187 protein-coding genes, 3 tRNA genes and 1 pseudogene (1 of these 191 cut by a window edge) are annotated in these 203,844 nt (G+C 61.7%); 132 read left to right on the forward strand and 59 right to left on the reverse strand.

From position 1 onward, the window contains the following. Positions 1-17: the beginning of a M15 family metallopeptidase gene (locus tag HNO82_RS06810; protein ID WP_175343174.1), read on the reverse strand. 835 nt of this gene lie to the left of the window's left edge; 17 of the gene's 852 nt are visible here — the first part of the coding sequence; it begins with the start codon at positions 15-17; its stop codon lies beyond the left edge, outside the window. A gap of 219 nt (positions 18-236) precedes the next feature. Here HNO82_RS06810 and HNO82_RS06815 point away from each other — a divergent pair, with 219 nt between their 5' ends. Next, positions 237-524 (forward strand): hypothetical protein, encoded by a 288-nt coding sequence (locus HNO82_RS06815; protein WP_175343175.1) that lies wholly within the window; start codon positions 237-239, stop codon positions 522-524. Positions 525-1,070: 546 nt separating this feature from the next. On the opposite strand, the gene HNO82_RS06820 is transcribed toward HNO82_RS06815, so the two are convergent. Further along, positions 1,071-1,883: a phosphodiester glycosidase family protein gene (locus HNO82_RS06820; protein ID WP_050978069.1), complete on the reverse strand. Its 813-nt coding sequence runs from the start codon at positions 1,881-1,883 to the stop codon at positions 1,071-1,073. A gap of 412 nt (positions 1,884-2,295) precedes the next feature. Here HNO82_RS06820 and HNO82_RS06825 point away from each other — a divergent pair, with 412 nt between their 5' ends. From HNO82_RS06825 to HNO82_RS06855, 7 genes are all read left to right on the forward strand, one after another. Further along, positions 2,296-3,426, forward strand: a complete 1,131-nt coding sequence (locus HNO82_RS06825; protein WP_008327475.1) for a branched-chain amino acid ABC transporter substrate-binding protein — start codon at positions 2,296-2,298, stop codon at positions 3,424-3,426. 98 nt (positions 3,427-3,524) lie between these two features. Next, the gene (livH, locus tag HNO82_RS06830; RefSeq protein ID WP_034350126.1) at positions 3,525-4,451 is read left to right on the forward strand and encodes a high-affinity branched-chain amino acid ABC transporter permease LivH; all 927 of its coding nucleotides are present in this window, start codon (positions 3,525-3,527) and stop codon (positions 4,449-4,451) included. 43 nt (positions 4,452-4,494) lie between these two features. Continuing rightward, entirely contained in the window at positions 4,495-5,721 is a 1,227-nt protein-coding gene (locus tag HNO82_RS06835) for a high-affinity branched-chain amino acid ABC transporter permease LivM (protein WP_175343176.1), read from the forward strand. Beyond that, entirely contained in the window at positions 5,718-6,494 is a 777-nt protein-coding gene (livG, locus tag HNO82_RS06840) for a high-affinity branched-chain amino acid ABC transporter ATP-binding protein LivG (RefSeq protein ID WP_175343177.1), read from the forward strand. The genes HNO82_RS06835 and livG overlap by 4 nt, the downstream gene beginning before the upstream one ends. Further along, positions 6,494-7,198, forward strand: coding sequence for an ABC transporter ATP-binding protein (locus HNO82_RS06845; protein WP_175343178.1), 705 nt, complete (start codon positions 6,494-6,496; stop codon positions 7,196-7,198). The genes livG and HNO82_RS06845 overlap by 1 nt, the downstream gene beginning before the upstream one ends. Positions 7,199-7,461: 263 nt before the next feature. Next, a complete protein-coding gene (locus tag HNO82_RS06850) occupies positions 7,462-8,301 on the forward strand; it encodes an ABC transporter substrate-binding protein (protein WP_175343179.1) in 840 nt (279 codons plus the stop codon). Positions 8,302-8,345: 44 nt separating this feature from the next. Beyond that, complete coding sequence (locus tag HNO82_RS06855; protein ID WP_175343180.1) at positions 8,346-9,716, forward strand: MFS transporter; 1,371 nt, start codon at positions 8,346-8,348, stop codon at positions 9,714-9,716. A gap of 33 nt (positions 9,717-9,749) precedes the next feature. On the opposite strand, the gene HNO82_RS06860 is transcribed toward HNO82_RS06855, so the two are convergent. Continuing rightward, complete coding sequence (locus HNO82_RS06860) at positions 9,750-10,103, reverse strand: FlxA-like family protein (protein WP_008327493.1); 354 nt, start codon at positions 10,101-10,103, stop codon at positions 9,750-9,752. A 181-nt stretch (positions 10,104-10,284) separates the two neighbouring features. Beyond that, complete coding sequence (gene hppD, locus HNO82_RS06865; protein ID WP_175343181.1) at positions 10,285-11,409, reverse strand: 4-hydroxyphenylpyruvate dioxygenase; 1,125 nt, start codon at positions 11,407-11,409, stop codon at positions 10,285-10,287. 147 nt (positions 11,410-11,556) lie between these two features. Between hppD and HNO82_RS06870 the strand changes: the two genes are divergently transcribed. The 4 genes from HNO82_RS06870 to alkB all read left to right on the forward strand — a co-directional run bounded on the left by HNO82_RS06870 (position 11,557) and on the right by alkB (position 14,962). Further along, positions 11,557-12,075 carry an Lrp/AsnC family transcriptional regulator gene (locus HNO82_RS06870; protein ID WP_008327495.1) on the forward strand — a complete coding sequence of 173 codons (519 nt, stop codon included), beginning with the start codon at positions 11,557-11,559 and terminating at the stop codon, positions 12,073-12,075. Between the two features lie 159 nt (positions 12,076-12,234). Beyond that, positions 12,235-13,347 (forward strand): bifunctional DNA-binding transcriptional regulator/O6-methylguanine-DNA methyltransferase Ada, encoded by a 1,113-nt coding sequence (gene ada, locus HNO82_RS06875; RefSeq protein ID WP_008327501.1) that lies wholly within the window; start codon positions 12,235-12,237, stop codon positions 13,345-13,347. A 53-nt stretch (positions 13,348-13,400) separates the two neighbouring features. Continuing rightward, the gene (locus tag HNO82_RS06880) at positions 13,401-14,312 is read left to right on the forward strand and encodes an alpha/beta hydrolase (RefSeq protein ID WP_008327503.1); all 912 of its coding nucleotides are present in this window, start codon (positions 13,401-13,403) and stop codon (positions 14,310-14,312) included. Continuing rightward, the gene (gene alkB / locus HNO82_RS06885; RefSeq protein WP_175343182.1) at positions 14,309-14,962 is read left to right on the forward strand and encodes a DNA oxidative demethylase AlkB; all 654 of its coding nucleotides are present in this window, start codon (positions 14,309-14,311) and stop codon (positions 14,960-14,962) included. Before HNO82_RS06880 ends, alkB begins: the two co-directional genes overlap by 4 nt. A gap of 44 nt (positions 14,963-15,006) precedes the next feature. On the opposite strand, the gene HNO82_RS06890 is transcribed toward alkB, so the two are convergent. Beyond that, entirely contained in the window at positions 15,007-16,197 is a 1,191-nt protein-coding gene (locus tag HNO82_RS06890; protein WP_175343183.1) for a ShlB/FhaC/HecB family hemolysin secretion/activation protein, read from the reverse strand. A gap of 338 nt (positions 16,198-16,535) precedes the next feature. Between HNO82_RS06890 and HNO82_RS06895 the strand changes: the two genes are divergently transcribed. From HNO82_RS06895 to HNO82_RS06965, 15 genes are all read left to right on the forward strand, one after another. After that, positions 16,536-19,124 carry an FG-GAP-like repeat-containing protein gene (locus HNO82_RS06895; protein WP_283810164.1) on the forward strand — a complete coding sequence of 863 codons (2,589 nt, stop codon included), beginning with the start codon at positions 16,536-16,538 and terminating at the stop codon, positions 19,122-19,124. 117 nt (positions 19,125-19,241) lie between these two features. Next, complete coding sequence (locus HNO82_RS06900; RefSeq protein WP_217509834.1) at positions 19,242-22,763, forward strand: RHS repeat-associated core domain-containing protein; 3,522 nt, start codon at positions 19,242-19,244, stop codon at positions 22,761-22,763. Between the two features lie 2 nt (positions 22,764-22,765). Beyond that, complete coding sequence (locus HNO82_RS06905; RefSeq protein WP_175343186.1) at positions 22,766-23,197, forward strand: hypothetical protein; 432 nt, start codon at positions 22,766-22,768, stop codon at positions 23,195-23,197. After that, positions 23,175-23,606 (forward strand): type II secretion system major pseudopilin GspG, encoded by a 432-nt coding sequence (gene gspG, locus HNO82_RS06910; RefSeq protein ID WP_175343284.1) that lies wholly within the window; start codon positions 23,175-23,177, stop codon positions 23,604-23,606. Before HNO82_RS06905 ends, gspG begins: the two co-directional genes overlap by 23 nt. Positions 23,607-23,630: 24 nt before the next feature. Further along, positions 23,631-24,821 (forward strand): type II secretion system F family protein, encoded by a 1,191-nt coding sequence (locus HNO82_RS06915; RefSeq protein WP_175343187.1) that lies wholly within the window; start codon positions 23,631-23,633, stop codon positions 24,819-24,821. Between the two features lie 122 nt (positions 24,822-24,943). Further along, positions 24,944-26,668: a GspE/PulE family protein gene (locus tag HNO82_RS06920; protein WP_175343188.1), complete on the forward strand. Its 1,725-nt coding sequence runs from the start codon at positions 24,944-24,946 to the stop codon at positions 26,666-26,668. Then, the gene (locus tag HNO82_RS06925) at positions 26,649-27,452 is read left to right on the forward strand and encodes a hypothetical protein (protein WP_175343189.1); all 804 of its coding nucleotides are present in this window, start codon (positions 26,649-26,651) and stop codon (positions 27,450-27,452) included. The genes HNO82_RS06920 and HNO82_RS06925 overlap by 20 nt, the downstream gene beginning before the upstream one ends. Continuing rightward, entirely contained in the window at positions 27,449-28,030 is a 582-nt protein-coding gene (locus HNO82_RS06930) for a hypothetical protein (RefSeq protein ID WP_175343190.1), read from the forward strand. The genes HNO82_RS06925 and HNO82_RS06930 overlap by 4 nt, the downstream gene beginning before the upstream one ends. Beyond that, positions 28,030-28,575 (forward strand): hypothetical protein, encoded by a 546-nt coding sequence (locus HNO82_RS06935; RefSeq protein WP_249776960.1) that lies wholly within the window; start codon positions 28,030-28,032, stop codon positions 28,573-28,575. The genes HNO82_RS06930 and HNO82_RS06935 overlap by 1 nt, the downstream gene beginning before the upstream one ends. Continuing rightward, positions 28,572-29,090: a hypothetical protein gene (locus HNO82_RS06940; RefSeq protein WP_175343191.1), complete on the forward strand. Its 519-nt coding sequence runs from the start codon at positions 28,572-28,574 to the stop codon at positions 29,088-29,090. The genes HNO82_RS06935 and HNO82_RS06940 overlap by 4 nt, the downstream gene beginning before the upstream one ends. Then, on the forward strand, positions 29,087-31,378 hold the full coding sequence (locus HNO82_RS06945; protein WP_175343192.1) for a secretin GspD/PilQ domain-containing protein: 2,292 nt from the start codon (positions 29,087-29,089) through the stop codon (positions 31,376-31,378). Before HNO82_RS06940 ends, HNO82_RS06945 begins: the two co-directional genes overlap by 4 nt. A 17-nt stretch (positions 31,379-31,395) precedes the next feature. Next, the gene (locus HNO82_RS06950) at positions 31,396-31,872 is read left to right on the forward strand and encodes a type II secretion system protein (protein WP_175343193.1); all 477 of its coding nucleotides are present in this window, start codon (positions 31,396-31,398) and stop codon (positions 31,870-31,872) included. After that, positions 31,873-32,256 (forward strand): type II secretion system protein, encoded by a 384-nt coding sequence (locus tag HNO82_RS06955; protein ID WP_175343194.1) that lies wholly within the window; start codon positions 31,873-31,875, stop codon positions 32,254-32,256. It begins immediately after the preceding gene. Between the two features lie 52 nt (positions 32,257-32,308). After that, entirely contained in the window at positions 32,309-32,743 is a 435-nt protein-coding gene (locus tag HNO82_RS06960) for a type II secretion system protein (protein ID WP_175343195.1), read from the forward strand. Between the two features lie 463 nt (positions 32,744-33,206). Beyond that, a complete protein-coding gene (locus HNO82_RS06965; protein WP_175343196.1) occupies positions 33,207-34,124 on the forward strand; it encodes an SMP-30/gluconolactonase/LRE family protein in 918 nt (305 codons plus the stop codon). 24 nt (positions 34,125-34,148) lie between these two features. On the opposite strand, the gene HNO82_RS06970 is transcribed toward HNO82_RS06965, so the two are convergent. After that, positions 34,149-35,039 (reverse strand): DMT family transporter, encoded by an 891-nt coding sequence (locus HNO82_RS06970; protein ID WP_008327514.1) that lies wholly within the window; start codon positions 35,037-35,039, stop codon positions 34,149-34,151. A 170-nt stretch (positions 35,040-35,209) separates the two neighbouring features. Here HNO82_RS06970 and HNO82_RS06975 point away from each other — a divergent pair, with 170 nt between their 5' ends. Further along, the gene (locus tag HNO82_RS06975; protein ID WP_217509835.1) at positions 35,210-36,022 is read left to right on the forward strand and encodes an AraC family transcriptional regulator; all 813 of its coding nucleotides are present in this window, start codon (positions 35,210-35,212) and stop codon (positions 36,020-36,022) included. Between the two features lie 158 nt (positions 36,023-36,180). After that, the gene (locus HNO82_RS06980; protein WP_175343198.1) at positions 36,181-37,821 is read left to right on the forward strand and encodes a methyl-accepting chemotaxis protein; all 1,641 of its coding nucleotides are present in this window, start codon (positions 36,181-36,183) and stop codon (positions 37,819-37,821) included. A gap of 93 nt (positions 37,822-37,914) precedes the next feature. Here the strand turns inward: HNO82_RS06980 and HNO82_RS06985 are convergent, their stop codons facing one another. Continuing rightward, positions 37,915-39,216 carry a D-amino acid dehydrogenase gene (locus HNO82_RS06985; protein WP_175343199.1) on the reverse strand — a complete coding sequence of 434 codons (1,302 nt, stop codon included), beginning with the start codon at positions 39,214-39,216 and terminating at the stop codon, positions 37,915-37,917. 151 nt (positions 39,217-39,367) lie between these two features. On the opposite strand from HNO82_RS06985, the gene HNO82_RS06990 reads away from it, so the two are divergent. The 3 genes from HNO82_RS06990 to HNO82_RS07000 all read left to right on the forward strand — a co-directional run bounded on the left by HNO82_RS06990 (position 39,368) and on the right by HNO82_RS07000 (position 42,716). Beyond that, complete coding sequence (locus HNO82_RS06990; protein WP_034350541.1) at positions 39,368-39,856, forward strand: Lrp/AsnC ligand binding domain-containing protein; 489 nt, start codon at positions 39,368-39,370, stop codon at positions 39,854-39,856. A 236-nt stretch (positions 39,857-40,092) separates the two neighbouring features. Then, complete coding sequence (locus HNO82_RS06995) at positions 40,093-42,420, forward strand: FdhF/YdeP family oxidoreductase (protein ID WP_175343200.1); 2,328 nt, start codon at positions 40,093-40,095, stop codon at positions 42,418-42,420. Between the two features lie 11 nt (positions 42,421-42,431). After that, positions 42,432-42,716 carry a helix-turn-helix domain-containing protein gene (locus HNO82_RS07000; RefSeq protein WP_008327525.1) on the forward strand — a complete coding sequence of 95 codons (285 nt, stop codon included), beginning with the start codon at positions 42,432-42,434 and terminating at the stop codon, positions 42,714-42,716. 38 nt (positions 42,717-42,754) lie between these two features. Here the strand turns inward: HNO82_RS07000 and HNO82_RS07005 are convergent, their stop codons facing one another. Continuing rightward, positions 42,755-44,197, reverse strand: a complete 1,443-nt coding sequence (locus HNO82_RS07005; RefSeq protein ID WP_008327526.1) for an aminotransferase-like domain-containing protein — start codon at positions 44,195-44,197, stop codon at positions 42,755-42,757. A 58-nt stretch (positions 44,198-44,255) separates the two neighbouring features. On the opposite strand from HNO82_RS07005, the gene HNO82_RS07010 reads away from it, so the two are divergent. The 8 genes from HNO82_RS07010 to HNO82_RS07045 all read left to right on the forward strand — a co-directional run bounded on the left by HNO82_RS07010 (position 44,256) and on the right by HNO82_RS07045 (position 51,906). After that, positions 44,256-44,927 (forward strand): glutathione S-transferase family protein, encoded by a 672-nt coding sequence (locus HNO82_RS07010; protein WP_175343201.1) that lies wholly within the window; start codon positions 44,256-44,258, stop codon positions 44,925-44,927. Positions 44,928-45,136: 209 nt separating this feature from the next. Continuing rightward, positions 45,137-45,805, forward strand: a complete 669-nt coding sequence (locus HNO82_RS07015) for a PepSY-associated TM helix domain-containing protein (RefSeq protein WP_175343202.1) — start codon at positions 45,137-45,139, stop codon at positions 45,803-45,805. Positions 45,806-45,879: 74 nt separating this feature from the next. Beyond that, positions 45,880-46,425, forward strand: coding sequence for a DUF2271 domain-containing protein (locus tag HNO82_RS07020; RefSeq protein ID WP_175343203.1), 546 nt, complete (start codon positions 45,880-45,882; stop codon positions 46,423-46,425). Positions 46,426-46,525: 100 nt separating this feature from the next. Continuing rightward, a complete protein-coding gene (locus HNO82_RS07025; RefSeq protein ID WP_175343204.1) occupies positions 46,526-47,356 on the forward strand; it encodes a DUF4198 domain-containing protein in 831 nt (276 codons plus the stop codon). Between the two features lie 74 nt (positions 47,357-47,430). Then, on the forward strand, positions 47,431-48,438 hold the full coding sequence (locus tag HNO82_RS07030; RefSeq protein ID WP_175343205.1) for an FAD:protein FMN transferase: 1,008 nt from the start codon (positions 47,431-47,433) through the stop codon (positions 48,436-48,438). Between the two features lie 5 nt (positions 48,439-48,443). Then, positions 48,444-49,952: a sulfite reductase subunit alpha gene (locus tag HNO82_RS07035; RefSeq protein WP_175343206.1), complete on the forward strand. Its 1,509-nt coding sequence runs from the start codon at positions 48,444-48,446 to the stop codon at positions 49,950-49,952. A gap of 133 nt (positions 49,953-50,085) precedes the next feature. Then, entirely contained in the window at positions 50,086-51,444 is a 1,359-nt protein-coding gene (paeA, locus tag HNO82_RS07040; RefSeq protein ID WP_175343207.1) for a polyamine export protein PaeA, read from the forward strand. 267 nt (positions 51,445-51,711) lie between these two features. Beyond that, the gene (locus tag HNO82_RS07045; protein ID WP_008327546.1) at positions 51,712-51,906 is read left to right on the forward strand and encodes a DUF1289 domain-containing protein; all 195 of its coding nucleotides are present in this window, start codon (positions 51,712-51,714) and stop codon (positions 51,904-51,906) included. An 18-nt stretch (positions 51,907-51,924) separates the two neighbouring features. Here the strand turns inward: HNO82_RS07045 and HNO82_RS07050 are convergent, their stop codons facing one another. Beyond that, positions 51,925-52,323 (reverse strand): NINE protein, encoded by a 399-nt coding sequence (locus tag HNO82_RS07050; protein ID WP_008327547.1) that lies wholly within the window; start codon positions 52,321-52,323, stop codon positions 51,925-51,927. Positions 52,324-52,449: 126 nt separating this feature from the next. Beyond that, positions 52,450-52,674, reverse strand: a complete 225-nt coding sequence (locus tag HNO82_RS22095; protein ID WP_217509836.1) for a hypothetical protein — start codon at positions 52,672-52,674, stop codon at positions 52,450-52,452. On the opposite strand from HNO82_RS22095, the gene HNO82_RS07055 reads away from it, so the two are divergent. The 6 genes from HNO82_RS07055 (at position 52,673) to HNO82_RS07080 (ending at position 58,846) form a co-directional block, all read left to right on the forward strand. Further along, complete coding sequence (locus HNO82_RS07055; protein WP_034350542.1) at positions 52,673-53,998, forward strand: MFS transporter; 1,326 nt, start codon at positions 52,673-52,675, stop codon at positions 53,996-53,998. The genes HNO82_RS22095 and HNO82_RS07055 overlap by 2 nt on opposite strands. A 56-nt stretch (positions 53,999-54,054) precedes the next feature. Then, the gene (locus HNO82_RS07060) at positions 54,055-54,762 is read left to right on the forward strand and encodes a DUF4197 domain-containing protein (RefSeq protein WP_175343208.1); all 708 of its coding nucleotides are present in this window, start codon (positions 54,055-54,057) and stop codon (positions 54,760-54,762) included. 592 nt (positions 54,763-55,354) lie between these two features. Next, entirely contained in the window at positions 55,355-56,068 is a 714-nt protein-coding gene (locus HNO82_RS07065) for an ABC transporter permease (protein ID WP_175343209.1), read from the forward strand. A 72-nt stretch (positions 56,069-56,140) separates the two neighbouring features. Further along, positions 56,141-57,055: a glycine betaine ABC transporter substrate-binding protein gene (locus tag HNO82_RS07070; protein WP_175343210.1), complete on the forward strand. Its 915-nt coding sequence runs from the start codon at positions 56,141-56,143 to the stop codon at positions 57,053-57,055. 10 nt (positions 57,056-57,065) lie between these two features. Further along, positions 57,066-57,716, forward strand: a complete 651-nt coding sequence (locus HNO82_RS07075) for an ABC transporter permease (RefSeq protein WP_008327559.1) — start codon at positions 57,066-57,068, stop codon at positions 57,714-57,716. Next, a complete protein-coding gene (locus HNO82_RS07080) occupies positions 57,713-58,846 on the forward strand; it encodes an ABC transporter ATP-binding protein (protein ID WP_175343211.1) in 1,134 nt (377 codons plus the stop codon). Before HNO82_RS07075 ends, HNO82_RS07080 begins: the two co-directional genes overlap by 4 nt. A 78-nt stretch (positions 58,847-58,924) precedes the next feature. Here the strand turns inward: HNO82_RS07080 and HNO82_RS07085 are convergent, their stop codons facing one another. Beyond that, entirely contained in the window at positions 58,925-59,824 is a 900-nt protein-coding gene (locus HNO82_RS07085) for a LysR family transcriptional regulator (protein WP_175343212.1), read from the reverse strand. Positions 59,825-59,960: 136 nt separating this feature from the next. On the opposite strand from HNO82_RS07085, the gene speB reads away from it, so the two are divergent. Continuing rightward, a complete protein-coding gene (gene speB / locus HNO82_RS07090; RefSeq protein ID WP_175343213.1) occupies positions 59,961-60,914 on the forward strand; it encodes an agmatinase in 954 nt (317 codons plus the stop codon). A gap of 76 nt (positions 60,915-60,990) precedes the next feature. Here the strand turns inward: speB and HNO82_RS07095 are convergent, their stop codons facing one another. Then, positions 60,991-62,061 (reverse strand): LacI family DNA-binding transcriptional regulator, encoded by a 1,071-nt coding sequence (locus tag HNO82_RS07095; protein ID WP_175343214.1) that lies wholly within the window; start codon positions 62,059-62,061, stop codon positions 60,991-60,993. Between the two features lie 416 nt (positions 62,062-62,477). On the opposite strand from HNO82_RS07095, the gene HNO82_RS07100 reads away from it, so the two are divergent. Both HNO82_RS07100 and HNO82_RS07105 read left to right on the forward strand, forming a co-directional pair. Further along, a complete protein-coding gene (locus tag HNO82_RS07100) occupies positions 62,478-63,824 on the forward strand; it encodes an MFS transporter (protein WP_175343286.1) in 1,347 nt (448 codons plus the stop codon). Positions 63,825-63,885: 61 nt separating this feature from the next. Next, positions 63,886-65,040, forward strand: a complete 1,155-nt coding sequence (locus HNO82_RS07105) for an L-talarate/galactarate dehydratase (protein WP_175343287.1) — start codon at positions 63,886-63,888, stop codon at positions 65,038-65,040. A gap of 169 nt (positions 65,041-65,209) precedes the next feature. On the opposite strand, the gene HNO82_RS07110 is transcribed toward HNO82_RS07105, so the two are convergent. From HNO82_RS07110 to HNO82_RS07130, 5 genes are all read right to left on the reverse strand, one after another. Continuing rightward, complete coding sequence (locus tag HNO82_RS07110; protein WP_175343215.1) at positions 65,210-65,695, reverse strand: GNAT family N-acetyltransferase; 486 nt, start codon at positions 65,693-65,695, stop codon at positions 65,210-65,212. A 39-nt stretch (positions 65,696-65,734) separates the two neighbouring features. Further along, on the reverse strand, positions 65,735-67,276 hold the full coding sequence (locus HNO82_RS07115; protein WP_175343216.1) for a DEAD/DEAH box helicase: 1,542 nt from the start codon (positions 67,274-67,276) through the stop codon (positions 65,735-65,737). 173 nt (positions 67,277-67,449) lie between these two features. Continuing rightward, positions 67,450-68,205, reverse strand: a complete 756-nt coding sequence (locus tag HNO82_RS07120; RefSeq protein ID WP_175343217.1) for an alpha/beta fold hydrolase — start codon at positions 68,203-68,205, stop codon at positions 67,450-67,452. Between the two features lie 32 nt (positions 68,206-68,237). Then, positions 68,238-68,762 carry a VOC family protein gene (locus HNO82_RS07125; RefSeq protein ID WP_008327569.1) on the reverse strand — a complete coding sequence of 175 codons (525 nt, stop codon included), beginning with the start codon at positions 68,760-68,762 and terminating at the stop codon, positions 68,238-68,240. Positions 68,763-68,848: 86 nt separating this feature from the next. Further along, positions 68,849-69,646, reverse strand: a complete 798-nt coding sequence (locus HNO82_RS07130) for an inositol monophosphatase family protein (RefSeq protein WP_006712869.1) — start codon at positions 69,644-69,646, stop codon at positions 68,849-68,851. 318 nt (positions 69,647-69,964) lie between these two features. On the opposite strand from HNO82_RS07130, the gene HNO82_RS07135 reads away from it, so the two are divergent. Then, complete coding sequence (locus HNO82_RS07135; RefSeq protein WP_175343218.1) at positions 69,965-70,792, forward strand: RNA methyltransferase; 828 nt, start codon at positions 69,965-69,967, stop codon at positions 70,790-70,792. A 1-nt stretch (position 70,793) separates the two neighbouring features. Then, the gene (locus HNO82_RS07140) at positions 70,794-71,516 is read left to right on the forward strand and encodes a pseudouridine synthase (protein WP_175343219.1); all 723 of its coding nucleotides are present in this window, start codon (positions 70,794-70,796) and stop codon (positions 71,514-71,516) included. Between the two features lie 85 nt (positions 71,517-71,601). On the opposite strand, the gene hslO is transcribed toward HNO82_RS07140, so the two are convergent. Together hslO and HNO82_RS07150 are read right to left on the reverse strand one after the other, a co-directional pair. Then, positions 71,602-72,531 carry an Hsp33 family molecular chaperone HslO gene (gene hslO, locus HNO82_RS07145; protein ID WP_175343220.1) on the reverse strand — a complete coding sequence of 310 codons (930 nt, stop codon included), beginning with the start codon at positions 72,529-72,531 and terminating at the stop codon, positions 71,602-71,604. A 20-nt stretch (positions 72,532-72,551) separates the two neighbouring features. Further along, the gene (locus HNO82_RS07150) at positions 72,552-73,076 is read right to left on the reverse strand and encodes a gamma carbonic anhydrase family protein (RefSeq protein ID WP_175343221.1); all 525 of its coding nucleotides are present in this window, start codon (positions 73,074-73,076) and stop codon (positions 72,552-72,554) included. 159 nt (positions 73,077-73,235) lie between these two features. On the opposite strand from HNO82_RS07150, the gene HNO82_RS07155 reads away from it, so the two are divergent. Continuing rightward, the gene (locus HNO82_RS07155; protein ID WP_175343222.1) at positions 73,236-74,081 is read left to right on the forward strand and encodes a ferritin-like domain-containing protein; all 846 of its coding nucleotides are present in this window, start codon (positions 73,236-73,238) and stop codon (positions 74,079-74,081) included. A 123-nt stretch (positions 74,082-74,204) separates the two neighbouring features. Next, positions 74,205-74,552: a hypothetical protein gene (locus HNO82_RS07160; RefSeq protein WP_034350146.1), complete on the forward strand. Its 348-nt coding sequence runs from the start codon at positions 74,205-74,207 to the stop codon at positions 74,550-74,552. A gap of 101 nt (positions 74,553-74,653) precedes the next feature. Here HNO82_RS07160 and HNO82_RS07165 read toward each other — a convergent pair whose 3' ends face one another. The 5 genes from HNO82_RS07165 to HNO82_RS07185 form a co-directional block, all read right to left on the reverse strand. Further along, positions 74,654-75,583 (reverse strand): esterase/lipase family protein, encoded by a 930-nt coding sequence (locus HNO82_RS07165; protein ID WP_008327587.1) that lies wholly within the window; start codon positions 75,581-75,583, stop codon positions 74,654-74,656. Positions 75,584-75,679: 96 nt separating this feature from the next. Beyond that, positions 75,680-76,204: an RDD family protein gene (locus HNO82_RS07170; protein ID WP_175343223.1), complete on the reverse strand. Its 525-nt coding sequence runs from the start codon at positions 76,202-76,204 to the stop codon at positions 75,680-75,682. 253 nt (positions 76,205-76,457) lie between these two features. Beyond that, complete coding sequence (locus HNO82_RS07175) at positions 76,458-77,318, reverse strand: DUF3106 domain-containing protein (RefSeq protein WP_175343224.1); 861 nt, start codon at positions 77,316-77,318, stop codon at positions 76,458-76,460. Positions 77,319-77,322: 4 nt separating this feature from the next. After that, positions 77,323-77,730, reverse strand: coding sequence for a DUF3619 family protein (locus tag HNO82_RS07180; RefSeq protein ID WP_008327590.1), 408 nt, complete (start codon positions 77,728-77,730; stop codon positions 77,323-77,325). Next, positions 77,727-78,305: an RNA polymerase sigma factor gene (locus HNO82_RS07185; RefSeq protein WP_008327591.1), complete on the reverse strand. Its 579-nt coding sequence runs from the start codon at positions 78,303-78,305 to the stop codon at positions 77,727-77,729. The genes HNO82_RS07180 and HNO82_RS07185 overlap by 4 nt, the downstream gene beginning before the upstream one ends. A 545-nt stretch (positions 78,306-78,850) precedes the next feature. On the opposite strand from HNO82_RS07185, the gene HNO82_RS07190 reads away from it, so the two are divergent. The 8 genes from HNO82_RS07190 to HNO82_RS07225 all read left to right on the forward strand — a co-directional run bounded on the left by HNO82_RS07190 (position 78,851) and on the right by HNO82_RS07225 (position 86,356). Continuing rightward, positions 78,851-80,569, forward strand: coding sequence for an acetolactate synthase 3 catalytic subunit (locus HNO82_RS07190; protein WP_088754159.1), 1,719 nt, complete (start codon positions 78,851-78,853; stop codon positions 80,567-80,569). A 1-nt stretch (position 80,570) separates the two neighbouring features. Then, entirely contained in the window at positions 80,571-81,062 is a 492-nt protein-coding gene (gene ilvN / locus HNO82_RS07195) for an acetolactate synthase small subunit (protein WP_008327594.1), read from the forward strand. 78 nt (positions 81,063-81,140) lie between these two features. Beyond that, positions 81,141-82,157 (forward strand): ketol-acid reductoisomerase, encoded by a 1,017-nt coding sequence (gene ilvC, locus HNO82_RS07200; protein WP_006712890.1) that lies wholly within the window; start codon positions 81,141-81,143, stop codon positions 82,155-82,157. A gap of 215 nt (positions 82,158-82,372) precedes the next feature. After that, the gene (locus tag HNO82_RS07205; protein ID WP_175343225.1) at positions 82,373-83,164 is read left to right on the forward strand and encodes an SIMPL domain-containing protein; all 792 of its coding nucleotides are present in this window, start codon (positions 82,373-82,375) and stop codon (positions 83,162-83,164) included. A gap of 121 nt (positions 83,165-83,285) precedes the next feature. Further along, positions 83,286-83,816, forward strand: a complete 531-nt coding sequence (locus tag HNO82_RS07210) for a hypothetical protein (RefSeq protein WP_008327598.1) — start codon at positions 83,286-83,288, stop codon at positions 83,814-83,816. 192 nt (positions 83,817-84,008) lie between these two features. Next, positions 84,009-84,653, forward strand: coding sequence for a phosphatidylserine decarboxylase (locus HNO82_RS07215; protein WP_175343226.1), 645 nt, complete (start codon positions 84,009-84,011; stop codon positions 84,651-84,653). A gap of 117 nt (positions 84,654-84,770) precedes the next feature. Continuing rightward, positions 84,771-85,631, forward strand: a complete 861-nt coding sequence (gene pssA / locus HNO82_RS07220; protein WP_008327606.1) for a CDP-diacylglycerol--serine O-phosphatidyltransferase — start codon at positions 84,771-84,773, stop codon at positions 85,629-85,631. 239 nt (positions 85,632-85,870) lie between these two features. Then, complete coding sequence (locus tag HNO82_RS07225; RefSeq protein WP_237713524.1) at positions 85,871-86,356, forward strand: hypothetical protein; 486 nt, start codon at positions 85,871-85,873, stop codon at positions 86,354-86,356. 27 nt (positions 86,357-86,383) lie between these two features. Here the strand turns inward: HNO82_RS07225 and HNO82_RS07230 are convergent, their stop codons facing one another. The 3 genes from HNO82_RS07230 to HNO82_RS07240 form a co-directional block, all read right to left on the reverse strand. Continuing rightward, positions 86,384-87,094, reverse strand: a complete 711-nt coding sequence (locus HNO82_RS07230; RefSeq protein ID WP_008327610.1) for an alpha/beta fold hydrolase — start codon at positions 87,092-87,094, stop codon at positions 86,384-86,386. A gap of 4 nt (positions 87,095-87,098) precedes the next feature. Continuing rightward, positions 87,099-88,586 carry a sensor domain-containing diguanylate cyclase gene (locus tag HNO82_RS07235; RefSeq protein WP_008327612.1) on the reverse strand — a complete coding sequence of 496 codons (1,488 nt, stop codon included), beginning with the start codon at positions 88,584-88,586 and terminating at the stop codon, positions 87,099-87,101. 146 nt (positions 88,587-88,732) lie between these two features. Further along, positions 88,733-89,101 (reverse strand): hypothetical protein, encoded by a 369-nt coding sequence (locus HNO82_RS07240; protein WP_175343227.1) that lies wholly within the window; start codon positions 89,099-89,101, stop codon positions 88,733-88,735. Positions 89,102-89,277: 176 nt separating this feature from the next. Here HNO82_RS07240 and HNO82_RS07245 point away from each other — a divergent pair, with 176 nt between their 5' ends. Together HNO82_RS07245 and HNO82_RS07250 are read left to right on the forward strand one after the other, a co-directional pair. After that, positions 89,278-90,819: an aminotransferase-like domain-containing protein gene (locus HNO82_RS07245; RefSeq protein ID WP_175343228.1), complete on the forward strand. Its 1,542-nt coding sequence runs from the start codon at positions 89,278-89,280 to the stop codon at positions 90,817-90,819. A gap of 129 nt (positions 90,820-90,948) precedes the next feature. After that, complete coding sequence (locus tag HNO82_RS07250; RefSeq protein ID WP_175343229.1) at positions 90,949-92,280, forward strand: tetratricopeptide repeat protein; 1,332 nt, start codon at positions 90,949-90,951, stop codon at positions 92,278-92,280. A gap of 27 nt (positions 92,281-92,307) precedes the next feature. Here the strand turns inward: HNO82_RS07250 and HNO82_RS07255 are convergent, their stop codons facing one another. Then, positions 92,308-93,231, reverse strand: coding sequence for a sugar kinase (locus HNO82_RS07255; protein ID WP_175343230.1), 924 nt, complete (start codon positions 93,229-93,231; stop codon positions 92,308-92,310). Between the two features lie 21 nt (positions 93,232-93,252). Then, complete coding sequence (locus HNO82_RS07260; protein ID WP_175343231.1) at positions 93,253-94,545, reverse strand: amino acid deaminase; 1,293 nt, start codon at positions 94,543-94,545, stop codon at positions 93,253-93,255. 157 nt (positions 94,546-94,702) lie between these two features. On the opposite strand from HNO82_RS07260, the gene HNO82_RS07265 reads away from it, so the two are divergent. From HNO82_RS07265 to HNO82_RS07280, 4 genes are all read left to right on the forward strand, one after another. Continuing rightward, positions 94,703-95,587 carry a MurR/RpiR family transcriptional regulator gene (locus HNO82_RS07265; RefSeq protein ID WP_175343232.1) on the forward strand — a complete coding sequence of 295 codons (885 nt, stop codon included), beginning with the start codon at positions 94,703-94,705 and terminating at the stop codon, positions 95,585-95,587. A gap of 1 nt (position 95,588) precedes the next feature. Beyond that, on the forward strand, positions 95,589-97,079 hold the full coding sequence (locus HNO82_RS07270; protein ID WP_175343233.1) for an N-acyl-D-amino-acid deacylase family protein: 1,491 nt from the start codon (positions 95,589-95,591) through the stop codon (positions 97,077-97,079). An 82-nt stretch (positions 97,080-97,161) separates the two neighbouring features. Then, entirely contained in the window at positions 97,162-97,545 is a 384-nt protein-coding gene (locus HNO82_RS07275) for a RidA family protein (protein ID WP_006712914.1), read from the forward strand. Positions 97,546-97,727: 182 nt separating this feature from the next. After that, on the forward strand, positions 97,728-99,080 hold the full coding sequence (locus HNO82_RS07280) for a GntP family permease (protein WP_175343234.1): 1,353 nt from the start codon (positions 97,728-97,730) through the stop codon (positions 99,078-99,080). A gap of 86 nt (positions 99,081-99,166) precedes the next feature. On the opposite strand, the gene HNO82_RS07285 is transcribed toward HNO82_RS07280, so the two are convergent. After that, positions 99,167-99,691 (reverse strand): hypothetical protein, encoded by a 525-nt coding sequence (locus HNO82_RS07285; protein ID WP_175343235.1) that lies wholly within the window; start codon positions 99,689-99,691, stop codon positions 99,167-99,169. 209 nt (positions 99,692-99,900) lie between these two features. On the opposite strand from HNO82_RS07285, the gene rpsO reads away from it, so the two are divergent. The 3 genes from rpsO to HNO82_RS07300 all read left to right on the forward strand — a co-directional run bounded on the left by rpsO (position 99,901) and on the right by HNO82_RS07300 (position 104,236). Continuing rightward, positions 99,901-100,170 (forward strand): 30S ribosomal protein S15, encoded by a 270-nt coding sequence (gene rpsO / locus HNO82_RS07290; protein ID WP_006712917.1) that lies wholly within the window; start codon positions 99,901-99,903, stop codon positions 100,168-100,170. A gap of 336 nt (positions 100,171-100,506) precedes the next feature. After that, the gene (gene pnp, locus HNO82_RS07295; RefSeq protein ID WP_008327631.1) at positions 100,507-102,642 is read left to right on the forward strand and encodes a polyribonucleotide nucleotidyltransferase; all 2,136 of its coding nucleotides are present in this window, start codon (positions 100,507-100,509) and stop codon (positions 102,640-102,642) included. A 301-nt stretch (positions 102,643-102,943) separates the two neighbouring features. Further along, complete coding sequence (locus HNO82_RS07300; protein WP_175343236.1) at positions 102,944-104,236, forward strand: NAD(P)/FAD-dependent oxidoreductase; 1,293 nt, start codon at positions 102,944-102,946, stop codon at positions 104,234-104,236. Positions 104,237-104,313: 77 nt separating this feature from the next. On the opposite strand, the gene HNO82_RS07305 is transcribed toward HNO82_RS07300, so the two are convergent. From HNO82_RS07305 to pxpB, 6 genes are all read right to left on the reverse strand, one after another. After that, on the reverse strand, positions 104,314-105,318 hold the full coding sequence (locus HNO82_RS07305) for a DUF2891 domain-containing protein (RefSeq protein ID WP_175343237.1): 1,005 nt from the start codon (positions 105,316-105,318) through the stop codon (positions 104,314-104,316). A 73-nt stretch (positions 105,319-105,391) separates the two neighbouring features. Beyond that, entirely contained in the window at positions 105,392-106,378 is a 987-nt protein-coding gene (locus tag HNO82_RS07310) for a DUF979 domain-containing protein (protein ID WP_008327638.1), read from the reverse strand. Next, positions 106,375-107,100 carry a DUF969 domain-containing protein gene (locus HNO82_RS07315; RefSeq protein ID WP_008327640.1) on the reverse strand — a complete coding sequence of 242 codons (726 nt, stop codon included), beginning with the start codon at positions 107,098-107,100 and terminating at the stop codon, positions 106,375-106,377. Before HNO82_RS07315 ends, HNO82_RS07310 begins: the two co-directional genes overlap by 4 nt. A 261-nt stretch (positions 107,101-107,361) precedes the next feature. Further along, complete coding sequence (pxpA, locus tag HNO82_RS07320; RefSeq protein ID WP_175343238.1) at positions 107,362-108,102, reverse strand: 5-oxoprolinase subunit PxpA; 741 nt, start codon at positions 108,100-108,102, stop codon at positions 107,362-107,364. Positions 108,103-108,111: 9 nt separating this feature from the next. After that, positions 108,112-109,146, reverse strand: coding sequence for a 5-oxoprolinase subunit C family protein (locus tag HNO82_RS07325; RefSeq protein ID WP_175343239.1), 1,035 nt, complete (start codon positions 109,144-109,146; stop codon positions 108,112-108,114). After that, a complete protein-coding gene (gene pxpB, locus HNO82_RS07330; RefSeq protein WP_175343240.1) occupies positions 109,143-109,796 on the reverse strand; it encodes a 5-oxoprolinase subunit PxpB in 654 nt (217 codons plus the stop codon). Before pxpB ends, HNO82_RS07325 begins: the two co-directional genes overlap by 4 nt. A 195-nt stretch (positions 109,797-109,991) precedes the next feature. On the opposite strand from pxpB, the gene HNO82_RS07335 reads away from it, so the two are divergent. From HNO82_RS07335 to HNO82_RS07435, 21 genes are all read left to right on the forward strand, one after another. Continuing rightward, positions 109,992-110,564, forward strand: coding sequence for a winged helix DNA-binding protein (locus HNO82_RS07335; protein ID WP_081486035.1), 573 nt, complete (start codon positions 109,992-109,994; stop codon positions 110,562-110,564). A 27-nt stretch (positions 110,565-110,591) separates the two neighbouring features. Beyond that, positions 110,592-111,569 carry an NAD(P)H-quinone oxidoreductase gene (locus HNO82_RS07340; RefSeq protein ID WP_175343241.1) on the forward strand — a complete coding sequence of 326 codons (978 nt, stop codon included), beginning with the start codon at positions 110,592-110,594 and terminating at the stop codon, positions 111,567-111,569. 110 nt (positions 111,570-111,679) lie between these two features. Then, positions 111,680-112,426 carry a triose-phosphate isomerase gene (gene tpiA / locus HNO82_RS07345; protein WP_175343242.1) on the forward strand — a complete coding sequence of 249 codons (747 nt, stop codon included), beginning with the start codon at positions 111,680-111,682 and terminating at the stop codon, positions 112,424-112,426. Between the two features lie 88 nt (positions 112,427-112,514). Then, entirely contained in the window at positions 112,515-112,889 is a 375-nt protein-coding gene (gene secG, locus HNO82_RS07350) for a preprotein translocase subunit SecG (RefSeq protein WP_081486037.1), read from the forward strand. A 109-nt stretch (positions 112,890-112,998) separates the two neighbouring features. Beyond that, positions 112,999-113,083: transfer RNA gene (locus tag HNO82_RS07355), tRNA-Leu, on the forward strand. 119 nt (positions 113,084-113,202) lie between these two features. Continuing rightward, complete coding sequence (locus HNO82_RS07360; RefSeq protein WP_006712939.1) at positions 113,203-113,562, forward strand: NADH-quinone oxidoreductase subunit A; 360 nt, start codon at positions 113,203-113,205, stop codon at positions 113,560-113,562. Positions 113,563-113,565: 3 nt separating this feature from the next. Continuing rightward, complete coding sequence (locus HNO82_RS07365) at positions 113,566-114,042, forward strand: NuoB/complex I 20 kDa subunit family protein (protein ID WP_006712940.1); 477 nt, start codon at positions 113,566-113,568, stop codon at positions 114,040-114,042. Positions 114,043-114,051: 9 nt separating this feature from the next. Beyond that, positions 114,052-114,648: an NADH-quinone oxidoreductase subunit C gene (locus HNO82_RS07370; RefSeq protein WP_034330585.1), complete on the forward strand. Its 597-nt coding sequence runs from the start codon at positions 114,052-114,054 to the stop codon at positions 114,646-114,648. Further along, entirely contained in the window at positions 114,648-115,901 is a 1,254-nt protein-coding gene (locus tag HNO82_RS07375; RefSeq protein WP_175343243.1) for an NADH-quinone oxidoreductase subunit D, read from the forward strand. Before HNO82_RS07370 ends, HNO82_RS07375 begins: the two co-directional genes overlap by 1 nt. Positions 115,902-115,989: 88 nt before the next feature. Then, complete coding sequence (nuoE, locus tag HNO82_RS07380) at positions 115,990-116,481, forward strand: NADH-quinone oxidoreductase subunit NuoE (protein WP_006712943.1); 492 nt, start codon at positions 115,990-115,992, stop codon at positions 116,479-116,481. Beyond that, positions 116,478-117,773: an NADH-quinone oxidoreductase subunit NuoF gene (gene nuoF, locus HNO82_RS07385; RefSeq protein WP_008327658.1), complete on the forward strand. Its 1,296-nt coding sequence runs from the start codon at positions 116,478-116,480 to the stop codon at positions 117,771-117,773. Before nuoE ends, nuoF begins: the two co-directional genes overlap by 4 nt. An 83-nt stretch (positions 117,774-117,856) precedes the next feature. Next, a complete protein-coding gene (nuoG, locus tag HNO82_RS07390) occupies positions 117,857-120,184 on the forward strand; it encodes an NADH-quinone oxidoreductase subunit NuoG (RefSeq protein WP_175343244.1) in 2,328 nt (775 codons plus the stop codon). Positions 120,185-120,186: 2 nt separating this feature from the next. Continuing rightward, complete coding sequence (gene nuoH / locus HNO82_RS07395; protein ID WP_008327660.1) at positions 120,187-121,257, forward strand: NADH-quinone oxidoreductase subunit NuoH; 1,071 nt, start codon at positions 120,187-120,189, stop codon at positions 121,255-121,257. A 21-nt stretch (positions 121,258-121,278) separates the two neighbouring features. Continuing rightward, positions 121,279-121,767, forward strand: coding sequence for an NADH-quinone oxidoreductase subunit NuoI (gene nuoI, locus HNO82_RS07400; RefSeq protein WP_008327661.1), 489 nt, complete (start codon positions 121,279-121,281; stop codon positions 121,765-121,767). A gap of 140 nt (positions 121,768-121,907) precedes the next feature. Beyond that, the gene (locus tag HNO82_RS07405; RefSeq protein ID WP_034350155.1) at positions 121,908-122,570 is read left to right on the forward strand and encodes an NADH-quinone oxidoreductase subunit J; all 663 of its coding nucleotides are present in this window, start codon (positions 121,908-121,910) and stop codon (positions 122,568-122,570) included. A gap of 18 nt (positions 122,571-122,588) precedes the next feature. Next, positions 122,589-122,897, forward strand: a complete 309-nt coding sequence (gene nuoK, locus HNO82_RS07410) for an NADH-quinone oxidoreductase subunit NuoK (protein ID WP_006712949.1) — start codon at positions 122,589-122,591, stop codon at positions 122,895-122,897. A gap of 114 nt (positions 122,898-123,011) precedes the next feature. After that, entirely contained in the window at positions 123,012-125,102 is a 2,091-nt protein-coding gene (gene nuoL / locus HNO82_RS07415; protein ID WP_008327675.1) for an NADH-quinone oxidoreductase subunit L, read from the forward strand. Between the two features lie 22 nt (positions 125,103-125,124). Then, on the forward strand, positions 125,125-126,615 hold the full coding sequence (locus tag HNO82_RS07420; RefSeq protein WP_008327677.1) for an NADH-quinone oxidoreductase subunit M: 1,491 nt from the start codon (positions 125,125-125,127) through the stop codon (positions 126,613-126,615). A gap of 159 nt (positions 126,616-126,774) precedes the next feature. Next, positions 126,775-128,283, forward strand: a complete 1,509-nt coding sequence (gene nuoN / locus HNO82_RS07425; RefSeq protein ID WP_034350156.1) for an NADH-quinone oxidoreductase subunit NuoN — start codon at positions 126,775-126,777, stop codon at positions 128,281-128,283. Between the two features lie 12 nt (positions 128,284-128,295). Beyond that, on the forward strand, positions 128,296-128,610 hold the full coding sequence (locus HNO82_RS07430) for a DUF2818 family protein (RefSeq protein WP_175343245.1): 315 nt from the start codon (positions 128,296-128,298) through the stop codon (positions 128,608-128,610). A 109-nt stretch (positions 128,611-128,719) separates the two neighbouring features. Then, entirely contained in the window at positions 128,720-129,295 is a 576-nt protein-coding gene (locus tag HNO82_RS07435) for an NUDIX domain-containing protein (protein ID WP_008327682.1), read from the forward strand. Between the two features lie 77 nt (positions 129,296-129,372). Here HNO82_RS07435 and HNO82_RS07440 read toward each other — a convergent pair whose 3' ends face one another. After that, positions 129,373-131,049: an electron transfer flavoprotein-ubiquinone oxidoreductase gene (locus tag HNO82_RS07440; protein WP_175343246.1), complete on the reverse strand. Its 1,677-nt coding sequence runs from the start codon at positions 131,047-131,049 to the stop codon at positions 129,373-129,375. 442 nt (positions 131,050-131,491) lie between these two features. Here HNO82_RS07440 and HNO82_RS07445 point away from each other — a divergent pair, with 442 nt between their 5' ends. The 6 genes from HNO82_RS07445 to HNO82_RS07470 all read left to right on the forward strand — a co-directional run bounded on the left by HNO82_RS07445 (position 131,492) and on the right by HNO82_RS07470 (position 138,033). Beyond that, the gene (locus tag HNO82_RS07445) at positions 131,492-131,917 is read left to right on the forward strand and encodes an acyl-CoA thioesterase (RefSeq protein WP_008327685.1); all 426 of its coding nucleotides are present in this window, start codon (positions 131,492-131,494) and stop codon (positions 131,915-131,917) included. Between the two features lie 158 nt (positions 131,918-132,075). Further along, complete coding sequence (locus HNO82_RS07450) at positions 132,076-133,227, forward strand: ABC transporter substrate-binding protein (RefSeq protein ID WP_175343247.1); 1,152 nt, start codon at positions 132,076-132,078, stop codon at positions 133,225-133,227. Between the two features lie 171 nt (positions 133,228-133,398). After that, positions 133,399-134,289, forward strand: coding sequence for a branched-chain amino acid ABC transporter permease (locus HNO82_RS07455; RefSeq protein WP_175343248.1), 891 nt, complete (start codon positions 133,399-133,401; stop codon positions 134,287-134,289). A 4-nt stretch (positions 134,290-134,293) separates the two neighbouring features. After that, on the forward strand, positions 134,294-136,261 hold the full coding sequence (locus HNO82_RS07460) for a branched-chain amino acid ABC transporter ATP-binding protein/permease (protein ID WP_175343249.1): 1,968 nt from the start codon (positions 134,294-134,296) through the stop codon (positions 136,259-136,261). 2 nt (positions 136,262-136,263) lie between these two features. After that, positions 136,264-136,992, forward strand: a complete 729-nt coding sequence (locus tag HNO82_RS07465) for an ABC transporter ATP-binding protein (protein ID WP_008327689.1) — start codon at positions 136,264-136,266, stop codon at positions 136,990-136,992. 234 nt (positions 136,993-137,226) lie between these two features. After that, the gene (locus HNO82_RS07470) at positions 137,227-138,033 is read left to right on the forward strand and encodes an alpha/beta fold hydrolase (protein WP_175343250.1); all 807 of its coding nucleotides are present in this window, start codon (positions 137,227-137,229) and stop codon (positions 138,031-138,033) included. A 57-nt stretch (positions 138,034-138,090) separates the two neighbouring features. On the opposite strand, the gene HNO82_RS07475 is transcribed toward HNO82_RS07470, so the two are convergent. Next, the gene (locus HNO82_RS07475; RefSeq protein ID WP_034350158.1) at positions 138,091-138,285 is read right to left on the reverse strand and encodes a hypothetical protein; all 195 of its coding nucleotides are present in this window, start codon (positions 138,283-138,285) and stop codon (positions 138,091-138,093) included. Between the two features lie 80 nt (positions 138,286-138,365). Between HNO82_RS07475 and HNO82_RS07480 the strand changes: the two genes are divergently transcribed. Further along, on the forward strand, positions 138,366-138,845 hold the full coding sequence (locus HNO82_RS07480) for a helix-turn-helix domain-containing protein (RefSeq protein WP_237713525.1): 480 nt from the start codon (positions 138,366-138,368) through the stop codon (positions 138,843-138,845). A gap of 127 nt (positions 138,846-138,972) precedes the next feature. Here the strand turns inward: HNO82_RS07480 and HNO82_RS07485 are convergent. The 3 genes from HNO82_RS07485 to HNO82_RS07495 form a co-directional block, all read right to left on the reverse strand. Next, a tRNA-Lys gene (locus HNO82_RS07485) sits at positions 138,973-139,048 on the reverse strand. Positions 139,049-139,119: 71 nt separating this feature from the next. Further along, positions 139,120-139,195: transfer RNA gene (locus HNO82_RS07490), tRNA-Lys, on the reverse strand. A gap of 145 nt (positions 139,196-139,340) precedes the next feature. Next, positions 139,341-140,165 carry a class I SAM-dependent methyltransferase gene (locus HNO82_RS07495; protein WP_008327694.1) on the reverse strand — a complete coding sequence of 275 codons (825 nt, stop codon included), beginning with the start codon at positions 140,163-140,165 and terminating at the stop codon, positions 139,341-139,343. Positions 140,166-140,363: 198 nt separating this feature from the next. On the opposite strand from HNO82_RS07495, the gene HNO82_RS07500 reads away from it, so the two are divergent. Beyond that, complete coding sequence (locus tag HNO82_RS07500) at positions 140,364-140,504, forward strand: hypothetical protein (protein WP_167386284.1); 141 nt, start codon at positions 140,364-140,366, stop codon at positions 140,502-140,504. Between the two features lie 64 nt (positions 140,505-140,568). Continuing rightward, positions 140,569-140,670, forward strand: a pseudogene (locus HNO82_RS07505) (type II toxin-antitoxin system Phd/YefM family antitoxin); the annotation flags it as partial. 21 nt (positions 140,671-140,691) lie between these two features. Here HNO82_RS07505 and HNO82_RS07510 read toward each other — a convergent pair. Then, complete coding sequence (locus tag HNO82_RS07510) at positions 140,692-141,174, reverse strand: DNA-deoxyinosine glycosylase (RefSeq protein ID WP_175343288.1); 483 nt, start codon at positions 141,172-141,174, stop codon at positions 140,692-140,694. Between the two features lie 244 nt (positions 141,175-141,418). On the opposite strand from HNO82_RS07510, the gene HNO82_RS07515 reads away from it, so the two are divergent. From HNO82_RS07515 to HNO82_RS07525, 3 genes are all read left to right on the forward strand, one after another. Then, positions 141,419-142,168, forward strand: coding sequence for an SDR family oxidoreductase (locus HNO82_RS07515; RefSeq protein ID WP_008327697.1), 750 nt, complete (start codon positions 141,419-141,421; stop codon positions 142,166-142,168). 32 nt (positions 142,169-142,200) lie between these two features. Beyond that, positions 142,201-142,653 carry an Mpo1 family 2-hydroxy fatty acid dioxygenase gene (locus tag HNO82_RS07520; protein WP_175343251.1) on the forward strand — a complete coding sequence of 151 codons (453 nt, stop codon included), beginning with the start codon at positions 142,201-142,203 and terminating at the stop codon, positions 142,651-142,653. Positions 142,654-142,819: 166 nt separating this feature from the next. Next, a complete protein-coding gene (locus HNO82_RS07525) occupies positions 142,820-143,272 on the forward strand; it encodes an outer membrane lipoprotein (RefSeq protein ID WP_008327699.1) in 453 nt (150 codons plus the stop codon). A 287-nt stretch (positions 143,273-143,559) separates the two neighbouring features. Here the strand turns inward: HNO82_RS07525 and htpG are convergent, their stop codons facing one another. Further along, positions 143,560-145,470: a molecular chaperone HtpG gene (gene htpG / locus HNO82_RS07530; protein WP_175343252.1), complete on the reverse strand. Its 1,911-nt coding sequence runs from the start codon at positions 145,468-145,470 to the stop codon at positions 143,560-143,562. 444 nt (positions 145,471-145,914) lie between these two features. Between htpG and HNO82_RS07535 the strand changes: the two genes are divergently transcribed. The 6 genes from HNO82_RS07535 (at position 145,915) to HNO82_RS07560 (ending at position 161,299) form a co-directional block, all read left to right on the forward strand. Continuing rightward, positions 145,915-147,537: a TolC family protein gene (locus tag HNO82_RS07535; RefSeq protein WP_217509837.1), complete on the forward strand. Its 1,623-nt coding sequence runs from the start codon at positions 145,915-145,917 to the stop codon at positions 147,535-147,537. 12 nt (positions 147,538-147,549) lie between these two features. Then, positions 147,550-148,323 carry an OmpA family protein gene (locus HNO82_RS07540; RefSeq protein WP_175343253.1) on the forward strand — a complete coding sequence of 258 codons (774 nt, stop codon included), beginning with the start codon at positions 147,550-147,552 and terminating at the stop codon, positions 148,321-148,323. Further along, positions 148,320-149,693: an HlyD family type I secretion periplasmic adaptor subunit gene (locus HNO82_RS07545; protein ID WP_008327703.1), complete on the forward strand. Its 1,374-nt coding sequence runs from the start codon at positions 148,320-148,322 to the stop codon at positions 149,691-149,693. The genes HNO82_RS07540 and HNO82_RS07545 overlap by 4 nt, the downstream gene beginning before the upstream one ends. A 127-nt stretch (positions 149,694-149,820) precedes the next feature. Continuing rightward, the gene (locus tag HNO82_RS07550) at positions 149,821-151,491 is read left to right on the forward strand and encodes a biopolymer transporter ExbB (RefSeq protein WP_175343254.1); all 1,671 of its coding nucleotides are present in this window, start codon (positions 149,821-149,823) and stop codon (positions 151,489-151,491) included. Between the two features lie 29 nt (positions 151,492-151,520). Next, a complete protein-coding gene (locus tag HNO82_RS07555) occupies positions 151,521-153,224 on the forward strand; it encodes a peptidase domain-containing ABC transporter (RefSeq protein ID WP_175343255.1) in 1,704 nt (567 codons plus the stop codon). A gap of 131 nt (positions 153,225-153,355) precedes the next feature. Then, positions 153,356-161,299: a calcium-binding protein gene (locus HNO82_RS07560; RefSeq protein WP_175343290.1), complete on the forward strand. Its 7,944-nt coding sequence runs from the start codon at positions 153,356-153,358 to the stop codon at positions 161,297-161,299. 48 nt (positions 161,300-161,347) lie between these two features. Here the strand turns inward: HNO82_RS07560 and HNO82_RS07565 are convergent, their stop codons facing one another. Then, a complete protein-coding gene (locus HNO82_RS07565; RefSeq protein ID WP_175343256.1) occupies positions 161,348-162,844 on the reverse strand; it encodes an aminotransferase-like domain-containing protein in 1,497 nt (498 codons plus the stop codon). Positions 162,845-163,010: 166 nt separating this feature from the next. Between HNO82_RS07565 and HNO82_RS07570 the strand changes: the two genes are divergently transcribed. The 5 genes from HNO82_RS07570 (at position 163,011) to HNO82_RS07590 (ending at position 167,585) form a co-directional block, all read left to right on the forward strand. Beyond that, entirely contained in the window at positions 163,011-164,096 is a 1,086-nt protein-coding gene (locus tag HNO82_RS07570) for a threonine dehydratase (protein WP_175343257.1), read from the forward strand. Beyond that, entirely contained in the window at positions 164,093-164,692 is a 600-nt protein-coding gene (locus HNO82_RS07575; RefSeq protein WP_175343258.1) for a LysE family translocator, read from the forward strand. The genes HNO82_RS07570 and HNO82_RS07575 overlap by 4 nt, the downstream gene beginning before the upstream one ends. 58 nt (positions 164,693-164,750) lie before the next feature. Beyond that, positions 164,751-165,671, forward strand: a complete 921-nt coding sequence (locus HNO82_RS07580; RefSeq protein ID WP_008327711.1) for a DMT family transporter — start codon at positions 164,751-164,753, stop codon at positions 165,669-165,671. Positions 165,672-165,839: 168 nt separating this feature from the next. Continuing rightward, positions 165,840-166,298 carry a RidA family protein gene (locus tag HNO82_RS07585; protein WP_008327712.1) on the forward strand — a complete coding sequence of 153 codons (459 nt, stop codon included), beginning with the start codon at positions 165,840-165,842 and terminating at the stop codon, positions 166,296-166,298. A gap of 90 nt (positions 166,299-166,388) precedes the next feature. Further along, positions 166,389-167,585 (forward strand): aminotransferase-like domain-containing protein, encoded by a 1,197-nt coding sequence (locus tag HNO82_RS07590; RefSeq protein ID WP_008327713.1) that lies wholly within the window; start codon positions 166,389-166,391, stop codon positions 167,583-167,585. A 95-nt stretch (positions 167,586-167,680) separates the two neighbouring features. Here the strand turns inward: HNO82_RS07590 and HNO82_RS07595 are convergent, their stop codons facing one another. The 3 genes from HNO82_RS07595 to HNO82_RS07605 all read right to left on the reverse strand — a co-directional run bounded on the left by HNO82_RS07595 (position 167,681) and on the right by HNO82_RS07605 (position 169,165). Then, the gene (locus HNO82_RS07595) at positions 167,681-168,178 is read right to left on the reverse strand and encodes a GNAT family N-acetyltransferase (protein ID WP_175343259.1); all 498 of its coding nucleotides are present in this window, start codon (positions 168,176-168,178) and stop codon (positions 167,681-167,683) included. Further along, a complete protein-coding gene (locus HNO82_RS07600) occupies positions 168,129-168,449 on the reverse strand; it encodes a type II toxin-antitoxin system TacA family antitoxin (protein WP_175343260.1) in 321 nt (106 codons plus the stop codon). Before HNO82_RS07600 ends, HNO82_RS07595 begins: the two co-directional genes overlap by 50 nt. A gap of 332 nt (positions 168,450-168,781) precedes the next feature. After that, a complete protein-coding gene (locus HNO82_RS07605) occupies positions 168,782-169,165 on the reverse strand; it encodes a tautomerase family protein (RefSeq protein WP_175343261.1) in 384 nt (127 codons plus the stop codon). A 153-nt stretch (positions 169,166-169,318) separates the two neighbouring features. On the opposite strand from HNO82_RS07605, the gene HNO82_RS07610 reads away from it, so the two are divergent. The 8 genes from HNO82_RS07610 to HNO82_RS07645 all read left to right on the forward strand — a co-directional run bounded on the left by HNO82_RS07610 (position 169,319) and on the right by HNO82_RS07645 (position 178,456). Then, positions 169,319-170,164: a LysR family transcriptional regulator gene (locus tag HNO82_RS07610; RefSeq protein ID WP_175343262.1), complete on the forward strand. Its 846-nt coding sequence runs from the start codon at positions 169,319-169,321 to the stop codon at positions 170,162-170,164. Between the two features lie 313 nt (positions 170,165-170,477). Further along, positions 170,478-170,933, forward strand: a complete 456-nt coding sequence (locus HNO82_RS07615) for an Hsp20 family protein (RefSeq protein ID WP_175343263.1) — start codon at positions 170,478-170,480, stop codon at positions 170,931-170,933. Between the two features lie 255 nt (positions 170,934-171,188). Continuing rightward, positions 171,189-171,557 (forward strand): Hpt domain-containing protein, encoded by a 369-nt coding sequence (locus HNO82_RS07620; protein ID WP_175343264.1) that lies wholly within the window; start codon positions 171,189-171,191, stop codon positions 171,555-171,557. A 245-nt stretch (positions 171,558-171,802) separates the two neighbouring features. Next, positions 171,803-173,245, forward strand: coding sequence for an efflux transporter outer membrane subunit (locus HNO82_RS07625; protein WP_175343265.1), 1,443 nt, complete (start codon positions 171,803-171,805; stop codon positions 173,243-173,245). Further along, positions 173,242-174,318 (forward strand): HlyD family secretion protein, encoded by a 1,077-nt coding sequence (locus tag HNO82_RS07630; protein ID WP_175343266.1) that lies wholly within the window; start codon positions 173,242-173,244, stop codon positions 174,316-174,318. Before HNO82_RS07625 ends, HNO82_RS07630 begins: the two co-directional genes overlap by 4 nt. Then, the gene (gene rbbA / locus HNO82_RS07635) at positions 174,315-177,074 is read left to right on the forward strand and encodes a ribosome-associated ATPase/putative transporter RbbA (protein WP_175343267.1); all 2,760 of its coding nucleotides are present in this window, start codon (positions 174,315-174,317) and stop codon (positions 177,072-177,074) included. The genes HNO82_RS07630 and rbbA overlap by 4 nt, the downstream gene beginning before the upstream one ends. Position 177,075: 1 nt before the next feature. Then, positions 177,076-178,212, forward strand: a complete 1,137-nt coding sequence (locus HNO82_RS07640; protein ID WP_175343268.1) for an ABC transporter permease — start codon at positions 177,076-177,078, stop codon at positions 178,210-178,212. A gap of 79 nt (positions 178,213-178,291) precedes the next feature. Then, on the forward strand, positions 178,292-178,456 hold the full coding sequence (locus HNO82_RS07645) for a hypothetical protein (RefSeq protein WP_008327733.1): 165 nt from the start codon (positions 178,292-178,294) through the stop codon (positions 178,454-178,456). A gap of 214 nt (positions 178,457-178,670) precedes the next feature. On the opposite strand, the gene HNO82_RS07650 is transcribed toward HNO82_RS07645, so the two are convergent. The 10 genes from HNO82_RS07650 to HNO82_RS07695 all read right to left on the reverse strand — a co-directional run bounded on the left by HNO82_RS07650 (position 178,671) and on the right by HNO82_RS07695 (position 190,776). Beyond that, complete coding sequence (locus tag HNO82_RS07650) at positions 178,671-179,252, reverse strand: hypothetical protein (protein WP_175343269.1); 582 nt, start codon at positions 179,250-179,252, stop codon at positions 178,671-178,673. Then, entirely contained in the window at positions 179,249-179,869 is a 621-nt protein-coding gene (locus HNO82_RS07655; protein ID WP_175343270.1) for a T6SS effector amidase Tae4 family protein, read from the reverse strand. Before HNO82_RS07655 ends, HNO82_RS07650 begins: the two co-directional genes overlap by 4 nt. Continuing rightward, entirely contained in the window at positions 179,866-180,330 is a 465-nt protein-coding gene (locus HNO82_RS07660; protein WP_175343271.1) for a PAAR domain-containing protein, read from the reverse strand. Before HNO82_RS07660 ends, HNO82_RS07655 begins: the two co-directional genes overlap by 4 nt. Positions 180,331-180,537: 207 nt before the next feature. Further along, positions 180,538-182,853, reverse strand: coding sequence for a DNA topoisomerase IV subunit A (gene parC / locus HNO82_RS07665; RefSeq protein WP_175343272.1), 2,316 nt, complete (start codon positions 182,851-182,853; stop codon positions 180,538-180,540). 33 nt (positions 182,854-182,886) lie between these two features. Further along, entirely contained in the window at positions 182,887-183,786 is a 900-nt protein-coding gene (locus HNO82_RS07670; RefSeq protein ID WP_175343273.1) for a transglycosylase SLT domain-containing protein, read from the reverse strand. A gap of 1 nt (position 183,787) precedes the next feature. Next, complete coding sequence (locus HNO82_RS07675; RefSeq protein WP_008327740.1) at positions 183,788-185,776, reverse strand: DNA topoisomerase IV subunit B; 1,989 nt, start codon at positions 185,774-185,776, stop codon at positions 183,788-183,790. Between the two features lie 257 nt (positions 185,777-186,033). After that, complete coding sequence (locus HNO82_RS07680) at positions 186,034-187,386, reverse strand: amidase (protein WP_175343274.1); 1,353 nt, start codon at positions 187,384-187,386, stop codon at positions 186,034-186,036. Between the two features lie 84 nt (positions 187,387-187,470). Continuing rightward, entirely contained in the window at positions 187,471-188,148 is a 678-nt protein-coding gene (locus HNO82_RS07685) for a DUF2848 domain-containing protein (protein ID WP_175343275.1), read from the reverse strand. A gap of 65 nt (positions 188,149-188,213) precedes the next feature. Continuing rightward, complete coding sequence (locus tag HNO82_RS07690; protein WP_008327747.1) at positions 188,214-189,527, reverse strand: MFS transporter; 1,314 nt, start codon at positions 189,525-189,527, stop codon at positions 188,214-188,216. A gap of 313 nt (positions 189,528-189,840) precedes the next feature. Beyond that, positions 189,841-190,776 carry a LysR family transcriptional regulator gene (locus HNO82_RS07695; protein WP_175343276.1) on the reverse strand — a complete coding sequence of 312 codons (936 nt, stop codon included), beginning with the start codon at positions 190,774-190,776 and terminating at the stop codon, positions 189,841-189,843. Positions 190,777-191,183: 407 nt separating this feature from the next. Between HNO82_RS07695 and HNO82_RS07700 the strand changes: the two genes are divergently transcribed. The 10 genes from HNO82_RS07700 (at position 191,184) to HNO82_RS07745 (ending at position 201,615) form a co-directional block, all read left to right on the forward strand. Continuing rightward, positions 191,184-192,161: a MurR/RpiR family transcriptional regulator gene (locus HNO82_RS07700; RefSeq protein ID WP_034350173.1), complete on the forward strand. Its 978-nt coding sequence runs from the start codon at positions 191,184-191,186 to the stop codon at positions 192,159-192,161. Beyond that, complete coding sequence (locus HNO82_RS07705) at positions 192,158-193,144, forward strand: isoaspartyl peptidase/L-asparaginase family protein (protein WP_175343277.1); 987 nt, start codon at positions 192,158-192,160, stop codon at positions 193,142-193,144. The genes HNO82_RS07700 and HNO82_RS07705 overlap by 4 nt, the downstream gene beginning before the upstream one ends. 24 nt (positions 193,145-193,168) lie before the next feature. After that, complete coding sequence (locus HNO82_RS07710) at positions 193,169-195,022, forward strand: dipeptide ABC transporter ATP-binding protein (RefSeq protein ID WP_008327759.1); 1,854 nt, start codon at positions 193,169-193,171, stop codon at positions 195,020-195,022. Positions 195,023-195,118: 96 nt separating this feature from the next. Further along, positions 195,119-196,690 (forward strand): glutathione ABC transporter substrate-binding protein GsiB, encoded by a 1,572-nt coding sequence (gsiB, locus tag HNO82_RS07715; protein WP_008327761.1) that lies wholly within the window; start codon positions 195,119-195,121, stop codon positions 196,688-196,690. Between the two features lie 129 nt (positions 196,691-196,819). Further along, positions 196,820-197,740 (forward strand): glutathione ABC transporter permease GsiC, encoded by a 921-nt coding sequence (gsiC, locus tag HNO82_RS07720; RefSeq protein WP_008327762.1) that lies wholly within the window; start codon positions 196,820-196,822, stop codon positions 197,738-197,740. Positions 197,741-197,748: 8 nt separating this feature from the next. Continuing rightward, entirely contained in the window at positions 197,749-198,693 is a 945-nt protein-coding gene (gene gsiD / locus HNO82_RS07725) for a glutathione ABC transporter permease GsiD (RefSeq protein ID WP_008327763.1), read from the forward strand. Beyond that, the gene (locus tag HNO82_RS07730; protein WP_008327764.1) at positions 198,693-199,751 is read left to right on the forward strand and encodes a DmpA family aminopeptidase; all 1,059 of its coding nucleotides are present in this window, start codon (positions 198,693-198,695) and stop codon (positions 199,749-199,751) included. The genes gsiD and HNO82_RS07730 overlap by 1 nt, the downstream gene beginning before the upstream one ends. Continuing rightward, complete coding sequence (locus tag HNO82_RS07735) at positions 199,748-200,590, forward strand: M55 family metallopeptidase (RefSeq protein WP_175343278.1); 843 nt, start codon at positions 199,748-199,750, stop codon at positions 200,588-200,590. The genes HNO82_RS07730 and HNO82_RS07735 overlap by 4 nt, the downstream gene beginning before the upstream one ends. A gap of 90 nt (positions 200,591-200,680) precedes the next feature. Further along, positions 200,681-201,148: an Xre family toxin-antitoxin system antitoxin gene (locus HNO82_RS07740; protein WP_008327767.1), complete on the forward strand. Its 468-nt coding sequence runs from the start codon at positions 200,681-200,683 to the stop codon at positions 201,146-201,148. Continuing rightward, positions 201,145-201,615: an RES family NAD+ phosphorylase gene (locus HNO82_RS07745; RefSeq protein WP_175343279.1), complete on the forward strand. Its 471-nt coding sequence runs from the start codon at positions 201,145-201,147 to the stop codon at positions 201,613-201,615. Before HNO82_RS07740 ends, HNO82_RS07745 begins: the two co-directional genes overlap by 4 nt. Before the next feature lie 21 nt (positions 201,616-201,636). On the opposite strand, the gene HNO82_RS07750 is transcribed toward HNO82_RS07745, so the two are convergent. Beyond that, complete coding sequence (locus tag HNO82_RS07750; RefSeq protein ID WP_175343280.1) at positions 201,637-202,530, reverse strand: ketopantoate reductase family protein; 894 nt, start codon at positions 202,528-202,530, stop codon at positions 201,637-201,639. Between the two features lie 186 nt (positions 202,531-202,716). Continuing rightward, on the reverse strand, positions 202,717-203,451 hold the full coding sequence (locus tag HNO82_RS07755) for a hypothetical protein (RefSeq protein WP_175343281.1): 735 nt from the start codon (positions 203,449-203,451) through the stop codon (positions 202,717-202,719). Positions 203,452-203,844: the final 393 nt, after the last annotated feature.

Genomic DNA, 203,844 nt, shown 5'->3' on the forward strand with positions numbered 1-203,844 from the left:
GCGGTCGGAGTCGTCATGGAAGGCGATGATACGGGTTTTTCGCTGGGAAAGTGTTGACATGGATGCCACACTGCCTGTGATGGCTGACATCAAGATGCGCTGTTTTCTGACAGCCTCGGCGGGCCGGAGCGGGAATAATCGGGGTCCAGAAGCTGTCGAATTTCGGCAAGCGGGCGCTCTGTGCCTGGCGGGCCGCCATTTCGGCAAATCCCTTCAACAACCTTAGGAGGCATCACATGCAGATTCGTCACACCCTCTTGGCTGCCGCCGTATTCACCGCTGTTCTGGCGGGTTGCAACAAGCGCGACGAAGCGCCGGCCGCTCCTGCTGCCGCCCCGCCGGCCGCATCGGAACCGGCACCGGCAAGCACCGCCCCGACCACGCCGGCGCCGGCGGATTCCGGTACCGCTGCGGGCTCGACCGCCATGCCGGCCGCTCCGACCCCGACCACGCCTTCGGATTCCGCGGCCACCAGCCCGAGCACGCCGCCGGCCACCACTGGCGACAGCGGTACGCAAAAGTAAGCGCCACATCATAAGAGCCAACAAGAACGGCAATAGCCGCACCCTCTCCCGCAGTGGGAACAGCACTGCATACGCCGCGACGGGCGACTGTCGCGGCGTTTTCTTGTTTGGCGGGGGGCAGGGTGGATTGCGGCTTTTTCAGGGAAATGTGAAGCTTCTTGCTGATGACCTGACTTGCAGGCCGGATCTGTATCAGTGCGCGAAAAATCTTTCCGAACTTTTTTTTGCGGCCTGTAGTCGTACAGGTGGTTGAACTGTTCCTTCAACCTCCCTCTTGATAGGGAACTTGCCCGCAGTGTATTGGCTGCGGGCTTTTTTTTGTCTTGTGGGAGCCTTACGTGGTCATCCAAGTCCTCAAATTAACCTATGTTGCTACGCAAGTCAGTGATCTCGTAAAGATCTCGATGTAGGTTGAAAAGATGCCGAGTACCGAGATAGCTCGCTGCGCTCAAGATCCTGGTGCTTACCCCTGCAAGGTAATTCTTCCAGAAGCTGGCTGGTCAAGATCTAAGTTCAGTACTGCCATTCAAGTAGCGGTTTTCGCCGCTACTTCCCCCCATCCCCTTTCACCACCGCAATCATGGCCCCGAACGCCGGCCCCATATTGGCTTCCAGCGTCGGATACATGCGCGAGATGCTGCCATCCAGGTACAAGGCGTCACTGCATTTGAGTTCATCCCGAAGGAAACTGGCGAAATCGTAAAAGCTGATCGGATTGCGCGCAATGGCCAGCGTGACCATGCCGCCCGCGTCCAGGCAGACCGCATTGCGCACCACCTTGTTGGCCGAATCGGGATCGAAGCGCGGATTGATCTGGCCGTCCACAATCATCAAGGGCCCTGATTGCGTGGCATAGCGCGTCACGGCATTCCACAGGCCCAGCTCGGCTTGATAGTCGGAGGTCTCGACGATGTAAGCCTGACGCTCGCTCAACACGAACACCCCATTGGGTTGCAGATAGAAATTGCCATACGCGTTCTTGCGCGTATTGAGGCGGCGCAGCTGGTTGCCGCCTTCCACATACAAGCCCAGCGGCTGCAACTGCTTGTCATAGATGCCGGCATTGGTGGCACACACCATCTGCTGACCCTGATCGCGTAAATGCGCGTCGAGCCGGCTGAAATTGCCCAGCGGCGTGCCGTTGGCATCCTTCCAGTACATGCGGATGCTGTCGCTGCGCGGATCGGCGCGGCAGGTGCTGATGAAGACCCGGTGATACTGGTACTGGCGCACCTCGGCCGCCTGCGCCCGCGGGCTGTTGCCTCCCAGGAGCAGTCCCGGTACCAGGCTTGCTGTGGCCAGCAGTCGCAGGAGGGCAGGGTGCAGGTGGCGGGAGGGAAAAAGAGGGAAGCGAAGCATCGAAACCAGGTCTTGTTCTGCGGGAATGCGGAGGGCGAGGCGGTATTGTAAATGGCGCAAGCCGGGCTTGCCACGGGAAATCCGGATCAGGCCGCAAAGCCAGTCCCATCAAGCCTTTCAGGACAATGCACCGAATTGGATCTTGTTGCAGTGCGGTTCTGCACCGAATGTGGGAAAATGAAGAAAAACAGCATGAAATGTGCGCAAAATCGAAGTGGGCAGCGCATAAATGATGGGGTTTGACGAAATTTCAAAAAAAATTTGCCCCAAATGACGGCAGTGTTACACTCTGCCCCCATGTTGCGGCCAGCCTCCCGTAAAACGGGGTCAGGTATCCACAACCCTACGCGCGCCGGCCTGCTGGCCAGGTTACGGCGCCTCTTGAATCCATTCCATCCCGGAGGAAACGACAATGAAGTTTGCAAGCCGTCTGACCAAGATCGCCCTGGCCGCCGCCACCTTCGCCGGCTGTGCCGCCTCGGCCGGCCTGGCCCACGCCGAAACCGTCAAGATCGCCATCGCCGGTCCCCTGACCGGTGCCGTGGCCCAGTACGGCGACATGGTCAAGGCCGGTGCCCTCACCGCCATCGAACAGATCAACGCCGCCGGCGGCGCCAACGGCAACAAGTTCGAAGCCGTCATGATGGATGACGCCTGCGAACCCAAGCAGGCCGTGGCCGTGGCCAACAAGATCGTCAGCCAGAATATCAAGTACGTGATTGGTCACGTCTGCTCCGGCTCTACCATTCCGGCTTCCGATATCTACGAGAACGAAGGCGTGGTCATGATCACCCCCTCGGCCACTGCACCGCAGCTGACCGAAGCCAAGCCGCACAAGTTCATCTTCCGCACCATCGGCCGCGACGACCAGCAAGGTCCTGCCGCCGCCCGCTACGTGATCGAGAAGCTCAAGCCCAAGAAGGTCGCCGTGCTGCACGACAAGCAGTCCTACGGCCAGGGCGTGGCCTCCTCGGTGAAGGCGGCGCTGGATGCGGCCAAGGTGCCGGTGGTGGTGTTCGAAGGCATCAACGCCGGTGACAGCGACTACTCGGCCATCGTCACCAAGTTGAAGTCGCAGGGGGTGGACTTCGTCTATTTCGGCGGCTACCACCCGGAGATGGGCCTGATCATGCGCCAGGCGCGTGAGCAGGGCGTCAAGGCCGTCTTCATGGGCCCCGAAGGCGTGGGCAACAAGGACATCACCGCCATCGCCGGCCCGGCCTCCGAAGGCATGCTGGTGACCTTGCCGGCCGACTTCGCCGCCGACCCGGCCAATGCCGCCCTGGTCAAGGCCTTCGCTGCCGCCAAGCGTGACGCCAACGGTCCGTTCCAGATGCCGGCCTACTCGGCCGTGAAGATCATCGCCGACGCCATCACCGGCAGCAAGTCCACCGATCCCGAAAAGGTCGCGGCCTACATCCATGCCAACAGCTTCAAGACCCCCATCGGCAACGTCGAATACGACAAGAAGGGTGACCTGAAGGCCTTCAAGTTCGTGGTCTTCACCTGGCACAAGGATGCCACCAAGACCGAAGCCAAGTGATTCTCTTCGAATCGCTGGCCTGACTGTCTGACCTGACGTCAAACCGCGAAATGCCCCATTGCTTCGGAATGGGGCATTTCCACTTTCCGGGTTCCCTCATGAATGAATTGCTCCCTCAACTGACCCAGCAGCTCGTCAACGGGCTCTCGCTGGGTGCGATCTATGCCCTGATCGCCATCGGCTACACCATGGTCTACGGCATCATCGGCATGATCAACTTCGCCCACGGCGAAATCTACATGATCGCCTCCTACGTCGGCCTGGTGACGCTCACAGCCATCGGCGTGCAGTCCGGTTATCCCTTGCCGCTGCTCTTGGGCGGTGCGCTCATCGTCTCGGTGCTGGTGACGGGCCTCTATGGCTGGACCGTCGAACGCGTGGCCTATCGTCCCTTGCGCGGCGGGCCGCGCCTGGTGCCGCTGATCTCGGCCATCGGCATGTCCATCTTCCTGCAGAACTATGTGCAGATCGGCCAGGGCGCACGCGACATGTCGGTGCCGGTGCTGATCTCGGGCGCGCTGGAGTTCCAGATGGGCAGCGACTTCACCGTCACCGTGCCGTATTCGCGCATGGTCATCGTGGGCGTGACGCTGGTGCTGATGGTGGCCCTGACGCTGTTCATCGCACGCTCGCGCATGGGCCGTGCCTGCCGCGCCTGCGCTGAAGACATGGGCATGGCCAACCTCCTGGGCATCGATACCAACAAGGTGATTTCCTTCACCTTCGTCCTGGGCGCGATGCTGGCGGCGGTGGGCGGCGTGTTGATTGCGCTGACCATCGGCAAGCTCAATCCCTACATCGGCTTCATCGCCGGCATCAAGGCCTTCACGGCGGCGGTGCTGGGCGGCATCGGCAGCATTCCCGGCGCCATGCTGGGCGGCGTACTGCTGGGTCTGGCCGAGACCTTCGCGGCCGGCTATCTGCCTTCCGAATACAAGGACGTGGTGTCCTTCGGTCTGCTGGTGCTGATCCTGCTGTTCCGTCCCACGGGCCTGTTGGGCAAGCCCGACATCGAAAAGGTCTGAGCCTGCTGCGCTCGACGGACAACGACAAATTCAAGGAGGCGTGATGCCTGAGACTTTCAAGAATGCCGTGGCGGCGGCGCTGGTGACCGCCGTACTGACCATCCCGCTGCTGGGCATGCAGCTGCAGCTGGAGGGCTACCGCGTGGTCCTCAATACCCACTGGACCCCGGTGCTGGTGGCGGTGCTGGCCGTGTTCCTGTTCCAGCTGGCCAAGCCGGCGCTCTTGCGCACCCGCGCCGGCATCAAGCTGCCGACGCTGCCGCGCATGCAGCCGGGCCAGCAGCGCGCGGCCATGATGATCCTGCTGATGGCCGCGCTGGTGTGGCCCTTCTTCGGTTCGCGCGGCTATGTGGACGTGATGACTCTGGCGCTGATCTACGTGGTGCTGGGCCTGGGCCTGAACATCGTGGTCGGTTTCGCCGGCCTGCTCGACCTGGGTTACGTCGGCTTCTATGCCGTGGGTGCCTACACCTATGCGCTGTGCAACCAGTACTTCGGCCTCTCGTTCTGGGAGTGCGTGCCGCTGTCGGCGGCTGCCGCCGCACTGTTCGGCTTCCTGCTGGGCTTCCCGGTGCTGCGCCTGCGCGGTGACTACCTGGCCATCGTCACCTTGGGCTTCGGTGAAATCATCCGTCTCTTGCTCAACAACATGACCAGCCTGACCGGCGGACCGGATGGCATCTCCGGCATCCCCAAGCCGACCGTGTTCGGCGTGGTGATGGCGCGCAATCCGCTGACCGAAGGCGGCACCACCTTCCACCAGATGTTCGGCCTGAGCTATCAGGGCGCGCATATGGTGATCTTCCTGTACTTCCTGGCCTTGCTGATGGTGCTCTTTACTTGGTTCGTCACCAGCCGCCTGCTGCGCATGCCCATGGGCCGCGCCTGGGAAGCGCTGCGTGAAGACGAGATCGCCTGCCGCTCGCTGGGCATCAATCCAACCCGCGTGAAGCTTTCCGCCTTCACGCTCGGTGCCGCCTTCGCTGGCCTGGCCGGTTCCTTCTTCGCCGCCCGCCAGGGTCTGGTGACGCCGGAATCCTTTACCTTCATCGAGTCCGCCCTGATCCTGGCCATCGTTGTGCTGGGGGGGATGGGCTCGCAGCTGGGCGTGATTCTGGCCGCCATCCTGCTGACCGTATTGCCGGAACTGGCGCGCAGCTTTGCCGAATACCGCATGCTGATCTTCGGCCTGGTGATGGTGCTGATGATGATGTGGCGTCCGCAAGGATTGCTCCCTGCAACCCGTCCGCACGTGGAGTTGCCGCAATGAATTCGTCCATGAAAACCATGCTGGAAGTGTCCAACCTGTCGATGCGCTTCGGTGGCCTCCTGGCCGTGGATGGCGTCTCGCTGGCCGTGCAGGAGCGCGAAGTCTTCGCCATCATCGGTCCCAACGGGGCCGGCAAGACTACCGTCTTCAACTGCATCAGCGGCTTCTATCAGCCGACCTCGGGCGAGATCGCTCTCGATGGCGTCTCGATTGCCCGCCAGCCCAGCCACCAGGTGGCGCAGCAGGGGCTGGTGCGGACCTTCCAGAATATCCGCCTCTTCAAGTCCATGACCGTGGTGGAAAACCTGCTGGTGGCACAACACCAGCAGGTCAACACCAACCTGCTGTCGGGCCTGCTCAAGACCGCGGCCTATCGCCGCTCCGAGCAGGAGGCGCTGCAACGCGCGGCTTACTGGCTGGATCAGCTCGGCCTGACCGCACTGGCCAATCGTGAGGCGGGCACGCTCTCGTATGGTCTGCAACGCCGCGTCGAGATTGCCCGCTGCATGATCACCAGGCCGCGCCTGCTGCTGCTGGATGAACCGGCCGCCGGCCTGAACCCGCAGGAGAAGCAGGAGCTGTCGCAACTGATCGACCGCCTGCGCCGCGAGCACGGCGTGGCCGTGCTGCTGATCGAACACGACATGAGCCTCATCATGGGCATCTCCGACCGCATCCTGGTCATGGAGCACGGCAAGCCCATCGTCACCGGCACCCCCGAACAGGTGCGTAGCGACGAGCGCGTGATCAAGGCTTATCTGGGAGAAGAATGATGCTGCAGTTTGACAAGGTGCATACCCACTATGGCGCCATCGAGGCCCTGCACGGCGTATCGCTGAAGGTGGAAAAGGGTGAGATCGTCACCCTCATCGGTGCCAACGGTGCCGGCAAGACCACCCTCTTGATGACGCTGTGCGGACGTCCGCGTGCCTCCGGCGGTCGTGTGATCTTCGAGGGCCAGGACATCACCCAGCTGCCGACCCACGAGATCATGCGCCGCGGATTTGCCATCTCGCCGGAAGGTCGACGCGTCTTCCCCAGTCTGACCGTGCTGGAGAACCTCCAGATGGGCGCCTTCTTCGCCAGCAATGACGAGATCGAGCAGGGCATCGCGTACGTTTTCGGCCTTTTCCCGCGCCTCAAGGAGCGAGCGGCCCAGCGGGCCGGGACCATGTCCGGCGGCGAGCAGCAGATGCTGGCCATTGGCCGCGCCCTCATGAGCAAGCCGCGCCTGCTGTTGCTGGACGAACCCACGCTGGGCCTGGCCCCGCTGGTGATTGCGCAGATCTTCGAGATCATCCGCACCATCCGCGACAGCGGCGTGACGGTGTTCCTGGTCGAGCAGAACGCCAACAAGGCCCTGGGCGTGGCCGACCGTGGCTATGTGCTGGAAAACGGCCATGTGGTCATGTCCGATACCGGTGCCAACCTGCTGGCCAACAGCGACGTGCGCAAGGCTTATCTGGGCCACGGCTGAATTGTCCGTTGACTGTCCGTTGACTGTCTGATCGCTGTCCGATGACGGCCCGGTCCTCACCCGACCGGGCCGTTGTCTTGTGGACCGGCCAGATGAAGCGGCGGGGCAGGGTGAACAGGTCATGTCAGGTGATGTGTACCGAAAACTGTCAGGGTACTGTATTGGTGCGTAGAGAGATTTGTTTGTAAAGTGTATGGGAGTGTCTGCTGCGAGTGACATCCGGGATTGTTTCGGGCTATCCTCGACGCTCGATGAGGAAAAGCATGAAAAAGATTTCGCAGCAACTCAAGCAACTGGGCATGGGCAGCCTGCTGTTGGCCGGGGCCTGGCTGGTTCCCGCTGCGGCGCACGCAGACCGCCTGGGGCAGATAGAGGCGCGTGGCGTGCTGATCTGCGCCACGCTGTCCAAGAATGAGCCGCTGGGATTTTCCGATCCGCTGACCGGCCAGATCGTCGGGTTTGATGTTGACATGTGCAGCGCGGTCGCTCGCAAGCTGGGCGTACAGATGCAGCACCGCAGTGTGACGGTGGAGGGGCGTTTGCCGGCGCTCATGAAGGGGGAGGTGGACCTGGTCTCGGCGGCCTTGGGCTATACCCGCGAACGCGCGCGCCTGATCGATTTCACGGCCTCGCATTACCAGAACCCGATCAAGCTGATCGTACAGAGTGATTCCGGCCTGAATCTGGTCTCCGACCTGGACGGCAAGCGCATCAGCGCCAATCGCGATTCCACCCCGGAGCAGGCGGTGCGGCGCGTGCTGCGCAAGGCCAGCTTGCTGACCTTCACCGACACGCCACAATCCTTCCTGGCGCTGGCGCAGGGTCAGGTCGATGCGCTGGCCATTTCGATGCCCTCGGGCATTCGTTTCGTCAATGAGTCGGGCGGACGGTTCCGCTTCGTCGAAGGCGCACTGGCCTGGGAGCCCACTGCACTGGGCGTCAAGAAGGGAGAGCACCGGCTGCTCGATGCCGTCAACCAGGCCCTGGCCGCACTGGAAAAGGAGGGCGAGATCGATGCCCTGTGGACCAAGTGGTATGGTCTCAAGACCAAGTTCAATATTCCCCGCGACAAGAAGTTGACGCCCATTTCGGCGTTCCGCTAAACGCCCTTTTCTTCCCTGTCTTCCCGGCTCCCCCGCGCAGAGTCATGTCTGTTACTCCCGTTCTTCCTTGCGTTTCTCCCGATCATGACGGCCTGCCGCCGCGCCAGCGCCTGCTGGCCATCGCCACGGTGGTGTTGGGCCTGACCGTCGCCGTGCTCGACGGCTCCATCGCCAACCTGGCCTTGCCGGCCATGGCGGCCGATCTCAAGGCCAGCGATGCCGATGCGATCTGGGTCATCAACAGCTATCAGATCGCCATGGCGGTGTGCCTGCTGCCGCTGGCGTCGCTGGGAGAAGTGATCGGCTACCGGCGCGTCTACCTGGGCGGGCTGTTTCTCTTCACGCTGGCCTCGCTGGCCTGCGCGGCCAGCGGCGACATGCTGCAATTGAGCCTGGCGCGGGTACTGCAGGGACTGGGCGCAGCCGGGATCCTCTCGGTCAATACCGCACTGATCCGCTTCATCTATCCGGCCCGCCTGCTGGGCCGTGCCATCGGCTACAACGCCCTGGTAGCCGGCACCGGCAATGCCCTGGGGCCGACCGTGGCCGGCCTGATCCTGCATCTGGCCTCGTGGCACTGGCTGTTCCTCATCAACATCCCGCTCGGCCTGGTAGCGCTGGTCGTGGGCAGCCGCGCCTTGCCGGCCAATCCGCTCTCGGAACGCCGTTTTGATCGCCAGAGCGCCTTGCTTTGCATGGGCTTCATCGGCTTGCTGCTCTATACCATCGATGCCGTCGGTCATCTGCAAGGCGGCTGGGTGGTGGCACTGTGCGCGCTGCTGACTGCCATCAGCCTGGTGCTGCTGTTGAAGCTGCAATCGCCCAGTGCGCCCATGTTGCCGCTGGACCTGTTGCGCATTCCCCTGTTTGCGCTCTCCATCGGTACTTCGTTCTGCTCCTTCGCGGCGCAGATGTCGGTCTTCGTGATGCTGCCCTTCCTGCTGCAGAATCAACTCGGCATGAGCGCAGCGCGCGCCGGTCTGTTGCTGACGGCCTGGCCGATTGCGGTGGCGCTCACCGGCGTGGTGGCGGGCAAGCTCTCGGATCGCATCTCGGCAGGCTTGCTGGGCGGGGTGGGGCTGGCGGTGATGTGCCTGGGCTTGCTGGCCCTGCTGACGGTGGACCGCAGCACGCCCGATGGCGTGATGCTGGCCATGTTTGCGGTGTGCGGGGTTGGCTTCGGGCTGTTCCAGTCACCCAACAATCGCACCATGATCAGCGCCGCGCCACGTGAGCGTACGGGCGGTGCCAGCGGCATGCTGGGAACGGCACGCCTGACCGGGCAGACTGTGGGTGCCTCGGTGGTGGCCATGCTCATGGGCATATCGGCCACGCCCTATGCGCCGGTGCTGTGCTTTGCCGCCGCCCTGGCGGGTGCGGCTTGTCTGGTGAGCCTGTCGCGGCTGCGTTATTGAGCCGGCAGAATCTTCAAGGAAGCGGAACCGGCCTCAAAGCACCGCTGCCGCCAGCTCGCCACGGGCATGCTGGTGTGCGGCATGGGCGGCCACCGACAGGGCCATGCTGAGATAGTTTTCGCCGCGCCTGCGCTGTCGCGCCTGCTGCTGTTCCAGCACGAACAACTGCTGGTAGAGCGTGCGGATCTGCTGCTGCAGCAACTGACGCTGCTGCTTGCCGTCGCGGTTGGCCGGGAAGCGGGCCAGGGATTGGGTCTGCTGTTGCAGCAGCAGGATACGATGACTCAATTGCGCCACCAGTTCGGCGGGGTCATGGTCCAGCGTGTCTGCCATGGCCGGTTCAGCTGGGGCGTGGGCAGGTTTTTCTTGTTCATACGCGACGTTCATGCGGACTCCGGCCCGTTGGGCGCAAGGGATTGCAAGGGGACAGCGGTGTTGCCTTTGCATGGATTTACGGCGCTCCCGGCGCGATCTTGAGTCTCGGAAAGTAAAAAAACGAAAAGACGCAGGCCCGGCCAGGGCGCTGCGTCTTTTTCATGGCGGCTGCAGGAGCGCGTTCGCCCGGCGGTCAGATCACGCCACGGCGCATCTGGTCCAGCTCGATGGATTCGAACAGGGCCTTGAAATTGCCCTCGCCAAAACCGTCATTGCCCTTGCGCTGGATGATTTCATAGAACACCGGGCCGATCAGGTTCTGGGTGAAGATCTGCAGCAGCAGACCCTGGCCCGCCGTGGGCGCGCCGTCGATGAGGATCTTCAGCTCGCGCAGGGCATCGAGGTCTTCGCCATGACCGGGGATGCGCCGCTCCACCAGGTCATAGTAGGTGGCGATGGTGTCCTGCAGCGGCACCCCCCGTGCATACAGGGCGCGCACGGTCTGGTAGATGTCGTCGGTGCCCAGGGCAATGTGCTGGATGCCTTCGCCGTTGTACTGCTTGATGAATTCCTCGATCTGCGACTTGTCGTCGGCGCTCTCGTTGATGGGAATGCGGATCTTGCCGCAGGGGCTGGTCATGGCGCGCGAACGCAGGCCCGTGACCTTGCCCTCGATGTCGAAATACTTGATCTCGCGGAAGTTGAACAGGCGCGTGTAGAACGAAGACCAGGTATCCATCGCGCCGCGCATGACGTTGTGGGTCAGGTGGTCGATGTAGGTCAGGCCGACGCCCTTGGGGTTGCGCTCCACGTCGGGGAAGAACTGAAAATCGACGTCATAGATGGAGCCGTTGTCGCCATAGCGATCCACCAGATACAGCAGCGAACCGCCGATGCCACGAATGGCAGGAATGTTCAGTTCCATCGGACCGAGCTTGGCTTCCACGCCTTCAGCGCCCAGTTCCAGTGCACGTTTGTACACATGGGCTGCATCCCGCACCCGGAAGGCCATGGCGTTGACCGAGGCGCCGTGCACCTGGGCAAAGGCGGCGGCATTGCTGTGGGGTTCGCCGTTGAGGATGAAGTTGATCTGGCCCTGGCGATACAGGGTGACATTCTTGGAACGGTGGCGCGCCACAGCCGTAAAGCCCATCAGCTCCAGCACGGCGGCAATGCCGGCCGGATCGGCGGCAGTGTACTCGACGAACTCGAAGCCGTCGGTGCCCATGGGGTTGTCGAACAGGTCGCCACTGACGGTGGTGGCGGTATTGGCGGTATTGACGGCTGCGGTGGCGAACTGGGTGTCTGCGTGGCCCATCTGGTGTCTCCTCGAATAGGGAGGGCCGACAAGCGCGGCCCATGCGAGGAGTTTATTGCGTCAAGACTGCAATTTGTGATTGTTTTTTGCGCGATATATTAGATAATATGCACAAATAATTCTTAAATATGAACTTTGGAGAGACAAATGAGCATCATCAACGTGGATCGCTACGACCTGGCCTTGCTGACCGAATTGCAGCGAGACGGCCATATTACCAATAGCGCGCTGGGTCTGAAAGTGCATCTGTCCACTTCGCAGATCAGCCGTCGCGTACAACGGCTGGAAGAAGCCCACGTCATCGAGCGCTATACCGCCGTGCTGGACCCGGCCGTGGTCGGCCTGGGCGTGACCGCCTTCACCACCGTGACCCTGGACCGCCAGGGCGAAACCCGTGGCGAACTCTTCGAGAAAGCCGTGGAATCCATGCCGGAAGTGACCGAGTGCTTTTCCGTCACCGGCGAGGGCGACTACATCCTGCGCATCGTCGCCCCCGACCTGGCGGCGTTTTCCGAATTCATGATGACCCGGCTGCTGCGCCTGCCGGGCGTGACCAACGTCAAGTCCAACATCACCTTGAAGAAGGTCAAGCAATCGCACGAGCTGCCGCTGGAACACGTGATGCAGCCGGTGAAGTCGCGCCAGCGCATCCGTTTCTCGCAATGAGCTGAACCACATGATGTGAAAATTCAATGATGGACGGCTGCCATCATTGAATTGTCCGATGATGCGTTTCATCCACGCAGCAATTCAAAAGCAATGATCGGAGTGCATCGTCGGTAGCACGCGCCTAGAATCAGTGCCATCTGATTCCGGGAGCACTCCATGCTGACCATGACTTCTACCCCCATGCCGGGCCCGGCCACCGATGCTGCGCTCCTCGACCCGCAAACCTGCTGGCAAGCCGTGCAGCAGCGCGATGCCGGCTTCGATGGTCGGTTCTGGTATTCGGTGCGCAGCACCGGTGTCTATTGCCGGCCCTCCTGTGGCGCACGTACGCCCTTGCGCAGGAATGTGGACTTCCATGCCAGCTGTGCGGCGGCCGAAGCGGCTGGTTTTCGTCCCTGCCAGCGCTGCAAGCCGGACCAGCCCCCCCTGCACGAACGCCAGGCCCGCGCCATCGCGCAGGCCTGCCGCCTGATCGAGCAGGCCGGTGAACCGCCTGACACCGCCACCCTGGCCCAGGCCGCAGGTCTGAGTCGCTATCACTTCCATCGTCTGTTCAAGCAACAGACGGGGCTCACCCCCAAGGGCTATGCCGAGGCCTACCGCGCCGCACGCCTGCGCGCGCAACTGGGCGGCAGTGCCAGCGTGACCGAGACGCTCTACGAAGTCGGCTTTGCTTCCAGCGGAGGCTTCTATGCCCGCAGTACCGCGCAGTTGGGCATGCAGCCTGACGTCTACCGGCGCGGCGGCCAGGGCGAGAAAATCCGCTTCGCGGTGGCGCAATGCTGGCTGGGGGCCTTGCTGGTGGCAGCGACCGAACAGGGCATCTGCGCTGTCGCCCTGGGCAGCGAGCCCGAGCCCCTGTTGCAGCAACTGCAGGACCGCTTTCCCCACGCCGATCTCGCCCCCGGTGATGCCGCCTTCGAGCAGACTCTCGCGCAGGTACTGGCAGCGCTGGACGACCCTCGCCAGGGCACTGCCTTGCCGCTGGACATCCGTGGCACGGCCTTCCAGCAGCGCGTCTGGCAAGCCCTGCGTGCGGTGCCGCCAGGCATCACGCTGACCTACGCCGAACTGGCCGCGCGCATCGGCCAGCCCAATGCCGTGCGCGCCGTAGCCAATGCCTGTGCCCGCAACGAGATCGCCTTGCTGATTCCCTGCCATCGCATCGTGCGCCTGGATGGCACGCCCTCGGGCTATCGCTGGGGTATCGCGCGCAAGGCCGCCTTGCTCGCGCATGAAGCAGGGAGCCGGGACGACGCCCCCTCCTGAAGGCTTTGTCGTGCGCGGCTACAATAGGCCTTTCTTCATGGCTGGAGTTGCGCATGCACGTACTTGGCAAGGCCGGTCTCGCGTTCGCTGGCGCGGTACTGATCCTGGGTGGCGTCGTCGCCTGTTCACCGCTGACGGCCATCAATGCCCTCACGCCCACTTCCTCCTACGTCAAGACCGAAGGCGTGGCGTATGCCAACACCGATAACCCGCGTCAAAAGCTCGACATCTATCGCCCGGTCGGCGCCCCGCAAGCCGGTTCCGGTCCGGGCTTGCCGGTGGTGGTCTTCTTCTATGGCGGCAGCTGGAACGAGGGCAGCCGCAAGGACTACGCCTTCGTCGGCGAGGCCTTGAGTTCGCGTGGCTACATCGCGGTGCTGCCGGACTACCGCGTCTATCCCGAAGTCCGCTATCCGGATTTCGTCAAGGACAGTGCCCAGGCCGTGGCCTGGACCCTGCGTTCGGTGCGCGAGCTGGGTGGCGATCCACAGCGCGTCTTTGTCATGGGACATAGTGCCGGTGCCTACAACGCCGCCATGGTGGCGCTGGACCCACGCTGGCTGCACGCAGCGGGTGCCTCGCCGGATGCTCTGCGCGGCTGGATCGGACTGGCCGGACCGTATGATTTCCTGCCCATCGAAAACGCGGACGTGAAACCGGTTTTCTTCGCCCCCGATTCCCCGCCGGATTCGCAACCGGTGCGCCACGTGCAGGCGGGTGCGCCCCCCGCGCTGCTGATCGCCTCGCACAAGGACCGGCTGGTCTCGGCCGAACGCAACACCGCTGGCCTGGCCAGGCTGCTGCGCGCCCGGCAGGTGCCGGTGGTGGAGCGCTACTTCGACAACACCTCGCATGCCTCGCTGGTCGGCAGTCTGGCCAGGCCGCTGCGCTTCATCGCGCCGACATTGGATGAAGTGAGCCACTTCATCGACAATCCCCCACCACGTCCGGAGCCCGCGCGGTGAGCGGCGATCTCTTCGCCGGCCTGGCGCGTGATCCTTCGATGGAGACCCTCACCGAGGGCGCGCTGCTGCTGCGCGCCTTTGTCGATGAGGACGAAGCGATCCGGCTGATGGCCGCCATCGACACCGTGCTGGAAGCTTCGCCCCTGCGCCACATGCAGACACCGGGAGGTTTTCGCATGTCGGTAGCGATGAGCAATTGCGGTCGGTATGGCTGGGTGACGGATCGTCGCGGCTATCGCTATCAGTCACGCGATCCGCTGGTCGAGCGCGACTGGCCTGCCATGCCCTCCCTCTTCGCGGCATTGGCCGGGCGGGCGGCGGCGGCGGCGGGTTTCGCCGGATTCGATCCTGACGCCTGTCTCATCAATCGCTATGAACCTGCTGCCCGCATGTCGCTGCACCAGGACAAGAATGAACTGGACATGACCCAACCGATTGTCTCGGTCTCGCTGGGCTTGCCTGCGACTTTCCTCTTCGGGGGCATGGCACGCACCGACAAGCCGCAGCGCATGCGCCTGGAAAGTGGCGATGTGGTGGTGTGGGGCGGCCCGGCGCGCCTGGCCTTCCACGGCATCGATCCGTTGCGCGAGGGCGAGCATGCGCTCACCGGACGCTGCCGCTACAACCTTACTTTCCGCCGCGCCCGTTGAGCGCTCCCCATCGTGCAGCATGTCTTGTCGGCAGAGAACTCGCCTCAGAATGTCCATTGCAGGTTGACGCCTCCCGTCACGGCGGCGGTCTGGAAACCTTGCGGCTTGGATAGCGGCGTGCCCACGAACATCTCATAGCTCAGCCTGGTTACGCTGCCGCGCAAGCCCAGTGCGGCGCCCGTCAAGCGCTGGCCGGTGAGGAACTGTGCCGTCGGGCCTGCTACCGCGCCGGTATCGACGGCGGCAAACACTTCCTGCCCGCTCTCTCCCATTTCCAGCGCCAACTCATCGCGCAGGAACCAGCCGCGTTCGGCCTGCAGGGTCAGCTCGCCGTCGAAACCACGGACCGTGTAACGTCCGCCGATGGAGAACTGATCCTGCGGCGGCAATCGGCCACGGTTCCACTGCGCGCGCAGCGTCCCGTCGTAGCGCAGCCTTGCACCGCCCAGCCGGAACGGCGCATTGAGCGAGGCATCCAGCAGCCACAGACCATAGCGGGTACCGATCTGCGGCAGGTCGAAGGAGGAGGCCGGTTCGGCCCCTTGCGTATCGAGCGAACGGCGATAGGCCAGAGTGGCGTCGGCAATCACATCGCCCAGGAACTGCCGGTGATTCAGGCCCGCCTCCCAGGCCGTGGTGCGGCGTTGCTGGGCGCCTATCTCGAGGTCATCGACGGCGTTGTAGGCCTTGCGCAGCAAGGCTTTGCCAAAGATCACGCTCTTGCTGCCGGCATCGCGGGAGAGCAGGCGTGACAGCTTGAACTCGGTGGTTTCGGCGCGCCCGCTGTAGACGAAATTCTCGAAGGCACCGGCGACCGTCTGGTGATAGCGGTTGCCCGACATGGTGAGGGCGGCCATCCAGTTGCCCCAGGGCAGGGAGTAATGCAGCGTGTAGGCCTGGCTGCCGTGATCGCCATCGTGATGCAGGCTGCGGCTCACGCTTGCGTAGAAGAGGTCATTGAGGGTCCACCAATTGTCATAGGACAAAGTAATCCCGGCCAGGTATTTGCCGGTGGCCTTGCTGCCGCCATCATCGAGCGATGCCGTGAGACGGAAGGGGAAGGACTGCCGGTAATGGATCACCAGGTCACTGTCACCTGCCTGGGCGCCCTCATCCTCGGAGGGCGTGATCTTGATATCGGCCTGGACGGTCGGCAGACGCTTGAAGTTTTCCAGTCCCTGCTCGATATCGCGCAGGTTGAGGATATCGCCAGGAATCGGTTGTCGATGTGACATTCGACTCCAACCTACAGTTACTAACTTTTCAGTTATTTACGAAAAATTATTTGCTTTTGCAAGCATGAAGTTGGTCTGATTTTTGTTATTATCTGGCGGGATTTTTGGTCACGTATCTTTATAAAAAACGTATCAATTTCGCAATTTAAATATATCTTAAATCCTACGTATATGACGTAGACCTAACTCGTGCCATTGCTAAGTGTTGCACATGCTCGTGGGGCACGATAGGGATAAGAAAAAAACAGGGGTGTTCTATGCGTGACTTTCGACTGCGCAGTTTCCTCGCGCGTATTTTTTTTGCAAGTACAATACTTTCGCCCCTCTCTTACGGGCAAATGGTTGTGCCAGCTAGTTTCCAGGTAAGCGAAACCGGCGCAGCCACTTATAGCATCCCCATTCAGACTCCACCAGGAATCGCTGGGATGGAGCCAAAACTCAGCTTTAACTACAGTAGCCAAGGTGGTAATGGTTTGCTCGGTTTCGGCTGGAGTCTCGGAGGCTTGGGAACTATCTCTCGATGCCCACGTACCGTAGCACAGGATGGGTTTAGAGGCAGTATTGGATACGACACCAATGATCGGTATTGCCTAGACGGACAGCGCTTGATTGCAATCAACGGCGTGGAAGGTGGCGACGGCACGGAATATCGTACAGAACGTGAAAATTTTGCAAAAATTGTTTCCTATGGCACCGCTGGCAATGGGCCGGCCTGGTTCAAAGTGTGGACGAAATCTGGCCAGGTAATGGCTTACGGATCTACCACCGACTCCCGCATCGAGGCGCAGGGGCGCTCCACCGTAGCCATCTGGGCGCTCAACCGTATTGAAGACACGAAACAAAACAGTATCGTCATTTCTTATATCAAGGAAAGTGATAGCGTTGATTTCTACCCCAATCGAGTCGACTATTCGGGGAAAAGTGCTGGCGATTCCGGCTCTAACGCAGCCATCCTGTTTCAATACGAGTCACGTCCTGATATATCTCAGTATTTCCAGGTCGGATCGCTTGTGCGTAACACAAAGCGTTTGAAGTCGCTCACTACCCAGGTCGGCACTCAAACGGTCACGTCTTATCAGCTTTCATATGGGGCGGGACCGTTTTCGATGTTGTCGCGCTTGGAATCAATAGAGGTGTGTTCTGGCATTGCAGATGTCTGCTTGCCCAAGACGACATTCGATTGGACGACGAATGTCGGCATTACAGGTTTCAATGCCGCTGGAAGCGCAACCTGGATTGCAAATATTGGAGTCAGTGCTGGCGAAACAAAAATTCTGGATATCAATGGCGATGGCCGTTCAGATATCGCCATTCCGGTTACCAGTGGTGCTTGGGACGGTAGTTGGAATATCTGTCTGGCAACCGATACAGGATTTAATTGTTCGACAGTTTCTACCAATCTGGCGACCTACGCTTACAACATTCATGTTGTCGATCTGAACGGCGATGGGAAGTCTGATTTGATGGGGCCTGTTGGCGGCGGGTCTTGGAACGTGTGCTTATCTAATGGCGCCGGATTTTCCTGTAATACCTGGACCAGTAACAACGCCGCAACTGTTGCCAATACCTTGATCGCAGACGTGAATGGTGATGGTCGGTCGGATATGCTGACGCCGGTTGGTAATGGCAATTGGAACGTCTGTGTCTCTGGGGGAGACCATTTCGGCTGTGCGACCTGGCCGACCAATAATGCCGCATCTGTTGCCAACACGGTGATGGTCGATCTCAATGGCGATGGGATGTCCGACATGATGACCCCCGTTGGAAATGGAAATTGGAACGTTTGTCTTTCAACTGGGGGAGGCTTCAACTGCGCCACTTGGTACAGCAGCAATGCTGCTGTAGTCGCCGATACCCTGTTCCTCGACCTCAACGGCGATGGAAAAACTGACATGATGACTTATGTCGGCAGCGGGAACTGGAATGTTTGTCTGTCCACGGGAATTGGATTTTCTTGCGGAACTTGGTACACGGCGATTGGCGTGGGGGCGCAAAGTGTACGCACTGGCGACTTCAACGGTGATGGTAAAGCGGACATCATGACGCCCGTAGGTAATGGCAATTGGAACGTTTGCTTATCGACTGGATTTTCTTTCAATTGCGCGACCTGGGGCAGCAATAATGGCGCGTCAGTTGCAGCAACTATGGTGGGAGATTTCAACGGCGATGGCAAAACTGACATGGCCACATCCCTAGGCAACGGGGGCTGGAATGTTTCATTGGCCGACGCCAATGAGCCAGGACAGATACAGACCATCAGTCAGGGGGTGCGATCAATGACAATCAGTTATACCAAGCTCAATGGTGGCAGTATTTATACTAAGGATACGGGGGCAGTATATCCCTTGGTCGATGTGCAAGGCGCCATGAGCGTGGTGGCGTCGATCAAGAGCACCAACGGTGTCGGTGGAACGACTTCGACCGCCTATACATATGGCGGGCTCAGAGTTGAGTCAGGCACAGGCCGCGGCATGCTCGGCTTCCGGTGGATGCAATCTCGTCAAGTTGAAACTGGTCTAGCTTCCTACACTGAATATCGCCAAGACTATCCCTATATTGGCTTGCCCAGCCTGAGCAAAAAGACGGTATCTGGCGGTGGTAACAGTGGAGTGCTAAGTCAGACTGTAACTACTTACGGTTGTAGCGATCCCGCGGCTACAACCGTGACCGCTTGCACGTTCGCGACAGGCAAGCGTTACTTTGTATATGGCAAACAAAGCGTAGAGAGCAGTTGGGATTACAACGGTACGGCCTTGCCGGTGATCACGACGAGCAGCGAGTACGACAATTGGGGCAATGCCACGAAGGTCGAAGTGACAACGGATGACGGCTTCAAGAAGAGCACGGTAAACACCTACGCCAATGACAGCGTGAATTGGTATCTGGGTCGTCTGCTGAAATCGAGCGTGACGAGTACTTCACCGTAAGCCGAAGTAAAAATAAAGAGATTCAGGGGGAGTGGTGCAGGGCGCCGCTCATCAAGCTAAGCTAAAAAAGAAATACAAAGGGGTAGTACTGTGCGCAAACGACCATGGCATGGCGTATTGGGTAAGACTTTGTTGGGCAGTTTGCTGGTATTGGGCCAGGCGCAAGCGGGCACGATGACGCGTACGTCGTCCTTCGAATATGACGCGGCGACGGGCCTGCTGACCAAGGAGGTCATCGAGCCGGACAACGCGCAATTGCGTCTGGAGACCAGCTATACCTATGATGCGTATGGCAACAAGGTCAGCGCGACGACGAGTTCGGCGGCCAGCGGGGCAGCAGCGGTTGCGCCAAGGACGAGCGGTACCACATACGATGCCAACGGACAGTTTCCCGTCACGAGCACGAATGCATTAGGCCAGAGCGAAAGCCGCACCTATGATGCACGCTTCGGCAAGGTCACCAGTCTGACGGGTCCCAACGGCCTGACGACGCAATGGCAATACGACAGCTTCGGTCGTAAGACCCGGGAGATCCGCGCCGATGGTACGCAGACCAAATGGGAGTACCTGTACTGTTCGGGCGTGAATGGTGGAACGACGCCTTGTCCCAGCTATGGTGCTTATGTGGTGGTGTCTACTCCGCTGGCATCGGACGGTACTACTGCTAACGGCCCGTGGTCGAAGGTGTATTTCGACAGCCTGGATCGGGAAATCAAAACGGAGACGGTGGGCTTTGATGGCAGCAGCATCGTCGCCAAGGACACGCAATACGACAGCCTGGGCCGTGTATCTCGAACGAGCCTGCCGTATTACGCGAACCAGACCCAGCAATGGAGCACGGTGACCTATGACGCGCTGAGCCGGGTGGTGCTGACGACCGCCCCCGATGGAAGCCAGTCGCAGACGACCTACAATGGCCTGACGATCACGGTCACCAATGCGCTGAACCAGACGCAGACGAAGGTCAAAAATAGCCAGGGCCAGGTGGTCAAGGTCATCGATGCCCAGAACAACAGCCTGACCTACCAATACGATGCCATCGGCAACATGATCGCCACCAAGGACCCGAATGGGAACGTGGTGCAACTGAGCTACGACTTGCGCGGCCGCAAGATCGGCATGGTCGATCCCGACATGGGGACATGGAGCTACGAGTACAACGGCTTTGGAGAACTGATCCGCCAGACCGACGCCAAGGGTCAGGTCAGCACGATCAGCTACGACAAGCTGGGCCGGATGACCAGCCGCTCGGAGCCGGATCTGGTAAGCACCTGGACCTATGACAATTGCGCCAAGGGGGTAGGCAAGCTGTGCAGCGTGAGTTCGGACAATGGCTACCAGAAGACGAACAGCTACGACAACCTGGGCCGCAACGTCAGCACCAGCACGACCATCGATACCGCCTATGCTGAAGGGGTGAGCTACGACGCGAACGGCCGCATCGCCACCCAGACGTATCCGACGGGCCTGGTGGTGAAATACGTCTACACCAGCCTGGGCTACCTGAAGGAAGTGCGCAACAACCAGACCAATGCGCTGCTGTGGCGAGGGGACACCCAGAACGCCATGGGCCAGTTGCTGCAGCAGACGTATGGCAACAACGTGGTGACACAGCAGGTGTTTGAGGCGACCACAGGGCGCTTGAAGAACATCTATGCCGGCGCCGGTAACAGCGTACAGAACTTCAGCTACCAGTACGATTCGCTGGGCAACATGGTATCGCGCGCGGATGGCAACCAGAACCTGACGGAGACCTTCCTGTACGACAGCCTGAACCGCTTGACCAATGCGGTGGTGAATTCGCCGCAGGCGGGGTTGTCGAGCACGAACTACAGCTATGACGCGCTGGGTAACATCACCAACCGCAGTGACATGGGCAGCTATGTCTACGGAGCGGTGAATGGCCGTCCGCATGCGCTGAAGGAGTTGAACTTCATTCACGGTGGCAAGCTGCAATACACGTATGACGCCAATGGTGCCTTGATTGCAGAGGTGGCCGTAGACAGCACCGGTGCGGTGATTGCGGACCGGGGCCGTACGGAGAGCTATACCAGCTACGGCATGTTGAAGACGGTGAGCTCGCCTAGTGTGGCCCTATCCTTCGTGTATGGTCCGGATCATCAGCGGATCAAGCAGGTAGCCCCGAGTGCGACGACGATCTACCTGAACCCGGACAACACGGGTGGTCTGTTCTACGAGAAGGACATCAAGGCGGACGGTACGGTCGAGCACAAGCACTACATCACGGCGGGTGGTAGTGTGATTGCGCTGATCAAGCAGACAGGCACGACGCAAACCATCAATTACATGCACCGTGACCAGCTGGGCTCGACGACGACGATCACGGATGAGTCGGGCAATGTGATTGAGCGACTGGCGTATGAGCCCTTCGGCAAGCGTCGTCAGGCGGGTGGTGCGACCGATAGCGAGGGGACAGTTGTTGGGATCAATACCGACCGAGGATTTACGAACCATGAGCACCTGGAGGAGCTGGGCCTGATCCATATGAATGGACGGGTTTATGATCCTGCGCTGGGGCGGTTCATGAGTGCGGATCCGTATATCCAGGCACCGGATAATATCCAGAGCTATAACCGATATGCATACGTACTGAATCAGCCGCTGGTGTTAACAGATCCAAGCGGATATTTATTTGGCGGTTTGTTTAGAGTCCCGTTTATTGATAACGCATGGAATAACCACATTAAACCCGTTGCTGCTCAAATAGCAACGGTCGTAGCAGTTGCCGCGTGTACTTACTATACGGGTTACGCGACGGCATGTGCTGGCGGCATTACGACTGCTTCGGCGAAAGCGCAAGGGGCGAGTTGGAATGATGCGTTGAAGTCGGGTGCAATTGCGGGGGCAACGGCTTTTGCGTTTCAACAAGTTGCGAAAATTCCTGGTTCCGATAGCTTTGGTCGCTACGCGGGTCATATGGCGGTGGGTTGCGCAAACGGTACGCTCACGGGAGGAGGGTGCGCACGAGGTGCCGCAGCGGCCTTTGTTGGAAAATGGATTACCAATCAAACCGAAGGGTGGAATGATGTATATCGTGGTGTAGCTGCCTCTGTAGCTGGAGGGACAGTTTCAGTAATCGGAGGCGGCAGGTTTGAAAATGGGGCGATGACCGCTGCTTTTGGTTATATGTTCAACCAATGGCTGTCATCTCGTCAAATAGTCGCAGGAACAGGACTACGTGCGGGAGCAGCAACTTTACTAGCCACGAGCCTTGTTAATGCGGCTGGAGATTTGGCATCGGCTATCGAAGATGTGGCGGATCTGGACAATCCAAGTAAGACCTATGTTACTTATACTAAACTCGGGCCAATTGGGCAGGTGTATGGTGGACGAGCTGGTGGTTTTGGCTTGCCTAAAGACATAGTGGCGCGACGTGATGCATACCACCATATGAATTTGTTGGGGTATGGAAAAGCGAATTTAGACGAGAGTCTGACAGGTCCTGAAGCGTACGCTGCGATTAGGGGGAGAGAGCAAAATATCATCGATTATTACGGTGGAATTGGAAATCCCCGGGTGGGGAACATGATCAACGGTATCTCGCCTTTGAATATGTCCCGCGACTTTTACCTGCAAATGTCTGAAAAATATTTTGGTCAATACAAACCAAAGGATTAATCTTGAATCAAACTTTAAAGTTGAATATTTGCATTTCGGAAATAAAGTTGATCTTGGATTTCATGGGCGACGTACCAGATGCCAAGGTAATGTCGCAATATTTTCGGGAGTGCTTCGAGAAAGAAATGATGGGCGGAAGGCGCAGCAGTTATTTAAATTCTTTGAAAAAAGAGGCTCTAACCGTTGCGCGAGAGACATCCAGTAGAAAAAAATGGGAGGAATTAAGTAGTAAATTAAGGGATTGCATGTACGGTGAGGTGTATTTGGCCGCTATAGTGAAACAAGGAAAAGTGGAAAATGAGGAGGCCCTCAGAAAATTATTGCGTGAATTAGATATTTTTATTCAGAACGATAATTCAGACCTCACGCCTTCGCAGAAGACGCTAGTTGAAAAAATTAACTTTATTATTAATGAATATAAAGCGAGAAAGTAAATTTGGGCTTTGCGGAGGGTTTACTCTCCTGGAATTGCTAGTGGTTATGGTTATCATTGGTCTCTTGGCTGGCTACGTTGCTCCCCGCTACTTCGCCCAAATCGGCAAATCCGAAACCAAAGCCGCCCGAGCTCAAATAGACGCGTTTGAAAAAGCACTGGAGGTCTATCGTCTGGACACAGGCCATTACCCCAGCACCGAACAAGGCTTGGAGGCGCTAGGCAAACAGCCAGCGGGCGAGTCCCGTTGGCAAGGTCCATACTTGAAGAAGGCAGTACCACCAGATCCCTGGCAGCATCCCTATGTTTACCGCTATCCCGGCGAGCACGGAGACTACGACATTCTCTCCTACGGCCGGGATGGCAAGCCCGGTGGTGAAGGAGAGGATGCCGATATCGTCAACTGGTGATAAAGCCACTCTCCTGAATCAGCCATGCAATATCACCTGAAAGTCTACCGCGCATCAGAAGGCGTGAAATTCCTGACCTTGACCGCCTCCAGTGCAACGGATGCTGCTACTCAGGCTCAGGCCCAGGGATATCGCGTGCTGTCGTCTCGCCGAGCATTAGGACCCTCCTTCAACTCTGCATCACGCAGCAAGTTTTCTGTAGCTCTATTCAGCCAGGAGATGCTGGCGTTATTACAGGCAGGCCTGAGTCTGGTTGAAACCATCGACATCCTGGCGCGCAAGTCGAAAGACGCCGCCAGCCGTCGGATCTTGAACACCTTGGAACAGCATCTGCGGGAAGGCCAATCCTTTTCACGCGCCCTGCAATTGATGCCCGATGCCTTCCCGCCGCTGTATGTTGCGACAATCCGCACCTCCGAGCAGACCGGCGATCTCGTGATCGCGTTGGATCGCTATCTTGCCTATCACCGGCAATTGAATCTGGTGCGTGACAAGGTCGTGGCAGCTTCGGTTTATCCTGCCTTGCTGATCGCAGTCGGCTTGCTGGTGATCTTGTTCTTGCTGGGTTACGTGGTGCCGCGCTTCAGCCAGGTGTATGAGGATATCGGCGGCAACTTGCCCTGGACATCGCGGCTGTTGATGGAGTGGGGACGCTTTCTGGCGAATCATGCGGGTCGGGTAGGGTTGGCGTTTCTAGCCGTGATTGGGACCGTAGCTTTTGTAGTTACGCGCCCCATGGTCAGAGCTTGGTTTATCAAGAGTCTCTGGAGTCTGCCAACCGTAGGCGAGAAGATTCAGCTTTACCAGTTGGCTCGTTTCACGCGCACGCTGGCCATGCTGATCAACGGAGGGATACCTTTCGTGACCGCGTTGACGATGGTGCAGGATCTGTTGCGTCAACCGGCCCTGAGGCAAGGCTTGTCATCGGCGGCCGCCAGCATCAGTGAGGGGCAATCCGTATCGTCGGCATTTTCACTCCACGGGCTTGCCACCGAGGTCGGTATTCGGCTCTTGGCCGTAGGTGAGCGTTCCGGCAGCATGGGGCAGACCCTGGAACGCATTGCCAAACTCTACGACGATGACATTTCACGCTGGGTCGACTGGTTCACTCGACTGTTCGAGCCTTTGTTGATGATCGCCATCGGCTTGATCATCGGTGTCGTCGTGTTGTTGATGTACTTGCCCATTTTCGAGCTGGCCAGCAGTATCCAGTAAAAGAGCGCAGAGCATTGCGCCAGGTATGTTGAGCCGCCAATGCGGTGTAGGGCAGTGCAAGGACACTGCGTCATTGACGGTATTTACAAGAATGGGCACAGTGCCCGCTCCATCAGGGGATCATGAGTTTATTGGGTCAAGCTATTTCGGTCGTCGCTGAAGCGCCGCCGGAGGCACTTCCTGCAGCCCTGCTGCATGAGGTGCGGCAGCGCATGGGCGCTAATCCAGGCGAGTTGATGGCAATGCTGGAGGAGCGCGCCGCAGAATCGCTGGGGTTGAGTGCGCATCAGTTCATCCAGCGTCTGGGCGTGAGCTTGCATTATCGGGTCCTCAATATGGAGGACTTGTACCGTCTGGCACCGGCGTTTGATCTGTTGTCCTTCCCCGAATCCCTGCATCGCAATTGCTTGCTGGCGCGTGACGACGATCGCATCATCTGTGTACTGGGCGACCCATTCGACCTCGCCCAGCAGACATGGCTGGAGTCGCGTAGTGCGCAGGCGATGGAGTGGTGCCTCGCGCACAAGAACGATCTCGCAGCGTTCTTTGCTGTGCATGAAGACAGCCTGCGCGCCATCGATGGCAGTTTCCATGGAAATGGAGCCGTTTCCGATCAAGGCCAGTTGACCATAGAGGATCTGTCTCTCAGTTCCATCGCGGAAGACAGCAGTCCTGTAGTGCGGCTGGTCAATTCGACGATCTATGACGCTCTCAAGCTGGGGGCCAGCGATATTCACCTTGAAGCCACACCCAGCGGCCTGCAGGTCAAGTACCGGATCGATGGTGTATTGGCGCACATCGCCTCTGTTCCCGGGATGGATACGGTGGAACAGGTGGTCTCGCGGATCAAGGTGATGGCCGAACTGGATATCGCGGAACGTCGCATTCCCCAGGATGGACGGTTCAAGCTGTCGATCAAGGGGCAGGAGATTGACTATCGCGTCTCCGTCATGCCGAGCATCGTCGCTGAGGACGTCGTGATCCGTATCCTCGACAAGCGTTCGTTGGCCGATCAGATCACCGGCCTGCGGCTCGATTTATTGGGTTTCTCGCCGGACACCCTCGCAGAGATCCGCGCGCTGGCTGCCAAGCCCTACGGGATGCTTTTGGTCACGGGCCCTACCGGAAGCGGCAAGACCACAACCATGTATGCGGCGCTGTCTGAAATCAATAATGGTCAGGACAAGATCATTACCATCGAAGACCCCGTCGAATATCAATTGCCCGGCGTTCTGCAAATCCCTGTCAATGAAAAGAAGGGGCTCAACTTCGCACGCGGCCTGCGTTCCATCCTGCGTCACGATCCGGACAAGATTCTTGTCGGTGAAATCCGTGATCCCGAGACCGCGCAGATCGCCATTCAATCGGCCTTGACGGGCCACCTTGTGTTGACCAGTGTGCACGCCAATAACGTCTTTGACGTCCTGGGCCGCTTCTTGCATATGGGCGTGGATACCTACAGTTTCGTGTCCGCATTGAACGGCATCATGGCGCAGCGTTTGTTGCGACTCAATTGTCCCGAGTGCAGCATTCCTTATCAGCCTTCCTTAGAAGAGTTGAAGTCGTCAGGCATCAGCGCCGAAGATGCCGCAGGCATGAATTTCCATCGAGGACGTGGCTGCGGCCATTGTCGCGGCACGGGCTATAAAGGCCGCCATGCTATCGGCGAGGTGTTGCATTTGAACGATGAGCTGCGCGAATTGATCATCGCACGAGCAACCATTCGGAAAATCAAGGACGCTGCCCGCGCCAATGGCACGCGTTTTCTTCGTGAAGCGGCACTGGATTTGATGGCAGCCGGACGAACCACCCTGGATGAGATCAACCGTGTCACTTTTGTTTCCTGATCGACTCGATGTTGTGATCGAGCCAGATTCACTGGCGGTAAGCGTTCGCGTGCGCGACTGGCGCGGACGGGAGTCGGTCAAAGCCGAGGTGCTGCCCGTCGTACCCTCCCTGGACGAACTTGATGGGGCCGCTGCCATCGTTGAGCTTGAGGCTTGGCTGCGCGCGCAGAAGTGGCGGTCCACCAATGTCCGGGTCAGCGTCACCGACCAGTTTTCACACTATTGCGTTGTATCGTGGCCGGTCGGCATATTCAAGCGTTCGGAACTGCAGCTGATTGTGGAGGGAGAGATCGAGCAACGCCTCGGTATCGATATGGCGTCCTATGAGGTCAGGACGGATTTCAGTCGCTACGGTGCGAACATGCTCGCGTGTGCCATGCCGCGCGGCTTTTTGGCTGGCTTGAAGGAGGCGTTCACGGCGAATCGCCTGGGCATACGCCTTCTGCAACCTCGATTTGTCGCTACGTTCAATCGTTGGAAAAAAGAAATCACGCAGGATGGGTTGCTGGTCAGCGTTGAATCGGATCGATGTGTGCTGGGCGTGATGCAGGCCGGGCAATGGCACAGTGTCCGGACACTGCGTGTGGCGTCGATGAATGGCGGCGCATTGAGTGCACTGATTGAGCGTGAGCAGCTTTTACATGGAATGGAAGGCCAGAAGACATATCTGCATCTTCACGGGAAAATGGACGCAAGGCACTTTGCAGAAAATGAAAACGTACAGCTGCTGGGGCGGGGGATGAGCCCGCGCAATGTGCAGCAGGTGATCGGTGGTGGACAATGAAACCATCAATCGATCTGGATTTTTCAGGGCGTCGAGATCCGTTGGAGAAGCTGGGCTATGGCTTGTTTGTCCTGGTCTTGTTGCTGGCCGTCTTTGAAGGACGGGTCTATATGCGCGCCGCAAAGGAATTGAGCAGCTGGCAGCAAACCGCGATGCAGTTCAAACAAAAGGCACAGCAGATGCGTATGCCGCAGAAGGCGGCACTTTCCGCTGCGCAGCGCCAGCAGCTGGAGGTGGAGCTAAAAGGTGCATCGAGACTGATTGCGCGCTTGTCTCAACCCTGGGATGACCTCTTCGTGCAGATAGAAGCTGCGTCCGTAGCAGATGCCACCTTGTTGGGAATCGAACCAGACAGAGAGCGTGGCGAGATCAGGCTCACCGCCGAGTCCAAGAATATGGATGCCATGATGGCTTACATACGCTCGCTATCCACGTTGTCCATGCTTGGCAATGTCTACCTCGTCAATCATCAAACACAAATTCAGGACTCCTTGCGGCCGGTTCGGTTTGTGGTAGCCGCGAAATGGATCGTGTTGCCGCTTCCCCAGGTTGATCGCGACATCAAGGAGGCAAGGTGATGTTGCGAGCTGGATTGTGGAGCCTGGCGATTTGGTGCAGGCGTCTAGGCTGGGGAGCATCCCTGAGTTTGCTGACTGTGGTGATGGGTGCTTCCGCCTACCTTCTCCTGATTCAACCAATGAATGATCAAAGCAGATCATTGCGCGAAGATGATGCGAGATTGCGTGCAACTGCCAGGCCGACACTGACCAAGGCTGGCCTGACTCCTGTTGACGAGCTTGGTAATTTTTATGAGTTCTTCCCGCCATTGGAGCGTATGCCCGACTTGCTTGATCGCATGTACCGCGCAGCCGTAGAGCAGGGCGTCTTGCTTGATCGAGGAGATTACCAGCTATCGTCCGAACGGGACGTCAAGCTCATTCGCTATGACATCGCCTTGCCGGTCAAAGGGGGCTACCTGCAAGTGAGAAAGTTTGTCGCGCAGGCGCTGAACGATATTCCCTCTTTATCGCTGGAGAGTATTGTTTTCAACCGGCAGAGAATCAATGAGCAGCAATTGGATGTGCAAATCAAGTTCTCACTTTATTTGAGAGCGCCGGCATGAATGCCAAACGACGCCAGATCCTTTTGTTGAGCGCGCTGATGCTGTCTGTGCTGGCGACCGTTTTGGTTTCGCGCCGCGAAGATCAAGACGATCAGTTGAGTACTGCCATTACACGCGTATCGTCCGGGCCTGCGCCGACAGTCGCTCGTCGGGGCGAAGCGGTTGAGGCGAAGGCGATTTTGCAGATGGCGCAGTTAAGGCGTGATGCCGTGGTAGTGGGAGAGCAGAATCCATTCTCTCCGAAGTCCTGGTACGTGCCGCCTCCACCGCCGCCTGCGCCTGTTGCAGAGAAGCCCGGGATCCCCCCTCTGCCGTTCACCTATGTTGGCCGTGTTGACGATGCCGATGGAAAGTGGATTATCTATCTGGCCAAGGGAGCACAGTCTTACGTTGTTCAGGCGGGCGATACGATCGATAACACGTATCGCATAGAAAATATTGAGGAAGGCAGCTTGGTCATTCGTTACCTTCCGATGGATAGCAAACAGACTTTGCAGATTGGCGAAGCATTATGAAGTTGGGAAATTTCAAGTCAACATGTCAGGCAGCCGCGATTTCGGCTTTCGTTCTTTTGGTGGCAGGCTGTGCCGGTGAACGAGCGCATCGCGAGGGGCTGAATTTAATCGCCGAAGGTCGCTTCGATGATGGCCTCGCCAGTCTTGAGCGCGCGGCAAGCGAGGCGCCCGATAATCTACAGTTCCGTGTCGACCTCTTGCGAAAAAAGGAAGAGCAAGTCAATCGCTTGCTGGCCAATGGCGATAGCGAACGCGCCAATGGAGAACTTGATGTGGCTGAGGAGTGGTACCGCCGGGTCTTGCGTATCGAAGCAGGCAACAGCCGCGCCAAGGCGGGTATCGATTCTCTTGAACGAGAACGTACATTTGTCCCGATCATTACGCTGGCAAAGGAAACGCTTGCAAAGGGCGATGCAGTAAAGACAGCCGCCCTTCTGGCTCCCATACTGGCTGAAGGTTCGACCAATCAGGACGTCAGAAAGCTCAAGCGTCAGCTGGATGAGTTGAACAATCGAAAAAGAATCAGCGAGCCTGTGTTGAGGTCGACGCAGAAAAGGCCCATCAGCCTTGAATTCAGAGATGCCAATCTGCGGGTTGTATTTGAAGCGCTGGCACGCGGAAGCGGCATCAATTTCATCTTCGATCAGGATGTGCGGCAAGACCTGCGCACGACGATTTTCCTTAAAGATTCATCGGTTGAGAATGCCATCGATCTGTTGCTTCAGACGAATCGATTGGAGAAAAAGGTATTGAATGCCAATACCATTCTGATCTACCCAAATACCCCTGAAAAACTTAAGGACTATCAGGAATTGGTGGTCAAGGGTTTCTATCTGTCAAATGCGGACGTCAAGCAGATGCAGGCCATCATCAAAGGTGTGCTCAAGACCAAGGACATCTTTGTCGACGAGAAAATCAATCTACTGGTGATGAGGGATACGCCGGAGGCGATCAAGCTGGCCGAAAAACTCATTGGCATGCACGACCTTGCTGATCCAGAGGTCATGCTTGAAGTCGAGGTGCTTGAGGTCAAGCGAACCAAGTTGACCGAGCTTGGAATCCAGTGGCCGAGCAGCCTGACCTTGTCGCCGTTGAGTTCTACCGGCTCGGGAAGTACTACGTTGACTGATCTCAAGACCATCAACTCAGATCGCATCAATGCCAATCTTTCCAGCGCCGTCGTTAATCTGAGAAAGGAAGTCGGGGATGCCAATATCCTGGCCAATCCCCGTATCCGCGCGCGCAATCGGGAGAAGGCAAAGATCATGATCGGTGACAAGGTTCCGGTATCGACGACTACGACGACTGCTACCGGCATTGTTTCCGAGAGCATTCAGTATCTGGACGTCGGTATCAAGCTCGACGTCGAGCCGAATGTCTATCTGCAGGATGAGGTCGCCATTAAAATTGGTCTTGAGGTGAGTTCGATTACCAACCAGGTCAAGACGCCGGCCGGTTCTATCACCTACCAAATTGGCTCTCGTTCGGCGTCGACCGTGTTGAGATTGCATGATGGAGAAACTCAGGTATTGGCCGGGTTGATCGGCGATGAGGACAGAATGAGTTCAAATCGTGTCCCAGGTCTTGGAGATATCCCGATTCTGGGACGCCTCTTTTCCAGCCAGAAGGACGATCGACAAAAAACCGAAATCGTACTTTCGATTACCCCTCATCTGATTCGCAACATCAAGCGCCCGGATGCCCAGTTCAACGAGTTCTGGTCGGGGACAGAGATGGCCTTGAGAAATCGACCTATTACTTTGCAGCCGGACGCGTCTGACGAAGAAGGTAAGCAGAGAGACGATGAGGCCAGCCCTGTCGCTGCGATACCGCGGGTGAATGCGAAGGCAAAAGACATTGCTCCGAGTCGCATCGAATTGCAACTTCAGGGGCCACAGCAAGTGAAGCGAGGGGAGGAGTTCAAGGTTGCGTTGATCGCCAAGACGGATGGTGGTCTGCGAAGTTTGCCGTTCCAGCTTGGCTTCGATGGTACGGCTCTTCAGGTCGTTAGCGTTACGGAAGGTTCGTTCTTTAAAAAGGACGGGGCTCAGTCCAGCTTGTCGAGCAATGTGGATTCGAAGAGTGGAAAGATCTACGTCAGTGTTGTCCGATCTGGTGTCGATGGAGCCTTGGGAGAAGGGGGAGTAGCGTTTGTGACCTTCAAAGCGCTCAGTCCGGTCGGTAAAAGCACGGAGGTAACCCTGAATTCTGCGTCTCCTGTAAGTGTCGGCGATTCAAATGCCGCAGTGACGATGCCGCCGACCTTATCGATCCAGGTGGTGGAATAGTGAAGGCGAGTCGGAATTTGAATGCGGCGCAGCGTGGATTTACTATTGTTGAGCTGCTCGTTACAGTGATGTTGGTGTCGATCCTCGCCAGCGTGGCTTTTCCATTGATGGGCCTTGTTAATCAGCGCAATAAGGAAGCAGAGTTACGGAGATCTTTGATGGAGATTCGTCGTGGTTTGGATCTTTATAAAAAGGCTGTGGAAGATGGGCATGTTTTCGCTGCCGCAGGACAGTCTGGATATCCTCCCACTCTTGAATCCTTGCAAGAAGGGGTGGCCGATATAAAGAGTGCTAGTGGAGGGAAGATGTATTTCTTGAGAAAGATTCCTCGTGATCCATTCTTTCCCGATCCATCAGTTCCAGCTTCCGATAGCTGGGGGAAGCGCAGTTATGCCTCAAGCCCAGATGACCCGAAAAGTGGCGCAGATGTTTTTGATATCTTTTCGCGCTCCGAGGGTACGGGCCTCAACGGCATACGTTATCGGGAGTGGTAAGTGAGTATTAATAGAAGAAACGCTGGTTTTACTTTGATTGAGTTGTTGGTTGTTCTTGCGATCATTGGTACGCTGTTGGCACTTGCCGCACCTCGCTATATCGGCAGTATCGAAAAGGCGAGAGAGGCTGCCCTGAGAGAAAACCTCGCAACTATACGAGATGTTATCGACAAGTTTTATGGCGATACTGGAAAGTATCCAGCAAGTCTGAACGATCTGGTAGCTCAACGATACTTAAGGAAGATCCCGATTGATCCCATAACGGAGACCAATCAGAGCTGGATATCGATTGCTCCGGAGGACGTTGCTCAAGGAGCGGTCTTTGATGTCCGCAGCGGGTCGCAGGGGAGGGCGCGAGATGGCTCGTTGTATAAAGATTGGTAGAACTGGCTACTCATATGTTCAGCAGAGGGGATTCACTTATATCGGACTTCTGTTGATCATCGCATTGTCGGGCATGGTACTAGCTGGAGCCGGTGTCGTCTGGTCGACAACGCTGCAAAGGGAAAAAGAGGAGGAGCTACTGGCGATAGGACAGGAAGTGCGAGCCGCTATTGCCCAGTACTATCTACGTACGCCAGGAACCATAAAAAGATATCCGCCGAACTTGGATGCTCTTTTGTTAGACTCTCGCCAAGCGGCAGTTACTCGCCACTTGAGAAAGATTTATCGCGATCCTATTACAGGAAAAGCGAATTGGGGGTTGATTTCCTCTCCTGATGGAGGGGTGATGGGAATTTATAGCTTGTCGGATCGCGCACCGATAAGAAGATCCTTTGACGGGGCTGAGCTCGACCTTAACCGACGCAAAAAATACAGTGACTGGCATTTTCAGTATGTTCCTAACGTTCCTGCTTTTATTGAGAAGTAGATAGACTGCGATTCCATCTAGAAGACTAAGGAGAACGAGACCGGTTGCTGAATGGGTGCCCAGTTTCGCCCATTCGCCGAGCCAAAGTGACCTGCTCCCCCTGATCCGAAGACGGGACGGCTGCCGAGTTCGTGGTGGCCGCCAATGAGCCCATCACGATTTCGATGTTGAACAGCGTACCCAATGGCGGAGGTTGCAATGTGTCAGGCAGCTTCACCCCTGAAGAGGGGAGGGGCTATGAACCGAGGGCGCAGATGGAACGCGGCGGTAACTACTGCGGCCTGAAGCTGGAAGAGATCACCCCAATCCTCCAGCCCTTGCCCCTCAAGCGCGCTCAGGTTTGCAGGAAGTTACCATGAGGGGTGCAGCGGCAATCCAGTCCTCATCATCATCGCCGTGATCGTCTGTTCCGGCCGCCGTCGCCAGTATCGCTGAGGCGCCACCTGCAACCATAGGAGACCACATGCCCCTGCCCGAAACTCCCTTCCAGCATCTCGACGCACGCTTTCGCCGCATGGTCATCGACACCGCTCAGGTCGATTGCCTCTACCGGGGTTGCCGTTGGGCCGAAGGTCCGGTGTGGTTGCCCGCTACCCAGGAACTGATCTGGAGCGACATTCCCAACAACCGCCTGATGCGCTGGTCCGAAGGTGCCGGGGCGGGCGTATTTCGTCAGCCCTCCCACTTCAACAACGGCAATACGCTGGATCGCGAGGGTCGCATCGTCGCTTGCCTGCATGGCGGCCGCGCGGTGGTGCGTACCGAGCATGACGGCAGCATCACGACGCTGGCCTCGCACTGGCAGGGAAAGCGCCTCAACTCGCCCAATGACGTGGTGGTCAAGTCCGATGGTTCGATCTGGTTCACCGATCCGGACTACGGCATCAACAGCGATTACGAAGGCTACCAGGCCCAGAGCGAGATCGGCGCCTGCAACGTCTATCGCATCGATGGATCGAGCGGCGAGATCAGTCTGGTTTCCGGCGACCTGGAGCGTCCCAATGGCCTGGCCTTCTCCACCGATGAAAGCCGGCTCTACATCGCCGACACCGGTCTGACTCACCGTGCGGGCGGGCCACATCACATCCGTGTGTTCGATGTGGTCGATGGCACCACGCTCAAGGGCGGGGAGGTGTTTGCCACCATCGATCCGGGCCTGGCCGACGGTTTCCGGCTGGATGCGCAGGGTAACATCTGGACCTCGGCCGGCGATGGCGTGCATTGCTATGCGCCGGATGGCACCTTGCTGGGCAAGATCCTGATTCCGGAAGTGGTGTCCAATGTGGTCTTCGGCGGAGCGCGCGGCAATCGCCTCTTCATCACCGCCACCACGTCGCTCTACGCGGTGTACCTGGCGGTCAACGGGGCCGTGCGGCCCTGAGCGGCCGCAGCCGCGCCGTCTGCATCACTGGCCCGGTGTGCGCACCGGGCGCGTCTTTTTCATGGTCACGCCCAGTCCGGCGACGATGGCCACGGCACCGGTCATCATCGACACCGACAGCGTCTCGCCCAGGATCCACGCCGAGGCCAGTACGCCAAACAGGGGCGAGAGCGCATTCAACATCAGCGCCTTCACGCCCAGGCGCGCTACCACCCAGTTGAACAGGGCGACACTGACGATGCTCACCAACACGCCGTGATAAGCGCTCTGCAGCAGCAGTGCCGACGTCGGCTTGCTGAAGGTTTGCGTGCCCAACCACGGCAGCGCCAGCAGCACGCAGAGCAGTGACAGCACTTGCGTGAGCGCCACCGCATCCAGCGGCGCAATCTTCCAGGCGCGATTGAGCATCAGGTAACTCGACCACATCAGCGCCGAGAGCACGAACAGCAGATCGCCCCGCCACGCGCCATCCGGAACCAGTGCGCCGCTGGCGAGGATGCCATTGAGCGCCACCAGTACCAGCCCCGCCAGCAGCAGCGCCACACCCCACAGAGAGATGCGTTCGCGCTGCCCCAGAGCGAAGCGGCTGATCGCCATGCCGAACAAGGGTGTCAAGGCCGGATGGATCAGCGCGCCGTGCGAAGCCGGTGCGTAGTTCACGCCCGCCACCAGCACCAGGCTGAACAAGGGACCTGACAGCAGGAACAACACCAGCCCGCGTCCCCAGCCAACACCGCAGGCATGCCAGAGCCCGCGCCGCCATGCGAAGGGCAGGATCAGCAGGCCGCTGGTGAGAAAGCGCATCAAGGTCGCATCCAGGGGCGTGAGCCCTTGCTGGAAACCATAGCGCGAGATCACGGGCTGCACACCCCAGATCAGCGCGACCAGGATGCCGGAGAGGAGCGGAGCAGGCATGGCGAAATCGTTGAATGAAAACCGTACAGTAGGATAGGTCGGGTTGACTGACTTTCGTACTTGGGTCAAGAATGTTTGAATTTCCGCCAAACTGCGAGGGGAGCTTCGTGATGGCGGTGTTTCAATGATCGGGCGCTCATCTTCGAATGTACGCCAAGCGAGACCAGACCATGCGCAAGCCTTCTTCCTCCCGTTCCCCGCTGCCCATCGACCGCGTGGATCGTATCGCGCGCCCCGTGGTGGCGGCCGGGGCCGATTATGCGCGCGGTTCGCTGCAGGCCTGGCACAGCCATCGCCGGGCACAGTTGCTGTTCGGACTGGGTGGATTGATGCAGGTGGTGACGCAGGATGGTGCCTGGGTGGTGCCGCCGCAGCACGCGGTGTGGATTCCTTCCGGGCGCGAGCACCAGAGCCGCATGCTCTTGCCGGTGACTACCTGCAGCGCCTTTGTCGTGCCCGAACATGCGCCCCGCGCCGCGCAGACCTGCCAGGTGCTGGAAGTGCACCCGCTGCTGCGCGAGCTGCTGATCGAAGCCACCCGCATCGATCCGCACTACGCACCCCATAGCCGCGAAGAAACCCTGATGCACCTGCTGCTCAAGGAGATCGGCCGGGCCCGCGAGATTCCAATGCACGTGCCGCTGCCGCAGGAGGAGAAGTTGGGGGCGCTGTGCCGGGATTTCATGCGGGCGCCGTCGATTCGCTCGCGTCCGGCCGAGTGGGCGGCGCAACTGCACATGAGCGAGCGCAGCTTCACCCGCAAATTCCTGGCGCAGACCGGCATGGGCTTCCAGCAATGGCGGCTGCGCGCCTGCATCGTCAACGCGATCTCGCGGCTGGCGCTGGGGCATTCGGTGACGGCCATTGCCTATGACCTGGGCTATGAACAGCCGGCGACCTTTTCGACCATGTTCAGGCGCATGACGGGGCAGGTCCCCTCCGCCCACGTGGCGGCCCTGGCGGCGCATGGTGGCAGCCCGTAAGCCGCTTGTTAGGTAAATTCCTTCATATTCTGGCTCACTCTGGTGTAAATTAGACCGACATCGTACAACCTGCCGGACCACCGGTGTGACGATGGCATCCGCGCAGGGGCTGCGGATCAAACAACAACGATAGTTCGCCTTACTCGGGAGGATTCACCATGTCATTTCTGCAGTCGCTGCGCGTGTCTGCGCGGCTGGCCTTGCTGTCCGCTTTATTCCTGGTCGCCATGCTGTTCATGGTGAGCTGGAGCATCCTCAGTCTGCGCAGCATCAGCGCCCAGGAGCGCCAGATGTACAAGGAGCAGGTGGCGCCGATGCAGACGCTCAATACCGCCGCTCTGGCTATGGCGATCCACTTCCGGCGCGGTTATTCCTACCTCTATCCGAATGTGGGAGACCCCAATTCCCGCGCCGGTACGCGGGCTTTCAATCAAAAGGCGGAAGCACAGATCCAGGCTGCCTTTGATTATCTGCAGCGGGCTGAAAAGACTCCCGAACTGGAGCCGCTGGTGGCGACCCTGAACCAGGCCTGGCCGGTATATCGTCAGTCGTTCCAGACCTTGATGGAAAAGGCGGACCAGGGCGATACCGCAGGCGCGCTGGCCGAGTTGCAGAAGAATACCGATCCGGCGCACGTCAAGCTGCGCGACGTCTTCCTGAAGATCGTCAAGATCTATGACCAGGCGGTGCAGGACCACATCGATCGTTCGGCTGCAAGCGTCGAACGCACAGCCTGGTATCTGGTGGCCTTGCTGGGCGCGATGGTGGTGCTGGGGCTGGCTTTCGCGGCGCTGATCCAGCGCTCGATCACGCGCCAGCTGGGCGGCGAGCCGCGTTATGCGATGGAAGTGGCGCAGACCATCGCGCAGGGCGATCTGGCCAGTGCGGTGCGCTTGCGTGAGGGGGACCGTCACAGCCTGCTGGCTGCCATGGAAGGCATGCGCTTGCGTCTGTCGCATCTGGTGCAGGAGGTCTACAAAAGCTGCCACGCCATCGATACCGGCGCCTCCGAGATCGCCGACGGCAATCTGAATCTGAGCCAGCGCACCGAAGAACAGGCTTCCAATCTGGAGGAAACGGCGGCGTCCATGGAGCAACTGACCGGCTCGGTCAGGCACAACGCACAGACTGTGGGTCAGGCCGTGCAGCGTGCCGATGCGGTGAGCCATGCCGCCAGCCAGGGCGGCGAAGCGGTGGCGGGCGTGGTGGCGCTGATGGGCGACATCGCCTCCAGTTCGGCGCGCATCAAGGAGATCATCACGGTGATCGATGGCATTGCCTTCCAGACCAATATTCTGGCGCTCAATGCGGCGGTGGAAGCGGCGCGCGCCGGCGAGCAGGGGCGCGGATTTGCCGTGGTGGCGTCGGAGGTGCGCACGCTGGCCCATCGCTCAGCCCAGGCTGCGCGCGAAATCAAGATCCTCATCGAGGAGAGCGTGAGCAAGGTGGACAGCGGTTATGCCAAGGTGCAGGAGGCATCGGAGGCCATCGGAGGTGTGGTGACGCAGGTGCGTCAGGTGGCGGCGCTGGTCGGCGAGATTGGTGTGTCCACTCAGGAGCAGACCCAGGGCATTTCCCAGGTCGGCACCGCCGTGGAGCAACTCGACGATGTGACCCAGCAGAACGCGGCATTGGTGGAGCAATCCGCCGCCGCAGCGGAAAGCTTGAGCGCTCAGGCCAGCAAATTGGTTACGCTGATGCAGTCCTTCAGACTGCCCGGTGAGACGGGCGCGGCAGCACCCGTGATTTCGGCTGCACCCGTGATTTCGGCTGCACCGGCTGCGCTGTCGCTGACCTGACCGTACGCATAAAAAAGGCCGGAGCAATTCACTCCGGCCAACCATTCTGCGAGGGATGCAGAAGAGACTATCGAGGATGGACCCGTTCGCTCATCAGGCGCCTGCCAGGCGCGGTGTCTGCACGTGGCCGCCCGAGGACAGGTAGCGCGCTACCGACAGGTCTTCATGAGCGATGGCGGGGCGGCGGCCCGAGATCAGGTCGGCCAGCAACTGGCCCGAGCCGCAGGACATGGTCCAGCCCAGCGTGCCGTGGCCGGTGTTGATGTACAGGTTCGACACTGGCGTGGCACCGACCACCGGCGTGCCGTCCGGCGTCATCGGGCGCAGCCCGGTCCAGAAGCTGGCTTGACTGGTATCACCGGCACCGGGGAAGAGGTCGTTGACCACCAGTTCCAGCGTGGCGCGTCGCTTGGCCTTGAGGGCCGTGTCATAGCCGACGATCTCGGCCATGCCGCCCACACGGATGCGGTCGTCAAAACGGGTGACGGCGATCTTGTAGGTCTCATCAAGAATGGTCGAGACCGGAGCGGCCGAGGCATCGGTGATCGGTACGGTGATCGAGTAACCCTTGAGCGGATACACCGGAATGGCAGGCAGCCCCGGCACCTCGCGCAACATTTGCGGCGAGTAGGAACCGAGGGCCACCACGTAGCTGTCGGCTTGTACCAGTTCCTTGTCGCAGACCACGCCGGCGATCTTGCCACCGGCCATGGTGAGGGCGTCGATGGAGACGCCATAGCGGAACTTCACGCCCAGTTGCTCGGCCATCTGCGCCAGGCGCGTGGTGAAGAGCTGGCAGTCGCCGGTTTCATCGTTGGGCAGGCGCAGGCCGCCGGTGAGCTTGCCACGGACTTTTTCCAGTGCCGGTTCGGCGCCGCCCAGTTGCTCGGGCGTCAGCAGTTCGAAGGGGACACCGGCTTCCTGCAGCACGGCGATGTCCTTGGCGGCGCCATCGAGTTGCTCCTGCGAGCGGAACAGTTGCAGCGTGCCTTGCTGGCGGCCTTCATAGGGGATGCCGACGTCGGCGCGCAGGTCGCGCAGGCAGTCGCGGCTGTATTCGGCCAGGCGCACCATGCGTTCCTTGTTGACGGCGTAGCTTTCGGCATTGCAGTTGCGCAGCATCTGCCACATCCAGCGCAGTTGATTGAGGGTGCCGTCCGGGCGGATGGCCAGCGGGGCGTGTTCCTGGAACATCCACTTGATGGCCTTGAGCGGAATGCCGGGTGCAGCCCACGGTGAAGCGTAGCCGGGGGAAATCTGGCCGGCATTGCCGAAGGAGGTCTCCAGCGCGGGGCCGGGCTGGCGGTCCAGCACGGTCACGTCGTGGCCGGCCCTGGCCAGATACCAGGCGCTGGTGACCCCGATGACACCGCTTCCAAGAATGACGACGCGCATGCTGAACTCCCCGTGTTGATGATGCCGCTGCAATAGGCTGTTGGATTAGAAGATTCAGCTATCATATGGGTGAATAAGCAGTGTTTGTTCGCGTATTTATGGCTGATTTCATGAACGATTCATGAAAATGGCGCTGAAACGGGAAAATTTCATGAGAACTCAGCAACAGTCCGTCCGCACCCTCGACAAACTCGATCATCGCATCCTGGCGGTGCTGCAAAAGGATGGCCGCATCTCCATGAAGGAACTGGGCGAACAGGTCGGCCTGTCGGTCACGCCCTGCATCGAACGGGTCAGGCGCATGGAGCGCGATGGCGTCATCAGCGGGTATTACGCGCGCGTCAATCCGGAGTCATTGGGGGCGACCTTGCTGGTGTTCGTGGAAATCACGCTCAACCACAAGTCCGGCAACATGTTCGAACAGTTCCGCCGTGAGGTGCTGCGCATTCCCGAGGTGCAGGAGTGTCACCTGGTCTCGGGCGACTTCGACTACCTCATCAAGGCGCGCATCCGCGGCATGGCCGAATACCGCAAGCTGCTCGGCGACATCCTGCTGCAACTGCCCGGGGCGGCACAGTCCAAGAGCTATGTGGTGATGGAAGAGATCAAGGAAACCCTGGCGCTGCCGCTGGATGATTGAGCCCGGCAGACGCCTGTACAGATTGGCGTACGGATAACAGTACAGTGACCGGACAGTTCCGGTACGCAAAGCAGACACCAGCATCAGTCACTACAGTACAGATAGCCGCCATGTCCTTGCGTGCGCGGCTTGACAGGCACTGTGCTTGAATCCGTCGTGTCTTCCTGTGCATTCCGGTTGGGACGTGTGTGACCTAGACTTCACCTACACTGGACTCCACTCCAACCCGAGACATCATGCCTTCCAAACCAAGAATCGAGCAATACAATCAACCCGCAGGCGGCTGGGGCGCACTGAAATACGTGGCGCTGAACCTGGTCAAGGAACACGTGGCCGACGGCAAGGGCTTGCGTACCCTGTTGTCGCAGAACCAGCCTGACGGCTTTGATTGTCCCGGTTGCGCATGGCCGGACCGCGAACACACCTCCACCTTCGAATTCTGCGAAAACGGCGTCAAGGCCGTGGCCGCCGAGGCCACCAAGAAGCGCGTCACCCCCGAGTTCTTCGAGCAGCACACCGTGACCGAATTGATGCAGCAATCGGATTACGAGCTGGAAGAACACGGCCGCCTGACCCATCCCATGGTGTACGACGCCGCCACCGACAAGTACAAGAAGATCGACTGGTCCGCCGCCTTCGAGCTGATGGCCAAGCACCTCAATGCCTTGCCCGATCCGGACATGGCGGACTTCTATGTGTCCGGGCGCGCCAGCAACGAAGCGGCTTTCCTGTTCCAGCTGTTCGTGCGCCAGTACGGCACCAACAATTTCCCCGACTGCTCCAACATGTGCCACGAGCCCACCAGCGTGGGCTTGCCGGGAACGGTCGGCATCGGCAAGGGCACGGTGCTGCTGGAAGACTTCGATCATTGCGACACGCTGCTGCTGTTCGGCCAGAACCCGGCCACCAATCACCCGCGCATGATGGGCGAGCTGCGCCATGCTTCCAAGCGCGGTGCCACCATCGTGGCCATCAACCCCTTGAAGGAACGCGGCCTGGAACGCTTTGCCGATCCGCAGAGCAAGGTCGAGATGCTGACCATGGGCAGCACCCGCATCAGTTCCATGTTCATCCACCCCACGCTGGGGGGCGATCTGGCGCTGATCAAGGGCGTCATCAAGCGCACCATCGAACTGGATGATGCGGCCAAGGTGGCCGGTACCGAGCGCGTCATCGACGTGAAGTTCATCGAGGAACACACGGCCGGCTTCGAGGAATTCGCCGCCCAGGCGCGCGCCGAAAGCTGGGACGACATCGTCGCCGAGTCCGGCGTCTCGCGCGAGGACATCGAGAAACTGGCCCAGGTCTACGTCAAGGGCAAGGCCGTGATCGCTACTTGGGGCATGGGCCTGACCCAGCACAAGTACGCGGTGGCTACCATTCAGCTGCTGTCGAACATGATGATGCTGCGCGGGAACATCGGTCGTCAGGGCGCCGGGCTGTGCCCGGTGCGGGGCCACTCCAACGTGCAGGGTGACCGCACGGTCGGCATCGACGAGAAACCGACCCCGGCCTTCCTGGATCGCCTGGAACAGGTGTTCGGTTTCAAGGCCCCGCGCCATCACGGCAATGACACGGTCGGTTCGGTCATGGCCATGCTGGAAGGCCGCACCAAGGTCTTCATCGGTCTGGGTGGCAATTTCGCCATGGCCACGCCCGACACCCCGCGCACCTTCGAGGCCATGCGCTCCTGCAACCTGACGGTGCACATCACCACCAAGCTCAACCGCAGCCACCTGGTGCATGGCCGCGATGCGCTGATCCTGCCGACCATGGGCCGCACCGAGATCGACCTGCAAAAGTCCGGTCCGCAAGGCGTGACGGTGGAAGATTCGATGAGCATGGTGCACGTCTCCTACGGCATCAACAAGCCGGCTTCCGAACACCTGATGTCGGAGACGGCCATCGTGGCGCACCTGGCCGAAGCCACCATGAAGTCGCGCAACAATGGTCCGAAGATCGACTGGCTGTGGTACGCCGAAGATTATTCGCGCATCCGCGATGCCATCGAGAAGGTGTATGACGCCTTCAAGGGCTACAACGAACGCATCGCCAATCCGGGCGGCTTCCACCTGGGCGTGGCCTCGCGCGACCGCGTCTGGAAGACCGGCAGCGGCAAGGCCAACTTCATCGTCCATGAGATTCCCAAGGACACGCCCATCCATCGTGCCCGCGCGATCCATGGCGAGAAGCTCTTGACCCTGATGACCACTCGTTCGCACGACCAGTACAACACCACCATCTATGGCATGGACGACCGTTATCGCGGCGTGTTTGGCCAGCGCCGCGTGGTCTTCATCAACCCGGCGGACCTGCAGATGCTGGGTTTGAAGGATGGTGAATGGGTTGACATCACCAGCGTCTGGGATGACGGCGTGGAGCGCCGCACCGATGGTTTCCTGCTGGTGGAATATGACATTCCGCGCGGTTGTATCGGCAGTTACTATCCCGAGACCAACCCGCTGGTGCCGCTGGAAAGCTTTGCTGACAAGGCGCGTACGCCTACTTCGAAGTCCATTCCGGTGCTGTTGTCGCGTTCGGCGGTACAGCGTTCGGCGGCGTGATGGAGGCGGACATGAGCATCATCGAGATGTCCGCCCCGCAGGATGCGGATTTGCAGGCCCGCGCGCAGCAGATGGGCGTGCCGCCCGAAGTGCTGCTGATCGTCGAAACCCTGCAGGCCGATGCCGAAGAGAAAGAGGGTGGGGCGCTGTCGCTGGCGCGCTTGTCCAAGCGCACGCAATTGCGCATGAGTACCTTGCGGCGGTTTTTGTCGGCGCTGGAAGAGGCTGGTGTGGTGAAGGTCGAGATGAATGAGGATGGGACCGGCAGCGTGAGCTTGCTGGTGTCGCCTCAGTAAATGCGGTTTGCGGTGCACCGATCAGGCGCGCCGCACACTCACCCCGCCAGTTCTTCCACCAGTTTCCCTACGAGTTTCAAGGCCTGCTCGGTTTCCTTCGACCAGGCATAGCTGTAATTCAAGCGAATGAAGTGACTGTACCGGTTGGTCGCCGCAAAGATGCGCCCCGGTGCCACCGTGATCCCCAACGCCAGGCTGCGGCGATACAACTCCATCGCATCGACCCGATGCGGCAATTCCACCCACAACACATACCCGCCTTGCGGCTCGGACACCTGCGTGCCCGCCGGGAAGAAGCGCAGCACGAAATGCCGCATCATGTCGCGCTGCTGGGCGAAGGCGCGGCGTACGCGTCGCAGGTGGCGCTCATAGCCGCCCTGCGTCAGGTATTCGGCAATCGCGCGCTGCGGCGCCGTCGGGGTGGCCAGCGTGTTGAGAAACTTGAGTTTCTCGACCTGCGCCCGATAGCGTCCCGGCATGGCCCAGCCGATGCGATGCGCTGAGGTCAGGCTCTTGGAGAAGGACGAGCAGTGCAGCACCAGCCCTTCGCGGTCGTAGTTCTTCAGCGAAGAAGGATGGGCATTGCCGTAATACAGTTCGCTGTAGACGGCGTTTTCGATCAGCGGCATCTGGTGCTGTTCGGCCAGGCGCACCAGTCTTTCCTTTTCGCTGTCCGGCATCTGGAAGCCCAGCGGGTTCTGGAAGTTGGGCATCACCATGCAGGCCGCCACCGGTTGCGTCTTCATTCGTTCTTCCAGCACCCCCACGTCGATGCCGCGTTGCGGATCGGTCGGGATCTCCAGTGCCCGCATGCCCAGACGTTCGATGGCGTGCAGCATGGCGTAGAAGGTCGGGGTCTCCACCGCAATCGTGTCGCCGGGACGGGCCACGGCTTGCAGGCAGAGATTGATGGCCTCGGTGGCGCCGACGGTGACGACGATTTCCTCGGGATCGACCTTGAGTCCGTTTTCCAGATAGCGCCGGGCGATCTGGCGCAGCAGGTCGGGATGTCCCGGCGGCAGGTCGTCGAACACGCTGGACTGGCTGGCGTGACGCGCGATGCGGCCGGCATATTGCGCCAGCCGGTGCGAAGGAAACAGCGCCGGATTGGGATAGGGTGAGCCCAGCGGCACGGTGCCATCCTGCTGGATGGTCTTGAGCGTAGCCAGCACCAGGCGGCTGACGTCGACTTCGGTGGATTCCTGCCAGGCCGGGTGATCGGCCTGCGAGGGCGGCCTGATGACCGGGCGGGGAACGGCCTCGGCCTGCTCGCGCACAAAATAGCCGGACTGCGGCTGGCTCTCGATGATGCCGCGGCTTTCCAGCAGTTCGTAGGCGCGCACCACGGTAGTGACGCTGACCTTGTGCTGCTGGCTGGCGATGCGTACCGAAGCGATGCGCTCGCCCGGGCGCAGCACGCCGTCGCGGATGGAGGCCGCGAGCTGGTCGGCAAATTGTTTGTAAAGAGGCGTGACGGCCATGGAGTGGGGATCGGGTCAATGTTAGAGTTCTAGCCCCGCATTCTACAAGGACGCCGCCATGATCACCGTGCATCACCTGAACAACTCCCGCTCCCAGCGCGTGCTGTGGCTGCTCGAAGAGCTGGGCCTGGACTACGAGATCAAGTTCTATCAGCGCGACCCCAAGACCATGCTGGCCCCGCCGGAACTGCTGAAGGTGCATCCGCTGGGCAAATCCCCGGTCATCACCGATGGCGATCTGACCATTGCCGAATCGGGCAACATCGTCGAGTACCTGCTGGAGCGCTACGGCGCCGACAGCGGCCTGCTGCCCGCGCCCGGCACGCCTGAACGCCTGCGTTACCGCTACTGGCTGCACTTCGCCGAGGGCTCGGCCATGCCCTGGCTGCTGCTGGGGTTGATCTTCAGCAAGATGCCCAAGGCCGTACCGGCCCTGATCCGTCCGATTGCCAACATGCTCTCCACCGGCATGCGCAGCCGCCTGGTGGCGCCGCAGATCGAGCGCCAGATGCGCTACATGGAAGCCGAACTGGGCAAGGATGGCTGGTTCGCCGGCAAGACCCTGAGCGGCGCGGACATCCAGATGAGTTTCGTGGTGGAAGGCATGCGGGCGCGCGGCGGGCTGGATGGGCGCTCTCCCAACCTGCTCAAGTTCCTTGAAGCCATCCACGCGCGGCCGGCCTATCAGCGTGCGTTGGAGAAGGGAGGGCCTTACGAGCTGCTGCGCTGAATCACGCCTCGCATTGCAGTGCTGACGGCATCTCCTTCCACTGCGGTGGAAGGAGATGCCGTTTTTGTATCTTCATGTATCGCAAAGTAAAAGTGCTTGCTATGGCTGGCGATGCAAGGATGAGTCCAGATATAATTGAGAATTATTATTATTTGGTGCGGGGCTGCCCATCCTCGTGCCGTTCTCTTTCCCGACCTCGCTGCCGTCTCATGAAGCCCGCTGCCGCCCATTCGCTCCCCGTCGTCGCCGACCAGAAACGTCGCGCCTTCTGGCTCAAGCAGCTGCACCAGTGGCACTGGATCAGTTCCGGTATCTGCCTGGTGGCCATGCTGGTCTTCGCGGCCACCGGGCTGACGCTGAACCACGCCGCCCAGATCGAGGCCAAGCCCCAGGTCACCCATCGCAAGGCCACGCTGCCCGCGCCCCTGTTGGCATCGCTGCGCCAACAGGCTGAAGCGGCCGATGCCAACGGCGCCAGCAAGTCGCCACTGCCTGCGGCCCTGCGTGACTGGACCGAGCGCGAGCTGGCGGTGAGCGTCGATCATCACGACGCCGAATGGTCGGCCGACGAGCTCTACGTGGCCCTGCCGCGACCGGGCGGCGATGCCTGGCTGCGGGTGGGGCTGGAGGATGGTCAGGTCGAATACGAAAAGACCGACCGCGGCTGGATCTCCTACTTCAACGATCTGCACAAGGGCCGCAATACCGGCGTGGCCTGGAGCTGGTTCATCGATGTGTTTGCGGTGGCCTGCCTGGTGTTCTGCATCACCGGCCTGTTCCTGCTGCAGATGCACGCCGGCAAGCGCCCGGCGACCTGGCCGCTGGTGGCGCTGGGCCTGGTGGCACCCTTGCTGCTGGCGCTGCTCTTCATTCACTGAATTCGTCGTTTCCCTCAGCCAGACAAGCTCTTGCGGCTTGCAGCCAATCATTCTGTCTTCTTTAGCGAGGTCCCATGAAGCGTAGCAAGTCCGCCCTGTTGAAACCGACTGCCCTGGCCCTGGCCATGGCGGCGCTGTTTGCCGCTGCCGCCCCGGCCGGTGCAGCGGAGATGACTCTCCGGATCGATATTCCGACCCTGAACGTGGCCGAGTATCACCGTCCCTACCTGGCCGCCTGGATCGAGCGTGCCGACCAGAGCGTGGCCGCCAACCTGGCGGTCTGGTACGACGTGAAGAAAAAGGACAAGGAAGGCGAAAAGTGGTTGAAGGACATGCGCCAATGGTGGCGTCGCAGCGGGCGCGAGCAGCAGATGCCCATCGATGGCGTCAGCGGTGCCACCCGCGCCCCGGGTGAACAGAAACTCAATTTCGGCTCCGGCAAGGGACCGATCGCCAACCTCGCTCCCGGCGACTACGTGCTCATGGTCGAAGCCGCGCGTGAAGTCGGTGGCCGCGAACTGGTGAAGCTGCCGTTCCAGTGGCCACCCAAGTCGACCCAGAGCGCCAAGGCTCAGGGCAGCAGCGAATTGGGGGCCGTGACGCTGGACCTGAAGCCCTGATCCCGTCCGCCCGCTTTGATTTCCTCACCAGATCAACCAGATCAACCAGCTCAACCAGCTCAATCAGCTCAATCAGCTCAATCAGAACAAGGAAGCTGCCATGTCGTTATCCCTCCCGCATTTCGCTGCTCGCTCCATGATGATCGCCGCCCTGGCCCTGGCCATGAGCCTGCCACTGTCGGCCCATGCCCATCGCCAGTGGCTGCTGCCCTCGGCCACCGTTCTCTCGGGCAATCAAGCCTGGGTCACGGTCGATGCCGCCGTCTCCAATGACCTGTTCTACTTCGAACACTTCCCCTTGCGCCTGGATGGGCTGGTGGTGACCGGTCCCGATGGCAAGCCGGTGCAAGCCGTCAATGCCTCTACCGGCAAGTACCGCAGCACCTTCGATGTGCAACTGAGCCAGCCGGGTACCTACAAGATCGCCGTGGTCAACCATGGCGTCTTCGCCAGCTACAAGGTGGATGGTCAGCAGAAGCGCTGGCGCGGTACCGCCGAGACCCTGGCCAAGGAAATCCCGGCCAATGCCACCGACCTGAAGGTGACCCAGATGAACAGTCGCGTGGAAACCTTCGTCACGGCCGGCAAGCCGAGCCAGGCCGCGCTGGCCACCACCGGCGTGGGCCTGGAGCTGCAACCGCTGACCCATCCCACCGACCTGGTCGCCGGCGACACCGCTAGCTTCCAGCTGCTGCTCGACGGCAAGCCGGCGTCGGATGTGGACGTGGAGCTGGTGCCCGGCGGCATCCGCTACCGCGACAAGCTGCAGGACACCAAGCTCAAGACCGATGCCCAGGGCAAGTTCAGCGTGAAGTGGACAGGTCCCGGCATGTACTGGATGGAAGCCAGTGTCTCCGACCAGAAGACCTCGCTGCCGCAGGCGACCCAGCGTCGCGCGACCTATATTGCGACCGTCGAAGTGCTGCCCTGATCGCGCCTGACTGCATTTGATTGACCCCGATGGCGCCTGTATTGCAGGCGCCGTTTTCATTGCCGAAGATGATGATGTCCCACCGCGTCCTGATCCCCGTCGACCTGCAAGCCCCGTCCATCCTGCCGCCCGATGTGGCGCTCCGGCGCCTGACCGGGCAGACCATGGGGACCACCTGGAGCGTGCAGGCGCTGGCCCCGCGCAGCGTCACGCCGCAGACCATTGCCGCAGCCATCGAGGCGCAGTTGCAGCGGGTCATCGACGAGATGAGCACCTGGGAGCCCGATTCCCTCATCAGCCGCTTCAACCACGCCCCGGCAGGCAGCTGGCACGCGCTGCCGCAAGCCTTCTTCACGGTGCTGGATGCCGCGCTCACCATGGCCGTGGACAGCGATGGCGCCTTCGATCCGACCATCGGTCCGCTGGTGGATTTATGGGGTTTCGGCGCCGGCAGCGTTGCGCGGGAGGCCCTGTGCCTGCCGCAACCGGCGCTGCTGGAGCGCACCCGCCAGCGTTGCGGCTGGCAGCGCATCCTGCTCGACCGGGCGCAGCGCCAGGTGCAGCAGGCGGGCGGAGTGCATCTGGATTTCTCCGGCATTGCCAAGGGGTATGCAGTGGACCTGGTGGCGCAGGCGCTGCGCGACTGCGCTTGCGTGAGCTGGCTGGCCGAGGTGGGCGGGGAACTGGTGGGGGAAGGGGTCAAGGCCGATGGTCAACCCTGGTGGGTGGCGCTGGAACGCCCGCCGCAGGATGATCATCCCGGCATGGTGGTGGCCCTGCACGGCCTGGCCATCGCCACCTCGGGTGACTATCGTCGCTATATCGACCGCGACGGCCAGCGCCTTGCCCATACCATCGATCCCCGTACCGGTACACCGGTGCGCACTGCACTGGCCTCTGTTACGGTACTGCACCGGCAATGTATGGTGGCCGATGCGCTGGCGACGGTGCTCACTGTACTGGGCGAAGAAGCCGGACTGTCCTTTGCCCGTGAACGCGGCATTGCCGCCCTGTTCATCAGCCGCCAGGCCAATGGCTTCCGCGAAAGCCTGACCCCGGCGCTGGCCGCCATGCTGGCGTGAGCGGCATGATGCAGACCCGTTACCTGATGGCCGCGCTGGTGGCGCTGACTTACCTGGTGTTCTGCGTGATGACCTTCATCGTCCATCGCCGTGCGCAGCAGCGTCGACAAGCAGAGTGGGGAAGTGTACAGGCCACTGGCCCGCAGACCGTACTGGTCGTTTTTGCCAGCCAGACCGGTACAGCCGAGCGACTGGCCTGGCAGACCGCGCAAAGTTTGCGCGCAGGTGGCCTGGTGGTGTGCGTGCTTCCCGCCGGACAGTTGACCGATGCACATCTGCAAGCCACGCGCCTGGCCCTGTTCGTGGCCAGCACCACAGGCGAGGGCGACGCCCCCGATGATGCCTCCGCACTGGCCCGGCAACTGGGCAGCAGCGACAGCGCCGCTTTGCCGGACCTGCGTTTCGGCGTGCTGGCCCTGGGCGACCGCAGCTATCAGCAATACTGCGCGTTTGGCCATGCGCTGCACGCCTGGTTGTGCCGCCGCCATGCGCAGCCGCTATTCGATGCCATCGAGGTCGACAACGGCGACGAAGGTGCGCTGCGTCACTGGCAGCATCAACTGGGTGTCTTGAGCGGCCACAGCGATGAAGCCGACTGGAGCGCGCCCGCTTATGGCCGCTGGCGTCTGGCCGGGCGGCGCGTGCTCAATCCGGACAGCGTGGGGGATCCGGTCTTTCACCTGAGCCTCACACCACTGGATCTGCCATCCCCTCAATGGCAGGCCGGCGATATCGCCGAGATCGGCCCGCAGAACAGCGGGGCTGCCGTGGATGCCTTCCTGCATGCGATCGGGCGCCAGGGCGAGTCCCTGCGTGCTGCGCTGGCTACTCGGCTGCTGCCGCGCGAGGCCGACCAGCTCGCCGCATTGCGCAGCTTGGCCGATGAAGAATTTCTGGCAGCCTTGCCGGCGCTGCCGCATCGTGCCTACTCGATTGCCTCGCTGCCCGCCGATGGCGCGCTGGAACTGATGGTGCGCCTGATGCACCTGCCCGATGGCCGCCCCGGTCTGGGTTCCGGCTGGCTGGGGCTGCATGCGCGGCCGGGTCAGGAGATCGCCCTGCGCGTGCGCAGCAACGGCAGTTTCCACGGTCCCGGCGATGATCGCCCCTTGATCCTGATCGGCAACGGGACCGGCCTGGCCGGCTTGCGTGCGCATCTGCGCCAGCGCGTGGCAGCCGGACAGCGGCGCAACTGGCTGCTGTTCGGCGAGCGTTCGCGCCAGCATGACTTCTTCCATCAGCAGGAACTGCTGGACTGGCAGGCCCAGGGCTGGTTGCAGCGGCTGGACCTGGCGTTCTCGCGCGACCAGCCCGAGCGTATCTACGTGCAGGACAAGGTGCGCGAGGCCGCCGACGCATTGCGGCAGTGGGTGCAGGAGGGCGCCAGTCTCTACGTCTGCGGCAGCCTGCAGGGCATGGCCGGCGGCGTGGCGCTGGCCTTGCAGGAGATCCTCGGCGAACGCGCCCTGCAGACACTGGCCGAGCAGGGACGTTATCGGCGCGACGTGTATTGAGGCGGAGAGCGGGCACCTGGCAGGCATGCACAAGGCTTCATCTGATCCGTGTTTGGCGTGAAATTTGCTTTTTCTCCCCGTTGCGCGAGAGAATGTCACGTCAAATCAATGAGATAAGAACAACATGAACAACATGAGCATATTCACCAGTCTGCTGCTGATCCTGCTCCTGGTCGTGGTCAGCGCCTTTTTGTCCTGCGCCGAGATCTCCATTGCCGCCTCGCGCAAGATCCGTCTCGAAATGATGTCCAAGGAAGGCGTACAGAACGCCGACCGCGTCCTGTCCTTGCAGGCCCAGCCGGGCAATTTCTTCACGGTAGTGCAAATCGGCCTGAATGCCGTGGCCATTCTGGGCGGGGTGGTGGGTGAGCCCGCACTCACGCCGCACATGCGTGAGCTGATCAGCACCTTCTATACTGGCCCGCTGCTGGAAAATGCCAGCTTCGCCATGTCCTTCCTGGTGGTGACGGCCTTCTTCATCCTCTTTGCCGACCTCATGCCCAAGCGCCTGGCCATGGTCGCGCCCGAGCGCGCGGCGGTGGCGCTGGTCAAGCCCATGCTGCTGCTGGAGACGATCTTCAAGCCCCTGGTGTGGTTCTTCAACAGTCTGTCGAAGTGGATCTTCACGCTGTTCGGACTGCCGCAGGTGCGCCAGGAAGTGATCACGCCCAACGAGATCCACGCCATGGTCGATGCCGGCGCCCAGGCCGGTGTGCTGCTCACGCAAGAGCATCACCTCATCGAGAACGTGTTCGAACTGGAAAGCCGCTACGTGCCCTCGGCCATGACGCCGCGTGACAGCATCGTCTATTTCCTGCTGACCGACAGCGAAGACATGATCCGCCAGAAGATCATCGACCATCCGCATTCGCGCTTCCTGGTCTGCGATGGGCATATCGATGCGGTGCTGGGCTATATCGACAGCAAGGATGTGTTGAAGCGCCTCTTGAAGGGCGAACAGTTTTCCCTGACCGACAAGGGGCTGGTACATACGCCCTTGTCCATTCCCGACTCGCTGAACCTGTGGGAAGTGCTGGAACGCATGAAGGCCATGGATGAAGACCTGGCCATCGTGGTCAATGAATATGCACTGGTGGTGGGCATCATCAGCATCACCGACGTGACGGGCGTACTCATGGGCAATCTCCTGGCCATCACCGAGGAAGAGCAGCAGATCGTGCGACGCGATGAAAACTCCTGGCTCATGGATGGTCTCACGCCCTTGAATGATGTGATGAACGAGCTGGACATCGACGAATATCCCAATCCGGTGGGTTATGAAACCCTCGCGGGTTTCATCATGTACATGCTGCGCAAGATCCCCAAGAAGACCGATTTCGTGCTCTTTTCCGATTTCAAGTTCGAGGTGGTGGACATCGAGGGCAATCGCATCAACCAGTTGCTGGTGACGCGCTTCAAGCAGGACAAGGCGGAAAAATCGGACAAGTCGGACAAATCCGATCAACACCTGCAAGCGAGCAAAACCGAATAGCAGCCCACCATAAATTCATTTCGATTTTTCAGAATTTTCCTATGCCCAAAGGCCGTGTAAATCTGGATACTCCCGTCCAGTCGCTTGCTTGAAAGACTGGTACTCGGGGAAAGCAGGCGGCTGTGATACCTGTAGCAATCTGTAGCAAAACGTAGCAGAGGTAGTCGTGGGCTGGCCCGCATCCGCAAGGATGCGGGCTTTTTTGTCTGGACGCGGCGTGAGCAGCCTTTGCAGCATTGCAGTACAGTCGAGAGTGTCTGCAGATGAATGAAGTGGAAACCGGAAGTGGGAAAAGACGTCAAGAGTCCCTGTGTCTCGCTGTGCAAGCTCAAACACGAAGTCTGTACCGGATGCGGCCGCACCCGGGAGGAAATCAAGGACTGGAAATCCATGAAGCGCAAGGAGCAGCTCCACACCGTGGAGCTGGCTGCCAGGCGCCTGAAGGCATTGAAGAAGAAGTAGGGCGCAGGACCGCAGGGCTCAGCTGCGACCGCCGTGATTGCGCTCGGAGATCTGGGCGTTGAGGGTCCAGAAGTCATAGAGCACCCCCAGCAGGAAGAAACCGCCCGTGAAGAAATACACGATGCCGCTGATCCACTTGCCGATGTACAGACGATGGGCACCAAAAATGCCCAGGAAGGTCAGCAGCAACCAGGCCACCGAATAATTGATCTCGCCAGCCACGAAACGGCGATCAGCCTCGCGGTCCATCGACGGGATCAGAAACAGGTCGACAATCCAGCCGATGCCCAGCAGGCCCAGCGTGAAAAACCAGATCGTGCCGGTGACCGGCTTGCCATAGTAAAAACGGTGTGCGCCCAGGAATCCGAAGATCCAGAGCAGATAGCCCAAGGTTTTGCTGTGGGTGTCGTTGTTCATTCCGGTTCCAAATGAGAGGGTGGCTGGAAATGCGGTGATATGAAGATTGCTTCGTGCAGCAAGCCGCACTGCATTGTGCCACGGGCGCATCGATAAAGTGCCTCGCCGGCCAGGTGAAGCCACTTGTCAGAAGGCGGCAGCCTGTCTGCCAAAGTGTTCATATCGTTGTGGCGATCCGACGGCTTGCCCGCAAGAAAAGGCCAACTGGTATAAACTGTTGAACTTCAGGAGGCCGAAGAACGAAGAGCCTCCCTGGAATTCCGCCACTGTGTCATTGTCCCCGTTGCCAACTGTGCGACCTTCGCTGCTCATTCCGCTCATCGTCGGCTGTGCGCTGTTCATGGAAAACATGGACGCCACCGTGCTGGCCACCTCGCTGCCCGCGCTGGCGCGCGATCTCAACCAGGACCCGATCACCCTCAAACTGGCCATGACAGCCTATGTCGCGGCGCTGGGCGTGTTCATTCCGATTTCCGGCTGGATGGCTGACAAGCTGGGGGCGCGCAAGGTGTTCAGTTCGGCCATGATCGTCTTCATGACCGGTTCCATCCTCTGCGCGGTCTCGGGTTCTTTGGTGACCTTCGTGGCTGCGCGCTTCCTGCAGGGTATCGGCGGGGCCATGATGGTGCCGGTGGGGCGGGTCATCATCGCCCGTTCGGTGGACAAGTCCGAGCTGGTCAAGGCGGTCAGCTATCTCACCTTGCCGGCGCTGCTGGGGCCGGTGGTCGGGCCGCTGCTGGGCGGCTTCATCACGACTTACTTCCATTGGCGCTGGGTGTTCCTGATCAATATCCCGTTCTGCTTCCTGGGGTTGTATCTGGCGCACCGCTTCATCGAGAACTTCAAGGAAGACGATCCGGCACCGCTGGATGTGAAGGGTTTCGTACTCACCTCGGTGGGCGCGGCCATGATCATGCTGGGCCTGTCGCTGTTCGGCAGCCACCTGGTCGATGGCGCCACGCCGGTGGCCATGTGTTCCATCGGCGCCATCGCGCTGGCGATGTACTACCGCCATTCCACCCAGATCCCGTATCCCTTGCTGGACTTCCGCCTGCTGCGCATCCCCACGCTGCATGCCAGCGTGGTGGGGGGCTCTCTGTTTCGCATCGGTCTGGGCGCGGTGCCCTTCCTGTTGCCGCTGGCCCTGCAGGAGGGACTGGGCATGACCGCCTTCCAGGCCGGCAGCATCACCTGTGCCTCGGCCTTCGGCTCGCTCTTCATCCGTCTGCTGGCCAGCCGGGTGCTGCGTCGCTATGGTTTTCGCACGGTGCTGATGGTCAATGCGGTGTTCGCGGGTATCGCGCTGGCGGCCTATGGCATCTTCAGCATTCATACGCCTTACCTGCTCATCGTCACCATCGTGTTGATGGGCGGGGTGTTCCCGGCGCTGCAGTTCACCTGCCTGAACTCGATCGCCTATGCCGACATCGACAATCGTGACGCCGGCCGCGTGACCAGCCTGGCCAGCGTGATCCAGCAACTCTCGCTGGGCTTGGGCGTGACGGTGGCCGGTATCGTGCTGCAACTGTCCAATCATCTGCAGGGCCACGCCACCATCGTGGAAACTGACTTCTGGCCGGCCTTCCTGGTCATCGGCCTGTTTTCGGTGGCTTCGGTGCCGATCAGCGGCAAGCTGCCGCGCAATGCCGGGCTGGAGCTGTCACGCGGCAAATGAGGAGCAGGTGGGGGCAGCCTGCTATCATCCCCGCATCCTGAACAATGGAGTCGCGCATGCCCATTACCCGTTTTCCCGTCTCTGCCGTGCGCCGCGCTTTGGCTGTCGGCCTTGTGCTCACCTGCAGTGGCGCATTCGCCTTTTCTCTCTCGGACCTGAGCAACCAGGACGCCACCGCCGGCCTCAAAGCGGCGCTGGAGAAAGGGGCCAGCAGCGCCGTGGCCAACCTGGGGCGGCCCAATGGATTCCTCGGCAATGACAAGGTCAAGATCCAGCTGCCTGGCGCTCTGGAGCAGGCCATGCCCATCCTGCGCATGACCGGCATGGGCAGCCAGGTCGATGGCCTGGTGGCCGACATGAACCATGCCGCCGAAGCCGCCGTCCCGCTGGCCAAGCCACTGCTGATGAACGCCGTCAAGTCCATGTCCGTGAGCGACGCCAAGAATATCCTGGCCGGCGGCGATACCTCCGTCACCGACTTCTTCCGCCAGAAAACCTCGGGTGAACTGGCCGTGAAGTTCCTGCCCATCGTCAAGCGGATCACCGACAAGAACGGCCTCTCCGGCCGCTACAACGCCGTCATGGGCCAGGTCGCCAAGTCCGGACTGGTGGACAGCTCACAGAGCACGGTCGAAGGCTATGTCACCCAGCGCGCCCTGGACGGTTTGTTCCTCATGATCGGCGAGGAAGAAAAGGCCATCCGCAAGGATCCCGTGGGCAGCGGCAGCGCCATTCTCGGCAAGGTCTTCGGCGCCATGCGCTGAACGCAGGACGGCGACGCGGCCCTCTGCTCGCGTTTCCCCAAAAAATTTCGCCGGCCTCGTACAGAGGTCCGGCGTTTTTTTTTGCCCGCTCTTGTCGGATCGTCAAGCTCGGCGGGAACCGCGTGGGGCAAGGGATAGCGCCGCACTGGCGGTTTTCGGGATGCCCACTTTTAGTAGCATATTGCATGCTGTTGGGAACTTTTAAAAGTGCTTCAGATCTGTAAGTTATCGATTTACATTGCTACATTGCTGGACAGCATTAAGCGATTGCTTTAAACTATCGTTTGTCTACGCGACATCCTTGTTCAACAACGACCCTATAGCAGTGTCCGATCCGCAATGTGCGGGTTGTCCAAATTTCCGGCTGGCAGCGCGAATGCTCTCCCGTTCTCCACGGTGACCCGTTCCCATCCCTGTCCGGTAAGCATCATGCCGAGGCTGGCTTCATCGCTTCGGTTTCATCGCTGCCTTTGCAGCTTCGGTTCGCATCCAAACGATACGCCCAACGGGGCAAGCGAACCTCCAAAAAATTGATTCCAGAAACCCGTCGTAGCGGCGTCATGTCGCCTCGGCTATACCAACAGGGGGTAACATGACACGTGTTCGTCACATCTTCGCCGGCGCGCTTGGTTTTGCGCTGGTTATCGCAGGCCTGGTCTGGTGGATAGGTCCGGACGTCATCCAGAAGTATCGTGGTGACCTGGTCTACTACACCGGCAAGCATCTGGAACTGGTCTTCAGTTCGATGGTGCTGGCACTGCTCACCGGCATTCCGGCCGGGGTTGCGCTGTCCCGCCCGGGTGCGCAACGCAGTGCAGAAAAGTTCATCCAGATCTTCAACATCGGCAACACCATTCCGTCCATTGCGGTGCTGGCGCTGGCACTGGCGGCCTTCGGCATCGGCAATGGTCCGACCATCCTGGCGTTGTGGCTGGCCTCGCTGCTGCCCATCGTGCGCAATACCTACGAGGGCTTGAGGAACGTGCCGGCGGCCATGAAGGAAGCGGCCCGCGGCATCGGCATGAAGCCGTACCAGATCCTGTTGCGGGTGGAATTGCCCAATGCACTGCCCATCATCGTGGGCGGCGTGCGCACGGCACTGGCGATCAATGTCGGCAGCGCACCACTGTCGATGCTCATCGGTGGCGAGAGTCTGGGCGGGCTGATTTTCCCGGGCATCTACCTCAACAACCATGGCCAGCTGCTGTTGGGGGCTTCCGCGACCGCCTTGCTGGCACTGGTGCTGGATGCCCTGGTGACCTCGCTGTCGGGCTTCTACCTGGCGCGTCGCGGACTGCGGGCCTGATCCGGCATTTCATTTCCATCACAAGAACGACCGCACGCCCGCAGCATCGGGCACAGCGGTAGAGAGGAAAGCATGACAACCAAGACCATTGCGAAATACGCCCTGTGCGCCCTGGCGCTGGCGCTGGCCATGTTCGGCACGGCCCGGGCGCAGGCGCAGACCCTGGTCATCGGCGGCAAGAACTTCACCGAGCAGTTGCTGCTCTCGGACATGACCGCGCAATACCTGCGCGCCAAGGGTTATGACACCGAACTGAAGAACGGCCTGGGCACCACACTGATGCGTTCGGCGCTGGAAAGCGGTCAGCTCGACATCGTCTGGGACTACACCGGGACCGCCCTGATCGTCTACAACCACATCGAGGACAAGCTCGATGCCGACCAGATCTACCAGAAGGTCAAGGAGCTGGACGCGCCGCGCGGCCTGGTCTGGTTGAATCAATCGGAGCTCAACAATACCTACGCCTTCGCCATGCCGCGCGAACTGGCCGAGAAGTACCACATCCGCTCGCTGCAGGACCTGGCCGAGCGCATCAACGAAGATGAAAAGGAGGGGGGCAAGCCGCACCTCATGGGCGTGGACTACGAGTTCGCCTCGCGCCCCGACGGCCTGGGCCCGATGCAGCAGTTGTACGGCTTCAAGCTGGATCGCAGCGAAGTCAAGCAGATGGACCCCGGTCTGGTCTACACGGCGCTGAAGAATGAACAGCTGTTCGTCGGCCTGACCTACGCCTCGGACGGCCGCATCAAGGGTTTCGATCTGCAACTGCTGGATGACAACAAGGGTTACTTTGCCGCCTACAAGGCCACTCCGGTGGTGCGCCAGGAAATCCTTGAGAAGAATCCCGAGCTGGCCGCGCAACTGAATGCCCTGTCGGCCAAGATCGACACGGCGACCATGACCGAACTGAACAAGCGTGTCGACATCGATCAGGAACCCGTGGCCAAGGTGGCTGCCGATTTCCTGAAGCAAGCCGGCCTGATCTGAGGAGGGGACCATGAATATCTTCGACTACCTGCAATCGGACTGGCGCAACATCCTTGAGCTGACCCTGCAGCATCTTGAGCTGGTGGGCATCGCGGTGAGCCTGGCCATTGCCATCGGCGTACCGCTGGGCATCCTGATCGTGCGGGTGCGCTGGCTGGCCGGTCCCCTGATGGGACTGGCGACCATCGTGCTGACGCTGCCTTCGATTGCGCTGTTCGGCCTGATGATCCCGGTGTTCTCGCAATTTGGCGCCGGCATCGGCCCCTTGCCGGCCATCACGGCCGTGTTCCTGTACTCGCTCTTGCCGATCATGCGCAACACCTATCTGGCGCTGGAGAACATCGAGGCCGGTATCAAGGAAGCCGGCATCGGCATCGGCATGACCTTCTGGCAGCGCCTGCGCATGGTGGACCTGCCGCTGGCAGTTCCCGTGATCCTGGGCGGTGTGCGCACTGCCGTGGTGATGAACATCGGCGTCATGGCCATCGCGGCCATCATCGGTGCCGGTGGGCTGGGCGTGCTGATCCTGCATGCCATCAGCCAGAGCAACATGCAGAAACTCGTGGTGGGCGCGGTGATGATCAGCGTGCTGGCCATCATCGCGGACACCCTGCTGGAACGTCTGCAGAAAATCCTGACACCCAAAGGAGTACAAAAATGATCGAACTGGACCAACTGAGCAAAACCTACACCCAAAAGGATGGTACGCAGATCAAGGCGGTGGATGCCGTCAGCCTGAAGGTGGCTGAAGGCGAGATCTGCGTCTTCCTCGGCCCTTCGGGATGCGGCAAGACCACCACCCTGAAGATGATCAATCGCCTCATCAACCCGACCTCGGGCCGCGTGCTCTTGAACGGCCAGGACACCTCCGGCATCGATGAAGTGGAACTGCGCCGCCACATCGGCTACGTGATCCAGCAGATCGGCCTGTTCCCCAACATGACCATCGAGGAAAACATCACCATCGTGCCGCGCCTGTTGGGCTGGGACAAGAAGCGTTGCCAGGAGCGTGCCACCGAACTGATGGCCATGGTGGCGCTGGATCCGAAGAAATTCTTGAAGCGCTATCCGCGCGAACTCTCCGGTGGCCAGCAGCAGCGTATCGGCGTCATCCGTGCGCTGGCGGCCGATGCGCCGGTGCTGTTGATGGACGAACCCTTCGGCGCGGTCGATCCGATCAACCGTGAATCGATCCAGAACGAGTTCTTCCAGATGCAGCGCCAGCTCAACAAGACCGTCATCATGGTCAGCCACGATATCGACGAAGCCATCAAGCTGGGCGACCGGGTGGCCGTCTTCCGCGCCGGCAAGCTGGTGCAGTTCGATAATCCCGATACCTTGCTGGCGCGTCCCAAGGATGATTTCGTCAGCGCCTTCGTGGGGCAGGACCATACCTTGAAGCGCCTGCTGCTGGTACGTGCCGGCGAGGCCGCCACCACGCCGGCGACGGCACATCCGGATGTGTCCTGCGACCAGGCCCTGGCGCTGATGGATGATCAGGATTCGCGCTATCTGACCATCATCGATGCCGACAACCGGGCGCTGGGCTATCTGACCCGTCGCGACGTGCGCGGCAACACCGGGGTGGCCGAGGACAAGGTGCGACCCTTCACCATGAATGCCGATCCGGAAGAGAACCTGCGGGTGGTGCTCTCCAAGATGTACAAGCACAGCACCAGCTGGATGCCGGTCATCGCCAATGATGGCAGCTATGTGGGCGAAGTGACGCAGGATTCCATCGCCAGCTATCTGAGCTCCGGGAAGTCGCGCGGGATGGCGATGGCGGCTTGATCGTGTTTGGCCTGATGTGAAGCAAAAAGCAAAAAAGCAGGTAGACGGAAAGGGCGATGCGCAGGCATCGCCCTTTTTTCATTGCGCTTGCGGGAGGTCGAGGTCTTCGAGGAAGGCTGCCACGATGGGCGTGCGCTCGCTGCTGCGATGGGTGACCACGCTGATATCCACGTCATAGGCCAGCTTGGCCCGGTTCAAGGCGCGCATCTGGCCGCGCGCCTCGTACTGACGACCCATTTCCTCGGGCAGATAGCCCAGGTGCTGGCCGGAGAGGATGAGGATGGACATGGCTTCCATGTTGCCGGTCATGGCCATGATGTTGCGTTGTTGCAGCGGCAGGTGTTCGGGTGGCACCGGGTAGTCGCGCCAGGCCCAGGAGCAAGCGGCGGCCTGTTCCGGTGCGATCTCGCCGGGCTGGTCGAACAGGGGATGGGGCGGGGCGCAATAGGCCACCTGGCGTTCCAGTGTCAGCGGGGTGTAGTGCAGGGCCGTCACACGGCGCCAGAAGTAGCCGATGGCAAGGGCGATGCTGCCCTTGAGCAGCATCTCTTCCAGTTCGCCGGGTGGGCGCACCAGCAGTTCGATGCGTACCGCTTCGTCGCGCTCACGGAAGCGACGGATCACCTCGGCCAGGCGGTGATTGTGTTGCGCCGGGGTGTGGCCCATGAGGCCGATGGACAGCGTGCCGACCAGGCGCTTGTCGAGATGGCGCGCCTGCATGCCAAATTCATCAAGCGCTTCCATCATGCTTCGTGCCGCCAGGGCGAATTTCTCGCCTTTGGCGGTCAGCCGGAAGCCGGAACGGCCGCGCTCGCAGAGGCGGTAGCCGAGCCGGGTTTCGAGCGTGTTCAACTGGGTGCTGATGGTGGATTGCCCGACGTTGAGCCGGGCCTGGGCCGCCGAGACACCGTGGGAATCGACCACCGCCAGGAAGACGCGGATCAGGCGCAGGTCCAGATCGAAGATGTTGTTGAGCATGGGGGGCGGGGTTGGAGGCGTGGTCGATTTTACATCGATAATTATCGATGCAAGCGTCGTCAGATCGAGATATTTCCATCTTCAATGGCTCGCTAGAATCGACTGCATCTTACTGAACACTCAAGGATGCACATCGATGGAACATGATCTCTATCAACCTCTCGGCGGTAACGTGATGCCGCGTTTTGGTGGTATCGCCACCATGATGCGGCTGCCGCATGTGGACAATCCGCTCGGGCTGGATGTGGGTTTCGTGGGCGTACCGCTGGATATCGGCACCTCCAACCGCTCGGGGACGCGTTTCGGGCCGCGCCAGATCCGTACGGAATCGGTACTGCTGCGCCCCTACAACATGGCCACCCGTGCCGCGCCCTTCGATTCCCTGAAGGTGGCCGATCTGGGCGACGTCGCCCTCAATCCTTACAGCCTGCTGGATTCTGTGCGCATGATCGAAGAGGCGTATGAGCGCATCTATGCCACCGGCTGCAAGACCATCAGCCTGGGAGGCGACCACACGCTGACCTTGCCCATCCTGCGTGCCATGGCGCGTCATCGCGGCCCGGTCGGGCTGATCCACGTGGATGCCCATGCTGACGTCAATGACACCATGAACGGCGAGAAGATCGCCCACGGTACACCGTTCCGGCGCGCCTTCGAGGAAGGCTTGCTGGACCCGCAGCGGGTGGTGCAGATCGGCCTGCGCGGTACCGGCTATCACGCCGACGACTTCGACTGGTGCCGCGCCCAGGGCTTCCGGGTGGTGCAGGCCGAAGCCTGCTGGCACCGTTCGCTGGCGCCGCTGATGGAAGAGGTACGTACGCAGATGGGGGATGGCCCGGTCTATCTCACCTTCGACATCGATGGCCTGGACCCCGCCTTTGCCCCCGGCACCGGCACGCCGGAGATTGGCGGGCTGACGGTGCAGCAGGGCTTGGAAATCATTCGTGGATGCAAGGGGCTCGATATCGTCTCGGCCGATGTGGTGGAGGTGTCTCCACCCTATGACCAGGCCGGGACTACCGCGCTGGTGGCGGCCAATCTGGCGTATGAAATGTTGTGCATCCTGCCGGGCGTGAAATACCGGGCCTGAGGCAGGTGGGGGCTGATCGGAGGTGAAGAAATAATTCGAAGAATGATCGGCCATGGCAACCGATACATGGCTTGCCTCAGGTTGTTGCGCGAACCACCACCTGGAATCCGACGTCAACGATGCGCTGCTTCGGTTCTTTTCCCGCGATTTTCTGCAGCAAGGCATCCGCAGCCAGCTCGCCGATGGCTCGGCGGTCTACCTTTACGGTGGTCAGGGCAGGGTGTGTGTGCGCAGCAAAATCAAAATCGCCGAACCCGATCACGCCGAGCTGGTCCGGGATGTGGATGCCACGGGCGAGTGATTCGGTAAGAACGCCGTGCGCGAGCGGATCGCTGCCGCAAGCGATGGCGTCGAACTTGTACCCCTGGGCCAGCAGTTCCGCCAGGCCCTCTCTTCCGTGCTGCAAGGTCGCAGGCGAGGCGCTGAGGACGGTCGCCACCGCTGTCACTCCGTGGCTCTGCAATTTCTCGTTGAAGGCCATACGCCTGCGTGTGGAACGGTCATCATCCAGCCATAGGATCGCAATGTTCCTGTAGCCGCGTTCCAGCAGATGCGTCGCCATGGCTTCCCCCACTTTTTCATGGGAGAAGCCGACCACCATATCAATGGGGGAGAGCGATTGATCCCATATCTCCACGACCGGGGCACCGGTGGAAAGAATTTTCTGCCGGATTTCGGGCGTATGTCGGATGCCGGTCAGGACGATGCCATCCGGGCGCCGGCTGAGAATGGCCGACATCAGTTCTTCTTCCCGGGCGTTGTAGTAGCCGGAGAGTCCGAGCAGTAGTTGATAGTTCGCTCGCCACAGACGGTCGGACAACGCTTGAATGGTTTCAACGAAGATTGAATTGGAAATCTGGGGCACGATGGCTGCGATCAAGCGGGTTTTTCGTCCCGTCAAGGCACCAGCAAGCTGGTTGGGGATGTAGCCCGTCACTCTGACCGCCCGCTGCACGGCTTCCACGGTATGCGGTTTCACCAATTCCGGCCTGTGTATGGCACGGGAGACCGTGATCGGGGAGACCCCTGCCACGCGCGCGACATCTTTGAGCGTCACACTGTTTCTGTTTGGCAACAATAAAAGCGAACCTCCGTGCACGGGTGGCTCTTCAATGGAGGGCGGAGAAAGGTGCTCGGTTTGTTTCATTGTGCAGGCGGAAGTCGGCTCGGTGCCGGTTGATGCGAGTGCTCATGATAGCGCAATCAAAAATGAGTTGACCAGGGTGAATGCTGACGCCTAGAATGATTGCGCAATCATTGCTTTGCCTTTTTTCCTGACGTTTCCTTCGATGAGATGAATCAGGAGCCGTTGTGCTTCATGCCCGATGTGCGGCAGTCGCTGGCGCTACCGAGCGAGCAGTGAAAGTTCAACAATTCCTTGATCCTGTAAAGCCCGGCAGCCGTGGCCTGAGCCAGCAGGTGCTGCCGTCATCGCTGGACGGCAATTTCCAATCCGAAAGTCCTTCATACAGATATTGTTTTCGTGCATCCAAAAATGATTGCGCAATCATATGCGGTGTAATCACCATTTCAATCGCAAAAAAACTACTCAAAGGAGACAACATGCAGTCAGCAGCGACCTCTACGCACAAACGGACGAAGATCCGCTATCTCATCCTTGCCATGATTTTCATCGTGACCGTGTTCAATTACGTTGACCGGGCCACTTTATCCATCGCTGCCCCCGCAATGCGCAAGGATCTGGGTTTCGATGCCATCACCATGGGGATTGCCTTCTCGGCGTTCGGCTGGGCCTACACGCTCATGCAGATCCCGGGAGGAATACTGCTGGATCGCATCGGTTCGCGGGTTTTGTATGGCCTTAGCCTGATCATCTGGTCCGCCTTCACTTTCCTGCAGGGATATGTCGACCTGTTTTCGTCGGCCTTCCTGGTGCTGTTCACGCTGCGCTTCCTGATGGGCGTTGCGGAGGCTCCCGCGTTCCCGGCGAACAACCGACTCACCGTGATGTGGTTTCCCAAGCATGAGCGGGGATTGGCGACTGCGGTGTTCCAGTCCGCACAATACTTTGCTCTGGCGGCGTTTACGCCCATCATGACCTGGACCCTCAGCACCTGGGGATGGCATCACATCTTCTTCGTCACCGGTGCTGCTGGTATCGGTTTGGGCTTGATCTGGTTCGCTGTGGTGCAGGAACCGAAGAAGCACAAACTCACCAGCAAGGCCGAGATCGAATACATCGAACAAGGCGGCGGCATGCCTACCATCGGCGATGTGAAGACGCCGTTCTCCTGGAGCAATATCAAGTCGATCTCCGCCAACCGCATGATGGTTGGCATCTACCTCGGACAGTTCTGCCTGACCTCCATTACCTGGTTCTTCCTGACCTGGTTCCCGACCTACTTGATGGAGGCCAAGGGTCTGTCGATCCTGAAGGTCGGCCTGGTTGCCGCGATTCCGCCCTTGGCCGGCTTCGTTGGCGGCATGGTCGGCGGCGTCTGGTCGGACTGGATGATCCGTCGCGGCTTCAGTCTGACCGCTGCCCGCAAGACGCCGATCATCATTGGCTTGTTCGCGTCCTGTTCGATCGTCGTGGCCAACTACGTCTCCTCGGTATCGATTGTGATTGCAGTCATGTCGCTGGCGTTTTTCGCCAAAGGTGTCGGCAACCTTGGCTGGTGCATCGTCGGCGACGTGTCGCCGAAGGAGTCCATGGGGATCGCCGGCGGCATGTTCAACCTGTTTGGCAACCTCGCCAGCATCGTGACGCCGATTGCGATCGGCTATTTCGTCAAGACCACGGGATCATTCGAAGCAGCGCTGACCTATGTGGGCGTGGTGGCGGCAATCGGTGCCTGCTCGTATCTCTTTATCGTGGGCAAGCTGGAACGTCTGGATGTGGGTGACCACGGTAGTCCATCCAGCACTCAGGTCTCTGGAATGGCTTGAATCAACGTGCCTGATGCCACGTTTCCTCTTTTCCATCGTCACTTCTCGTAGGGATCTACAAATGAATATCAGCACACATCAAGCTTCGGCCAGCGGCGACAAGATCGAGTGGGTCCGAATCTCGTCCACCTTCCTGCCGTTGGCCAATCCGATCAGCGACGCCAAGGTACTGACCGGGCGCCAGAAACCGATGACCGAAATCGCCATGCTGTTCGTCGAAATCGAGACGGCGGATGGTCACCAAGGGCTCGGCTTCAGTTACTCCAAACGCGCCGGCGGACCAGGCCAATTTGCGCACGCCAGGGAGATCGCGCCGACCATCTTGGGAGAAGATCCCAATGACATCGGCAAGATATGGGACAAGCTGTGCTGGGCAGGTGCATCAGTTGGCCGCAGCGGTCTGTCGACACAGGCCATCGGCGCGTTCGACGTGGCTCTGTGGGATATGAAGTCCAAACGTGCCGGCCTGTCTTTGGCAAAGCTGCTGGGTTCGCATCGCGACTCGGTGCGCTGCTACAACACGAGCGGGGGATTCCTGCATACCCCGCTGGATCAGTTGTTGGTCAATACCACGGCGTCGCGCGAAAAGGGGATCGGAGGTATCAAGCTCAAGGTCGGTCAGCCTGACTGCGCAATCGACATCAAGCGAGTCCAAACCGTTCGCGAGCATCTGGGCGATTTCCCCTTGATGGTCGATGCCAACCAACAATGGGATCGCCCGACGGCGCAACGCATGTGCCGCATCTTCGAGAAATTCAACCTGATCTGGATCGAAGAGCCGCTGGATTGCTATGACTACGAGGGCCATGCTGCGCTTGCAGCCCAGTTCGATACGCCGATTGCTACCGGAGAAATGCTGACCAGTGCAGCCGAGCATGGCGAGCTGATCCGCCATCGTGCCGCAGACTACCTCATGCCGGATGGTCCGCGTGTGGGCGGCATTACGCCCTTCCTCAAGGTGGCCGGCCTGGCCAGCCACGCCGGATTGATGCTGGCGCCGCACTTTGCGATGGAACTTCATGTCCATCTGGCCGCAGCCTATCCGACCGAACCCTGGCTTGAACATTTCGAGTGGCTGGAGCCCTTGTTCAACGAAAGACTGGAATTGAAGGATGGCCGGATGCTGGTACCTACCCGCCCAGGTCTCGGCTTGACCTTGACTGAGCAGGCGCGGGCCTGGACGCGCGAAACCGTTGAGATCGGCAGGCGTCCTTGATGGAGATTGTTTTCGGATATCCGGAAATCTTGCGTAGTCCTTGTTGTTGCTCAGCGGCCTTTTCCTGTTCTCAAGAAAATGACAGTGAAGACGTAAGAGCAGCAAAAACAAAAATGCCCGCATCATTGGATGCGGGCATTTTTTTTTCGCACGGTCAGGCAGGCAGCGTTCAGCTCAGCGGCTTCTGCATGAACATGGCCTTGCCGGTTTCGGCTTTCAGTTCGTAGCCCTCGAAGCCGCAGGCGCGATACAGCGAGCGCGCCACTGCATTGCCTTCCAGGACCTCCAGCGTGAGCTTGCAGCAACCCAGCTGGCGGGCTTGTTCTTCAACCGCCGCCAGCAGCAGCCTGGCCACGCCCTGGCCGCGATAGGCCGGCATCACGGCCAGGTCATGCAGATTGAGCAGCGGCTTGCAGGCGAAGGTGGAGAAACCTTCGATGCAGGTCGCCAGACCCGCCGGGGTCTCGCCATCGAAGGCCAGGAAGACATGGGCGGTGGGACGTTTCTTCAGCTCGGCGGCCAGGTGCTCGCGCACGTAGTCGGAGAGCTGCTTGCCGCCGCCCATGGCGTCGCAAGCGTAGGCATTGAGAGTCTCGAACAGTGCTGCCGCGTGGGCGGCGTTGCCGAGGTCGGCCTTGATGACGGTCACACTCATGTCTTCCCTTTATCGTGATGGACGATGCACGGCGCGGCCTTACTTGCCCGCTGCGCGCTGGCCGCCATGGGTCAGGGCCGACGGACGCGGACCACCCTGGCGCTGCTGCTGGCCGGCATTGCGCGGCTGGCCGTTGGCATTGGCAGGCTTGGGAGCGCGGTTGGCATTGTTGCCGCCGTTGCCCGCATTGCCCCCGTTGCCGCCGCCATTGCCACGTCCACCCTGGCCGCGGGCGGCATTGCCGTTACCGTTGCCATTGGCTGCTGCGCGCGGCTTGGCGGCCTGGCCATGAGCGGCGCTGCCACCGGCCGGCTTGGGTGCTGCTGCATTGCCGTTGCCGGCCGGCTTGCGCGGGGCGCTGCGTTGACCACCACGTCCGCCACCGTTCTGGTGACGGCCCTGGCCGCTGCGCAGCTGGATCGGTTGCGGCTTGGCGGTCGGATCGGGTTCGAAACCGGCGATCACTTCCACCGGGATTTCGCGCTTGATGAAGCGCTCGATGTCGTGCAGCAGGTCGCGCTCATCCACGCAGACCAGCGAGACGGCTTCGCCGGTAGCGCCGGCGCGGCCGGTGCGGCCGATGCGGTGGACGTAATCTTCCGGCACATTGGGCAGATCGTAGTTGACCACGTGCGGCAGCTGGTCGATGTCGATGCCACGCGCGGCGATGTCGGTGGCGATCAGGGCGGTCAGCTTGCCGTCCTTGAATTCGGCCAGCGCCTTGGTGCGGGCCGACTGGCTCTTGTTGCCGTGGATCGCCATGGCGGTGATGCCGTCGCGCGCCAGTTGCTCGACCAGCTTGTTGGCGCCGTGCTTGGTGCGGGTGAAGACCAGCACCTGCTTCCACTGGTGGGTCTTGATCAGGTGCGCCAGCATGGGGTGCTTCTTGTCGCGGTCGACCGGGTGGATCTTCTGGGCGATCACTTCCACGGTGGAGTTGCGGCGCGCCACTTCGATCAGGGCCGGGTTGTTCAACAGGCTGTCGGCCAGCTTCTTGATTTCATCGGCGAAGGTGGCCGAGAAGAGCAGGTTCTGACGCTTGGGCGGCAGCGCGGCCAGCACCTTGCGGATGTCGCGGATGAAGCCCATGTCCAGCATGCGGTCGGCTTCGTCCAGCACCAGGATCTGGATGTGCTGCAGGTTCACGGTGCCTTGCTGCATGTGGTCCAGCAGGCGGCCGGGGGTGGCGACCAGAATATCGACGCCGCGCTTCAAGAGCGCGATCTGCGGATGGATGCCGACGCCGCCGAAGATGCAGGCGGAGGTCAGCGGCAGGTACTTGCCGTACTGGCGCACGCTTTCTTCGACCTGGGCTGCCAGTTCTCGGGTGGGCGCCAGGATCAGCGCGCGGATGGGCAGGTGGCCGTTGATCTTCTGGCGCGGCATGGCCGAGAGGCGTTGCAGCAGCGGCAGGGTGAAGCCGGCGGTCTTGCCGGTGCCGGTCTGGGCACCAGCCAGCAGGTCACCGCCGGAGAGCACGGCGGGGACGGCTTGGGCCTGAATCGGGGTGGGGGAGGTATAGCCTTGTTCGGAAACGGCACGAACGATTTCGTCGGACAAGCCGAGCGCGGAAAATGACATGAGACTCTGAAATTGGGGTTTGGCCTGTGGCCCCTTGCGGGCGCCAGTCGCAGGCAAACGGGTTGGAACTTGAGGAGGGCGCGGACTTGACTGGCTATACGCCGCGCAGGCCGCAGTATAACAGCGCAGCCCGCGTACGACGTGAATTATTTTGAGACAGGCCCGCGTTCAGCTCATCGGTGACGCTGTGCCAGAAAGCTCAGCACGGGCGGCAAAACCAGTGCGCTCTGCATCAGCCCGCCGAAGTGGGTCACGCCCGGCAAGCTGACGAATTCACCCTGCGGCAACAAGGCCGCCGTACGTTGGACTGCCGCATGACGCGCATCGGCATCGCCGCAGAAGAGCAGGCAGGGCAGGTCCATGCGGGCCAGCAGGTCTTCCTGCGAGGGGCGCGGCTGCTGGGCGGCAGCGGCCAGCGCCTCCAGGTCATTGGCACGGATGAGCATCTTCACTTGCGCTGAAATCTGTTCGTCGAGCAAGCCTTCGAAGGTGGCGATGAAGGCTTCCGGATCGCGTCCGTCGATGCCGTGGAAGCCATCCCAGCTGCGATCTTCATACGGGTGCGCAGCACCCAGGATGAGGCTGTGCAGCCGTTCGGGCGCATGGCGCACCAGGCCGTAGCCGACCCAGCCGCCCAGCGAATAACCGAAGAAGTGGGTTCGTTCGATGCCCACTGCATCCAGCACGGCCAGGGCATCGCGGCAACGCTGCACTTGGGTGTAGGCGGCTGGATCATGCGGCTTGTCGCTCTGGCCGTGGCCCAGCGCATCGAACTGGATGACCTGGTAGTGCTCGCGCAACACCGCCGTGAAGCCGAAGAAACGCCAGGCTTCCAGGCTGCTTGTAAAGCCGTGGTGCAGCAGCAGGGACGGGCCCCGGCCCTCGACCTGGTAGTGAATCTTGCGGTTGTCGCTGAGGGCAAAGGGCATGGGGCTTCCGGTCGTATTCTGGTCAGGATGGATCAGTTCTTTTCGTCGGCCAGCTTCTTGCAGCGGCGCGCCAGCATCTCGCGCGAGCGCGCGCAGATTTCTTCATTGCTGAGATCTTCGATATGCGTGGCAATGGACCAGACATGACCGAAGGGATCGCGCAGGGTGCCGGAACGATCACCGTAGAACTGGTTCTGTACCGGGCGCAGTTGCACCGCCCCGGCGGCAAGCGCCTGGGTGAATACCGTATCGACATCGGCAACATAGATCAGCAGGCTCACGCCTGCGCCGCCCAGGGTTTGCGGGCTCAGGAAACCGAGTTCGGGATGTTCGTCGGCCAGCATGATGCGGGCATTGCCGATCTGGATCTCGGCATGCCAGACCTTGCCGTGCGGGCCGTCCAGTCGCATGATCTCGGCGGCGTCGAAGGCGCGCCGGTAGAAGGCGATGGCATCAGCCGAGGTCTTGACGATCAGGTAGGGAGTGACGCTGTGGTAGCCGGGCGGCAACGCGCAATGGGCCTGCTCGTTGCTGGCTTGTTGGGAAGGAATGTTCATGTCGTCTCCTCGGTCTGCGCCGGTAGCCGCACTATAGCAGCAATGCCGGACGCCATGAGGAGACGGGTTTATTGCAATGGCGTCGTTCAGGCGAATTCGGAGAGCAGGTTCACTTGCTGCGCGAAGATCTTCGGACTGCCGGCGATGACGTCGCCCTTGTAGAGGTAGTCGGAGTCACCCTTGAAGGTACCCACGATACCGCCCGCTTCGGTCACCAGCAGGGAGCCGGCGGCGATGTCCCAGGGCTTCAAGCCCTTTTCGAAGAAGCCATCCAGGCGGCCGGCGGCCACATAAGCCAGGTCCAGTGCGGCCGCGCCCGGGCGGCGCAGGCCGGCGCTGTGCTCGGTCATGACCTTGAACATGGTGACGTATTCGTTCAGGCCATCGAGGTCACGGAAGGGGAAACCGGTACCGATCAGGGCGTCGGCGATCTTGTCGCGCTTGCCCACGCGGATGCGCTTTTCGTTCAGGTAGGCGCCGGCACCCTTGGAGGCGGTAAAGAGGTCGTTGCGGGTGGGGTCGTAGACCACGGCTTGCGTGATGATGCCGCGCTGTTGCAGGGCGATCGAGACGCAGTATTGCGGGAAACCGTGGATGAAGTTGGTGGTGCCGTCCAGTGGATCGATGATCCAGACGTTTTCGTTTTCATCGTGCAGGTTGTCGGACGCACCCGATTCCTCGGCCAGGATGGCGTGGTCGGGGTAGGCGTTCTTGAGCACGTCGATGATGGCATCCTCGGCTGCCTTGTCCACCTCGGTGACGAAGTCGTTGTGCGACTTCTTCGACACTTTCAGCAGCGACACGTCGAAGGACGCGCGGTTGATGATGGTAGCGGCGCGGCGGGCTGCCTTGATCGCCGTATTGAGCATGGGTGGGATGATCATTCCGATGGTTCCGTTAAAATTGCGGCCACCGAAGACGATGGCTGCGTTGCTCATCGTCGCCATGGCCGACCAGCCGGCCTTCCGCGACAAGCATGCGGAACAGCTGGCCAGGCGAAACCCGGCAGTCAAACCAGTGCGACGATGAAATTAATGAGCGTTGCGCCGCCCGCGGCTGTTATGCTTGCGGGTTTGCCAGGCAGTCCAGGGGCAGTGGCGTCGGTCAAGTCGGCTAACAAAGTCGACCTGGGTTGACAGCCTTGCTGCAATATTGGCGTTTTGCCAACATCTGATCCTGGGGCGCGAATCCCGCTATTTTAAATGAACAAGCAAGTGTCAGGACAATCTCTTTTCAGCCGTTTGCGTTTCGTGCTGGTCAATACCAGCAGTCCCGGCAACATCGGCTCGGCCGCACGGGCCATCAAGACCATGGGCTTTTCGGAGCTGGTGCTGGTCAATCCGCGCTTTCCGGACGCGGTGAAGGAAGATGAAGCCATTGCCTTCGCCAGCGGCGCGCTCGATGTGTTGCAAAATGCACGCATCGTTGGCAGCGTGGAAGAAGCGTTGCAGGGATGCAACTTCGCTGCCGCTGTCAGTGCCCGTTTGCGTGAATTCTCGCCGCCGGTGGTGTCGCCGCGCGAGCTGGCGGGGCAGCTTTCCCGTGACACCGGCCTGAATGCGGCACTCTTGTTCGGCAATGAACGCTTTGGCCTGCCCAATGAGGTGGTGCAGAAGTGCAATGCCTTGCTCAATATTCCTGCCAATCCGGATTATTCCTCGCTGAACCTGTCGCAGGCGGTGCAGGTGCTGGCTTATGAATGCCGCATGACCGAGCTGGAAGTGCAGGGTGGTCCCATGCAAACCAGCGGCAATGCGCGCGCGCCGGGCGAGGTGGGTTTCCACGGGGAGAGCGCCAGCGTGGCCGAGATCGAGGGCATGTTTGCGCATCTGGAGCAGGCGCTGGTGGCCATCGATTTTCTCAACCCGGACAATCCCAAGAAGCTGATGCCGCGCTTGAAACGCATGTTCTCGCGCGCCCGGCTGGAGACCGAAGAGGTCAACATCCTGCGCGGCATCGCCCGCCAGATTCTGGAACCGAAGCAGGCCAAGGCCGGCCGGCAAGAACAAAACGAACAAGGAGAAGGCTGACATGGCCAAGCTGACCCTGGACCGCATCCTGCAATCGCAGGGTTTCGGTTCGCGCAAATATTGCCGTGAACTCATCGAGGACGGTGAAGTGTCGATTCATGGCGAGGTGGTGGACGACTACCGCGCCACGCCGGAGACGAATGGCCTGGTGCTGACCATCTTCGAGGAAGAGTGGGAATACCGCGAACACGTCTACATCGCCATCAACAAGCCGCAGAACATCGAATGCTCGCGCAAGCCCAGCCATCATCCGGGCGTGTTGACGCTGCTGCCGGAACAGTTCACCTGGCGCGACGTGCAGCCGGTGGGGCGGCTGGATCACGACACGACCGGCCTGCTGCTGATGTCCGACGATGGTGCTTTCATTCACGCGCAGTCCTCACCCAAGCGCCACGTGCCCAAGGTCTATGCGGCTACCACGGCCGAGCCGGTGACCGAGGCCTTGATCGCGCAACTGAAGGCGGGCGTGCAACTGCATGACGAACCGGCGCCCCTGGCGGCTACCCGTTGCCGTCAACTGGGTGAGAACCTGCTGGAAATCGTGCTGGAGCAGGGCAAGTATCATCAGGTCAAGCGCATGCTGGCCGCAGCCGGCAACCATTGCAGCGCCTTGCAGCGCACCGCCATCGGCGGCTTGCAGCTGGAGGCGCTGGAACTGGAAGAAGGGGAGTGGACGTATCTGGATGCTGCCCAGATGGCACTGCTGGTGCCGGATACGGAGTGACAGTCGAGTCCGACCCGCAAAGAAAAACGCCATCGGCTTCAAACCGATGGCGTTTTTTCATGGCTGCCCGAGCATCAGGGATGGCTCAATGCCGCGCGTCACTCGCCTCGCTCGCACCACCCACATCGGCCACGAACAACTGCGCGCAATCCACCGCATCGAACTCGTAATGCTGGCCGCAGAAATCGCAGTCGATGGCCAGCTTTTCCATCTGTGACAGTGCTTCAGCCACTTCTTCCTGACCCAGCATCTTCAACATGTTGCCGACCTTCTCGCGCGAGCAGGAGCAGTGGAATTGCGGATGCACCGGGTCGAAGACGCGGATGGTCTGCTCCCAGAACAGGCGGTGCATCAGCGTGGCGATGTCGGTGGAGAGCAATTCCTCGCGCTTCAAGGTATCGCCCAGCATGACCATGTGGTTCCAGTCTTCCAGTTCACCTTCCGGCTTGGCAGTCGGCGCTGCGGTACCGCCAATGGAAGGCAGCTTCTGCAGCAGCAGGCCGCGCGAGACCTTTTCATCCGCGGCCAGCCACAGCTTGGTATCGAGCTGTTCGGAGCGCAGCATGTAGTTCTCGATGACAGTGGCCACGCTCTCGCCATCCAGCGGCACTACGCCCTGGTAGGCTTGCTGGCCGGGCAGCTTGTCCTTGGGATCGAGCGTGATGACGAAGCGGCCATGACCATTGGCGTTGACCAGATCGGTCAGCGTGGCATCGTCAGCCATCTCGGCACCGTCAGCCAGCTTGGCAGTGGCGCGCAGTTGCAGATCGGAGTCGCATTCGACCACCAGCAGCTTGACCGGGCCATCACCGTGGATCTGCATGACGATCATGCCGTTGAACTTCAGGTTGGCCGACAGCAGGGCCGAGGCCGCCAGCATCTCGCCCAGCAGCGTACGCACGGCGACCGGATAGTCGCGGCGGGCCTGCACCTGGCGCCAGGTATCGGAAATCTCGACCAGTTCGCCCCGCACGGGCGCGTTGTCGACCAGGAATTTTTGCAGCGTGTCTTTCATCGTTTCCTTTGCTTGACCACTCAGGCAATGCGCTTGAGCCCGGTCTTGAACTGTTGCGCGCGCTGCACGTAGCTGTCGGTGCCAGCCCGCATGCGCGCGATATCTTCTTCACTCAACTGGCGAACCGCCTTGGCGGGAGCACCGATGATCAGGGAGTTGTCGGGAAACTCCTTGCCCTCGGTGACCAGGGCACCGGCGCCGACCAGGCAGTTCCTGCCGATCTTGGCGCCATTGAGTACCACCGCCTGGATGCCGATGAGCGCACCTTCACCAATGGTGCAGCCATGCAGCATGGCCTGGTGCCCGACCGTGACGTTCTTGCCGATCACCATCGGATAGCCCACATCGGTGTGCAGCACCGCCCCTTCCTGCACGTTGCTGTTCTCACCGATGGTGATGAGCTCATTGTCGCCACGAATGGCCACGTTGAACCAGACGCTGGAATGCGCCTCCATCTTCACCTTGCCCACGACCGTGGACGACTCGGCCACGAAGGCGGTGTCGTGGATCTCGGGAATGTCCTCTGCCAATTGGTAGATCGCCATAATAAAATTGTCTCCTCGTTACCTGCTGGTCGGTGGGTGATGCCTCGGCTCTGCCTTGTCCCGGCTTGCATTATTGGACATTTATCTTCATATTTTTCCATATGGAGGCAAAGTCGGCGTCCTCAACCGCGTATTCTACCTTCCCTGAAAGTCAGTTCCTTGGATCACGTCTCGTCCCCAGATGAAGTCTTTTCATTCACCCGCCTGCGTAGCGCCGCGCTGTATTGCCTGAGGGAAACGCATCCTGCGCTCAAGTGCAGTTCCGTGCGGGCCTTGCGCCTTGCCTGGCAGGCGGGGCAGGTAGCGCTGGAAACAGACGACCTGGCCGCCACCGAATCCGCCACCGGCATCCCTGGCCGCCCGGCGCGCCCCGAGCTGGTTTCGCCGCTGGAGGTGAAGCATCGTTCCATGGGCACACCTGAGGGCAGGGCTGCGCTGATCCACGCGCTGGCGCATATCGAGTTCAATGCCATCAACCTGGCGCTGGATGCGCTCTGGCGCTTTGCCGGCATGCCGCGCCAATTCTATGAAGACTGGCTGCAGGTGGCCGACGAGGAAGCCTGTCACTTCAGTTTGTTGGCCGATCATCTGAAGATGCTAGGCTACCGCTATGGCGATTTCACCGCCCACAACGCCTTGTGGGACATGGCCGAATCGACCAAGGACGACGTCCTGGCCCGTATCGCCCTGGTGCCGCGTACGCTGGAAGCGCGCGGGCTGGACGCGGCGCCGCCGGTGCGCGCCAAGCTGGCGCAGGCCGGTGACCTGGCGGCCGCCGAGATTCTGGATATCATCATGCGCGACGAGGTCGGCCATGTACTCATCGGCAACCGCTGGTTCAACTGGCTGTGCGCGCAGCGCCAGCTTGATCCCGTGACAAGCTTCTCCGAGCTGTGCCGGCGCCACCGGGCGCCGCCGCTGCGCGGCCCCTTCAATCTGGAGGCGCGCCGCGCGGCTGGCTTTTCTGATGAAGAAATGTTGATGTTCAGCGACGTTTCGCGATGATCGACGGATTTGCAAGAAATGTAAGCAATTTTCGCAGCGGCAGGCAGGCGCTTGCCGCTGTGCTATCGTCACCCCCATCCCGATAGCTCGGGATCGTCAACCATGAATGGAAAGGATGAGAACATGAACAAGATGTCCAAACTGCTGGCCGGCGTGGCGGTGAGTCTGGCGGCCATTACCCTGCTGGCGGCCTGCCAGAAGAAGGAAGAGCCGGGTCCGGCCGAAGCGTTGGGCAAGAAGATCGACGGTGCGGTGCAGGACGCCGGCAAGAAACTCGATGAAGTGAGCGGCCAGACCAAGGATCAGGCTTCCGAGTCCGGTTCCAAGCTCGATGGCGCCATGGACAAGGCCAAGGCCGACGCCAAGGAAGCCTACGAAAAGACCAAGGAAGGCGCCAAGGAGCTGGCCCAGAAGACCGGTGAAAAGATGGAAGAAGCCGGTCAGAAGCTGCAGGACGCATCCAAGAAGTAAGCCCACCCTGGCCCCGCCGGAGGCGATGCCGCCTCATCCGAGAAGCCGTCCCGCTCCCGCCGGACGGCTTCTTGCTTGCAGGGCGCAAGCAGGCGCTGCGCTCAGTCGCGGGCGTTGTGGATCAGGTCGATCACCATCTTCTGGATCGAGGGTTCCAGTGCCAGGGCGACGTGGCCGATGCCGATGACCGGGATGTTCCAGGCGCCCTCCAGGTGGGCCGAGCTTTGCGGCGAGATGATGTTGTCGTGCTGGGAATAGATCGACACGATGTGGCCCAGCGCATCGGCTTCTTCGGTGGCGGCCAGCTTTTGCAACCATTCGCTGCTGCGTCCTTCTTCGTAGCGGCCCAGCCAGTTCATTTCACCGCAGTTGATGCCGATGCCGAAGTTGGCAATGGCCGTGCCATGGTGTGGCGTGCCCAGGGTGATCACGCGGGCCACGCGGTCGCAGCCGTGGTCGCGCAGGTAGGCGCGGGCAGCCAGTCCGCCCATGCTGTGGGCGAGGATGACGATCTTTTTCTGCCCGGTCTCGGCCAGCACGCGTTGCACGGCTGCATGCACCAGGGGCGCGTAGTCATCGATGCTGCCGAAGACCGGTTCCATGTCCAGCGCGTAGTGGGTAATGCGGGCTTCGCGCAGCTCCAGGCTCATCCAGCGCCAATAGCCGCTGTTGCAGCCGTAGCCGTGGATGAGCAGCACCGGCAGCGAGGTCGTGTCCGGGTAGCTGAACTGTTCGAAGCGCAGGAAGGGCATGCCCCAGGACGAGCACAGCATGGTGGCGCGGAATTCGCGCAGGAACAGCGTAGCGATCTGCAGCCAGGTGATCTCCACCGGGTTGGAGGTGCGGCCGCGATAGGGCCAGGTCAGGAAAAAGCTGTTGGCGGTGATTTGGGCGCGCAGCAGCAGCACGATCAGTACGCCCCCTCCTGCAGCGGCCAGGATGGGCCAGTCGAAATGCCGCAACAGGAAGTAGAACAGGATCGCGATGCCGAACTGGATGAGGAGCAGGGTTCTGGAGATGCGTGAAATCATGCGGGCGTCGGTCGGAGGCGGTCAGGTCCAAGGGCATGCGGCTGCAACCCTTCGGCCGAGAGCATAACAGAGCGCGGCGGGGCGCTCATGTCGTCTTCATGACTTGGCGTCAGCCGGACTGTCGGCGGCCCGGGGGCGCGGTGTGAGGTCGACCAGGCGGGTGCCGGCCAGGCGGTCGTGCAGGAACTGGCCATGCGGATCCATGCGCGCGGTCATGGCCCACAGCAGCAGGTTGGCTGCGGGGATCAGAAACAGCAACCAGGCCTGGCTGCGCGTGAGCGAAGCCAGCGCCAGGCCCGGCAGTATCCACAGCCAGGCCAGCAGGAAGCGCAGCAGGGCGCGCCAGGGGCGCAGCGGCAGGCCGTCGCGGTCGACCACGCGAAAACGCCAGGTCTTCATGGCCAGCGTCTGTCCGCCGTGGGTCCAGAACCAGATGAAGTAGGCCGCCAGTACCAGGAACAGCCAGCCCTCCAGGGCATGACGCAGGTAAAGCGCGTGGCGCTGCTGCAGCAGTGTCGAAAACAGCCAGCCCGACATGAACAGCACGCCAAACAGCAGCATGGATTCATAGAGCATGCTGCTCATGCGGCGGCGCAGGGAGGGCGTGGTCAGTTCCGGCATGGTTCCTGTGGATTCCGTTCTGGATGAGGTGATCTGAAGCCATCGGCGCGTGGTGAGCGACATGGCCGCCAGATGGTAATGCAATCAGGCGCGCTTGCCTATGCGCATGCTTGAGGCAGGGCAAGAATGTGCATCCTGCGCTGAGTGGTCCTGGCGATGGATGTGCCAATGCCGCCGCATGCAGGGGGGGGGCGGCGGCAGGAATGGCGAGAAGGTAGGGCAGCAGGTGAAAGCGGGCAGTATCTGCCCGGGCTTACTTGCTATCGTTCGATACCGTGGTCCCAGGGACGACGGCTGCACTGACGGCCACGGTCGTGGGTGCCGATGCCGTCGGCGCCATCGCGGGCATCGGGGTGGCTTGCGAGCCCGGCACCAGCGCAGGCGCCGGTGCTGTGGCAGGGGTGGGGGCGGGGACGACAGGCAACGGCCGGTCCAGTGCCTCGGCGGGCAACTGGATGGCCGGGGCTGCCGCAGAGGGCGAGGTCGGCAACTTGGCCACGCGTCTGGGCAGCCGGGATTCGGCCAGCTTCTTTTTCTGTTCTTCGGAAAGCTGCTGGTACTTGGCCCATTGCTCGTGCTTTTCTTCCGCATCCAGCTTCTTGGCGCGGGCGTAATTGGTACGGGCGGCGCTGCGCTCGGCCGGCGTGAGCTTGACCCAGTCGCGCATGCGCTCGTGCAGGCGCTGTTGCGCTTCCGGCTTCATCCTGGTGTAGCGCTTGCCGATTTCCAGCCATTTTTCCCGCTGCAGCTCACTCATGCGCGGCCATTCGCCGGTCAGCGGTTCCAGGGCCTGGCGCTGGGCGGGCGACAGGTTGGCCCAGGCCAGCTTGTTCTCCGCTTTGCGGGCAGCAGACTTGCCGGTCGACTTGTTGGCATGCGTGGCAGCGGCTGCCGGCGCGGGGGACGGTGTCGTCGCTGTTGTGCCGGGGGTGGCAGCCGGCGCCGGGGTGACGCTGGCTGCTGCCGGTGCTGCAGCGGTCGGGGTGCTTTGCGCCGGCGCATTCTGTGCCACGGTCCAGGCGCAGCTCAATCCACCGGCCAGCACCGCCAGCGCCAGCGCAATGCGCCAGGGGCGAACGCAAGCCTTTGCAGGAGTGCCGGTGGTCTTGTGCATCGTCTTATTGTCCCTTTTCGGCCAGGTAGGCGTTGAAACCATGATCCAGATAAGCCGACAGCGGCAGCTCGTCGGAGAGTACGGCCGCATCGATGTCAGCCAGGTAGCTCACGCGCTTGGCGTGTTCGTGCTGATAGATGCCGGCGAACAGAACGATGCCCAGCAGCAGCGGGGCAGCCACGCCCAGGCGATTCCACCACGACGGTTTTTCGGATGACATCATGGCGCCACCCAGGGCACCGGCCAGCACGGGCTGCTGCACGCGCACGTGGATCGGCGCCTGCTTCTTGCGCGCCAGCGCGACGCGGCGGGCCGCCGCCAGGCTTTGCAACGTGTCGTCGGACAGATTGTCCAGATTGGCGTCAAGCGCCAGCTTCACCTTGTAGGCGAACTGCATTTCCTTGTTGGTCATAATGAGATTCCTTTGGCTCTGAGAGCTTGAGCCAGCGCGTGTGTTGCGCGGGAGCAATGGGTTTTGACGCTACCTTCGGAGCAACCCATGGCGGCGGCTGTTTCCGCCACGTCCATGTCCTGCCAGTAACGCATCAGGAACGCTTCCCGTTGACGTGTCGGCAGCTTTTGTATCTCGGCATCGATGAGGTTCAGGGTCTGCTCGCGCTCGACCTTGTCGGCGCTGGATTCGGCCGCTTCCGTGCCGTCTGCCGACTCCAGGCTCTCGAGCAGGTCGAAATCCTCGCCGCCCTCGCCGTCGCCGCCATTGCCGCCAAAGCTGGAGAACAGGCTGACCCAGGTGTTGCGCACCTTTTCGCGGCGGAAGAAATCGTGAATGGTGTTCTGCAGGATGCGCTGGAACAGCATCGGCAGTTCCTCGACCGGCTTGTCGCCGTATTTCTCGGCCAGCTTGATCATTGCATCCTGAACGACGTCCAGCGCCACTTCATCCTTGCGCACGGCATACACCGCCTGTTTGAAGGCGCGGCGTTCGACACTTTCAAGAAAATCGGAGAGTTCTTTGTCAGTTGCCATGCAATACGGTGTGCCGGATGGGTCACCGGCCAGATCAGTTAAAAACCTTCATCCTGGCCAGCCTAGATGCGAAAAATGCAAGAAATCGTCAAAAAGCAGACCGAATGCTAGCAAAAATGGTCCTCCTTGTCCTGAAGTTTATCCGCGGCCGCGTCGGCGAACGCGAGTATTGACAACGATTTCACCGGAATTCGCTTGACCAAAATGATGCAACGCATTACTGTCCTGTTCTCCGCCTCCCACATCTGGGGCGTTTTTGTTCCTTGCCGGTGCTTCACATAAGGTCGTGCCGGTGCGAGGAAACGCTTTATAGGTTTAAAGCTTGTTTGTTCTAACCCGTGCCACAAGCGCGAGGAATCAGTAAAAGTCGAACTTGATCCAAGGCTGAACGAGTCGCGTTGAGCGACGTTTCAAACTCCACTACGGTTGGAGCGCAGAAACGGCGTGACCGCACAATGAAGGGATGCCGCCAGCAAGACGATGAATGCGATTCCGTCAGGAGAGAACATCCGATCAATTTCCAATGGACCTTGAAAGGAAGCAGCATGAGTGCTGAGCAACTCACCGGCGCGGATATACTCGTCCGTTGCCTGGCTGAAGAGGGTGTTGAACACGTCTTCGGCTATCCTGGTGGCGCCGTCCTCTATATCTACGACGCAATCTTCAAGCAAGACAAATTCCAGCACATCCTGGTTCGTCACGAACAGGCCGCCGTGCATGCCGCTGATGCGTATTCGCGCAGCTCGCAAAAAGTCGGCGTGGCCATCGTGACCTCCGGCCCCGGCGTGACCAATGCGGTTACCGGCCTGGCCACCGCCTACATGGATTCGATTCCCATGGTGGTGATCTCCGGCCAGGTGCCGTCGACCGCCATCGGCCAGGACGCGTTCCAGGAGTGCGATACCGTCGGCATCACCCGCCCCTGCGTGAAGCACAACTTCCTCGTGAAGGATGTGAAGGACCTGGCGGAGACCGTCAAGAAAGCCTTCTATATCGCCACCACCGGCCGTCCCGGCCCGGTCCTGGTCGATATCCCGAAGGACATCACCATGCACACCTGCGCCTACGAGTACCCGAAGGCGGTGGAAATGCGTTCCTACAAGCCGGTCGACAAGGGCCACTCGGGCCAGATCCGCAAGGCGCTGCAGCTGCTGCTGTCGGCCGAGCGCCCGATGATCTATACCGGCGGCGGCATCATCCTGGCCAATGCCTCGCCTGAGCTGAACAAGCTGGTTGATCGCCTGGGTTATCCCTGTACCAACACCCTGATGGGCCTGGGTGCCTATCGTTCGTCCAGCGACAAGTTCGTGGGCATGCCCGGCATGCACGGCACCTACGAAGCCAACATGGCCATGCAGCACTGCGACGTGTTGATCGCCATCGGCGCGCGCTTCGATGACCGCGTGATCGGCAACCCGAAGCACTTCGCCTCGAATGCCCGCAAGATCATTCATATCGATATCGACCCGTCGTCGATTTCCAAGCGCGTCAAGGTCGACATCCCCATCGTGGGCAACGTCAAGGACGTGCTGCAGGAACTGCTCTCGCAGCTGGATTCGGCCGAAACCCGCCAGAACGGCGCGGCGCTGGATGCCTGGTGGAAGCAGATCAACGAATGGCGCAAGCGTGACTGCCTGAAGTTCGCCACTTCCGACGAATTCATCAAGCCGCAATCGGTGGTGCAGAAGGTGTGGGAAGTGACCAAGGGCGATGCCTTCATCACCTCCGACGTCGGCCAGCACCAGATGTGGGCTGCGCAATACTACGGTTTCGACAAGCCGCGCCGCTGGATCAATTCCGGTGGCCTGGGCACCATGGGCGTGGGCCTGCCGTACGCCATGGGCGTGCAGATGGCCAACCCCGATGCGACGGTCGCCTGCATCACCGGCGAAGCTTCGATCCAGATGTGCATCCAGGAGCTGGCGACCTGCAAGCAGTATCACCTGACGCCCAAGATCATTCTGCTCAACAACCGCTTCCTGGGCATGGTGCGCCAGTGGCAGCAGATCGACTACGGTTCGCGCTATTCCGAGTCCTACATGGATTCGCTGCCGGACTTCAACAAGCTGGCGGAGTCCTACGGCCACGTCGGCATGAAAATCGAGAAACCGGGCGATGTCGACGGCGCGCTGCGCGAAGCCTTCGCCATGAAGGACAGGCTGGTCTTCATGAACTTCATCACGGATCAAACCGAGAACGTCTGGCCGATGGTCAAGGCGGGCAAGGGTTTGACTGAAATGTTGCTGGGTTCGGAGGATCTCTAACATGCGCCATATCATTTCTGTGCTGCTGGAAAACGAAGCCGGCGCATTGTCCCGTGTCGTGGGTCTGTTCTCCGCACGCGGCTACAACATCGAAACGCTCACCGTTGCACCCACCGAAGATTCGACCCTGTCGCGCATGACCATCGTGACCTCGGGTTCGGATGATGTGATCGAACAGATCACCAAACACCTGAATCGCCTGATCGAGGTGGTGAAGGTCGTCGATCTGACCGAAGGCGCGCACATCGAGCGCGAACTGATGTTGATCAAGGTGCGCGCAGTGGGCAAGGAACGGGAAGAGATGAAACGCACTGCGGATATCTTCCGTGGCCGCATCATCGACGTCACCGAAAAGACCTACACGATCGAGCTGACCGGCGCCAAGAGCAAGCTGGACGCCTTCATCGACGCCCTGGATCGCACCGCGATCCTGGAAACGGTCCGTACCGGCGGCTCCGGCATCGGCCGTGGCGAGCGGATCCTGAAGATCTGATCGACCGCGCCAGGCAGTACGCATCACACACATACACATACATTCAAATTCGAGTTACTCGGAACATAGGAAAAAATCATGAAAGTTTTCTACGACAAAGACGCAGACCTGTCCCTGATCAAGAACAAGAACGTGACCATCATCGGTTACGGTTCGCAAGGCCACGCCCACGCCCTGAACCTGAAGGATTCCGGCGTGAAGGTGACCGTTGGTCTGCGCAAGGGCGGTGCGTCCTGGTCCAAGGCTGAAAAGGCGGGCCTGAAGGTCGCTGAAGTCAACGACGCCGTCAAGGATGCCGACGTCATCATGATCCTGCTGCCCGACGAAAACATCGGCCAGGTCTATGCCGAAAACGTCGCGCCCTTCGCCAAGCAAGGCGCTACCGTCGCCTTCGCGCACGGCTTCAATATCCACTATGGCCAAGTCGTGCCGCGCGCTGACCTGGACATCATCATGATCGCCCCCAAGGCCCCCGGCCACACCGTGCGTTCGACCTACAGCCAGGGTGGCGGCGTGCCGCACCTGATCGCCGTGCACCAGGACAAGTCCGGCAGCGCCCGTGACCTGGCCCTGTCGTACGCGACCGCCAACGGCGGCGGCCGTGCCGGCATCATCGAAACCAACTTCCGCGAAGAAACCGAAACCGACCTGTTCGGCGAACAAGCCGTGCTGTGCGGCGGTACCGTGGAACTGATCAAGGCCGGTTTCGAAACCCTGGTCGAAGCTGGCTACGCTCCGGAAATGGCTTACTTCGAGTGCCTGCACGAACTCAAGCTGATCGTCGACCTGATCTATGAAGGCGGCATCGCCAACATGAACTACTCGATCTCCAACAACGCCGAATACGGCGAGTACGTGACCGGCCCGCGCGTGATCAACGCCGAAAGCAAGGCTGCCATGAAGAAGGTCCTGGAAGACATCCAGACCGGCGAATACGCCAAGAGCTTCATCCTGGAAAACAAGGCCGGTGCACCGACCCTGATGTCGCGTCGTCGCATCAACGCCGAACACCAGATCGAAATCGTGGGCGAGAAGCTGCGCGCCATGATGCCCTGGATCAAGGCGAACAAGCTGGTCGATCAAAGCAAGAACTGATCTGCCGCTGGCAGCGCAAGACCCTGAAAACGCCACGGTTCGCCGTGGCGTTTTTTTTCGTCCATGTGCGGTGTCGGCCATGGTCATTGCGTTACGGCTTGTTGCACTTGGCCAAGAACCAATTCTTGACACATGTCGTCGAAGTGCCGGGTAGATGCTTGGCAGATGAAGCTATCATCACCCCCGTCACCGACCAAGAATAAAGAGGATCCCTTATGACACCTTCCCGCAAACTGATGCTGGGCGCCGTCCTGGCCACGGCCTGCATCGCTGCCCAGGCGCAGACATCGAACAGCGCCCCGGCGACTGTCCAGACCACCGGCACCCTGGTCGTGGTCCCGGCCAGCGGAGAAATCAGCGTACCGAACGATCAGGCGCGCGTGACCCTGCAGGTCGAAGAGCAGGACAAGGACAAGTCTGCCGCCGCCTCCCGCGTGAACCAGAAGATGAAGCAGGGCATCGAGCTGCTCAAGCGGCAGGATCCGCAGGCCGCGCTGAAGAGCTACGGCTATTACACCTACGCGGTCTATGCGGAACCACCGCAGGTTACGCCGCAGCAGCCCCGTCAACCGGCCAAGGCGCGTCAGGTCGTGGGATGGCGGGTCGGCCAGTATCTGGAGATGACCACCGAGAACCTGGCGGCGCTGCCCAAGACCGTCTCCTCAGCCCAGGCCCTGATGAGCCTCAATGGCCTGCAATTCGGCTTGAGCCCGGCAGCGGCCAGGAAGCTGGATGCGACCCTGGTCAATGCCACCTATCGCAACCTGGAAGAGCGCATCGGCTTCATCGCCCATGCCATGCACCGTGCGCCATCGGATGCGGTGGTTGAAACCGTGGACTTCGAAGGCTCCGGCAACTATGCCGCAGCGGCGCCCGCGCCCATGATGGCCAAGGCCATGATGCGTTCGGACATGGCGCAGGAAAGTACGTCGGTCGCCGAGCCCAGCTTTGAGCCGGGTGAATCCGCCGTCAACATGCGCCTGGTGGGCAAGGTGCGCTTCAAGTAAGCCAATGAACCGAAGCGTTCGGTCCGAAGGCTTCATATCAAGAATCGTCAACCCGCTCGGGTTGGCAGGGGAGGGAGGCTATAATCGGCCTCCCTTTCCGTTTCAAGAAGATCATCTCATCATGCGGACCTTCACCAAGCTGCTCCTGCCGCTCTTCACCGCCCTGGTGGCCAGCACGGCCCATGCCGACATCTGTGCCGACCTGCGCGCCATCCACCAGCAGTCGCAGTCGCATTTTGACGGCTGGAAGAAAGACGGCCCCGATTCCGTCATGAAGAGCGAGAAGCGCGGCCCGATCTATCTGTCCAACTTCATGCTCGATGGCGCCGAGAGTTGCGCCATTGCCGACAATTCCTCGGTCTATACCTGCATCTGGCGCTATCCCACGCCGGCCGACATGGGCCGCGCCTATCAGCGCCTGGTCAACGATGTGAAGGCTTGTGCGCCGCTGGCGAAAGAGCCTCCGGGCATCATCGCCGACGAGCCGCAGGAGCGCCGTCAGGGCGACTTGCGCCAGATCACGGAAGTCACCGGCCTGGACTACGCCGACGCCGAAGTGACGATTCTGATCGGACAGATGCAGCTGACCGGTCCGCGCGGCCTGGCGCGCAATGAGCTCAAGCTGAGCTTCTCGCGCCCGCAACCGCGCTGAGGCGGTCCGCCGGGCCCGGATGGCCCGGCTCATGTCGTGCGGCGCATCGAAACATTGTGCTCAATGGCCCGAGATGCACCGCCACCGGCCTGGTGGCGGTGCATTTCATTGCATTTAACGGGCGCTGGACTAGAATAGGCACGCTTTTACTTTTGAACTTTCCGCGAGTACCGCGCGATCCCTGGAGCAACATTGAACAACAACCACTATCCCCATCCCATCATCGCCCGCGAAGGCTGGCCCTTCCTGACCATCGCCGTGGTCGTGGCAGCGCTGGCAAGCTATTTCTGTGGCGCCTGGTCCTTCCCGCTGTGGATCATCGCGCTGTTCGTGCTGCAGTTTTTCCGCGACCCGCCGCGCGTCATCCCGCAAGCCGCCAATGCCGTGCTGTCCCCGGCCGATGGCCGCATCGTTGTGGTGGCCCGTGCCCATGATCCCTACACTGACCGCGAAGCCCTGAAGATCAGCGTCTTCATGAACGTCTTCAACGTCCATTCCAACCGTGCCCCGGTGGATGGCAAGATCGAGAAGGTGCAGTACTTCCCCGGCAAGTTCGTCAATGCCGACCTCGACAAGGCCTCGCTGGAAAACGAACGCAACGCCCTGGCCATCACCACCACCAGCGGCCACAGCGTGACCTGCGTGCAGGTGGCTGGCCTGATCGCCCGCCGTATCCTCTGTTACGTGAAGGCCGGCGACACCCTGGCCCGTGGTCAGCGCTATGGCTTCATCCGTTTCGGTTCGCGCGTGGACGTGTACCTGCCGCTGACGGCCACCCCCAAGGTCACCGTCGGTGAAAAGGTCTCGGCCACCGAAACCATTCTGGCCGAACTCTGATCACACCACGAAGGCCTCACCGCGGCCACCCCTGCATGCGCTTGCAGCGGTACCACGGATGAGGCCCAAGCGCAGACTGCGTACTGCGATTTCCGTCCTCCTCACTGATAGATATCGATGCCCACATTACGACGACGCAAGGCCAAGCCCGGCATTCCCTTCCCGAAATCCCTGCGCCGCCCCAAGGTCGCGCAACTGGACGAGGCCGGGCAGGTAGTGGCGCGGCGGCGCTCGCGCGGCATCTACCTGTTGCCCAACGCCTTCACCACGGCGGCGCTCTTCTGCGGGTTCTACGCCATCGTGATGGCCATGAACCTCAAGTTCGACTATGCCTCCATCGCCATCTTCGTGGCCATGGTGCTGGACAGCCTGGATGGTCGCGTGGCCCGCATGACCAATACCCAAAGCGAATTCGGCGCCCAGTACGACAGCTTGTCCGACATGGTCTCCTTCGGCGCCGCGCCGGCGCTGGTGGTCTATGAATGGTCGCTGCGCGGCATGGGCAAGCTGGGCTGGCTGGCGGCCTTCGTCTACTGCGCCGGCGGTGCGCTGCGCCTGGCCCGCTTCAATACCAACATCGCCGTGGTCGACAAGCGCTACTTCCAGGGCTTGCCCAGCCCGGCCGCGGCCGCCCTGGTGGCCGGTTTCGTCTGGCTGATGGATGACCTGCGCTTTGCCGGCACCGACCTGAGCTGGTACGCCTGGGTCATTACCCTCTACGCCGGCATCACCATGGTCACCAATGTGCCGTTCTACAGCTTCAAGGATGTCAACTTCCGCAAGCCGGTGCCCTTCATTGCGGCGCTGCTGGTGGTGGTGGCACTGGTGCTCATTTCCAGCGACCCGTCCAAGGTATTGTTCGGACTGTTCGTGCTGTATGGCCTGTCCGGCTATGGCGTCTATGTCTGGCGCCGCATGAAGGGCAAGCCGGTCAGCATCGTGCAGACCACGGATGAGCACGGGGATGCCCCGCATTGATCCGGTTTTCTTGTAGAACAAGAAAAAAGACAACGCAACACACCCGGCTCAGACCGGGTGTTTTTTCGCTGGCTATCGGGGCTATCGATTTTTATGATTTTCATTCAGACATCGGAAAATGTAACTGAAGGAAACAGCAGCGACATCTGACCATGCCCGGCCTTGCCGATGCCCCCGGAGTTGCCTAGAATCGACGGGTAGCAGTCTTTTCCTGCATATTCCACATTGGCGGCATGAACATGGCCATCGATACTTCATTGACAACCCTCGGCGGTTCCGACCCCTACGGCCTGCCTGCCGGTGTCGTCCCCGGCAATCCGGTCAAGCCAGCCAACAACCCTGCGGCCCTGGCTCAGGCGGTCGCGCTGTCGACGGATGCTTCGGTGATCGTCACCCTGGGAGGCGGCTCGGCCGACAATGCCGGGCTGACCTACAATGCTGCCGGTCTGTTCGACAGCTTTGTCAGTGCCGGTACGCCGGTGAGCACCCCGGACAGCACGCAGACTGAGGCCACCCAATCCTATTACCAGGGTGTGCTGGGCAGCATTTCCGTCCCTTCTTCTTCCAACACGGGCATCTACGACGGCTCCGGCATGTTTAGCGGACAGGCCCTGGCTTCGCCGCTGTCCCTGCTGCTCAAGTCCAATCCCGACCTGACCGGTTCCATCGTCGAAGACATCGTCAATCAGAGCGTGGTCGGCGGCCTGATCTCGACGACGGCCTGAATCCGTTCCCTTTTTCTTTCAGTGCGTTCAAGCGGCGATGAGTGTGGCCAGATGGCTACACAGTGCGGGGTCCTGGGCGCTGCGTTCGCTGATGCGGTGATCCACACCTGGCAGGTCGATGATGCGGCAGTGGCTGGCCGAGGTGGCGTGCTGGCGGATCAGTTCGGCGATCTCCGCCGGAATGACGGCATCCTCGGCGGCGCGAATCAGGGTCAGTCGTCCGCGATAGGCGTGCATCATCGGCAGCAGATCGGCATCGCGCCAGCTGTGTGGCCGTCGCAAGGCGGCGCTGAAGGCTGGTCCGAAGGGCAGGGCGAAGGCTGCACCATCGTAGAGCGCCCCCACCAGGGTGACCACATGGGTGATCTGGTTGTCCGGCCGGCAGGCCAGGCGCAGGGCGATCTCGCCGCTCATGCTCACGCCCACGACGGTGCGGGGCGCAACCGTCAAGCGATCCAGGGCGGCCTGCGCTTCGTCCAGGCGTTTGGTCAGGGAATTGGGTAGCAGGGCGCTGCTCTGCCCATGGCCGGAAAAGTCGATGGCCGCACTGGCGCAACCGCGTGCGGCCAGGGACTGGCGCAAGGGCCACTGACGCTGGCGATCGCCTTGTCCGGCACCATGCAGTACCAAGGTGTGAACCGACTGGCCCACCGTGCTGCCCAGGATATCGGCTGCCAGCGTTTCCGCACCGACCGCCAGGGTCAGTTCTTCACGCGCACAGGGTTCAGGCGCCGGCACGATGTCAGTCGTCCGGGTGGCGCCGTTCGACGCCGGGCGTGCTGGCGTAATAATGGTGTTTTGCTTCATACATCAGGCTGTCCGCCCGCTGCACCACCTGCTCCAGGCGCTCGCCGGGAGCGCCGGTGGCGGCGCCCATGGACAGGCTCAGCGGCATGCCCGAGTAGTACTGATTGTTCACTTCGACCAGTTTCTCGATCTGTTCCATCAGCAACTGGCAGCCGCGCTCGTCGGTGGCCGGCAGCAGGATGGCGAATTCGTCACCGCCGGTGCGCGCCACGCTGCCGGGACGTTCCACCGCCTTGCCCAGCACTTCGCCCACGCGCCGCAGCAGGGCGTCGCCGGTGGCATGGCCCAGCTCGTCGTTGACTTGCTTCAAGCCATTGAGATCGGCCACGATCACGCTGACCGGGAACGGTCCCTTGCGCTCCAGGCGGTTCAGTTCATCGACCATGTAGGCGCGATTGTGCAGCTTGGTCAGTTCATCGTGCTTGCCGAGGAATTCGAGATAGGCTTCGGCCTTCTTGCGGGCGGTGATGTCGGTCAGGGCCACCAGCACCAGGTCCCAGTTGTTCTCGTGACCGGGGAAGACCGAGAATTGCAGGTGCACGTGCAGGGTCTCGCCGGTGAGAGAATAGTTGACCACTTCGCGGTGGTGCAGCAGATTGCCGTTCCACAGCTCGATCAACTGTTCGTTGAAATGCGGTCGCATGTCGTCGCGGAACACGTCGGACAGGCGCGAGAGCAAGGTCGCCTTGTCCGGCGCGCCGAACATGGACAGCGTCTGCAGGTTCACGTCGATGACGCGGATCTCCTGCATGCAGCGTTCCACGAATTCCGGATGCACATCCGTGAAAGTGCGGAAATCGGTGATGCCGATGCGATGCAGGTCGTCGAAGAGGCGCTTGACTGCGCTGAAATCTTCCACCCACAGCGAGATGGGTGAATATTCAAACAAGCCGCGCGCATAGTTTTCGCTGCGCGAGAGTTTCTTGCGCGCGGTTTCACGTTCGGTCACGTTCTCGATGGCCAGCAGGACGTAATCCCAACTCTCTTCACTGCCGGGCATGATGCGGCCGGAGAGCTGGATGTCCAGACGCTTGCCGCCCAGGGTGTAATTCACGGTATAACTGGAAAAGGTGCTGCGGCCTTCCCATAACTGCACCATCTCGTCGATGAAGGTGTCGATCATGTCATCCCGGAACACCTTGTCCAGGTTCGCCACCAGATGCGCCAGGTCGCGCGCTTCATACCATTCCAGGGTGCGACGGTTGACCGCGACCACGCGGATCTGCATGGCGCAGGCCTGCGCCCGGCGGGGATCCTGGCTCAGGTAGCTGCGCAGGTCGGTCACGCCGTCGGCGCGCCATTGGTCGAACAGCCGCTTCAAGCCGCTGTAATCCTCTTTCCACAAGGAAACGGGGGTCAGGTCGAAAGTCTCCTGTTCGGAAAGAGTCGGAACGGGGCGAGCGGGGGAGGATTCGTTCTGCATGACACTTCATCTTTTGCTGATGATGAAGTGTAATGGTTTTACGGAAACTTCTGCATTACTTCCCACCCCGGTTTTTCCGTTTTGCGCAACTTTATCGCTGAAATCCTGATCCAGATGCGTATTTATTAACTAAAAGTTAATTTCGATCACATCGGCTTTGCACATCCGGCATCCCGTACGCGGCGGCTGGCCGTCCAGCGCCGCATGCCACGCAGCCAGCCCGGCAGGCGGTCAGACCAGGGCTGTCGCAGCGGCCGCAGGCACAACAGCTCGCCGCCTTGCGGGGCCAGGATGCCGATCCAGCCCTCATGCGCCAGCACCATCTGCTCGCCATCGGCCAGCCGGGTGTGGCGGCTGACCAGGCGTTCGCCTTGCCACTGCGCCGATTCGGTCACGCATACCTGCGGGGCCTGGCAGAGCAACTGGCTGCCCGCAGGAAGCCACAGTTGCAGATGCTGGCCCATCGCCAGTGGCAGGACCTGGACGGTGGTGCGGGCAGGAAGCGGGGCAGTCATGGTGTTCTCCTTGTCGAATGGGTCAGCCTGCAGTCTAGGGAGGACGATGCAGGCGCAACAGGCACAGGAAAATTCACTCTGCTGCGTAACAGGCTGATTGTTTTTGCTCTGTTATCCCTGCTTTTCGCCTACTCTGTATCTGTTTCGGTTCCGACCTCAGGACGATGATGACTGTTATGGATACCAGCCTGCTCCTCCCCGACCTGCAGCCTGCGGCACCGCCGCCGGGCACTCCCGCCTCGGCGCTTGCCGCCGCGCCTGATTCCGACTCCGGCCCCGGCCGTCAGCCGCTGTACCGGCGTCTGGCCGGGCATTACCAGGGCGCCATCCAGACCGGCACGCTGGTGGCGGGTGACCGCATGCCGTCGGTGCGCGATCTCATGCGCCAGCACCAGGTGAGCCTGTCGACGGCCCTGCAGACGTTGCGGCATATGGAAGAGGGCGGCTGGCTGGAAGCACGTCCGCGTTCCGGCTATTTCGTGCGCCAGCCGCGCCGCTCGGCGATCCGACCGGTGCAGGAGCCCAAGAGCCTGATGGCCATCGATCCCGAGCAGTATGTCGGCATCCATGAAAAGGTCTCCAAGTACATCGCCCTGCGTCAGAGTGGCGCGCCCCGCATCGACCTCTCCGGCATGACCTGTGCCCCCGAGCTGTATGCGGTGGAGACCTTGAAGCAGGCCGCCATGCGCGCCCTGCGCGAGCGGCCCGAACTGCTCACCAGCGCCATGCCGCACAACGGCAACGCCACCTTCCGCCAGGCGGTGGCGCGGCGCGCATTGCATCACGGCATGCGCATCGATCATGAAGAAGTGGTCGTCACCCACGGTTGTATCGAGGCGCTCAACCTGGCCCTGCGCGCCGTGGCCGGACCGGGCGACACCATTGCGGTGGAGTCGCCCACTTATTTCGGCCTGCTGCAGGCGCTGGAAAACCTGGGCATGAAGGCGCTGGAAATCCCGACCAGTCCGCACACCGGCATCTCGGTGGAGGCGCTGGAGCTGGCAGTGCGCAGCTACGGCAACATCAAGGGGGTGGTGGTGGTGCCCAACCTGCAAAATCCGCTGGGCTGCATCATGCCCGAGGAGCACAAGGACCGGCTGGTCAGGCTATGTGAAGAATTGCGCCTGCCCCTCATCGAGGACGACGCCTACACCGAGCTGGCCGATGGCAACGTGGCGCCTTCCAGCCTCAAGAGTCGTGACCGCAGCGGCAATGTGATCTATTGCGCATCGTTGAACAAGGTGCTGGCCCCGGGCATGCGGCTGGGATGGATGAATGGCGGACGCTGGCATGAGCGGGTCAAGATGCTCAAGTTCACCCATACCCGCGCCAACGAGGAGTGGACACAGGTCACCGCCGCCGATTTCATCGCCAGCCCGGCCTATGACCGCCATCTGCGCCGCCTGCGGCAGTTGTTGAAGGAGCAGCGCGAGCGCATGGCCGAGTCGATTGCGGCCTATTTCCCGGAAGGCACGCGCCTGAATGTGCCCAATGGCGGCGTGGGGCTGTGGGTGGAACTGCCGGTGCAGGTCTGCTCGCAGCAGCTGTTCGAGCGGGCGCTGGTGGAGGGCGTGGGGGTCTCGCCGGGGGCCATCTTTTCCAATTCCAACCGTTACGGTCACTTTTTGCGCATCTGCTGTGGTCATCCCTTCACCCGTGAACTGGACCAGGCCTTGCGCCGCCTGGGCAGCATCGGCCACAGCCTGGCCTTTCCCTAGCGGCAAGCAGGAATTCAGGAGAATCAGGCATTGCCCGAAAGGGCAGTCTGCTGCAGACTTGTAAAGATATGTAAAGAGCGCGGACAGTCCGTCCCGCGCCTCACGCGCTTTACGAGGGGGGAGCAGGCCATGCCTGAGCAGCAGACCACGCACATCCAGCAATCGCACGCGGCCCGCCTGAATGCGGCCATCGACGCCCACATGGCCGGGCGCCTGGAGGAGGCGCGCGCCGTCTACGAAGCGGTGCTGGAAGACGATCCCATCGAACCGGTAGCGCTGCACTTCTACGGCATCTGGCTGCACCAGGCCGGGCGTCATGCCGAGGCGCTGGACAAGCTGGAGCTCTCCAGCGCCCTCGAACCCGACAATGCCGCCTGGCACAACGACCTGGGCAATGTGCTCTTTGCGCTGGGCGAACTGGACGGTGCGGCCCAGGCCTATGGTGCCGCGCTGGAGATCACGCCTGCGGATCACATGATCTGGAACAACCTGGGAGCCGCGCACCTGCAGCAGGGGCGCCGCGACGAGGCCATCGCCGCCTTCCGGCGCGCCGTCGAGATTGCGCCGGAATTTCTGCCGGCGCTGCTGCACCTGGGCAATCTCTTCGAGGCGGCAGGGGACAAGATGCAGGCCTCGCACTACCAGTGCCGCGCTTATGTGCTGCCGCCGATGGAGGGCAAGTCCTGGGAGATGGTCGGGATTTCCTTCTACTTCCTGGGTCGCCTGGAAGAGGCTGCACAAGCCTATCGTGCCTGGCGTGACAGCGAACCCGACAATCCGATTGCCGCCCACATGCTGGCGGCCTGCTCGCAGCATGATGTGCCGATGCGCGCCTCGGACCGCTACATCGAATCGCACTTCGACCGTTATGCCGAGACCTTCGAGGCCAATCTGCTGGACAGTCTGGGCTATCGCGGCCCCGGCCTGATTGCTCAGGGCGTAGCGCTGGCAGCACCAGCGGCCGGCCAGTGCGCCACCGTCGACATCGGCTGCGGCACCGGGTTGTGCGGTGTTCATCTGCGGCCCTGTTCGCGTCATCTGACCGGTGTCGACCTGGCCGGCAAAATGCTGCAGAAGGCTGCCGCCACCGGCTACTACGATCAACTGGAAAAAGCCGAGATCAGCGATTACCTGCAACGGCATCCGCAATCCTGCGACCTGGTCACGGCAGCCGATACGATGATCTATTTCGGCGATCTGCAGAACGTCTTCACGGCTGTCGCCACGGCCTTGAAGCCGGGTGGCCATTTCGTCTTCACGGTGGAGGTGCTGACCCCGCAGGATGCGGTCAAGGAAGGCTATTGCCTGCATGCCAGCGGACGCTATCGCCACGGTCGCGCTTATGTGCAGTCCCTGTTGCAGGCCGCGGGCATGGAGGTACTGCACCAGAGCGACGAGGTCTTGCGCGAGGAAGTGCGTCAGCCGGTGGCGGGCATGCTGTTCGTGGCGCGCCGGCGGTGAGCCGGCGGCCACTGCGCAGGGCCTCGATCAGGCCGCTGCCGTGAGTGCCGCTTCTACCTGGTCACGATAGGGGATGGGCTGCACCGCACCGTAACCGGTGGTGGAGAGGGCGGCTGCGACATTGGCATAGCGTGCCGCCTGGAAGGGATCGCGCCCGGCCATAAGCTCGGCCATGAAGGCCCCGCCAAAGCAGTCACCTGCACCGGTGGCGTCCAGTGCCTGGACCGGATAGGGGGCCACCATGCGGCGCTGCTCCGACGTGGCGACGTAGCAGCCTTCCTGCCCCAACTTGAAGGCCACCAGCTTCACCCCGTAGGCCAGCAACTGATCGACGATGGCGTCGCGATCATTCAGACCCGTCAGCATCGAGACATCTTCCCAGCTCGGCAGGCAGACATCACAGAGACGCAAGGCGGCGGCCATCTTCTCGCGGGCGCGTGGTAGCGGCCACAGGCGCAGCCGCAGGTTGGTATCCAGCGAAGTGGTCACGCCGGCTGCGCGCGCCTGGGCCATCGCTGCCAGTCCGGCCTCGCAGGCACTCTCACTGATGGCCAGGCTGATGCCTGACAGGTGCAGCGCACTGGCGCCGGCGATGGCCTGCAAGGGCAGATCGGCTGCGCGATAGCGACTGGCAGCCGAACCGGCGCGACGATAGTGGAAGTGATGGCCCTGCGCATCGTGCGTGACGAAATACAGGCCGGTACTGGCGCCGGCCTCCATGCTCACGTGCTGCACATCGACGTTCTCGCGCCGCCACAGGTCCAGCAGGTCCTGGCCGAAATGGTCGTCGCCCACCGCGCTGACATAGCCAGATACCGCGCCCTGGCGGGCGGCGGCGATGGCGAAGTTGGAGGTGTCGCCGCCAAAGCCCTGCAGGTACTGGCGCGGGGTCTCGATGCGCTGGTTGAATTCCACCATGGCTTCGCCGTAGGCGAGGATGGGTTTGCTCATTGCAGGTCTTCTCCGTGGCGATCAGAAGAAGGTCTGCACGATGTCGATGACATCGAAGCGTTGGTCCACCACCACCAGGTGACGCCACTTGTCGAAGGTCAGGCAGGGGTGCGAGATGTCGAAGGCGATCATGTCGCCGACCTGGATGTCGTCTCCCTCGGCAATCTTCAGATAGGCGTGCTGGTCCATCATGCCGGTCACTTGCCAGTGGGGCGGGGTGGCTTGCGGTTGCGTATCCTGGCCCGGGCGGAAGCGCGTGACCGGGGCCGGCAGGCCGGCGTCGAAAGCGGCATCGCGCTTGCCCAGGGCGATGATGGCCTTGTCGCGCTCGGGAATCGATTGCACGTAGGCCCACAGTTGCAGCGCAGGTTGCAACTGGCTGCGCATGCTGTGCGCCACCGGATTGCGCACCTGGATCTGCGATTGCGCGGCACGGTAGATGCCCACGTCATGGGTGAGATAGCAGCCCGGGCGCAGCACCACTTCCAGCGCCGCACCGATGTCGGCCTGGCCGAATTCTTCGGCCACCACGTCGTACCAGGCCGAGCCGGCCCCGGTCAGTATCGCCGGACCCTGCGCCAGGCGGCGCGCCAGGTGGCCTTGCGCGGACAGGTCCTGCAGGCAGGCCACCGCGCGTTGCAGGAAGCGGCGGATGTCGACCTCTTCCTTGAGCACGCCCTCATACACTTCCACGCCAGCCAGGGCAATGCTGTCCCAGCGCGCAATGGCTGCAAGTACCGCCTGCTGTTGCGCTTCATCGCGCACGCCGGTGCGACCACCCGCGGGCCCCAGTTCCAGCAGTACGTTGAGGGTTTGCTTGCGCTCGGCGAAGAAGCGGCCCAGTTGATCGGCCAGTGCAGCCGAATCGACCAGGCAGAAGAATTCGAAGGAGGGATCGGCCAGCAATTCGGAGATGATGGCCATGTTGCGCTTGCCCACCAGCTGGTTGGCCATGATCACGCGGCGCACGCCGTGGTGATAGGCCGCCAGGGTCTGGTGCGCGGTGGCCAGGGTGATGCCCCAGGCACCGGTGTCGAGCTGGCGCGCAAACAGCTTGGGTGCCATGGTGGTCTTGCCGTGCGGGGCCAGTCTGACCTGGTACTGGCCGACGAAATCCTGCATCCACTTCAGGTTGTGGGCGATCTTTTCCTCATACAACACCGCGGCCGGCAGGCTGATGTCTTCATTGAGCAGGTTCCAGCGCACGTTGCCGCCCTGTTGCGGCGTCAGCGGCTGGGTCAGTGCGCCCAGCCCCTTGTTGAGCGGGTCGATCATGCCGGCCTGAAACTGGTTTTGGTAGTTTGTATCACTCATCGCTTTAATTCCTGTGAAATTAGGATTGACGTAATAATATCCTTGAATTTACTATGTTTATGCCGTGTTAGTAAATAACATAAATTGTTTCCACGGCGCCTTCCGGGGTCGCTGGTTTGATCGCCCGCCCATTCCCGCAGACTGAATTTTTCTTCCCATGGCACAGACATTGGACATCATTTCCCGCATCACCGAGCGCAGCAGCACCTTGCGCCTGGCCGAACAGAAGGTGGCTGAAGCGATCCTCGGCGATCTCGCCGCCGCTGCCAGTGCCAGCATCGGCGAACTGGCCGGGAAGGCCGGTGTGTCGGTGGCCAGCGTAACGCGCTTTGCCAAGGCCATGGGGTGCCGCGACGTGCGCGAGTTCAAGTTCCTGCTGGCGCAGGCGGTGGCCGTGGGACAGCGTTTCTTCGATGGCGCCAGGACGGTGCCCTCGGACCAGCCGCCCGAACTGGCTGACGTGGTGTATCGCGACATCCATGCCGTGCTGGAGCTCAACCGCGCCATGCTCAACCCGGAGATGCTGATGCAAGCCGCGTACCTGCTGCTGGGTGCGCGCATGATCTACTGCTTCGGCATGGGCGGCGGCTCCACCATGATGTCCGACGAGGCGCGCTATCGCCTGGTGCGCCTGGGCCGTCCGGTGGCGACCTATCACGATGCGGTGTTGCAGAAGATGGTGGCGGCGACCCTCGACAAGGAGGACGTGCTGCTGGTCTTCTCGACTACCGGCAGCGTACCGGAGCTGCTGGCCAGTTGCGAGGTGGCGCGCGAATACGGCGTCAAGCTCATCGCCATTACCGCGCTGGGTTCACCGCTGGCCAAGATGGCCGATGTGCTGCTGCCCATCAAGACGCTGGAAACCGACCTGATTTTCAAACCATCCTCGTCGCGCTACGCCATGATGGCGACGCTGGACATGCTGGTGCTGGAGCTGGCCTTGCTGCACAAGGAAAGCAGCCAGGAACGCCTGCGCCGCCTCAAGTACGTGCTCGATGCCCATCGCGGCGGCGGCGACCTGCACCAGCCACTGGGAGACTGACATGACATCCATCCCGCATGCTGCCGCTAGCGACAGGCACTGCGACACCCTGATCCGCCATGCCCTGGTCATCGACGGCAGTGGCGCCGAGCCGGTCGCGGCCGACGTGGCCGTGCGCCACGGACGCATCGTCGCCGTGGGCCGGCTTGATGGCTGGCAGGCCCGGCAGCAGATCGACGGCACCGCCCGTGTACTGGCGCCGGGCTTCATCGACGTACATACGCACGACGATACCAACGTCATCCGCACTCCGGAGATGTATCCCAAGCTGTCGCAGGGTGTGACCACGGTGGTGGTCGGCAACTGCGGCATCAGTGCCGCCCCGGTCACGCTCAAGGGGGACCCGCCGGATCCGATGAACCTGCTGGGCAAGTCGGAGGCTTTTCACTATCCCAGCTTTGCCAGCTACGCAGAGGCCGTCAACGCCGCGCAGCCCGCCATCAACGTGGCGGCGCTGGTGGGGCACACGGCCCTGCGCAACAATCACATGGATCGTCTGGACCGCGCCGCCACCGACGCGGAAATTGCCGGCATGCGCGCGCAATTGCGCGAGGCGCTGGAACACGGCGCGCTGGGTCTTTCCACCGGCCTGGCCTATGGCAACGCCATCAACGCGCCCACCGAAGAAGTGCTGGCCCTGGCCGAGCCGCTGGCCGAATTCGGCGGCCTCTACGCCACCCATTTGCGCAGCGAATTCGCCGACATCCTCAATGCGATGGAGGAAGCCTTTCGCATCGGCAAGCATGCGCGCGTGCCGGTGGTGATCTCGCACCTCAAGTGCGCCGGCGTGGAGAACTGGGGGCGCAGCAGTGAAGTGCTGCAGGCGCTGGAAGCCGCCTCGCGTCATCAGCACGTGGGCTGCGACTGCTATCCCTATACCGCCAGCTCGTCCACCCTGGACCTCAAGCAGGTCACCGCCGACTACGACATCCAGGTGACCTGGTCGGAACCGCATCCGGAGCAGGGCGGCAAGATGTTGCAGCAGATCGCCGCCGACTGGGGCGTGGACCTGCATGCCGCCGCCGCGCGCCTGATGCCGGCCGGCGCCGTCTATCACTGCATGTCGGATGACGACGTCAATCGCATCCTCTCCCATCCGGCCACCGTGGTCGGCTCGGACGGGTTGCCCAACGACCCCTTGCCGCATCCGCGCCTGTGGGGCGCCTTCCCGCGTGTGCTGGGCTACTACAGCCGCGAACAGAAACTGTTTTCGCTGGCCACCGCCGTACACAAGATGACCGGCCTGTCGGCGCAACGTTTTGGTCTGGAGCAGCGCGGCCTGGTGCGTGAGGGCTATCACGCCGACCTGGTGCTGTTCGATCCCGAGACCATCCGCGATGCCGCCAGTTTCACCGATCCCATGCAGCCGGCCCATGGCATCGATGCGGTGTGGGTCAATGGACAGCTGGCCTATCGCGGGCAGGACAAGCAGGCCACCCGCGCCCGTGCGGGACGCTTACTGGCGCGCACGGTGCAGAAAACGCCAGCCTGAGTGGCAGAAAACCTCAGGGCTGGATTGTCAACTTCAGGTTTCAAATCGACTTTTCAAATTCGAGTTCAACAAAGGAGCAGCAATGAGCATTCAACGATTCGGTGTGGAAGGTGGCAGCGGCACCGGTGGTCAGCATCTGCCGTTCGCGCGCGCAGTGGCCGCCGACGGCTGGTTGTACGTGTCCGGCCAGGTGGCCATGGAAAACGGTGAAGTGATCGACGGCGGCATCGTGGCGCAGTCACACAAGGCCATTCAGAACGTGCTGGCGATCCTCAAGGAAGCCGGTTATGGCCCGGAGCATGTGGTGCGCTGTGGCGTGTGGCTGGATGATGCGCGCGATTTCCAGTCCTTCAACAAGGTCTTCAAGGAATACTTCGGCGCCAACCCGCCTGCGCGCGCCTGCGTGGTCTCCAGCATGGTGGTCGATTGCAAGGTCGAGGTCGATTGCGTGGCCTTCAAGCGCTGATGTTGTCAGCGCGGGGCAGGGCACGACTTCGCTTCGCGCTTGAACCAACACGAAAAGAATAAAAAGAAAAAAGAATAAACGCTATAAAAAATTTAAAAGATTTGCAGATTTTTTGTTCAAGTATGCCGGCAGGGGTGTGACGACGTCGGCGGTGTCTTTTACCTTCTGAAGAGGAGCAACAGATGGAGGCTGTACAAGGAAGTGCGCTACTGGTCTATGCGCTGGTGGCGGTGATCGCACTGATCGTGCTGATCGCCAGATTCAAGATGAATCCGTTCATCGTCCTGATCGTGGTGTCGCTGGTGCTGGGTCTGGCCGTGGGGATGCCCATGGGTGGCATCGTCAAGGCCTTCGAGACCGGCGTGGGCGGTGCCCTGGGGCATATTGCGCTGGTGGTGGGCCTGGGCACGATGCTGGGCAAGATGATGGCCGAATCGGGTGGTGCCGAGCGCATTGCCAATACCATGATCAAGGCCTTCGGTGAAAAGAACGTGCACTGGGCCATGATGACGGTGGCTTTCATCGTCGGTCTGCCGGTGTTCTTCGAGGTTGGTTTCGTGCTGTTGGTGCCGATCGCCTTCAACGTCGCCAAGCGTACCGGGACCAACATGGTGCTGGTGGGTATTCCCATGGTGGCCGGTCTGTCGGTGGTGCACGGACTGATCCCGCCGCACCCGGCCGCATTGCTGGCGGTGACCGCCTACAGCGCCGATATCGGTCGCACCATTCTGTATGCGCTGATCGTCGGTATTCCCACGGCCATCATTGCCGGTCCCATCTTCGGCAAGCTCATTTCCAAGGTGGTCATTCCCAATCCGGACAATCCGCTGAGCGCGCAATTCGTCGACCAGAGCAAGAAGGGCCGTGAACTGCCGGGCTTCGGCATCACGCTCTTCACCATCCTGTTGCCGGTGGCGCTGATGTTGATCGGCAGCTGGGCCGACCTGTTCTTTGCCCCCAAGAGCTTCGCCAATGATTTCCTGCGCCTGATCGGCAACTCCGTCATCGCGCTGTTGATCGCCACCCTGGTGAGTTTCTGGACCTTTGGACGTGCCCGTGGCTTTGGTGCCGACCAGATCCTGAAATTCACCAACGAGTGCCTGGCGCCCATTGCCAGCATCACGCTGGTGGTCGGTGCGGGGGCAGGCTTTGGGCGCATCCTGATGGATGGCGGCGTTTCCAAGGCCATTGTCGGCGTGGCCACCGATGCCCATCTGTCACCGCTGCTGCTGGGCTGGTTCGTGGCTGCGCTCATTCGTGTGGCCACCGGCTCGGCGACGGTGGCCATGACCACAGCCTGCGGCATCGTCGCGCCCATCGTCTCCACCGTTGGCGGTGTGCGTCCGGAACTGATGGTGCTGGCCACCGGCGCCGGTTCGCTGATCCTGTCGCACGTCAATGACGGCGGCTTCTGGCTGGTCAAGGAATACTTCAACATGACCGTGCCGCAGACCTTCAAGACCTGGACCGTGATGGAAACCCTGGTCTCGGTGCTGGCGCTGCTGTTCACGCTGGCGCTGGCGACGGTGGTGTAAGCCCATCGGGCAAGGCCGCAGAAAGAAGGCTGCCCGGCGTGAACCGGGCAGCCTTCTTTCGTTTGTGTGGGACGGATGTTCTGCGATCAGAAGCGCAAGCGTGAGTCGTCAAAGCGCGGGTCGGGGCCGTTCTCCACCTTTTCCACGGTGCCCTGGTCGTTGAAGTAGACCGTCATCTGCGAATTCCAGACACCGCTTTCCTTGTAGCCATAGTTCCAGGCATCGAAGGGGATGCGGGCATAGCGCGTCACCTCGGTGGGGCGACCAACCCGGCGCAGTACGTCAAGCTTGGTGTCCTGCTTTGGACGGATCGCGCGGAAATTCTCGATGGTCCACACTTGCGCATAGGAAATGAGCCGATGGTCGGGACCGATGCGCGCCATGTACTGGTACTGGCCGAAGGCGCCGGCCGCATATTCGAAGACGCGCACGTTGCCATCCGGATACACATTGCTGGGCGGCCCCAGGCGGGCGACTACCTGGTCTTCCGGTTCACCCGGTTGTACTGGCGGTTGCAGCAGCGAGGCGCAGCCGGCCAGGCTGGCTGTGGCCAGCAGGGCGGCGGCCAGGCGCGGGCGGATGCGCAGGAAGAGGGAAGCGGGGTGCTGCATGGAAACTCCTGGTCAGGTTGTCATTCCTGCACGGCAAGGCCGACTGCTGCGCCAGTGCGACGCCGGTGTCTGCCAATGTTGGTAGGAATGGCTTTTTGCTATATAATTTCGCGTCCGGTCGGTTTGGCCGGATTCTCATTTTTTGTTCACGGTATGCAGGGCAGGATATTTTCCAACGCTCCGCACACCGCTTGTGAAAGGTAAAAGCAATGTCCATCGAAAAAGCAGCCAAGGCTGCCATTATCTCCGAAAACGCCCGCGGCACGAACGACACCGGTTCTCCGGAAGTGCAAGTCGCGCTGCTGACCGCACGCATCAACGACCTGAACGGCCACTTCAAGGCCCACGTCAAGGATCACCACTCCCGTCGTGGCCTGATCAAGATGGTCAACCGTCGCAAGAGCCTGCTGTCCTACCTGAAGAACAAGGACGCTGACCGTTACCGCGCCCTGATCGAGAAACTCGGTCTGCGCAAGTAATTTGACTCCGCGTCTGGGTCTCGGGGTTTGCGCCCCGGACCACCACGAAATGCCTGCGTCACTCGTTGACGCGGGCATTTTGTTTTTTGCGATTCGGCAAGCTCAGGCGTAAGCCGGGGCCAGTGCCATCGTAAAGCGCCCTCCCTCGGGGCAGGAATACATCATCGTTTCATCGCGGCAGGCTGTTTGTTGGATCAATGCCGCGTTCGTCGTGAGTGACCGGTTTCGCCGGCCACTGTGGTGAGGTGAACGACAGCGCCTGAAAATCTGTCGGCAAAAGGAAGCCGTGCACCGCGGACACAGTCGGGGCCGGCTCCATAAAAGAAAGGAAATACCGTGTTCAATAAAGTAAGCAAGACCTTCCAGTACGGTCAGCATCAAGTGACCCTGGAAACCGGCGAAATCGCTCGCCAGGCTTCTGGCGCCGTGGTGGTGTCGGTGGAAGACACCGTCATCCTGGCCACCGTGGTGGCCCGCAAGGAAGCCAAGCCCGGCCAGGATTTCTTCCCCCTGACGGTCGACTACATCGAGAAGACCTATGCAGCCGGCCGCATCCCCGGCGGTTTCTTCAAGCGTGAAGGCAAGCCTTCCGAAAAGGAAACCCTGACCTCGCGCCTGATCGATCGTCCGATCCGCCCGCTGTTCCCGGAAGGCTACCTCAACGAAGTGCAGGTGATCATCCACGTGCTGTCGGTGAACCCTGAAATCGATCCGGACATCCCCGCCATGATCGGTGCCTCGGCGGCCCTGTCGCTGGCCGGCATCCCCTTCAATGGCCCGGTGGGCGCAGCCCGCGTGGGTTACATCGACGGCCAGTACGTCCTGAACCCGACCACTTCGCAACTGAAGTCCTCGCAACTGGACCTGGTGGTGGCCGGTACCGAAACCGCCGTGCTGATGGTGGAATCCGAAGCCGATCAACTGTCCGAAGAAGTCATGCTGGGCGCCGTCGTGTTTGGTCACGACCAGTCCAAGGCCGTCATCGAAGCCATCCACGCCCTGGTGCGTGACGGTGGCAAGCCGGAAGTGCAATGGTCCGCCCCGGCCAAGAACGAAGCCCTGATCGCCCGCGTGGCGCAACTGGCCGAAGGCCCGCTGCGCGAAGCCTACCAGACCAAGGACAAGCAGGCCCGTACCGAAAAGCTGAAGGCCGTCTCGGCCCAGGTCAACGAAGCCCTGGTCGCCGAAGCTGCTGCCAACAACGGCGTGGCCGCGGACGCTGCCGAAGTCGGTTCCATCCTCTTCGACCTGGAAGCCAAGATCGTGCGTTCGCAGATCCTGGAAGGCGAACCCCGCATCGATGGTCGCGACACCCGCACCGTGCGCCCGATCTCGATCCGTACCGGCGTGCTGCCGCGTACCCACGGTTCGGCCCTGTTCACCCGTGGCGAAACGCAAGCCCTGGTCATCGCGACCCTGGGTACCGCACGTGACGAACAGAAGATCGATGGTCTGCTGGGTGAATACTCCGACCGCTTCATGCTCCACTACAACATGCCTCCGTTCGCCACCGGCGAAACCGGTCGCGTGGGCACCCCGAAGCGTCGTGAAATCGGCCACGGCCGCCTGGCCAAGCGCGCGCTGATCGCCGCGCTGCCGGCCGCTGACGAGTTCAGCTACTCGGTGCGCCTGGTCTCGGAAATCACCGAGTCCAACGGTTCCTCCTCGATGGCATCGGTGTGCGGTGGCTGCCTGGCACTGATGGACGCCGGCGTGCCGATGAAGGCCCACGTGGCCGGCATCGCCATGGGCCTGATCAAGGAAGGCAACAAGTTCGCCGTGCTGACCGACATCCTGGGCGATGAAGATCACCTGGGCGACATGGACTTCAAGGTGGCCGGTACTGCCAACGGCATTACCGCCCTGCAGATGGACATCAAGATCCAGGGCATCACCAAGGAAATCATGCAGGTCGCGCTGGAGCAGGCCAAGGAAGGTCGTCACCACATCCTGGGCAAGATGCAGGAAGCCGTGCCGGCCGGTCGTGCCGAACTGTCCGACTTCGCACCGCGCCTGATCACCATCAAGATCAATCCGGAAAAGATCCGTGACGTGATCGGCAAGGGCGGCGCCGTCATCCGCGCGCTGACCGAAGAAACCGGCACCCAGATCGACATCAGCGACGAAGGCGTGGTCACCATCGCCTCCGTGGACGCATCGGCTGGTCAGGAAGCCAAGCGCCGCATCGAAGAGCTGACCGCTTCCGTGGAAGTGGGCAAGATCTACGAAGGCACCGTCCTGAAGCTGCTGGACTTCGGCGCCATCGTCCAGGTCCTGCCGGGCAAGGATGGTCTGCTGCACATCAGCCAGATCGCCAACGAGCGCGTCAACGCCGTGGCCGACTACCTCAAGGAAGGCCAGCAAGTGCGCGTCAAGGTTCTGGAAACCGATGACCGCGGCCGCCTGAAGCTGTCGATGAAGGCTGCCCAGGCTGAAGAAGGCGACGCCGCCGCTCCGCAAGAAGCGCAGTAATCCCTTCTGCCTGACCAGGCAACAAGAAAATCCCCCGTGCCGCAAGGCCGGGGGATTTTTTTTGTGCGCACAAGAGGATGCGGACAATCTGCCCAAGTGATTTCGAACCAAAAGTATGCGATTCTGTCCGTCTGCTTTGAGGGACATCAAGGTTCCGGTGTGCCGCGCTCATCAGGGGGAGGCGTGGCACTGCCATGCAGGCAGATCCGAATAGAGAGTAGGGGACAGCTGTGCAGCCGTATCACATCAAGGTGACTGGCTTGCGCGGATAGAACAACACATTACTTTTGAAAGGAAGGCAATGCCCCATGTCATCATCATCGGTTGCGGCTTCGGTGGTCTGGCCGCCGCGCGTGAGTTGGCCCAGGCCGATGTACGCATCACCATGATCGACCGCAGCAACCATCACCTGTTCCAGCCCTTGCTGTATCAGGTCGCCACGGCCGGGCTGTCGGCCCCGGCGATTAGCGCACCGATCCGCGCCATCCTGGCGCAGCAGACCAATCTCACCACCCTGATGGCGGCCGTCACCGGAATCGATACCGCCGCCAGGTCCGTCACCCTGGAAGACGGCAGCGTGCTCGGCTATGACTACCTGATTGTGGCCACCGGTTCCACCCACAGTTACTTCGGCCACGATGAGTGGAGCGCGCTGGCACCAGGACTGAAGACGCTGGAAGATGCCTTCGAGATCCGCAAGCGCATCCTGATGGCCTTCGAGCATGCCGAGCGCGAGACCGATGCACGGCGCCGCCAGGAATGGCTGACCTTCACCGTCATCGGGGGTGGCGCCACCGGCGTGGAGATGGCCGGTACGCTGGTGGAGATTGCGCGCCACACCTTGTCGGGCGAATTCCGCAATATCGATCCGCATTCGGCACGGGTGGTGCTGGTGGAAGGTTCCGAACGTGTGCTGGGCGCCTATCCTGCCGACCTCTCCGAGAAAGCCCGTGAGCAGTTGCACAGGCTAGGCGTGGATGTGCGCACCGGTTGCCGCGTGGTGCACATCGACGAGACCTGCGTGCGCTATGCCAATTTCGATGGCGAGCAAAGCCTGGCCACGCGTACCGTCATCTGGTCGGCAGGTGTAGCGGCTTCTCCGCTGGGCAAGAAGCTGGGTGTACAGGTGGACCGTACTGGTCGTGTACCGGTCACGCCGCAGCTCTGTATTGCTGGTCACGAGGAAGTGTTCGTGATCGGCGATCTGGCGGCGGCACAGTCGGAAGGCAAGCCGGTGCCGGGCGTGTCACCGGCGGCCAAGCAGATGGGCCGCGTTGCGGCGCGCAACATCAAGCATCACATTGCGGGACAGACGGCGGAGATTTTTGTCTACAAGGATTACGGATCGCTGGCCACCATCGGTCGACGTGCGGCCATAGCCATGGTCGGCAAGCTCAAGTTCTCGGGCTATCCGGCCTGGCTGTTCTGGCTGTTCGTGCACGTGTATTTCCTGATCGGTTTCCGCAACCGTCTCATGGTGATGGCGGACTGGGCCTGGGCGTATTTCACCTTCAAGCGCAGTGCGCGGGTGATCTCGGCCACCATGCCCGAGCAGGCCGAGCAGCCTGTCTTGCGCAAGGAAGTCGCTGAGTAGATTTCGTCGCTCTTGCAGCAAAGAACCTCGCTTCCGTTTCCGGGAGCGAGGTTTTTTACTTCAGTGCTGCGGGTAGCTCAGTCTTCCAATGCCAGCATGGCGAAGCTGGCCAGCCAGTGACCACCACTGTAGTGGCTGCCGACCACCTGATCGATGGAGGCGGCGATGTGGCGCGCGACGGCGGCCTCGATGGCGCTGCGCGCAGCGTGATTGGCGGGCAGGTGGCGCAGGACGTTCTTCATGCACCAGGCGCGGGAAAGGTTCAGGCCGTCCAGGTGGGCGATCTTGGGATCGGTCGGGTCCGACACATGCGCCGGCTGCATGATCTGTTCGATAGCGGCCACGCGCGGCAGGTAAAGGTCGAACCAGGTCGCAAAGTCCTGCGCCGGCAGCACCTTGCTCATCAGCAGTGCTTCGGTCAGTGCGCCGGAAATGTACTCGTCACCACCGGGTTCGTAGTGGGCCGGGTAGTCGGTGTCCTTGCCGTAGTAGCGTTGTGCGCTGGCCAGGATCGCCTGCTCCAGTGCCCCATCCTTGACGTGGCGCGCCTGGTCCAGCGCCAGCGCCAGGGCGAAGGCGGTGTTGTAGTGGGTGCCTACGCGGATCGGATAGCTCAGCTTGGACAGGTATTCCAGCAGGCGACGGCGGATCTCCAGCGTCAGCGGCTGCATCGCGGCGCGCCAGGTGGCAGCGCGCGGCAGGGCCGATTGCGCCAGCTCCTGGTCCAGTGCGAGGATCCAGCCAAAGCCATAAGGACGCTCGAAGGAGGCGCGGCCATCGACGCGGAAATAATCGGTCTCGCGCTGCATCAGTTCGGTCGTGAAGTGCTCATCGAAGATGGCTTCGATGTCGCTGCGGGCGGGCAGTGCGGGATAGCGTCGCGCACAGCGCAGCAGCAGCCAGAAGCCGTGCACCGCAGAGTGCCAGTCATAGCAGCCGTAGAACACCGGGTGCAGGGCACGCGGTGAGAGTACGTCCTGGGCGCCGTGGAGCACGTGCATGATGTGATTCGGATATTCCTGGCGCAGATAGGCCAGCGGCATGCGGGCAAATTCTTCCGCCCGTTCCTGTGTGAGCTGCATGGGGACTCCTTGAGGCAAAGTGGACGACCCGGCCGGTACTGCGCATCCGGCCGGGTCTGGCGTTCCGGTCAGATCAGCGGAAGGCGAGGAAGTACATCAGGAACACGTTGACCGTCAGCAGCGTCAGTGCGGTCGGAATCTGCACCTTGATGACCTGGTACTTGTTCTTCAGTTCCAGTAGTGCCGCCGGCACGATGTTGTAGTTGGCCGCCATCGGCGTCATGAGCGTACCGCAATAGCCCGAGTACATGCCGATGGCCACCAGCGGCGCCGGGTCGGCATGATGCCCCACGATCAGGAAGGGCAGGGCGATGCCCGCGCTCATCACCGGGAAGGCGGCGAAGGCATTGCCCATCACCATGGTGAAGAGCGCCATGCCCACGCAGTAGATCACCACCACCAGGAAGCGGTTGTCGGGATTGACGAACAGGCTGACCACGTGCTGTACCGACGTCCCGGTCTTGGCGGCGACGAAGACACCACCGAGCATGGCCAGCATCAGCGGCAGGATCGCGGCCCAGCCAATCGAATCCACCAGGCGGCGCGACTGGCGTACTGCCTGCAGCGGGGTGCCACGCGTGAGCACGCAACCGGCGATGAGCGCGCAGATGCAGGCCACGCAGAGTGCGGCCAAGGTCAGTTGCTTCTGGTCCAGCAGCATCAGGCCACCGACCGAGACACCCTTGAGCAGCACGGTACAGGCCACCGTGATCACGGGGATCAGCACCGCAGGGAAGAACAGCCAGTTGCCCAGCTTCCTGGACGAGGCCACGCGCTCTTCATGTGAGGAAGTGGCATAGCTGCCCATGGAGAGCATGCCGGTGCCGGCAATGAGCGAGATGATGATGACGGTGCCGCCGATGATGCGGTGAGCCATGGACTTGCCGAGGTGTTCCACCAGCAGGTCACCGAACAGGAATACCGCGCCGAAGAGGAACCAGAACAGCGCCGTGGTGAAGCGCTTGGGATTGCCCTTGTCGCGCAGGGTCATGACGGTCAGCATCATGACGATGATGCCGATGAGGTAGTAGATGCGGTTGATCGAGATGAGCGTGTTCATGCGGACACCTTGGCAGCGGATTGAGTGGCCTTCCACGCCTCGACATCGCGGCGGATGGAAGCATCGAGGCGGGTCAGGCGGAACATGTGGATCACCAGCGCCGACAGGGCAGTGGGGATGGCCCACAGGCCGATGTGCAGCGGCTCGATGTTGGTGATGCCGTTTTCCTTCAGGAAGGCATCCATCAGCAGCACGGCGCCGAAGGCGATGAAGATGTCCTCGCCGAAGAACACGGCGACGTTGTCACAGGCCGCCGCGTGGGCCTTGATCTTGTCGCGGATGTGTTGCGGCAGGTCTTCGCCGTAGGCGCTCACGGCGGCACCTTCGGCCATCGGTGCCAGCAGCGGACGCACGGTCTGCGCCTGGCCGCCCAGGTAGATCAGACCCAGTGCGGCGGTGCCTTCACGCAGGATGAAATAGAGCATCAGAATGCGTGCCGAAGTGGCGCTGGCGATGCTGGAGATCCACGCCTGGGCGCGTTCCTTCAGACCGTAATGTTCCAAGAGGCCAATGATCGGCAGGATCAAGAGGAAGGTCGCCAGCGAACGGCTGTTGACGAACTTCTCGCCAAAGGTTTCCAGCAGCATGCCGAAGTCCATTCCGACCGACAGGCCGGTGGTGAGACCGGCTACCGTGACCACCAGCAGCGGGTTGAAACGCAAGGCAAAACCGGCCACGACGATCGGTATCCCGATCAGTGGCAGCAGTGTCGTACTCTCCATGAAAAACTCCCTATGTGAATGAGGAAAAATCCTGCCGCCAATGTGCAAGGTCCGTGCCATCTATTTCGTGGAAAGCCGCGCCCAGACTGACTTTGCGTCAATCTGCAAAGCGTAGGGGCGTGACTTTTCCTGCGACCTCGCGGGCCTCGGATTGGCGACCTTTCTTGTTGTTTTTGGAACGAAACTACAGCTTGCGACACCCCTGCATCAGCAGCAGGTGCCTTCTTTCCGGCGTCTTGCGACCACGCCGGGAAAAAACTTTCACACCGCCGCGCGCACGGCAATCTGCTCGGCGTGCAGGCGTGCCCGAATCTGGCGCGCAAAATCCAGGGCGTGCGCGCCATCTCCGTGCAGGCACACGGTCTGTGCATTGACTTCGACCAGGCTGCCGTCGATGGCCTTGACCTTCTTCTGCTTGACCAGCATCAGGGTCTGGGCGATGGCGTCGGCATCGTTGGTAATCATGGCGCCGGGCTTGCTGCGTGCGACCAGGCTGCCATCGGCTTCATAGGCGCGATCGGCAAACACTTCTTCGACCGCATTGAGATCGGCATGGCGGGCGGCGGCGATCAGTTCGCTGCCGGCCAGGCCATACAGGCTCAGTTCGGGATTGAAGGTGCGGATGGCGGCGCAGATGGCATTGGCCAGCACGGCATCCTTGGCGGCCTGGTTGTAGAGCGCGCCGTGCGGCTTGACGTGGGTCATGCGTGCACCCTCGGCGCGCACGATGGCGTCCAGTGCGCCGAGTTGATAGAGCATGCCGCTGAAGATTTCCTCGGGCGGCAACTGCATGGCGCTGCGCCCGAAGTTCTCGCGGTCGGGGAAGCTGGGGTGGGCGCCGATGGCCACGTGATTCTGGATCGCCCAGCGCACGCTGCGGCGCATGGTGCTGGCATCGCCCGCATGCCAGCCGCAGGCGATGTTGGCGGAGCTGACCAGGGTCAGCAGTTGTTCGTCGGTGTCGCAGCCTTCGCCGAGGTCGGCATTGAGATCGATATACATGGCGTTCCCTTATTTCTTGTAGAGCGTGGCGCGCGACCAGTCCAGTGCGGCGACCGTGGCGCGGATGGAATCGAGATAGCGTTGCTGTTCTTCGGCGGCGGCCAGGGCGTCGGCCATCTCGCAGGGTTCCAGCCGCAGCGTGGCGTTCAACGGGGCTTGCGCCAGCTTCCAGAGGTCGGCACCGATGATCACGCCGATCTTGGGGTAGCCGCCGGTAGTCTGGGCATCCCCCATCAGGATGATGGGTTGGCCCGAGGGTGGCACCTGGATCACGCCCGGCACCACGCCGTGGGAGAGCATGTCGCGACCTTGCTTGCGTTTGAGTTCGGGACCTTCGAGGCGATAACCCATGCGGTTGCTGTTGGGGGTGACGCGCCAGGTGTCGGACCACAGCGCTTCCCGCGAACTCTTGCTGAACTGTTCGAATTCGGGGCCGGGCAGCACGCGCAGCGTGACGTGCTGGCTGTGTTCATCGGCACGCAGGGCCAGGCCACTCCAGCGCGGGGAACGTACGCCGAAGGCGGGACCATGGACCGCGACAGAGGCAGTGCTGGCGTCGCCGATGGGGAGCTTGTCGCCGCGCTTCAAGGCGCGTCCCTGATGGCCGCCGAAGCCGGCCTTGAGGTCGGTGCTGCGCGAACCCAGGACCAGCGGCACATCGATGCCACCGGCGACGGCCAGGTAGGTGCGCATGCTGTGACGTGGCGCCTGCTCGGGTGAATCGGCTGCCGCCAGGCTGAGCTTGAGCACGCTGCCTGCGCGCACCGGAATGCTCCAGCAGGCGGCGATGGGTTTGCCATCGAGGGTGGCACCGATGTCGTCGCCACCGAGGGCGATGCGGGTATCGCGGGTGAAGCGCAGCTCGGCCACGCCCATGGTGATTTCCAGTCCGGCCGCATCGACCGGATTGCCGACCAGCAGGTTGGCGCTGGCCAATGCCAGCGTATTGAGCGCGCCACCGGGATGGATGCCCAGGCTGCGATGGCCATAACGGCCCATGTCCTGCACCGAAGCCAGCATGCCGGGTTGGATGATGTCGATCATGAGGCCACGCGCTCCACGGTAAAGCGTACTCGGTCGCCGGGACGCAGCAGCGTCGGCGGTTGCTGGGAAGGATCGAAAAGCTGCAGGGCGGTGCGGCCGATGAGTTGCCAGCCGCCCGGCGAGGCCATCGGATAGATGCCGGTCTGCTCGCCGCCGATGCCCACCGATCCGGCCGGAATGCTCACGCGCGGCGTCGTGTGGCGCGGCGTGGCCAGGCTGGCGTCGAGCCCGCCCATGTAGGCGAAGCCGGGCAGGAAGCCCAGGAAATACACCACGTATTCGGCATTGCTGTGGCGCTCGATGACCTCCCCGGTCGACAGGCCGGTGTGACGGGCCACGTTGTCCAGGTCAGGGCCGACATTGCCGCCGTAGACCACGGGGATCTCGACCGTGCGGCCTTCGCTGCCTGCGCTGGCGAGCCGGGGCCAGGTCTTCAGGATGCGCTCGCTCAGCGTGTCCAGGTCGGCGACGGGTCGCCGGGTGATTAGCGTCAGGTTGTTCATGCCTGGCACGACTTCGCTGACTTCTTCCCATTCACTGGCCAGTGCGGCCAGGGCCCAGATGCGTTGCTGCTGGGGCAGGGTGGCAGGGGACGGCAAACTGCAGAGCAGTGCGCGGTCGCCCAAGGGGTGGAGCTGGGGTGGCTGCATGTGTCTCTCGCCTCGCCGGTGATTTTGTTGAGAACCCGCCGATGCCGCTGTCGGGGTCAAGGTGCGTCTGGTGATGCCCTGCTTTTTTGCGGATATTACATTTCAAAGAAAATATAAACAATATGTCGATAAATTATTTATTTAATCTTTGCGCTATAGTGTTGCCATTCTGTCGTCCTGACCCCTACGCTTCCCATGAGCCAAGAGAACAACGAGACCTCTGTCTCCCTTCCGCCCGATGTGCAGGCCGCCGCCGAGGCGCCGCGCCCGACCAAGATCGTGTCTTCGCAGCACCTGGTTTCCGAGCGCAGCGCCGAACTGTCCGAACTGGAATACGCCCTCATCATGGCCAGCAATGCCTTCAATCGCTGGATGGTGCGCTGCATGGCGGCTGCGGGAGCCAAGGACATGACGGCCATCGAGGTGTCCTTGCTGCATCACGTCAATCACCGCGATCGCAAGAAAAAACTGGCCGATATCTGCTTCGTATTGAACGTCGAGGACACCCACGTGGTCACCTATGCCTTGAAGAAGCTGGTGAAGGCCGGCTACGTGAAGAGCGAGAAGGCCGGCAAGGAACTGCTGTTCTCGACCACCCCGGCGGGGCAGGCGCTGTGCATGAAGTATCGTGAGGTGCGCGAGCGCTGCCTGATCGAGGTGCAGGTCGAAAGCGGCATCCCCAACCAGGCCATCGGCGAGGCGGCGCAATTGTTGCGCAATGCGTCCGGGCTGTATGACACGGCGGCACGGGCGGCGGCTTCGCTTTGAGACATAGATAACTGAAGGATAGGACAGATGCGCGCAATCGAGATCAAGGAATTTGGCGGCCCCGAGGTACTGCAGGCCTGTGAACGGCCCGTGCCTGAGCTCAAGGCGGGGGAAATACTCATCAAGGTGCATGCGGCGGGCGTGAATCGTCCGGACGTATTCCAGCGTATCGGCAACTATCCGGTGCCGCCGGGCGCCTCGGACCTGCCGGGCCTGGAAGTGGCAGGCGAAATCGTGGCGGGTGAGCTGGGTGAGAGCGGCTTCAGGCTGGGTGACCTGGTCTGTGCGCTGGTGCAGGGTGGCGGTTATGCGGAGTTCTGTGCCGCGCCGCTGGCCCAGTGCCTGCCGGTGCCCAAGGGTTTGAGCGCGCTGGAGGCCGCAGCCTTGCCGGAAAATTACTTCACGGTGTGGAGCAACGTCTTCGACCGGGGACAACTGTCAGGTGAACAATCCTTGTTGGTGCAGGGCGGCTCTTCGGGCATCGGCGTGACGGCCATCCAGATCGCCCGTGCGCTGGGCCATCGCGTGTTCGCCACGGCGGGCAGTGCCGACAAGTGTCGCGCATGTGAAGAATTGGGCGCGGAACGGGCCATCAATTACAAAACCGAGCAGTTCGAGGATGTGGTCAAGGAATTGACTGGTGGCCGGGGTGTGGACGTGATCCTGGACATGGTCGGCGGCAATTACCTGCCGCGCGAGATCAAGGCCCTGGCCGACGATGGCCGCCTGGTCTTCATCGCCCAACTGGGCGGCAGCAAGGGCGAGCTCGACATGGGGCAGGTCATGCGTCGTCGCCTGACCATCACCGGGTCGACCCTGCGCCCGCGCCCGGTGGCGTTCAAGGCGGCGATCGCGGCCAACCTGCGGCAACACGTGTGGCCCCTGATCGAGGCTGGCAAGATCAAGCCGGTCATTCACCACCGTTTCCCGCTGGAACAGGCGGCACAGGCGCATGCCATGATGGAATCGAGCACCCACATCGGCAAGATCATGCTGGAACTGTGATTCGGCAGGCGCGCGGAGCCGGGCGGGACAGTCCGGCTTTGCGCCAAGCGGCCGTACCGGATACAATGCGAGGTTATCCAAATTGACACCCATCTCGTAGAACTCAGCCTATGCGTCGCAAACTCGTAGCCGGTAACTGGAAAATGAACGGCAGCCTGGCTGCCAATGCGGCCCTGGTGGCTGGTATCAAGGAAGGTCTGCCGGCCGAGGTCTGCGACGTCGCCGTGTGTGTGCCGGCGCCTTATCTGGCGCAGGTGCAGGGCGCGGTGGCTGGTTCGGCCGTGGCGCTGGGGGCGCAGGACATGTCCGCGCACGCTTCTGGTGCCTTTACCGGTGAGGTGTCGGCAGCGATGCTGCAGGAATTCGGTGTGCAATATGTCATTCTGGGCCACTCCGAGCGTCGCGCCTATCACGGCGAGAGCGATGCGGCGGTGGCGGCCAAGACCGTGGCAGCATTGAAGGCCGGCCTGGTGCCGGTGGTCTGCGTGGGGGAAACGCTGGAACAGCGCGAAGCCGGACAGACCAATGAAATCGTGGGTGGTCAGCTCGATGCGGTGCTGACGGCCCTGGCTGTCGAGGATGCTGCGCGCATCGTCGTGGCCTACGAGCCGGTCTGGGCGATTGGTACCGGCAAGACGGCCACGCCGGAAATGGCGCAGGAAGTGCATGCGATGCTGCGTGCGCGTCTCGGCGCCAAGAGCGCTGAAGCGGCGGCCAAGGTGCGTATCCTGTACGGCGGCAGCATGAAGCCGGACAATGCGGAGCAGTTGCTGGCGATGGCCGACATCGATGGTGGTCTGATCGGTGGTGCGGCATTGAAGACGGCGGATTTCCTGGCCATCATCAAGGCGGCCTGAAGTGGAGTAAGGGGTTTGTCAGTTGCTGAGGCGATACTTTGACGCAGATGCAGCAGGCGATTGAAACATCAAGAGTGGACTTGTTTAAATGAATACTTTGTTTTTGGTTGTGGTTGTAGTTCAGGTGCTGGCAGCGCTGGCGATCATCGGTCTGGTCTTGCTGCAGCACGGCAAGGGTGCTGACATGGGGGCGGCTTTCGGTTCTGGTGCCTCGGGCAGTCTTTTCGGTGCGACCGGCTCGTCGAACTTCCTGTCGAAGTCGACGGCGGTGGCCGCAGGTATTTTCTTCGTGGCGACCCTGGGTCTGACCTTCATCGGCAATCATCACGTGGCACAAAGCGGCAGTGTGATGGATAATCTGCAAGTTCCGGCGGCCCCGGCCCAGCAGGCAGCGCCTGCAGCGCCCGCCGCACCGGCTGATGCAGGCAAGCCGGGTGACCAGTCGAATCAGATCCCGAAATAAGCTTTTGCTGATTCTGAAATAATCGAAGAATTAAGTAGGAAGAATCTTTCTTTTTCGCTGATTGTGCATTGAACAAGAGTAACAAATGAAGGTACAATAGCAGCTTCAAGCCGACGTGGTGAAATTGGTAGACACGCTATCTTGAGGGGGTAGTGGCGAAAGCTGTACGAGTTCGAGTCTCGTCGTCGGCACCATAGAAATGAAATGAAAAGCCAGCGAAGGTCCTAGTGCCTGAGCTGGCTTTTTGTCGAGGAAGTTTCTGATTGATATTGAGAATCATTCCCATCGATAAACCAACGCATAGCGGCCAATCGTGAACCTCGAAAATTACTTCCCAGTCCTCCTGTTTATTCTTGTTGGCATCGGCGTCGGTGTCGCTCCCCAGCTCCTCGGTCGTCTTCTTGGTCCGCACAAGCCGGACGCTCAAAAAACTTCTCCTTACGAATGCGGCTTTGAAGCATTCGAAGATGCGCGCATGAAATTCGATGTGCGCTACTACCTGATCGCCATCCTGTTCATCCTGTTTGATCTGGAAACCGCCTTCTTCTTCCCTTGGGGCGTGTCCATGCGTGAGCTGGGCTGGCAAGGTTTCGTCACGATGATGGTCTTCATCGCTGAATTTGTTGTCGGATTTTGGTACATCTGGAAAAAGGGTGCCCTGGATTGGGAGTAAGCCATGTCTATTGAAGGCGTATTGAATGAGGGGTTTGTTACCACCTCGCTGGATAAGGTAATCAACTGGACCCGTACCGGATCCCTGTGGCCCATGACCTTCGGTCTGGCGTGCTGCGCAGTTGAAATGATGCACGTCGGTGCCTCGCGTTACGACCTCGACCGCTTCGGTGCGGTGTTCCGTCCGTCGCCGCGCCAGTCCGACCTGATGATCGTGGCTGGTACCCTGTGCAACAAGATGGCGCCGGCGCTGCGCAAGGTCTACGACCAGATGCCGGAACCGCGCTGGGTGATCTCCATGGGCTCCTGTGCCAATGGCGGTGGCTATTACCACTATTCGTACTCGGTGGTGCGTGGCTGCGATCGCATTGTGCCGGTCGACGTGTATGTGCCGGGTTGCCCGCCGACGGCGGAAGCGCTGCTGTACGGCGTGATCCAGCTGCAGAACAAGATCAAGCGCACCAACACCATCGCGCGCTAAGAGGGCAGTATGACGACAAAATTGGAAACTCTCGAAGCCGCCCTGCGTAATGCGCTTGGAGGGTATCTTCAGAACCTGACCGTGGCCCTCGGTGAAGTCACCGTGGTGGTCAAGGCCGCTGACTACCTGTCGGCCATGCGCGTGCTGCGCGACCATGCCGACACCCGTTTCGAGCAATTGCTGGACCTGTGCGGCGTGGACTACTCCACCTATGGCGACGGTGCCTGGGACGGTCCGCGCTTTGCCGTGGTGTCGCACCTGATGTCGATCTCGCACAACTGGCGTGTGCGTGTGCGCGTGTTCGCACCGGATGACGACCTGCCCATCGTGGCGTCGGTCGACCCGATCTGGAATTCGGCTGGCTGGTATGAGCGTGAAGCGTTTGACTTCTACGGCATCCTCTTCGACGGTCACCCCGACCTGCGCCGCATCCTCACCGACTATGGCTTCATTGGCCACCCGTTCCGCAAGGACTTCCCGGTGTCCGGCTATGTCGAAATGCGTTACGACGCCGAACAGAAACGCGTCATCTATCAACCCGTAACGATCGAGCCGCGCGAAATCACCCCGCGCATCATTCGTGAAGAAAACTACGGGATCAAATAATGGCAGAGATCAAAAACTATACGCTGAACTTCGGTCCTCAGCACCCGGCCGCGCACGGTGTGCTGCGCCTTGTGCTGGAGCTGGACGGTGAAGTCATCCAGCGCGCCGATCCCCACATCGGTCTGCTGCACCGTGGTACCGAAAAGCTGGCCGAACAAAAGACCTTCCTGCAATCCGTGCCTTACATGGATCGTCTGGACTACGTCTCGATGATGAGCAACGAGCACGGTTACGTGCTGGCCATCGAGCGTCTGCTGGGTCTGGAAGTGCCGCTGCGCGCGCAGTACATCCGCGTGATGTTCGATGAAATCACCCGCCTGCTGAACCACCTGATGTGGATCGGCGCGCACGCGCTGGACGTGGGTGCGATGGGCGTGCTGCTGTATGCCTTCCGTGAACGCGAAGACCTGTTCGACTGCTATGAAGCTGTCTCGGGTGCCCGCATGCACGCGGCCTACTATCGTCCGGGTGGCGTCTATCGCGACCTGCCGGACAGCATGCCGCAGTACAAGGCTTCCATCGTGCGCAACGAGAAGGCCATCCGCGAACTGAACGAAAACCGTCAGGGCTCGCTGCTGGACTTCATCGAAGACTTCACCAATCGTTTCCCGACCTATGTCGATGAATACGAAACCCTGCTGACCGACAATCGCATCTGGAAGCAACGTCTGGTGGGCGTGGGCGTGGTTTCGCCGGAACGTGCACTGCAGATGGGCTTCTCCGGCCCCATGTTGCGCGGTTCGGGCATCGCCTGGGACTTGCGCAAGAAGCAGCCGTATGAAGTGTATGACCTGCTGGACTTCGATATCCCCATCGGCAAGAACGGTGACTGCTACGACCGTTACCTCGTGCGCGTGGCCGAAATGCGCCAGTCCAACCGCATCATCAAGCAGTGCGTGGAGTGGCTGCGCAACAATCCGGGTCCGGTCATTACGGACAACCACAAGATTGCGCCTCCCAAACGTGCGGACATGAAGTCCAACATGGAAGACCTGATCCACCACTTCAAGCTGTTCACCGAAGGCTTCCGCGTGCCTGCCGGCGAGGCGTATGCTGCCGTCGAGCACCCCAAGGGTGAATTCGGTATCTACCTGGTCTCCGACGGTGCCAACAAGCCGTACCGCCTGAAGATCCGTGCCCCGGGCTTTGCCCACCTGCAAGCCCTGAACGAAATGGCCAAGGGCCACATGATTGCCGACGCGGTCACCATCATTGGTACGCAAGACATCGTGTTCGGGGAAATCGACCGATAAGTCGAAGAGCAATAGTCAAGGCGGGCTTCTCAGGAAGCCCGTCAAGTTTGGGGAATATCCAATAACCGCGCAGATCTGATGCGCATGGATGGCCAACGATATGCTGTTAAGTCAAGAAGCCCTTAAGAAAATCGATCGCGAACTCGCGAAATACCCGGCGGACCAGCGCCAGTCTGCGGTCATGTCCGCGCTGCGCATCGCCCAGGTGGAACATGGCTGGCTGCCGGCCGAGCTGCAGCAGGAAATTGCCGACTACATCGGCATGCCCGCCGTGGCCGTGCAGGAAGTCGCGACCTTCTACAACATGTTCAACACCAGCCCGGTGGGCAAGCACAAGATCACCGTGTGCACCAACCTGCCGTGTCTGCTGTCGGGTGGCGAGCGCGCCGCCCATCACCTGAAGCACAAGCTGGGCATCGATTATCGCGAAACCACGGCCGATGGCCAGTTCACGCTGATGGAAGGTGAATGTATGGGCGCTTGCGGCGACGCACCGGTCATGCTGGTCAACAACCATCAAATGTGCAGCTGGATGTCCAACGAAAAGATCGACGCGCTGCTGGAGGAACTGAAGAAATGACCTGCCTGCACGACCGCCACATCAAACCGCTGATCCTCGCCGACTTGAATGGCGAGAACTGGCATCTCGAGGATTACGTCAAGCGCGGCGGCTACGATTCGCTCAAGCGCATCCTCAACGAGAAGATCACTCCGGAACAAGTCATCGCCGACCTCAAGGCCTCGGGCCTGCGTGGCCGCGGTGGTGCGGGTTTTCCGACCGGCCTGAAGTGGAGCTTCATGCCGCGCCAGTTCCCGGGCCAGAAATACCTCGTCTGCAATACAGATGAAGGTGAGCCGGGTACTTTCAAGGACCGTGACATCATTCGTTACAATCCGCACGCGCTGATCGAAGGCATGATCATCGGCGGCTATGCCATGGGCATCACGGTCGGCTACAACTACATCCACGGTGAAATCTTCGCTGAGTACGAGCGTTTCGAAGAAGCCCTGGAAGAAGCCCGTGCGGCCGGCTTCCTGGGTGACAACATCCTCGGCACCGGTTTCAGCTTCCAGCTGCATGCGCACCATGGTTACGGCGCCTACATCTGCGGCGAAGAAACCGCGTTGCTGGAGTCGCTGGAAGGCAAGAAGGGCCAGCCGCGCTTCAAGCCGCCGTTCCCGGCCAGCTTCGGTCTGTACGGCAAGCCGACCACCATCAACAATACCGAGACCTTCGCGGCCGTGCCCTTCATCTTCAAGGTGGGCCCGCAGGCCTACGCCGAGATGGGCAAGCCCAACAACGGCGGCACCAAGATCTTCTCGATCTCGGGCGACGTCGAGCGTCCGGGCAACTACGAGATCCCGCTGGGCACGCCGTTCTCCACCTTGCTGGAACTGGCCGGCGGCATGCGCGGTGGCAAGAAGATCAAGGCCGTCATTCCGGGTGGTTCGTCTGCACCGGTGATCCGTGGCGACGTCATGATGGACACCACCATGGACTACGACGCCATCGCCAAGGCCGGCTCGATGCTGGGTTCGGGCGCGGTGATCGTGATGGACGAGACGCGCTGCATGGTCAAGTCGCTGCTGCGCCTGTCCTACTTCTACTATGAAGAATCCTGCGGCCAGTGCACGCCGTGCCGCGAAGGCACCGGCTGGATGTACCGCATGGTGGAGCGTATCGAAAACGGTCACGGCAAGATGGAAGATCTGGACGTGCTCAATTCGGTGGCCGACAACATCCAGGGGCGCACCATCTGTGCGCTTGGTGATGCAGCGGCGATGCCGGTACGCGCGTTCGTGAAGAATTTCCGCGAAGAGTTCGAATACCACATCGAGCACAAACACTGCCTGGTTCCGGCTTACATCTGAACAGGGCAGGGGATGCCGCGCGGGATGCGATAAGCCTTCCGCCGGCATCGTTGGCAAAGAATATTTAGCTTGGGCAAACAGCCATGGTTGAAATCGAAATAGACGGCAAGAAGGTTGAAGTGCAAGAAGGCAGCATGGTCATGGACGCTGCCAACAAGATCGGCACGTACATCCCTCACTTCTGCTATCACAAGAAACTGTCCATCGCGGCCAACTGCCGCATGTGCTTAGTCGAGGTCGAAAAGGCCCCGAAGCCGCTGCCTGCCTGCGCCACGCCGGTCAACAACGGCATGATCGTGCGCACCGCCAGCGACAAGGCCGTCAAGGCCCAGAAGGGCGTGATGGAATTCCTCCTGATCAACCACCCGCTGGATTGCCCCATCTGCGACCAGGGCGGTGAGTGCCAGCTGCAGGATCTGGCCGTCGGTTACGGCGGTTCCTCCTCGCGCTACCAGGAAGAAAAGCGTGTCGTGGAGCCCAAGGACGTCGGCCCGCTGATCTCCATGAAGGAAATGAACCGCTGCATCCACTGCACCCGCTGCGTGCGCTTTGGCCAGGAAGTGGCCGGCGTGATGGAGCTGGGCATGCTGGGTCGCGGTGAACATTCCGAGATCACCACCTTCGTCGGCAAGACCGTGGACTCCGAACTGTCGGGCAACATGATCGACCTGTGCCCGGTCGGTGCCCTGACCTCCAAGCCGTTCCGCTACAGCGCCCGTACCTGGGAACTGTCGCGCCGCAAGTCGGTGAGCCCGCACGACAGCGTTGGCGCCAACCTGATCGTCCAGGTCAAGAATGGCAAGGTCATGCGCGTGCTGCCCTTCGAAAACGAAGAAGTCAACGAGTGCTGGATCTCCGACAAGGACCGTTTCGCCTACGAAGCGCTGGACAGCGCCGAGCGTCTGACCAAGCCGATGTTGAAGCAAGACGGCAAGTGGCAGGAAGTGGACTGGCAGACCGCGCTGGAATACGTCGCCCATGGCCTGCGCAACATCCGTCACGAACATGGTACCGACGCCATCGCCGCGCTGGGTACCCCGTACTCCACCCTGGAAGAACTGAGCCTGCTGCAGAAGCTGGTACGCGGCGTCGGTTCGGATAACGTCGACTTCCGTCTGCGTCAGTCCGACTTCGGTCTGGATGGCCAGATCAAGCCGTGGCTGGGCATGTCCATCGTCGAATTCTCGCAGTTGAACCGCGTCTTTGTGATCGGTTCCTTCCTGCGCAAGGATCATCCGCTGCTGTCGGCGCGCCTGCGCCAGTCGGTCAAGAGCGGTGCCAAGCTTAGCGTCCTGCATGCCACCGACGACGATCTGCTCATGCCGGTCGCCAACAAGATCATCGCCGCTCCCTCGGCATGGCTGTCCGCATTGGCCGAAGTGGCCGTGGCCGTGGCGGAAGCCAAGGGTGTGGCTGCTCCCGCCGTCTACGCTGGCGTGGTGGCATCGGACGCTGCCAAGGCAACTGCTGCCAGCCTGCTGTCGGGCGAAGGCCGTGGCGTGTTCCTGGGCAATGCTGCCGTCCAGCACCCGCAAGCTGCGCAGCTGCATGCTGCCGCACAGTGGATCGCTGAACAAACCGGCGCCAAGCTGGGTGTGCTGACCGATGGCGGCAACGCCGTCGGCGGCTACCTGGCCAACGCCGTGCCGACCCCCGGCAAGGGCGCCAACGCCGCTGCCGTGTTCGCACAGCCGCGCAAGGCTTACCTGCTGTTGAACGCCGAGCCGGAACTGGACAGCTACGATGCGCAAGCCGCTCGTGCCGCCCTGAACCAGGCCGAGATGGTCGTGGTGATGTCCGCTTTCAAGCATGGAGCCGACTACGCCGACGTGCTGCTGCCGATCGCACCCTTCACCGAAACTGCCGGTACCTTCGTCAATGCCGAAGGCCGTGCACAGAGCTTCAACGGTACCGTCAAGCCGGCCGGCGATGCACGTCCGGGCTGGAAGGTCCTGCGCGTGCTGGGCAATCTGCTGGAACTGGAAAATTTCGACTACGAAACCGCCGAGTCCATCCGCGACGAACTGCTGGGCAAGGAAACCGACCTGTCGGCGCGCCTGAACAACATCGCCAGCGTGCAAGCGCAAGCTGTGCAAGCTGCCGCCGGTGGCGTGGAGCGCGTGGCTGACGTGCCCATCTACTTCGCCGACGCCATTGCACGCCGTTCGCCGCCGCTGCTGGAAACCCGCGACGGCCAGGCGCCCAAGGCATGGCTCTCGGCTGCGCTGGCCGCCAAGCTGGGCGTGGCCGAAGGCGACCAGGTCAAGGTCAAGCAAGGCTCGGGCAGCGTTGCGCTGACCGCCGCCATCGATAAGAAACTGCCGGAAAACGTGGTTCGCGTCGCTGCTGCGCACGCCTCCACCGCTGCACTGGGCGGCATGTTTGGCGCAATCGTCGTGGAGAAAGCGTAAAAATGGATCACCTGATCGCCCAAATCAACAACGTGGGACCGGCCCTGCTGGGTCCGACCCTGTTCACGCTGGTGTGGACTCTGGTCAAGATCCTGGTGGTGATGGTGCCGCTGCTGCTGTGCGTGGCCTACATGACCTACTGGGAGCGCAAGCTGATCGGCTGGATGCACGTGCGTCTGGGCCCCAACCGTGTGGGTCCGGCCGGCCTGTTGCAGCCCATCGCTGACGCCGTCAAGCTGATCTTCAAGGAAATCTCGACCCCGTCCAAGGCCAACAAGGCGCTGTTCTACCTGGCCCCGGTGATGACCATCATGCCGGCGCTGGCCGCCTGGGCGGTGGTGCCGTTCTCGCCGGAACACGTGCTGGCCAACGTCAACGCGGGCCTCTTGTACCTGATGGCCATTACCTCGATGGAAGTCTACGGCATCATCATCGCCGGCTGGGCCTCCAACTCGAAGTACGCCTTCCTGGGTGCCATGCGCGCCTCGGCGCAGATGGTGTCTTACGAAATCTCCATGGGCTTCTGCCTGGTGGTGGTGCTGATGGTCACCGGCAGTCTGAACATGACCGATATCGTGCTGGCCCAGACCAAGGGTCAATTCGCCGGCATGGGTCTGAACTTCCTGTCCTGGAACTGGCTGCCGCTGCTGCCGATCTTCGTGATCTACTTCGTCTCCGGCGTGGCCGAGACCAACCGTCACCCGTTCGACGTCGTGGAAGGCGAATCCGAAATCGTGGCCGGTCACATGATCGAATACTCGGGCATGTCCTTCGCCATGTTCTTCCTGGCCGAATACGCCGCGATGATCCTGATTTCGATCCTGACCGCACTGCTGTTCTTCGGCGGCTGGTCGGCACCGCTGGCAGCACTGGACTTCATCCCGGGCTGGATCTGGCTGGGCTTGAAGACCTTCTTCTTCCTGTCGCTGTACGTGTGGATCCGCGCATCGTTCCCGCGCTATCGCTATGACCAGATCATGCGTCTGGGCTGGAAAGTGTTCATCCCGCTGACCCTGGTGTGGCTGGTGGTCGTGGCGATCTGGATCCAGTCGCCCTGGAATATCTGGAAATAAGTTGGAAGGCTGAGGCTAAAAATGGAAGCTATTAAGGATTTTTTCGGCAGCCTGATGCTCCGCGAACTGTTCAAGGGCCTGGCCCTGACCGGTCGCTACCTGTTCAAGCGCAAGATCACCGTGCAGTTCCCCGAGGAAAAGACGCCGATGTCGCCGCGTTTCCGCGGCCTGCATGCGCTGCGCCGTTATCCCAACGGTGAAGAACGCTGCATCGCCTGCAAGCTGTGCGAAGCGGTCTGCCCGGCGATGGCCATCACCATCGAATCCGAGCAGCGTGAAGACGGTACCCGTCGTACCAGCCGCTACGACATCGACCTGACCAAGTGCATCTTCTGCGGTTTCTGCGAAGAGTCCTGCCCGGTCGACTCGATCGTTGAAACGCACATCCTGGAATACCACGGTGAAAAGCGGGGCGACCTGTACTACACCAAGGAAATGCTGCTGGCAGTGGGTGACCGTTACGAAAACGAAATCGCCGCTGCGCGCGCAGCCGACGCCGCCTACCGTTGATCGGTGCTGCCGGGTGGCCCTGTATTGCGGGGCAGCCGGGCAGGGTGGTGCGGGGCTTGCGGCAATGTGTTGGATGTATTGCGATGGATGGCGTGCTTGCGCTGCCCGTGCTGATTGAATGAACCAACTTCTGGTTGATTATGGAATTTAAAACTGTCTTGTTCTACGTGTTCGCGGTGCTGGTGGTAATCTCCGCCGTTCGCGTCATCACGGCCCGCAACCCGGTGCATGCGGCGCTCTTCCTGGTGCTGTCGTTCTTCTCGGCGGCCGGCCTCTGGATGCTGCTCAAGGCCGAGTTCCTGGCCATCGTGCTGGTGTTGGTCTACGTCGGCGCGGTGATGGTGCTGTTCCTGTTCGTGGTGATGATGCTCGATATCAACATGGACAAGCTGCGTGAAGGCTTCTGGGGCTACTTCCCGCTGGCCGCTACCATCGGCGTGGTCATCGTGCTGGAAATGGCGGCGGTGCTGCTCAACAGCTTCTGGGTCGCCGAGTCGCAGGTTCCTGCTGCCTCCGACACGCTGGGTCAGACCAAGCCGCTGGGCAAGCTGATCTTCACCCAATACGTGTACGGTTTCGAAATCGCGGCCGTGATCCTGCTGGTGGCCATCGTCGCTGCGGTCGCGCTGACATTGCGCAAGCGCAAGGACAGCAAGTACTTCGACCCGGCCCAGGCCGTCAAGGTCAAGGCATCGGATCGTGTGCGCCTGGTCAGCATGAAGGCCGAATCCACCCGCAACGAGCAGCCCGCCGATGGCGCCGCTGCTGCGGCCGACAAGCCGGCCGCTGGTCAACAATCTTAAGAAGGGCGCACAAGAATCATGGCAATCACGCTCTCCCACTACCTGATCATCGGCGCGATCCTGTTCGCGATCTCGATCGTCGGCATTTTCCTGAACCGCAAGAACATCATCGTTCTGTTGATGGCCATCGAACTGATGCTGCTTGCGGTCAACATGAACTTCATTGCTTTCTCGCATTACCTCGGTGACGCTGGCGGACAGATCTTCGTGTTCTTCATCCTGACCGTGGCTGCGGCTGAGTCCGCCATCGGTCTGGCGATTCTGGTGGTGCTGTTCCGTAACCTGGATACCATCAACGTGGAAGACCTCGACAGCCTCAAGGGCTGAGTCGGCATCCGCAGCGTCCTGTTTTTGCGTTCTGGTTTGAATTTCATTTAAAGATGGGAGGCCCCCTTGCAGCAGCGCTGCAGGCGGGGCAGCCAATAAGCGATAAGGTTCATCATGGCTGGGCAACTTAACCCACATCTTCTTCTTGCTGTACCCCTGGCGCCGCTGGCAGGCTCGGCCATTGCCGGTCTGCTGGGTACCAAATTCTTCGGCAACGTGGTTGGCCGCAAGGTGTCGCATACCGCGACCATCCTGGGCGTGCTGATCGCCGCCATCATCTCCATCCAGACCCTGCTTGCAGTGCTGGACGGCGCCACCTACAACGGTACGCTGTACAACTGGATGACGGTGGCAGGCCTGAAGCTGGAGATCGGCTTCATGGTCGACAGCCTGACCGCGATGATGATGTGCGTGGTGACCTTCGTCTCCTTGATGGTGCACATCTACACCATCGGCTACATGGCTGAAGATGAGGGCTACAACCGCTTCTTCTCCTACATCTCGCTGTTCACCTTCTCCATGCTCATGCTGGTCATGAGCAACAACTTCCTGCAGCTGTTCTTCGGCTGGGAAGCGGTGGGCCTGGTGTCCTATCTGCTGATCGGTTTCTGGTATACCCGTCCGACCGCGATCAAGGCCAACATGAAGGCCTTCCTGGTCAACCGCGTCGGTGACTTCGGCTTCATCCTGGGGATTGGCCTGCTGCTGGCTTACGCCGGTTCGATGAACTACACCGAAGTCTTCGCCAAGCGCGCCGAGCTGGCCCAGCTGACCCTGCCGGGTACCGACTGGATGCTGCTGACCGTGGCGTGTATCTGCCTCTTCGTGGGCGCCATGGGCAAGTCTGCGCAGTTCCCGCTGCACGTCTGGCTGCCGGACTCGATGGAAGGCCCGACCCCGATTTCCGCGCTGATCCACGCCGCCACCATGGTGACGGCCGGTATCTTTATGGTCACCCGCATGTCGCCGCTGTTCGAACTGTCCGACACCGCGCTGTCCTTCATCCTGGTGATCGGTGCCATCACGGCGCTGTTCATGGGCTTCCTGGGCACCATGCAGAACGACATCAAGCGCGTGGTCGCATACTCCACGCTGTCGCAGCTGGGTTACATGACCGTCGCACTGGGTGCCTCGGCCTACTCGGTGGCCGTGTTCCACCTGATGACCCACGCCTTCTTCAAGGCGCTGCTGTTCCTGGGTGCCGGCTCGGTCATCATCGGCATGCACCACGATCAGGACATGCGCAACATGGGCGGCCTGCGCAAGTACATGCCCATCACCTGGATCACCTCGCTGCTGGGTTCGCTGGCCTTGATCGGCACACCGTTCTTCTCGGGCTTCTATTCCAAGGATTCGATCATCGAAGCCGCGGCCGAGTCGCACCTGCCGGGTTCGGGCTTTGCCTACTTCGCCGTGCTGGCCAGTGTGTTCGTGACCGCCTTCTACTCCTTCCGCATGTATTTCATGGTCTTCCATGGCAAGGAGCGTTTCGGCCAGGCCCACGGCCATGATGATCACCACGCCCCCGCTGCGGCGCACGGCGTGCATGACGACCATGCGCACGATGCCCATGACGATCACGGTCACGACGACCATCATCACGGCCTGGCTCCGGGTCAGAAGCCGCACGAGTCGCCGCTGGTGGTGACACTGCCGCTGATCCTGCTGGCCATTCCCTCGGTCATCGTCGGTTTCTTCGCGATCTCGCCGATGCTGTATGGCGACTTCTTCAAGGGTGTGATCTTCTTCGGCGAAAACCACAAGGTCATGGAAGAGCTGGCCCACGAATACCACGGCCCGGTCGCCATGGTGCTGCATGCCTTCACCAGCGCGCCGCTGTGGCTGGCCATCTCCGGTGTGGTCGTGGCGTACTACTGCTACATGATCAACCCGCGTGTACCAGCCTGGTTCAAGGAAAAGTTCAGCATCATCTACACCATCCTGGACAACAAGTACTACATGGACAAGTTCAACGAAGTTGTCTTCGCCGGCGGTGCCCGCCTGCTGGGCAGTGGACTGTCCACCGTGGGCGACCGTGGCATCATCGACGGCCTGTTCGTCAACGGCAGCGCCAAGGTCGTCGGCTGGTTCTCGAAATTCACGCGTCTCTGGCAGTCCGGTTACATCTATCACTATGCGTTCGTGATGATCATCGGGGTGCTGGGTTTCCTGGTGTGGTTCATGCCGTTCCCGTTCGCCAAATAAGCTGTCCGAGTAAATAACAACCATGATGCAGTCAACATTTCCCATCTTGAGCCTCGCGATCTGGGTACCGATCGTCTTCGGCATCCTCGTCCTGGCACTGGGCCGCGACAGCAATCCGGGCCTGACCCGCTGGCTGGCGTTGTTCGGTTCGCTGGTCGGCCTGGTCGTTACTTTCCCGCTGATCCAGCATTTCGATCCGCTGGCGCACGGTTACCAGTTCGTCGAAAAGACGCCCTGGATCGACCGCTTCAGCATCAGCTACTTCCTGGGCCTGGACGGTATCTCGCTGTGGTTCGTGCCGCTGACCGCCTTCATTACGGTCATCGTGGTGCTGGCCGGCTGGGTGGTGATCCAGAAGCGCGTGGCTCAGTACATGGGTGCCTTCCTGATCCTCTCCGGCATCATGATCGGCGTGTTCTCCTCGCTGGATGCGATGCTGTTCTACGCCTTCTTCGAAGCGACCCTGATCCCGATGTTCATCATCGTGGGCGTCTGGGGTGGCGACAACCGCGTGTACGCAGCCTTCAAGCTGTTCCTGTACACGCTGTTGGGTTCGCTGCTGATGCTCATCGCCCTGATCTACCTGTACTACGTGTCGGGAGGCAGCTTCGAGATTCCGACCTGGCATCAGGTGCCGTTGTCGATGCTGGAACAGAAGATCCTGTTCTTCGCCTTCCTGGCTGCCTTCGCCGTGAAGGTGCCGATGTGGCCGGTGCACACCTGGCTGCCTGACGCCCACGTGCAGGCGCCCACCGGTGGCTCCATCGTGCTGGCGGCGATCATGCTCAAGCTGGGTGCCTACGGTTTCCTGCGCTTCTCGCTGCCGATCCTGCCGGACGCCAGCCATGCGCTGTCGGGCTTCATGATCTTCCTGTCACTGGTGGCCGTGATCTACATCGGTCTGGTGGCCCTGGTCCAACAGGATATGAAGAAACTGGTCGCCTATTCGTCGATCGCCCACATGGGCTTCGTGACCCTGGGCTTCTTCATGTTCAACGACATGGCCCTGCAGGGCGGTATCGTGCAGATGATTTCGCACGGCTTCGTGTCCGGTGCGATGTTCATGTGTATCGGCGTGCTGTATGACCAGATGCACACCCGTGAGATTTCCCAGTACGGCGGTGTGGTCAACAAGATGCCGCGCTTTGCCTTCTTCTTCATCCTGTTCTCGCTGGCCAACTGCGGCCTGCCGGCCACTTCCGGTTTCGTTGGCGAATTCATGGTGATTCTGGGTGCGGTGAAGTTCAATTTCTGGATTGGTCTGTTGGCCGCTACCGCTCTGATCCTGGGCGCGGCGTACTCGCTGTGGCTGGCCAAGCGCGTCATCTTCGGTGCCGTGAGCAACCATCACGTGGCCGAGCTGGTGGATGTGAATTCCCGCGAATTCCTCATCCTGGGCCTGCTGGCGATCGCTACCCTGGTCATGGGTATCTATCCCGGCATCATCACCGACAGCATCCAGACCTCGGTGACCGACCTGCTGAAGCATGTGGCGGTCTCCAAGATCAACTGATCTGCGCAGTCTAGAGAAGTGAAGGGCGGGGCGCTCGCGTCCCGCCGATAACCAAGCTGGGCAACAACGAGTAACGAGACGAGCCGGTGTGGCATTGCCGGTCGGGCGGCGCGATCAAGGTCGCGACACAAGCGGGCGTACACAAGCGGTAGTAACTAAATGAATAACATGAATCTGATCCCTGTCTATCCGGAAATATTTCTGCTGATCGCGACCTCCGCGATCCTGCTGATCGATATGTTCCTGCCGGAAAGCAAGCGCGTCATCACCTATCTGCTGTCCCTGGCGGCGCTGGTGGTATGTGCGGTACTGAGCTTTGCAGACCTCAATACGGGCGCCACGGTCTACACGTTCAACAACATGTTCGTGTCCGATCCGCTGTCGAACCTGTTGAAGCTGTTCACCTACCTGGGGGTGGGCGTCACGCTCATCTACTCGCGCCAGTACAACACCGCGCGCGGCATCACCGGCGGCATGTTGGGCGGTGAATACTATGCCCTGGCGCTGTTCGCGCTGCTGGGCCAGATGGTCATGATTTCCGGCAACAGCTTCCTGTCGATCTATCTTGGTCTGGAACTGATGTCGCTGTCGCTGTATGCCCTGGTGGCGCTGCGTCGTGATCACGCCGCTTCCACCGAAGCCGGCATGAAGTACTTCATCCTGGGTGCGCTGGCTTCCGGCTTCCTGCTCTACGGCATGTCCATGCTGTACGGCGCGACCGGCGGTGCGCTGGAATTGAACGAGGTCTTCCGCGCCATCGTCTCCGGTACCGTGGACCGTACCCCGCTGGTGTTCGGCATCGTGTTCGTGGTGGCTGGCCTGGCCTTCAAGCTGGGTGCCGTGCCCTTCCACATGTGGGTACCTGACGTCTACCAAGGCTCGCCCACTCCGGTGACCCTGCTGCTGGGTGCCGCTCCGAAGCTGGCGACCTTTGCCATCACCTTCCGTCTGCTGGTCGAAGGCATGCTGCCGCTGGCCGTGGACTGGCAGCAGATGCTGATGGTGCTGGCCGTGCTGTCCATCATCCTGGGCAACGTGACCGCCATCGCACAGACCAACATCAAGCGCATGCTGGCCTACTCGACCATCTCGCACATGGGCTTCATGTTGCTGGGCATGATGTCGGGCGTGGTCGATGGCAACCTGTTCTCGGCCGTCAACGCCTACAGTTCTTCGCTGTTCTATGCGGTGACCTACGTGATCACCACCCTGGGTTCCTTCGGCGTCATCATCCTGCTGTCGCGTTCTGGCTTCGAAGCCGATACCCTGGAGGACTTCAAGGGTCTGAACCAGCGTAGCCCCTGGTTTGCGGCCGTGATGATGATCATGATGTTCTCGCTGGCCGGTATTCCGCCGCTGGTGGGCTTCTATGCCAAGCTCTCGGTGTTGCAGGCCGCCATGGCTACGGGGCAGATCTGGCTGCCGGTGCTGGCCGTGATCTTCTCGCTCATCGGTGCTTTCTATTACATCCGCGTGGTCAAGGTGATGTACTTCGATGAGCCCACCGATACCAGCAAGATCGTCGCCACGCCGGAAATGCGCGTCGTGTTGAGCCTGAACGGCATTGCTGCCCTGGCCATCGGCCTGTGGCCGGGACATCTGATGGATGCCTGCACCAATGCCATCGTCAGCACCCTGGCGACCTTCCTCAGCAAGGTCGTGGCGTAAGGAGGCAGGGAAATGAACGTTTCCCTGTTCAGCTGGATCGTGATCCTGTTGGCCGCCCTGGCGGCCAATTTGCCTTTCTTCAACCAGCAACTCTTTGGCCTGATTCCCTTGAAGAAGGAGGCGGCCTGGGTCAAGCCGATCTGGCTGCGCCTGGTGGAACTGCTGGTGCTGTATTTCGTCGTCGGCGTGGTCGCGCATCTGCTCGAAGGCGGCATCGGCAACGTCTTTTCGCAGGGCTGGGAATTCTATGCCGTCACTGCTTGTCTTTTCCTGGTACTGGCCTATCCGGGCTACGTGATGCGCTATCTGCGCAAGCAGCACGCCTGAAACGCTCTGCAAGAGGCGCCGGTCAGTGACTGGCGCCTTTTTTCTGGTGTCTGTCCCCTCGCGGCGGCCAGTCGTTCTTCCTCTTCAACTCCACTCCCTCGCTCACATCATGGACGCTCATCTCAAAGAGACGCAGAAAGACACTCGCCAGGTCTACGACGGCCATTTCCTGAAGGTCCAGAAGGACACCATCGTGCTCCCCGATGGCAAGCAATCCACGCGTGAATATATCAAGCACCCTGGTGCTGTAACGGTGCTGCCGCTGTTCGATGATGGTCGTGTGCTGATGGAACGGCAGTTCCGCTACCCGCTGGACCGCGTCTTCATCGAATTCCCGGCCGGGAAGATCGACCCGGGCGAAGATACTCTGGACTGCGCCAAGCGTGAACTGAAGGAAGAAACAGGGTATACCGCGACCGAATGGCAATATGTCTGCACCATCCACAACGCCATCGCCTATTCGGATGAACATCTGGTGCTGTACCTGGCGCGCGGCCTGAGCGAAGGGGAGCGTGAACTGGACGAGGGTGAATTCCTCGACATCTACAAGGCGCCGCTGGCCGAGCTGCTGGAACAGGTGCGCAATGGCCAGATTACCGATGTGAAGACCGTGATCGGAGTCTTCTGGCTGGAGAAGATCGTCAACGGCAGCTGGACACCGCCGGAGCGTCCGGCAGGCGTCTGAGAGCAGGGCTGGTCCAATGAAAAAGCCGCATCCCGTGACGGAGGCGGCTTTTGTTTTTGCGAGACGGGGCAGGGCGCTTACATGCCCGAGTAGTTCGGCCCGCCGCCGCCTTCCGGCGTCACCCAGACGATATTCTGTGTCGGATCCTTGATGTCGCAGGTCTTACAGTGCACGCAGTTCTGCGCATTGATCTGCAGGCGGTCGGAATTGTCCTCGTTCTTCACGAATTCATAGACACCTGCCGGGCAATAGCGCGATTCCGGGCCCGCGTACTTGGCCAGGTTCACTTGCACCGGAACGTTCTTGTCCTTCAGCGTCAGGTGCGCGGGCTGGTCTTCACCGTGGTTGGTATTGGAGATGAAGACTGAAGACAGGCGGTCGAAGGTCAGCTTGCCGTCCGGCTTCGGATAGGCGATCGGTGCGAAGTCCGAAGCCGGGCGCAGGCATTCGTGGTCGGCGTGGGTATGGCGCAGGGTCCATGGCGCCTTGCCACCGAAGAGCACCTGGTCGATACCGACCAGCAGGGTGCCGGTGATCAGGCCCTTGCTCATCGAGGGCTTGAAGTTGCGCGCCTTGTGCAGTTCTTCCTTCAGCCAGGAAGCCTCGAAGGCTGCCGGGTAAGCCGCCAGCTCGTCGGACTGGCGATTCTCGCCCAGCGCCGTGAAGGCGGCGTCTGCGGCCAGCATGCCGCTCTTGATCGCGGCATGGCTGCCCTTGATGCGCGAGGCATTGAGGAAGCCCGCATCGCAACCCAGCAAGGCACCGCCAGGGAAGACCAGCTTGGGCAGCGATTGCACGCCACCCGCAGTAATGGCACGCGCGCCATAGGAGATGCGCTTGCCGCCTTCGAAGAACTTGCGGATCTCCGGATGCGTCTTGTAGCGCTGAAATTCCTCGAACGGCGAGAGATACGGATTCTGGTAGGCCAGTCCCACGACGTAACCGACGGCGACCTGGTTGTTCTCCAAGTGATACAGGAAGGAACCGCCGTAAGTGTCATTGGCCAGCGGCCAGCCGGCGGTGTGAACCACCAGGCCGGGCTGGTGCACTTCGGGCTTCACTTCCCACAGTTCCTTGATGCCGATGGCATAGGTCTGGGGATCACGGCCGGCATCGAGCTTGTACCTGGCGATGAGCTGCTTGCCCAGGTGGCCGCGCGCACCTTCGGCGAAGAAGGTGTATTTCGCATGCAGTTCCATGCCCAGCTGGAAATCACCGGTCGGTTCGCCTTCCTTGTTGATGCCCATGTTGCCGGTGGCCACGCCCTTGACCGAACCATCCTCGTGATACAGCACCTCGGCGGCCGGGAAGCCGGGGAAGATCTCCACGCCCAGTGCCTCGGCCTGCTGGCCCAGCCAGCGGGTGACATTGGACAGCGAGATGACGTAGTTGCCATGGTTCTGGAAACAGGTCGGCAGCAACCAGTTCGGGGTCTTGTAGGCCTTGGTCTCGGAGAGGAACAGGAAGCGGTCCTCGCTGACCGGCGTATTCAGGGGTGCACCTTGCTCCTTCCAGTCAGGAATCAGCTCGGTCAGCGCGCGCGGGTCCATTACCGCGCCGGAGAGGATGTGGGCGCCGACTTCGCTGCCTTTTTCCAGCACGCAGACCGACACTTCCCGGTTCTGTTGCGCAGCCAGCTGCTTGAGGCGAATCGCCGCCGACAGGCCGGCAGGGCCGCCGCCGACGATGACCACGTCATATTCCATCGATTCGCGAGGGCCGTATTGTGCGAGCAAGTCTTGAGAAGAAGTCATGGGTGTCCCGTGTTATGTGAACTGCCTGTTTTTCGAACGATCGTGCTATTGTTAAGTATTTTTCGAAGGAACGCTAGAGGGAATGGCGATTTCGCCGCCATTTTTATTCAGCTTCTGGCGTTTATGTCTGAAACAATGCACGCAAACGGCGTCCCGTGTCGGCAGCAGCCTTCAGCAGAGACCGATCCGGAGGGTTTTCCGCAGGTGCCGTATTTTATGGGATTTTTCCGACCGGGCTCATGCCTGATTGGATCGAGTTGATCCGTCATTGCCAGCTTGCATCAGGTGAATGCCCGGCCGTTAGCGAGTGCATGACTCCGTAATGACGCAGAAAACGCGCGGTGATGAGGGATGCCACTGCGTCGTAAATGCGACAGCTCCGGCATGTCGCGCATGAAAAAAATTACATTCATTGATGAATCAAACCGGGAAAGGACCCACGATGAGCAGTCACGAAGCCGCCGCAACGAAGCCCTTGTATGTCTCGCAGCAACGCATCCGCTGGGGCGACATGGATGCCTTCGGCCACGTCAACAACACCCTCTATTTCCGCTTCATGGAGCAGTGTCGCATCGAGTGGCTGGAAGAGGTCTTCGGGCCCACCATTGCGGGCGAGCAAGGACCGGTGATCGTCAACGCCCACTGCAATTTCCGGCGTCAGATGAAGTATCCCGCCAGCATCGTCGTGGAGATGGGCGCAGGTCATCTGGGACGCACGAGTGTGGAAACTACGTATATCATCCGCGACGCCGCCGATGAGCAGATCATTTATGCTGACGGTGCTGCAAAAATCGTCTGGGTCGATTTCAAAAAAGAGAAATCCACTGCACTGCCTGACCAGCTGCGACAGCTCCTGACAAGCTTGTAAGTTTGGCGCAAGGAAACTGGGACAGAATCGGCCCCGACACTCCCGCAAGGATTCGCCGCAGAGCGAAGGGAGAGCGGAGAATTCGTTCACACGGAGCGATTTTCAAAAGCGCTACGCTCGCTTGCGTGCTAGCCAACAATTACATTCTGGAGGATGACATGAGCTACAAGACCCAAACCTTTGTTGCCGCGGCCCTGATGAGCCTGGCCCTGACTTCGCAGGCGGCCGATCCGATCAAGATCGGCGTTTCCGGCCCCTATACCGGCGGCTCTGCCCCGATGGGCGTGTCCATGCGTGACGGCGTCAAGCTGGCCGTGGCCGAGATCAACGCTGCAGGCGGCCTGCTGGGGCGCCAGATCCAGCTGGTCGAGCGCGATGACGAAGCCAAGAACGAACGTGGCGTGCAGATCGCACAGGAACTGATCAACAAGGAAAAGGTGGTCGCCACCGTCGGCTTCATCAACACCGGCGTGGCTCTGGCCTCGCAGCGCTTCTACCAGGAAGCCAAGATTCCGGTGATCAACAACGTGGCCACCGGCACCGTGATTACCAAGCAGTTCGAGAAGGATAAGGACAACTACATCTTCCGCACCTCGGCCGCTGACAAGATCCAGGCCAAGATGATCGCTGACGAAGCGGTCGACAAGCAGAAGTTCACCAAGGTTGCCATCCTGGCTGACTCCACCAACTACGGCCAGCTCGGTCGCGAAGACCTGGAAAAGGTGCTCACTGAAAAGAAGATCACCCCGGTGGCCGTGGAGAAGTACAACATCAAGGACGTGGACATGACGGCTCAGCTGCTCAAGTCCAAGCAAGGTGGCGCTCAGGCCGTGCTGACCTACGGCATCGGCCCGGAACTGGCCCAGATCGCCAACGGTATGGAAAAGCTGAACTGGCACGTGCCCATCATCGGCAGCTGGCCGCTGTCGATGGGCAACTTCATCGACAATTCCGGCAAGAACGGCAATGGCGCCCGCATGCCGCAGACCTTCATCCAGGACGGCAGCACCCCCAAGCGCAAGGCCTTCATCGAGGCCTACCAGAAGGCCTACAAGGTTGACCGCATGCCCTCGGCCGTCTCGGCTGCCCAAGGCTACGATTCCATCTTGCTGCTGGCTGCCGCCATCAAGCAGGCTGGCACCACCGATGGCGACAAGGTCCGCGCTGCGCTGGAAAACCTCAACACCAAGGTCGAAGGCGTGGTTACCACCTATGACAAGCCGTTCACCCACACCGATCACGAAGCCATCAAGCCTTCCATGGTCGTGATGGGCGAGGTCAAGAACGGCCGCGTCATCCTCGGCAAATAAGAATCGACTCGCTTCACGCACAGTAGTCGAAGAGGCCAGTCCTTGCGATCCGGGGGCTGGCCTTTTTTACACGATCTGTTGACGATCTTTTAACGGCGCCGGTCACGGCTGCCGCAGGATCGTTGCAGCTCTACGCCGCCACCCGGCGGTAGCCGCTTCTTGGAAATCACAATGGACATCCTCTTACAACTGGTCTTCTCCGGGATCGCGCTCGGCATGATTTACGCCGTGATCGCCTTCGGTTACCAATTGACCTTTGCCACGTCCGGCACGCTCAACTTCGGCCAGGGTGAAGCCCTGATGCTGGGCTCACTGGTCGGGCTTTCCGTGGTGGGCAACATCCACGGCGGCCCTTATCTCAATTACTGGCTGATGATTCCAGTCGTGCTGGTCTTCGGTGCACTGCAAGGCATGTTTGTCGAATGGATAGGGGTGCGCCCGGCCATCAAGATCAAGTCGGAATTCGGCTGGATCATGTCCACCATCGCACTGGCCATCATCTTCAAGAACGTCGCCGAAAACATCTGGGGCAAGGACGATCTGCCTTTCCCGTCGCCGGTTTCCGACGCGCCGTTCCAGGTCTTGGGCGCCAACGTGCAGCCCATGCAGGTGCTGGTGGTGATCGGTGCCTTGCTGATGATGGCCGCGGTCGAATTGTTCAATCGCAAGTCGATCTACGGCAAGGCCGTGGTGGCCACCTCCAACGACCGCGATGCGGCCGGGCTGATGGGCATCAATACCAGCATGGTGATCACTTTTTCATATGCCCTGTCGTCCGCCACGGCCGCCTTCGCCGGCGTACTGGTGGCTCCGCTGACGCTCACTGGCGCCACCATGGGCGCGGCACTGGGTCTGAAGGCCTTTGCGGTGGCCATCATCGGTGGCCTGACATCAGGCATGGGTGCCATCGTCGGCGGTCTCATTCTCGGTGTGGCCGAGACCTTGACCGGCTTCTACATCTCCACCGGCTACAAGGAAGTCCCGGGACTGCTGCTGCTGCTGCTGGTCCTGGCGGTAAAACCTGCAGGCCTGTTCGGCAAAACTGCGATCAAGAAGGTCTGATGCCATGAACAAGAAAATCCTGCTGCTATCCTTGCTGGGCATTGTCGCGTTGGGCGGCATTCCCATGGTGGTGCACAATCCGTATTACCTGCACCTGATCGAAACCATCCTCATCTACGCCATCCTGCTGTTCGGGCTGGACATCGTGGTCGGTTATACCGGCCAGGTCTCGCTGGGTCATGCGGGCCTCTTCGGTATCGGCTCCTATGCGGCCGGCGTGCTGTTCTTCAAGCTGGGCATGCCGATCTTCGTGACGATACCGGCTGCCATTGCCGTCACGGCAGTGTTCGGCGCCATCCTGGCCTTGCCGGCGCTGCGCGTGACTGGCCCCTATCTGGCCATGGTGACCCTGGCTTTTGGCACCATCATCCAGATCCTGATCAACGAGATGAGCTTCCTCACCGAAGGTCCGATGGGTATCAAGCTGGACAAGCCCATGATCGGTGGAGAGAAGATGAGTGAAGTGCAGTTCTTTTACCTGGTGGCGGTCTTGATGGTGATCTCGATGCTGGTGGTGCATCGCGTCCTCAAGTCCAACCTGGGGCGTGCCTTCCAGGCGCTGCGTGACAGCCCGATCGCATCGGACTGCATGGGCGTGTCGGTGTATCGCTACAAGGTCTATGCCTTCATCATCAGCGCTGCGCTGGCAGGTCTGTCCGGGGCCCTGTATGCGTATTCGGAAGAGTACATCTCGCCCAATACTTACAACTTCGAACTGACCATTCTGTTCCTGTTGGCGGTGATCATGGGCGGTCGCAAGTCTCGTATCGGTTCGCTCATCGGAGCACTGATCGTGGTGATGCTGCCTAGTCTGCTGTCCGACATTGCGCTGTTCCGCCAGATCGCCACCGTGCTGGCGTTGATTGTGGTGGTGGGCGCTGGCTTGCAGGTCGCGCGCAAGACCAGGACTGTGCGCGGCGTGGCCGTGCCGGTGGTCGCGACCATCGCCATGGCAGCCTTCTCCTACAAGCTGAAAGACATCACCGACTGGCGCCTGACCATCTTTGGTTTGATGACCCTGTTCGTGGTGTATTACCTGCAGGATGGCATTGTCGGCTTCTGCCGCAACCTGTTCGGTCGCATGCTCACCAAGCATGTACCGGTAGCGCAGCAGATCGCTGGTGATAAAGAACGTGCCGTCATCACTACCGATTCGGTCAAGGATCAGGGCGCCACGCTGTTGAGGGTCAACCAGATCCTGATGCAGTTCGGTGGTCTGAAAGCCTTGAACCGAGTGGATCTGGATGTGCGCAAAGGGACCGTGCACGGCCTCATTGGTCCCAATGGTTCCGGCAAGAGCACCATGATGAACGTCTTGACCGGCATCTATCGTCCTACCGACGGCGTGGTGGAATACGATGGCCGACCGATCTCCGGCAGTGTGCCCTCGGCCATCGCCCTGGGTGGGGTGGCACGGACTTTCCAGAACGTGCAACTCTTCGGTGAAATGACTGCGACCGAAAACGTTCTGGTGGGCCTGCATCACACCTTCAACAGCAACGTCGTCGACGTCATGGTCAACACGCCGCGTTACGTCCGTGAAGAACAGGCCGCGCGCGAACGGGCTGCTGCCATCCTGGAGTTCGTGGGGCTGGCCAACCTGGCCAATGAAGAGGCGCGCAACCTGCCTTACGGCAAGCAGCGCCTGCTGGAGATCGGCCGCGCACTGGGCCTGAACCCCAGCCTGCTGCTGCTGGATGAACCGGCGGCAGGCTTGACCGCACCGGACATCAAGGAGCTCGTCGCCATCATCCGCAAGATCCGCGAAGCCGGCATCACCATCATCCTGATCGAACACCACATGGACGTGGTCATGTCGATCTGCGATACCGTCACCGTGCTCGACTTCGGCCAGAAGATCGCCGAAGGCAAGCCGGCCCAGGTCCAGGCCGACCCCAAGGTCATCGAAGCCTACCTCGGCAGTGGCGCAGGCGATGCCCACGACAACACATCCAGCCCCGCGGGAGCCTGAACATGCTGACCATTTCCAATTTGCACGCCGCTTACGGCAAGGTCGAGGTGCTGCATGGCATCTCGATGGACGTCCCCAAGGGCAAGGTAGTCACCCTGATCGGTTCCAACGGCGCCGGCAAGACCACGACCATGCGCGCCATCTCCGGCATGATCAAACCGAAGGGCGGGGAAGTCACGCTCGGCGGCAAGAACATCACCGGGCTGGATTCGCACCGCATTGCCCGCTACGGGCTGGCGCACTCGCCGGAGGGCCGGCGCGTCTTCGCCACCATGAGCGTGACCGACAACCTGCTGCTGGGCGCCTTCCCGCGCTTCACGCGCGCGCGTCCCAAGGGCGATATCGCGCATGACCTCGAGCGGGCGCTGGAGCTGTTCCCGCGCCTGAAGGAAAGGCAGACCCAGCTGGCCGGCACGCTCTCTGGCGGCGAGCAGCAGATGCTGGCCATGGCACGCGCTGTGATGTTGAATCCGGAGGTCATCCTGCTGGACGAGCCCTCGATGGGGCTGGCACCGATCCTGGTGGACGAGGTGTTTCGCATCATTTCGCGGCTCAAGGAGCAGGGCGTGACCATGCTGCTGGTGGAGCAGTTCGCGGCGGCCGCACTCAATGTTGCGGACTACGGCTATGTGTTGGAGAATGGCAAGATCTCCGTTCACGGACCCGCCGACAAGCTGCAGAACGACCCGGCGGTCAAGGCCGCCTATCTGGGCGGCGGCGCGCATCACTGACCGGCTGCGGTTGTCGGCAGCCTCAGCCATGCGCCTGACGTGATACTTGGGCTCGCACGTCGCGCAAGCTGATAGCGTGTCCGGTATATTGAGGGGGAGCCATACCCCCTTGAAGGCTGATTCAGGCGCACCCCCCGGTGCGCCTTTTTATTGGTGCTGGTCATCGAACCTTCTCAGACAGGGCGGTCCGGCAGAAAGACAAGCTGTACAAACTGTGCAGTCAGAGGAGCAAGCATGTCCGCAGGGGAGCAGACGACTGTCGAGATGCCGGGCGCGGTCTTGTTTGCCAGCCTGTGGGGCGGGCCGCTGGCCGGGCGCGTACCCATCGTGCTGTTGCACGATTCGCTGGGCGCGGTCGCCTTGTGGCGGGACTTCCCGGCTCGCCTGGCGGCGTACACGGGCCACCCCGTGATCGCCTACGACCGTCCGGGTTTCGGCCGGTCCACGGCGCGCAGCGATGCTCTCACCCTGGACTTCATTGCTGCTGAAGCGCACACGTCGCTAGCGGCCGTGTTGCGCCATTTTGGCGTGGACGAGGTCATCTTGTTCGGCCACAGCGTGGGGGGTGGCATGGCGGTGTCGGCTGCGGCGCAGTGGCCGCGGCGGGTGCTGGCCGTCATCACCGAATCGGCGCAAGCCTTCGTTGAGGATCGGACCCGGCAGGGCATCGAGGACGCGCGCGCCAGCTTTGCCGACCCGGCGCAACTGGCGCGCCTGGCGAAATATCATGGCAACGACCTGCAGCAGGCGCGCTGGGTGCTTTCTGCGTGGACCGACACCTGGCTCTCGGCGGACTTTGCCAACTGGTCGCTGGCGCCCATGCTGGCGCAGCTGGCATGTCCGTTACTGGCGCTGCATGGCAATCTGGATGAGTTTGGAAGTCTGGCGCATCCGCGCATGATGGCAAGCCTGCCATCGGCGTTCCCGGGGCAGGGGCAGTATCAGGTGCTGGCGCAGTGTGGTCATGTCCCGCACCGCGAGCAGACGGATCAGGTGCTGCGGACGGTGAAAGAATTCCTGCTGCTGCACGGCCTGCACTGAACCCGTGAGCAACCCCCTTTATTCTTCACTTTGCCGCTAGTTGTAGTGCGCGCGCCCTCAGTCGAGCGGATGCTGCCGACGATATGCCTGCAGTCCCAACAAATACATCGTGCGGACAAACAGTGCGCGGGAACGGTAGGTTTGTCGCGCCAAGAGGTCAGCTTCCTCGAATTCCGCCTCATTTAATCGAAAATTCACCAGACGCGTCGCCCCTTTTGCGGGCTTGCGTTCGTTTTGTTGCTTGGGTGCCATAAGATGTCTCCTCGCTGTTGGACTGAAAGCAATATTCTAGGAGAGGTCCTTTTCATATGTCATCGAATAAAACTGAATTTTTGACAATACTTGGTGATCGTCTTGCACAAGAGCGCGGCCGCTGCGGTCATACCCAGAAATCGGTAGCCGACCAGCTCGAGATCACGGCGCGTACGCAGATCAAGTACGAGATCGGTGAAACCGCACCGGACGCCTACTATCTACACGGCCTGGGGGAGATCGGCGTCGATATCACCTATGTGCTGACCGGTGTGCGTGGCGCCACGCCCAGTGCCGAAGAGAGTGAATTGCTGTCCTGTTACCGCGCGGTGGATGCCACCACCCGCAGTGCGTTGGTGCAGCTCTTGTCGGGGCTGTCGAAGATGTCGAAGGGGAAGAAGAAGCGCGATTTCCCGACGGCGACCGAGACCCGACGTATCCGGCCCGGACGACAACGCAAGGTGACCGTCGCACAGCCGGTGGTGGAGGGGGCTGATTCGCCGGAGGCAGGGTCTGCTGACCATACCGGGCGCATGCGGCAGTGGCCTGGCGATAAATAAGACGTTCAGCAGCAGGGAGGGGGCAAGATTGTCGTCGCAACGGTGATCGCGAGGGGCCGCGGTCCACATTCAACCAGTCCACAGAAACAAAAAAAGCACCACGATTGCTCGTGGTGCTTTTTGTTGTTGGTGGGGCGTCACAGATTCGAACTGTGGACCTACGGATTAAGAGTCCGCTGCTCTACCAGCTGAGCTAACGCCCCGTGGTGCGCCTGAAACCATCAGGTCGACCGGGAAGTGAAAAAGGCCTCGGTGCAAGAGGCCTTTGAAATTTTGGTGGGGCGTCACAGATTCGAACTGTGGACCTACGGATTAAGAGTCCGCTGCTCTACCAGCTGAGCTAACGCCCCGTTGCTGCACTTCCTTGTTGCTTCAGTGCTGCAAGAGAGAGCGCATTATAGGAGGGAGGTCGGGGTGGCGCAAGTCTTTTCTCGAAAAAGATGAAAATATTTTATCTCTTGCGCATCGACACCACGCCGCGCCGCATTTTTCGCCCTAGAAGCCGGCCTTGATCCCGTTGACCCAGGATTTGGCCGGCAACCTGGTCTGGCTCTCGATGAGTGCCGCACGCGCATACAGTTCGGGGAAATCGAATGTCACCGCGCCCTTGAAGGCCAGTGCCACGACGTTGCCGTCATGGACTTCGGGCAGCGAGACCACGGTATCGAAAGCATATTCCATGGCCCGCAGGTTCTTGGCGTAGCTGGGATGATCGCCAAAGAGGTTGACCGTCATCACCCCGCCCGGTGCCAGGCTATCATGGCAGGCCTGGTAGAACTCGGCGCTGTCGAGCACCGGTCCGCGCGCGGTGGCGTCATAGAGATCGACCTGCAGGGCGTCGATGATGCCGTGGCTGGCAGCGTGGACGATGAAGTCCATGGCATCGCTTTCGATGATCATCAGGCGCTCGTCCGGCTCCGGCAATTTGAACATGCTGTGACAGATCGCAATGACGGCCGGGTTCAGCTCCACGGCCGTCACCTGTGCCTGCGGGAATTGACGGTAGCTGAACTTGGTCAGTGCACCCGTGCCCAGGCCGAGCTGTACGATGTGGCGCGGTGCGCGGTTGAAGAGCATCCACGCCATCATCTGCTGGGCGTATTCCAGTTCGATCCAATCGGGTTTGCGGATGCGCATCGCACCCTGCACCCACTCGGTCCCGAAATGCAGGTAGCGTACGCCTTCCAGTTCGGAGAGCGTCACGGGGGCATATTTGGGTTTGCGCGGTTTGCTGGCGTCAGCTTCCAGCTGTTGGCGGCGACGATTGGGGCCGGCCTTGGTGTTGGCCTGGGCTTCGATGGATTTTCTTCGGATGAGCATGATATGAATGAAACGGCGCGGCAGCCGGGGAGGCCGCCTGCGGATGCCGAATGATACCTTGCCTTGGCGACTTGTCCGACACGGCCATCATCCAGCGCATGGCCATCCGGCGGCCGCGAAAAGTGATCCAGGCAGTTTTTGCCTCCATTTTGCGCATCGATACTGCTCAGCCTGACCGGCCTCCATTACACTTCGACCATGCTCAAGAACCTCATCCTCTGCCTGAAGCTGGCCATCGTCTTCTGCGCCATCGTGTTTTTCGCGAAGGCGTTGCAGTATTTGATCTTCAATGGCGGGTTTTCGGGGGAGTTTTATGACTACCTGTTCCTCAGGAAGTGATTTAAAGAATGCTTGACATGTGCATGTGCTAAGTGCAGCTTTGGGTCATCGCAGGAGGCGACCCATGCGCACAGTCCACTTTACTGGCGCCCGCAGCAACCTCAAGAACGTGATTGATCGCGTCGTCGAAGATGCCGATGTGACCTTGATCACCCGGCGGGATGCCGGTATGCGAAGCCACTGACGATCAGCGCAATGCAGCCCGCCAGCGCGCCCGCTTGTCTTCATACCCCAACGCCGCATGCGCCGGACTGCTCGACGGCAGCACCACCACCCGATAGTCCTGCGCCTTGGCGCCCAGCGCCTTGGTCCCGATCTTGCCGGCGGTCCCACCATTGAAGGCGATGGTCTCCAGTGCAGGCAGTCTGGCGATCAGCGTCAGCAAGTCATTGCCGCTGTGATCCCTGATTTCGCTGTCCAGACTGCCGATACGCCTGGCTTGGGCGATCACGTCCCACAAGCCGATGCGATGCTGCAGCAAGCTGGCCAGCCTGGCGGCATAGTCCATTGCGTAAAGGTCGACCCCGATCACTTCGCCGACCAGCCGCCAGAACGCATTGCGCGGATGCCCGTAATACTGCCGGATCGCCAGCGAAGCCGCTCCCGGCAGGCTGCCCAGGATCAGGATGCGCGTATCGGGTGCCACCACCGGCGCAAAGCTGGCCAGCAAGGGATCAGTTGCAGATGTATCTGCATCGTGGTCAGCATCAGCATCAGCGGCGGAGGAAGGGCGAGCAGGCATGGAAACGGCTGGGATGAAAAGAATTTCAGCAAGCGCTACCCGCATCGCAGTGCGTGCACAATGGCGCGGCTGCAGAGGCGTCAGGCTTGCGGCAAAATGCACAAGAATTCACATCTTAGCGTAAGCTGCCTTGGCGTCACGCGCCGGGCCATTCATTCAAGGGAAACTGAACATGACAGATAAAGTCATCATCGTCACCGGCGGCAGCCGTGGCATCGGCGCGGCCACCGCGCTGCTGGCAGCCCAACGTGGCTACGCGGTCTGCGTCAACTACGTCTCCAACCGTGAGGCTGCCGAATCGGTGGCCGGGCAGATCCGCGCCGGCGGCGGCCGCGCCATCACCGTCGCGGGCGACGTCTCCAAAGAGGAGGACGTGCTGCGCCTGTTCACCACCACCGACCAGGAGCTGGGCCGCGTCACCGCCCTGGTCAACAACGCCGGCATCCTGGAGCACCAGTCCCGCCTGGACGCCATGAGCGCCGAGCGCATCACCCGCGTGCTGGTGGCCAATGTTACCGGCAGCCTGCTGTGTGCGCGCGAGGCGGTCAAGCGCATGTCCACCCGTCACGGCGGGCAGGGCGGGGCCATCGTCAACCTTTCGTCGATGGCGGCCAAGTTGGGTGGTCCGGGGGAATACGTCGACTATGCCGCCTCCAAGGGCGCCATCGATGCCTTCACCATCGGCCTGGCCAAGGAAGTGGCTGCCGAGGGCATTCGCGTGAACGCCGTGCGTCCCGGCCTGATCTATACCGACATCCACGCCAGTGGTGGCGAAGCGGGCCGTGTCGACCGGCTCAAGGATGCCGTCCCCATGAAGCGCGGCGGCACCGCCGAGGAAGTGGCCAACGCCATCCTGTGGCTGCTGTCGGAAGAGTCTTCCTATGCCACCGGCACCTTCATTGACGTCTCCGGCGGCCGCTGAAGCTACGCCCGCTCATTGAACGAGGAGCTCCCATGGACAGCACCAGCACCGTCTCCCCGCGCCGCATCGATGTGCTGCTGGCCCGCTATGCCGAGAGTCATCGTCATCCGATGAATGAACTGATCCACTGCATCTGTGTGCCGGCCATCGTATTTTCGCTGCTCGGCCTGTGCTGGATCGTGTCGCCCGCCGTGGCCCTGGTGGTGGCCGCCGCTGCGCTGGCCTACTACCTGCGCCTGTCGCCGCCCTTTGCCGTAGGCATGCTGGCCATGTCGGCGGTGATGCTGGTGGTGCTGGCGCGATTGCCGCTGGGGGCCGTGCTGCCGGTGTCGGCGACGGTCTTCGTGCTGGCCTGGATCGGCCAGTTCATCGGCCACCGCATCGAGGGCAAGAAGCCATCCTTCTTCGAGGACCTGCGGTTTTTGCTGATTGGGCCCTTGTTCGTGCTGGCCTTCCTGTACCGCCGCTGGCACATCACGTATTGAGGCGCGCCGCAGAGGACAGATTGTCGGCGCGGGACATCTTTGTATTAAGATGTAAAGGAATGTGTGCATCCGCGCCGGATGCGCGATCATGTTGCGTTCGCGCGGACGCCCGAATTCCCCCGCCGCCCGGAGACGGGCCAAACAGTTCTCAGTCGGAGTTTTCAGTATGAAGAAATTGATTTTGATCGCAGCCTTGGGCTCCCTGGTAGCCGGCTGCGCAGTGACACCCAACTCGGCCAGCGTCTACAACACCCGCCAGGCCCAGGGCGAGCAGACCGTGCGCATGGGCGTGGTCGAGTCGATCCGCAACGTCACCATCGACAAGGGTTCAAGCGGCATCGGCACCCTCGGTGGCGCCGCGCTGGGTGGCATCGCTGCCGGCTCCAACATCGGCGGCGGCAACGGCGCGCTGGCGGCCGGCATTGTCGGTGCGTTGGCCGGTGGTGTCCTGGGCAACCAGGCCGAAGCCCACCTGAACAACCGTCCGGGCCTGGAAATCACCGTGCGCCTGGACAACGGCGAACTGCGCGCCATCACCCAGGATGCAGATGAACCTTTCCGCGTCGGCGAGCGTGTGCGCCTGCTGTCCAACGGGCGTACTACCCGCGTGACGCACTGATCGTTGCCAGGCATATGAAGAAGCAGGACTGCGGTCCTGCTTTTTTTTTCGCCGATTTCGCCCATTCATTCAGTTCCGTGCCCAAGGATCAGCAGGTTCTTGCTGCGATGAGGCGTCCGCCGGCCGGTCTCCCTGGGCCGTCTTGCCTGCCTTGGGCACCCACCTGCCGCCAACCGGGTGGCTAAACGCCGATATGAAAGAAAACGCCGCCCGGATAGTCCCCCAGGCGGCGTTCCTGCCCGCCAGGCCAGCGAGGGCGGCGGGCATGCGGCAACAGATGAACAGACTTACTTCGCGGCCATGGCCAGCAGCATGTCGTTCAAGCGCTTGACGAAGCTGGCCGGGTCGGCCAGCGCACCGCCTTCGGCCAGCAGGGCCTGGTCGTACAGGATGTGCGACCAGTCGTCGAAGCGCGCCTCTTCGTACTTCAGGCGTTGCACCAGCGGGTGGTCCGGGTTGATTTCCAGGGTCGGCTTGGACTCTGGCGCAGCCTGGCCGGCCGCCTTCAACATGCGCACCAGGTTGCCCGAGAGCTCGTTCTCGTCGGCCACCAGGCAAGCCGGGGAATCGGTCAGGCGGAAGGTCACGCGTACCTCCTTGGCCTTGTCGCCCAGAGCGGTCTTCATCTTCTCGACCAGATCCTTGTACTCGGCTTGCGTTTCTTCGTGCTGCTTCTTCTCGTCTTCGTTTTCCAGCTTGCCCAGGTCCAGGCCACCCTTGGCCACCGACGCCAGTTCCTTGCCCTCGAACTCGGTCAGGAAGGACAGCATCCACTCGTCCACGCGATCGGTCAGCAGCAGCACTTCCACGCCCTTCTTGCGGAAGATTTCCAGGTGCGGGCTGTTCTTGGCGGCCTGGAACGTCTCTGCGGTGACGTAGTAGATCTTGTCCTGTCCTTCCTTCATGCGGCCCACGTAATCGGCCAGCGACACATTCTGCACCTCGCTGTCGTTGTGGGTGGAAGCAAAGCGCAGCAGCTTGGCGATGCGTTCCTTGTTGGCCGCATCCTCGCCGATGCCTTCCTTCAACACCTGGCCGAACTCGGTCCAGAAGGTGGTGTACTTGTCCTTCTGCGCCTGCTCTTCGCTGTTGGCCAGTTCTTCCAGCAGGCTCAGTACGCGCTTGGCCGAACCGTCGCGGATGGCGCGCACGTCGCGTGACTCCTGCAGGATCTCGCGCGAGACGTTCAACGGCAGATCGGCCGAATCGATCACGCCCTTGACGAAGCGCAGATACACCGGCATCAGCTGCTCGGCATCATCCATGATGAACACGCGCTTGACATACAGCTTGATGCCGCCGCGCTTGTTGCGGTCCCACAGGTCGAAGGGGGCGCGCGCCGGGATGTAGAGCAGCTGGGTGTATTCGCTGCGGCCTTCCACGCGGTTGTGGGTGTAGGCCAGCGGCGCGCCGAAGTCGTGCGAGACGTGCTTGTAGAACTCTTCATACTGCTCGGGCGTGATGTCCGACTTGCTGCGGGTCCACAGGGCGCTGGCCTGGTTGACCGTTTCCAGCTCGTCCTTCTGCACGGTTTCCTTCTTTTCCTCATCCCATTCTTCCTTGTTCATCAGGATGGGCAGGGAGATGTGGTCGGAATACTTGCGGATGATGGACTTCAGTTGCCATGCGGAAAGGAATTCATCTTCGCCCTCACGCAGGTGCAGGATGATGTCGGTGCCGCGACCCGGCTTGTCGATCTGCTCGATGCTGAAGTCGCCCGCACCTTCGGATTCCCAGCGCACGCCTTCGGAAGCGGGCGTGCCGGCACGGCGCGTCTCGACCGTGATGCGATCGGCGATGATGAAGCCCGAATAGAAGCCCACGCCAAACTGGCCGATCAGGGCGGCGTCCTTCTGCTGGTCGCCCGACAGGCGCGAGAAGAATTCCTTGGTGCCCGACTTGGCGATGGTGCCCAGGTGCGAGATGGCCTCGTCACGGTTCATGCCGATGCCGTTGTCGGAGATGGTGATGGTGCGCGCCGCCTTGTCGAAGCTGATCTTGATCTTCAGTTCCGGATCGTCCTCGAACAGACTGCCATCGTTGATGGCCTCAAAGCGCAGCTTGTCGGCCGCATCCGAGGCATTGGAGACCAGCTCGCGCAGGAAGATTTCCTTGTTCGAATACAGCGAGTGGATCATCAATTGCAGCAGTTGCTTGACTTCGGCCTGGAAGCCCATGGTCTGTTTTTCGGTTGCCATGCGGTTGTCCTTATTGAAGAAAGGGATGAGTGAAATAGGCAGAGCTAATCGTCTGTGGGCAGGATATAGGGAGAGACTTGTGGTTTTTCAACCGCATTTTTGTTGTTTTTGTTCTCTCTGTTGCCCCTCCGGCATTTCCCGATGGCATGACGGCAACAAGCTGACCATAATTGCCGAAGTTAACTTTTATCAAGTCAATTGAAATTAAACGATTTTTCCCGTCTTTTTGTAATTGAGCTGCAATTCGCCGGTGATAGAATTGTTTTAACAAAATAGTAACAAATTCGATCAGGCTGATCGAACGGATGTGCAGGCCGGTGCTTCACAAGAAAAAGAACAGGAGTTCCCCGGCTTGATGACGGGAATCGCGGCGAGGGCTGCCGATTCTTTCCTGGGATGCGGGTTGGGTAGGGGAGGCCGGTGGGATACCGGCTGATCGTGTTGATGAGAGTTCTTAAAAGCAAGCGTTTCATACTGGGCGTTTCACTTGGCTTGGCCGCGCATCATGCGCTGCTGGCGGCGGACAAGCCGCCGCTGGCCGCCGCCACAGCCATGCAGGCCACACCGTCCACGGCCGACAACAAGCTCGATACGCCGCCCCAGATCCGTCTGGGTGCCGATCCTGCCGGGCCGTCCGCCGCCGATTACCGCCTGCCGGGTTTGCCGGCCGACACCCCGCCGGGCTCGCCGCAGGATGAAATCCTGCTGTTGCTGCGCCAGTCCGATCCGGACTTTGCCGGCAACCGGATCGCCCTGCCGCAGATCAGCATCGTCACCGAAGGCGAGACCGTAGCGGACCTGAGTCTGCGCAGCGTGCTGGACCTTGCCCTCAACAACAGCTACAGCTACGCCGCCACGGCGGCCCAGGCCGACCAGGCGCGCTATGCTTCCAAGGCCACGGCCGGCCAGTTGGGGCCGACTCTGGATGTGCGGGCGCAGAAGGGCAATGAATATTCCTCGCCGTCCTCGGTGATCGATCCCAATACCGGCCTGATCCAGCGCGCCTCCTATCACAAGCGCTGGGACGTGACCGTGATCGGTCGCCAGCCGATCTTCGCACCCGGTTCGTATTACGACTACCGCAAGAGCAGCGCGCTGGCCGACGCCGCCGACCTGCGCCGCGACGATGCCCGCGAGACCCTGTATTACAACGCCATCAAGGCGTATTACGACGTCATGCGCGCCTATGCCACGCTGTCGTTCTCGCGCAGTTATGCGCAACGTATGGCCGCCTTGCTGGACTACATGAACAAGCGCCTCCAGGGCGGCGGCGCCAGCCGCATCGATTTTGAACGGGTGCGCGGGCGCTCGCTCACGGCCCAGTCGGCCGTGGCCGAGGCCGAAGGCGCGCTGGAAAGCGCCATGGTGACGCTGAACCAGATCACCGGCCGCAAGATCGAGCAGATCGAGGTGCCGGACCACATGATGCCGGTCGTGCCCGACACCTCCAAGCTGGCCCTGCAGGATGTCTACGACACCAACCCCGGCGTGCGCGCGGCGCGGCGTGATGTCGATGCCGCCAATCAGGAACTGAAGTCGGCGCGCGCCAGGTTCTCGCCCACGCTGGCGCTGGAATGGACCCAGACCAAGACCCGGGGTGCCGGTGGCGCCATCGACACCACCGACAACAGCCTGCAGCTGACCACCGATCGTCGCCTGATGATGGTGGTGACCATGAACCTGCTCAATGGCGGGTCCGACCTGTATTACAGCAAGCAGGCCGGCGCCAAGTACGTGGAAAAGAGCAATACCGCGCTCGACCTGGAACGCAAATTGCGTGAGCAGATCGAGATCAACTACCGCACCCTGGGCGCGGTGCGAAAGCGCATGGAGATCTCGCGCCAGGCCTATCTCACCAACGCCAACGTGGCCGACGTCTTCCTGGAGCAGCTCTCCACCGGCAGCAAGCAATTGCTGGACGTGCTGGACGCCTACCAGCAGGCCTACCAGGCGCGCATGGACTTTGCCAACCTGTTGTTCCAGCAGGCCGATATCAGCTACCAGATCCTGCGCAACACCGGTCGCGCATCGGCGCTGGAAACTCTGCCCGCGCGGGCAGCCAAATAGGACGGGGGAACCATGGAGGGCGGACGTGAGCAGAATTTCTGGCCAGGCTTCGTGGACGCACTGTCCAACGTGGTGCTGGTGATGATCTTCGTGGTGGTGGTGTTCGTGGTGACGCTGTTTTACTACTCCCAGAAGCTGGCGCAGATGAAGGTCAGCAAGCTGATCTCGCAGGGCCAGGTGCAGGTTGTGGGCCAATCCAAGGCAACCAAGACCGATACCATCGCCACCGCCGACAGCAACAGCACCAACAGTGCCGAGACCCCGGGCGAGCGCGAGAAGGCGCAGGAGATCGAACAGTTGAAGCGCGAAGTGGCCAGCCTCAAAGCCAGGCTGGCGGCGCCGCCGCTGCAATCCGACAATGGCAGCCTGCGCAGCGCCGCCGCGCCGTCCAGCCCCAACGCCATCCAGGTCAAGACCGAACCCAATGACAAGGAAGTTGCACCCGGCCTGCGCATCGATGCCAACGAAAAGGCCGTGACCCTGAACTTCGACGCCGACTCCACCCAGTTGAACGAGGAGGGTAGCCGTGCCCTCGACAAGAGCATCGGCGACTGGGTGCGCCGCGCCAAGTCCAGCCAGGGCAAGATCGTGGTCACGGGCGTCATCGGCAGCGGCGCCTACAGCGAGAGCCGGCGCCGCGCCTACTACCGTACGGTGGCGGTACGCAACTACCTCATCGACGCCGGCGTGGACAAGGCGCGCGTCACCAGTCGCGTGGCTACCGATGAAAACGGCAACGGCAACGATGCTCGTGTGATCGTGCAATACCAGGCCCAGCCAAAATGACGCTCTCGCTCAAGCCCGGCACCGGCCACGGGATCAGTTCCCGCAGCAAGGGCTTCATGCGCCGTGTGGCGCCGCGGCTGGACCGTCGCCTGGGCCAGTTGCAGAGCATGCCGCGACCGCGCCTGGCGGTGCTGGCCTGCGCGCTGTTGCTGGTCTTGCTGGTGATCTGGTCGATGCTGGCCCCCATCGACATGGTGGTGCGGGGCAACGGGCGCATCGTCGCCTCCGAACACAACCAGATCATCCAGCACCTGGAAGGCGGCATCGTCTCGGCCATCCTGGTGCGCGAGGGTGCGGTGGTCAGGAAGGGCCAGACCCTGGTCTCGATTGCTGACGTGCGCGCCAATGCCGACCTCGGCGAAGGCCGCGTGAAGATTCTCGGCCTGCGCGCCAAGATCGCGCGCCTCTCGGCCGAAGCCGCCGGAGCCGCCAGCCTGCAGATGCCGGCCGACCTGGAACACGACGACCCCGCCGTGCAAAGCGAACAGGCCGCCTTCGCTGCGCGCTCGGCCAAGCTCACGCAGGAAATGTCGGTATTGCGCGAACAGTCCGCGCAACGCCAGGCCGAACTGGGTGAAGCCATCAGTCGCCAGAAGAGCCAGACCAGCGAACTGGATCTGGCACAGCGCCAGTACAAGCTGATCCACAACATGCTCGAACGCAATGCCGCCTCGCAGCTGGAAGACATCCAGGCCGCTGCCCGCGTGCAGGATGCGCAGAGCAAGCTCTCCGCCAACGAAGCCATGATCCCGCGCCTGAAGGCCGCCATCGCCGAGTCCCAGGCCAAGATGGGAGAAGCGTCGTCGCGCTTCCGATCGGACGCCCGCACCGAGCTGACCGCTGCCGAAAACGAACTGGCCCGCCTGCAGGAAGAGATCAAGTCGCGCAATGACCGCGTCTCGCGCTCGGAGGTGAAGGCGCCCATGGATGGCGTGGTCAACCGCGTGCTGATCAATACCGTCGGCGGTGTGGTCCGCCCGGGCGACCCCATCATCGAGATGACCCCCAGCGATGACAAGCTGGTGATCGAAGCCCGCATCTCCCCCACCGACCGCGCCGAACTGGTCACCGGTGCCAAGGCGCGCGTGAAGGTATCGGCCTATGACTATGGCGTCTATGGCGCCATGGAAGGCGTGGTCACCGAGATCAGCGCCGACACCGTCCCCGATGACAACAATCCGCGCGGCGAGCGCAGCTACCGCATCAAGATCGCCGTGCAGCGCGGCGACAACGAACTGCAGCGCAAGCTGGCCCTGATGCCCGGCATGACCGCCAGCGCCGACATCATTGTTGGCCGCCGCACGGTGTGGCAATACCTGATGTCGCCGCTGTCGCGCTTCGGCCAGGGTGCCCTGCGGGAGCCGCGATGAACTGCGCCGCCATCCCCGCAGTGACTTATGCTTCGCCGCAAAGCCTCATCCACCAAGGCTTTGCGGCAGTTGACGTTTTCTGCACCAGCCATTTTCCCTGCGTTCTTTTCTCCGGAACCTCGCACGTATGAAAAATCTTCGCCAGTTCTACGCACTTGCCGCCATCCCGACGCTCCTGCTGCTGTTCGGGGCCTTCCTGTTCCGGGCCTTCGTGGGGCATGCGATCCAGATCAATCCCTTCCTCAATCTCTTCATCATCGCCGTGGCGGTGTTCGGGGTGAGCCTGATCTTCTACAACCTCTATCGCGTCAACTGGGAATACGACAAGCTGATGCAGTTCTACGACCGCACCAAGGCCGGCGAATCGATGGACAGCCTGGTCAAGGCGCCCGAGTTCGAGGGCACGGAGATCGGCCAGGTGCTGGTCTCGGTGGCCAGCACCAAGGGTCGCCTGACCTCGCGTATCGAACAGGAAACCATCGAGGGCTCGCTGCATGACTTGCGCGCCCATCTCGATGCCAAGACCGAGTTCCCGCAATTCCTGACCGGTTTCATGATCGCGCTGGGCCTGCTGGGCACCTTCATCGGTCTGCTGGAAACGCTGGTCAGCACGGCGGCGCTCATCGACGGCTTCGGCAAGGCCAGTGCCGGTGGCGACATGGATGCCTCCTTCATGCACCTGGTGGCCGACCTGCAAAAGCCGCTGGCGTCGATGGGGACGGCCTTCTCGGCGTCGATGTTCGGCCTGATCGGTTCGCTGGCCCTGGGCCTGACGTTGACGCCCCTGCGCGCGGCCAGCAAGAAGCTGGTCACCCGGGCCCGCGAATGTATCAGCGACATGGTGCAGCACGTGGTGCATGACATGAGCGGCCCGGCCGCCACCCAGCGCCAGGGCGTCTCCGAAACCTTCCTCGCCGAATTCCTGCAGGACCTCATGGTGTTGCAGCGCGAATCGATCATGGCTGCGCGCAACAGTTCGGAAGCCTCGCTGCAGGCCGGCATCAAGCTGGAAGGTCTGAACGATCGCTTGAACAACATCGTCCAGCTCTTCAACGACAGCATGGAAGAGTCGCGCAGCCTGCGCCAACTGGTGGCCTTCGGTCCGCGCATGCACGAAACCGCGCAGCAGACGCTGGAAGAAATCCGTAACGTCGGCCAGCTGATCAACACCAAGATCACCTCGGCGCGCGATCTTTCCGACAGCCTGTCCTCGCTGGAAGAGCGCCTCTCCGTCAATGGCGATATCGCCAATCGCACCTTCGAAGTGCTGCCGCAGATCGTCACTACCATCCAGACCGGCCAACTGGCGTTGTCCACGGCGCTCAGTTCCTTGCAGGCGCAGCAGGGCGAAATCTCCAGCATGAACGAGAAGAACGCGCAGAATATTGCGCAACTGCCGGCGCTGCTGAACCAGATCTCGGTACGCCTGGCCGACGAGATGGGTGCCATCCAGTACCAGGGCGAACTGCAGGCCACCGTGGCGGCTCGTCTGAACGAACTGGGCAACACCATCGGCGAGAACTCCAGCAACATGGCGCGCGATGCGCTCTCGGCCCGCCAGCTGCAGATCGACCTGGCCAAGCACATGGCGACCCAGAACGACCGCGTCAAGAACCTGGGGGCCATCCCGCAATCGCTGACCTCCATCACCGAAGCGCTGATGCGCCAGAACATCAACTGGCAGACCGTCATCGAAGAAATGCGCAGCGGCCGCCAGACCATGGTCAAGGACCTGCGTCTGGAGCTGCGCGAAGCGATCCGCGAACTCACCGCGACCAATCGCGGCGGCCAGGCCTGATGCCGGCCTGACGACGATCACCGCGCACCATGAACGCCAGCGAACAGGTCCACATCGATCAGCCGCAAGTCCGCACGGACCTGCGCGCCGATCCCACTTACCTGACGCTGCTGCGCGCCTATGGCAGCCGCTTCGTCGAAATCATCGTCGCCGGCATCCTGGTCAATCTGCTGGGCTTGTTGATGCCGCTGTATTCGCGGCTGATCTACGACAAGGTGCTGGGCAATCACATCCCGGAAACGCTCTGGGCGCTGACGCTGGGCATGCTGCTCTTCATCGGGCTGGAGCTGGTGTTGCGCATCATCCGCGTGTATTACACCGAGCAACTGGCCGGTCGCCTGGATGGCGAATTCGACGAAGTCTCGGCACGCCGCCTGCTGACAGCCAAGGTACAGGCCCCGGTGGGCGTGGTGCTGGCGCGCTACCGCGATCTGTCGGCCGCACGCGACCTGCTGTCCTCCAACTACATGCTGCTGCTGGTGGACCTGCCGTTCCTGGCGCTGTATCTGGTGGTGCTGGGCCTGATCGGCGGCCACATGGTGTGGGTGCTGCTGGTGGGCGGTGCCTTGCTGGTGGGGCTGCAACTGCTGCTGAAGGTGCCGGCCAACGATTACGCCCATGCCGCCATGAAGGCCGGCACCGGCAAGGTCGACAAGCTGGCCAGCATCGTCTACGGCATGGAAACGCTCAAGACCACGCCCCTGCAGGACCGCCTCATGCGCGCCTTCCTGGCCGATGCCGGCGCCAATGCCGTGGCCCAGGCCAAGAGCCGTTTCTGGATGAACACCAGCTACGCCATCTCCACCGTCGGCTACACCTTCATCTCGGTGGCCACGCTGGTGGTCGGTGTCTATCTGGTGGAAGACAACCTGCTGACCGTCGGTGCGCTCATCGCCTGTTCGCTGCTGATCAGTCGCGCCACCACGGTGCTGTCCTCGCTGGCCGCGCTGTTGGGGCGCATCGAGATGTTCCGCCGTGCCCGCGCCGAATTCGACCAGCTGTTCGAAGAGCAGGAAGAAACCCCGACCGCCGACGTGCTACGCCAGGAAATGCGCGGCCTGATCCAGGTCGGCAATCTGCTGCTGCACCTGGACCAGAAGGATAATGCGACCCTGAAGAATATTTCGCTGACCATCCAGCCTGGCGAGAAGGTCGGCCTGGTAGGACGTTCCGGCTCCGGCAAGTCCACGCTGCTGCGGGCGCTGGCCGGATTGCACAAGCCCGACGAAGGCCACGTCCTCATCGATGGCGTGGCCGTGACGGCCTATGCCCCCGAAGTGCGCATGCGCTGCATCGGCTTCAAGCCGCAGGAACCCTTCCTCTTCGATGGCACGGTGGCGGCCAACATTTTTGTGGGCGACCGCGTGCCGGGCCAGGTTTATGAAGCGGCGCTGGCGGTATCGTCACTGGATGACCTGATCGCGCGCGGCGAGCTGCGCCTGGATCAGGCCATCAAGGCGCCCGGCAATCTCTCCGGCGGCCAGCGTCAGATGGTGGCATTGGCCCGCGTGATCGCCTGCACCCCGCGCATCCTGCTGCTGGACGAACCGACGACCGGCGTGGACCAGCAGACCGAGGCCCGCATCATCGAGCGGCTGGCGGCCTATGCAGGCCCGCGCACGCTGGTGGTGGCCACCCATAGCCCGGCGCTGTTGCGCCACGTGGACCGCATCATCGTCATCGAGGGCGGGCGCATCGTGGCAGACGGACCGCGCGACCAGATTTTGCAGTGACTCTGCCAGGCAGGATCACACCGAACCAGATTCGAAACTCGAACGATCTTCGATAGCGAGGAAACATGGCAACCGCAAGCTCATCACAAGCGAACTCCGCGGACAAGGTGGCAGGCCCCGTCAAGGTGGTCATGCCCGACCAGGCCGGCAGCTTCCAGGTCAGTGCCACCCGCGCGGCCGTGCAGCACGTGCAGGTGGTCGACGTGGACATGGTGCTGCACATGGCCGACGGCACCAAGGTGGTGCTGGCCGGCGGCGCCATGGAGGCGATGGACGACAAGTCCAAGGTCAAGTTCACCGACACCAGCGCCGATACCGGCAAGCTGCTCGATACCGTGGGCAAGATCGCGCTCAAGCCCAACGATCAGTCGCGCGTGCTCAATTCCGATCCCGTGAGCTCGGCGCCCAACGTGGCCCCGGCCCAGACGGTGACGGTGGATCGCAACTCGGCCAGCATCGGCGGCGAGGGCGCCACCCAGTTCGCCCAGATCATCAGTGACAATGCGGCGTCCCTGACCAGCAGCAGCGCCAGCTCCAAGTCGGCCACCTCGGCAGGTCCTGTCGTCGGCGGCGATACCACCCACACCACCGTGGGGGCCACGGCAGCGGCGGCGCAGGATCTGGTGTCCAACACTCCCCCGGTGTTTTCGCCCCAGATCAATCCCAATTCCAACGACGCCCCCGTCAAGCCGAGCGATCTGCAGCTGCCGCCGGAACGCCCCGGCAGCCAGCCCTCCACCATCGTGGTCGATCCTTCGCAGCCATCGATGGCGATCAAGTTGGTCAACCTCGCCACGACCACGCAGAGCGGCGATGTTCTCCGGGGGAGCGGTGGCGTGGCCGCTTCGGCTAGCGATGCCGGGCTGCCGCTGCAGTTCAGTACCCAGGTCATCAATGCCCCCGACAGCGTGCATACGATCTACGCGGCGGGCAACAATGCCGGCACCTTCATCAAGGTGTTCGACGTCACCATCACCGGCAGTGGCACGGTGGTGTCGGTGACGGTCTCGGGAGTACCGGCGGGCATGTCCATCGTCAACGGTACCGACCTCGGTGGCGGACGTTTCCAGGTGTCGGTGGCGGCCGGTCAAACCGACTTCCCATTACAGTTCCAGTACAGTACGGTGGAAGCCAATTCAGCCTCACCGGTACACCAGGCTTTCGATCTGAGCTTCACCACCGTGGTGGCTACCTCCAATGGCCAGCTCACCCTGAACGACACTCGCCACGTGGCCATCAAGGATGCCAGTGCCTATGGTGACCTGAGCTATCTCGACCCGGCCACCGGCGACCCGGTGCTGGTGCTGCCGGCCCAGGGCCTGCCGCACGAGATCCATGCCGGCAACGGTGGCGTGACCGTCTATGGCAGCAACGCCAATGACTTGCTCTATGGCGGCACCGGCAACGACGTCCTGATCGGCGGCAGCGGCAATACCTTCTTCGAAGGGGGCGCCGGCGCCGACCAGATCGTGGGCGGCCTCAACAGCACCGGCACCAACGTGAACACGGCCAGCTATGCGGGGTCCTCCGCCGGCGTGACAGTCAACCTGGTCACCGGGGCGGGCACGGGCGGGGATGCCCAGGGCGACCAGCTGAGCAATATCCAGAACCTGCGCGGCAGTGCCTTCGACGATACCTTCGTGGTCAATGCAGCGGTCAACCGACTCGACGGTGGCAGCGGCGGGTCCGATACAGTGTCGTACGCTTCATCGAACAGTGCCGTGACAGTCAACCTGGTCACCGGCACCGGGTCGGGCGGATACGCGCAGGGCGACACCTATACACATATCCAGAACGCCATCGGCAGCGACTACAACGACATCTTCATCGCCAGTGGCGACGCCAACCGCTTCGATGGCGGGCTGGGTTCCAATACGGTGTCCTATGTCAACTCCAATGCCGGGGTGAACGTCAACCTGCAAAGCGGGGTGGGCAGCGGCGGGGCGGCGGCGGGCGATAGCTACGTGCGCATCCAGAACGTCATCGGTACCGCCTACAACGATACCTTCGTGGGCAGCGCCGACGCCAACAGTTTCGATGGCGGCAGCGGCGGCAGCGATACGGTCAGCTATGCCGGGTCGACGACGGGAGTATCGATCAACTTCGTCTCCGGACGCGGTACCGGCGGCTATGCCGAGGGCGACAGCTACAACCACATCCAGAATGCCATCGGCTCGGCCTTTGACGACGTCTTCATCGCCGGGGTGGACAGCGTGCACTTCGATGGCGGCAGCGGCGGGTCCGATACGGTGAACTACGGGGCATCGACCGGCGCGGTCACGGTGAACATGATCACCCTGAGCGGCAGCGGCGGCTATGCGCAGAACAATACCTATACCAACATCCAGAACATCGTCGGCAGTTCATATTCCGATACCTTCATCGCCAGTGCTGCCGCCAACAACTTCAACGGTGGGCTGGGCGGTTCGGATACGGTCAGCTATGCCAATTCCAATGCCGCCGTCACGGTCGACCTGACGCACTCGGATGGCACCGGTACCTCTGGCGGTTATGCCCAGGGTGACGTGCTGGCGCACATCCAGAACCTGGTCGGCAGCAGCTTCAACGATACCTTCATCGCCAGCGCCGACGTCAACAACTTCGACGGCGGCGCTGGCTCCAATACGGTCAGCTACATCTACTCGACAGGTGGCGTGACGGTCGATCTCACCAATGCCATCGGCACCGGTACCGGCGGCTACTATGCGGCGGGCGACTCCTTCAGCAACATCCAGAACCTGATCGGCAGTGCCTACGACGATACCTTCGTAGCCAGCGCCGATGCCAATACCTTCGATGGCGCCGGTTCCAATCACAACCGCGTCAGCTATGCCGCCTCCACCACGGCGGTCACGGTGGACCTGAACTACACCGACGGCACCGGCACCTCAGGCGGCTACGCCCAGGGCGACAAGCTCTCCAATATCCAGGACCTCACCGGCGGTGTTGGCAATGACAGCTTCGTGGCCAGTGCCGCGGCCAACAACTTCGACGGCGGAGCCGGATCCAACCGGGTCAGCTATGCCGCATCGAACGCCGGCGTCACGGTGGATCTGGTGCTGGGCAGCGGCAGTGGCGGCTATGCCGACAACGATACCTACGTCAACATCCAGAACGTCACCGGCAGCGCCTCCGACGACACCTTCATCGCCAGCCTGGCTGCCAATGATTTCGTCGGCGGGGCCGGCACCAATACGGTGAGCTATGCCAAGGCCAGCGACGGCAACGGCGTCACCGTCGACCTGTTCCATGGAACCGGCAGCAACGGCTTCGCCGGGGGCGACACCTACAGCGGCATCCAGAACGTGATCGGTTCGGCCTACGACGATACCTTCATCGCCGACAGCAACAGCAATGTCCTTGCCGGCGGGCTGGGTTCCAATACGGTCAGCTATGCCTTCTCGACGGCGGCAGTCACCGTCAACCTGGTGACCGGCAGCGGCAGTGGCGGCTTTGCCGCGGGCGATACCTACACCGGCATCCAGAACGTGGTCGGCTCCTCGCTCGACGACGTCATCATCGCCAGCAGCGAGGCCAACAGCATCGATGGCGGCACCAGCACGGCCAGTTCGCACAATCGCGTCAGCTATGCCGGTTCCGACGCCGCCGTCACGGTGGACCTGAGCTTCACCAATGGTAGCGGCACCTCCGGCGGCTATGCGGCGGGCGACAAGCTGGTGAATGTGCAGGACCTCACCGGCAGCATCTACGATGACACCTTCGTGGCCAGTCTGGCGGCCAACAATTTCGACGGCGGTAGCGGGTCGCTGCACAACCGGGTCAGCTATGCGCACTCGACCACCAGCGAGACCATCAACCTCTTCACCAGCAGCGGCAGCGGCACCTACGCTGCGGGCGATACCTACACCAACATCCAGGACGTGACCGGTGGTTCGGGCGACGACCTCATCATCGCCAACGCCGCCGCCAACTTCATCGATGGCGGCAGCAGCACGGCCAGCTCGCACAATCGCGTGAGCTACGTCAACTCGAGCGTGGCCGAGACGGTGGACCTGTTCAATGGCGTGGGCACAGGCGGTACCGGCAGCCTGGCCAATGGCGATACCTACGTCAACATCCAGGACGCCACCGGTGGCAGCGCCGATGACACCTTCATCGCCAGTGCTGCGGCCAATCATTTCGACGGCAGCGGCGGCACGCACAACCAGGTCAGCTACGCCAACTCCAGTGTCGACGAGACGATCGACCTGCTCGCCGGCCAGGGCAGCGGCGGCACCGGCAGCCTGGCAGCAGGCGACACCTACACCAACATCCAGGATGCCACCGGTGGCAGCGGCAACGACACCTTCTATGGCAACACGGTGGCCAACCGCTTCGATGGTGGCGGCGGCAGTCACAACCGGGTCAACTACGCCAGCTCCACCGTGGCCGAGACCGTGAACCTGTTCGCCGGTACCGGGTCGGGTGGCACGGGCAGTCTGGCCAATGGCGACACTTACACGAACATCCAGGATGTGACCGGTGGTACGGCCGATGACGTCTTCATCGCCAGCGCGGCTGCCAACGCCTTAGACGGTGGCAGCGGCTCGCTGCACAACCGTGTGAGTTACACCAATTCCGCCGTGGATGAAACCGTCAACCTGGTCACCGGCCAGGGCACGGGTGGCACCGGCAGTCTGGCCAACGGCGACACCTACATCAACATCCAGGACGTCACCGGCGGGGGCGGCAATGACACCTTCTACGGCAACACGGCGGCCAACAACTTCGATGGTGGTGGGGGCAGCCATAACCGGGTCAACTACAGCAGCTCCACGGTCTCCGAAACGATCGACCTGTTCACCGGCAATGGCAGTGGCAGTACCGGCAGTCTGGCCAATGGCGATACTTACACCAACATCCAGGACGCTACCGGCGGTGTGGCCGATGATCTCTTCGTAGCCAGCGCGGCGGCCAACAACTTCGATGGCGGCACCAGTACGGCCAGTTCGCACAACCGTGTCAGCTATGCCAACTCCACGGCCAATGAGACCATCAACCTTGTCACCGGACTGGGCAGCGGCACGCTGGCAGCCGGCGACACCTACACCAACATCCAGGATGCCACCGGCGGCAGCGGCAATGACACTTTCTACGGCAACAGCGCCGCCAACAGTTTCGATGGCGGTGGCGGTACGCACAACCGGGTCAATTATTCCAACTCCACGGTCGATGAAACCGTCAACCTGATCGCAGGCACCGGCAGCGGCGGTACGAACAGCCTGGCCAATGGCGATACCTACACCAACATCCAGGACGTGACCGGTGGCAGCGGTAATGACACCTTCTACGGCACCAGTGCCGCCAACTTCTTCGATGGCGGTGGCGGCAGTCACAACCGCGTCAACTACAGCAGTTCCACCGTGGCCGAAACGGTCAACCTGTTCAACGGCACCGGCAGCGGTGGCGCGAACAGCCTGGCCAATGGCGATACCTATACCAACATCCAGGACGTCACAGGCGGCTCGGCCGATGATGTCTTCATCGCCAACAGCGCGGCCAACTTCTTCGACGGCCGCACCAGTACGGCCAGTTCGCACAACCTGGTCAGCTACGCCAATTCCAGTGCCGACGAAACCGTCAACCTGGTCACCGGCACCGGCAGTGGTGGCACGGGCAGCCTGGCCAATGGCGATACCTACATCAACATTCAGGACGTCACCGGTGGCGGCGGCAACGACACTTTCTACGGTAACAGCGCGGCCAACAAATTCGATGGCGGTGGTGGCAGCCACAACCGCGTCAACTACAGTACCTCGAGCGTCTCGGAGACCATCGACCTGTTCAACGGCAGCGGCAGCGGCGGCACGGGCAGCCTGTCCAACGGTGATACCTACACCAACATCCAGGACGCCACCGGCGGTACCGCCGATGACGTCTTCATCGCCAGCGCAGCGGCCAACGCTCTCGATGGCGGCACCGGTTCGCTGCACAACCGCGTGAGCTACGTCAATTCCAGCGCCGATGAAACCATCAACCTGCTCACCGGCAGTGGCAGCGGCGGCACGGGCAGCCTGGCCAATGGCGATACTTACGCCAACATCCAGGATGCCACCGGCGGCAGCGGCAATGACACCATCGTGGCCAGCCTGGCGGTGAACTTCATGGATGGCGGTGCCGGGTCCAATACCGTCAGCTATGCCGGCTCGGCCAGCAGCAACAGTTCCACCGGCGTGACGGTGAATCTCTCAACCGGTGTCGGCAGCGGCAACTACGCCCAGGGCGATACCTACGCCAACATCCAGAACGTGATCGGCAGCGACTGGGCCGATACCCTGACCGGCTTCGCCACGGCGGGTGTGAGCTCGGTGCTGACCGGCGGCAAGGGCGCTGACAGCCTCACTGCCGTGCTCGCCAACCGTGCCGATACCTATGCGTCCTATGCCGGCTCGTCAGCGGGCGTGAGCATCAACCTGCAGGCCGGCACCGGCAGCGGCGGCGATGCCCAGGGCGATACGCTGTTCAACATCGACAACCTCATCGGCAGCAGCCAGAACGACACCTTCTTCGCCAGTGCCAATGCCAACAAGCTCAGTGGTGGCGCGGGGGGCTCCGATACGGTCAACTACTCGCTCTCCACCAGCGGTGACGGTACTACCGGCGTGACCGTGGACCTGTCCACGGGCACCGGCAGCGGCAACTATGCGCAGGGCGACACCTATGTCAGCATCGAAAACGCCGTCGGCAGTATCTTCAACGACACCCTGACCGGCTTCGCCACGGCGGGTACGCAGTCGGTGCTGGAGGGCGGTGCAGGTGCGGACACCATCACCGCAGTCAACGGCAATCGTGCGTCGACCTATGCCTCGTATGCCGGTTCCGGCTCGGCCGTGACCATCGACCTCAAGAACGGATCCGGCACGGGAGGAGATGCCCAGGGCGATATCCTGGTCAACATCGACAACGTCATCGGCAGCGCCTTCAACGACCTCTTCAAGGCCAGTACCCAAGCCAACAAATTCGACGGCGGCAGCAATGGCGTGGACACCGTCAGCTACGAATACGATACCGGCGGCGTGACCGTGGACCTGACCAACACCCTGGCGGCCACCGGCACCTACGCGGCGGGTGACACCTTCACCAACATCGACAACCTCACCGGCGGCGCGGGCAACGATACTTTCTATGCCAGCGGCGTCGCCAATTTCTTCGATGGCGGGGCAGGCAACAACACCGTCAACTATGCACGCTCGGGCAGCTCGGCGGTGGTGGTGGATCTGTTCCATGGCACCGGCAGTGGCGGTTATGCAGCCGGGGATACCTACGCCAACATCCAGAACGCTACCGGCAGTGCCGGCAGCGATACCTTCTATGCCAGCAGTGCGGCCAACATCTTCAACGGCGGGGCAGGGGGGAGCGATACGGTCAGCTACCTGTATTCGACCGGCAGTACGATCTCCGCCAGCCTGGTGTCGGGCGGTAGCGGCGGCGATGCCAGCGGCGACAGCTACATCGGCATTGCCAACCTGGAAGGGAGTGCCAACGTCGATAGCACCCTGACCGGCAACAGTGCGGCCAACGTGCTCTCTGCGCGTGGCACCACCACCACCAACGTACTCGATGGCGGCGGCGCCAGTTCGGGCACCGACATCTTCAACGTGGTCGATGGCGGCAGCAATTCGGTCACGGTGGGCAGCGGCAGCAACCTGATCAACGTCAGTGCCGGCTCGCACAGTTCGGCGGGGGCGCAGAGCGACATGGTCAACCAGACCACCGGCAGCGCCAACATCCACAGCATCAGCGGTGGCGCCGGCGTGACCACGCTGCATTTCGCCGATCTGGGTTCGACGCTCAATCTGAGCAACTTCTCCAGCAAGGTCACCGGCATCACCACGCTGGACGTGAGTGCCGGCAGCGGTACCAACGTCATCATCACGGCCGATGACGTGCGTCAGATGGGCATGGACGGCAGCGGCATCTCCAAGGTGCTGACCGTCAAGATGAGTTCCTCGGAGAGCTTGCAGATCATGGCCAATGGTTCTGACCACTACGTCTACTTCCCCGGTTCGACCGACTATGCCTTCTACAACGCCAGCAATCAGGAAATTGCCCGCATCCATCTGGTGACGGCCTGATGGAACGATGAGCCGGGGCCGGCCTGCCGTGCGGGAAGAGGGCGATGGTCAGCGGTCCATCGCCTTTTCCAGGAAGCGCCAGATGCCGGGGTCCGACATCCCGGCGACGTTGATGCGCATGCGGGTGGAGGGCAGTTGCGAGGGCGAGAACAGGCTGCCCGGCGCCAGCAGGAATCCCTGTTCCATCGCCTCTTCGGTCAGCACGTTGGTATCGCGCCCGGTATCGACCCACAGGAACATGCCGCAGGGCGGCGGATCCTCCACCTCCATGCCCATCCTCTCCAGCTGGCGCATCACCTTGTCGCGCGCACCGTTCAGACGCGCCCGCAGCCGTTCCGCATGCTTGCGGTAATGCCCTTCGGAAAGCACCCGGTAGGCCACCCGTTCACCGATCTCGCCGGTGGTGAGTGTGGAGAGCAGCTTGCGGTCGGCCAGGCTGCGCGCCAGTTCGGCCGAGGTGGCGATGAAGCCCACGCGCAGGTTGGCCGAGAGGGTCTTGGAAAACCCGCCGAGATAGATCACCCGCTGCAACTGGTCCAGCGCCGCAATGCGCGTGGCGGCCTGCACGGCCGAGCCGGGGTGCATGTCGCAATAGATGTCGTCCTCGACGATGATGAAGTCATGCTCCTCGGCGATACGCAGCACCTGGAACGCCTTGGCAGCTGAGAGCGAGGTCGAGGTCGGGTTGTGCAGCACCGAGTTGATCACGTACAGCTTGGGTTTGTGGATGGCCGCCAGCTCGCGCAGCTGGGCGATGTCCGGGCCATCGGCCAGGCGCGGGATGCCGACGATCCTGGCCCCCAGCGCGGCAAAGGAACCGAACATCAGGAACCAGGCCGGATCATCCACGAAGATCACATCGCCCGGCCGCAGGAAGTGGCGCGCCACCGTATCGATGGCCTGGGTCACGCCGGTGGTCAGCACGAACTGCTCGGGCGCGGCCGCGATTTCCAGCTCGGCCAGCTTCAATTGCAATTGCTGGCGCAGCGGCAGGAAACCCAGCGGTGTGCCGTAGCCCAGCAGCAGGGAAGGATTGTCACGGCTGATGGCGCGCAGGGCATTGGCGATCAGTTCGCCATCGAGCCAGTCCGGCGGCAGCAGGCCGCCCCCGGGCATCTTGTGCGGCGGCATCTGGCGGAACATGTTGCGGACCAGCCAGACCACATCCAGCCCGCGTTCGGCCTCGGCCACCGCCTCAGCCTGCGCGGCCAGGTTGCCGTAGCCGTTGGCGACGGCAACCCGTTCCTTGACGAAGAATCCCGAGCCCCGGCGTGACTCCAGATAGCCCTGGGCCACCAGCCGGTCAAAGGCTTCCACCACGGTAAAGCGCGAGATCTCGTGGGCATCGGCAAACTGCCGGATCGAGGGCATGCGCGCGCCGCCACGCAGCAGCTTGTCATCGATGCGGGCGCGTACGCCGCGCACGATCTGGTCCACCAGCGACTCGCCACTCTCGCGAATGAGCAGCGGCCAGCCGGGCAGGGCGCTGTCACTGGCCAGTGTCTTGGAGGGAATACTGCGCAGATGCTTGACTGTATTGGTCATTTTACCGTGACAATGTTTGAAACTATTTGGAAAAGTGTACAGGTACTGTACTGGTATTGTCGGCTAGGATGTCAGCCAATGCAAGAGTAAGCGGCCTGGCGGGAATGCGCCGGACCGGGCTGCGATCAGTGCTCTTGTTTCGCATCTTTTCGAGGAGACCATCGTCATGACCAGCCTGTCCATCCAAGCCAGCCAAGCCACCCGGACTGCCAGCGAACTGCTGCCCGGCCTGGAAGAGATCGAACAGGCGGCCGGCATCGTCTACGCCGGCATGGCTCCGACCCCGCAACTGTGCTGGCCGTTGCTGAACCAGGCGCTGGCTGCCGAGGTGTGGGTCAAGCATGAGAACCACGCTCCGACCGGTGCCTTCAAGGTGCGCGGTGGCATGGTCTATCTGCATCACCTGGCCCGGCAGCAGCCGCAACTGTCCGGCGTCATTTCCGCTACACGCGGCAATCATGGCCAGTCGGTCGGTTTGTCGGCGCGGCGCTTTGGCATCCCCGCCACCATCGTGGTCCCCGAAGGCAACAGCCGCGAAAAGAATGCCGCCATGCGCGCCCTGGGCGTGGACCTGATCGAGCATGGCCGCGAATTCCAGGACAGTCGCGAACATGCCCAGCGTCTGGCCGGCGAGCAGCAACTGCACATGATCCCTTCCTTCCACCGTGACCTGGTGGCGGGCGTGTCGACCTACTGGATGGAGCTCTTCGCCGCCCATCCGGGGCTGGATGTGGTGCTGGTGCCCATCGGGCAAGGTTCCGGTATGTGTGGTGCGGTTGCGGCCCGCAATGCGCTGGGTTTGAAGACGCGCATCATCGGCGTGGTCTCGGCCCATGCGCTGGCCTACAAGCTCTCTTTCGAGGCGGGCCGCAAGATCGAAGCGCCGGTCTCGACCTGCATCGCCGATGGCGTGGCCTGTCGCGTGCCGGACCAGGCTTCGCTGGACGTGATGCTCCGCGACGTTGACGAGGTCGTCGCCGTCACTGATGACGAAGTGATGGATGCCATGAAGCTGGCCTTCATCGCCACCCACAACGTGGCCGAAGGCGCGGGTGCCTGTGCGCTGGCCGCCGCCCTGCAACTGCGCGCGCGTCTGCGCGGCCAGAAGATCGGTGTCACGCTCTCCGGCGGCAACGTCGATCACGACGTCTTCGCCCGTGTGCTGGCACGCCCGAGCGCTGTGGCCGATGCGCTTCTGGCACCGGCGCAGGTGGTGTCGCTGGCGCAGGCTGCGCACAGGAGAAACGCATGATCGAAACCTTGTTGCCGCTGATGTCGTTTGCCTTCGTCTCCTCCATCACGCCGGGGCCGAACAACATCATGCTGACCTCCTCGGGCATCTGGTTCGGCTTCCGGCGATCCCTGCCGCACATGCTGGGCATCACCTTCGGCTTCGGCGTGCTGCTGGCCGTATGCGCATTCGGTATAGGTCAACTGGTGGTGGCGCTGCCGCAAGTGGTGCTGTTGTTGAAGGCGCTGGGATGCGCCTATCTGCTTCATCTGGCCTGGCAGTTGCGCCGCATGGGCATTGCCGGTGCGGGTGAGCGGGCGGTGCAGCCGATGTCGTTCCTGGGGGCGGCGATGTTCCAGTTCGCCAATCCCAAGGGGTGGGTGATGGCCATTACCGGTGCCTCGGCCTTCATGCCGTTACTGCATGAACGCGCCGGCTGGCTGGCCATCCTGATCTACTGTACGGTGTTCTGCGCGGTCAACCTGCCTTGCGTGTCGGTGTGGGCCGGCGCCGGTGCGGTCTTGCGGCGCTATCTCGAACAGCCCCGGTGGCGTGCGATTTTTGCGGGCATGATGGTCTCGCTGACACTGTATTCGGCGCTGGCGATCTGGTTGTAGCAGCATCAGCAAATGAAAAATTTGGTGCAATAACGCGTTTTGACGACAGGGGACCCTCATGCAAGCCAGCAGCAAGACCCGCCACCCCGCAGCAAGAACTTCCGGCGTCATCCGTCACGAAAGCCGCGGCATGTGGCTGGGCCTGATCGGCGTGGCCATCTTCAGCCTCACGCTGCCCTTTACCCGCGTCGCCGTGGCCGAGCTCAATCCGGCCTTCATCGCCTTTGGCCGCGCGGTGGTGGCCGGCGTCTGTGCGCTCGCGCTGCTGGCCTGGATCAAGGCCCCGCGTCCGACGCGCCAGCAACTGCGCGGTCTCATCATCACGGCGCTGGGCGTGGTGGTGGGTTTTCCGTTGTTTTCCTCGATCGCCATGCGCTATGTCCCGGCCGCCCATGGCGCCGTGGTGGTGGGCCTGCTGCCGCTGGCGACCGCCCTGTTCGGTGCGCTGCGCTTCGGCGAGCGGCCCTCGAAGGGTTTCTGGCTGGCGGCGCTGGCGGGCTCCGGCATCGTGATCGCGTTTGCCTTGCGCGAGGGCGGCGGCAGTTTCCATCTGGCCGACTTCGCTCTGTTCGCCGCCGTGGTGACCGCCGCCATGGGATATGCCGAAGGCGGACGCCTGGCTCAGAGCATGGGCGGACAGAACGTGATCGCCTGGGCGCTGGTGGTGGCCCTGCCGGTGATGTTGCCGGTCTCGGTGTGGCTGGGCTGGCAGTACGGTGTGAGGGCGTCGGCACCGGCCTGGCTGGCCTTTGCCTATGTATCGCTGTTCTCGATGTTCATCGGTTTCTTCTTCTGGTACAAGGGCCTGGCCCTGGGCGGTATTGCCCGTGTCGGGCAGGTGCAATTGTTGCAACCTTTCATGAGCCTGCTGGGCGCGGCGGTGATCGCCCATGAGGCGCTGGATGCGAGCAACATGCTCTTTGCCCTGGCCGTGATCGTGGTGGTGGCCATCGGCCGTCGCATGGCGGTGCGCCGCTGACACGGCGCTGACCGGGTTTGCGAGCCGAAATAGTTCAGCCGGTACGGGCTAAAGCTGCCGTTTTTTGAGATAATCGAGCACTTGTTTTTTTCACATTTTGTCAACGCGCAACGCGCGAGCCAACTGTCTTTTGGCCGCAAGCGGGCGCTGTCCAACTGGGAGTACCGCATGTCCGTCTATGAAAAGCTGAAAGCACTGAACATCGAACTGCCCGCCGTGGCCACCCCGGCAGCAGCCTATGTGATGTATGCACAAACCGGCAATACCGTCTTCCTCTCCGGCCACCTGGCCAAGAAGGATGGCAAGGTCTGGGTCGGTCAGCTGGGACGCGACATCGGCACCGATGACGCCAAACTGGCTGCGCGCGCCGTGGCCGTGGACCTGATCGCCACCCTGCAGGCCGCCTGTGGTGGCGACCTGACCCGCGTCAAGCGCATCGTCAAGCTGATGAGCCTGGTCAATTCGACCGGCGAATTCACCGAACATCATCTGGTGACCAACGGCGCCTCCGAGCTGATCGGTGAAGTCTTTGGCGAAGTCGGCAAGCATGCCCGTTCCGCCTTTGGCGTGGCGCAACTGCCCATGGGCGCCTGCGTGGAAATCGAAATGATCGCCGAGATCGCCTGATCGCCGATCCCATGCACTGCCCGGCTGTTGCGGCCGCAGAAGCCGCACGGCCCGAAGCACTCTCACACCGACACAGACTCTACGACCCGTATGAAACTCGAAAATCCCGCACCGCTGCAGTGGCAGTTCTCCCAGCGCGCCGAAGCCATGAAGAGCTCGGCCATCCGTGAAATCCTGAAGGTGACGATGCGTCCCGACATCACCTCCTTCGCCGGTGGCCTGCCCTCGCCGCTGACCTTCCCGGTCGAGCACATGAAGACCGCCTTCGACCGCGTGTTGAGCCAGCAGGGCAAGATGGCCCTGCAATACGGCCCGACCGATGGCTACCTGCCGCTGCGTGAATGGATCGCGGCGTCGCTGTCCACCAACGGCGCGCAGATCACCGCCGAGCAGGTGCTGATGGTTTCCGGTTCCCAGCAGGGCCTGGACCTGCTGGGCAAGGTGATGATCGACGAAGGCAGCAAGGTGCTGGTCGAGACCCCCAGCTATCTGGGTGCGCTGCAAGCCTTCTCGCTGTACGGTGCCAAGTTCGAATCGGTGCCGAGTGACGAGTTCGGCCTGCAACCCGAGACCATCGACGCCATCGCCGCTGGTGCGCGCATGCTGTATTCGCTGCCCAATTTCCAGAACCCGACCGGTCGCACCCTGCCCACCGAGCGCCGTTTCAAGCTGGTGGAAACCTGTGCCCGCCTGGGTCTGCCGCTGATCGAAGATGATCCCTACGGTGCCCTGAGCTACCAGAATGCACCGCTGCCCAAGATGCTGTCGATGAATCCGTCGGGCGTGATCTACATGGGTTCCTTCTCCAAGGTGCTGACCCCCGGCATCCGCCTGGGTTACGTGGTCGCACCGCGCCCGCTGATCCTGAAGATGGAGCAGGCCAAGCAGGCCACCGACCTGCACACTGCGCAGCTGACCCAGATGGTGGTGTACGAAGCCATCAAGGACGGCTTCCTGGACCAGCACGTGCCGACCATCCGCAAGCTCTACGGCGACCAGTGCCAGGCCATGCTGGACGCGCTGCAACAGTACTTCCCGGCCAGCTGCAGCTGGAGCAAGCCGGAGGGCGGCATGTTCATCTGGGTGACCCTGCCCGAGCACCTGGACGCCAGCGCGCTGTTGAATGAAGCCGTGGAACAGGAGAAGGTCGCCTTCGTTCCGGGCGCACCGTTCTACGCCAACGTGGCGCAGAAGAACACCCTGCGCCTGTCCTTCGTGACCGTGCCGCCGGAGCAGATCCGCGCCGGGGTGGAGCGCCTGGGCAAGCTGATTGCGTCCAAGCTGTAATCAGCGCGCGCTGGCCCGCGCATGAAGTAGGAGGGTGGAATCTGTAAAGCAGATCCCGCCTTTTTCTTTTTTGAAGATCCTGATGGTCAGGCGTCTCAAGTAATTTTTGACAAGGAGACGGCCAGCGTCAATGGAGCGTCCGGCATGGGCCTGAATCCGTACTGAGCGTAAAAACTGGCGGCGTTACCATCCTTGGCGTCCACGAAGAGCAGCGTTCCACCGACCTGCTTGCTCGCTTCCTTGGCGCGCCATAGCGCGTCATAAAGGAGAAACTCGTCAAGTCCTCGGCCCTTCAGAGTCTGGCATATCGCCAATCGCGCCAAGGTCAATGCAGGGACTTCGCGGGGCAGGCGCTTTGAAAATGCGACGGGCAGGGCAGCAGTGGCGACCATCTGGCGGATGGCCAGTGCATAGTAGCCGTCGACGACATGAGGTGCGTGCTCGGAAGCGAGGACGAACGAGCGGGAAATCCCCTTGTCCTGATGCTGGCCTGCCGTCGTGCGCAACCAGTGGTTCAGCGCCGGGGTGCCGCAATCGAAGTGCTCAGTCTGATGGTGCGTCTTGTTCAGCGGTGCTACGAAGTACTCGTTCATGTCGGGCCCGATGATAACGCTCGCGCGCGCGCATCAGCTTGGCATTGGCAGGCGATGGGTCGTCAAGCAGGTTCAACAAAAAGTCAGCATCTCGCGGGGTTACTGCGATGAAGCGCTCGCGGTCGATGATTTCATTGGCCTTTTCCAGTGCAGCTTGTACCAGAAACTGGTTCATCGTCGCTCCGACCAGATCGGCAGCTTCCCTCAGCCTTTCTTCAACGGCCAGTGGTACCCGGGCCGTGATCCGGCCCCTTTCAACGATATCGGTCATGGTGATCTCGCTTTCTTGCGGAGAATATCCCGAGCCATATTCCCTGCCGGTGCAGGGTGGGAAATTGCCGCCACTTTCTCGAAACAAATTTGTTCCCTTGAAACGGCGGTAAACAACATCATAGCATGTGGTGCCAAATTGTCGCCTTTGTGGTGTCAATTTGGCGCCACTATTTCCGTGACGGTTGGGAGCATTTGAGGCGGCCTGCCGAGCGTTACTGATCCTGCTTCAGCGTCTCGTCATGCTTGAGCGTGACGAACTGCTCCTGCGGCAATCCGGCCTCGCAGTTGAGCGCGCGGCATGCAGGGCAGGGCGCATGCTGTCGCTCCGGTTTAAATCACGTATTGCGCCAGCCCGCGCCCGAATGACCAGTTGCCCTTGTCGCCCTCGACCAGGCTGATCATCACGTCATCCGGACCGATCCCGGGGTTCTGTTGGAGGCGTTCAACGATGCGTGCATAGAGTGCATTCTTCTGCGCCTGGGTACGCGTATTGCTGACTGTAAGCTGGATCAGCACGAAGTCATCCGTACGGGCCATGCCCATGTAACTGCGGCTGAAGACCAGCTCTTCCGGGTCATGCTCGGTGATGACCATGAAGCGGTCGTCCTCCGGCACATTGAAGCTCTCGCGCAGCGCCTCATAGACATTGTCGGCGATGGCGCTGCGATAGGCGCGGGACTTGCCGCGCAACAGGGAAATGCGGACCAGGGGCATGACGTTCTCCTTGCAGGTTGATGAAAAGCTGGAGCGGGGGGTCTCCATGCCTTGCATGCTATGCTGGTGCGATGATTTCAAAAACCACTGATGGATGATTTCAATGATTGAAATTCATCATCATGGATATCTGACCACAAGAGGCCACACGTCATGGAAAAACCGCTGGATCTGGACACCGTTCAAGCCTTCGTCCTGGCCGCCGACCTGCAAAGCTTCACGCGCGCGGCCGAAGCGCTGGACAGTACGCAATCGGCCATCAGTTTCAAACTCAAGAAGCTGGAGCATCGTCTGGGCCGTCGCCTGCTGGAGCGCACGCCGCGTCAGGTGCGGCTGTCGACCGAAGGCCAGCAGTTCCTGCCGGCTGCGCGCAACCTGCTGGCCGCACATGAACGTGCGCTGGAGCAACTGGACCAGGGGCCGGTACGCTTTTCGGTAGGCATCAGCGACCACGTGGCCGGTGCCGCCCTGCCGCGTGCGCTGGCGCAGCTGCATGCGGTTGATCCCGGCGTGGTGGTGGAGGTGCGCGTGGGCTCCTCGCATGAGCTGATGCCGGCCTATGAACGCGGTGAGCTCGATGCCGTCATCGTGCGCCGTGAACCGCAGGATCGGGGCGGCAAATTAGTGATGGAAGAACGCATCGGCTGGTTTGCCCATCCGGATGCGCAATGCTGGTCGGGCGCAGCCCTGCGCGTGGCGACCTTTTCCTCGGCCTGCCGGATTCGCGAATTGTCCTTGCGCAGGCTCGACGCCGCCGGTGTTGCGTGGGTGGAAGTGTTCGTCGGCGGCGGCATCCTGGCCGTGGGGGCGGCGGTCAGTGCAGGATTGGCGGTCTCGGCCCTGCTGCATCGCTGCGCACCGCCTGGATCGGTGGAGGTTGGCCAGCGGCTGGGACTGCCGTCATTGCCGCTGGCGCAGGTACGCCTGCATTCCCGGGTCAAGCAGGCGCGTATGCAAGCGGCGTTGCGTACGCTGGTAGCGGCGTTGAAGGCGGGTTGAGCGACTGGGCGCGTTTTTTGCCGTCGCTTGCGCAACCACGCCGATCGTTACGTGACCGACCGCATCGCATAGCGCCCATGCTGACGGCTTGGCAGAGGGTGGGGGGCGCTAAGGACATGCCGTCCTCACAGAATCACTGGACTTTCCTCGAAGAATTTCGTGGCGAGACCCCGCGCGCTATCGCCAACGTGATCCTCACATTTTTTCGAAAAAATCCCTTGAAAACCAAAATCCCCATCCCTAGATCGGTACCAGCAGATGCTCGATGTTGAGGTCTGCGACGAAAACATCGCTTAACTGAAAGGATATTTTTATGCGTACTTTTGATCTCTCCCCCCTGTACCGTACCGCTATCGGCTTCGATCGCCTGGCCCAGATGTTCGACAACGCCCAGCGCACTGATCAGCCCAGCTATCCGCCCTACAACATCGAACTGGTGGCCGAGGACAAATACCGGATCACCATGGCCGTGGCCGGTTTCGCCCGCAGCGAAATCGATATCGAGACCGAAAACGAAACCCTCAAAATTACCGGCCGCAAGCAGAAGGAAGACAAGCAGGTCAACTTCCTGCACCGCGGCATCGCTGCCCGTGACTTCGAACAGCGCTTCCAGCTGGCCAATCACATCAAGGTGGTCGGCGCCAACCTGGAAAACGGCTTGCTCAATATCGAGCTGGTCCGTGAAATTCCCGAAGCGCTCAAGCCGCGCAAGATCGAGATCGGCGCCGCCGAAGACGGCAACATCCAGCGCCTGGAACGCGCCGCCTGATCGCAGCCCCCCGCCCAACGGCGATCCTCGCGCAGGATCGCCCTGGTCTGCACCGCCCGTCTCACCGGGCGGTTTTTTGCATGCTTCACGACGCTTGTGATTGACGCCACCTGGCGGCTTGGTTACGTTACAGCTTGCACTTCAACTTCACCGCTCACGACCCGGCACGTGCTCCAAGGCCGGACCAACTGCTCAAAAGAGATTGGCACAGGAGCAATATCTTGCGTATATTGCGTCGGCCACAGGGAGAAACGCGTGAACGACCACCGATACCAGCATATCAATCCCGAACCTCTGCTCGATGCCATGGGTGGGGATGTCGCCGCCTGCCGCCACATGTTCGGTACCTTCGCCCAGAGCGCCCCCGCCACTTTTGCCCGGCTCGAACAGGCCATCCGCGCCGATGATGCACCCCAGGTCAAACGCGAGGCGCACAGCCTCAAGAGCATGACCGCCCTGGTCGGCGCGGGCGTTCTGACCGACCTGCTCAAGAGCGTGGAAAGCCAGTCCCGCGCCGAACCGCCGCAAAGCGCCCAGCCGCGCCTGTCCGAATTGCAGAGCCTGTTCGCTGCCGTCGCCGCCGAAGTGCGTCACTACGTCGACCAGATCGGCGTGGCCCAGTAAGGCCAAGGCCGCATTGCACACGCCTCCTCCCGCACCGGTCGGGCATCCCCCCGCAAGGCGCGCAGGGCCGGGAGTGCTCCGTCAATTCCTTCATGAATTACCGACTCATCAGTCAGTAACCTGACGTACATCAATCGGCTTTTCAGCAGGTCTCTTCATAATGTGGACACGAAAGACGAAGCTTTAAACAAAGCTTCGGATGCAGCATCTTGTCGCCACATTTCCTGCCGATGTCGAGAATCACGATGTGCGAGCCCTCCCTGCGAATCCGTCCCTTGCTGGCCGTCTTGCCGCTCCTGCTGGCCGCCTGTCAGTCGATGGCACCGCACTACCAGCGTCCCGCAGCGCCCATGGCCGCGCACTATCCCCGGCAGGAAGACGCCACGGACGCACTGACGGTGGCGCTGCGCTGGGAGGATTTCTTCCGCGACCGGCAACTGCAAGCGCTCATTGCGCAGGCCCTGGTCAACAACCGCGACCTGCGCGTGGCGGCATTGCGGGTAGAAGAGGCGAGGGCGCTCTACGGCATCCAGCGCGCCGACCTGTTTCCGGCCATCGGCGCGCAAGCGGGACTGGATCGCTCGCGCACCCCGGCTGATCTGAACCTGACCGGCCGTCCGCTGGTTGGCAGCGCCTATCAGGCCGGGCTGGGCTTGAGCACCTGGGAGCTGGACCTGTGGGGTCGCCTGCGCAGCCTCAATGACGCTGCCCTGCAAAACGCCCTGGCCAGCGAAGCTACGCGCCGCGCCGCCGCGCTGAGCCTGGTGGCGCAGGTGGCCGACGCCTGGCTGGAACTGGCCGAGATCGACGAGCGCCTGGCCATCGCCCGCGACACCATCGCCAGCCGCCAGGAGAGCTATCGCATCTTTGCGCGCCGGGTCGAGGTCGGTGCCACCTCGCGCCTGAACCTGACCCAGATCGAAACCCTGCTGACCCAGGCCCAGGCGTTGGGCGCACAGCTGGAACAGCAGCGCGCGCAGCGCCTGAATGCCCTGACGCTGCTGGTCGGTGCTCCGGTGGATCTGCCAGTCGGCCAGGCGCGCGCTGCGCTGGAGACCGTTTTCCCCGAGATGGCACCGGGCACGCCGTCGCTATTGCTCACGCGGCGCCCGGATGTGGCCGCCGCCGAGCATCGCCTGCAGGCCGCCAACGCCAATATCGGCGCCGCACGTGCCGCCTTCTTCCCCAGCATCTCGCTGACCGGCACGCTCGGCACGGCCAGTGCCGAACTGAGCGGGCTGTTCCGCGATGGCAGCCATGCCTGGAGCTTCTCGCCCGGCATCTCGGTGCCGATCTTCACGGCAGGCCGCTTGCGCAACAACCTGGACCTGACCGAAGTACGCCGCGATCTGGCCGTGGCCAATTACGAGAAGACCGTGCAAGCCGCCTTCCGGGACGTCGCCGATGCCCTGGCCGCGCGCCAGTGGCTGGCCCGCCAGCTGGCCATCGCCGAGACGGCCGAGCGGGTCCAGGCCGAGCGCGCGCGCCTGTCCACGCTGCGCTATGACAACGGCGCCGCACCTTTCCTCGACGTGCTGGACGCCCAGCGTGAGCTGCTGAGCGCGCGCCAGCAACGGGTGCAGATCCGGCGCGCACTGCTGTCCTCGGCCGTGGCGCTGTATGCGGCGCTGGGCGGCGACAGCAATGCGCCCACGGCTTTCCCCCTTTCTTCCGGACCTCGACCATGACGCTCCCTCACGCCAAGAAACCCCTGCTGGCCGCTGCCCTGGCCGTCATCCTTGCAGGCGGTGCCGCCTATGCCTGGCTGCGTCTGCATCAGAGCGGCCCGGGCGAGGGCTTTGCCAGCGGCAATGGCCGTATCGAAGCCACCGAGGTGGACGTGGCCACCAAGCTGGCTGGACGGGTCGATGCCATGCTCGTCAATGAGGGCGATTTCGTCAGTGCCGGCCAGCCGCTGGCGCGCATGCAGGTGCTGTCGCTGCAAGCCCAGCGCGACGAAGCCCAGGCGCGTCAGCAGCAATCGGTTGAGGCCGTGGCCAGTGCCGAAGCCCAGGTGGCCGTGCGCGAGAGCGACCACCAGGCCGCACTGGCCCAGCTCGCCCAGCGCGAGAGCGAGCTCGATGCAGCCCGGCGTCGGCTGGCGCGCTCCGAGGTGCTGGTCAAGGAGGGCGCATCGTCCTTGCAGGAAGTGGACGATGACCGCGCCCGCGTGGTGGGCATGCAGGCCGCCGTGACCGCCGCCCGTGCTCAGGTGACCGCCGCCCGGGCTGCCGTGGCCGCCGCCCGCACCCAGGTCAGCGGTGCGCGCGCCACGGTGACTGCGGCCGTGGCCACGGTTCAGCGCATCAAGGTCGACATCGATGACAGCACGCTCACCGCGCCGCGCGCCGGCCGTGTGCAATATCGCATCGCCCAGCCCGGCGAAGTGCTGGGCAGTGGCGGCAAGCTGCTCAACCTGGTGGACCTGAGCGACGTCTACATGACCTTCTTCGTGCCAGAGGCGGTGGCCGGCCGGCTGGCGCTGGGCGGCGAGGCCCGCATCTTGCTCGATGCAGCGCCGCAGTATGTGATCCCGGCCCGGATTTCCTTTGTCGCCAGCACCGCCCAGTTCACCCCCAAGACGGTGGAAACGGCCAGCGAGCGGCAGAAGCTGATGTTTCGCGTCAAGGCGCAGATCGATCCGGCGCTGCTGCGCCAGCACCTGACGCTGGTCAAGACCGGTTTGCCAGGCGTGGCCTGGGTGCGTACCGATGAGGCGCGCGACTGGCCGGCCACGCTGGCGGTGCAGGTCCCGCGATGAAGGAGTCGCGCGGCCAGGGCCCGGTGGCGCGCCTGTCGGGCGTGTCGCTGCACTATGGCAGCAAGCCGGCCTTGCAGGCGGTATCGCTGGAGATTCCGGCTGGCTGCATGGTCGGCCTGATCGGGCCCGATGGCGTGGGCAAATCCAGCCTCCTGTCACTGGTGGCCGGTGCGCGCGCCTTGCAACAGGGCGAGGTGGAGGTGCTGGGCGGCGACATGCGCCGCGCCGCGCATCGTGAGCAGGTCTGTCCGCGCATCGCCTACATGCCGCAAGGGCTGGGCAAGAATCTCTATCCCACGCTTTCCGTCGAAGAAAACCTGCAATTCTTCGGACGCCTGTTCGGCCAGTCCGCACAGGAGCGCCGCAGCCGCATCGATACGCTCACTACCGGCACCGGCCTGGCGCCTTTCCTGGCACGGCCAGCGGGCAAGCTCTCCGGCGGCATGAAGCAGAAGCTGGGACTGTGCTGCGCGCTGATCCATGATCCCGATCTGCTGATCCTGGACGAGCCCACTACCGGCGTCGATCCGCTTTCGCGCGCGCAGTTCTGGTCCCTGATCGGACATATCCGCCAGCAACGTCCCGGCATGAGCGTCATCGTCGCCACCGCCTACATGGAGGAGGCTGACCGCTTCGATTTCCTGGTCGCCATGAACGCTGGCCAGGTGCTGGCCACCGGCACCCCCGCTGAACTGCACGCCCGCACCGGCACCGCCGCGCTGGAAGAGGCCTTCATCGCCTTGCTGCCGCCCGACCAGCGGCGCGGCCATCAGCCGGTGCAGGTGACACCGCCGGACCCGGCACGCGAGGCCGACATCGCCATCCAAGCGCGCGGCCTGACCATGCGCTTTGGCGACTTCATGGCGGTGGATCATGTGGACTTTCGCATCCGGCGCGGCGAGATCTTCGGCTTTCTCGGCTCCAACGGTTGCGGCAAGTCCACCACCATGAAGATGCTGACCGGCCTCCTGCCCGCCAGCGAAGGCCAGGCCTGGCTGTTCGGCCAGGCCGTCGATCCGCGCGACATGGCCACGCGTGCGCGCGTAGGCTACATGTCGCAGGCCTTTTCGCTGTATGGCGAACTGAGCGTGCGCCAGAACCTGATCCTGCATGCGCGCCTGTACCGCGTACCACCCGAGCAGATCGATGCGCGTACCGAGGAGATGGCGCAGCGCTTCGGCCTGCTGGAGGTGATGGACAGCCTGCCCGAGAGCCTGCCCCTGGGTATTCGCCAGCGCCTGTCGCTGGCCGTGGCGATGGTGCACAAGCCGGAACTGCTGATCCTGGATGAGCCCACCTCGGGCGTGGACCCGATTGCGCGCGACCTGTTCTGGCAGCTGATGATCGATCTGGCACGCCGCGACCAGGTGACCATTTTCATTTCCACCCATTTCATGAACGAGGCCCAGCGCTGCGATCGCATCTCGCTCATGCACGCCGGCCGCGTGCTGGTCAGCGCCACCCCCGACGAACTGATCCGCCAGCGCGGTGCTGCCAATCTGGAACAAGCCTTCATCGCCTATCTGGAAGAGGCGGCGGGGAAGGGCGCGGCGACGTCGGTACCTGAAGCAAAGTTCACATCGGCCTCAAACCGCCCCTCCATGCAGCCCGCCTTGCGCCGCGCAAGCCTGCGTACCCGCCTGGGCCGGGCGCTGAGCTACAGCCAGCGCGAGAGCCTGGAACTGCGGCGTGACCCGGTGCGTGCCACGCTGGCCTTGCTGGGGTCGGTGATCCTGATGTTCATCATCGGCTATGGCATCAACCTCGATGTGGAAAACCTCAGCTACGCCGTGCTCGACCGCGACCAGACCGGCCTGAGCCAGAACTATGCGCTCAATCTCTCGGGGTCGCGCTACTTCATCGAACGGCCGCCCATCAGCGATTACCCGGACCTGGACCGCCGCATGCGCAGCGGCGAGATTTCGCTGGCCATCGAGATCCCCTCAGGCTTTGCCCGCGACATTGCCCGTGGCAAGCCGGTGGAAATCGGGGCCTGGGTAGACGGCGCCATGCCCACCCGTGCCGAGACCGTGCGCGGCTACGTGCAGGGCATCCATCAACTGTGGCTGGCCGACATGGCCACACACCGCCTGGGCCAGCCACTGGCGCAGGCCGCCGCCATCGAGACGCGCTATCGCTACAACCCGGATGTGAAGAGCCTGCCGGCCATGGTGCCGGCCATCATCCCGCTGCTGCTGATGATGATCCCGGCCATGCTGACGGCGCTGTCGGTGGTGCGCGAGAAGGAGCTGGGTTCTATCCTCAATCTCTACGTCACGCCGGTCACGCGCATCGAATTCCTGCTCGGCAAGCAGTTGCCCTATCTGGTCCTGGGCATGCTCAATTTCGCCATGCTGACGTTGCTGGCGGTGACCGTGTTCGGGGTGCCGGTCAAGGGCAGTCTCTTCACGCTGACGCTGGCGGCGCTGGTCTTCGTGATCTGCTCCACCGGTTTTGGGCTGTTGGCCTCGACCTTCACCCGCAGCCAGATTGCGGCCGTGTTCGTGACCATGATCGGCACCATCATTCCCTGCGTACAGTTTGCCGGCCTGTTGAATCCGGTTTCCTCGCTCGAAGGCATGGGCGCCCTGATCGGGCAGGTCTATCCGGCCACGCATTTGCTCACCATCAGCCGAGGCGTGTTCAGCAAGGCGCTCGGCCTGGGCGACCTGAACGCCTCGTTCTGGCCGCTGGTGGTGGCCGCGCCCGTGATCCTGGGTTTGTCGGTGCTGCTGTTGAAGAAGCAGGAGCAATGAGATGCGACGCGCGCCGGCCAGCCTGTCCAATATTTTTCGCCTAGGCATCAAGGAGCTGTGGAGCCTGCTGCGCGATCCGGCCATGCTGGTGTTGATCGCCTACACCTTCACGCTCTCGATCTATGTGGCCGCCACGGCCATGCCGGAGAGTCTGCACAACGCGGCCATCGCCATCGTCGACAATGATGGTTCGCCGCTGTCGGCGCGCATTGCGTCATTGTTTTATCCGCCGCATTTCAAGGTGGCACGGCTGGTGACGGCGCGCCAGGCCGATGCCGGGCTGGATGCGGGCGACTACACCTTCGTATTGGACATCCCGGCTGACTTTCAGCGCGATGTGCTGGCCGGGCGCGCCCCGGCGGTGCAGTTGAACGTGGATGCCACGCGCATGAGCCAGGCCTTCACCGGCAACAGCTACATCCAGCAGATGGTGACCAGCGAGGTGACGCAATTCGTGCGCCGTAGCGAGGCCGCCAGCGAGACGCCGGTCGGGCTGGCCTTGCGCATGCGCTTCAATCCCAACCTGGAGCAATCCTGGTTTGGTTCGCTCATGGAGATCATCAACAACGTCACCATGCTCTCCATCATCCTGACCGGTGCTGCGCTCATCCGCGAGCGCGAGCACGGCACCATCGAACACCTGCTGGTCATGCCGGTGAGCCCGGCCGAGATCATGCTGGCCAAGGTGTGGGCGATGGGCTCGGTCGTGGCCCTGGCGGCGCTGACTTCGCTGCTGCTGATCGTACGCATGGCGTTGCAGGTACCGATTGAAGGTTCGCTGGCGTTGTTCATGCTGGTGACGGTGCTGCATCTGTTTGCCACCACCTCGATGGGCATCTTCATGGCCACGCTGGCGCGCTCGATGCCGCAGTTCGGGATGTTGACTGTACTGGTGCTGCTGCCGCTGCAATTGCTGTCGGGCGGCTCCACGCCGCGCGAGAGCATGCCTGTACCGGTACAGGACATCATGCTGGCCGCCCCGACGACGCATTTTGTAGCGGCGGGGCAAGCCATACTGTACCGGGGCGCTGGCCTGGAAGTGATCTGGCCGCAGCTACTGGCTATCCTGGCAATTGGCCTGGTCCTGTTTGTAGCTGCACTGGGCCGGTTCAGGAAGACCATCAGCCAGATGGCGTGATGGAGAAGCGGGCGTGCAGTGGCAGCGCCCGTGTACGGAGATGGTTGATTAGCGACGTCATCGACAAGGAGCAAGCATCATGGATTTCAACAGCCCATCCACCTGGATACCCGTCATCAGCATTGCGCTGCTCCTGATCGGCTATGGCATGCGCGCCCGCGCGTGGGGGCCGTACTGCATGCTGGCGGGGGCGTTTGGATTGCTGGGGGTGTTGGTGTATCGGGTGTCGGTGGCGATTGGGTGAGGGCGGCTTCGGACGCCAGTGCCACCATACGCTTCGCACACTGCGCGCAATGTCGGCAATGCGGCAGGGCGGTCATCCGGCTTGTCGAGCAATTCTGCAGCCGCTTTCAGGTATTCGGCTGCCAACGCAGGATCAGCGCGCAGTTCGGTGATTTCAGGCTCATGATGAGAAACCGCAGCCGTGATGTTATTCATGTTTGAGTCACTGATGCCTGTTATTGTCGGCATAAATCATTTAAAAAATATTTTTGGCCATCATCGTCAGGTACGAGACCTTGCAGATCTTCTTTCGGCAGTCGCTTGAAAGAGGGCCAATGCTTTCGTGGTAGTGACACGAATCCGCTTTGGCAAAGGGCTGGAATCACTTCCGGGTTCTCGCCGCAACGCAGGTCGTTACTGATGACGCACCGTTCAGCCTCAGCGATGCCAAGAGAGGGGAGCGGCACTTCAGAAATTACCATGAGGCTGTATTCGATATCTGGATGCACCTGCTTCGCGTACAGTTTCCAATATCCCTTGTGAAGCTTGTAGCCGTAGATCGAGAGGGCCGGCAACAGAACGATTGCTGCAAGGCCCATGGCGATCAACGCTGTATTGGCTAACGTGTGCCGCGTCTTGCTGCGGATAATGTGGGCGATAGCGGGAAAAGCGAGAAAGCATCCCAGCGCCCACAGAAGAGGATCATCGGGACAGCTTTCTCCACAATTGGCGACGAACGCGGCGCTGAGGGTTCCCACGACGCTGCCGCACGCAAGGCCCCATATGCTTAGCAATGGCAGTGCAAAGCAGCCTTTCATTTGATCTCCCAAAAGAGAATCTGGGTCGCCTGGCCGAGATCCGAATAGATGAGGCCGTTATCGAAACCTAGCGTAAATCTGCTGAATGTCGTAAGTCTTGCTCGCAAGCTACCGCTACCTGTCGTCAACCTGCTGCCATTCCAGAGATCAATATGATCGCCAGTGGGTTGACGTTCTGCAGCACCATTGCTATTTGTTCGGCGCCAGTAATCTGCGAAATAGACGATCCCCGTTTTGCCCTTGATTCGGCCTTGCCAACCAGTGCCTTTTATGTCGATGGGCTTTGTGCAGCCTACAAAGGGTTGAAGCTTGAGCCATTCGGCAAGCTCCTTGGCCCTCAAGACGTGATCAGTATGCCCTTTGAACCAGCACTTTCCTTTACTTGGGTAGGATTTGAAGGTCACTCCGGCGTTCTTTAACGCGACGCCAACCCGGATAGCACACTGATCGCTAAAGGTTGGCTCTCCGTTCTTGTCTTTTCCATCGCAGGGATTGCCTCCGGGGTAGGCGTTCCACAGATCGGAGAAGCTTACGGAAGGGACCTCAATCCGGCACACCGAGTCCTTGATCGTGTTTGTGCGCACCCTGGCCTGCTGCATCAGCTTTTTGGTCGTCATGATGCGGCCTTTTGCATCTTGGCGAGGGCTTCATCCGCCCAATAAACTGCGTATTCATCTTCGTCATCAGTAGCGATCCGAGGTAGCAGTCCTTCAACTTCAATGCGGCCGGAAAATCTGCATCCATCTGCTGTTTCGGCGTAGTACGGGACTCCTTCAATCTGTGGAGTTGTGAGGTGGATCTGTTCGTCACCGCTATTCCCTACACCATCAATGTCGTTTAGCGTGGACAGGCAGGGGCAGCCGCCACTGGTTTTCATGCCATGAATAACCTGCGCACGTCCATTGGTCAGCGTCGAGCGCACGAACCCTTGCGCAATGACGCAATTCTTGGGGCAAGCCATTCGCGCACCGACGAACGCATAAGCGCGTCCATGACTGCGACAGGTCGGGTCGCCCTCGATAACCGCTGCGCCGCAAGCGGCCCGGTCGCCTTCACGAATCCATCCGATGATTTTCATCTTGCACGCTCCTCGCTTTCAACAATGAGCGCGCATTCTCCCCAGCGGGCGATGGCTCTTCCACGCCAACACCCAAAACTCCAACCCGCATTCGAAATGCTTCGAACGCCCCTTGCCCGCGAAGCAATCAGTTATGCAAGCCATCAAAAAAATCGCCCCCTGCCAAACTGCGCAGGGGGCGACTTCACCGCAAAAAGAAACCGGACATCAACCCTGCGAACGCAACCCCACCGCCTTGATCCGCGACTCCAGCACACGTCCCTTGCGGGCACGCTTGCCCACGTGCGCCAGCAGCTTCTCGCCGCTCAAGGCAATCTCCTTGGGCTTGCTCATGTTGCCGGTACCATGGACCACCACACCCTTCTGGCTGATGGCCTGGGCGGCGACCAGCTTCTCGTTCTTTTCCAGCTCCATCAGGTTCACGCCACGGCCACCGGAAGACAGCGTCTTCATCTCGTCCAGGCCAAACACCAGCAAGCGGCCATTGGCCGAGACGCAGGCCACGGCGCTGGCGTCAGCGGCCACCACGCTGGGTGCCAGCGGCAGGGCGCCTTCGTCCAGCGTGAAGAAGCTCTTGCCACCCTTGACCCGGCCAAACATGTCGGACGCCTTGGCGATGAAACCAGCCGCCGCGTCAGACGCCAGCAACAGCGTGGTATCAGCCGGACCAGCAAAATAATGCTGGATGCTGCTGCCGCTGGCCAGCTCGATGAGGGTCGTCACAGGCACACCATCACCACGCGCATTGGGCAGCGCATTGACTGCAATCGTGTAGACCCGGCCATTGGAGCCAAAGGCCAGCAGGTTGTCCACGGTGCGGCACTCGAAGGCGCCATACAGGCTGTCGCCGGCCTTGAAGGTGAACTGCGTCGCATCGTGGCCATGGCCGGTGCGCGCACGCACCCAGCCCTTCTGCGAAATGATCACCGTCACCGGTTCATCGATCACCTTCTGCTCGAAGGTGGCGCGCTCGGCTTCCTTGATGATGGTGCGGCGGGCGTCGCCATAGGTCTTGGCGTCGCCTTCGATTTCCTTGATGACCAGACGCTTCATCGAGGAAGGATTGTCCAGCAGATCCTGCAGCGTGGTCTTCTCGCTGCGCAGCTCGGTCAGTTCCTGCTGGATCTTGATGGCTTCCAGTCGCGCCAGCTGGCGCAGGCGGATTTCCAGGATGTCTTCGGCCTGACGGTCGGAGAGTTTGAAGGCATCCATCAGGGCCGGCTTCGGTTCGTCCGATTCGCGGATGATCCGGATGACCTTGTCGATGTTCAACAGCACCGCTTCCCGGCCTTCGAGGATGTGGATGCGGTCGTTGACCTTCTGCATGCGGAACTGCGTGCGGCGGGTCACCGTCTCGAAGCGGAAACTGATCCACTCGGTCAGGATGTCGTTCAGGCTCTTCTGGCGTGGACGACCATCGCCGCCAATCATCACCAGGTTCAGCGAGGCGCTGGTCTCCAGTGAGGTCTGTGCCAAGAGCGTGTTCATGAACTCGGTCTGGTCCTGGTTCTTGGACTTGGGCTCAAACACCAGGCGCACCGGCGCTTCGCGGCCGGACTCGTCACGCACGGCGTCGAGCAGGCCGAGGATGGTGGCCTTCTGGTTTTGCTGTTCGGGCGTGAGCGACTTCTTGCCGAGTTTGAGCTTGGGGTTGGTCAGTTCTTCGATTTCTTCCAGCACGCGCTGCGAGGACACGCCCGGCGGCAGTTCGGTAATGACCGCCTGCCACTGGCCGCGCGCCAGGTCTTCGATCTTCCAGCGCGCACGCACCTTCAGGCTGCCACGGCCGCTCTGGTACATCTCGGCGATGGTCGACGTCGGGGTGATGATCTGGCCGCCACCGGGGAAGTCCGGGCCGGGGATCAGTTCCATCAGCTCGGCATGCGTGATCTTGGGATTGCGGATCATTGCCACGGCCGCCCTGGCCACTTCGATGAGATTGTGCGAAGGAATCTCGGTGGCCATGCCCACCGCAATGCCGGAGGCGCCGTTCAAGAGCAGGAAGGGCAGGCGCGCCGGCAAGAGGCGCGGTTCTTCGGTGGAACCGTCGTAGTTGGGCTGGAACTCCACCGTGCCCATGTCGATTTCATCGAGCAGCAACTTGCTGATCGGTGTCAGGCGCGCTTCGGTGTAGCGCATCGCCGCAGCACCATCGCCATCGCGCGAACCGAAGTTGCCGTGGCCGTCGATCAAGGGATAGCGCAGCGAGAAATCCTGCGCCATGCGCACCAGCGCGTCATACACCGATTGGTCGCCGTGCGGGTGCAGCTTGCCCAGCACATCGCCGACCACGGCGGCGGACTTGCGCGGCTTGGCCGCCGAGTTCAGCGACAGTTCATTCATCGCGTAGAGGATGCGGCGCTGCACCGGCTTCTGGCCATCGGCCACGTCGGGCAGGGCGCGGCCCTTGACCACCGAGATCGCGTAATCGAGATAGGCGCGTTCGGCGAAGGTGGACAGCGTCAGCGATTGGCCATCGGGCGCAGTCGGAGCTTGGTCAAACAGGGTCGGTTGATCGGTCATGGAGCTTGTCTTGTTGTGTTCGTGATGACAGGGTTAATCGTTGAGGGTCGGCTCGCGCGGCGGCAGTGTCACCTTCAGGCGCGCATTGCCGGGGGCGTCGGCATGGCCGCGCTCACCGGCGGCAATGCGCAGCGCACCGGCCGGGCGATACAGTTCATAGAAGCGCGACACCAGCCGCACATAACCCTGGGTCTCGGGATAGGGCGGAATCTTGTTGCCGTATTTCTGCACTGTGCCTTCCCCGGCGTTGTAGGACGCAATGGCCAGTTCCACATGCTGCGGGAACATTGCCAACAGATCGCGCAGGTAGCGCGCGGCCAGGCGGATGTTGATCTTCGGGTCGGTCAGCTTCTGGTGCAGGGTCTTGCGGCGGTCGCCTTGCAGGCCGTAGCGCTCGGCGGTGTCGGGCAGAATCTGCATCAGGCCGACTGCGCCCTTGCTGGATACCGCCTTGGCATTGAAGCCGGATTCAGCCGTCAGCACCGCCTTGAGCAGCGCGGCATCCAGACCGAATTCCCTGGCCGCATCGGTGAGCAGGCCATCGTACTTGCGCGCATCGCGATGGGCCAGCATGGTACGTACGAAGGGCGGATCGGCGGGGGTGACCGCTTCCTTGCTGCCAGGATGGTTCAACAGTGAGGCGCTGCTGGCCATGAGCTTGTCCGGATCGTCCAGCGCCTGGGCATAAAAGTGGACCGCACCATCGGCGTCGGTGTACCGGTACACAATGGTCCTGGGCTTCTTGCTGCCGCTGTCCTTGCTGCTGCCATCCTTGCCGGTGTCCGTTGCTTCCACCCGCATGTGCGATACACCATCGGCATCGGTGTACCGGACCACTTGCTGCGACTGTACCGGTCCAGTACACAGCAGTGTCACCCCGCCGAGAAGGGCGGTGGCGAACACGCTGGTGGACAGGAACGCGGCGCGGGGCATGTCAGATGTCTGCTTCGGCTTCGTTGCCGTGCTCTTCGATCCAGGCACGGCGCGAGGCCGCTTCGCCCTTGCCCATGAGCATGTTGAAGCGCTCTTCGGAAGTCTGCACGCCGGGCTCGCCGAAGCTGATCGGCAACAGGCGGCGGGTGTCGGGGTTCATGGTGGTTTCCCACAACTGCTCGGCATTCATCTCGCCCAGGCCCTTGAAGCGGGAAATGCTCCACGCCCCTTCCTTGAGGCCATCCTTGCGCAGCTTGTCTTCGATGGCTTCGAGTTCGCCATCGTCCAGGGCGTAGAGCTTCTGCACCGGCTTCTTGCCGCGTGCGGGCGCGTCCACGCGGTACAGCGGCGGGCGCGCCACGCAGATGTTGCCGTTCTCGATCAGCTTGGGGAAGTGGCGGAAGAACAGCGTCAAGAGCAGCACCTGGATGTGCGAGCCGTCCACGTCCGCATCGGACAGGATGCAGATCTTGCCGTAGCGCAGGCCGGAGAGATCAGGCGTATCGTTGATGCCATGCGGATCGACACCGATGGCCACCGCGATATCGTGGATTTCGTTGTTGGCGAAGAGGCGGTCGCGCTCGGTTTCCCAGGCGTTCAAGACCTTGCCGCGCAAGGGCAGGATGGCCTGGAATTCCTTGTCGCGGCCCATCTTGGCGGAGCCACCGGCAGAGTCGCCTTCGACCAGGAAAATTTCATTACGCGTCACATCCGAGGATTCGCAATCGGTCAGCTTGCCCGGCAGCACGGCCACACCTGAAGATTTCTTCTTTTCGACCTTTTGCGCCGAGCGCAGGCGGCTCTGGGCTTGCTTGATGACCAGTTCGGCCAGCTTCTTGCCGTATTCCACGTGCTGGTTCAGCCACAGTTCCAGCGCCGGACGCGAGTAACCGGCGACCAGTCGCACGGCATCTCTGGAGTTCAGGCGCTCCTTGATCTGGCCCTGGAATTGCGGGTCCAGCACCTTGGCCGAGAGCACGAAGGAGACGCGCGCAAACACGTCTTCAGCCAGCAGTTTCACGCCCTTGGGCAGCAGCGAGTGCATTTCCGCAAAGCTCTTGACCGCCGAGAACAGGCCCTCGCGCAGGCCCGATTCGTGGGTGCCGCCGTTGGAGGTGGGGATCAGGTTGACGTAGGATTCGCGCACCACGGCGCCTTCTTCGGTCCAGGCCACCACCCAGGAGGCGCCTTCGCCCTCGGCAAAGCCTTCGGCATCCTTGCCGGCAAACTGTTCGCCTTCGAACAGCGGGATCAGGGTTTCACCGCTGCCGGTCTGGGCCAACTGCTCCATCAGATAGCCGCGCAGGCCCTGGTCGTACTGCCAGTTCTGGGTGTCGCCGGTTTTGGCGTTGATGAGCGTGACCTTCACGCCCGGCAGCAGCACCGCCTTGGAGCGCAGCAGGCGTTGCAGCTCGCCCAGCGGAATGGTGGCCGAGTCGAAATATTTGGCGTCGGGCCAGACGGTCACGCGCGTGCCGGATTTCTTGTCGTCGCGGGTGGCGGGGCGCGACTGTAGTTTCTCGATGACGTCGCCGCCCGAGAAGGCCAGGGTATGTACGCCACCTTCGCGCCAGACCGTGATTTCCAGGCGCGTGGCCAGGGCATTGGTGACCGACACGCCCACGCCGTGCAGGCCGCCGGAGAAGGCATAGGCGCCGCCCGAGCCCTTGTCGAACTTGCCGCCCGCGTGCAGGCGGGTGAAGACGATCTCGACGGTCGGGACCTTTTCTTCCGGGTGCAGGCCGACCGGGATGCCGCGTCCATCGTCTTCCACGCTGACGCTGCCGTCGGCATTGATGGTGACGATGATGCTCTTGCCGTAGCCGCCCAGCGCTTCGTCGGAGGCGTTGTCGATCACTTCCTGGAGGATGTGCAGCGGGTTCTCGGTGCGGGTGTACATGCCCGGACGCTGCTTGACCGGCTCCAGTCCCTTGAGGACGCGGATCGATGATTCACTGTAATCGGACGGGGTGGTTTTTTTGGTTGCCATGCAGATGAGTGGTCGTGGCTGATGCCGGAGGGTTGTTGTCTGTTCATTCAGCGCCGGCCCGGCAGAGGGCCATCGTGCGCTGCAAAAGCGCATTCTAATGAAAATTCCGGGGATTCGGCGTCCGGCGCGGCGGAATGTTCCCTACGGGGCAATACTTGTCGGTAACAGCCCGTAAATCCTGTTAAAAACGCGCACAAAAAAGGCTTGCGCGCACGCAAGCCTTGTCAGAGGGGCAATCAGAGGGGCCCATGCGGGGCTCAGGCAGCCAGCAGTCCTTCCACCGCCAGGGCCATCGAGAGCAGGCGCTTGTCCGCGCCACCGGCGGCAGCCAGTGACAAACCAACCGGGGCGCTGCCTGCGGCATGGCAGGGCAGGGAGACCGCACAGCCATCGAGGAAGTTGATCAGCGTGGGATTGCGCAGCATCTTGCCGTTGGCGGCATAGTAGGCATCGTCGCTGGCTTGCAGTTCGGCAATGCGTGGCGCCACGATGGGCACGGTCGGCATGACCAGCGCATCGTAGCCGGCCAGTTGCGCCTGCACCTTGGCGATCCAGCGCGGGCGGGCGTGCAGCACGTCCAGCAGGTCGGCCGCACTCATGTCCTTGCCGCGCAGGATGCGCGAGACCACGCGCTGGTCGTAGCCGGCCGCGTTCTCGGCGATCAGGGCGCGGTGCCACGCATAGGCTTCGGCTGCCGTGAAGCCGCCCTTGGCATTGATGGCGGCCAGGGCATTGAAGGCGGGGACTTCGGCTTGGACGATGACGGCACCCGCAGCGGCGAGCTTGTCCAGGGCCGCGCGGTAGGCCTTGCCGACGGTCTCATCCATGCCGTCCAGCACGATGTTGGTCGGGGCCAGCAGACGCAGGCCGCGCAGCGGGTGAGCCACCACAGACACATACGCTTCACCGGCCAGTACAGCATCCATGATGGCACAGCATTCTACCGATACAGCCAGCGGGCCAATCGAGTCCAGGTAAGCGGACAGTGGCAGTACACCCTGCATGGACACACGCGCTGCCGTGGGTTTGAAACCGGTCAGGCCGTTCAGCGCCGAGGGGATGCGCACCGAGCCGCCAGTATCCGAACCGACGGCGGCGAAGGCCATGCCATCGGTGACCGAGATGGCCGCACCGGAAGAGGAGCCGCCGGGAATGCGGCCACCTTCCACGTTGCGCTCCCAGGCATTTTGCGGGGTGCCGTAATGCGGGTTGATGCCCAGGCCGGAGTAGGCGAACTCGGTCATGTTGGTCTTGCCGATGACGATGGCACCGGCCTTGAGCAGATTCTGCACCACGACCGCATGCGCGGCGGCAGCGGGCTTGCCGCGCAAGACGACCGAACCGGCCAGCGTGGTCTCGCCGGCGACGTCAAACAGATCCTTGACCGAGACCGGTACACCTTCCAGCGGCGAGCGGCACAGCTTGGCCGCGCGCAGGGTATCGGAGGCGCGGGCGGCAGCGCGCGCCTGTTCGGCGTAGACGCTGGTGAAGACACGGGCGCCTTCGCCCGCCGGATCGGCGATGCGGGCCAGGGCTTGTTCGGTCAGTTGCAGGGAAGTGATGCGGCCGGCATCGAGGTCGGCGGCCAGTTGGGACAGTGTGCTGGGCATGATGAGGCAATTCGGTGAGGTCGGACGAAGACAGGCAGAAGGATGCGCAAGTATCGCATTGCCAAGCGCATCCCACCAAGCGGATCAGGCCACTTCGGCCAGCGACTCGGACACGTAGTGGTGCCGCAGCGCACGCTCGCGGCGCGGGTCGAACAATTCCATCGTGAAGGCCGCCGCAGGACGGATGCCGCCGATGGCACCCACGGTGCCGCAGGTCATGCCGCAACCCTCGGGCAGGGTGGCCCTGCCGTCGGTGAAGCGCGCGATCAGGTCGGCCGGCGTGCGCAGCGAGGCCAGTGTGCCTTCCTGATAGAGCCGGGTGGTGCCGTCTTCCTCGATCCAGGAGCGGATCACCAGTTCATCCCAGTAGTCGGCCACCTCCGAGAGCTTCCACGCGCTGCTGCCCACGGGCTTGACGCAGGCCTGCTTGGAGAAGGCCACGCTGTGCGCTTCCAGCTTGCGGTCGGTGTGGTCGGAGGCGATCGAGACATAGAGCTCGCCGCCGCTGTTGAAGACGAAGGTCTCCACTTCGCCTGAGGACGCTTCGCCCAGCACCTGCACCCGGGCCGCCTGCGAGAGCTGGTTGGCCGAGACGCGGTAGAACAGGGGCACCGCACTGGGACGTGAAATGCCCAGCGCTTCCAGTTCTTCGATGTGATGCTCGATGGCCGCCATGTCGCGGCCGGCCCAGCCGGCGATGACCAGGGTGTCGATGTCGGTCTGGAGGGTGGATTGGTCGGGGAGGGTAAAAGTCAGCTTCATGAGGTTTCATTCCAACAGGGTGAATCAGGAGAGGCTGGCCGGGGGAGGCGGCCAGCCAGGGGAAATCAGTGCTTCTTGACGCACACCACCACCAGGAAACTGGCGAGGAACTCCAATGCCGCCACGAAGTACAGGCCCGAGGACAGCGATCCGGTGCTGGTCTTCAATGCGCCGATCATGTAGGGGGCCACGAAGCCGGCCAGGTTGCCGATGGAGTTGATGAGGGCGATGCCGCCGGCCGCTGCGGTGCCGGCCAGGAAGGCGCCGGGGATCGACCAGAACACCGGGAAGGCCGCCAGGATGCCGATGGCTGCCAGGGTCAGCGAGCACAGGGCCAGGGTGGCGTTGCCCAGTGTCATGCCGGTGGCGATCAGGCCGAGGCAGGCGATGAGCGTGGCGATGGCGCTGTGCAGGCGGCGCTCGCCGGTCTTGTCGGAGTGGAAGCCGTTCCAGATCATCGCCAGTGTGCCGGCCACGAAGGGGATGGCGGAGATCAGACCGATGTGCAGGTTACCCTTGATGCCGATTTCCTTGATGATCGAGGGGGCCCAGAAAGCGATGGTGGCATTGCCGCTGACCACGCAGAAATACACGGCCGCGCAGATCCAGACACGGTAATTGCTACAGGCATCCTTGAAGGAGAAATGCTTGCCCGGTGCGCTGTTCTCGGCGGCCAGCACCTGGGTGACGGCGCTCTTCTCGGCTTCGGTCAGCCATTTGGCATTGGCCGGCTTTTCCGGCAGCCAGGCCAGCACGGCAAAACCGGCCAGGATGGAAGGAATGCCTTCGATGATGAAGAGCCACTGCCAGTTGGCCAGATGGCCCACGCCTTCCATGCTGCTCATGATGAAGCCGGCAATGGGGCCGCCGACCGCACCGGCGATGGCGAACGAGGTCATGAACAGACCATTGACGCGGGCGCGGCGCTGTGCCGGGAACCAGTAAGTGAGATACAGCACCACGCCCGGGAAGAAGCCGGCCTCGAAGATGCCGAGCAAAAAGCGCAGGACGTAGAAGCTCGTCGGCGTGGTGACGTAGGCCATGGCCATCGAGGCCAGGCCCCAGAGGATGGTGATGCGCGCCAGCGTCTTGCGCGCGCCGATCTTTTCCAGCAGCAGGTTGCTGGGCACCTCGAAGAGGAAATAGCCGATGAAGAAGATGCCCGCGCCCAGCCCGTACACCGCTTCCGAGAACTGTAGGTCCTGCAGCATCTGCAGCTTGGCGAAGCCGACGTTGACGCGATCGATCCAGGCCAGCACGAACAGGAAAACCAGGAAGGGAATCAGGCGCCAGGCGATCTTGCCGTAGGTGGCTTCCAGGCTGGCTGCAGCGCTGGCAGAGGGCGCTGCGGTGGCCGCAGCGGATGGGGAATACGACATGGAAAACCTCCTCAAGTGTGGCCGGCGTCCGCTATGCGGCGCCGTGTTGTGTTCTGCATGGATGGACGGGTAGGGTGTCGGTCCCGGTACGGCAGGACCGGTCAGGTGCCGGTTGCCGCCCAAAGGCAAAGGCGCCGGTCTCAATTCAGTATGGAGAGGCAGGGCGGGCGCTGTCCAACAAGAAAATCTGAACAGGATTGATTGAAAAATCTTATGAGCAAAAGCAGGGCGCGTTTTGCCTCAGCATGGTGCTGCCCGCACGCCGGTGCAGATCGGCGCGCAGCGCAGCCTGCAGGCGGGAGGACGGGCCATGTCAGCCAAGCGGGGCGGGCAGTCGCGCAATCTCCTGGCCCCAATTGAGTGCGAAGTCGGAAGCCGTTTCCTGGGCGATGCGCGCCACCGTTTCGGTCAGCGGATTCTCATGGTCCGAGCGGAAGCAGGCGATCAGCGCCAGCGCCGGGAACTCGGTATCGACCCGCAGCAGATGCAGGCTCTCTTCGTTGAGTTCGCGCTGGATGATGGCCGGCGGCAGGGCGGTGATGCCGAAGCCATCGGTGGCCAGCCGGATCATGGTGGCCACCGAGGCGATGCAGTTGATGTGCAAGGTGCGCTCTGCGCGCTCACTGCCCGAGAACAGTCGTTCGATCACCGCGTGCGGACCGGAATTGCGGGCGAAGCTGATGATGGGGAAGGCCGCCAGGTCGCTCAGCGAGAGCGTCTCGCTGCCGATGTCCAGCTTGGGGCTGCCGACCCAGCGCATGGGGAATTCACACAGCGCAATGTTGCTGACCTGCGGACCGATCACCGGTTCGGCCTGCAGCACCAGGTCCAGGTTGCTCTTGCTGAACTGCTCGTGCAGGTGGATGGTGGTGTCGCTGACGATCTCGATCTGCAGACGTGGAAAGGCCCGGTGCAGGCGCCCGAGAAAATCCGGAAACCAGCTGTGCACGATGGATTCGATGACGCCAATGCGAATGACGCCGGCAAAGACTTCGCGGTCGGACATGTCGTCCTTCATCTCGCGCATGAGCTTGACCATGCGCTCGGCGTGGACCAGTGCCTTGCTGCCATCGGCAGTGAGCGCCACTTCGCGCGCGCTGCGGTCGAACAGCCGTACGCCGAAATCCTGTTCGAGCGAGGCGATGCGGCTGGAAACGGCAGCCTGCGTGGTGTGCAGGCGCTCGGCGGTGAGCCTGAAATTGCGCAGCCGGGCCAGCCAGACGAAGGTTTCAAGAAAACGGATATTCATGGGCGGGCAGGACGGTATGAAGAAGCGTATTTTATCGTCTTCGCCAGGGCGCGCGCCGCGTCATTTTTGGTGCGCCGCGCCATGAATCTTCCTTCATCTGGTGCACATCTGCTGCATTTCATGCGCTCAATCGCGTGCTTCTGGTGCGTTATATCGATATTCGAATTTTGAAAGTATTTTTTCTTTACTCTCGGGGAAAATGAAAATATATTTACATTTTTTCGGCGGGACTGAAGCAAATGACATGTCCTGCACGATGATAAAGACGTCCGCATCAGCGGGCGCAACAGGACAAGAATAGTGGTGGCAGGGCTCTCTGCAAACGAAATAAATGATTTAAACGATTTATTTCTTTTGTGTTTTGTTTGCGGAGGGCGGTGAGTTCAATGACAACGGGGTAGCGGACGGTGACACATCAGCCGAAGAACATCAGTTTGCAGGGCGCCGGAGCGGTAGCACAGGCCGTGGGCAAGCTGTATCCGCAACTGTCCAAGTCGCACCGCAAGACAGCCGATTATGTGCTGGGCAATCCCTTCCGCGCCGCCACCATGACCATCGACGAACTGTCGGAAGCAGCCGGGATCTCGGTGGCCACCGCCAACCGCTTCGCCCATGCGCTGGGCTTCGATGGCTATGCCTCTTTCCGTGCCGCGCTGGTGTCGGATTTCGCCACCACCCTGGCACCGGTGGAAAAGCTGCGCGAGCAGGTACAGCGCAGCGCCACCAGCGCCGAGATCATGGCCGCGGCCTTCGACAGCGACATCGCCAACATCGAAGCCACGCGCCGCATGCTCACCGCCGAGCATTGCGAGCAGGCGGTCGACATGATCCTCTCGGCGCAGCGCGTCTTCATCACCGGCTTCGGCGCCTCGGCCTACCTGTCCGGGTTGATGGCCCATACGCTGGAACCCTACGTGCGCACCGTCAGTTCGGTGGCCATGGCGGGCGGGCCGTCGCAGGCGGCGCGGCAGTTCTTCAAGCTCGACAGCGATGACCTGGTGATCTCGATGGTGTTTCCGCGCTATGCCGCCGACACCGTCTGGCTGACCCAGCGCGCGGTGGAGAAGGGCGCGCGCGTGCTGGCCCTGACCGATACGCCCGGTTCTCCTCTGGTGCCGCTGGCCGATGTCACCCTGTATGCCCAGACCGATGGCCGCCTCTCGCCGACCTCGGATGCGGCTGCACTGATCCTGATCCAGGCGCTGTGCGATGCCGTGGCGCACCGTGCGCGCCGCTCGGTGCAGGCGGCTACGCAAATGACTGAATTCGTGCTGCCCTGGCTGTACCTGGCCCAGCAGCAACAGCGCGGTGGCTCCACGCCGGTCGCCAAGCCCGTGCGGGCGACTGCCAGGCGCGCTCCAATCAAAGGAAAGACCAACGCATGACCACTCCGGTAATTGTCATCCACGGCGGCGCAGGCACCATCACGCGCGCATCGCTCACGGTCGAGGACGAGGCCCGCTATCACCAGGCGCTCTCCGACATCGTGGCCGCCGGCCAGGCCGTACTCAATGCCGGTGGTTCGGCCCTGGAAGCCGTCACCGAAGCGGTGCGCCTGCTGGAAGACTGCCCGCTCTTCAACGCCGGCCATGGTGCCGTCTACACCAGCGAAGGCAAGCATGAGCTGGACGCCTGTGTCATGAACGGTGCCGACCTCGCCTCGGGTGCGGTGGCCTGCGTGACCAATCTGCGCAACCCCATCCTGGCTGCACGCACGGTGATGGAAAACAGCGAACACGTCCTGCTGGTGGGCCCTGCCGCCGAAGCCTTTGCGGCGCGCCACGGTGCGGTCACGGTCGAACCCGCTTACTTCCATACCGATGCCCGCCATGAGCAATGGCTGCGCGTACGCGGCCAGTCGCGCGCCATGCTGGATCATGATGCTTCCTCGTTCGCCTTCGCTGAAAAAGCCGCCGCGCCCAAGGAGCCCATCGACCCTGACCACAAGTTCGGCACTGTCGGCGCTGTCGCGCTGGATCAGTTCGGCAATCTGGCAGCGGCGACTTCGACCGGTGGCATCACCAACAAGCAACCTGGCCGCGTGGGCGATTCGCCCATCATCGGCGCTGGCTGCTATGCCAACAATGCCACCGTAGCCGTGTCGGCCACCGGCACCGGCGAAGCCTTCATGCGCACTGCCGCCTGTTATGACATCGGTGCGCGCATGGCCTACGCCGGCCAGTCGCTGGAAGAGGCCAGCCGTGCCGTGGTCTTCGAGACCTTGCCCAAGGTGGGCGGACGCGGTGGCGTGATCGCCATCGATGCCCACGGCAACCTGGCCTTGCCCTTCAATACCGAAGGCATGTACCGCGCCTATGGTCGTGGTGAACTGGCTCCGGTCACCGCCATTTACGCAGCACCGGCCTGAACGGCCGAGCAGGAGAGAATCAAGATGCAACAGTCCCAACGCGTGCTCGACGTCAGTCACCTCAACGTGCGCTTTGCCACTTCCGAGCGCACCGTCGATGCGGTGCGTGACCTGTCCTTCCACGTCGATCAGGGCGAGACCCTGGCCATCGTCGGTGAATCGGGCTCGGGCAAGTCGGTGTCGTCGCTGGCCATCATGCGCCTGATCGAACACGGCGGTGGCAAGATCGCCAGCGGCAGCCTGCAGTTCCTGCGCCGCAGCGGCCAGTCGCTGGACCTGGCGCAGGCCGACAACGCCACCATGCGCAGCATCCGGGGCGCGGAGATCGCCATGATCTTCCAGGAACCGATGACCTCGCTCAATCCGGTCTTCACCGTCGGCGAGCAGATTGCCGAATCGATCCGCCTGCACCAGGGCATGAGCCGCGCTGCCGCCCAGGCCGAGGCGCTGCGCATGCTGGAGATGGTGCGTATCCCCGAAGCGAAGCGTGTGCTGGGTCGCCATCCGCACCAATTGTCGGGCGGCATGCGCCAGCGCGTGATGATCGCCATGGCACTGTCCTGCAAGCCCTCCTTGTTGATCGCCGATGAACCGACCACCGCTCTGGATGTGACCATCCAGGCGCAGATCCTGCAACTGATCCGCTCGCTGCAGCAGGAGATGCAGATGGGCGTGATCTTCATCACCCACGACATGGGCGTGGTGGCCGAAGTGGCCGACCGTGTGGTGGTCATGTGCCGTGGCGAGAAGGTGGAAGAGAACGAAGTCCGGCAACTCTTTGCCGCCCCTGCCCATCCCTATACCCAATCCCTGCTGGCCGCCGTGCCGCGCCTGGGCTCCATGCGCGGCACCGACAAACCGCTGCGCTTTGGCATCGCCCCCCAGGCCGAGGTGCGCCCCGACCTGATCGCCAGCGAACTGCAGGCCCAGGCGGAGATTGCCGCCCAGCGCCAGCCCATCCTCAAGGTGCGCGACCTGACCACGCGTTTCGATGTCAAGAGCGGCATCTTCGGGCGCGTCAGACAGCGCGTGCATGCGGTGGAGAAGGTCAGCTTCGATCTCTACTCCGGCGAGACCCTGGCCATCGTCGGTGAATCCGGTTGCGGCAAGTCCACTACCGGGCGCTCGCTGCTGCGCCTGGTCGACATCGCCGGTGGCAAGGTCGAGTTCGGTGGTCGTGACCTGGCGCAACTGCCGCGTTCGGAATTGCGCCAGCTGCGTCGCGACATCCAGTTCATCTTCCAGGACCCGTTCGCCTCGCTGGATCCGCGCATGACGGTCGGCTATTCCATCATGGAGCCGATGCTGGTGCACGGCATGAAGGAGGGCGCGCAGCAACGCGTGGATGCCTTGCTCACCCGCGTGGGTCTCACGCCCGAGCACGGCCAGCGCTATCCGCACGAATTCTCCGGCGGCCAGCGCCAGCGCATTTGCATTGCGCGCGCCCTGGCGCTGAACCCCAAGATCGTCATCGCCGATGAATCGGTATCGGCGCTGGACGTGTCGATCCAGGCCCAGATCGTCAACCTGATGCTGGACCTGCAGGCCGAGCTGGGCATCTCCTTCATCTTCATCTCGCACGACATGGCGGTGGTGGAACGCATCAGCCACCGCGTGGCGGTGATGTACCTGGGGCAGATCGTGGAGATCGGTCCGCGCCGGGCGATTTTCGAGAATCCGCAGCACCCCTATACGCGCAAGCTGATGGCGGCCGTGCCGGTGGCCGATCCGACCCTGCGCCAGCCGGGCAAGAAACTGATGACCGATGAAATTCCCAGCCCGATCCGGCTGGTGGGCGATGAGCCCAAAGTGGAGCCTTTGCGGGAAGTGGCTCCCGGGCACTTCGTGGCCCAGCACCGTATTGCCGGCGCTTTTTGAGCGGCGGTCCGTGTTCTTGTTGTACCAAAATGCAGTCAGCGCAGTAAAACCCAACTACGTCGTACCAACCTCGCTTTACTGATCAGGAGAGACCACATGTCTACAACAGCAACTCAAAAGGGTGTATCGGCGGCCAAATGGCTGGCAGTCGCGGCCCTCGGGACCACGCTGCAGTTCGCCGCAGCGCACGCGTTTGCGGCCAAGACCGTGACGCTGGCGGTGTATTCGACCTTCACCACCATGGATCCTTATGACGCCAACGACACGCTCTCGCTGTCCATGGCCAAGTCCTTCTATCAGGGCCTGTTCGGTTTCGACAAGGACATGAAGCTGGTGCCGGTACTGGCCGAAGGCTACCTGGTCAGCAAGGATGGCCTGGAATACACCATCCGCCTGAAGCAAGGCGTGAAGTTCCAGGATGGCACCGATTTCAAGGCCGATGCGGTCAAGGCCGTCTTCGACCGCGTGACCAACCCGGACAACAAGTTGAAGCGCTACAACCTCTTCAACCGCATCGCCAAGACCGAGATCCTCAACGACTACACCGTCAAGATCGTCCTGAAGGAACCGTTCTCGGCCTTCATCAACGTGCTGGCCCACCCCTCGGCCGTGATGATCTCGCCCACCGCCCTGAAGCAATACGGCAACAAGGACATCGCCTTCCACCCGGTCGGTACCGGCCCCTTCAAGTTCGTGGAATGGAAGCAGACCGATTACGTCAAGGTCGAGAAGTTTGACGGCTACTGGAAGAAGGGCTATCCCAAGGTCGATGAAATCATCTGGAAACCGGTGGTCGACAACAACGCCCGCTCGGCCATGATGCAGACCGGCGAGGCGCAGTTCACCTATCCGCTGCCCTACGAACAGGCTGACCTGTTGAAGAGCAAGTCCAACCTGGACGTGATCTCGGCGCCCTCGATCATCCAGCGCTACATGTCGATGAACACCAAGCAGAAGCCCTTCGACAACCCCAAGGTACGCGAAGCCATCAACTACGCCATCAACAAGCAGGCACTGGTGAAGGTGGCCTTCAATGGATATGCCACGCCGATGGAAGGGGTGGTGCCGCAGGGGGTGGACTACGCCTTCAAGACCGGTCCGTGGCCGTACGATGTGAAGAAGGCCAAGGCCCTGCTGGCCGAAGCGGGCTATCCCAACGGTTTCGAAACCGAACTGTGGTCGGCCTATACCCACAGCACTGCCGTGAAGATCATCCAGTTCCTGCAGCAGCAACTGGCGCAGGTGGGCATCAAGGCCAAGATCCAGGCCCTGGAAGCCGGCCAGCGCGTGGAGCGTGTGGAAAGCTGGCAGGACCCGGCCACCGCACCGGTGCGTCTGCTCTACATCGGCTGGTCCTCTTCCACCGGCGAAGCCGACTGGGCACTGCGTCCGCTGCTGGCCTCCGAGTCCATGCCGCCGCGTCTGTACAACACCGCCTACTACAAGAACGACAAGGTGGATGCCGACATCGCCAAGGCCCTGACCCTGACCGACCGCAAGGAAAAGGAAGCGCTCTACAAGGACGCCCAGCAGCAAGTCTGGAAAGATGCGCCATGGGCCTTCCTGGTCACCGAAAAGCTGCTCTATGCCCGCAACAAGAACCTCAAGGGTGTCTACGTGATGCCTGACCAGGCGATCGATTTCGAGAACATCGAGCTGACCAAGTAAGACGGCAGTACCCGGCTGGCGGCGTGCTCATGCGCGCCGCCGGCAGCATTCCTGCGACGGGCCTGCGCCCGTTGCCGCAACAAGCAAGGCTTCGATCCACCGTGGCAGCGGCCTTCTTCAGAGAGCATCATGTTTTCCTTCGTCATCAAACGCCTGTTAGGCCTGATCCCCACGCTGTTGCTGGTGGCGGTCCTGGTTTTCCTGTTCGTGCACCTGCTGCCCGGTGATCCGGCGCGGCTGGCGGCCGGTCCCGAAGCCGACGACAAGACGGTGGCGCTGGTGCGCGCCGACCTCGGCCTGGACAAGCCCCTGCCTGAACAATTCGTGAATTTCTTCGTCAAGGCCGCCCAGGGCGACTTTGGCCGCTCCATCCGCAGCAAGCGCCCGGTCTCCGAAGAGATCGCCGCGCGCTTCTGGCCCACATTGTGGCTGACCATCGTGGCGATGATCTGGGCAGTGCTGTTCGGTCTCATCATTGGCATTTCCTCGGCCGTCTGGCGCAACAAGTGGCCGGACCGCCTGGGCATGACGCTGGCGGTATCCGGCATTTCCTTCCCGGCCTTTTCGCTGGGCATCCTGCTCATGCAGATCTTCTCGGTCAAGCTGGGCTGGCTGCCCACCGTGGGCGACGATACCTGGCGCCACTACATCCTGCCTTCGCTCACCCTGGGGGCGGCGGTGGCGGCGGTGATGGCGCGCTTCACCCGTTCCTCCTTCATCGAGATCCTGCAGGAAGACTTCGTGCGTACCGCGCGCGCCAAGGGCCTGACCGAAACCGTGGTGGTCATCAAGCACTGCCTGCGCAATGCACTCATCCCGGTGGTGACCATGATGGGTCTGCAGTTCGGCTTCCTGCTGGGAGGCTCGATCCTGGTCGAGGTGGTGTTCAACTGGCCGGGCATGGGACGCCTGCTGGTGGATGCCGTCGAGATGCGTGACTACCCCATCATCCAGGCCGAGATCCTGCTGTTCTCGCTGGAATTCATTTTCATCAACCTGGTGGTGGACGTGCTCTATGCCGTGATCAACCCCAGCATTCGTTTCAAGTGAGGGGAATCATGTCGCTCTCCAATTCGCCTCTGGCCGCCACATCCGAAACCGGTGCGCCCCTGCCGCCGCCCGATCCGGCCGCCGTTGCGGCCTCCGGCCAGAAGATTCGCACTCCCTGGCGCGAGTTCTGGCGCAAGTTCAAGAAGCAGCGCCTGGCTGTCTATGCGGGCGTGTTCATCCTGCTGCTGATCCTCGTCGCCATCATCGCGCCCTGGATCGTTCCCTTCGATCCCGAGAATTTCTTCGACTACGATGCACTGAACTCGCCGCCCACCTGGGTCCACTGGTTCGGCGTCGATTCGCTGGGCCGTGACATCTTCAGTCGGATCCTGATGGGGGCCCGCATCTCGCTGGCCTCGGGCTTCTTCTCGGTGGCCATCGGCGCGGTGATCGGTACCGTCTTCGGTTTGCTGGCCGGGTACTACGAAGGTTGGTGGGACCGCATCACCATGCGTATCTGCGACGTGCTGTTCGCCTTCCCCGGTATCCTGCTGGCCATCGGCATCGTTGCCATTCTGGGCGGTGGCATGATCAACGTCATCATCTCGGTGTCGGTGTTCAGCATCCCGGCCTTTGCGCGCCTGGTGCGCGGCAATACCCTGCAACTGAAGAACCTCACCTACATCGAGGCGACCCGCAGCATCGGCGCGTCCGACATGACCATCATGTGGAAGCACATCTTCCCCGGCACCATCTCGGCCATCGTGGTGTATTTCACCATGCGCATCGGTACCTCCATCATCACCGCTGCCGGCCTGTCCTTCCTGGGCCTGGGGGCGCAGTCGCCGACGCCGGAATGGGGGTTGATGTTGAACGAAGCCCGTGCCGACATGGTCACCTCGCCGCACGTGGCGCTGGTGCCCAGCATCGCCATCTTCCTCACCGTGCTGGCCTTCAATCTGCTGGGGGACGGCTTGCGTGACGCGCTTGATCCCAAGATCGACCAGCGTTGATGATGAACTTGCAGGTCCCGCATATCGGCCCACTGCCGGCCGGTCCACGCAACAGCATCTGCGATGTGGCCGGCGTCACGGTCGGTCATTGCACGCTGGCGGCCGGTGCAGTGCAGACCGGTGTGACCGTGATTGCCCCGCATGGCGGCAATCTCTTCACCCACAAGCTGCCCGCTGCTGCGGCCGTCATCAATGGCTTCGGCAAGAGCGCCGGGCTGGTGCAGCTGGAGGAGCTGGGTTTGCTGGAAACGCCCATTGCGCTCTCCAATACCTTTGCTGTCGGTGCGCTGCTCAATGCGCAGATCGCGCATGCGCTGCGGGCCAATCCTGAATGCGGGCGCAGCCTGCCTACGGTCAATGCGCTGGTGCTGGAATGCAATGACGGCTATCTGAATGACTTGCAGGCCATGGCGGTACAGCCCGCGCACTTCGAGGCGGCCCTGCAGGCTTTGTCGACTGAAGTGATGCAAGGCTCGGTCGGGGCAGGGCGGGGCATGTCCAGCTTCGGTCTCAAGGGCGGCATCGGGACGGCTTCACGCGTGGCCAGTCCCGGTGCTTCGTCGCAGACCTATACCGTCGGGGCAATGGTCTTGTCCAACTTCGGCCGCCTGTCAGAACTGATCCTGGCCGGTGATCCGCTCGGCGCGCGACTGGCCGCTGCCGAAACGCCCGATGCGGCGCCCGAGAAGGGCTCCATCATCATGGTCCTGGCGACCGATGCGCCGCTGGATGCACGGCAACTGAAGCGCCTGGCCACCCGCGCCGGTGCCGGTCTGGCGCGGACCGGATCGGCCTATGGACATGGCAGCGGCGATATCGCATTGGCCTTCTCGACCGCCCAACGCATCGAGGCAGACGCCGACTGCCTGCAAATGACCCTGCTGGCCGATCACCTGCTGGACCCGCTGTTCCATGCCGCCGCCGACAGCGTGGAGCAGGCCATCGTGCATGCGCTCTTCGCGGCCGAGACGGTGCGCGGGCGCGATGGCAACGTGCGGATCAGCCTGCGTGATCGGCTGGCTGAGCACCCCGATTTACCTGGAAAAACCTCTCTATGAACAAACGCGTCAACATCCTGGTTTCCGTCGACATCGAAGGCGTGGCGGGGGTCTTCCATCCCGAGCAGACCCGCGCCGGCAATGGCGAATATGAACGTGCGCGCCGCTGGATGACCGAGGAAGCCAATGCCGTCATCCGTGGTGCGCTGGCTGCCGGTGCCACGGCCATCAAGGCCAACGACGCGCACGGCGGCTATCGCAATCTCTTGCCCGACCTGCTGCACCCGCAGGCGCGCATGGTGCTGGGCAAGCCGCGCGTGCTGGGCATGATGGGTGGTGTGGATCAGGAGATCGATGCCGTCATGCTGGTGGGCTACCATTCGCGCGCCCAGGGGCGCGGCATTTTGGCGCACACCACCAACAGCTTCGCCTTTGCCCGCGTCTGGCTGGACGGGCAGGAGCTGGGCGAGGCCGGGCTCTACGGTGCGCTGGCCGCCGAGTATGGCGTGCCGGTGATCTTTGGCAGCGGCGATGATGCCTTCATCGAAGAGAACCAGCCCCTGTTCCCGCATGCGGTGTTTGCCGAGACCAAGAAGGCCTACGGCGCCAACAGTGGCGACTCGCTCACGCCGCAGCAATCCTGCGTGCTACTGGAAGAGCGAGCCCGCCAGGCGGTGGCCGCACTGGTTGCCAACCCGGCTGCCATGCCGGTGTTGCCCCTGCGCGGCCCGCTGCGCTGCCGCCTGCAGACGCAGACGGTGGCGCAGGCCGATCTCTTCAGTCAGTTGCCGATCCTGGAGCGCAGCGATAACGTCACCGTCGAATTCGATGCCCCGACTGCGGAATATGCGGTGCGTGTGCTCAACAGTTTGTCGGCGATGTCGGCCATGCTGCGCTGATCACGTCAACTCTCATTTGATGGAGCGTTGACGCTCATTTGGGAAGATTCTAAGATGAGAGTCCGAACCTGACCAAATGAGAGGTTGACCATGGCAACACGCGCCGCTGTCGCATCCGCTGCCAGCAAGCGTTCTGCCGGCCTGGGGGCCAAGCCGCGCGACTTCGAGCGTTTCGCCCGGATGGACCCGATCAGCCAGGGCCGCATCATCCGCGACGGCATGGACGCCATCATCGCCGAGCGCGTGGCGCGAGAGCTGTTGCAGATTCCTTTGCAGACCCTGCTGGCTGGCCTGGGCCTGCCCAGTTCCACCATCCTGCGCAAGATTTCCCGCAAGGAACGGCTGTCCGGTTCGGAATCGGACCGTATCGCCCGCGTGCTCTACATCCGCGAGCAGGCGGCCGATGTGTTCGAGGATGAGGGCCTGGCTGCAGAATGGATGCGCCGCGCCAATGCCGCGCTCGGTGGCTTGACGCCGCTGGAAGTGCTCGATACCCAGCCGGGTTATGACCGGGTCCGTGACATTCTGTCGCGCATTGCCTTCGGGATCGCCGCTTGAAAGTCTATCGCCTGGCCAAGGAGAAGCCGGGGCATTACGCTGCCGATGACTTGTCCGGCAATGGCGCTGCCTTGAGCGGCGGGCGCTGGAATCCGCGCGGATCGCGCGTGCTCTACACCTGCTGCAGCGCGTCGACGGCCTTGCTGGAATCGCTGGTGCACATGGCCGGGCTGATGCCTCGGGCGCATTACTACCTGGTCGTGCTGGAAGTCCCGGATGCCGAGGTGCGCAAGGCCTACGTGCCAGGCCTGCCGCCGGACTGGGCCGATATCGCGCGCGATCCGGCCAGTACGGCCGCCCTCGGCCAGCACTGGATCGAACAGGGCAAGCACCTGGTGATGAAGCTGCCTTCGGTGGTCAGCCCGACCGATTTCAATCTCTTGCTCAATCCCTTGCATCCACAGATGGCGAGCGTCAAGGTGCTGGAAAAGATGCCGTTCCGGTTTGACGCCCGGCTGTTCGGCTGAGCGGTCTTCCCGTTTCTGTCGTCAGCGTGCCTTGCTCTCGATGAGCTTGACCAGCGCATACACGGTCAGGTTGACGGGGGTAGCGATGCCATGCGCCTGCGCGCGCCGCACGATGTAGCCGTTGAGGTGATCGATCTCGCTGGGCTTGCCGCGCGCCAGGTCCTGAGCCGTTGAAGAAAACTGCGCGGGCATGGTCTCGATGATCTTGCGTACGGCCACGTCCACATCGCCCGTCAGGGTCACGCCTTCAGCCGCCGCCACGGCCTTGCATTCGGCTACCAGGTAGCCCATCACCTCCAGCACGCCCACGCCTTCGACCAGCTTGCCGTAAGGCAGCTGGGTGATGGCCGAGAGGGCGTTGTAGGCGCAGTTGATGATGAGCTTCAGCCACAGCGCACCACGCACGTTGTCGGAAATCTCGGTGGGCACACCGGCGGCGATGAACGCATCGGCTGCCTGCTGGCTGCGTGCAGCGGGTTCGATCACCAGTTCGCCACGGCCATGGTGCTTGACGTGGCCAGGGCCGGCCATCTCGGTGGCAACGTAGACCACGGCGGCCGATACCGGTTGCGGGATCACGGTGCGCAGGCGCTCGGCATTGTCGGTGCCGTTCTGCAATGTCAGCACCAGCGTGTCGGGCGCGAGGTGCGCTCGCAGTTGCGCGCCGGCCGTTTCGGTATCGGGGGATTTGACGCAGAACAGGACCAGATCGGCCCCGGCTGCGATGGCCGGATCGGTGCTGGCCTTGACGGGGATGGTCTCGTCGAAGGTCCTGGCTTCCAGTCGCAAGCCCTTGGTGTTGAAGGCTTCCACGTGCTGTGGCCGGCCGATCAGGACCACTTCGTGTCCCGCCCGCGCCAGCATCCCGGCGAAATAACATCCCACGGCACCTGCGCCCATCACGGCTACTTTCATGTGTGTCTCCCTGCCTGGAAAATTGAAGTCAGGCGGGAAGCCTAACACAGCACCGGCGCGCTTTCAGCGGCGGGTCAGGATTGGACAGGGGAGAGGGGCGTGCCGGGAGTCAGACAGCTGTCGTTGCATCGATAAAGCTCAGGCCAATCTTCACGTGAGCAGACCGAGGACGCACCCGACGAAGGTCTATCGTCCCGACGAAGAAGGCTCGGACGGCACCGGTTTGAGTGGAGCAGGCGGTCGATTATCTTGAACGTATCGAATGGGCGGCGGCGGAGGGGGCGGTGGAATCTTCTTTGTTTCGCTCATTGACTTCTCCAGTTTGATGGGTGCGGTGATCAATACACGTACAGGTGAGTTTTTTTCCTGCTTGTTCAATCCGGCAAAGTAAAACACCATCAGGGCAAACGTGGCATACATTCCGGCATGAATGAGAAATTTCAGCGTGAGGTGCAGATGATAAGCCCTCGTATCGTTGGCGATCGCATTGACTGACGATGTGCGACCGTATTGTTCGGATAACATGGAGCGAAACGCGTCTCTGGCAAGCTCGTCAGCGTTTTCGAGATGCTGATAGAAGCCGTAACATTCTGATTTGTAGCGAGTCCAGAACACGCCAGGCGCTACGAATTGATACTCGGTTCCCCATGCAGCCTTGATGAAATACGAGGTGCCAAGAAAGATGAAGGAGCCTGAGAAAAAATAACATCCGTAAAAGACATGGAGCCAGGTTCCAGAGGCGGTCCGATCAAGATTTTGCAGCATGAAGCCCAGGATGCCGACCATCGCAACCCCGATGGCGAATGGCATTTGGAGCCGTGCATTTACCTTGTCCCGAATATCCACTTCGTGGAAATACAGCTTCTCGCAGAGCCCGAATAATTCGTCATTGATGCTCTTGCTCTTTTCATCTGCAGACATGATCTTGACCTCTCGTGTTCGCGGGACCGCTTTGTGCCCAACCCTCGCCACAGGCCGGCGAGCTTGGTGACCTTACTACTGTCTCAAGGGCCGTTCACGATCGAGGAGCAATACGCGGGAGGAAGTCGAAAATTTTGTATGTCACCCTAGGGCCTGTTCACATTAAATCTGCATCTCGCAGATTTAATGTGAACAGGCCCTAGTAGCCGCTTGTAGTCAGCTACCACGAGGCGATACTGCGCCGATGCAGAAGACGTGCGACGCCGCTTGGTAGTCGCACTTTGAAGTTAGAACCCATTTCATAAATAGGCGTGAGTGCGAGCAATTCGCCCAAACGGGCCGCTCCCTCCGGGTTCTGTCCAGAAAGGGCGCTGGCCGCGTTGCGCTCCTTGC

Source organism: Herbaspirillum sp. C9C3, from assembly GCF_013359625.1.
Lineage (GTDB): Bacteria > Pseudomonadota > Gammaproteobacteria > Burkholderiales > Burkholderiaceae_D > Herbaspirillum.

Excerpts from the sequence above, each read along its gene's own strand:
- HNO82_RS06815 (WP_175343175.1), top strand. The coding sequence starts at position 237 with ATGCAGATTCGTCACACCCTCTTGGCTGCCGCCGTATTCACCGCTGTT.
- HNO82_RS06820 (WP_050978069.1), bottom strand. The coding sequence starts at position 1,883 with ATGCTTCGCTTCCCTCTTTTTCCCTCCCGCCACCTGCACCCTGCCCTC.
- HNO82_RS06825 (WP_008327475.1), top strand. The coding sequence starts at position 2,296 with ATGAAGTTTGCAAGCCGTCTGACCAAGATCGCCCTGGCCGCCGCCACC.
- livH (WP_034350126.1), top strand. The coding sequence starts at position 3,525 with ATGAATGAATTGCTCCCTCAACTGACCCAGCAGCTCGTCAACGGGCTC.
- HNO82_RS06835 (WP_175343176.1), top strand. The coding sequence starts at position 4,495 with ATGCCTGAGACTTTCAAGAATGCCGTGGCGGCGGCGCTGGTGACCGCC.
- livG (WP_175343177.1), top strand. The coding sequence starts at position 5,718 with ATGAATTCGTCCATGAAAACCATGCTGGAAGTGTCCAACCTGTCGATG.
- HNO82_RS06845 (WP_175343178.1), top strand. The coding sequence starts at position 6,494 with ATGCTGCAGTTTGACAAGGTGCATACCCACTATGGCGCCATCGAGGCC.
- HNO82_RS06850 (WP_175343179.1), top strand. The coding sequence starts at position 7,462 with ATGAAAAAGATTTCGCAGCAACTCAAGCAACTGGGCATGGGCAGCCTG.
- HNO82_RS06855 (WP_175343180.1), top strand. The coding sequence starts at position 8,346 with ATGTCTGTTACTCCCGTTCTTCCTTGCGTTTCTCCCGATCATGACGGC.
- HNO82_RS06860 (WP_008327493.1), bottom strand. The coding sequence starts at position 10,103 with ATGAACGTCGCGTATGAACAAGAAAAACCTGCCCACGCCCCAGCTGAA.
- hppD (WP_175343181.1), bottom strand. The coding sequence starts at position 11,409 with ATGGGCCACGCAGACACCCAGTTCGCCACCGCAGCCGTCAATACCGCC.
- HNO82_RS06870 (WP_008327495.1), top strand. The coding sequence starts at position 11,557 with ATGAGCATCATCAACGTGGATCGCTACGACCTGGCCTTGCTGACCGAA.
- ada (WP_008327501.1), top strand. The coding sequence starts at position 12,235 with ATGCTGACCATGACTTCTACCCCCATGCCGGGCCCGGCCACCGATGCT.
- HNO82_RS06880 (WP_008327503.1), top strand. The coding sequence starts at position 13,401 with ATGCACGTACTTGGCAAGGCCGGTCTCGCGTTCGCTGGCGCGGTACTG.
- HNO82_RS06890 (WP_175343183.1), bottom strand. The coding sequence starts at position 16,197 with ATGTCACATCGACAACCGATTCCTGGCGATATCCTCAACCTGCGCGAT.
- HNO82_RS06895 (WP_283810164.1), top strand. The coding sequence starts at position 16,536 with ATGGTTGTGCCAGCTAGTTTCCAGGTAAGCGAAACCGGCGCAGCCACT.
- gspG (WP_175343284.1), top strand. The coding sequence starts at position 23,175 with ATGAATATAAAGCGAGAAAGTAAATTTGGGCTTTGCGGAGGGTTTACT.
- HNO82_RS06915 (WP_175343187.1), top strand. The coding sequence starts at position 23,631 with ATGCAATATCACCTGAAAGTCTACCGCGCATCAGAAGGCGTGAAATTC.
- HNO82_RS06920 (WP_175343188.1), top strand. The coding sequence starts at position 24,944 with ATGAGTTTATTGGGTCAAGCTATTTCGGTCGTCGCTGAAGCGCCGCCG.
- HNO82_RS06930 (WP_175343190.1), top strand. The coding sequence starts at position 27,449 with ATGAAACCATCAATCGATCTGGATTTTTCAGGGCGTCGAGATCCGTTG.
- HNO82_RS06935 (WP_249776960.1), top strand. The coding sequence starts at position 28,030 with ATGTTGCGAGCTGGATTGTGGAGCCTGGCGATTTGGTGCAGGCGTCTA.
- HNO82_RS06940 (WP_175343191.1), top strand. The coding sequence starts at position 28,572 with ATGAATGCCAAACGACGCCAGATCCTTTTGTTGAGCGCGCTGATGCTG.
- HNO82_RS06945 (WP_175343192.1), top strand. The coding sequence starts at position 29,087 with ATGAAGTTGGGAAATTTCAAGTCAACATGTCAGGCAGCCGCGATTTCG.
- HNO82_RS06965 (WP_175343196.1), top strand. The coding sequence starts at position 33,207 with ATGCCCCTGCCCGAAACTCCCTTCCAGCATCTCGACGCACGCTTTCGC.
- HNO82_RS06970 (WP_008327514.1), bottom strand. The coding sequence starts at position 35,039 with ATGCCTGCTCCGCTCCTCTCCGGCATCCTGGTCGCGCTGATCTGGGGT.
- HNO82_RS06975 (WP_217509835.1), top strand. The coding sequence starts at position 35,210 with ATGCGCAAGCCTTCTTCCTCCCGTTCCCCGCTGCCCATCGACCGCGTG.
- HNO82_RS06980 (WP_175343198.1), top strand. The coding sequence starts at position 36,181 with ATGTCATTTCTGCAGTCGCTGCGCGTGTCTGCGCGGCTGGCCTTGCTG.
- HNO82_RS06985 (WP_175343199.1), bottom strand. The coding sequence starts at position 39,216 with ATGCGCGTCGTCATTCTTGGAAGCGGTGTCATCGGGGTCACCAGCGCC.
- HNO82_RS06990 (WP_034350541.1), top strand. The coding sequence starts at position 39,368 with ATGAGAACTCAGCAACAGTCCGTCCGCACCCTCGACAAACTCGATCAT.
- HNO82_RS06995 (WP_175343200.1), top strand. The coding sequence starts at position 40,093 with ATGCCTTCCAAACCAAGAATCGAGCAATACAATCAACCCGCAGGCGGC.
- HNO82_RS07000 (WP_008327525.1), top strand. The coding sequence starts at position 42,432 with ATGAGCATCATCGAGATGTCCGCCCCGCAGGATGCGGATTTGCAGGCC.
- HNO82_RS07005 (WP_008327526.1), bottom strand. The coding sequence starts at position 44,197 with ATGGCCGTCACGCCTCTTTACAAACAATTTGCCGACCAGCTCGCGGCC.
- HNO82_RS07010 (WP_175343201.1), top strand. The coding sequence starts at position 44,256 with ATGATCACCGTGCATCACCTGAACAACTCCCGCTCCCAGCGCGTGCTG.
- HNO82_RS07015 (WP_175343202.1), top strand. The coding sequence starts at position 45,137 with ATGAAGCCCGCTGCCGCCCATTCGCTCCCCGTCGTCGCCGACCAGAAA.
- HNO82_RS07020 (WP_175343203.1), top strand. The coding sequence starts at position 45,880 with ATGAAGCGTAGCAAGTCCGCCCTGTTGAAACCGACTGCCCTGGCCCTG.
- HNO82_RS07025 (WP_175343204.1), top strand. The coding sequence starts at position 46,526 with ATGTCGTTATCCCTCCCGCATTTCGCTGCTCGCTCCATGATGATCGCC.
- HNO82_RS07030 (WP_175343205.1), top strand. The coding sequence starts at position 47,431 with ATGTCCCACCGCGTCCTGATCCCCGTCGACCTGCAAGCCCCGTCCATC.
- HNO82_RS07035 (WP_175343206.1), top strand. The coding sequence starts at position 48,444 with ATGATGCAGACCCGTTACCTGATGGCCGCGCTGGTGGCGCTGACTTAC.
- paeA (WP_175343207.1), top strand. The coding sequence starts at position 50,086 with ATGAGCATATTCACCAGTCTGCTGCTGATCCTGCTCCTGGTCGTGGTC.
- HNO82_RS07045 (WP_008327546.1), top strand. The coding sequence starts at position 51,712 with ATGAAGTGGAAACCGGAAGTGGGAAAAGACGTCAAGAGTCCCTGTGTC.
- HNO82_RS07050 (WP_008327547.1), bottom strand. The coding sequence starts at position 52,323 with ATGAACAACGACACCCACAGCAAAACCTTGGGCTATCTGCTCTGGATC.
- HNO82_RS07055 (WP_034350542.1), top strand. The coding sequence starts at position 52,673 with ATGGACGCCACCGTGCTGGCCACCTCGCTGCCCGCGCTGGCGCGCGAT.
- HNO82_RS22095 (WP_217509836.1), bottom strand. The coding sequence starts at position 52,674 with ATGTTTTCCATGAACAGCGCACAGCCGACGATGAGCGGAATGAGCAGC.
- HNO82_RS07060 (WP_175343208.1), top strand. The coding sequence starts at position 54,055 with ATGCCCATTACCCGTTTTCCCGTCTCTGCCGTGCGCCGCGCTTTGGCT.
- HNO82_RS07065 (WP_175343209.1), top strand. The coding sequence starts at position 55,355 with ATGACACGTGTTCGTCACATCTTCGCCGGCGCGCTTGGTTTTGCGCTG.
- HNO82_RS07070 (WP_175343210.1), top strand. The coding sequence starts at position 56,141 with ATGACAACCAAGACCATTGCGAAATACGCCCTGTGCGCCCTGGCGCTG.
- HNO82_RS07075 (WP_008327559.1), top strand. The coding sequence starts at position 57,066 with ATGAATATCTTCGACTACCTGCAATCGGACTGGCGCAACATCCTTGAG.
- HNO82_RS07080 (WP_175343211.1), top strand. The coding sequence starts at position 57,713 with ATGATCGAACTGGACCAACTGAGCAAAACCTACACCCAAAAGGATGGT.
- HNO82_RS07085 (WP_175343212.1), bottom strand. The coding sequence starts at position 59,824 with ATGCTCAACAACATCTTCGATCTGGACCTGCGCCTGATCCGCGTCTTC.
- speB (WP_175343213.1), top strand. The coding sequence starts at position 59,961 with ATGGAACATGATCTCTATCAACCTCTCGGCGGTAACGTGATGCCGCGT.
- HNO82_RS07095 (WP_175343214.1), bottom strand. The coding sequence starts at position 62,061 with ATGAAACAAACCGAGCACCTTTCTCCGCCCTCCATTGAAGAGCCACCC.
- HNO82_RS07100 (WP_175343286.1), top strand. The coding sequence starts at position 62,478 with ATGCAGTCAGCAGCGACCTCTACGCACAAACGGACGAAGATCCGCTAT.
- HNO82_RS07105 (WP_175343287.1), top strand. The coding sequence starts at position 63,886 with ATGAATATCAGCACACATCAAGCTTCGGCCAGCGGCGACAAGATCGAG.
- HNO82_RS07110 (WP_175343215.1), bottom strand. The coding sequence starts at position 65,695 with ATGAGTGTGACCGTCATCAAGGCCGACCTCGGCAACGCCGCCCACGCG.
- HNO82_RS07115 (WP_175343216.1), bottom strand. The coding sequence starts at position 67,276 with ATGTCATTTTCCGCGCTCGGCTTGTCCGACGAAATCGTTCGTGCCGTT.
- HNO82_RS07120 (WP_175343217.1), bottom strand. The coding sequence starts at position 68,205 with ATGCCCTTTGCCCTCAGCGACAACCGCAAGATTCACTACCAGGTCGAG.
- HNO82_RS07125 (WP_008327569.1), bottom strand. The coding sequence starts at position 68,762 with ATGAACATTCCTTCCCAACAAGCCAGCAACGAGCAGGCCCATTGCGCG.
- HNO82_RS07130 (WP_006712869.1), bottom strand. The coding sequence starts at position 69,646 with ATGATCATCCCACCCATGCTCAATACGGCGATCAAGGCAGCCCGCCGC.
- HNO82_RS07135 (WP_175343218.1), top strand. The coding sequence starts at position 69,965 with ATGAACAAGCAAGTGTCAGGACAATCTCTTTTCAGCCGTTTGCGTTTC.
- HNO82_RS07140 (WP_175343219.1), top strand. The coding sequence starts at position 70,794 with ATGGCCAAGCTGACCCTGGACCGCATCCTGCAATCGCAGGGTTTCGGT.
- hslO (WP_175343220.1), bottom strand. The coding sequence starts at position 72,531 with ATGAAAGACACGCTGCAAAAATTCCTGGTCGACAACGCGCCCGTGCGG.
- HNO82_RS07150 (WP_175343221.1), bottom strand. The coding sequence starts at position 73,076 with ATGGCGATCTACCAATTGGCAGAGGACATTCCCGAGATCCACGACACC.
- HNO82_RS07160 (WP_034350146.1), top strand. The coding sequence starts at position 74,205 with ATGAACAAGATGTCCAAACTGCTGGCCGGCGTGGCGGTGAGTCTGGCG.
- HNO82_RS07165 (WP_008327587.1), bottom strand. The coding sequence starts at position 75,583 with ATGATTTCACGCATCTCCAGAACCCTGCTCCTCATCCAGTTCGGCATC.
- HNO82_RS07170 (WP_175343223.1), bottom strand. The coding sequence starts at position 76,204 with ATGCCGGAACTGACCACGCCCTCCCTGCGCCGCCGCATGAGCAGCATG.
- HNO82_RS07175 (WP_175343224.1), bottom strand. The coding sequence starts at position 77,318 with ATGCACAAGACCACCGGCACTCCTGCAAAGGCTTGCGTTCGCCCCTGG.
- HNO82_RS07180 (WP_008327590.1), bottom strand. The coding sequence starts at position 77,730 with ATGACCAACAAGGAAATGCAGTTCGCCTACAAGGTGAAGCTGGCGCTT.
- HNO82_RS07185 (WP_008327591.1), bottom strand. The coding sequence starts at position 78,305 with ATGGCAACTGACAAAGAACTCTCCGATTTTCTTGAAAGTGTCGAACGC.
- HNO82_RS07190 (WP_088754159.1), top strand. The coding sequence starts at position 78,851 with ATGAGTGCTGAGCAACTCACCGGCGCGGATATACTCGTCCGTTGCCTG.
- ilvN (WP_008327594.1), top strand. The coding sequence starts at position 80,571 with ATGCGCCATATCATTTCTGTGCTGCTGGAAAACGAAGCCGGCGCATTG.
- ilvC (WP_006712890.1), top strand. The coding sequence starts at position 81,141 with ATGAAAGTTTTCTACGACAAAGACGCAGACCTGTCCCTGATCAAGAAC.
- HNO82_RS07205 (WP_175343225.1), top strand. The coding sequence starts at position 82,373 with ATGACACCTTCCCGCAAACTGATGCTGGGCGCCGTCCTGGCCACGGCC.
- HNO82_RS07210 (WP_008327598.1), top strand. The coding sequence starts at position 83,286 with ATGCGGACCTTCACCAAGCTGCTCCTGCCGCTCTTCACCGCCCTGGTG.
- pssA (WP_008327606.1), top strand. The coding sequence starts at position 84,771 with ATGCCCACATTACGACGACGCAAGGCCAAGCCCGGCATTCCCTTCCCG.
- HNO82_RS07225 (WP_237713524.1), top strand. The coding sequence starts at position 85,871 with ATGGCCATCGATACTTCATTGACAACCCTCGGCGGTTCCGACCCCTAC.
- HNO82_RS07235 (WP_008327612.1), bottom strand. The coding sequence starts at position 88,586 with ATGCAGAACGAATCCTCCCCCGCTCGCCCCGTTCCGACTCTTTCCGAA.
- HNO82_RS07240 (WP_175343227.1), bottom strand. The coding sequence starts at position 89,101 with ATGACTGCCCCGCTTCCTGCCCGCACCACCGTCCAGGTCCTGCCACTG.
- HNO82_RS07245 (WP_175343228.1), top strand. The coding sequence starts at position 89,278 with ATGGATACCAGCCTGCTCCTCCCCGACCTGCAGCCTGCGGCACCGCCG.
- HNO82_RS07250 (WP_175343229.1), top strand. The coding sequence starts at position 90,949 with ATGCCTGAGCAGCAGACCACGCACATCCAGCAATCGCACGCGGCCCGC.
- HNO82_RS07255 (WP_175343230.1), bottom strand. The coding sequence starts at position 93,231 with ATGAGCAAACCCATCCTCGCCTACGGCGAAGCCATGGTGGAATTCAAC.
- HNO82_RS07260 (WP_175343231.1), bottom strand. The coding sequence starts at position 94,545 with ATGAGTGATACAAACTACCAAAACCAGTTTCAGGCCGGCATGATCGAC.
- HNO82_RS07265 (WP_175343232.1), top strand. The coding sequence starts at position 94,703 with ATGGCACAGACATTGGACATCATTTCCCGCATCACCGAGCGCAGCAGC.
- HNO82_RS07270 (WP_175343233.1), top strand. The coding sequence starts at position 95,589 with ATGACATCCATCCCGCATGCTGCCGCTAGCGACAGGCACTGCGACACC.
- HNO82_RS07275 (WP_006712914.1), top strand. The coding sequence starts at position 97,162 with ATGAGCATTCAACGATTCGGTGTGGAAGGTGGCAGCGGCACCGGTGGT.
- HNO82_RS07280 (WP_175343234.1), top strand. The coding sequence starts at position 97,728 with ATGGAGGCTGTACAAGGAAGTGCGCTACTGGTCTATGCGCTGGTGGCG.
- HNO82_RS07285 (WP_175343235.1), bottom strand. The coding sequence starts at position 99,691 with ATGCAGCACCCCGCTTCCCTCTTCCTGCGCATCCGCCCGCGCCTGGCC.
- rpsO (WP_006712917.1), top strand. The coding sequence starts at position 99,901 with ATGTCCATCGAAAAAGCAGCCAAGGCTGCCATTATCTCCGAAAACGCC.
- HNO82_RS07300 (WP_175343236.1), top strand. The coding sequence starts at position 102,944 with ATGCCCCATGTCATCATCATCGGTTGCGGCTTCGGTGGTCTGGCCGCC.
- HNO82_RS07305 (WP_175343237.1), bottom strand. The coding sequence starts at position 105,318 with ATGCAGCTCACACAGGAACGGGCGGAAGAATTTGCCCGCATGCCGCTG.
- HNO82_RS07310 (WP_008327638.1), bottom strand. The coding sequence starts at position 106,378 with ATGAACACGCTCATCTCGATCAACCGCATCTACTACCTCATCGGCATC.
- HNO82_RS07315 (WP_008327640.1), bottom strand. The coding sequence starts at position 107,100 with ATGGAGAGTACGACACTGCTGCCACTGATCGGGATACCGATCGTCGTG.
- pxpA (WP_175343238.1), bottom strand. The coding sequence starts at position 108,102 with ATGTATATCGATCTCAATGCCGACCTCGGCGAAGGCTGCGACACCGAC.
- HNO82_RS07325 (WP_175343239.1), bottom strand. The coding sequence starts at position 109,146 with ATGATCGACATCATCCAACCCGGCATGCTGGCTTCGGTGCAGGACATG.
- pxpB (WP_175343240.1), bottom strand. The coding sequence starts at position 109,796 with ATGCAGCCACCCCAGCTCCACCCCTTGGGCGACCGCGCACTGCTCTGC.
- HNO82_RS07335 (WP_081486035.1), top strand. The coding sequence starts at position 109,992 with ATGAGCCAAGAGAACAACGAGACCTCTGTCTCCCTTCCGCCCGATGTG.
- HNO82_RS07340 (WP_175343241.1), top strand. The coding sequence starts at position 110,592 with ATGCGCGCAATCGAGATCAAGGAATTTGGCGGCCCCGAGGTACTGCAG.
- tpiA (WP_175343242.1), top strand. The coding sequence starts at position 111,680 with ATGCGTCGCAAACTCGTAGCCGGTAACTGGAAAATGAACGGCAGCCTG.
- secG (WP_081486037.1), top strand. The coding sequence starts at position 112,515 with ATGAATACTTTGTTTTTGGTTGTGGTTGTAGTTCAGGTGCTGGCAGCG.
- HNO82_RS07365 (WP_006712940.1), top strand. The coding sequence starts at position 113,566 with ATGTCTATTGAAGGCGTATTGAATGAGGGGTTTGTTACCACCTCGCTG.
- HNO82_RS07370 (WP_034330585.1), top strand. The coding sequence starts at position 114,052 with ATGACGACAAAATTGGAAACTCTCGAAGCCGCCCTGCGTAATGCGCTT.
- HNO82_RS07375 (WP_175343243.1), top strand. The coding sequence starts at position 114,648 with ATGGCAGAGATCAAAAACTATACGCTGAACTTCGGTCCTCAGCACCCG.
- nuoE (WP_006712943.1), top strand. The coding sequence starts at position 115,990 with ATGGCCAACGATATGCTGTTAAGTCAAGAAGCCCTTAAGAAAATCGAT.
- nuoF (WP_008327658.1), top strand. The coding sequence starts at position 116,478 with ATGACCTGCCTGCACGACCGCCACATCAAACCGCTGATCCTCGCCGAC.
- nuoG (WP_175343244.1), top strand. The coding sequence starts at position 117,857 with ATGGTTGAAATCGAAATAGACGGCAAGAAGGTTGAAGTGCAAGAAGGC.
- nuoH (WP_008327660.1), top strand. The coding sequence starts at position 120,187 with ATGGATCACCTGATCGCCCAAATCAACAACGTGGGACCGGCCCTGCTG.
- nuoI (WP_008327661.1), top strand. The coding sequence starts at position 121,279 with ATGGAAGCTATTAAGGATTTTTTCGGCAGCCTGATGCTCCGCGAACTG.
- HNO82_RS07405 (WP_034350155.1), top strand. The coding sequence starts at position 121,908 with ATGGAATTTAAAACTGTCTTGTTCTACGTGTTCGCGGTGCTGGTGGTA.
- nuoK (WP_006712949.1), top strand. The coding sequence starts at position 122,589 with ATGGCAATCACGCTCTCCCACTACCTGATCATCGGCGCGATCCTGTTC.
- nuoL (WP_008327675.1), top strand. The coding sequence starts at position 123,012 with ATGGCTGGGCAACTTAACCCACATCTTCTTCTTGCTGTACCCCTGGCG.
- HNO82_RS07420 (WP_008327677.1), top strand. The coding sequence starts at position 125,125 with ATGATGCAGTCAACATTTCCCATCTTGAGCCTCGCGATCTGGGTACCG.
- nuoN (WP_034350156.1), top strand. The coding sequence starts at position 126,775 with ATGAATAACATGAATCTGATCCCTGTCTATCCGGAAATATTTCTGCTG.
- HNO82_RS07430 (WP_175343245.1), top strand. The coding sequence starts at position 128,296 with ATGAACGTTTCCCTGTTCAGCTGGATCGTGATCCTGTTGGCCGCCCTG.
- HNO82_RS07435 (WP_008327682.1), top strand. The coding sequence starts at position 128,720 with ATGGACGCTCATCTCAAAGAGACGCAGAAAGACACTCGCCAGGTCTAC.
- HNO82_RS07440 (WP_175343246.1), bottom strand. The coding sequence starts at position 131,049 with ATGACTTCTTCTCAAGACTTGCTCGCACAATACGGCCCTCGCGAATCG.
- HNO82_RS07445 (WP_008327685.1), top strand. The coding sequence starts at position 131,492 with ATGAGCAGTCACGAAGCCGCCGCAACGAAGCCCTTGTATGTCTCGCAG.
- HNO82_RS07450 (WP_175343247.1), top strand. The coding sequence starts at position 132,076 with ATGAGCTACAAGACCCAAACCTTTGTTGCCGCGGCCCTGATGAGCCTG.
- HNO82_RS07455 (WP_175343248.1), top strand. The coding sequence starts at position 133,399 with ATGGACATCCTCTTACAACTGGTCTTCTCCGGGATCGCGCTCGGCATG.
- HNO82_RS07460 (WP_175343249.1), top strand. The coding sequence starts at position 134,294 with ATGAACAAGAAAATCCTGCTGCTATCCTTGCTGGGCATTGTCGCGTTG.
- HNO82_RS07465 (WP_008327689.1), top strand. The coding sequence starts at position 136,264 with ATGCTGACCATTTCCAATTTGCACGCCGCTTACGGCAAGGTCGAGGTG.
- HNO82_RS07470 (WP_175343250.1), top strand. The coding sequence starts at position 137,227 with ATGTCCGCAGGGGAGCAGACGACTGTCGAGATGCCGGGCGCGGTCTTG.
- HNO82_RS07475 (WP_034350158.1), bottom strand. The coding sequence starts at position 138,285 with ATGGCACCCAAGCAACAAAACGAACGCAAGCCCGCAAAAGGGGCGACG.
- HNO82_RS07495 (WP_008327694.1), bottom strand. The coding sequence starts at position 140,165 with ATGCTCATCCGAAGAAAATCCATCGAAGCCCAGGCCAACACCAAGGCC.
- HNO82_RS07500 (WP_167386284.1), top strand. The coding sequence starts at position 140,364 with ATGCTCAAGAACCTCATCCTCTGCCTGAAGCTGGCCATCGTCTTCTGC.
- HNO82_RS07515 (WP_008327697.1), top strand. The coding sequence starts at position 141,419 with ATGACAGATAAAGTCATCATCGTCACCGGCGGCAGCCGTGGCATCGGC.
- HNO82_RS07520 (WP_175343251.1), top strand. The coding sequence starts at position 142,201 with ATGGACAGCACCAGCACCGTCTCCCCGCGCCGCATCGATGTGCTGCTG.
- HNO82_RS07525 (WP_008327699.1), top strand. The coding sequence starts at position 142,820 with ATGAAGAAATTGATTTTGATCGCAGCCTTGGGCTCCCTGGTAGCCGGC.
- htpG (WP_175343252.1), bottom strand. The coding sequence starts at position 145,470 with ATGGCAACCGAAAAACAGACCATGGGCTTCCAGGCCGAAGTCAAGCAA.
- HNO82_RS07535 (WP_217509837.1), top strand. The coding sequence starts at position 145,915 with ATGAGAGTTCTTAAAAGCAAGCGTTTCATACTGGGCGTTTCACTTGGC.
- HNO82_RS07540 (WP_175343253.1), top strand. The coding sequence starts at position 147,550 with ATGGAGGGCGGACGTGAGCAGAATTTCTGGCCAGGCTTCGTGGACGCA.
- HNO82_RS07545 (WP_008327703.1), top strand. The coding sequence starts at position 148,320 with ATGACGCTCTCGCTCAAGCCCGGCACCGGCCACGGGATCAGTTCCCGC.
- HNO82_RS07550 (WP_175343254.1), top strand. The coding sequence starts at position 149,821 with ATGAAAAATCTTCGCCAGTTCTACGCACTTGCCGCCATCCCGACGCTC.
- HNO82_RS07555 (WP_175343255.1), top strand. The coding sequence starts at position 151,521 with ATGAACGCCAGCGAACAGGTCCACATCGATCAGCCGCAAGTCCGCACG.
- HNO82_RS07560 (WP_175343290.1), top strand. The coding sequence starts at position 153,356 with ATGCCCGACCAGGCCGGCAGCTTCCAGGTCAGTGCCACCCGCGCGGCC.
- HNO82_RS07565 (WP_175343256.1), bottom strand. The coding sequence starts at position 162,844 with ATGACCAATACAGTCAAGCATCTGCGCAGTATTCCCTCCAAGACACTG.
- HNO82_RS07570 (WP_175343257.1), top strand. The coding sequence starts at position 163,011 with ATGACCAGCCTGTCCATCCAAGCCAGCCAAGCCACCCGGACTGCCAGC.
- HNO82_RS07575 (WP_175343258.1), top strand. The coding sequence starts at position 164,093 with ATGATCGAAACCTTGTTGCCGCTGATGTCGTTTGCCTTCGTCTCCTCC.
- HNO82_RS07580 (WP_008327711.1), top strand. The coding sequence starts at position 164,751 with ATGCAAGCCAGCAGCAAGACCCGCCACCCCGCAGCAAGAACTTCCGGC.
- HNO82_RS07585 (WP_008327712.1), top strand. The coding sequence starts at position 165,840 with ATGTCCGTCTATGAAAAGCTGAAAGCACTGAACATCGAACTGCCCGCC.
- HNO82_RS07590 (WP_008327713.1), top strand. The coding sequence starts at position 166,389 with ATGAAACTCGAAAATCCCGCACCGCTGCAGTGGCAGTTCTCCCAGCGC.
- HNO82_RS07595 (WP_175343259.1), bottom strand. The coding sequence starts at position 168,178 with ATGAACGAGTACTTCGTAGCACCGCTGAACAAGACGCACCATCAGACT.
- HNO82_RS07600 (WP_175343260.1), bottom strand. The coding sequence starts at position 168,449 with ATGACCGATATCGTTGAAAGGGGCCGGATCACGGCCCGGGTACCACTG.
- HNO82_RS07605 (WP_175343261.1), bottom strand. The coding sequence starts at position 169,165 with ATGCCCCTGGTCCGCATTTCCCTGTTGCGCGGCAAGTCCCGCGCCTAT.
- HNO82_RS07610 (WP_175343262.1), top strand. The coding sequence starts at position 169,319 with ATGGAAAAACCGCTGGATCTGGACACCGTTCAAGCCTTCGTCCTGGCC.
- HNO82_RS07615 (WP_175343263.1), top strand. The coding sequence starts at position 170,478 with ATGCGTACTTTTGATCTCTCCCCCCTGTACCGTACCGCTATCGGCTTC.
- HNO82_RS07625 (WP_175343265.1), top strand. The coding sequence starts at position 171,803 with ATGTGCGAGCCCTCCCTGCGAATCCGTCCCTTGCTGGCCGTCTTGCCG.
- HNO82_RS07630 (WP_175343266.1), top strand. The coding sequence starts at position 173,242 with ATGACGCTCCCTCACGCCAAGAAACCCCTGCTGGCCGCTGCCCTGGCC.
- rbbA (WP_175343267.1), top strand. The coding sequence starts at position 174,315 with ATGAAGGAGTCGCGCGGCCAGGGCCCGGTGGCGCGCCTGTCGGGCGTG.
- HNO82_RS07640 (WP_175343268.1), top strand. The coding sequence starts at position 177,076 with ATGCGACGCGCGCCGGCCAGCCTGTCCAATATTTTTCGCCTAGGCATC.
- HNO82_RS07645 (WP_008327733.1), top strand. The coding sequence starts at position 178,292 with ATGGATTTCAACAGCCCATCCACCTGGATACCCGTCATCAGCATTGCG.
- HNO82_RS07650 (WP_175343269.1), bottom strand. The coding sequence starts at position 179,252 with ATGAAAGGCTGCTTTGCACTGCCATTGCTAAGCATATGGGGCCTTGCG.
- HNO82_RS07655 (WP_175343270.1), bottom strand. The coding sequence starts at position 179,869 with ATGACGACCAAAAAGCTGATGCAGCAGGCCAGGGTGCGCACAAACACG.
- HNO82_RS07660 (WP_175343271.1), bottom strand. The coding sequence starts at position 180,330 with ATGAAAATCATCGGATGGATTCGTGAAGGCGACCGGGCCGCTTGCGGC.
- parC (WP_175343272.1), bottom strand. The coding sequence starts at position 182,853 with ATGACCGATCAACCGACCCTGTTTGACCAAGCTCCGACTGCGCCCGAT.
- HNO82_RS07670 (WP_175343273.1), bottom strand. The coding sequence starts at position 183,786 with ATGCCCCGCGCCGCGTTCCTGTCCACCAGCGTGTTCGCCACCGCCCTT.
- HNO82_RS07675 (WP_008327740.1), bottom strand. The coding sequence starts at position 185,776 with ATGGCAACCAAAAAAACCACCCCGTCCGATTACAGTGAATCATCGATC.
- HNO82_RS07680 (WP_175343274.1), bottom strand. The coding sequence starts at position 187,386 with ATGCCCAGCACACTGTCCCAACTGGCCGCCGACCTCGATGCCGGCCGC.
- HNO82_RS07685 (WP_175343275.1), bottom strand. The coding sequence starts at position 188,148 with ATGAAGCTGACTTTTACCCTCCCCGACCAATCCACCCTCCAGACCGAC.
- HNO82_RS07690 (WP_008327747.1), bottom strand. The coding sequence starts at position 189,527 with ATGTCGTATTCCCCATCCGCTGCGGCCACCGCAGCGCCCTCTGCCAGC.
- HNO82_RS07695 (WP_175343276.1), bottom strand. The coding sequence starts at position 190,776 with ATGAATATCCGTTTTCTTGAAACCTTCGTCTGGCTGGCCCGGCTGCGC.
- HNO82_RS07705 (WP_175343277.1), top strand. The coding sequence starts at position 192,158 with ATGACCACTCCGGTAATTGTCATCCACGGCGGCGCAGGCACCATCACG.
- HNO82_RS07710 (WP_008327759.1), top strand. The coding sequence starts at position 193,169 with ATGCAACAGTCCCAACGCGTGCTCGACGTCAGTCACCTCAACGTGCGC.
- gsiB (WP_008327761.1), top strand. The coding sequence starts at position 195,119 with ATGTCTACAACAGCAACTCAAAAGGGTGTATCGGCGGCCAAATGGCTG.
- gsiC (WP_008327762.1), top strand. The coding sequence starts at position 196,820 with ATGTTTTCCTTCGTCATCAAACGCCTGTTAGGCCTGATCCCCACGCTG.
- gsiD (WP_008327763.1), top strand. The coding sequence starts at position 197,749 with ATGTCGCTCTCCAATTCGCCTCTGGCCGCCACATCCGAAACCGGTGCG.
- HNO82_RS07730 (WP_008327764.1), top strand. The coding sequence starts at position 198,693 with ATGATGAACTTGCAGGTCCCGCATATCGGCCCACTGCCGGCCGGTCCA.
- HNO82_RS07735 (WP_175343278.1), top strand. The coding sequence starts at position 199,748 with ATGAACAAACGCGTCAACATCCTGGTTTCCGTCGACATCGAAGGCGTG.
- HNO82_RS07740 (WP_008327767.1), top strand. The coding sequence starts at position 200,681 with ATGGCAACACGCGCCGCTGTCGCATCCGCTGCCAGCAAGCGTTCTGCC.
- HNO82_RS07750 (WP_175343280.1), bottom strand. The coding sequence starts at position 202,530 with ATGAAAGTAGCCGTGATGGGCGCAGGTGCCGTGGGATGTTATTTCGCC.
- HNO82_RS07755 (WP_175343281.1), bottom strand. The coding sequence starts at position 203,451 with ATGTCTGCAGATGAAAAGAGCAAGAGCATCAATGACGAATTATTCGGG.